Annotated in this window: 205 protein-coding genes, 4 tRNA genes and 2 pseudogenes (2 of these 211 running past the window's edge); 95 read left to right on the plus strand and 116 right to left on the minus strand. The window is 50.9% G+C overall.

The features are described from left to right. The 3 genes from EL111_RS05955 to EL111_RS05965 all read right to left on the minus strand — a co-directional run. Window positions 1-1,202, minus strand: partial view of an IscS subfamily cysteine desulfurase gene (locus tag EL111_RS05955; protein ID WP_123796282.1) — the 5' portion only. 13 nt of this gene lie to the left of the window's left edge; only the first 1,202 of its 1,215 coding nucleotides appear in the window; the start codon lies at window positions 1,200-1,202; its stop codon lies beyond the left edge, outside the window. A gap of 23 nt (window positions 1,203-1,225) precedes the next feature. After that, entirely contained in the window at window positions 1,226-1,672 is a 447-nt protein-coding gene (gene iscR / locus EL111_RS05960) for a Fe-S cluster assembly transcriptional regulator IscR (protein WP_123796281.1), read from the minus strand. 230 nt (window positions 1,673-1,902) lie between these two features. Next, window positions 1,903-3,159: a Glu/Leu/Phe/Val family dehydrogenase gene (locus tag EL111_RS05965; RefSeq protein WP_123796280.1), complete on the minus strand. Its 1,257-nt coding sequence runs from the start codon at window positions 3,157-3,159 to the stop codon at window positions 1,903-1,905. Window positions 3,160-3,449: 290 nt separating this feature from the next. On the opposite strand from EL111_RS05965, the gene EL111_RS05970 reads away from it, so the two are divergent. Further along, the gene (locus tag EL111_RS05970) at window positions 3,450-5,240 is read left to right on the plus strand and encodes a 2-isopropylmalate synthase (protein WP_123796279.1); all 1,791 of its coding nucleotides are present in this window, start codon (window positions 3,450-3,452) and stop codon (window positions 5,238-5,240) included. Between the two features lie 407 nt (window positions 5,241-5,647). Further along, window positions 5,648-6,061 carry a YqaA family protein gene (locus EL111_RS05975; RefSeq protein ID WP_123796278.1) on the plus strand — a complete coding sequence of 138 codons (414 nt, stop codon included), beginning with the start codon at window positions 5,648-5,650 and terminating at the stop codon, window positions 6,059-6,061. A gap of 213 nt (window positions 6,062-6,274) precedes the next feature. Here EL111_RS05975 and EL111_RS05980 read toward each other — a convergent pair whose 3' ends face one another. From EL111_RS05980 to EL111_RS06040, 13 genes are all read right to left on the minus strand, one after another. Continuing rightward, complete coding sequence (locus EL111_RS05980) at window positions 6,275-6,937, minus strand: DUF799 domain-containing protein (protein WP_197717784.1); 663 nt, start codon at window positions 6,935-6,937, stop codon at window positions 6,275-6,277. Between the two features lie 2 nt (window positions 6,938-6,939). Continuing rightward, window positions 6,940-7,308, minus strand: coding sequence for a DUF4810 domain-containing protein (locus EL111_RS05985; RefSeq protein WP_123796276.1), 369 nt, complete (start codon window positions 7,306-7,308; stop codon window positions 6,940-6,942). Window positions 7,309-7,317: 9 nt separating this feature from the next. Next, window positions 7,318-7,989 (minus strand): CsgG/HfaB family protein, encoded by a 672-nt coding sequence (locus EL111_RS05990; protein WP_123796275.1) that lies wholly within the window; start codon window positions 7,987-7,989, stop codon window positions 7,318-7,320. 95 nt (window positions 7,990-8,084) lie between these two features. Continuing rightward, window positions 8,085-8,597, minus strand: coding sequence for a hypothetical protein (locus EL111_RS05995; RefSeq protein ID WP_123796274.1), 513 nt, complete (start codon window positions 8,595-8,597; stop codon window positions 8,085-8,087). Beyond that, entirely contained in the window at window positions 8,558-8,977 is a 420-nt protein-coding gene (locus tag EL111_RS10720) for a hypothetical protein (protein ID WP_231998364.1), read from the minus strand. Before EL111_RS10720 ends, EL111_RS05995 begins: the two co-directional genes overlap by 40 nt. Window positions 8,978-8,979: 2 nt before the next feature. Continuing rightward, window positions 8,980-9,168, minus strand: coding sequence for a hypothetical protein (locus EL111_RS06005; RefSeq protein WP_123796273.1), 189 nt, complete (start codon window positions 9,166-9,168; stop codon window positions 8,980-8,982). A gap of 57 nt (window positions 9,169-9,225) precedes the next feature. Further along, window positions 9,226-9,651, minus strand: coding sequence for a hypothetical protein (locus EL111_RS06010; protein WP_123796272.1), 426 nt, complete (start codon window positions 9,649-9,651; stop codon window positions 9,226-9,228). Beyond that, window positions 9,652-11,184 (minus strand): VENN motif pre-toxin domain-containing protein, encoded by a 1,533-nt coding sequence (locus EL111_RS06015; protein ID WP_126325845.1) that lies wholly within the window; start codon window positions 11,182-11,184, stop codon window positions 9,652-9,654. 71 nt (window positions 11,185-11,255) lie between these two features. Then, the gene (locus tag EL111_RS06020; RefSeq protein ID WP_123796434.1) at window positions 11,256-11,738 is read right to left on the minus strand and encodes a hypothetical protein; all 483 of its coding nucleotides are present in this window, start codon (window positions 11,736-11,738) and stop codon (window positions 11,256-11,258) included. Further along, window positions 11,725-12,723, minus strand: a complete 999-nt coding sequence (locus tag EL111_RS06025) for a VENN motif pre-toxin domain-containing protein (protein WP_123796433.1) — start codon at window positions 12,721-12,723, stop codon at window positions 11,725-11,727. Before EL111_RS06025 ends, EL111_RS06020 begins: the two co-directional genes overlap by 14 nt. A gap of 316 nt (window positions 12,724-13,039) precedes the next feature. Beyond that, the gene (locus tag EL111_RS06030) at window positions 13,040-22,096 is read right to left on the minus strand and encodes a two-partner secretion domain-containing protein (protein ID WP_126325846.1); all 9,057 of its coding nucleotides are present in this window, start codon (window positions 22,094-22,096) and stop codon (window positions 13,040-13,042) included. 44 nt (window positions 22,097-22,140) lie between these two features. After that, window positions 22,141-23,895 carry a ShlB/FhaC/HecB family hemolysin secretion/activation protein gene (locus tag EL111_RS06035; protein WP_197717745.1) on the minus strand — a complete coding sequence of 585 codons (1,755 nt, stop codon included), beginning with the start codon at window positions 23,893-23,895 and terminating at the stop codon, window positions 22,141-22,143. A gap of 739 nt (window positions 23,896-24,634) precedes the next feature. Next, entirely contained in the window at window positions 24,635-25,738 is a 1,104-nt protein-coding gene (locus EL111_RS06040; protein WP_123795450.1) for a metallophosphoesterase, read from the minus strand. Window positions 25,739-25,972: 234 nt separating this feature from the next. Here EL111_RS06040 and EL111_RS06045 point away from each other — a divergent pair, with 234 nt between their 5' ends. Continuing rightward, window positions 25,973-26,881, plus strand: coding sequence for a Dyp-type peroxidase (locus EL111_RS06045; protein WP_123795315.1), 909 nt, complete (start codon window positions 25,973-25,975; stop codon window positions 26,879-26,881). 511 nt (window positions 26,882-27,392) lie between these two features. Here the strand turns inward: EL111_RS06045 and EL111_RS06055 are convergent. From EL111_RS06055 to EL111_RS06085, 7 genes are all read right to left on the minus strand, one after another. After that, complete coding sequence (locus tag EL111_RS06055) at window positions 27,393-28,934, minus strand: fatty acid--CoA ligase (protein ID WP_123795316.1); 1,542 nt, start codon at window positions 28,932-28,934, stop codon at window positions 27,393-27,395. Window positions 28,935-29,025: 91 nt separating this feature from the next. Beyond that, on the minus strand, window positions 29,026-30,054 hold the full coding sequence (locus EL111_RS06060; RefSeq protein WP_123795451.1) for an ABC transporter permease: 1,029 nt from the start codon (window positions 30,052-30,054) through the stop codon (window positions 29,026-29,028). 161 nt (window positions 30,055-30,215) lie between these two features. Further along, window positions 30,216-30,776 carry a phosphorothioated DNA-binding restriction endonuclease family protein gene (locus tag EL111_RS06065; RefSeq protein ID WP_123795317.1) on the minus strand — a complete coding sequence of 187 codons (561 nt, stop codon included), beginning with the start codon at window positions 30,774-30,776 and terminating at the stop codon, window positions 30,216-30,218. Then, complete coding sequence (locus tag EL111_RS06070) at window positions 30,773-31,816, minus strand: ABC transporter permease subunit (protein WP_123795318.1); 1,044 nt, start codon at window positions 31,814-31,816, stop codon at window positions 30,773-30,775. The genes EL111_RS06065 and EL111_RS06070 overlap by 4 nt, the downstream gene beginning before the upstream one ends. A 219-nt stretch (window positions 31,817-32,035) precedes the next feature. Continuing rightward, entirely contained in the window at window positions 32,036-32,548 is a 513-nt protein-coding gene (locus EL111_RS06075) for a DUF723 domain-containing protein (RefSeq protein WP_123795319.1), read from the minus strand. Between the two features lie 62 nt (window positions 32,549-32,610). Beyond that, complete coding sequence (locus EL111_RS06080) at window positions 32,611-33,540, minus strand: CobW family GTP-binding protein (RefSeq protein WP_123795320.1); 930 nt, start codon at window positions 33,538-33,540, stop codon at window positions 32,611-32,613. After that, window positions 33,531-34,001 (minus strand): Fur family transcriptional regulator, encoded by a 471-nt coding sequence (locus EL111_RS06085; RefSeq protein ID WP_123795321.1) that lies wholly within the window; start codon window positions 33,999-34,001, stop codon window positions 33,531-33,533. Before EL111_RS06085 ends, EL111_RS06080 begins: the two co-directional genes overlap by 10 nt. Before the next feature lie 244 nt (window positions 34,002-34,245). Here EL111_RS06085 and EL111_RS06090 point away from each other — a divergent pair, with 244 nt between their 5' ends. The 8 genes from EL111_RS06090 to pyrG all read left to right on the plus strand — a co-directional run bounded on the left by EL111_RS06090 (window position 34,246) and on the right by pyrG (window position 41,510). Beyond that, window positions 34,246-34,803 carry a nitroreductase family protein gene (locus tag EL111_RS06090; RefSeq protein ID WP_123795322.1) on the plus strand — a complete coding sequence of 186 codons (558 nt, stop codon included), beginning with the start codon at window positions 34,246-34,248 and terminating at the stop codon, window positions 34,801-34,803. A gap of 72 nt (window positions 34,804-34,875) precedes the next feature. Then, window positions 34,876-35,631 carry a hydroxyacylglutathione hydrolase gene (gene gloB, locus EL111_RS06095; protein WP_123795323.1) on the plus strand — a complete coding sequence of 252 codons (756 nt, stop codon included), beginning with the start codon at window positions 34,876-34,878 and terminating at the stop codon, window positions 35,629-35,631. Between the two features lie 121 nt (window positions 35,632-35,752). Beyond that, window positions 35,753-35,828 (plus strand) — tRNA-Val (locus EL111_RS06100). An 82-nt stretch (window positions 35,829-35,910) separates the two neighbouring features. Next, window positions 35,911-35,987 (plus strand) — tRNA-Asp (locus EL111_RS06105). 206 nt (window positions 35,988-36,193) lie between these two features. Next, on the plus strand, window positions 36,194-37,303 hold the full coding sequence (locus tag EL111_RS06110) for a conjugal transfer protein (RefSeq protein ID WP_123795324.1): 1,110 nt from the start codon (window positions 36,194-36,196) through the stop codon (window positions 37,301-37,303). After that, window positions 37,300-37,764, plus strand: a complete 465-nt coding sequence (locus EL111_RS06115; RefSeq protein ID WP_123795325.1) for a low molecular weight protein-tyrosine-phosphatase — start codon at window positions 37,300-37,302, stop codon at window positions 37,762-37,764. The genes EL111_RS06110 and EL111_RS06115 overlap by 4 nt, the downstream gene beginning before the upstream one ends. A 292-nt stretch (window positions 37,765-38,056) precedes the next feature. Beyond that, window positions 38,057-39,727 (plus strand): AMP-binding protein, encoded by a 1,671-nt coding sequence (locus tag EL111_RS06120; RefSeq protein WP_123795326.1) that lies wholly within the window; start codon window positions 38,057-38,059, stop codon window positions 39,725-39,727. Between the two features lie 148 nt (window positions 39,728-39,875). After that, window positions 39,876-41,510 (plus strand): CTP synthase, encoded by a 1,635-nt coding sequence (gene pyrG, locus EL111_RS06125; RefSeq protein WP_123795327.1) that lies wholly within the window; start codon window positions 39,876-39,878, stop codon window positions 41,508-41,510. A 429-nt stretch (window positions 41,511-41,939) separates the two neighbouring features. On the opposite strand, the gene EL111_RS06130 is transcribed toward pyrG, so the two are convergent. The 3 genes from EL111_RS06130 to EL111_RS06140 form a co-directional block, all read right to left on the minus strand. After that, the gene (locus EL111_RS06130) at window positions 41,940-42,233 is read right to left on the minus strand and encodes a type II toxin-antitoxin system HicB family antitoxin (RefSeq protein ID WP_197717746.1); all 294 of its coding nucleotides are present in this window, start codon (window positions 42,231-42,233) and stop codon (window positions 41,940-41,942) included. Window positions 42,234-42,347: 114 nt separating this feature from the next. Then, complete coding sequence (gene tilS, locus EL111_RS06135; RefSeq protein ID WP_123795328.1) at window positions 42,348-43,643, minus strand: tRNA lysidine(34) synthetase TilS; 1,296 nt, start codon at window positions 43,641-43,643, stop codon at window positions 42,348-42,350. Window positions 43,644-43,974: 331 nt separating this feature from the next. Continuing rightward, entirely contained in the window at window positions 43,975-44,934 is a 960-nt protein-coding gene (locus EL111_RS06140; RefSeq protein WP_123795329.1) for an acetyl-CoA carboxylase carboxyltransferase subunit alpha, read from the minus strand. A gap of 211 nt (window positions 44,935-45,145) precedes the next feature. Here EL111_RS06140 and EL111_RS06145 point away from each other — a divergent pair, with 211 nt between their 5' ends. After that, window positions 45,146-45,550, plus strand: coding sequence for an RNA-binding S4 domain-containing protein (locus EL111_RS06145; RefSeq protein WP_123795330.1), 405 nt, complete (start codon window positions 45,146-45,148; stop codon window positions 45,548-45,550). Between the two features lie 237 nt (window positions 45,551-45,787). Here EL111_RS06145 and EL111_RS06150 read toward each other — a convergent pair whose 3' ends face one another. From EL111_RS06150 to EL111_RS06165, 4 genes are all read right to left on the minus strand, one after another. After that, the gene (locus EL111_RS06150; protein ID WP_123795331.1) at window positions 45,788-46,972 is read right to left on the minus strand and encodes a hypothetical protein; all 1,185 of its coding nucleotides are present in this window, start codon (window positions 46,970-46,972) and stop codon (window positions 45,788-45,790) included. A 286-nt stretch (window positions 46,973-47,258) separates the two neighbouring features. Then, window positions 47,259-49,025, minus strand: a complete 1,767-nt coding sequence (gene recD / locus EL111_RS06155; protein ID WP_123795332.1) for an exodeoxyribonuclease V subunit alpha — start codon at window positions 49,023-49,025, stop codon at window positions 47,259-47,261. A gap of 149 nt (window positions 49,026-49,174) precedes the next feature. Further along, a complete protein-coding gene (lolD, locus tag EL111_RS06160) occupies window positions 49,175-49,873 on the minus strand; it encodes a lipoprotein-releasing ABC transporter ATP-binding protein LolD (protein WP_123795333.1) in 699 nt (232 codons plus the stop codon). Next, a complete protein-coding gene (locus tag EL111_RS06165; protein ID WP_123795334.1) occupies window positions 49,866-51,116 on the minus strand; it encodes a lipoprotein-releasing ABC transporter permease subunit in 1,251 nt (416 codons plus the stop codon). The genes lolD and EL111_RS06165 overlap by 8 nt, the downstream gene beginning before the upstream one ends. 220 nt (window positions 51,117-51,336) lie before the next feature. Between EL111_RS06165 and EL111_RS06170 the strand changes: the two genes are divergently transcribed. After that, the gene (locus EL111_RS06170) at window positions 51,337-51,624 is read left to right on the plus strand and encodes a hypothetical protein (protein ID WP_123795335.1); all 288 of its coding nucleotides are present in this window, start codon (window positions 51,337-51,339) and stop codon (window positions 51,622-51,624) included. A gap of 368 nt (window positions 51,625-51,992) precedes the next feature. On the opposite strand, the gene EL111_RS06175 is transcribed toward EL111_RS06170, so the two are convergent. From EL111_RS06175 to EL111_RS06190, 4 genes are all read right to left on the minus strand, one after another. Then, a complete protein-coding gene (locus EL111_RS06175) occupies window positions 51,993-52,412 on the minus strand; it encodes a YidB family protein (RefSeq protein ID WP_123795336.1) in 420 nt (139 codons plus the stop codon). 486 nt (window positions 52,413-52,898) lie between these two features. Continuing rightward, window positions 52,899-53,372 carry a Holliday junction resolvase RuvX gene (gene ruvX / locus EL111_RS06180; RefSeq protein ID WP_123795337.1) on the minus strand — a complete coding sequence of 158 codons (474 nt, stop codon included), beginning with the start codon at window positions 53,370-53,372 and terminating at the stop codon, window positions 52,899-52,901. Further along, a complete protein-coding gene (locus EL111_RS06185) occupies window positions 53,365-53,913 on the minus strand; it encodes a YqgE/AlgH family protein (RefSeq protein ID WP_123795452.1) in 549 nt (182 codons plus the stop codon). Before EL111_RS06185 ends, ruvX begins: the two co-directional genes overlap by 8 nt. A 28-nt stretch (window positions 53,914-53,941) precedes the next feature. Next, entirely contained in the window at window positions 53,942-54,487 is a 546-nt protein-coding gene (locus tag EL111_RS06190) for a CreA family protein (RefSeq protein WP_123795338.1), read from the minus strand. A 183-nt stretch (window positions 54,488-54,670) separates the two neighbouring features. Here EL111_RS06190 and EL111_RS06195 point away from each other — a divergent pair, with 183 nt between their 5' ends. From EL111_RS06195 to bfr (EL111_RS06225), 7 genes are all read left to right on the plus strand, one after another. Then, window positions 54,671-56,398 (plus strand): peptidoglycan DD-metalloendopeptidase family protein, encoded by a 1,728-nt coding sequence (locus EL111_RS06195; RefSeq protein WP_123795339.1) that lies wholly within the window; start codon window positions 54,671-54,673, stop codon window positions 56,396-56,398. A gap of 151 nt (window positions 56,399-56,549) precedes the next feature. Further along, on the plus strand, window positions 56,550-58,040 hold the full coding sequence (locus EL111_RS06200; RefSeq protein ID WP_123795340.1) for a S41 family peptidase: 1,491 nt from the start codon (window positions 56,550-56,552) through the stop codon (window positions 58,038-58,040). A gap of 111 nt (window positions 58,041-58,151) precedes the next feature. Further along, on the plus strand, window positions 58,152-58,814 hold the full coding sequence (locus EL111_RS06205) for a glutathione S-transferase family protein (RefSeq protein ID WP_123795341.1): 663 nt from the start codon (window positions 58,152-58,154) through the stop codon (window positions 58,812-58,814). A gap of 63 nt (window positions 58,815-58,877) precedes the next feature. Further along, entirely contained in the window at window positions 58,878-60,254 is a 1,377-nt protein-coding gene (gene radA, locus EL111_RS06210) for a DNA repair protein RadA (RefSeq protein ID WP_123795342.1), read from the plus strand. Between the two features lie 331 nt (window positions 60,255-60,585). Beyond that, window positions 60,586-61,467, plus strand: a complete 882-nt coding sequence (locus EL111_RS06215; RefSeq protein WP_123795343.1) for a DMT family transporter — start codon at window positions 60,586-60,588, stop codon at window positions 61,465-61,467. 485 nt (window positions 61,468-61,952) lie between these two features. Beyond that, the gene (gene bfr, locus EL111_RS06220) at window positions 61,953-62,417 is read left to right on the plus strand and encodes a bacterioferritin (protein WP_123795344.1); all 465 of its coding nucleotides are present in this window, start codon (window positions 61,953-61,955) and stop codon (window positions 62,415-62,417) included. 23 nt (window positions 62,418-62,440) lie between these two features. Beyond that, complete coding sequence (gene bfr, locus EL111_RS06225) at window positions 62,441-62,914, plus strand: bacterioferritin (protein WP_123795345.1); 474 nt, start codon at window positions 62,441-62,443, stop codon at window positions 62,912-62,914. Window positions 62,915-63,402: 488 nt separating this feature from the next. Here the strand turns inward: bfr (EL111_RS06225) and aroD are convergent, their stop codons facing one another. Both aroD and mutY read right to left on the minus strand, forming a co-directional pair. Beyond that, window positions 63,403-64,152, minus strand: a complete 750-nt coding sequence (aroD, locus tag EL111_RS06230) for a type I 3-dehydroquinate dehydratase (protein ID WP_123795346.1) — start codon at window positions 64,150-64,152, stop codon at window positions 63,403-63,405. Window positions 64,153-64,251: 99 nt separating this feature from the next. Continuing rightward, the gene (gene mutY, locus EL111_RS06235; protein ID WP_123795347.1) at window positions 64,252-65,298 is read right to left on the minus strand and encodes an A/G-specific adenine glycosylase; all 1,047 of its coding nucleotides are present in this window, start codon (window positions 65,296-65,298) and stop codon (window positions 64,252-64,254) included. A gap of 234 nt (window positions 65,299-65,532) precedes the next feature. Here mutY and EL111_RS06240 point away from each other — a divergent pair, with 234 nt between their 5' ends. Then, window positions 65,533-66,573: a zinc-dependent alcohol dehydrogenase family protein gene (locus EL111_RS06240; protein WP_123795348.1), complete on the plus strand. Its 1,041-nt coding sequence runs from the start codon at window positions 65,533-65,535 to the stop codon at window positions 66,571-66,573. A 454-nt stretch (window positions 66,574-67,027) separates the two neighbouring features. Here the strand turns inward: EL111_RS06240 and EL111_RS06245 are convergent, their stop codons facing one another. After that, window positions 67,028-70,117 (minus strand): DNA translocase FtsK, encoded by a 3,090-nt coding sequence (locus EL111_RS06245; protein WP_123795349.1) that lies wholly within the window; start codon window positions 70,115-70,117, stop codon window positions 67,028-67,030. A 211-nt stretch (window positions 70,118-70,328) separates the two neighbouring features. Then, on the minus strand, window positions 70,329-71,174 hold the full coding sequence (locus tag EL111_RS06250) for a LysR family transcriptional regulator (RefSeq protein WP_231998365.1): 846 nt from the start codon (window positions 71,172-71,174) through the stop codon (window positions 70,329-70,331). A gap of 234 nt (window positions 71,175-71,408) precedes the next feature. On the opposite strand from EL111_RS06250, the gene EL111_RS06255 reads away from it, so the two are divergent. The 3 genes from EL111_RS06255 to thrH are packed head-to-tail and all read left to right on the plus strand — an operon-like array spanning window position 71,409 to window position 73,370. Beyond that, window positions 71,409-72,146, plus strand: a complete 738-nt coding sequence (locus tag EL111_RS06255) for a 2OG-Fe dioxygenase family protein (RefSeq protein WP_162842968.1) — start codon at window positions 71,409-71,411, stop codon at window positions 72,144-72,146. Between the two features lies 1 nt (window position 72,147). Then, complete coding sequence (locus EL111_RS06260) at window positions 72,148-72,762, plus strand: LysE family translocator (protein WP_123795351.1); 615 nt, start codon at window positions 72,148-72,150, stop codon at window positions 72,760-72,762. An 8-nt stretch (window positions 72,763-72,770) separates the two neighbouring features. Beyond that, window positions 72,771-73,370 (plus strand): bifunctional phosphoserine phosphatase/homoserine phosphotransferase ThrH, encoded by a 600-nt coding sequence (gene thrH / locus EL111_RS06265; RefSeq protein ID WP_123795352.1) that lies wholly within the window; start codon window positions 72,771-72,773, stop codon window positions 73,368-73,370. Window positions 73,371-73,470: 100 nt separating this feature from the next. On the opposite strand, the gene tgt is transcribed toward thrH, so the two are convergent. Continuing rightward, window positions 73,471-74,586 carry a tRNA guanosine(34) transglycosylase Tgt gene (gene tgt, locus EL111_RS06270; protein WP_123795353.1) on the minus strand — a complete coding sequence of 372 codons (1,116 nt, stop codon included), beginning with the start codon at window positions 74,584-74,586 and terminating at the stop codon, window positions 73,471-73,473. Between the two features lie 135 nt (window positions 74,587-74,721). On the opposite strand from tgt, the gene EL111_RS06275 reads away from it, so the two are divergent. The 12 genes from EL111_RS06275 (at window position 74,722) to EL111_RS06330 (ending at window position 85,415) form a co-directional block, all read left to right on the plus strand. Next, window positions 74,722-74,798, plus strand: a tRNA-Val gene (locus tag EL111_RS06275). An 81-nt stretch (window positions 74,799-74,879) separates the two neighbouring features. Further along, a complete protein-coding gene (thrS, locus tag EL111_RS06280) occupies window positions 74,880-76,793 on the plus strand; it encodes a threonine--tRNA ligase (RefSeq protein WP_123795354.1) in 1,914 nt (637 codons plus the stop codon). A 17-nt stretch (window positions 76,794-76,810) separates the two neighbouring features. Further along, a complete protein-coding gene (gene infC, locus EL111_RS06285; protein ID WP_123795355.1) occupies window positions 76,811-77,332 on the plus strand; it encodes a translation initiation factor IF-3 in 522 nt (173 codons plus the stop codon). Window positions 77,333-77,479: 147 nt separating this feature from the next. Next, window positions 77,480-77,677, plus strand: a complete 198-nt coding sequence (gene rpmI / locus EL111_RS06290) for a 50S ribosomal protein L35 (RefSeq protein ID WP_123795356.1) — start codon at window positions 77,480-77,482, stop codon at window positions 77,675-77,677. A 12-nt stretch (window positions 77,678-77,689) separates the two neighbouring features. Continuing rightward, window positions 77,690-78,046 (plus strand): 50S ribosomal protein L20, encoded by a 357-nt coding sequence (rplT, locus tag EL111_RS06295; RefSeq protein WP_123795357.1) that lies wholly within the window; start codon window positions 77,690-77,692, stop codon window positions 78,044-78,046. A gap of 235 nt (window positions 78,047-78,281) precedes the next feature. Then, the gene (gene pheS, locus EL111_RS06300) at window positions 78,282-79,271 is read left to right on the plus strand and encodes a phenylalanine--tRNA ligase subunit alpha (protein ID WP_123795358.1); all 990 of its coding nucleotides are present in this window, start codon (window positions 78,282-78,284) and stop codon (window positions 79,269-79,271) included. A gap of 6 nt (window positions 79,272-79,277) precedes the next feature. Beyond that, complete coding sequence (locus EL111_RS06305) at window positions 79,278-80,195, plus strand: restriction endonuclease (RefSeq protein ID WP_123795359.1); 918 nt, start codon at window positions 79,278-79,280, stop codon at window positions 80,193-80,195. A 58-nt stretch (window positions 80,196-80,253) separates the two neighbouring features. Next, window positions 80,254-82,617, plus strand: coding sequence for a phenylalanine--tRNA ligase subunit beta (gene pheT / locus EL111_RS06310; RefSeq protein WP_123795360.1), 2,364 nt, complete (start codon window positions 80,254-80,256; stop codon window positions 82,615-82,617). A gap of 368 nt (window positions 82,618-82,985) precedes the next feature. Next, entirely contained in the window at window positions 82,986-83,288 is a 303-nt protein-coding gene (locus tag EL111_RS06315) for an integration host factor subunit alpha (RefSeq protein ID WP_123795361.1), read from the plus strand. Then, complete coding sequence (locus tag EL111_RS06320; RefSeq protein WP_123795362.1) at window positions 83,272-83,592, plus strand: DNA-binding protein; 321 nt, start codon at window positions 83,272-83,274, stop codon at window positions 83,590-83,592. Before EL111_RS06315 ends, EL111_RS06320 begins: the two co-directional genes overlap by 17 nt. 167 nt (window positions 83,593-83,759) lie before the next feature. Continuing rightward, the gene (locus EL111_RS06325) at window positions 83,760-84,041 is read left to right on the plus strand and encodes an ACT domain-containing protein (RefSeq protein WP_123795363.1); all 282 of its coding nucleotides are present in this window, start codon (window positions 83,760-83,762) and stop codon (window positions 84,039-84,041) included. A gap of 15 nt (window positions 84,042-84,056) precedes the next feature. After that, entirely contained in the window at window positions 84,057-85,415 is a 1,359-nt protein-coding gene (locus EL111_RS06330) for a PFL family protein (protein WP_123795364.1), read from the plus strand. A 267-nt stretch (window positions 85,416-85,682) separates the two neighbouring features. Here EL111_RS06330 and dcd read toward each other — a convergent pair whose 3' ends face one another. From dcd to EL111_RS06345, 3 genes are read right to left on the minus strand one after another with little or no spacing between them, the layout of a single operon-like run. Further along, window positions 85,683-86,249, minus strand: a complete 567-nt coding sequence (gene dcd / locus EL111_RS06335) for a dCTP deaminase (protein ID WP_123795365.1) — start codon at window positions 86,247-86,249, stop codon at window positions 85,683-85,685. Between the two features lie 54 nt (window positions 86,250-86,303). Further along, entirely contained in the window at window positions 86,304-86,723 is a 420-nt protein-coding gene (locus tag EL111_RS06340) for a hypothetical protein (protein ID WP_123795366.1), read from the minus strand. Between the two features lie 47 nt (window positions 86,724-86,770). After that, a complete protein-coding gene (locus EL111_RS06345; RefSeq protein WP_123795367.1) occupies window positions 86,771-87,670 on the minus strand; it encodes a recombination-associated protein RdgC in 900 nt (299 codons plus the stop codon). Between the two features lie 135 nt (window positions 87,671-87,805). Here EL111_RS06345 and EL111_RS06350 point away from each other — a divergent pair. After that, window positions 87,806-87,881, plus strand: a tRNA-Glu gene (locus tag EL111_RS06350). A gap of 298 nt (window positions 87,882-88,179) precedes the next feature. Here EL111_RS06350 and EL111_RS06355 read toward each other — a convergent pair. Continuing rightward, window positions 88,180-89,433, minus strand: coding sequence for a D-amino acid dehydrogenase (locus EL111_RS06355; protein ID WP_123795368.1), 1,254 nt, complete (start codon window positions 89,431-89,433; stop codon window positions 88,180-88,182). A gap of 135 nt (window positions 89,434-89,568) precedes the next feature. Between EL111_RS06355 and EL111_RS06360 the strand changes: the two genes are divergently transcribed. Then, on the plus strand, window positions 89,569-90,033 hold the full coding sequence (locus tag EL111_RS06360) for an Lrp/AsnC ligand binding domain-containing protein (RefSeq protein ID WP_123795369.1): 465 nt from the start codon (window positions 89,569-89,571) through the stop codon (window positions 90,031-90,033). Here EL111_RS06360 and EL111_RS06365 read toward each other — a convergent pair. Beyond that, window positions 90,030-90,398, minus strand: a complete 369-nt coding sequence (locus tag EL111_RS06365; RefSeq protein ID WP_123795370.1) for an MmcQ/YjbR family DNA-binding protein — start codon at window positions 90,396-90,398, stop codon at window positions 90,030-90,032. The two genes, EL111_RS06360 and EL111_RS06365, sit on opposite strands and share 4 nt — an antisense overlap. Before the next feature lie 295 nt (window positions 90,399-90,693). Here EL111_RS06365 and dsbD point away from each other — a divergent pair, with 295 nt between their 5' ends. The 3 genes from dsbD (at window position 90,694) to EL111_RS06380 (ending at window position 93,408) form a co-directional block, all read left to right on the plus strand. Next, window positions 90,694-92,511: a protein-disulfide reductase DsbD gene (gene dsbD / locus EL111_RS06370; RefSeq protein ID WP_123795371.1), complete on the plus strand. Its 1,818-nt coding sequence runs from the start codon at window positions 90,694-90,696 to the stop codon at window positions 92,509-92,511. Window positions 92,512-92,626: 115 nt separating this feature from the next. Further along, window positions 92,627-93,079 (plus strand): dUTP diphosphatase, encoded by a 453-nt coding sequence (gene dut / locus EL111_RS06375; protein WP_123795372.1) that lies wholly within the window; start codon window positions 92,627-92,629, stop codon window positions 93,077-93,079. 20 nt (window positions 93,080-93,099) lie between these two features. Beyond that, window positions 93,100-93,408, plus strand: coding sequence for a DUF2288 domain-containing protein (locus EL111_RS06380; protein WP_123795373.1), 309 nt, complete (start codon window positions 93,100-93,102; stop codon window positions 93,406-93,408). 185 nt (window positions 93,409-93,593) lie between these two features. Here EL111_RS06380 and EL111_RS06385 read toward each other — a convergent pair whose 3' ends face one another. Further along, the gene (locus tag EL111_RS06385) at window positions 93,594-94,424 is read right to left on the minus strand and encodes an SDR family oxidoreductase (RefSeq protein WP_123795374.1); all 831 of its coding nucleotides are present in this window, start codon (window positions 94,422-94,424) and stop codon (window positions 93,594-93,596) included. A gap of 85 nt (window positions 94,425-94,509) precedes the next feature. On the opposite strand from EL111_RS06385, the gene EL111_RS06390 reads away from it, so the two are divergent. Together EL111_RS06390 and EL111_RS10725 are read left to right on the plus strand one after the other, a co-directional pair. After that, window positions 94,510-94,962, plus strand: coding sequence for a c-type cytochrome (locus EL111_RS06390; protein ID WP_123795375.1), 453 nt, complete (start codon window positions 94,510-94,512; stop codon window positions 94,960-94,962). Window positions 94,963-95,047: 85 nt separating this feature from the next. Beyond that, window positions 95,048-95,194 (plus strand): annotated as a pseudogene (locus EL111_RS10725) (cytochrome c); the annotation flags it as partial. Window positions 95,195-95,264: 70 nt separating this feature from the next. On the opposite strand, the gene lepB reads toward EL111_RS10725, so the two are convergent. After that, complete coding sequence (gene lepB / locus EL111_RS06400; RefSeq protein WP_123795376.1) at window positions 95,265-96,260, minus strand: signal peptidase I; 996 nt, start codon at window positions 96,258-96,260, stop codon at window positions 95,265-95,267. A 191-nt stretch (window positions 96,261-96,451) separates the two neighbouring features. Beyond that, entirely contained in the window at window positions 96,452-96,670 is a 219-nt protein-coding gene (locus tag EL111_RS06405; RefSeq protein WP_123795377.1) for an HP1242/YdcH family protein, read from the minus strand. Window positions 96,671-96,921: 251 nt separating this feature from the next. Here EL111_RS06405 and EL111_RS06410 point away from each other — a divergent pair, with 251 nt between their 5' ends. After that, a complete protein-coding gene (locus EL111_RS06410; RefSeq protein WP_123795378.1) occupies window positions 96,922-98,115 on the plus strand; it encodes an amino acid aminotransferase in 1,194 nt (397 codons plus the stop codon). 101 nt (window positions 98,116-98,216) lie between these two features. Here the strand turns inward: EL111_RS06410 and EL111_RS06415 are convergent, their stop codons facing one another. From EL111_RS06415 to EL111_RS06430, 4 genes are all read right to left on the minus strand, one after another. Further along, window positions 98,217-98,816, minus strand: coding sequence for a Rossmann-fold NAD(P)-binding domain-containing protein (locus EL111_RS06415; protein ID WP_197717747.1), 600 nt, complete (start codon window positions 98,814-98,816; stop codon window positions 98,217-98,219). 170 nt (window positions 98,817-98,986) lie between these two features. Beyond that, window positions 98,987-101,092 (minus strand): polyribonucleotide nucleotidyltransferase, encoded by a 2,106-nt coding sequence (gene pnp / locus EL111_RS06420; protein WP_123795379.1) that lies wholly within the window; start codon window positions 101,090-101,092, stop codon window positions 98,987-98,989. Window positions 101,093-101,329: 237 nt separating this feature from the next. Next, on the minus strand, window positions 101,330-103,123 hold the full coding sequence (gene lepA, locus EL111_RS06425; RefSeq protein WP_123795380.1) for a translation elongation factor 4: 1,794 nt from the start codon (window positions 103,121-103,123) through the stop codon (window positions 101,330-101,332). Window positions 103,124-103,294: 171 nt separating this feature from the next. Continuing rightward, window positions 103,295-103,996 (minus strand): 5'-methylthioadenosine/adenosylhomocysteine nucleosidase, encoded by a 702-nt coding sequence (locus EL111_RS06430; protein ID WP_123795381.1) that lies wholly within the window; start codon window positions 103,994-103,996, stop codon window positions 103,295-103,297. Between the two features lie 223 nt (window positions 103,997-104,219). On the opposite strand from EL111_RS06430, the gene hscA reads away from it, so the two are divergent. From hscA to yciA, 4 genes are all read left to right on the plus strand, one after another. Then, the gene (hscA, locus tag EL111_RS06435; RefSeq protein WP_123795382.1) at window positions 104,220-106,082 is read left to right on the plus strand and encodes a Fe-S protein assembly chaperone HscA; all 1,863 of its coding nucleotides are present in this window, start codon (window positions 104,220-104,222) and stop codon (window positions 106,080-106,082) included. A gap of 101 nt (window positions 106,083-106,183) precedes the next feature. Next, window positions 106,184-106,522: an ISC system 2Fe-2S type ferredoxin gene (fdx, locus tag EL111_RS06440; RefSeq protein WP_123795383.1), complete on the plus strand. Its 339-nt coding sequence runs from the start codon at window positions 106,184-106,186 to the stop codon at window positions 106,520-106,522. Between the two features lie 525 nt (window positions 106,523-107,047). Continuing rightward, complete coding sequence (gene iscX, locus EL111_RS06445; RefSeq protein ID WP_123795384.1) at window positions 107,048-107,245, plus strand: Fe-S cluster assembly protein IscX; 198 nt, start codon at window positions 107,048-107,050, stop codon at window positions 107,243-107,245. A gap of 205 nt (window positions 107,246-107,450) precedes the next feature. Next, complete coding sequence (gene yciA, locus EL111_RS06450; RefSeq protein WP_123795385.1) at window positions 107,451-107,906, plus strand: acyl-CoA thioester hydrolase YciA; 456 nt, start codon at window positions 107,451-107,453, stop codon at window positions 107,904-107,906. Between the two features lie 340 nt (window positions 107,907-108,246). Here the strand turns inward: yciA and ftsH are convergent, their stop codons facing one another. Together ftsH and EL111_RS06460 are read right to left on the minus strand one after the other, a co-directional pair. Beyond that, the gene (gene ftsH, locus EL111_RS06455; protein ID WP_126325847.1) at window positions 108,247-110,223 is read right to left on the minus strand and encodes an ATP-dependent zinc metalloprotease FtsH; all 1,977 of its coding nucleotides are present in this window, start codon (window positions 110,221-110,223) and stop codon (window positions 108,247-108,249) included. Window positions 110,224-110,289: 66 nt separating this feature from the next. Continuing rightward, complete coding sequence (locus EL111_RS06460; protein ID WP_123795387.1) at window positions 110,290-110,910, minus strand: RlmE family RNA methyltransferase; 621 nt, start codon at window positions 110,908-110,910, stop codon at window positions 110,290-110,292. A 256-nt stretch (window positions 110,911-111,166) separates the two neighbouring features. On the opposite strand from EL111_RS06460, the gene yhbY reads away from it, so the two are divergent. Continuing rightward, window positions 111,167-111,451, plus strand: a complete 285-nt coding sequence (gene yhbY, locus EL111_RS06465) for a ribosome assembly RNA-binding protein YhbY (RefSeq protein WP_123795388.1) — start codon at window positions 111,167-111,169, stop codon at window positions 111,449-111,451. A gap of 418 nt (window positions 111,452-111,869) precedes the next feature. Here yhbY and EL111_RS06470 read toward each other — a convergent pair whose 3' ends face one another. Further along, window positions 111,870-112,496, minus strand: a complete 627-nt coding sequence (locus EL111_RS06470; RefSeq protein WP_123795389.1) for an NAD(P)H-hydrate epimerase — start codon at window positions 112,494-112,496, stop codon at window positions 111,870-111,872. Between the two features lie 245 nt (window positions 112,497-112,741). Beyond that, on the minus strand, window positions 112,742-114,118 hold the full coding sequence (gene mpl / locus EL111_RS06475) for a UDP-N-acetylmuramate:L-alanyl-gamma-D-glutamyl-meso-diaminopimelate ligase (protein WP_123795390.1): 1,377 nt from the start codon (window positions 114,116-114,118) through the stop codon (window positions 112,742-112,744). Between the two features lie 135 nt (window positions 114,119-114,253). Here mpl and EL111_RS06480 point away from each other — a divergent pair, with 135 nt between their 5' ends. From EL111_RS06480 to rfaD, 5 genes and pseudogenes are all read left to right on the plus strand, one after another. Further along, window positions 114,254-115,372, plus strand: coding sequence for an S-(hydroxymethyl)glutathione dehydrogenase/class III alcohol dehydrogenase (locus EL111_RS06480; protein ID WP_123795391.1), 1,119 nt, complete (start codon window positions 114,254-114,256; stop codon window positions 115,370-115,372). Window positions 115,373-115,482: 110 nt separating this feature from the next. Then, window positions 115,483-115,743 carry a hypothetical protein gene (locus EL111_RS06485; protein ID WP_123795392.1) on the plus strand — a complete coding sequence of 87 codons (261 nt, stop codon included), beginning with the start codon at window positions 115,483-115,485 and terminating at the stop codon, window positions 115,741-115,743. Between the two features lie 277 nt (window positions 115,744-116,020). Beyond that, entirely contained in the window at window positions 116,021-116,752 is a 732-nt protein-coding gene (pyrF, locus tag EL111_RS06490) for an orotidine-5'-phosphate decarboxylase (RefSeq protein WP_123795393.1), read from the plus strand. Between the two features lie 155 nt (window positions 116,753-116,907). Further along, window positions 116,908-117,869, plus strand: a pseudogene (gene rfaE1, locus EL111_RS06495) (D-glycero-beta-D-manno-heptose-7-phosphate kinase). A 183-nt stretch (window positions 117,870-118,052) separates the two neighbouring features. Beyond that, a complete protein-coding gene (gene rfaD, locus EL111_RS06500) occupies window positions 118,053-119,057 on the plus strand; it encodes an ADP-glyceromanno-heptose 6-epimerase (protein ID WP_123795395.1) in 1,005 nt (334 codons plus the stop codon). 396 nt (window positions 119,058-119,453) lie between these two features. Here the strand turns inward: rfaD and EL111_RS06505 are convergent, their stop codons facing one another. From EL111_RS06505 to EL111_RS06520, 4 genes are all read right to left on the minus strand, one after another. Then, window positions 119,454-120,452 carry a M48 family metallopeptidase gene (locus tag EL111_RS06505; RefSeq protein WP_123795396.1) on the minus strand — a complete coding sequence of 333 codons (999 nt, stop codon included), beginning with the start codon at window positions 120,450-120,452 and terminating at the stop codon, window positions 119,454-119,456. Window positions 120,453-120,478: 26 nt separating this feature from the next. Then, a complete protein-coding gene (locus EL111_RS06510) occupies window positions 120,479-121,579 on the minus strand; it encodes a YjgN family protein (protein WP_123795397.1) in 1,101 nt (366 codons plus the stop codon). A gap of 286 nt (window positions 121,580-121,865) precedes the next feature. Next, window positions 121,866-122,714, minus strand: a complete 849-nt coding sequence (locus tag EL111_RS06515) for an MBL fold metallo-hydrolase (protein WP_123795398.1) — start codon at window positions 122,712-122,714, stop codon at window positions 121,866-121,868. A 53-nt stretch (window positions 122,715-122,767) separates the two neighbouring features. Further along, window positions 122,768-123,262 carry an isochorismatase family protein gene (locus EL111_RS06520; protein ID WP_123795399.1) on the minus strand — a complete coding sequence of 165 codons (495 nt, stop codon included), beginning with the start codon at window positions 123,260-123,262 and terminating at the stop codon, window positions 122,768-122,770. A 133-nt stretch (window positions 123,263-123,395) separates the two neighbouring features. On the opposite strand from EL111_RS06520, the gene EL111_RS06525 reads away from it, so the two are divergent. After that, the gene (locus EL111_RS06525; protein ID WP_123795400.1) at window positions 123,396-124,340 is read left to right on the plus strand and encodes a GlxA family transcriptional regulator; all 945 of its coding nucleotides are present in this window, start codon (window positions 123,396-123,398) and stop codon (window positions 124,338-124,340) included. Between the two features lie 63 nt (window positions 124,341-124,403). Here EL111_RS06525 and tkt read toward each other — a convergent pair whose 3' ends face one another. Beyond that, the gene (tkt, locus tag EL111_RS06530; protein ID WP_123795401.1) at window positions 124,404-126,383 is read right to left on the minus strand and encodes a transketolase; all 1,980 of its coding nucleotides are present in this window, start codon (window positions 126,381-126,383) and stop codon (window positions 124,404-124,406) included. A gap of 306 nt (window positions 126,384-126,689) precedes the next feature. On the opposite strand from tkt, the gene ccoG reads away from it, so the two are divergent. From ccoG to EL111_RS06560, 6 genes are all read left to right on the plus strand, one after another. Then, complete coding sequence (ccoG, locus tag EL111_RS06535) at window positions 126,690-128,189, plus strand: cytochrome c oxidase accessory protein CcoG (RefSeq protein WP_123795402.1); 1,500 nt, start codon at window positions 126,690-126,692, stop codon at window positions 128,187-128,189. Window position 128,190: 1 nt separating this feature from the next. Beyond that, window positions 128,191-128,742, plus strand: a complete 552-nt coding sequence (locus tag EL111_RS06540) for a FixH family protein (protein WP_123795403.1) — start codon at window positions 128,191-128,193, stop codon at window positions 128,740-128,742. A 140-nt stretch (window positions 128,743-128,882) separates the two neighbouring features. Further along, complete coding sequence (locus EL111_RS10630; protein ID WP_123795404.1) at window positions 128,883-129,431, plus strand: DUF2062 domain-containing protein; 549 nt, start codon at window positions 128,883-128,885, stop codon at window positions 129,429-129,431. Continuing rightward, window positions 129,424-129,951 carry a type IV secretion protein Rhs gene (locus EL111_RS10635; protein ID WP_123795405.1) on the plus strand — a complete coding sequence of 176 codons (528 nt, stop codon included), beginning with the start codon at window positions 129,424-129,426 and terminating at the stop codon, window positions 129,949-129,951. Before EL111_RS10630 ends, EL111_RS10635 begins: the two co-directional genes overlap by 8 nt. A gap of 114 nt (window positions 129,952-130,065) precedes the next feature. Beyond that, window positions 130,066-131,445, plus strand: a complete 1,380-nt coding sequence (argH, locus tag EL111_RS06555) for an argininosuccinate lyase (RefSeq protein WP_123795406.1) — start codon at window positions 130,066-130,068, stop codon at window positions 131,443-131,445. A gap of 762 nt (window positions 131,446-132,207) precedes the next feature. Beyond that, complete coding sequence (locus tag EL111_RS06560; RefSeq protein ID WP_123795407.1) at window positions 132,208-133,623, plus strand: sodium:proton antiporter; 1,416 nt, start codon at window positions 132,208-132,210, stop codon at window positions 133,621-133,623. A 300-nt stretch (window positions 133,624-133,923) separates the two neighbouring features. On the opposite strand, the gene EL111_RS06565 is transcribed toward EL111_RS06560, so the two are convergent. The 9 genes from EL111_RS06565 to nrdA form a co-directional block, all read right to left on the minus strand. Then, window positions 133,924-134,442, minus strand: a complete 519-nt coding sequence (locus tag EL111_RS06565) for an RDD family protein (protein ID WP_123795408.1) — start codon at window positions 134,440-134,442, stop codon at window positions 133,924-133,926. Window positions 134,443-134,585: 143 nt separating this feature from the next. Continuing rightward, window positions 134,586-135,005, minus strand: a complete 420-nt coding sequence (locus EL111_RS06570; protein ID WP_123795409.1) for a hypothetical protein — start codon at window positions 135,003-135,005, stop codon at window positions 134,586-134,588. 208 nt (window positions 135,006-135,213) lie between these two features. Next, window positions 135,214-136,215 carry a DNA polymerase III subunit delta gene (holA, locus tag EL111_RS06575; RefSeq protein WP_123795410.1) on the minus strand — a complete coding sequence of 334 codons (1,002 nt, stop codon included), beginning with the start codon at window positions 136,213-136,215 and terminating at the stop codon, window positions 135,214-135,216. Continuing rightward, window positions 136,216-136,692, minus strand: a complete 477-nt coding sequence (locus EL111_RS06580; RefSeq protein ID WP_123795411.1) for an LPS-assembly lipoprotein LptE — start codon at window positions 136,690-136,692, stop codon at window positions 136,216-136,218. It abuts the gene before it with no gap. A 298-nt stretch (window positions 136,693-136,990) separates the two neighbouring features. Next, window positions 136,991-137,776 carry a peptidoglycan editing factor PgeF gene (gene pgeF, locus EL111_RS06585; protein WP_123795412.1) on the minus strand — a complete coding sequence of 262 codons (786 nt, stop codon included), beginning with the start codon at window positions 137,774-137,776 and terminating at the stop codon, window positions 136,991-136,993. Between the two features lie 9 nt (window positions 137,777-137,785). Then, window positions 137,786-138,568, minus strand: a complete 783-nt coding sequence (locus tag EL111_RS06590) for a glycosyltransferase (RefSeq protein WP_162842969.1) — start codon at window positions 138,566-138,568, stop codon at window positions 137,786-137,788. Between the two features lie 26 nt (window positions 138,569-138,594). After that, window positions 138,595-138,891: a class I ribonucleotide reductase maintenance protein YfaE gene (gene yfaE, locus EL111_RS06595; RefSeq protein WP_123795414.1), complete on the minus strand. Its 297-nt coding sequence runs from the start codon at window positions 138,889-138,891 to the stop codon at window positions 138,595-138,597. Between the two features lie 257 nt (window positions 138,892-139,148). After that, a complete protein-coding gene (gene nrdB / locus EL111_RS06600; protein ID WP_123795454.1) occupies window positions 139,149-140,282 on the minus strand; it encodes a class Ia ribonucleoside-diphosphate reductase subunit beta in 1,134 nt (377 codons plus the stop codon). Between the two features lie 320 nt (window positions 140,283-140,602). Then, window positions 140,603-142,882, minus strand: coding sequence for a class 1a ribonucleoside-diphosphate reductase subunit alpha (gene nrdA / locus EL111_RS06605; protein ID WP_123795415.1), 2,280 nt, complete (start codon window positions 142,880-142,882; stop codon window positions 140,603-140,605). Window positions 142,883-143,440: 558 nt separating this feature from the next. On the opposite strand from nrdA, the gene dnrN reads away from it, so the two are divergent. Together dnrN and EL111_RS06615 are read left to right on the plus strand one after the other, a co-directional pair. Then, a complete protein-coding gene (gene dnrN / locus EL111_RS06610) occupies window positions 143,441-143,914 on the plus strand; it encodes an iron-sulfur cluster repair protein DnrN (protein WP_123795416.1) in 474 nt (157 codons plus the stop codon). A gap of 100 nt (window positions 143,915-144,014) precedes the next feature. Then, window positions 144,015-144,806 carry a polyamine aminopropyltransferase gene (locus EL111_RS06615; RefSeq protein WP_123795417.1) on the plus strand — a complete coding sequence of 264 codons (792 nt, stop codon included), beginning with the start codon at window positions 144,015-144,017 and terminating at the stop codon, window positions 144,804-144,806. 204 nt (window positions 144,807-145,010) lie between these two features. Here the strand turns inward: EL111_RS06615 and trpD are convergent, their stop codons facing one another. The 4 genes from trpD to EL111_RS06635 form a co-directional block, all read right to left on the minus strand. After that, window positions 145,011-146,051, minus strand: coding sequence for an anthranilate phosphoribosyltransferase (gene trpD / locus EL111_RS06620; protein ID WP_123795418.1), 1,041 nt, complete (start codon window positions 146,049-146,051; stop codon window positions 145,011-145,013). 175 nt (window positions 146,052-146,226) lie between these two features. Further along, window positions 146,227-146,814 carry an aminodeoxychorismate/anthranilate synthase component II gene (locus EL111_RS06625; protein ID WP_123795419.1) on the minus strand — a complete coding sequence of 196 codons (588 nt, stop codon included), beginning with the start codon at window positions 146,812-146,814 and terminating at the stop codon, window positions 146,227-146,229. Between the two features lie 281 nt (window positions 146,815-147,095). Next, window positions 147,096-147,911 (minus strand): squalene synthase HpnC, encoded by an 816-nt coding sequence (gene hpnC / locus EL111_RS06630; protein ID WP_123795420.1) that lies wholly within the window; start codon window positions 147,909-147,911, stop codon window positions 147,096-147,098. Window positions 147,912-148,019: 108 nt separating this feature from the next. Beyond that, on the minus strand, window positions 148,020-148,799 hold the full coding sequence (locus tag EL111_RS06635) for a ferredoxin--NADP reductase (RefSeq protein ID WP_123795421.1): 780 nt from the start codon (window positions 148,797-148,799) through the stop codon (window positions 148,020-148,022). 213 nt (window positions 148,800-149,012) lie between these two features. Between EL111_RS06635 and EL111_RS06640 the strand changes: the two genes are divergently transcribed. Next, window positions 149,013-149,525 carry an ACP-like domain-containing protein gene (locus EL111_RS06640; protein ID WP_123795422.1) on the plus strand — a complete coding sequence of 171 codons (513 nt, stop codon included), beginning with the start codon at window positions 149,013-149,015 and terminating at the stop codon, window positions 149,523-149,525. A 95-nt stretch (window positions 149,526-149,620) separates the two neighbouring features. Here EL111_RS06640 and gloA read toward each other — a convergent pair whose 3' ends face one another. Together gloA and ilvA are read right to left on the minus strand one after the other, a co-directional pair. Beyond that, on the minus strand, window positions 149,621-150,034 hold the full coding sequence (gene gloA, locus EL111_RS06645; RefSeq protein ID WP_123795423.1) for a lactoylglutathione lyase: 414 nt from the start codon (window positions 150,032-150,034) through the stop codon (window positions 149,621-149,623). A 332-nt stretch (window positions 150,035-150,366) separates the two neighbouring features. After that, window positions 150,367-151,893, minus strand: a complete 1,527-nt coding sequence (ilvA, locus tag EL111_RS06650; protein ID WP_123795424.1) for a threonine ammonia-lyase, biosynthetic — start codon at window positions 151,891-151,893, stop codon at window positions 150,367-150,369. A gap of 203 nt (window positions 151,894-152,096) precedes the next feature. On the opposite strand from ilvA, the gene EL111_RS06655 reads away from it, so the two are divergent. After that, the gene (locus EL111_RS06655; protein ID WP_123795425.1) at window positions 152,097-153,338 is read left to right on the plus strand and encodes a D-alanyl-D-alanine carboxypeptidase family protein; all 1,242 of its coding nucleotides are present in this window, start codon (window positions 152,097-152,099) and stop codon (window positions 153,336-153,338) included. Between the two features lie 231 nt (window positions 153,339-153,569). On the opposite strand, the gene EL111_RS06660 is transcribed toward EL111_RS06655, so the two are convergent. Continuing rightward, the gene (locus tag EL111_RS06660; protein ID WP_123795455.1) at window positions 153,570-154,223 is read right to left on the minus strand and encodes a fumarylacetoacetate hydrolase family protein; all 654 of its coding nucleotides are present in this window, start codon (window positions 154,221-154,223) and stop codon (window positions 153,570-153,572) included. 200 nt (window positions 154,224-154,423) lie between these two features. On the opposite strand from EL111_RS06660, the gene purM reads away from it, so the two are divergent. Beyond that, window positions 154,424-155,458 carry a phosphoribosylformylglycinamidine cyclo-ligase gene (gene purM, locus EL111_RS06665; RefSeq protein WP_123795426.1) on the plus strand — a complete coding sequence of 345 codons (1,035 nt, stop codon included), beginning with the start codon at window positions 154,424-154,426 and terminating at the stop codon, window positions 155,456-155,458. Window positions 155,459-155,772: 314 nt separating this feature from the next. On the opposite strand, the gene hemF is transcribed toward purM, so the two are convergent. The 3 genes from hemF to lon all read right to left on the minus strand — a co-directional run bounded on the left by hemF (window position 155,773) and on the right by lon (window position 159,848). After that, window positions 155,773-156,678, minus strand: coding sequence for an oxygen-dependent coproporphyrinogen oxidase (gene hemF, locus EL111_RS06670; protein ID WP_123795427.1), 906 nt, complete (start codon window positions 156,676-156,678; stop codon window positions 155,773-155,775). Between the two features lie 161 nt (window positions 156,679-156,839). Beyond that, a complete protein-coding gene (locus EL111_RS06675; protein WP_123795428.1) occupies window positions 156,840-157,109 on the minus strand; it encodes an HU family DNA-binding protein in 270 nt (89 codons plus the stop codon). Between the two features lie 276 nt (window positions 157,110-157,385). Continuing rightward, on the minus strand, window positions 157,386-159,848 hold the full coding sequence (gene lon / locus EL111_RS06680; protein WP_123795429.1) for an endopeptidase La: 2,463 nt from the start codon (window positions 159,846-159,848) through the stop codon (window positions 157,386-157,388). Between the two features lie 262 nt (window positions 159,849-160,110). Here lon and EL111_RS06685 point away from each other — a divergent pair, with 262 nt between their 5' ends. From EL111_RS06685 to recA, 4 genes are all read left to right on the plus strand, one after another. Next, on the plus strand, window positions 160,111-160,380 hold the full coding sequence (locus tag EL111_RS06685) for an HP0495 family protein (protein WP_123795430.1): 270 nt from the start codon (window positions 160,111-160,113) through the stop codon (window positions 160,378-160,380). After that, on the plus strand, window positions 160,380-161,000 hold the full coding sequence (lipB, locus tag EL111_RS06690; protein WP_123795431.1) for a lipoyl(octanoyl) transferase LipB: 621 nt from the start codon (window positions 160,380-160,382) through the stop codon (window positions 160,998-161,000). The genes EL111_RS06685 and lipB overlap by 1 nt, the downstream gene beginning before the upstream one ends. Continuing rightward, window positions 160,997-161,983 (plus strand): lipoyl synthase, encoded by a 987-nt coding sequence (lipA, locus tag EL111_RS06695; protein WP_123795432.1) that lies wholly within the window; start codon window positions 160,997-160,999, stop codon window positions 161,981-161,983. Before lipB ends, lipA begins: the two co-directional genes overlap by 4 nt. Before the next feature lie 152 nt (window positions 161,984-162,135). Beyond that, window positions 162,136-163,218, plus strand: a complete 1,083-nt coding sequence (gene recA, locus EL111_RS06700; RefSeq protein WP_123795433.1) for a recombinase RecA — start codon at window positions 162,136-162,138, stop codon at window positions 163,216-163,218. A gap of 93 nt (window positions 163,219-163,311) precedes the next feature. On the opposite strand, the gene recR is transcribed toward recA, so the two are convergent. Then, window positions 163,312-163,935, minus strand: coding sequence for a recombination mediator RecR (recR, locus tag EL111_RS06705; protein ID WP_123795434.1), 624 nt, complete (start codon window positions 163,933-163,935; stop codon window positions 163,312-163,314). 123 nt (window positions 163,936-164,058) lie between these two features. On the opposite strand from recR, the gene upp reads away from it, so the two are divergent. The 3 genes from upp (at window position 164,059) to EL111_RS06720 (ending at window position 166,606) form a co-directional block, all read left to right on the plus strand. After that, the gene (gene upp, locus EL111_RS06710) at window positions 164,059-164,685 is read left to right on the plus strand and encodes a uracil phosphoribosyltransferase (protein WP_123795435.1); all 627 of its coding nucleotides are present in this window, start codon (window positions 164,059-164,061) and stop codon (window positions 164,683-164,685) included. 57 nt (window positions 164,686-164,742) lie between these two features. Further along, window positions 164,743-165,060, plus strand: coding sequence for a DUF2322 family protein (locus EL111_RS06715; protein WP_123795436.1), 318 nt, complete (start codon window positions 164,743-164,745; stop codon window positions 165,058-165,060). 739 nt (window positions 165,061-165,799) lie between these two features. Further along, on the plus strand, window positions 165,800-166,606 hold the full coding sequence (locus EL111_RS06720) for a DUF4198 domain-containing protein (RefSeq protein WP_123795437.1): 807 nt from the start codon (window positions 165,800-165,802) through the stop codon (window positions 166,604-166,606). 264 nt (window positions 166,607-166,870) lie between these two features. On the opposite strand, the gene EL111_RS06725 is transcribed toward EL111_RS06720, so the two are convergent. From EL111_RS06725 to dnaQ, 6 genes are all read right to left on the minus strand, one after another. Next, complete coding sequence (locus tag EL111_RS06725) at window positions 166,871-167,071, minus strand: hypothetical protein (protein ID WP_123795438.1); 201 nt, start codon at window positions 167,069-167,071, stop codon at window positions 166,871-166,873. A 213-nt stretch (window positions 167,072-167,284) separates the two neighbouring features. Beyond that, entirely contained in the window at window positions 167,285-167,938 is a 654-nt protein-coding gene (locus EL111_RS06730) for a TetR/AcrR family transcriptional regulator (protein ID WP_123795439.1), read from the minus strand. Window positions 167,939-167,993: 55 nt separating this feature from the next. Beyond that, entirely contained in the window at window positions 167,994-169,022 is a 1,029-nt protein-coding gene (murB, locus tag EL111_RS06735) for a UDP-N-acetylmuramate dehydrogenase (protein ID WP_123795440.1), read from the minus strand. 86 nt (window positions 169,023-169,108) lie between these two features. Then, complete coding sequence (locus tag EL111_RS06740) at window positions 169,109-170,488, minus strand: MATE family efflux transporter (RefSeq protein WP_123795441.1); 1,380 nt, start codon at window positions 170,486-170,488, stop codon at window positions 169,109-169,111. A gap of 234 nt (window positions 170,489-170,722) precedes the next feature. Further along, window positions 170,723-171,424 carry a 2-C-methyl-D-erythritol 4-phosphate cytidylyltransferase gene (ispD, locus tag EL111_RS06745; RefSeq protein ID WP_123795442.1) on the minus strand — a complete coding sequence of 234 codons (702 nt, stop codon included), beginning with the start codon at window positions 171,422-171,424 and terminating at the stop codon, window positions 170,723-170,725. After that, window positions 171,421-172,143 (minus strand): DNA polymerase III subunit epsilon, encoded by a 723-nt coding sequence (gene dnaQ / locus EL111_RS06750; RefSeq protein ID WP_123795443.1) that lies wholly within the window; start codon window positions 172,141-172,143, stop codon window positions 171,421-171,423. The genes ispD and dnaQ overlap by 4 nt, the downstream gene beginning before the upstream one ends. Window positions 172,144-172,288: 145 nt before the next feature. Here dnaQ and EL111_RS06755 point away from each other — a divergent pair, with 145 nt between their 5' ends. From EL111_RS06755 to EL111_RS06785, 7 genes are all read left to right on the plus strand, one after another. Then, a complete protein-coding gene (locus EL111_RS06755; RefSeq protein ID WP_123795444.1) occupies window positions 172,289-173,746 on the plus strand; it encodes a patatin-like phospholipase family protein in 1,458 nt (485 codons plus the stop codon). Window positions 173,747-174,017: 271 nt separating this feature from the next. Then, window positions 174,018-174,740 (plus strand): epoxyqueuosine reductase QueH, encoded by a 723-nt coding sequence (locus EL111_RS06760; protein WP_123795445.1) that lies wholly within the window; start codon window positions 174,018-174,020, stop codon window positions 174,738-174,740. 101 nt (window positions 174,741-174,841) lie between these two features. After that, window positions 174,842-178,471, plus strand: a complete 3,630-nt coding sequence (recB, locus tag EL111_RS06765; RefSeq protein WP_123795446.1) for an exodeoxyribonuclease V subunit beta — start codon at window positions 174,842-174,844, stop codon at window positions 178,469-178,471. 117 nt (window positions 178,472-178,588) lie between these two features. Beyond that, the gene (gene rbfA / locus EL111_RS06770; protein ID WP_123795447.1) at window positions 178,589-178,960 is read left to right on the plus strand and encodes a 30S ribosome-binding factor RbfA; all 372 of its coding nucleotides are present in this window, start codon (window positions 178,589-178,591) and stop codon (window positions 178,958-178,960) included. Window positions 178,961-179,301: 341 nt separating this feature from the next. After that, on the plus strand, window positions 179,302-180,375 hold the full coding sequence (locus tag EL111_RS06775; protein WP_123795448.1) for a calcium:cation antiporter: 1,074 nt from the start codon (window positions 179,302-179,304) through the stop codon (window positions 180,373-180,375). 200 nt (window positions 180,376-180,575) lie between these two features. Further along, window positions 180,576-181,487: a tRNA pseudouridine(55) synthase TruB gene (gene truB, locus EL111_RS06780; protein WP_126325848.1), complete on the plus strand. Its 912-nt coding sequence runs from the start codon at window positions 180,576-180,578 to the stop codon at window positions 181,485-181,487. Between the two features lie 76 nt (window positions 181,488-181,563). Continuing rightward, on the plus strand, window positions 181,564-183,561 hold the full coding sequence (locus EL111_RS06785) for a site-specific recombinase (RefSeq protein WP_123796043.1): 1,998 nt from the start codon (window positions 181,564-181,566) through the stop codon (window positions 183,559-183,561). A 504-nt stretch (window positions 183,562-184,065) separates the two neighbouring features. On the opposite strand, the gene infB is transcribed toward EL111_RS06785, so the two are convergent. From infB to radC, 9 genes are all read right to left on the minus strand, one after another. After that, the gene (gene infB, locus EL111_RS06790) at window positions 184,066-186,894 is read right to left on the minus strand and encodes a translation initiation factor IF-2 (RefSeq protein WP_123796044.1); all 2,829 of its coding nucleotides are present in this window, start codon (window positions 186,892-186,894) and stop codon (window positions 184,066-184,068) included. A gap of 11 nt (window positions 186,895-186,905) precedes the next feature. After that, window positions 186,906-188,405: a transcription termination factor NusA gene (gene nusA, locus EL111_RS06795; RefSeq protein ID WP_123796045.1), complete on the minus strand. Its 1,500-nt coding sequence runs from the start codon at window positions 188,403-188,405 to the stop codon at window positions 186,906-186,908. A 25-nt stretch (window positions 188,406-188,430) separates the two neighbouring features. Then, window positions 188,431-188,862 (minus strand): ribosome maturation factor RimP, encoded by a 432-nt coding sequence (rimP, locus tag EL111_RS06800; protein WP_123796046.1) that lies wholly within the window; start codon window positions 188,860-188,862, stop codon window positions 188,431-188,433. A 338-nt stretch (window positions 188,863-189,200) separates the two neighbouring features. Beyond that, complete coding sequence (gene xerD / locus EL111_RS06805) at window positions 189,201-190,073, minus strand: site-specific tyrosine recombinase XerD (RefSeq protein ID WP_123796047.1); 873 nt, start codon at window positions 190,071-190,073, stop codon at window positions 189,201-189,203. A 41-nt stretch (window positions 190,074-190,114) separates the two neighbouring features. Next, window positions 190,115-190,552 carry a peroxiredoxin gene (locus EL111_RS06810; protein WP_123796048.1) on the minus strand — a complete coding sequence of 146 codons (438 nt, stop codon included), beginning with the start codon at window positions 190,550-190,552 and terminating at the stop codon, window positions 190,115-190,117. Window positions 190,553-190,625: 73 nt separating this feature from the next. After that, a complete protein-coding gene (gene ubiE / locus EL111_RS06815; RefSeq protein WP_123796049.1) occupies window positions 190,626-191,363 on the minus strand; it encodes a bifunctional demethylmenaquinone methyltransferase/2-methoxy-6-polyprenyl-1,4-benzoquinol methylase UbiE in 738 nt (245 codons plus the stop codon). Between the two features lie 126 nt (window positions 191,364-191,489). Then, on the minus strand, window positions 191,490-191,906 hold the full coding sequence (locus EL111_RS06820) for a gamma-butyrobetaine hydroxylase family protein (protein ID WP_123796088.1): 417 nt from the start codon (window positions 191,904-191,906) through the stop codon (window positions 191,490-191,492). Next, window positions 191,906-192,145 carry a cytochrome b6 gene (locus EL111_RS06825; RefSeq protein WP_123796050.1) on the minus strand — a complete coding sequence of 80 codons (240 nt, stop codon included), beginning with the start codon at window positions 192,143-192,145 and terminating at the stop codon, window positions 191,906-191,908. The genes EL111_RS06820 and EL111_RS06825 overlap by 1 nt, the downstream gene beginning before the upstream one ends. A 113-nt stretch (window positions 192,146-192,258) precedes the next feature. Beyond that, window positions 192,259-192,951, minus strand: a complete 693-nt coding sequence (gene radC, locus EL111_RS06830; protein ID WP_123796051.1) for a RadC family protein — start codon at window positions 192,949-192,951, stop codon at window positions 192,259-192,261. A 467-nt stretch (window positions 192,952-193,418) separates the two neighbouring features. Here radC and EL111_RS06835 point away from each other — a divergent pair, with 467 nt between their 5' ends. The 5 genes from EL111_RS06835 to EL111_RS06855 all read left to right on the plus strand — a co-directional run bounded on the left by EL111_RS06835 (window position 193,419) and on the right by EL111_RS06855 (window position 198,843). After that, window positions 193,419-194,543 carry an ABC transporter ATP-binding protein gene (locus EL111_RS06835; RefSeq protein ID WP_123796052.1) on the plus strand — a complete coding sequence of 375 codons (1,125 nt, stop codon included), beginning with the start codon at window positions 193,419-193,421 and terminating at the stop codon, window positions 194,541-194,543. Between the two features lie 15 nt (window positions 194,544-194,558). After that, a complete protein-coding gene (locus EL111_RS06840) occupies window positions 194,559-195,539 on the plus strand; it encodes an ABC transporter permease subunit (protein WP_123796053.1) in 981 nt (326 codons plus the stop codon). Beyond that, entirely contained in the window at window positions 195,539-196,432 is an 894-nt protein-coding gene (locus EL111_RS06845) for an ABC transporter permease subunit (RefSeq protein WP_123796054.1), read from the plus strand. Before EL111_RS06840 ends, EL111_RS06845 begins: the two co-directional genes overlap by 1 nt. A 107-nt stretch (window positions 196,433-196,539) precedes the next feature. Further along, window positions 196,540-197,385, plus strand: coding sequence for a 23S rRNA (adenine(2030)-N(6))-methyltransferase RlmJ (locus tag EL111_RS06850; RefSeq protein WP_123796055.1), 846 nt, complete (start codon window positions 196,540-196,542; stop codon window positions 197,383-197,385). Between the two features lie 288 nt (window positions 197,386-197,673). Continuing rightward, window positions 197,674-198,843 carry an NAD(P)H-dependent flavin oxidoreductase gene (locus tag EL111_RS06855; protein WP_123796056.1) on the plus strand — a complete coding sequence of 390 codons (1,170 nt, stop codon included), beginning with the start codon at window positions 197,674-197,676 and terminating at the stop codon, window positions 198,841-198,843. Between the two features lie 311 nt (window positions 198,844-199,154). Here the strand turns inward: EL111_RS06855 and EL111_RS06865 are convergent, their stop codons facing one another. From EL111_RS06865 to EL111_RS06895, 7 genes are all read right to left on the minus strand, one after another. Continuing rightward, window positions 199,155-199,415: a glutaredoxin family protein gene (locus EL111_RS06865; protein ID WP_123796089.1), complete on the minus strand. Its 261-nt coding sequence runs from the start codon at window positions 199,413-199,415 to the stop codon at window positions 199,155-199,157. A 19-nt stretch (window positions 199,416-199,434) separates the two neighbouring features. Further along, the gene (locus tag EL111_RS06870; protein ID WP_123796057.1) at window positions 199,435-200,361 is read right to left on the minus strand and encodes an AEC family transporter; all 927 of its coding nucleotides are present in this window, start codon (window positions 200,359-200,361) and stop codon (window positions 199,435-199,437) included. Between the two features lie 81 nt (window positions 200,362-200,442). Beyond that, on the minus strand, window positions 200,443-201,771 hold the full coding sequence (gene brnQ / locus EL111_RS06875; RefSeq protein WP_123796058.1) for a branched-chain amino acid transport system II carrier protein: 1,329 nt from the start codon (window positions 201,769-201,771) through the stop codon (window positions 200,443-200,445). A 405-nt stretch (window positions 201,772-202,176) separates the two neighbouring features. Further along, a complete protein-coding gene (locus tag EL111_RS06880; RefSeq protein WP_123796059.1) occupies window positions 202,177-203,043 on the minus strand; it encodes a phosphoribosylaminoimidazolesuccinocarboxamide synthase in 867 nt (288 codons plus the stop codon). 356 nt (window positions 203,044-203,399) lie between these two features. Next, window positions 203,400-203,903 (minus strand): TPM domain-containing protein, encoded by a 504-nt coding sequence (locus tag EL111_RS06885; protein ID WP_123796060.1) that lies wholly within the window; start codon window positions 203,901-203,903, stop codon window positions 203,400-203,402. Further along, window positions 203,903-204,877, minus strand: coding sequence for a TPM domain-containing protein (locus EL111_RS10790; protein ID WP_269471070.1), 975 nt, complete (start codon window positions 204,875-204,877; stop codon window positions 203,903-203,905). Before EL111_RS10790 ends, EL111_RS06885 begins: the two co-directional genes overlap by 1 nt. A gap of 91 nt (window positions 204,878-204,968) precedes the next feature. Beyond that, window positions 204,969-205,559 carry a LemA family protein gene (locus EL111_RS06895; protein ID WP_123796061.1) on the minus strand — a complete coding sequence of 197 codons (591 nt, stop codon included), beginning with the start codon at window positions 205,557-205,559 and terminating at the stop codon, window positions 204,969-204,971. A 219-nt stretch (window positions 205,560-205,778) separates the two neighbouring features. On the opposite strand from EL111_RS06895, the gene rfbD reads away from it, so the two are divergent. Beyond that, complete coding sequence (rfbD, locus tag EL111_RS06900) at window positions 205,779-206,639, plus strand: dTDP-4-dehydrorhamnose reductase (RefSeq protein ID WP_123796062.1); 861 nt, start codon at window positions 205,779-205,781, stop codon at window positions 206,637-206,639. Between the two features lie 804 nt (window positions 206,640-207,443). Here rfbD and EL111_RS06905 read toward each other — a convergent pair. The 5 genes from EL111_RS06905 to EL111_RS06925 form a co-directional block, all read right to left on the minus strand. Then, entirely contained in the window at window positions 207,444-207,644 is a 201-nt protein-coding gene (locus EL111_RS06905; protein WP_123796063.1) for a (2Fe-2S)-binding protein, read from the minus strand. A gap of 155 nt (window positions 207,645-207,799) precedes the next feature. Then, window positions 207,800-208,576: a GIY-YIG nuclease family protein gene (locus EL111_RS06910; protein ID WP_123796064.1), complete on the minus strand. Its 777-nt coding sequence runs from the start codon at window positions 208,574-208,576 to the stop codon at window positions 207,800-207,802. Window positions 208,577-208,869: 293 nt separating this feature from the next. After that, window positions 208,870-209,430, minus strand: a complete 561-nt coding sequence (efp, locus tag EL111_RS06915; protein ID WP_123796065.1) for an elongation factor P — start codon at window positions 209,428-209,430, stop codon at window positions 208,870-208,872. A 38-nt stretch (window positions 209,431-209,468) separates the two neighbouring features. Next, window positions 209,469-210,617 carry an elongation factor P maturation arginine rhamnosyltransferase EarP gene (earP, locus tag EL111_RS06920; protein ID WP_231998367.1) on the minus strand — a complete coding sequence of 383 codons (1,149 nt, stop codon included), beginning with the start codon at window positions 210,615-210,617 and terminating at the stop codon, window positions 209,469-209,471. A 104-nt stretch (window positions 210,618-210,721) separates the two neighbouring features. Further along, window positions 210,722-211,849 carry a M14 family metallopeptidase gene (locus tag EL111_RS06925; protein WP_123796067.1) on the minus strand — a complete coding sequence of 376 codons (1,128 nt, stop codon included), beginning with the start codon at window positions 211,847-211,849 and terminating at the stop codon, window positions 210,722-210,724. A 215-nt stretch (window positions 211,850-212,064) separates the two neighbouring features. Between EL111_RS06925 and EL111_RS06930 the strand changes: the two genes are divergently transcribed. Then, the gene (locus EL111_RS06930) at window positions 212,065-212,778 is read left to right on the plus strand and encodes an S-methyl-5'-thioinosine phosphorylase (RefSeq protein ID WP_123796068.1); all 714 of its coding nucleotides are present in this window, start codon (window positions 212,065-212,067) and stop codon (window positions 212,776-212,778) included. A gap of 591 nt (window positions 212,779-213,369) precedes the next feature. Here the strand turns inward: EL111_RS06930 and EL111_RS06935 are convergent. Then, entirely contained in the window at window positions 213,370-214,674 is a 1,305-nt protein-coding gene (locus tag EL111_RS06935; protein WP_123796069.1) for a replication-associated recombination protein A, read from the minus strand. Between the two features lie 253 nt (window positions 214,675-214,927). Between EL111_RS06935 and EL111_RS06940 the strand changes: the two genes are divergently transcribed. From EL111_RS06940 to EL111_RS06955, 4 genes are all read left to right on the plus strand, one after another. Further along, entirely contained in the window at window positions 214,928-215,269 is a 342-nt protein-coding gene (locus tag EL111_RS06940) for a hypothetical protein (protein WP_123796070.1), read from the plus strand. A 12-nt stretch (window positions 215,270-215,281) separates the two neighbouring features. Next, complete coding sequence (locus tag EL111_RS06945; RefSeq protein WP_123796071.1) at window positions 215,282-215,467, plus strand: hypothetical protein; 186 nt, start codon at window positions 215,282-215,284, stop codon at window positions 215,465-215,467. Window positions 215,468-215,612: 145 nt separating this feature from the next. Further along, the gene (gene thrC, locus EL111_RS06950) at window positions 215,613-217,025 is read left to right on the plus strand and encodes a threonine synthase (RefSeq protein WP_123796072.1); all 1,413 of its coding nucleotides are present in this window, start codon (window positions 215,613-215,615) and stop codon (window positions 217,023-217,025) included. A gap of 311 nt (window positions 217,026-217,336) precedes the next feature. Then, window positions 217,337-218,113 carry a ferredoxin--NADP reductase gene (locus tag EL111_RS06955; RefSeq protein WP_123796073.1) on the plus strand — a complete coding sequence of 259 codons (777 nt, stop codon included), beginning with the start codon at window positions 217,337-217,339 and terminating at the stop codon, window positions 218,111-218,113. Window positions 218,114-218,760: 647 nt separating this feature from the next. Here the strand turns inward: EL111_RS06955 and EL111_RS06960 are convergent. Together EL111_RS06960 and EL111_RS06965 are read right to left on the minus strand one after the other, a co-directional pair. Continuing rightward, window positions 218,761-219,762: an adenosine deaminase gene (locus EL111_RS06960; protein WP_123796074.1), complete on the minus strand. Its 1,002-nt coding sequence runs from the start codon at window positions 219,760-219,762 to the stop codon at window positions 218,761-218,763. Between the two features lie 168 nt (window positions 219,763-219,930). Continuing rightward, window positions 219,931-220,863 (minus strand): pseudouridine synthase, encoded by a 933-nt coding sequence (locus EL111_RS06965; protein WP_123796075.1) that lies wholly within the window; start codon window positions 220,861-220,863, stop codon window positions 219,931-219,933. A gap of 163 nt (window positions 220,864-221,026) precedes the next feature. On the opposite strand from EL111_RS06965, the gene hisS reads away from it, so the two are divergent. The 3 genes from hisS (at window position 221,027) to der (ending at window position 224,702) form a co-directional block, all read left to right on the plus strand. Next, the gene (gene hisS / locus EL111_RS06970) at window positions 221,027-222,322 is read left to right on the plus strand and encodes a histidine--tRNA ligase (RefSeq protein ID WP_123796076.1); all 1,296 of its coding nucleotides are present in this window, start codon (window positions 221,027-221,029) and stop codon (window positions 222,320-222,322) included. Next, window positions 222,323-222,952 carry a YfgM family protein gene (locus tag EL111_RS06975; RefSeq protein ID WP_123796077.1) on the plus strand — a complete coding sequence of 210 codons (630 nt, stop codon included), beginning with the start codon at window positions 222,323-222,325 and terminating at the stop codon, window positions 222,950-222,952. It abuts the gene before it with no gap. 280 nt (window positions 222,953-223,232) lie between these two features. Further along, window positions 223,233-224,702: a ribosome biogenesis GTPase Der gene (der, locus tag EL111_RS06980; RefSeq protein ID WP_123796078.1), complete on the plus strand. Its 1,470-nt coding sequence runs from the start codon at window positions 223,233-223,235 to the stop codon at window positions 224,700-224,702. Between the two features lie 235 nt (window positions 224,703-224,937). Here der and EL111_RS06985 read toward each other — a convergent pair whose 3' ends face one another. From EL111_RS06985 to EL111_RS07005, 6 genes are all read right to left on the minus strand, one after another. After that, window positions 224,938-226,305: a DUF2075 domain-containing protein gene (locus tag EL111_RS06985; RefSeq protein ID WP_197717748.1), complete on the minus strand. Its 1,368-nt coding sequence runs from the start codon at window positions 226,303-226,305 to the stop codon at window positions 224,938-224,940. A 63-nt stretch (window positions 226,306-226,368) separates the two neighbouring features. Further along, window positions 226,369-226,890 (minus strand): hypothetical protein, encoded by a 522-nt coding sequence (locus tag EL111_RS10640; RefSeq protein WP_197717749.1) that lies wholly within the window; start codon window positions 226,888-226,890, stop codon window positions 226,369-226,371. Window positions 226,891-226,941: 51 nt separating this feature from the next. After that, a complete protein-coding gene (locus tag EL111_RS06990; protein ID WP_123796079.1) occupies window positions 226,942-227,280 on the minus strand; it encodes a general secretion pathway protein GspG in 339 nt (112 codons plus the stop codon). 292 nt (window positions 227,281-227,572) lie between these two features. Beyond that, window positions 227,573-228,304, minus strand: coding sequence for a phosphoadenylyl-sulfate reductase (locus EL111_RS06995; RefSeq protein ID WP_123796080.1), 732 nt, complete (start codon window positions 228,302-228,304; stop codon window positions 227,573-227,575). Window positions 228,305-228,432: 128 nt separating this feature from the next. Further along, the gene (gene dinB, locus EL111_RS07000; RefSeq protein ID WP_123796091.1) at window positions 228,433-229,491 is read right to left on the minus strand and encodes a DNA polymerase IV; all 1,059 of its coding nucleotides are present in this window, start codon (window positions 229,489-229,491) and stop codon (window positions 228,433-228,435) included. 30 nt (window positions 229,492-229,521) lie between these two features. Next, complete coding sequence (locus EL111_RS07005; RefSeq protein WP_123796081.1) at window positions 229,522-229,839, minus strand: hypothetical protein; 318 nt, start codon at window positions 229,837-229,839, stop codon at window positions 229,522-229,524. A 372-nt stretch (window positions 229,840-230,211) separates the two neighbouring features. Here EL111_RS07005 and EL111_RS07010 point away from each other — a divergent pair, with 372 nt between their 5' ends. Further along, on the plus strand, window positions 230,212-230,686 hold the 5' portion of the coding sequence (locus EL111_RS07010; RefSeq protein WP_123796082.1) for an assimilatory sulfite reductase (NADPH) flavoprotein subunit. 1,310 nt of this gene lie beyond the right edge of the window; 475 of the gene's 1,785 nt are visible here — the first part of the coding sequence; its start codon is at window positions 230,212-230,214; its stop codon lies beyond the right edge, outside the window.

Below are 230,686 nucleotides of genomic sequence, written 5' to 3' on the forward strand. Positions count from 1 at the left end.
CACTCAATCGAATCTAAGTCAATGCCGTCTTTAAACATCTCCCAAAGCGGAGACAGCTCGCGCAGTTTGCCGATTTTGGATTTAATCAATTCGGCAGCATAGGCAACTTCCTCTTCGCTGGTCATGCGGCCGAAGGTGATACGCAGCGAGCTGTGTGCCAACTCGTCGTTCCGGCCTAATGCGCGCAATACATAAGAAGGCTCTAATGATGCGGAAGTACAGGCCGAGCCGCTGGATACGGCAAGCTCTTTAACGGCCATAATCAGGCTTTCGCCTTCGACATAGTTGAAGCTGACATTCAGGTTGTTGGGCACGCGGTGTTCCAAATCGCCGTTGATATAGACTTCTTCGATGCCTTCGATGCCTTTTAGGAAAATATCGCGCAGTTTCAAGTAGTGGGCGGTATCTTTTTCCAAGTCTTCTTTGGCGATACGGAATGCTTCGCCCATGCCGACGATTTGGTGGGTCGGCAGGGTGCCCGAACGGAAACCGCGCTCGTGGCCGCCGCCGTGCATTTGCGCCTCCAGACGGACACGCGGCTTGCGGCGGACATACAGTGCGCCGATGCCTTTGGGACCGTATACTTTGTGGCCGGACATGGAGAGTAGGTCAACTTTGGCTGCTTCTACGTCAACAGGTACTTTTCCGCAGGCTTGTGCGCCATCAACGTGGAAAATGATTTTGCGTTCGCGGCAGATTTCTCCGATGGCAGGAATGTTTTGTACTACGCCGATTTCGTTGTTGACCCACATAACGGAAATCAGAATGGTATCGTCGCGGATAGCGGCTTTTAATACTTCCAAATCCACCAAACCGTTTTCCTGAACGTCCAAATAGGTAACTTCAAAGCCTTGGCGTTCCAATTCGCGCATGGTATCGAGTACAGCTTTGTGTTCGGTTTTAACGGTAATCAGGTGTTTGCCTTTGGTTTTGTAGAAATTTGCCGCACCTTTGATGGCGAGGTTGTTGGATTCGGTTGCGCCGCTGGTAAACACGATTTCTTTTGAGTCGGCATTAATCAGCGCGGCGATGTCGGCACGGGCTTTTTCTACGGCTTCTTCTGCCGTCCAGCCGAAGCTGTGGCTGTTGGAGGCCGGGTTGCCGAACTGCTCGGTCAGGTAGGGAATCATTTTTTCCGCCACGCGCTTGTCCACAGGGGTGGTGGCTGCATAGTCCAGATATACGGGGGTTTTAACGGTCATGGTCTGTACTTTCTTTTTGGCATTTAGTGGATGTGTGTAAAGGTAACGACTTGGCTGCCGTTGCCGGTGTTCTTCTGTTCAATAATGCTTTGCAGGGTTACGCTGCTGAGATAATCGTTGATGGTTTTATTCAGATTTTCCCATAAATCGTGTGTCAGGCAGGGTGTACCGTGATGGCAGTTTGCTTTGCTGCTGCATTGAGTGGCATCGAGTTTGTCTTCAGCTGCTGCGATGATTTGAGCGATGTTGATTGTTGCGGCAGGCGCGGCAAGAACGTAACCGCCGCCGGGGCCGCGCAGGCTTTCAACCAACCGCGCTCGGCGCAGTTTGCTGAAAAGCTGCTCCAAATAGGAGAGGGAGATATTTTGCCGCTCGCTGATTGCACTGAGCTTGACTGCTCCTTTTTGGGCATTCATGGCCAAATCAATCATGGCTGTTACAGCAAAGCGGCCTTTGGTAGTGAGTCTCATGATGGTGCCGGTAGGGCTTTTTTATCGTTAAAAAGATTGTCTAATAGCTGAGTGTTTTAGTCAAGTATCCTTACGGATATTTTGATTGTTTGTATTTATGGGCAGGGTTGCCAAAGTCAAGCATTATTGCTGGCGGATTGCAGCAAAAAGCCGTCTGCAAAACAACGGTTTGAAAAACTTGGTGTTTATCAACGCGTTTTGCAGACGGCCTGATACTCCATTTTTTCCGATTACCCGATAAAGCCTTTCAGATTACGGGTTTCGGTAAGACGGCGCAAAGCGGTCATGTATGCGGCAAGACGGGGGTAGGTTTTGTACTGCTCTTGTGTTTCCCATACCTCATCGAAACTCATTTTCATGTTTTTTTCCAGTTTGTCGTTGACTTCGGCCTCGCTCCAATATAAGCCGGCTTTGTTTTGAACCCATTCGTAATAGGATACAACCACGCCGCCACCGTTGGTCAATACATCAGGCAAAACATCAATACCGTTAGCAAAGAAATATTTGTCGGCATCATTGGTGGTCGGGCCGTTCGCGCCTTCCAAAATCACTTTGGCACGGACTTTTTCCATGTTTTGGGCGTTAAGCTGATTTTCCAGCGCCGCCATGAACAATACATCGACATCCAATGCCAGCAATTCTTCCATGCTGATGGTGCTCATGCCGCTTTCGGTATAGCCTGCAAGCGAACGCCCGTTGGCATTGGCGTATTGGTATGCGGCTTCGATGTCCAAACCGTTCGGATTATAGAAACAGCCGTTTACATCACCGATGGCCACAATTTTCACGCCCTCGCGGTGCATCAGCAGTGAACCCACGCTGCCTACGTTGCCGAAGCCTTGTACGGCAAGGGTAATGTCAGACAAGTTTTTGCCTTTTTTGCTCAGATAGCTTTTCAGGGTAAACATACAGCCACGGCCGGTAGCTTCGTTACGGCCGAGAGAGCCGCCTACTTGCAAAGGTTTGCCGGTAACAACACCCGGGGTCCACTTGCCTTCGAGCGCGCTGTATTCGTCTGCAAACCAAGCCATAATTTGCGGATTAGTCCCGACATCAGGAGCCGGCACATCTTGCTCAACACCGATAATCGGGCGAATGGCACGCACAAAAGCTCGGGTAAGCCTCTCTTGCTCACGCGGGCTGAGGGTTTTCGGATCAACTTTGATGCCGCCTTTACCACCGCCATAGGGCAGGCGGGCAATAGCATTTTTAATGGTCATCCAACCCGCAAGCGCGCGCACTTCATTTTCATCAGAATCAGGATGGAAGCGCAAACCGCCTTTTGCCGGACCTAAAATAGTGCTGTGTTGGGTGCGGTAGCCGGTAAAAACTTCGATTTGGCCGTTATCCATACGGATAGGCAGCGATACGGTCAGCTCGCGCTCGGGGTGGCGCAATACTTCATAATCATTTTGTTCGTAGCCTAATGTTTTGGCAGCCTCGTCTAAGGTATTAAGCAGGTTTTGGTAGGGGTTGTAACCGGACATGTGATGTTCTCCTGATTTGCGTTTTCATCGGATCGTTTGCTCCGACAACGCGCGCATCATATCACGAATTGGCTGCCGTGTAATTTCTTGTAGTTTCCAAGGAGGGTAAATATAGATAAAGGATACACAGTTTTAAAAATTAAAAAATTAGACAATATGTATAAATTTTAATTTAATTACTATGATTGATTTTAATATTAAACAAAATATATTGCTATTTTGTCCAATTTGCGTATAATGCCCTAAACGACATTTATCCACTTTAGGATTTTTTTAGACAAAGGAATATCATGCAACTGGATATCGACCGTTTGGTTGCTTATTTCGGCGGAGTCAATGCGCTGGCGGAGGCGCTGAAGCAGCAAGACCCCGATAATGCGGCCACCACAGCTGCAATTTACAAATGGCGCGCACGCGGTTCGCTGCCGCTTTCACAGCTGCAAAAACTGACTGCTCTGGCTCAGGCGCAGGGTCGGCCTCTTGATTTAAACGCTTTCTTACAAAAAGAAGACTCTTTGGAGAAAATTGAAATGACACAGACCAACCGCGTAATCGTTTTCGATACTACCCTGCGGGACGGCGAGCAGTCGCCCGGCGCATCGATGACGAAAGAGGAGAAAATCCGCATCGCACGACAATTGGAAAAAATGGGTGTGGATGTGATTGAGGCAGGTTTCGCCGCCGCCAGCCCCGGCGATTTCGATGCGGTTCATTCGATTGCCAAAATCATTACCAAATCAACCGTCTGTTCGCTTTCCAGAGCCGTAGAGCGCGATATCCGCCAAGCGGGCGAAGCCGTTTCCCCCGCGCCGAAAAAACGTATCCATACCTTTATCGCCACCAGTCCGATCCATATGGAATACAAGCTGAAAATGAAGCCCAAGCAGGTTGTCGAAGCGGCGGTAAAAGCGGTGAAAATCGCTAAAGAATATACCGATGATGTGGAGTTCTCCTGCGAAGATGCGCTGCGTTCGGAAATCGGCTTTTTGGCCGAAATCTGCGGCGCGGTGATTGAAGCAGGTGCGACCACCATCAACATTCCCGATACGGTAGGTTACTCGATTCCCTACAAAACCGAAGAATTTTTCCGCGAATTGATTGCCAAAACGCCGGGCAGCGACAAAGTCATCTGGTCGGCACACTGCCACAATGACTTGGGTTTGGCCGTGGCCAATTCGCTGTCGGCACTGAAAGGCGGCGCGCGGCAGGTGGAATGTACGGTCAACGGCTTGGGCGAGCGTGCGGGCAATGCTTCCGTGGAAGAAATCGTGATGGCATTGAAAGTGCGGCATGATTTGTTCGGCTTGGAAACCGGTATCGATGCCGCCCAAATCGTGCCTTCTTCCAAGCTGGTCTCTACCATTACCGGCTATCCGGTACAGCCGAACAAAGCGATTGTCGGTGCCAATGCTTTTGCCCACGAATCCGGCATCCACCAAGACGGCGTGCTGAAACACCGCGAAACCTATGAAATCATGTCTGCCGAATCGGTAGGCTGGGCGGCAAACCGCTTGAGCTTGGGCAAACTTTCCGGCCGCAATGCGTTCAAAACCAAGCTGGCGGAGCTGGGCATCGAGTTGGAAAGCGAAGAAGCTTTGAATGCGGCATTTGCCCGTTTTAAAGAGCTGGCCGACAAAAAACGCGAAATTTTCGATGAAGATTTGCACGCGCTGGTGTCGGACGAAATGAGCATGGCGCAAGACCAATATAAATTTATTTCGCAAAAAATCACTACCGAAACCGGCGAATTGCCCGCTGCGGAAATCGTGTTCAGCGTCAACGGTACGGAACACCGCGCCACGGCCAACGGCTCAGGCCCGGTAGATGCGATTTTCAAAGCCATCGAAAGCGTGGCGCAAAGCGGCGCGGCTTTGCAGATTTATTCTGTGAACGCAGTAACGCAAGGTACGGAAAGCCAAGGTGAAACTTCGGTGCGGCTGCAGCGTGGCGGACGTGTGGTCAACGGACAGGGCGCAGATACTGATGTGCTGGTCGCCACGGCCAAGGCTTATCTTTCCGCGTTGAGCAAACTGGAGTTTGGTGCCGAAAAAACCAAAGCGCAGGGCAGCGGTACGGTTTGATTTTTAAACGCCGACACTGAAAGGCCGTCTGCAAATTCCCCCGTTACAATTATCACGGGAATTTGCAGACGGCCTTTTCTCGTTATATATCGTGTCAAGCTACATTTATTCATGAAACAGTGTCGATGAAATAATAAATCAATACAATAATTTAACTTGTGATAAGCGTGGTATCACAATTAGAAATCGTCTTAGAGGCCGTTACAGCGACATTTGACCGCCCTATTAAGGGTGCTCAAGATAAACCGGAAGGCTTTGCTAAAAACATGAAACCCATCAAAAGACGGATAAATTTGAAGAAAATATAAAAAAGCCGGTTTGCAGGCGGTACAGAAGGCCAGCTTGCTTATTATCCGACTATATTTCTGTTACCATGCAGCTTTTGCCTTTTGTACTGAAACAGCATAATGACGCTTTTATATGCCTATCTCGGCTTGATCATTTCGGCATTTACCTCTGCAACCCTGTTGCCGGGAACTTCGGAAGCGGCGTTTACGGCATTTGTTTACCGTTATCCCGAAGAGTTATGGACGGCTTTGCTGTGCGTTGGTATTGCCAACGGTTTAGGCAGTATGGTGTCTTATTTTATGGGTAGGTTGCTGCCGGACAAGAAAAGGCCGTCTGCAAAAACGCTGCTTTATTTTCAGCGTTACGGAATTTGGTTATTGCTGCTGGCTTGGTTGCCCATTGTCGGCGATGCTCTGCCGCTGGCTGCGGGCTGGCTGCGCTTGGATTGGAAAAAATGTGCAGTAATATTGATTGTGGGGAAATTGTTGCGCTATGCAGTTATCGGCTTTGGAGTGAGTTTTTTATCAAATTGAAAACTCAAATTCAATCATCATCAACAATACTTCCTGTGCCACACTTTCAGCCGCTCCTGCCGAGCCTGTGATGACCGCCGCATTTTCTTCCTGCTCTACGGCCAAAAACCTTTGGTACAGCGACTGTTATTTACAATCTGCCGTAGTAATAGGGAGGCTGTTGATATATTGATGGCAAAAAGCAGAATCCTTTGATTCTGCTTTTTATTCAAGTTACTGCTGCCCCGGTTCTTTCTGATAATGCGGAGAACGCGGGCCGTAAAGAATGCCATTGGTTTTAACCGGCGACAACAGCTGGATACCGGCAGTTTGTGCCATATCGTAACCTTTATCGCCCAAGGTGCCGGCAACCTGATCGATTAATGCGCCGATCAGGGCAGCCAAAATGCCGTTATTATTGTTTTTCGCGGCTTCATCAGAAGCCCTAGCCGAACCGCTCCATAATTCTTTGCCGGTACGCGCATCAACCAGCTTGGCTTCGGCGGTTACGGTGGTAACGCTTTGGATAACTTGATAGCGCGTGCCGTAGTCTTTCACGGTAACATACAGCACGGCATCGTTACCGAAAATTTCATGCAGTTTGTTCAATTTAACATCGTGAATATCGGCCGCATTGGTCAGGCCATTTTGCTTGAAAGTTTCCGCTGCAACCGCCACCGGAAACACATAGTAGCCTGCTTCGGAAAGCGGGAAGGTGGTAGCCGTCAGCATTCCCCAAGTCGCTTTAACATCCGGCGATTCGTTTAAAGGCGGCAATACCAAAATAGATTTGGGATTGCTTTCTTTGAAGGCGGTGTAGTCGTAAGGTTGGGCTTTGTAGGTTTGGCAGGCAGCAAGAGCCAGTGTTGCAGCCAAAGGAAGAATGAAGCGGTTCAGTTTCATTTTTTAGCTCCTTTAGCTTTATTTTTCAAAAGAAAATCCATAAATTTACCGGATTCGGGGAAAAGTTGTTTTTCCGCCTCGAATTGAGATTTCGCGGCATCGGTCCGTCCCGCATCAATCAACAGCAAACCCATATGGGCATGAGCACCCGGCGCGGCCGGAAGTTGTTTGCGTTCCGCTTCGTTGAAATACTTTTCCATTTTACTGATTTGTCCGCCGACCGTGCTGTCATCGTTTTTCAAACGCTCGTAAACAGCATCATTATAGCCTTTCCAATAATACATCTGCTTGGGAGCAGAGCCGCAGGCAGCCAGCAAAAAAGCTGCAGCCAGCGGCAAAGCATATACGGCAATTCCGTTTTTCATACAGTCTCCTTAGCGGTTGGGCTGCCAAGTACCGTTATCAACAGCTTGCACCAAATTGTTTACCGCTTCTCGAATCGCCAAATCCAACACTTTGCCGTTTAAAGTTGCGTCATAACCGGAAGTGCCACCGAAACCGATGATTTCACGGTTGGACAGCGAATATTCACCGGCACCTTGAGTAGAGTACACAATTTCCGAAGTTTGGACATTAACAATGTTCAGAGCAACTTTGGCGTAAGCAATCTGCGACTTGCCGCGCCCCAAAATACCAAAGAGCTGGTGATCGCCTACATCTTTACGCCCAAATTCTGTAACATCACCGGTAACGACATAACGTGCCGCTTTCAGATTTTGAGCTTTGCCGGAAATACCCGCCTCTTGTTTTAATGCACTCAAATTGGTGCGGTTCAACACATTAAAACGGTTGGTTTGTTGCAAATGCGTAGCTAAGATGGTTTTGGCTTGACTGCCCAAACGGTCCTCACCATCAGAGAACACGCCTTTTTGGAAGCTGGAACGGTTGTCGAAGCTGCCGATAGAAATCGGCGTGCGCACACCTGTATATTGCGTATTGTAAGAAGCAACTTTAGCAACTTCCAAGCTGCGTGAAGATTCAGTCGCACAACCGGCCAGCAGACCTAATGCAATGGTGCAGGCAAGAATAGTTTTCATCATGGTCATAAATAGTTCTCCAATAGATTGATTAAATTAATATTACCAATTGACATATTACATGATTTGGTAAAGAAATGCAAGATTAAAGTAGATACTTATTTCTATTTAAACCACCGTTTCCAAAACAGCCGTTTATCATCCGCAGTCTCGGACTGCATCGAGGCCATCTGAATATCTTGGCTGTATGTCCTAGCCTGATTTTCAGACGACCTTGTGTTTTGAACAGCATTCAGCCGGTTCAAGTATTCGGCATTGGCCACATGCAAGCAGCTGTTGTCGGCGAGTAGGGCGTTGATATGCTCGTAGGCTTCACTGTTTTCTGTTTCAAGCGCCCTGATTTGGGTTTCAGCCGCAACGAGGCGGTCATATAAATCACGCCCATGCCGAAGTGCAGGAGATTCAGGGTTGTTGAACAATACCCCGACAATCTGCTTTTTAAACGTATTGGCGATTTTACGGCAATGACGGCTTATCCGTTCCCCCGCCTCTTCAATGTCCAAATCCACCAACTCTTCTTCATCGATATAGAAAAAACCGCCTGCTTTGACTGCAATCTGAAAAACAGGAATCCCCGCTATTTCAAGATCACGGCATTTTGGGTGGTTGGCCGACAAACCGTTGCTATGGAAAAACTCAAACGCAATCTGACCGTTCCAATCGCAGCCACAGTTTCTTTCTGCTCCGCAGTCAGTTTGCTTCCGTCTTTTTCATCATACAACCAGTTGCTGATAACCGGGGCGACGGCTTCTGCGCCACCTGCGGCTATGGCAGCCGTCATCGCATCGTTACCGCCCGCGGCAGCAACTGCTGCGCCCAGTACCGCATGAGAGAGTATATGAGCGGCTTCTTGCTTGGCGGTTAATTTGCCGTCTGCGTTGTCTTTTGCCAAACCTTTGAAATGCTGACCGATTTGATAAGCGACGGCAGGGCTGACGGTTGCGGCGGCAATACCCGCCACGCTGTCGGTCGGGGCACTTAATCCCGCCGCTACCATATTCAGGCCGGTGCTGCTTCGGCGGTTTCGGTGCGGATGTTGGTATAGGTGGCTGTTGCTTGTGTAGCGTCCCGATTGTTGTTGATGACGATGTTGCGTACTGCAGCCGCCGCATTTTGTACGGCCTGTACGACAGGGACGTTGACGGCTAGGGTTAAGCCTTTTTGTTCGATGGTGCGTTGGTAATACATGGTATGCTTGCGTGCAGGGGTACGCACCCTACACATGGAGTTTAGAGTTTATGCAGGCTATGACTTGCTGTTACATGCTTCAGTTGGGTATTGCCATTTGATAATAATATATGTCTTATGCATCATTTCATTATATGATACAAAAATAGCCTCAGATAATCGACATATTCCATTGAAACCTATTAAGTTAATCCTACTTTTTAATATGTTATTTATTTTTTTATAGTCATTTTTATCTACTTCTATATAGAATTTAATAATAGCTAAAGGGCCTTGTTGAACAGATTCAATTTTATTGATTTTATAAGGGGCAATAATAGATGGAATTTCATTTAATATCCTTTCGGTTCTTATCGAATAGTCTTTTTTATATCCAAAATCTTCTTTATTTCTCTCGAAGTTGCTTAAAAAAAATAGTAATGGCACTAAAATGCAAGTAAAAACCAAAATTTGATATTTTATCTTGAAAGGAGGTGTTTCCAACTAATCATCTCCTATGATTCTACCAATTTTAATCATATTTGCTTTTCCTACAGCCCCGGATGTAGTACCTGATGTACTAATCCCAAACTCAAAAGAAACTTTCCCACTCGGTGTTTTATTGGCTCCTACACACGAGAAATATCCGCACCCTGCTATCGTTGTGGACTGCCCTTGAAGTGTATTAGTTATAGTTTCCCATAGTCGTGCTTTTTCAATAGGTGATAAATTATTGATATGACCTGCGATAATACTTACGCTTGGAGCTCCTAACAGTTTTTTAGCCCCGCTACTTTTTATATTCGGCTCCCCTGAAACACCTAGGAATATTTCACCTGTAACTCTATTTACAGCTAGGTTCAGACCATAATTTAATTTGTCTGAGATGGGGAGATTAATCTTTGTACTCCAATAATGGATAGATGGATTATCTGACCATGGAATATCGTAATACTCCACAAATGAAGGTAAAGGTTTTGCTGGATTATTCGTCCCATAAGAAGCTAACTCTCTTTTTGTCAAATCTCTACTCAAGTCAGCTTCTGCAACATATTTCTCACATAATGCTATATCTCCATTTTCTGCGCATGCGGATTTTAATCTTTTATTACGCTGCCTGCTTATTACGTACAACTCCTTTTGAGCCTCACGATAACATGCCGCTGCATTTTGATTTTGAGAACAAGAGTTAACCTTACTTTTATAATTATCCCAATCTTGTTTAAGAAGATAATTATTCTCCACCGCATTTATTGCAGCTTGGCTACCCTGAGCCACATCCGCAGCATCACCCATCGCAACGCCCACAGCAGTCCCAGCCAGCCCGGCAATCGAAGCCACAGTCTCTTTCTGTTCCGCAGTCAGCTTACTAGCATCTTCTTCCCCATACAGCCAGTTGGAAACCACAGGAGCAACGGCTTCTGCACCACCTGCGGCTACGGCAGCCGTCATTGCATCGTTACCACCTACCGCTGCAACTGCTGCGCCCAATACCGCATGGGAGAGTATATGGGCGGCTTCTTGCTTGGCGGTTAATTTGCCGTCTGCATTGTCTTTTGCCAAACCTTTGAAATGCTGGCCGATTTCATAGGCAATGGCAGGGCTGACGGTTGCGGCGGCAATACCCGCTACGCTGTCGGTCGGGGCACTTAATCCCGCCGCTACCATATTCAGGCCGGTTTTCAGGTATTGCAGTTTGCCGAGTTCTTTTTGATAGTCGGTATCGCTGATTGTTCCGGCTTCTTTTTTCCTCTCCAGTTCGTCAATGTGTTTGTTAATCTCGGTATTTGCTTCCTGCACATTTTGGCTGAATTGTTGGCTCACTTCCCGCTGCAAGTCCAATTCTTGCTGTACTTTCTCCTTATCAAACACATTTTGCAGACGGCCTGAGGCGGCTTCGGCGGTTTCGGTGCAGATGTCGGTATAGGCTGCTGTTGCCTGTGTGTCGCTGCTGCCGAGAGATGCCGTCTGAAAGGTTATGTTTTTCAGACGACATGAATGATAAAGTTCATAGAACGCATGGATTTTAGGTTTCATGTAGATTACTGCTGGCTATGCCCCGATCCCATGTTTCAAAATATAATTATTTCATATACTTATTTCGTTTTTTAAAATTCTTTTAGATATTCATTATATCTAACGGCTTTACATCCGATAGGTTCGTAAAAAACAAAATGTCTGTATTTATCATGAGAATGCTCTGTTGATAAAGTTTTTATAAACTTCAATGAGCTTATTTCATATGGGCATTTATAGTATACAATATGATTCAAGTCTTCTTTTTTTCTCTTATTTGACGTATATATAACTTGAGATACAGGTAGTCCCTCATTATCTACTTTAAGGGATTGTTCATAAATTAGTTTATTATTATAAAAAAAACTAATTTTCTGAAAATCAATATTCTCTATAAAAATTTTGGCATAACTCCATTTAAAATTAGTTAATTTTTTGATTGAAATATCTGTGTTATTTTTAAAAATATATTCTTCATCGTATATTTTCTCAACGTATATAAGGATAAGTTTGAAAAGCATCACATATAAAAAAAATATAATCATAGAAACTTTAAGGAATTTAGCGTATAACACTACCAACTCCTTTTTTAATATTATTATTAAGTTCTTTTCTGCGTTGCTGAATTTTTTTACCAGCCCCTGTATCATCTAAAACTCTAAGATTATCTTTAGAAGCTTGGTAATGTTTTTTATCTAATATCTTCCTTTCTACCTTATACTTTCCATTTTTTCCTTTTGTCGCTTGATACAATCCCTCAGTTGAAAAATGATATAAGACTTTTTCAGCTAATTTTTTATTTGAAATATTGGGATATTGCAGTGCAATATCTCTACCAATTTTATTATTTAATTGATCAACCAACTCATCAGCTTTATTTAGTGGTAAGTTATCAAAATTTGAATAATCAGTTCCATTTCTACTCTCATGAGCATTACCAGCCTCTTTTGCTATGTTCTCACCAAATTTTTTTGTGATTATGGCTTGCCATAAGGCATGACGATAAGTATTTCCTATGCCACCTTCTCGTACTAAGTCTTCTTGACTAACTACCTCTTTTAATAGATTAATTTGGAATGTTGAAGCAATTGTGGAAATGTTTGGATCTAATTCAGAAGCAGGATTTTTGCTTGCACTCCCTATCTGAGCAGCAATAATAGGATGTTTGAAAATAAAAATAGCCTGTAGTAAGTAATCATTATTCTCCACCGCATTCTGTGCCACCTGCCCACTCTGAACCACATCTGCGGTATTGCCTGATGCCGCACCCACAGCAGAACCATACAAACCGACCAGCGCGCTGACGGAAGATTTTTCTTCGACACTCAGCTCTTTGGTATCTTTGTTGTACAGTATTTGGGCTAAGGCAGGTGCAGCCAGTTCCGCCCCACCTGCCGATAGGCCGGAAAGCAGGGCGTTGTTGTCTGCTGCCGCTCCGCTCAATACACCGTTCAGAATATGCAGGGCGATATGTTCTTTGCTGCCTTCTTCGGGGCGGTTGAGATTTTTTAGAAGGCATGAATGACAAAGTCCATAGAATGTATGGATTTTAGGTTTCATTCAGGCTACCCCTTGTCAGTATCACCCCAGTATGGAATATATGACTTACAGAGAAAGAAAAAAAATGATGTTCCGCACAGAATACTTAAAAATCCTTCATACCCTACATAAATAGTTCCTGAAAATAGAAATAGTATTAACATCATTTCTGCGTATAATAATAAAAATGAAATTATTATGACGATATGTAACTTTTGTTTACTGTTTACCTCTATAAAGTATAATAAAATATCAAAATTTGTTTTACATAAAAATCCAATAGTTTTTCCAAAACCATATAGACTTGGTTTTTTTTCATGAAATTTAAGCATTTTTATTATTTTCCTAATATGGTTTTAACATTTTTCATTGGGTCAATTTTTCTTCTCCAATCTGGAACTTCAAGAAGAATTATATTATTGTTTCCTATAAATTTATCTAGAGTTCCTTCTCCTGCTTTTCCCACGCCATAATTTATAATTTGTTTCTTTATATCTAAAGATCGTTCTAGAAATTTATTCTCTGTCCCAGACCACATCAGCATTTTATCCATATATTTATCCAGTCCCTTCCCTATTATGATGCCTAATGAGGCATCATATGATAAATCAGATAACTTATATTGCTGTCCTTCAATGACAACGGCTGTAAAAGCACCTTGTGTGACTGATGAAATAGCAGTAAATGCATACGTTTTCCCTCCAATGACAACAACGGGAGAAGCTAAAGAAAGCATTACTAATCCTTGCAAATAATCACTTCCTGGATTCTTACATCCATAGCAACTACCCACTTTTTTTGCAGCGTCCATTGCCTTTTCAATATTTCCTGTTGCTTTATAGGCTGTTTGGAAAGCACCAGACATATTATCAAGTTGCTTTAAATATGAATCATTTAAATTAAATGGTCGCGTTTGATTATTCTCTATTGAATTTATAGATGTCTGATTACCCTGAGCCACATCAGCAGCATTACCTGTCGCAGTTCCCACAGCACTCCCAGCCAGACCCGCAATCGCAGACACAGTCTCTTTCTGCTCCGCAGTCAGTTTGCTTCCGTCTTCTTCCCCATACAACCAGTTGGAAACCACTGGAGCAACGGCTTCCGCGCCACCTGCGGCTACGGCAGCCGTCATCGCATCGTTACCGCCCGCAGCAGCAACTGCTGCACCCAATACTGCATGGGAGAGTATATGGGCAGCTTCTTGTTTGGTGGTCAATTTGCCGTCTGCATTGTCTTTTGCCAAACCTTTGAAATGCTGGCCGATTTGATAAGCCACGGCAGGGCTGACGGTTGCGGCGGCAATACCCGCTACGCTGTCGGTCGGGGCACTTAATCCCGCCGCTACCATATTCAGGCCGGTTTTCAGGTATTGCAGTTTGCCGAGTTCTTTTTGATAGTCGGTATCGCTGATTGTTCCGGCTTCTTTTTTCCTCTCCAGTTCGTCAATGTGTTTGTTAATCTCGGTATTTGCTTCCTGCACATTTTGGCTGAATTGTTGGCTCACTTCCCGCTGCAAGTCCAATTCTTGCTGTACTTTCTCCTTATCAAACACATTTTGCAGACGGCCTGAGGCGGCTTCGGCGGTTTCGGTGCGGATGTCGGTATAGGCGGCTGTTGCCTGTGTGTCGTCCCGATCGTTGGCTATGCTGATATTTTTGGTACCGATGCCGCTGTATGTGGTGCTGCTTTGGCTGTTGCCGTCCGTGCCGTAGCCTATGCTTTGAGTTGCGCTGTGGGTGGCGTTGCCGTCTTTATCGACGGTTTGCCCGTTCCAACCGCCGCTGACATTGCCGCTGGCGTTGATACCGATGCTATCGCCTTCATAGCGGCTGTAGTTTTGGATGTTGCGGCTGCCGAGTGAGGCCGTCTGCAAAGAGTTGTTGCCTGCGGTTTCGGCTTTCTCTGTGGCGGTAATGATTGCGCCTTTGAGTTCGGTATGGTTGTGTACGGTTACATTGAAGCCGTTGTCTCCGGCAAAGATGCCGGATTGTTCGGTAATGCTTGCATGGTCGGCGTTGAGGTGGCTTTGGTTGCCATTCGCGCCAGCGGATGCGCCGTAGCCTACGGTTGCTTGGGCGCTGATGTTTTGCTGTTTGCTGCGGTAGGTGGCGGTATCTTGTACGCTTTCGATGGTCAGGTTGTCGGCGGTGAGGTCTATGCTGCTGCCTTTGACTTGCGCGCCTTTAATCAGGGTATCGCCGCTGCTGCGGATAAGGGTTTGGCTGTCTGCATCGCCGATATGGCTGTGGCGGTGGGTTACATCGTCGCCGTTGCCGTAACCTTTGCCGTGGTTGCCTCCGGCGGTAATGCCGAAGGCGAGTCCGTTTTGTCCGTAGCTGACGGCGACTCCGGCATTCCAGCCGCTGCTCTTATTGCTGCTGCGTTCGCGGTGGGTTTGCGCGGCGGATTGCAGGGTAATGCCGTCTGCAGAGAGCAGGGTGCCGCTTTTGCCGGCAATGTCGGAGCCGGTAACACGGATATGGGCATTGTTGCTGTCGTTGTCGGCCATCAGGCTGACTTGTCCGCCTGCGTTGATTTGGCTGCTTTGGGCAGTTGTACCTTCGGTATGGTTTTGGTTAACGCTTTTTTGTTGTCCGTAGGTAAGGGAAACGCTGATTGCTTGTGCGGCGGCTTTGGGGTCGGCAAGGGCTTGTCCCAATGCTTGGTCTGCGGCACGGATATCCCATGCGGCGTTGGCGGCAGCCATGGCGTTAACGCGGTCGTTTTTGCTTTTGCCGATGGTTTTTGCTGCTGCAACGGCGCTTTGTACGGCCTGTACGACGGGGACGTTGGCGGCTACGGTAAGTCCTTTTTGTTCGATGGTGCGTTGGTAGTCGGTTGCGTAGGTATTTTGTGCGGCTTCGATGTTGATGTTTTGCGCCTGAATCTGTACGTCGCCTGCGGGGGCGGAGACGGTAGAGCCGGTTTGACGGTAATCGCCGTCAGACTGAATCAGGGTGTCGCCGTATAAGCTGCCGACGGTGCTGCCGTTGTGAGCGGTGGTTTGGCGGCTGGTAGCCGTAGCGTCTTTTTTGCTGCCAAGGGTAAAGCCGATGCCGCCGCTTCCCATCAGGCCGGATTTTTTGGTTTGATGGAACTCGCTGTTGTCGTAACGGCTTTGGGCGGCTTCAACGGCAATATCGCCGCCTGCGGTTATTCGGGTTTGCTTGTCGCTGATGATGTCGCTGCCGCGTATCAGGGTATCGTTGCCGCTGTTGAGCAGGATACGGCTGCCGGTAATGCTGCCGGAGACGGCTTCATTGTTGTTGCTGCGGTATTGGTCGAGACGGGACTTTTTAGAAGCAAACGAGCCGGATTTGTGATAGCGGGATTCTTCAAACAGGTTGGTTTGCCGGCCTTCTGTCAGGCTCAGGCTGTTTTGGGCATGGAGGAGGATATTGCCGCTGTTGCTGTTTATTTCTGCTTGGCGGGTGCTGATGTTGCCGCCGCTCAATACGATTTTGCCTTCTGCTTGGATTCGGCTGCCGATTTCGGAAGTTTGCGCTTCGCTGCGGTAGTTTTTATCGTCGCTACGGCTGTGCTGCTCAAAGCCGATGACTACCGTGCCGGAGTTGATGCCTTCACGCCCCAGCAGCAGGACATTGCCTGCGCTGCCGATTTCGGCGGCATTCAGGTGCAGACGGCCTTGCGCTTCGGCTTTCAGGCTGCCGCCTTTATCGGAAACGTATAATCCTGCTACGCGGCCGATATGGGTGTTGCTGCCGCTGAAACCTTTGCCTTCGGTTTCGGTACGGTTTGTCGGCGAGGTGATGTCGATGTCGTTGCCGGCGGTTAAGTCGAGACTCTGCTCCGCGCTGATGCGGCCACCTTTGATGCGGATGTTGTTGGCGGCGTTCAAGCGGGTACGGCGGCCTTTGATGTAGCCGCTGTCTGCCTCGATGTCGGCGGCAGCCAAGTCAACCAAGCTGCGGCCGGCAATGGTACCGCCGCTGACGATACCGTTATCTACGTCCAGTATGATGGTTTCGGCGCTGATCAGGGAACCGCCCGGTTTCAAATCGCCTTGGCGCGGCTTCAGGTAAACGGTGGGCGCGAGTACGGTTTGGACGCTGCCGTCGGGCAGGGTAACGGTTTTGTTTTCCAGCCAGACGATGTCACTGGTTAATCGGGCAACTTGTTCGGCCGACAGGGCAATGCCGAGGCTGAGCTTGAAGGATTTGGCATAGCTGATACCGGCATCCATCAGGGCTTTGAACTGCGCTTCGTCATTGGAATAGCCCTCCAGACGGCGGTAGCCGGTTAATCGTGCAATCTGCTCGTTGATGCTGCGCTGCTCGTAAAAGCCGTCTCCCAAGCGTTTGTGGATGTGATTCGGATCTTGGTTCAGGGCTTGCAGCATGTAATCGCTGCCCAGCCATTGGCGGTAGTTGGCAAAGGCAGGATCGGTTTCAATCAGAAAGCCGGGATTTTGTGGATTGATGGAGAACAAACTACTGGTCGGCAGGTTTGCTGCAGGCGCGCCTTGTTGCGGCGGTATGTTGTCGGGCGGTGATGCCTTTGCGGGGTTCGGCGTTCCGATACGGGTAATTTGAGGGAGAATACCTTTAACCAAACTGCCGGCCCGGATATGCGGTATATCGGCGGACGTTGCTGCTTCCGTTTCGGACGGGTTCAGTCCGCTGCCTGAAGCAGGGGTATCAGGCAGACTGCTTGTTGCCGATGTATGCTCCAGTACGGTGGATACTGCCAAATCGATGGCGGTTTGTCTGTTTTCTTTGTAGTCGAGCCGATCGTCCCAGTCTCTTTGGTGGTAGCGTTTGAAGCCGCCGCGCCAACGGGTACGGGTGTATTGGGTAGTGCCTTCGTCTTCTTCGTAGGCAAAAGCGGGGGTAGGAAGATTATTGATATTCTCCAAACCGCCCAACAGGGTTTTGCCTGCCAGTATTTCGCTGTTATCGTTGGTTACGCTGCCTTCGAGCAACATATCGCCGCCCGATGCAATGCGCGCAGGATCGCTTTTGCCTACCTGATCTTGATATTTCCGACGGGTAAATTTCAGCTCGGTAAAGTCTTTAATCTCTCTTTGGAAGCTGTTGTTGTATGCGTCGATTTTGGCAGACAAAGCCTCAAAAGCGGCGCTGTTGGCTTCTTCCCATTGGTTGTATGCGGCAAGTTCGGCCAAATCGCTCTCGTATTTGGCTTGAGCTGCTTCGTATGCATTGCAGAGCGCCGCATCGTAAGATGCGGATGTGCTGTCGCAACTGCCTGCCGGCGGTTCTGCCGGTTTTTTCAGGGTTTCGCCGTCTGCTTCGAAGTCCTGTTCGCTTACATTGGGTACGGGGGGCTCGCCTTGAGGCGCTTCGAGGCCGAAATATGCCCACAATTTGCTGTCGGCAGAATAGTCGATCAGGCTGTCCGGAATCGGCGTGCGCCCGAACTCAAAATTGCTTTCGTCATATTCGGCAGCAGATTTGTTGACTAACTTTCCGGCTCTGCTGAAACTTACCCACTTGAAATCGGATCTCTGCAGCCGCTCCTGAGTGCCGCTTGGAATGATATAGTCAAATGCTTCCGGTGTTCCGACTTCTATACGAGGATTAATATCAAAATGTTCGTTACGGTTGAGCAGGGTACCGGCACGCACCGTCATATCGCCTAAAGATTCGATGGACGCACTCAGATTGCGAATATCGGCTGCTTTTTCCTGCGCCTGATACTTGTCGTCCAAACTGCCGCCGATGGCCATGTCGCCCGCGCTGAAGAGCAGGGCGTGTTCACGGTTGGCAATATGGGTCGCGCCGATGTCGAGACGGCTGCGGGCGGCAACCACAGCAGCTTGAGTGGTCTCGCCGACTGTTTCTTCGCGGTTGGTGAATTGTTGTGCGGAAAGGGCGATATGGTCGCCGTAAATTCTGCCGCTGCCGATGTTTTCCAAATTGTTCGTACTGTCGATAAGGGTCAGACCGTTGCTGTTAATCATCCCCCGATTGGCGATGTTTTGCGCGTTCAGTCGGGTATGTTTGTCGGATTGGATAATGCCTGAAGCCGTATTGTCTATTTCTGCGGCTTTCAGTATGACGGCTTCGCCGCCTTCAAGCGTATGGGCATTTTGCAGACGGCCTTGTGTCGAAAAATTCAAGGTGCGTCCGGCTTGAATATCTTGTGCCGTAATAAAGCTGTCTTGCAGTTGGACATCTATGTCCCGACCTGCGGCAAGTGTGCCGTCCGAACCTAGAGACTTGGCTTGAAGGGATATGTCTTGTCCGGCAAGAATACTGCCGCCGTTATTTTGAATGGCAAGGGTATTTTGGGCGTTTTCGGTGATGAGAACATCTTTAGCCGATGTGATTTGACCGCCGTTGTTATCAAGGCCGTCTGCAAGTTGCAAGACGGTTCCGCTATTGCTGCGGATAGTGCCTGCGCTGTTGTTCAAGCCGCTGGTGCGGATATGCAGACGGCCTGCATGGATGCCGCCGCTGCGGTTGCTGAGGTTGCGGCTGTTGATGGCAATCTCGGCGGCAGTTATTTTGCCGCTGCCGTTATCCAAATTTCCGGCGGTTAAAGACAAATCGGAGCCGGAAAGGATTTCTCCGGAAGTATTATCCAAATCAGCCGTTTGCAGCGTCAGACTTTCTGCGGATGCTATGGTGCCGCTGCGGTTGGCTGTGTCTGCAGCCGTCAGCGTCAATGTGTTTTCAGAGAGAATACTGCCTTCCGAATTGTTTAACTCCGCCGAATGCAGAGCCAATGCTCCGACTGCGGCCATTTCTCCTTGCCGGTTGTCGAGATTGGCGGTATTCAGGGTCAATGTTTCGGCGGCGGAGAGGGTGCCGCTGCGGTTGTCCAAGTCTTTTGCGGAAAGAGCCAGTGTACCGCCTGATACCATCTCTCCCGAACGGTTGCTCAGATTGCCTGCTTGAAGGGATAAATCTGCGGCGGCTATTTTGCCTGAATTGTTGTTGAAATTGCCAAGCACCAGCGTCATTGAGCTTCCCGAGCTGATGATGCCGTTTTGGTTTTCTGTATCGGCGGCATTGAGCTTGAGCATGCCGGAAGCGGCAAGCGTACCGTTTGAATTATCCAAATTTGCCGAGGCAAACAGAAGGTTTCCGGCTGCTGTAATTTTACCGCCCTTGTTGTCGGCATCTGCGACGGCCAGTACGGTATCTGAGGCGGCAATTTCACCGTCTTTATTATTCAAATCTGCCGCTTCCAAAGACAATATGCCTGCGGTATGGATTCTGCCTTCGCGGTTATTCAAGTTGCCTGTGGTGATGTCCAAGCCTTCAGCAGACGAGATACGGCCTGCGGTGTTGTCGGTATCGTCTGCCTGCAGCGTCAGCATGCCTGAAGCGGTGATTTCACCGTGAGTGCTGTTTAATTCCCCGCTTTTAAGCGATAGGGTTTCTGCCGCACTTATTCTGCCGCCCGTATTGTTGAGTGCGGTAGCGGTCAAATCAAGCGAACGGGCGGTAGTAATCGCTCCTCCAGCATTATTCAGAAGCTCCGTATGCACGCCGAGATTGCCGGTTGCCGCAATTTCTCCGGCGCTGTTTACAACAGTTTCCGACTGTACAGACAAAGCACCTCCGGAAACAATCATGCCGTCTGCATTATTGAGGTTTCGTGCTTTTATATCTGATGCTTTTAAGGCGGAGAGGCTGCCGGCATGATTATCGACCGTTCCGGAACGTATATTCAGGCGTTCTTGCGTATGCAGACTGCCGCTGCGGTTGTTAAAAGTATCTGTACGGATATCCGCAGTCTGTGCCGTAATGCGGCCGCTTTGGTTGTCCAACCGCGCACCGGAAACGCTGAGCGTGTTTACATTCAGCTCACCGCGGTTGCTTAGGGCGTTTTGGGTGCTTAAGGCCATACTGCCGTTGGCGGTAATGCTGCCGCTGTTGGAGAGGCCTTCGGCAACGGTGATGTTGCCGTCTGCAAAAGTAAGATTGGTTGCGGCGGGTTGTTGGCTGATGCTGCCTGATGAAGCGGCTGTTGTCGGGGCGGTGATGATGTCAGACGTTGTAGGTGCAGTAGGGGATTTTGAGCCGCTTGAAGTATCGATTTGTGGGTAGCCGATATAGCCGCCGTCATTATCCAAACGATTGCTATGGAGCGCCAATGCCTGCAAACCGGTTTGGGCGATGTTGCCGCTGTTTTGCAGACGGCCTGTATTGATGTCGATACGGGCGGCATTGATGTGGCCGCTGTTGTTCAGGGTATGTCGGTTGCTGAGGGACAATTCGTTTGATGAGGCAATCAAACCGCTGTTGTCGAGATTTTGCGTGGCGATGGCGGCTTGGCCTTGCGCGGAGAGCGTGCCACTGTTGTCCAAAGCGGCTGCGTTGACGGAAACGGCCGCGGTATTTGGACTGTTTTGTTGTTTATCCGAAGCAACGATGCTGCCGCTGTTGCTGATTTTACCGTCGGCAGAGAGGGTAACGCCGCCTGCCGCGGCGAAGATTTGGCCGGCATTTTGAACCGCTGCGCCGCGGTCGGTACTGATCAGGGTAATCTTGCCGGCATACATACCGCCTAATGCGCCGGCATCGATGGCTACAGCAGGAGCAGGGGAGGTAGCGGGAACAATTGCTGTGGCGCCGTTGGAAGCCGTTATGTCGTTATTGCCTGCGCTAACGTGCAAGTCTTGCGCCCAAACGCCTGCATTGATTTGGGCGGCACGACTGAGAATGCGGGTGTAGTCGGCACTCGAAGTATCCAAACCGCCGTCGTTTACGGCAATATTGCCGCCGCGCACTTCAAAGCCGTGCAATATGCCGTCTGCAAATACGGGTTTGCCTGTGGTCAGCGTTACGCCGGCAGCGTTGATGAAACCCGCACCATTAACCTGAATACCGGCGGGATTGGCCATGATGACTTCGGCACGGCGGCCGCCGACTTCGATGTAACCGTTTAACAGGGAAGGGGCGGCGCTGTTGATTTGGTTGACGATAACCCGTGCTTCTCCGCGCGCCAGCCACGGATTGCCCTGAATCCAACCACCCGACTGTGTTTGTACGCTGCTGCGGCTGTTGTTGAGAATGGCGCCGTTGCCGTCCACATCAAATTGACGGTATTGATTGAGCGATACGCCTACCGCGCTCGGGGTTTGGATATTGATCTGCGGCAGGCCGTTTGCCGTTTGCAGTACAGTCGGCTGTTGGCTGCCCGGTGCGCTGCGGTCGGCATGAATTGCGGAAGCGTGAACCATTCCCGCCAACCCTAACGTCATCATCACCGAAAAAGTAAGTGTATGGATTTGGGTGCACAGGTTGCCGAATGTGGAAACAGGGGATTTTGCAGACGGCATCATGCCTGTACCGCTGCCGTCTTGAGCGGATTTGCCCTCGCGCAATGTATTTTCGGCAACCGCCACCATACAGCCGCGCTTTTTATTGAAGATGACTTTGTAGCGGTTTTTATTCATGATTCTCCCCCGGCCGGTTATTGCTGCTGCCGTATGATTTATTTTTAAAACGAATAATTCAAATTAAAGCCATAATTCGTGTCGGCCGTTTGAAAGTATGCAGGCTTATGCAACGGCTTGGCAGCAAAAACATCGTAATACAGATTACCTCCGCTGTTGAATTGCCCTTTGAATCCCACCGCACCGCCGGTCAGACGCTGCCCCGGCAAGTATTGTGCGGAATGACCGGAGACACGGCCGGTGTCGATACCGATGTAGGCGCGATGGTTTTGAGCATACTGCCATGACACATCATTACGCCAATACCGGCCGCGTTCTGCAGATAAAGTCGTTTCGCCGTCAAAACCGCGAACGGTATAGCGGTTGCCGATGGAAAGTTTGTCCAGCGGGGTGAGGGGCGTTTTGTTCCATTGGACATGAAAGCGGGTGTCGTAGGCAAATTGCTGTTTGCCCACTTGGAAGGGCATATTGAAAGCTACATCGGCAGTGATGATTTTCATGCGCGACGTGCCTTCGCCGAAGACTTCTTCCGGTGCGGACAGGCTGTTGTTGCGACCGGTACCGCGTTTGTAATTGGCCGACAAATCCAAAGTCGCTTTGCCGATGTATTCCTTATGGTTGATGCCTGCCGACCAACCGGCGGTTTTACGGCGCTGTACTTCGATTTCGGTGTCATCGATAAAACTCTGGGTTTCCCGCTGCCACAGTTTGGCATGGAGATGGGTTTTACGTTTGGCATCACGATAAAGCAAACGACTGACGCCGATATCGCTCGTCCGACTCTTGCCGTTATAGTCATACACTTCGCTCACACCGGCCACCGCCTGATGATAGCGGTAATAGTTGTGATTCCAAGACCACAGCCATTTGCCGAACGGAACGGAATAATGAAATGCATAACCTGCCGTACTGCTGCCCCTGTGTTTGCCGTCTGCATCCGTATAAGACGCTTTATGCCCCAAATCACGGCTGACCGAGGCATAAAACATATCACTCAAACCCAAAGGATTATCGGCAGAGAACACTGCCGAACCCTGATACTTACCGGTAGCCTTGCTGCCCGAATCATCGGCAGACAAAGTGATGCGGTAGGGCAGCAAACGCTGTTGCCAAACCACCTTCACATCGCTTTCAGACGGCTTTGCACCCGGCTCGATGCGAATATCTGCTTCTACCGTGGGAAGCCGTTTTAAGTTTTCCAATCCCTGCTCCAAATCGCGCAGGTTCAGAATATCGCCGTTTTTAAGTGGAAATTCGTTTTGAAATGCCGCAATCCGCCCCGCATGGGCAGCTTCGTCATGATTGCGGTCGATATGCAGCGAACGGATGCGCCCGGGCAATACCGTCAATTCTAAAATACCGCTGTTCAAATCCTGCGGCGCCGCCAAAATACGGGTGGTGGTATAACCGCGCCCGATAACGGCATTTTGCACTAAAGTCATGATGCGGTTGATGCCTTGTGCACCTATGCACATACCGGGCTGAAAACCGGATTGTTTGAGTGATTTTTTAAGGGCAAATTGGAAAGTTTCGGCAGAATCGCCAATAAGGGTAACGGATTGGACAGGAAAGCAGTGAGACTCGGAATCGGAAAGAGAGAAAGACTCGGGAGAAATTGCAGACGGCCTTTCCAAATGCACATCTCTTCGCGGCCTGATTTGCTGCTGCAATTCTTGTTGGCGCAACTGGTCTTGCCGGATGCGGGAGGCTTGGGGAACATCTACTGCAAATAATAATGCGGGCCATGCCGATAAAACCAATAACATATTGGCTTTATTGAAAATTTGATGATTATTCATATAGCGGGCAGTATGCGGATAAGCCGAATAGAATGTATCGATATGCTACCGTATTTAATATAAATCATGCAAGTATTTGTTAATTTTTATTATAAAATGAAATCGTATCCAAACCATTACAGATTTTACGAAATAACCGGAAATGGTGTTATGACTATTAAAAAATGGGGACTGCACACCGGATTCTATCGGGAAAGTGCGGACGATAATTTTCATGTATAATAATTTAACATAATATACATTATGCGAACTATGAAAATTACCGCTTATTTCTGAACCAATGCTTGCGCTCAACCCACGGCGGCGGATAACGCCGGACTTTCTCATTTGGCTTAAACGCAGCTTTTTCTGCAACGTCTCCGCCTCGTCTCCTGATACGCTCAAACTCCAATTCTCTAACAATAACAATCGCTTATATACTCAGTTCGCGGGAAATGTCTAAGATAAATTCTATCGGCAGCCGCAGCCGGTTCTTGCGGTATTGGCTGATTCTGGTCGGCTCAATCCTCCATCTTTGCGATAACGCATAATCAGACACTAAACCTAAGCGGCCTTTCATCAAGTCCAAATATTCCGACTGGTTCGCCATAAAATCAAAGCCTTACTTCAATGGTAAGGCTTTATTTTACAATAAGGAGCGTATGCTCTCTATTTGAGCATAGATCCCACGACAACCAGAATTATCATCATATCAGTAATCATAATTTGTCTTGATTTTATTTAAAATCAAATATTTATATTACATTCCTTGTACATCGATAATCCAAACTTCCGATTGCGATCCCAAGCGCATGGGTATGCCCCAAAAGCCGTAGCCCGATGTTACAAAATAATGGCCGTTGCCGATTGCTTCGTAGCCGTAAGCCAAACGGTTCAACGCCCGTACAATCAGATTTGCCGGGGCAACCTGTCCGTTGTGGACGTGGCCGGATACTTGTATGTCAATGGGCAAATGCTGATGCAAATGAATATCGTTGGGGCGGTGATCCATCAATAACACCGGAAGTCTGGTATTTTGTCCGATTAACAACTGCTCGGTTGTCGGGCGTAGAAAATCCAAATCGTCATTGCGTCCGACCAGCAGCAAGCCGTTGGTTTCCAAGGCTTCATTTTCCAAAACACGGATGCCTGCTTTTTCCAACTCTTCCTTAATCTGCCGCTCCGAACCGAATAAATCATGGTTGCCCAAAGTCGCATAAACGCCTAACGGTGCATTCAGCTTTTGCAAATGAGGCTGCATATTTTGGGAACGGTATGCAATGACGTTATCGTCCATCAAATCGCCGGGCAGCAAAATGATATCGACTGCTTCCTGCTTCATGATGTCGGCCAGCTTATCCAACTGATTTGCACCAAACCATTCTCCCAAATGGGTATCGCTGGCCAAGCCGATACGCAACGGTTTTCCCATTTTTTTATTGATGCTCACCACTTGATGATGCACCACCGGTACATAAGCGTTATATACCGACAAAACCATCAAGCCGATAAAAAACAATGGCGCAAATACACGCAAACTGCGGGAAAGCGGCGGTTTGTCCATAATCTTACGCAACATCAGATACAGCAAGAATGTTGCCAAAGCCGCATACATAACGTACAGCAAAACCACCATCCACATAGCCATCATGCGGAACAACAGCACTTTCATTTCCAGATAGCCGGTCATTTGTAAAACCACTCCTAGCAAAATCGCATTGGTCAGCACATAGGCCAGAACCATCAGCAAGCTGCGCCCTCTTTTTCCAACCAAAGGCGCAAACAGCCATTGCAGTGATTTTCCCAAACCAAAAGTAAATACTTGCAATAAAATCAATATTAAAATGAAAATACCCAAACGCATAAAATCTTCCAATTCGAACCAGCGGCGGATTTTAACACATTCAAACAGCCTTAAAGACCGCACCGAAGCAAGCAAGTGTAAAGTCTGCCATATCCATGCCGTCTGCAAATCCTGCCGTACATTTAGAGACAAACAATTATGTTGTTTGCTTACGGCTGTACCCTGCCCGCTCAGACATGAAATCCGCTATAATCCTTTTGTCGATTCAACTGAGAACACACCGAAGGAATTGCAATGAACACGCCGCAAACTGCCATTATTCCGGATCACTGTAAAGCAGGTATTTTTATTGAAGCCGATATTCTGTCAGGGCAAACAGAAGCAGTAAAAACCGCCTGTCGCACCGTATTGTCGGCGCTGCAAACCTTACAAACGCAATACCCCGACGAATCGCTGGGTTTGTCCGTCGCTTTCGGCAGCGACTTCTGGCACACACTCGGACACAGCAATGAAGGTAAAGAAATCAAGCCGTTCCGCGCATTGGGCAACGGCCTTGCGCCGGCTACCCAACATGATTTGATGATTCATATCCAAGCCATGCGTCAGGACTTAGCCTTTGCACTGGCCAAATCCGTACTCAACGCATTCGGCGGCAGCATCAGCGTTCAAAGCGAAACCCACGGTATGCGCCTGCTGGAAAACCGCGGTACAGACGGCTTTGTTGACGGTACGGAAAACCCCCAAGGCGATGAGAATGTCCGCAATGTTGCCATTATTGGGGAAAACTGTCCTGATGCAGGCGGCAGCTATGTTTTACTGCAAAAATACCGGCACGATTTGAACAAGTGGAACAGCCATGCAATTTCCGAACAAGAATCCGATATCGGGCGCAGCAAGGTTGAAAATGAAGAGTTCGAGGGAGATGCCCTCTTGGCAGATTCGCATCTCGGACGTGTCAACCTGAAAGAAAACGGCGTGGGCTTGAAAATCGTCCGCCGCAGCCTGCCCTACGGCACAATCAGCGGCGAAAACGGCCTGATGTTTATCGCCTATTGTCATACCCTGCATAATATTGAGGCACAACTTTTAAGTATGTTTGGTGAAACAGACGGCCAAACCGACCGCCTGCTTGCCCACCTTTCCACCGCAGTATCCGGTGCGTATTACTATGTGCCGTCGGTTGAGCGGCTGCAAAATTTATAGTCATTTAAAATAAAAATGATACAGCGTTGCTTTGCCTTGCCGTACTATGTGTACTGTCTGCGGCTTCGCTGCCTTGTCTCATTCTTATTTTATTCGACTATATAAATATGCCCTGCATGAGAATAAAGGCCGTCTGCAAAATCGTAATTTGCAGACGGCCTTTGAGTATATAACACACATTATTTCGTTGCTTAGCCATTCAGTGCAGAATGATTCAGCGTTGCCACACCTTGCTCAAAAAAAGGAACTTGACCAAGCTGCCCAAGCAGCAAACCCGCCGATTCCTACTGTTTGCGGTTCTGCTGCCTTACTTCACTCCGGGGTATCCGACTATAGTCGAATAAAATAAGAATGAGACAAGGCAGCGAAGCCGCAGACAGTACACATAGTACGGCAAGGCAAAGCAACGCTGTATCATTTTTATTTTAAATGACTATATATCGTGTACTGTAATATAGGATCCCGTCCGAACGCGCTGCCAAATGCAGACGGCATAGGAAATGATACCCCATCATTCTTTCATAAACTGCTGTTTCAACACGCGTTTCAACACTTTTCCGGTTGCATTGCGCGGTAATTCGTCTTTCAGATGAATTTCCTTCGGCACTTTGAAATTGGCCAAATGGCGGCGCAGATGGGCGCGAATTTCGGTTTCTTTGATACTCATGTTCTCTTTGAGCTGAACAAAAGCAACAATTTCCTCATCGGCGTATTGGTCGGGAACACCGATGACGGCAGCGGCTTCAACGGCTTCGATTTTATACAGCTCTTCTTCGATTTCGCGCGGATAGACGTTTTGACCTTTGGAGATAATCAAATCTTTCTTGCGGTCAACGATAAAGATAAAGCCGTCCGAATCGATTGTTACCAAATCGCCGGTTTTCAGCCAGCCGTTGACGATGGTTTCACCGGTTGCCTCCGGCATATTCAGATAGCCCTGCATTACGGCATCGCATTTGACGATGAGTTCGCCTACTTCGCCCAACGGCACTTCTACCAATTCTTCATCTACGGCTTTCACCTGATAACCCGGCAGCGGCAGGCCGACGCTGCCGACTTTTTGTTTTTCCAAGCGGTTGACGGCAACCACCGGCGAGCATTCGCTCAAGCCGTAACCTTCCAGCAACTCGGCAGACGGGAATTTGGCTTTAAAATCCGCAATCGTCTGCGCCGCCAACGGTGCGCCGCCGCTGATGAAGATACGCAGGCGGTTGAACCAGCGGAAATACCACGGAATTTTTGCCTTGCCCATCGCCGTATAAATCGCAGGCACGCCCAAAAATACCGTTGCACGCTTCAACAAAGCCTGTTTGAGTACGTTGGAAAACGGAAAAACGGATTTCACCAAAATCATCGAACCGGCAGCAAACACCGGCAGCAACACCATCGCCGTCAGCGTGAAGCTGTGGAACATCGGCAAAAACACCATAAAGCGGTCTTTTTTGCGTACATGAAATACTTCGTGTGCGCCCGCCATATTGGAAAACAGGTTTTTATAGCTGATGAGCGCGCCTTTGGGGTGGCCGGTCGTACCCGAAGTGTAGATGATGTGTGCCAAACTGTCGATTTGCGGTTGGCGCGACAAATCAGGCTCTTCCGTAAACGCCAGTGCATCGGCAAAGCTCAGGTGGCGGTCGGTCGATTGCTCCGTACCGCCGATCCAAATCACTTTTTCCAAACGGGTTTTCTTTTTCAAGCCCTTCAATTCTTTAGACAAACCAATCGATGCAAACATCACTTTGGCTTGGCAGTCGTTCAGAATATATTCGAATTCTTCGTGTTTCAGAAACGTATTGACAGGAACAGCCACCGCGCCGATGGCAGTAATGGCGAAATAGCTGATGATAAATTCTGGCGAATTGGATACCACCATCGCCACTTTGTCGCCGTATTTGACATCAATGCTCTGCAAATACGCCGCCACCGCTTCGGCTTTGCGTTTTAATTCGCGGTAGCTGATTTTTTCCTTGTCGTGATAAACGACAACCCCGCGCCCGTTTTGATTGCAGGCGGCACTCAACATTTCATAAAAGTTTTGGTATGGGTAGTTCATGGCAACAACATTATTTTTAAAAATGGCTTCAGCTTCTCGGATAAGCTGAAAATAAGGTGGTATTGTACATGATTTGCCGATGAAGTTCAGGCTATATATCCCGCGCCCGCACATCAAACGCCTGCCGCAGCCCCTCGCCTATCATCACCAGCAAAAGCAGCATCAGCGTCAGCGTACCGACTGCGGAAAGTCCGATCCACCACGCATCGAGATTGTCTTTGCCCTGTGCGAGCAATTCGCCCAGGCTGGCTTGCGAGGCCGGTACGCCCAGCCCTAAAAAGTCCAGACTGGTCAATGCCAAAACGGCACCGGAAATGCGGAAGGGCAAAAAAGCCAAAACGGGCGTGAGGCTGTTGGGCAGAATATGCCGCCACATGATGCGGCCGTCTGAAACGCCCATGCTTTTGGCGGCGGCGACATAATCGGCCTGACGGTTTTTCAAAAACTCGGCACGCACATAGTCCGACAGCCCCATCCAGCCGAACAGCGACAGCAACACCAGCAGCACCAGCAAACCCGGGTTGAAAAACGATGACAGGATAATCAACAGATACAGCTCGGGCAGCCCGCCCCAGATTTCCAAAAACCGCTGCATCAGCAAATCGACTTTGCCGCCGAAATAGCCCTGCACCGCGCCCGCCAGCACGCCGATGACGGTGGTGGCGAAAGTCAGTGCCAGCGCAAACAATAAAGAATCACGGAAACCGTATACCAGCCGCGCCAACACGTCGCGCCCGCGGTCGTCCGTACCCAGCCAATGGTTTGCAGACGGCCTCGCGGGGTCGGGCAGCGTATCGAATTCGTTAATCGTATCGGCGGCGTAGGGATTGGGCGGATAAACGGCGCGGTTGCCGTTTTCGGTGATGTTGCGGCGGATAAGCGGATCGAAATAATCGGCGGGCGTGTCGAAATCGCCGCCGAACACGGTTTCGTGGTAAGTATGCAGCGCGGGAAAATAATGGCTGCCCTGATATTGAATCCACAACGGCTTATCGTTGCTCCACACCGGCGCGAGCAGCGATACGGCAAACAATACCGCCAACAGGCGCAATGCCGCCCAGCCGCGCTTGTGCCGCTTAAAGGCTTGCCAAGTGGAATGAGAAGAAAGGTTTTTGCTCATAACTTTTAGTAAGGCCGTCTGCAAACGCAGGCTGAATGCCCAACCCGACATTTGAAAATATTCGATTTTACAATATTCAAACAGTCTGTTTGTTCACCGGGCGTATTAGATTGAAAGCCTCTGTTGCAGTGCGTACAAAGTACCCCGCAACACCCGCTGCATCAAGCCGTCTGCAATATCCGGCCATCTGAATCGTTGGCAGCCTGCCGTTCGGATAGGGTTACGGCAGATAGCGCCGTCTGTTTCGTTACATTCGGGGTAATCGGTTCTGATTTGTTGAAATAGCGCAGCACCAAAAAATCATGCAGCTTCTGCCTGTCGGTGGGATTTTGCAACAAATGCCAGAGTTCGGCATCTATTTCCGCGTACTCAACAGCCTGCGCCAGAGCATTCAGCCCTTTCATTTTATTTTTATTCTCAAACTCGCCCTCAAAGCCCTTGCGGACTTTTATCCGCCAAAACGGCTCAGCCTTCATATGGTAAAACGGCATAGCCAGATTCATTTTGTGGGCGGTGCGTACATACGAATGCCACATTCTTTCAAAAAACACAGCCAAATCAGGAGTCAGAGCAATCTGCCGATTTTGCAGACGGCCTGCCGCCGCCATTTCCATCACCGCCAGCAACAAAACCGGCTTATGCGGAGCTTCGCCGAGCGTAGGACTTTTCGCGCAATTCAACCGGTCGAAATATATTTCATATTGCCGCAAAGCGTTCATCATTTCCCCTCGAAATGTATCCGCGGATCGACCCATGAATACGAAATATCCGACAGCAGTTTCGCCAGCAGGCCCATCAGCGTGAACACATACAGCGTCCCCATCACCACCGGATAATCGCGCTTCATCACCGCCTCATACGAAAGCAGCCCCAAGCCGTCGAGCGAAAACAGCGTTTCAATCAAGAGGCTGCCGGTGAAAAACGCGCCGATAAACGCGGCGGGAAAGCCGGTAATCAGCGGAATCATCGCGTTGCGGAAAATATGTTTCAGCAGAATCTGCCGCTCCGGCAAGCCCTTGGCACGGGCGGTGTAAACATACTGGCGGCGGATTTCTTCGAGAAACACATTTTTGGTCAACACCGTCATCACCGCCAGATTGCCCGCCACCGAAGCGGTAACCGGCAAGGCCATGTGCCACAGATAATCCTTGATTTTGCCCGCCCATGAGAGCTGTTCGAAATCGTCGCCCACCAAGCCGCCCTGCGGAAACCACGCAAAAAAGCTGCCGCCGCCGAACAACACCAGCAGCACCAGCCCCAATACAAACGGCGGAACGGTATAACCCACCAAAACCACCATGCCCGTTACCGCATCGAAACGGCTGCCGTCTTTCACCGCTTTGGCGATTCCCAGCGGAATGCAGATTAAATAAGTCAGGAAAAACGTCCACAGCCCCAAACTCATGGAAACGGGCATTTTTTCTTTAACCAATTCAAACACGGTTTGATGGTGGAAAAAACTCTCGCCCAAATCAAAACGGGCAAACCGCACCACCATATCGGTAAAACGCTCAAGCGCGGGCTTGTCGAAACCGTAGAGCGCGTTTAACGCCGCCATATCTTCGGCACTGAGCCGGCCGTGTTTCAACATCGTACCGCCTCCGCCCGCCGTCTCGCCGCCCACCCCGCTTTGCGTGAGCTGCTGCACCATCTGTTCCACCGGCCCGCCGGGTACGAATTGGATAATGGCAAAAGTTACCGCCAAAATTCCGAGCAGCGTCGGGATAAGCAGCAGCAGGCGGTGGAAGATGTAACGCCACATTTGGTTTTACCTTTGTTTTTGCAAAAAAGGCCGTCTGCAAATCTAGGGGGCATCTTTGCCCACTGCGTTGCCTTTTTAATTTAACGGGTTATCTTAAAGGTGGATTCCCTTTTGCCGCAAGATACCCACCCCGCGCATATTGCAAACCGATGGTATATCCGTCGAACAAAAGACACTTCACTTATACCCACCTGACGCACTTTATCTGAAATCAGTCATTCAGTCCTCCCACCCCATCAACACCTCCATCTCCCTGTCCAAACCCTTCAAAGCAAACTCAACCACAACTTTATCAACCTCTTTCACATACTCAATAACCTGCAAATGATTGCGGAGAGCTTCGTACTGACGCTCAAATGCCTGCAACTTGAGTTTCAGGTCTGAGGTGTTGGGTGTGGGGACTGGGGCTTGGTTGTTGTTGCCTGAGACCGCCTGATTGTGGTCGCCTGTTACAGTAAGGGCTTGTTGGGAGAAATTTTTTTGGGTTTCTGCTAGAGATTTCTCGGCTTGCTCCCTTAAACGTTCAGCACGAAGGGGGTAAGAGCAGGCAGTACAGCCGTGTTTGGTTTTTAACATACTATGGAAAAAAGATAGAGTTTGCTCCCCGTGTTCAGGACAAATAAAGGAAACCGGACGATTTACACCTTCGAAGGAAGTAAGAATCAAGCCTTTATCAGGAAACTTTGCATCTACTTGGGCTTGAGCTTCTTCTAGGGTTAGACGGCGAGGCATAGCTGTCTCCTTAGATATCAAACGATATTAAATCAATCAAATTGCAGACGGCATTTGCTGTGTTACTCCAACGCCTCTTTCAATTTTTTCTCAATCAAATCCGAGTCAAACGATTTGGCAATCAGCTCGAAACGCGAATCGCGCCGCCAGGAAACTTGGTTGGCACCCCATTGGCCGTCCACCCAGTTGAGCCATACCCAAGTACTGAGCACTTGAAACACGCCTTTGGCGCGCACGAGGCCTTCGGTCATTTTCGGCAGGTCGTTGAAGAATTTGGTCAGGCGTTCGCCGTCGAAATCTTGTCCGGCGGGGAAGGTGAAGCCTTCGGATTGGAAGCCCATGCTGTTATCGGGCAGGGCTTCGGTTTTGAGGCGGTAGCGCGGTTTTTCAATCACCGGAATGTCCAACCATTGAATATCGAGCTGCGCGTTTTGCACTTCCACCACTTTGGCTTTGGGCGGAAACAATTTCGCCGCTTTGTCGTGGAATTCCGCCATCACTTCGGGGGTACACAAATCGGTTTTGCTCGCCACCAAAACGTCGCATACGCCGATTTGGTCTTTATACAAGGCCTGCTGCGCGTAATCGGGGCTGACAAACTGGCGCGGATCGACCACGGTAAACACGGCGGCGATTTCCAGTTCATCGGAGAGCGGTTTGACTTTCAATTCGTCAATCACGCTGGCGGCGTGGGCAAGGCCGCTGGCTTCAATCATCAGGCGGTCGGGCTTGGCATCACGCAGCATTTTCTGCACGGTGTTGCCCAACTGGGGGCCGGCGGTGCAGCAGAGGCAGCCGCCGGCAATTTCCGCCACGGGAATGCCGTTGTCGCTCAATACTGCGCCGTCAATGCCGATTTCGCCGAATTCGTTGACGATAATCACCCATTTTTCGTTCGGGTCTTTTTGCGCCATCAGGCTTTTGAGGGCGGTGGTTTTACCCGTGCCCAAAAAGCCGGAAATCAGGTGGACTTTGGTTTTCTTTACTGACATTTTCTGCACACTCCGGTTAAAACGACATGTTCTTCTTTCAAGGCGAATCCGCTCTCGGCCACGCCTGCGCGCAAAGCCGTCCATTCTTGGCTCAAAGTCTGCTCGTCAACCGCACCGCATTCGGTGCACACCAAGATAAATGCGCTGTGGTGCGCTTCCCCTTCGCCGTGTCGGCGGCAATGTTCCGAACAGTCGTGCTGGGCGTGGCTGCACAACACATAGCCGTTGACCGCCGCCACTTTGTGCAAAACGCCCTGCTCCGCCCAAAAGTCCAATGCGCGGTAGGCGGTGGGCGGGGCAACCACGCCTTCGCTCTGCTGCTGCATCTGCGATAAAACGTGATAGGCTTTGATGACGCCGGTTTGCTGCAATACGATGTCCAGCACCTGCTCGCGCAGCGCGGTGACCTGCGCGCCTCCCGCGCGGGCTTGCTCGAGAATTTTTTGTTTGGTGTTATTCATATCAAATTGGAATTTCAGACGGCATGAGAGACAAATCCGCTATATTATAACGTGTTTGCCGCATTCTTGCCGTTTGAAAACGGTGCGTTGCCGTGCGGTGCCCAATCAATAAGTTCTACGCCTCTGTGCCGGCAATTTTTACACCAAAATCCGACAAGAGCAAATGAGAAACATTCCCTTTTAGTGGGCAAGAGTGATAATTTGTGCTATAAAAGCCGTCTGCAAAATGATAGGGAAACCGAAAATGGATGCACTCACCCTGCTGACCACCCGCCGTTCTTCCAAAAAACTGACCGCCCCCGCTCCCAATGCGGAGCAAATCGAAGCCATGCTGCAAGCGGCTACGCAAGTACCCGATCACGGCAATATGCGCCCGTTCCGCTTTACCGTTATCGAAAGCGAAGCCGGTTTGCAGCACTTCCGCTCTTTATTGTGCCAAACAGTCAGCGAAATGAATTTTGGCGATGAAGCCATGCAAAAAGCCGAAAAAGTCGGCAATATGTCCCCTCTCGTTATCGGAGTAACCTTCAGCCCGAACCGTGAAGTCCCCAAGCCCAAACCCGAATGGGAACAAATGCTCACTGCGGGTTGCGCCGCTTACGCGCTGCAACTGGCGGCCAATGCACAAGGTTTCGATAATGTTTGGATCAGCGGAATGTGGGTCAACAGCCCGCTGCTGCGCCAAGCCTTCGATTGCGCCGATAAAGACAAAATCATCGGATTGATGATGATCGGTTCGCCCACCGAAACAACCGGTGGCAGCAAAAATACCGATTTGTCAGCATTTGTCAGCCGTTGGTAACATCAAACCGCTTGGCAAGCAATATAATGCCGTCTGCAAAACAAACCGACACACATAAATAAATATCCCACCATGACCATTACCCCGATTAAAGCCTTCAATGATAATTACATCTGGATCGTGCAAAGCGGCAACCAAGCAGCGTGTATCGATCCCGGAGAACATGAGCCGGTATTGGCGTTTCTTATCCACAACCGCCTGATGTTGGCGCAAACATGGATTACCCACCACCACCACGACCATTGCGGCGGCATCCTTCCGTTGAAACGCGTATATATGTCTTCACCGGTTTACGGCGCAAGCGACATCGAAGAAGCAACGCATACCGTTGAAGCCGGCAACCAATTTTCATTCGGCGACGGATTGGTAACCGTTTGGGCGACACCCGGCCATACCGCACATCATGTCAGCTATCTGCTGGAAAATGCAGACGGCCTGCACGTTTTTTGCGGCGACACCGTATTCAGCGCAGGTTGCGGGCGGGTTTTTACCGGCACGGTCGAAGAGCTGTTTGACAGTTTCAACCGCCTGAACCAACTGCCGGAAAGCACGCTGTTTTATCCCGCCCACGAATATACTGCCTCCAACCTGCGTTTTGCCGCGCATATCGAGCCGGACAATGCTGATATTCAAACCGCATTAAACGCCGCTCTTCAGCAAGATGCGCCGACCCTGCCGGTTACCTTGGCGCATGAACGCGCGGTGAATCCTTTTTTCCGTGTCGGGCTGCCGCAAGTTTGGTCAAGAGCGGAAACCTTGTGCGGCAGAAAGCTGCATAGCGAATTGGAAGTATTCGCCGCGCTGCGGGAGCTGAAAAACACATTTTAAACAAACCTAACACTCGTTACTTTATTTGTTTAAATTTCAACAAACTACCCGAAGAAGCTAAAAAAGTGTAAAAAAATGCTTGCCGGATTGGGCATATTTTGGTTTAATAGCGACTTCCCAAGGGTGATTAGCTCAGTTGGTAGAGCGTCTGCCTTACAAGCAGAATGTCGGCGGTTCGACTCCGTCATCACCCACCAGTTTTACTTTTAGCTGTAAGCCGGCTAAGTTTAATTTCTTCATTTTTTAGTTTTCCTTTCGTTGTTGGTTGAACAACAATGCGCGGTGGTAGCTCAGTTGGTTAGAGTACCGGCCTGTCACGCCGGGGGTCGCGGGTTCGAGCCCCGTCCGCCGCGCCACTTTTTACAAAGCATCGGTTTCCGGTGCTTTTCTTTTTTCCGTTTTTCTCCTTTGGCATCTCTCTATACCTCCCTTCCTATCAGGTTATGAATTTTCTGTAAAAACAAACAGATAATAAATTCATTTCCCTTATTTCCTACTGCTCCGCTTTGTTATTGCTATAATCTGCTGTCTTTTAAAAGAACAATCCTTCAAAGGCAGAAAAATGTCTATTTCTTTCACCTTACCCGATACCCGCCCCTACCCCGAAACGCCTGTTAAAAACAATCTGCTGCTGAATGCTTCCAGCCTTGCCCACACCTCCTCTGCCGCGCAACGCAAACTGGCTGCAGAATCCTTGCAAACCGAAATTCGGGGGATGTTGCAGCAAAACTACTATCTCGGTTTTTCGGTTGCCATGAGCATGGCTGCCGATTCGGAGAGTTACCGTGTCTTGCTCGACAGCCTCAATCAGGTATTGAATGCTGAAAATGATGATGAAATCCAATGGTTTGCCATGCCGCTGGTTTTGGTAGCCGGTTGCAACCAAGCCCAAAGCATGAGCTTGACCGCTCCCGTTGCTGCATTAAATGCTTGTTTTGAAAACTATCCCCACCTGCGCGCCCTCAATCAGGCTTCGTGGCTGCCGTTTTTGGTTTCTTCTACCGAATTGAGCGACATCAACGCAGGCCAATGGTTTCAAGCCAAGCAAAATTTGGAAGCCGCGCAACAATTTGCCGCGGGCTTCAAGCCGTCTGAATTATCACTGCCAAGCGGCCAGTCGGTACACGTTGTTTTTGCACTGGGCTACGGCGACAGCAAAACTCAAGCCGCGCTGGGACAAAACCTGCTCAAGGCCGGCCTGCCGCTGATGCAGTTGTGGCAGGAAGCCCTGAATACAGACGGCGTTACCCTGTTTGTCAATCCGCTTTCTCCTACCACGCCGCTGCGGGCATTAACCGAAGGCAGCCATATGCGCCAACGCATGGCGATGGACGTATTTTCCACCAATGCCATCCGCGCCATCAGGCTGCAAAGTCCCCGTGTCGGTGTGGCTGCCGCCGCACAACAGGGCGGAAAACTGCTGTTCAGCTTCAATGCGACCGACAGCGCATTCGAGCTGGCGCCGCAAGTGTTCAACTGGGTATTGTCGCCCACCGACAATATTGCCGTTATCCAGCAAAACTTTTTGGATTTGATGGCGGAATGCCGTGTCGAACACCTTTACATGCTGAAAGAAGCATTACCCGAACACGCCGATGCGCCCACTTACGCACAAGCCTTAAAAGCAGACGGCTTTAATCCGTTTTTCAGCAACGGGGCCGTCTGCAAATGAAGCATTATCACATCTTATTTGTCTGCCTCGGCAACATCTGCCGCTCTCCGATGGCAGAATGTGTTTTGCGCCATCTTGCCTCCGAAGCCGGTGTCGGTCAGCGCATCATAGTAGAGAGTGCCGGCACTTCCGGCTGGCACGACGGTGAGAATATGCACGCCGGCACCCGTAAAATCCTGACGAAACACGGCATCAGCCATCTTGGTTTTACCAGCAGCAAAGTGAAGAGCAGCGATATCGAACATTTTGATTTCATCATCGCGATGGACGACAGCAATCTGAACGATTTGGAACGTCTGTTCGGAAAACATCCCGACAAGCTGTTCAAACTTACCGACCTGATTCCCGAAAGCGGCTACTCGTCCGTGCCGGATCCATGGTACACCGGCGACTTTGCGGAAACCTTCCGTCTCGTGGAGGCAGGCAGCTCCGCCTTGTTGAAAAAACTGGAACTCGTTTGAGCTTAAGCATAAAAAGCCGTCTGAATCAGCATTTGCAGACGGCTTTTTATGCTGTTTGCCCGATGCCCCGCACCCGAATACAAATCAATAGTTCATCAATATAACCATTTGATTTAACAAAATATATTTTATCCAAATCCGCATAGTCGAAATCATCACAAACATCATTGCCCGGCATCATGACTTCCCCTCACTGTTATATCTGCCGATTAAATCCATACCCTGTTGCATTTTACGGGTATAATGAAGACTGGTAGTTTTACTCTAATATCATTTTCAAACACGGTTCACTATGGAAAAGATTTGGCTTCAAAGCTATGAAGCGGGCGTTGCCCACGAAATTGACGTTACCCGTTATCAGTCGATTAACGATGTTTTCGAGCAAAGTACCCGAAAATTTTCGGATAAACCTGCCTTCCAAAACATGGGCAAAATATTGACTTATGCGGAAACCGACCGTCTCTCTACCCAGTTTGCCTCTTATCTGCAAAATGTTTTAAAACTGCCGCGCGGCGAGCGCGTTGCCATCATGATGCCCAACCTGCTGCAATACCCCGTTGCCTTGTTCGGCATTTTGAAAGCCGGTCTGATTATCGTTAATACCAATCCGCTCTACACCCCGCGGGAGTTGGAACACCAATTAAAAGACAGCGGTGCGACCACCATCATCGTTTTGGAAAACTTCGCCAATACGCTGGAATTGGTGTTGCCGCGTACCGACATTCAAAACGTCATCGTCGCTTCGGTTGGCGAAATGTTCGGCGCAATCAAAGGCAACTTAATCAACTTTGTATTGCGGAAAGTCAAAAAAATGGTACCCGAATACCGCATTCCGCATGCCATCACTTTTCAGGCGGCATTAAAACAAGGTGCGGCACATACCTTCAAAACCGTTTCCGTTACCCGTGAAGATACCGCATTCATTCAATATACCGGCGGCACCACCGGTGTCGCAAAAGGTGCGGTATTGAGCCACGGCAACATCTGCGCCAATATGATGCAGGGACACGAATGGATTAAGCAAAAATTAAAAGAAGGCGAAGAAACCGTTATCGCTGCCCTGCCCCTGTATCATGTCTTTGCCCTAACCATCAACCTGATGATTTTCTCCAGCATCGGTTCGAAAATCGTGTTGATTACCAACCCGCGCGACATGAAATCATTTATCGCCGACATGAAAAAAGAGCGCGTCAGCGTATTTGTCGGCGTCAATACTTTGTTCAACGGTCTGGTCAACCGCCCTGATTTTGCCGAAATCGACTTTTCCGGCTTGAAACTTTCATTTGGCGGCGGCATGGCCACCCAAAGAGCCGTAGCCGAAAAATGGAAAAAACTGACCGGCACGCCGATTGTCGAAGCCTACGGCCTCACGGAAGCCAGCCCCGGCGTTTGCGCCAACCCCTTGAATATCCCCGCCTATACCGGCTCTATCGGCCTGCCTGTCTGCTCGACCGAAGTCCAGCTCCGAAATGCAGACGGCACGGAAGTTCCCCAAGGGCAGCCGGGCGAAATGTGGGTACGGGGGCCGCAAGTCATGAAAGGCTACTGGAACCGTCCTGAAGAAACGGCCAAAGTTATCGACAAAGACGGCTGGCTGGAAACCGGCGATATTGCAGTCGTAGATGAAAAAGGCTGGTTTAAACTGGTTGACCGCAAAAAAGACCTGATTGTGGTTTCCGGCTTCAATGTTTACCCGAACGAAGTCGAAGAAGTCATCGCACACCACGACAAAGTTCTTGAAGTGGCCTGTATCGGTATTCCGAGCGAAAAAACCGGCGAAGCAATTAAAGTTTTCGTCGTCAAAAAAGATTCTTCGCTTACCGAGGAAGAACTCATCGCTTTCTGCCGGACAGAACTGACCGCATACAAAGTACCCCGCAATATCGAATTCCGCGAGGAACTGCCCAAATCCAACGTAGGCAAAATCCTGCGCCGCGAGCTGCGGGACGAAAACAAAAACTGATTCGTGCGGGTTTGATTCCTTCTCTATGCCGTCTGCAAAATCCGCAATTTGCAGACGGCATTTTGCCGATTTGCAACAATTCCGTTTCCCGTTTGCCAGCCGCGCTGCTTCACGGTAAAATCACATATTCCAACATGGGTAGCACATCATGACTAAATTTATTTTCGTAACCGGCGGCGTCGTATCTTCACTGGGCAAAGGTATCGCCGCCGCTTCTATTGCCACCATTCTCGAATCACGCGGCTTGAAAGTAACCATGCTCAAGCTCGATCCCTATATCAACGTCGATCCCGGAACGATGAGCCCGTTTCAACACGGAGAAGTATTCGTTACCGATGACGGCGCGGAAACCGATCTCGACTTGGGCCACTACGAGCGTTTCATCAACTCCACGATGAACAAGCGTAACAGCTTTTCCGCCGGCCAAGTCTATGAAAACGTAATCGCCAAAGAACGTCGTGGCGACTATTTGGGCGGAACGGTACAAGTCATTCCCCATATTACAGACGAAATCAAACGCCGCATTCATGATGGCGCGGCCGGTTATGATGTAGCCATTGTCGAAATCGGCGGTACAGTCGGCGACATCGAATCGCTGCCGTTTCTGGAGGCCATCCGCCAAATGCGCAGCCAACTCGGCCGCAACAATACTTTATTTGCCCACCTGAGCTACGTTCCCTATATTGCTGCCGCCGGCGAAATCAAAACCAAACCTACCCAGCATTCCGTTAAAGAAATGCGCAGCATCGGCATTCAGCCCGACATTCTCATCTGCCGCATGGACCGCATCATGCCGGAAGACGAACGCCGCAAAATCGCACTTTTCTGTAATGTGGAAGAGCGTGCGGTAGTCGGCAGTTACGATGCCGACAGCATTTACCAAATTCCCGAAATGCTGCACAACCAAGGCATAGACAGCATCATTACCGAGCAGCTGCAACTAAACGTACAGCAGGCGGATTTGACCGAATGGAAAAAAATCGTTCATGCGATTCAAAATCCGAAACACACCGCCAAGATTGCCATGGTAGGCAAATACGTTGATTTGACCGAATCCTACAAATCGCTGATTGAAGCATTGAAACACGCCGGTATCCATACCGAAACCGATGTACAGATTACCTTTGTCGACAGCGAAGCCATCGAGAAAAACAACGGCGATGTTTCCATGCTGCAGGATATGGATGCCATTCTGGTTCCCGGCGGCTTCGGCTCGCGCGGTGTAGAAGGCAAAATCGCAGCCGTCCGTTATGCGCGCGAAAACAATGTTCCCTATTTGGGCATCTGCCTCGGCATGCAAATCGCCTTAATCGAATACGCCCGCAATATGGCCGGCTTGGAAGGCGCAACTTCTACCGAATTCGATCTGAAAACCAAATATCCGGTAATCGGTTTGATTGACGAATGGCAAACTGCAGACGGCAATGTAGAAACGCGTGACGAAAATGCCGACTTGGGCGGTACCATGCGTTTGGGCGCACAAGAAGTCGATTTAAAAGCAGGCAGCCTTGCCGCGAAAATCTACGGCAGCGAACGCATCCGCGAACGCCACCGCCACCGCTATGAAGTCAACAACAACTTCCTGCCGCAACTCGAATCCGCAGGCTTGGTCATCGGCGGTGTTTCCGCAGGCCGCGAGCGTTTGGTCGAAACCATCGAACTGCCCGATCACCCGTGGTTCTTTGCCTGCCAATTCCACCCGGAATTTACCTCCAACCCGCGTAAAGGCCATCCGCTCTTTACTTCCTTCGTCAAAGCGGCTTTGAGTAATAAGAAGGCTTAATACTGATTGGTCATAAAAAATACCTCCCGACAAGGGAGGTATTTTCGCTATTTCTTTTCTCTTGTTGCAAAGCCGGTTCCGGCTCATGGCTGTTGATTCCAATTTCAATCATGTTAGAATAATTCTATAGTCGAATAAAATAAGAATGAGACAAGGCAGCGAAGCCGCAGACAGTACACATAGTACGGCAAGGCAAAGCAACGCTGTATCATTCTTATTTTAAATGACTATACACAGTATTTGAGCGGCTGTTACCAATGGGCAACGGGTCGCCCTCCTGCTTGGCACAGGACGCGGTTTATGCCGGTTCGAGTCCGGCCGCCGCTCAAATACTCCCATTCAATATCAAATACTCCCATTCAATAACTGATGGCTGCCTTTATCGTGCAGCGTATTCAGGTAAAACATCATTTAGGCAGTTTGGCAAGGTTACGTTGATTTTATGGCTTTTACGTCATATTTTGATAAATCAATATCCACTAAAGCCCAAATCATACCTTGAAAATCCGGGTTATTGGCGTGGTCGGATACTATTTTGGCGAGTGGAATTTCTTCGCCATCGTCTGAAATGCCGTCCAAATGCAGATATATCGCTTCGCACGAGCTTTTGATGGCATCATCAATGCTATCACCAGCACTAAAACATCCCGGCAAATCAGGAACAATCACCCCAAAGCATTCGCTTGGAGTGCTAGGAGGTTCAATGGCGATTGAGTAGTACATAATTTTCTCCTTACATAAGCTGGATTATTTCAATTCAGCCGAAAAAATCCGGTTGCCGGTTTTGCCTCATAAACCGCGCAGCAACAACGTATCACTTTACCTTAAAAGGCCGTATCAGTAAAACGCCTGAAACGGCTCATACACCGGCCACCACCCTTCTTCAGCCGACTGATTACAATCGGTACGGAAATTTGCAACCGCCAAACAATGTTGACCGGAAACATCGGCCAGTACCGGCCAATGGCGGCGGACGGCAGGCAAAACGTGTGCTTCCTGCAAAATTTTGCCGACGGTTTTACTGCCGTATGCTTGGGCAATATGATCTCCTGTATGAAACGTCCGAATCATACCCTGCTGATGAAGCGCTGCTTCGGATAAACCGTTCGGGTGCGGTTTCAAGACAAAACCTGCCGTCTGCAAAATGGTTTGCAGACGGCCTTTCAACGGTTTTTCCGTCCACGGAAGCCGATGTTCCCACCCCTTAGGCAACAGCCGCAAGCGGTTTCGGTAGGCATAAATATCTGCTTGCGGCAAACGCCATTCGCCTTGCTCTGCCTGCAGCAGTACCCTTTCCATCTCATGAACAACGGCTTGAGGTGCGGTAACATCATGACTGCGTAAAAAGTGCAGCAACACATGGCGACGGCGCAAATCATCTGATGCCCGCCATTTGGCTATATCGAAAAAACCATCGGAGCATATATCTTGATAATCTGCTTCGATTACCTGATCCAATAATGCTAAATCCTGCTGCAACGACCGGATATTGGCTAAAATATGCCGTTGCACCGAAGGTATCCGCAACTGCCAGTGAGGAAGCACCTCATTGCGAAACCAGTTTCGCAAAAAGCGGTTGTCCGCATTGCTTTCATCTTCTACATAATCCAGCCCTTGCTCTTCAGCATAAGCCGCCAAATCGCAACGGCCAAATTCCAACAGAGGCCGCCAAATTCTCGTTTGGCTGTTCAGATTCCGCCAAACCGGCATGGCGGCCAATCCGCGTAATCCGCCACCGCGTACGGCAGCCAGCAAAAAGGTTTCCGCCTGATCGTCCTGATGGTGTGCCAAGGCGACAATATCGCTCAGGCCGTCTGCAAATACACGGTAACGCTGCTTTCTGGCGGCGGCTTCGATGCCTGAGCCGTCTTGCTCGATTTGTATGCGTACTACCCGCAGCGGAATATTCAAGCGGCTGCATAAGTTTTGGCAAAACCCTGCCCATATATCGGCGTTCTCACTCAAACCGTGATGAACATGAACCGCACGCAAATCAAAACGGTGTTGCCGTGCAGCCCGCGCCAACAAATGCAATAATACGACTGAATCCAAACCGCCGCTCAAACCGACTTCAATGCGGGAAAAGTCCTCAAGCTTGGGAAAACCGCGCATAAATTGTTCAAACAAATCCATTGTCGCTTTCAAATCATTTCAAAATATCCGCCAAACGTCTTTCGGAACAAACGCTCTGACACCACCGCATCATGCAGAATGCAATCAGGCAGCAAACCGCAAACAGTACGGAGCGGAGAGCCTGCTGCTTCGACCGTTCAGCCAAATGCCCTCTTGGAGCAAGGCGCGGCAGTTTGGCATCATTCTGTGTGAAAAGGCGATACAGCCGAAATTTCCATGTATCCTGAAAATGTACGCAGATAACCATTTTGCAGACGGCCTTTTGCTGTGTTTTCAGGCATTTTCTATAAAAAACAAGCAGGCTTAAGCCTGCTTGCTGCAATGGTAACGGTTATTTTTCCGTAAATTTTCCGTATGCCATAATACGGTCGAAACGGCGGTCCAGCAGATCTGCCATCGGCAAGGCTTGCGCTTCGTACAGTTGTGCTTCCAATACGGTTTTCACGCTGCTCATTACCGCTTCGTAATTGCGGTGTGCACCGCCCAGCGGTTCATCAATAACACGGTCGATCAGATTCAGCTCTTTCAAGCGTTGCGCGGTAATGCCCAAAGCCTGTGCGGCATCGGCGGCTTTTTCGGCGGTTTTCCATAAAATCGACGCGCAACCTTCCGGAGAAATAACCGAATAAGTAGAATATTGCAACATATTGACATAATCGCCGACAGCAATCGCCAGCGCGCCGCCGGAACCGCCTTCGCCGATAATGGTACACAATACCGGCACGCGCAGACGGGTTAATTCATACAAATTGCGGCCGATGGCTTCGGATTGGCCGCGCTCTTCCGCGCCAATGCCCGGATACGCGCCCGGGGTATCGACAAAAGTCATCACCGGCAGACCGAATTTTTCCGCCGTCTGCATCAGGCGCAGGGCTTTGCGGTAGCCTTCGGGGCGCGGCATGCCGAAGTTGCGGCGGATTTTTTCTTTGGTATCCCGACCTTTCTGATGGCCGATAACCACTACGCTTTGGCCGTTGAAACGTGCCAAGCCGCCGACAACGGCATAGTCGTCCGCATAATGGCGGTCGCCGTGCAGCTCTTCAAAATCGGTAAACAGCGCATCGATGTAATCCAGCGTGTAAGGACGCTGCGGGTGGCGCGAGACCTGTGAAATTTGGGCAGGTGTCAGCTTGCTGAAAATGGATTTGGTCAGATCATTGCTTTTCTTTTGCAGGCGGGCAATTTCATCGGAAATATCCACTGCCGACTCACCCTGTACAAACCGCAGCTCGTCAATTTTATTGGTAAGCTCGGCAATCGGTTGTTCAAAGTCCAAAAAAACAGGTTTCATAAAATGAAGCTCTCACTACTGGGATTTTGATTCTGTATCATCATACGCTAATCAGGCATTTTTAGCAGCATTTCGTGCAAAAAATATCTGCATTGTTGCCGGAAACGCCATCATATCTGCCTGCCTGAAAAATAGTGCAGATACACTAAAAATACAGCAACGCCGTATCTTATGCTAAACTCGGCTTGAGTTCAATCTTTTCCACCGGCTTATGAAAAACGACCACGACAACGGCGCAATGCGTTTGGACAAATGGCTTTGGGCGGCACGTTTTTTCAAAACACGCGCGCTGGCACAAAAACACATCGAATTGGGACGTGTCCAAGTTAACGGCAGCAAAGTGAAAAACAGTAAAAACATCAGCGCCGGCGATACCATTGATTTGACGCTCAATTCCCTGCCCTACAAAATCAAGGTGCTGGCACTCAACCACCAGCGCCGTCCCGCGCCGGAAGCACGTTTGCTCTATGAAGAAGACATGAAAACCGCTGCCGAACGCGAGGCGCAGAAGCTGCTCGATCAAGCCAGCCGCATTACCGCTGCTTACCCCGACGGCCGCCCGACCAAACGCGACCGCCGCCAACTCGACAAGGTCAAGCGCGACAGTTGGCTGTAAACATACTTTTTATGCCGTCTGCAATTTACCGTTGCCATCGGTGTGGGAACGGTAATTTTTAGAGACGGTATTTTTCAGCAAACAAACCGTCTGTTCTTCAACATCTGCCACATAACGGCTTGATTTGCTGATTTTGCAGACGGCATATCAAGCATTCAGGCCGTCTGCAAATACGCCGTCAGTCTGTTATAAATAAAACAGGCAGGAATGCCTGCCTGTTTGATGATGTCGCCAATCTTAGAATTTATATTCTAATTGACCACGCACGACATTTACGTCCAATTTCTCAGCACCGACCGGCGTAACCTGTTTGCCGTGCAGATAGAAACCGCTCAATTTCCAGTTTTTCCACGGAATATAGGCGGCAGCAAGCTGTACGCCCTGTACGTTTTTGCTGTAATCTTCAATAGAGGATACGCCCGAAAGCGCACCGACACGGCGGTAGTTTACGGCAACATGGTAGGAATTGCGCTGATTCCAATCGGCCAGTTTGTAACGTAATTCCGTAAACAAACCGTCATTTTTGATTTTCACGCCGTTGTCGTTATATGCCTTGATATTGGATTTACTGCCGGCAATCATCCAACGCCAATCATCGTTCAGTTTTACATCCATGCCCAATTCGCCGAACAGCGCGTCTTTCGCATTCATGCGTACCGTTTGGTCGGCGAAGTCGTACATATCCAAATCTTTCATGTAGCTTACGGTTGCGCCGACATTGATGCGGTCATTGACCGGATACATGGATTGCAGGGTAACGAATTTTTTACGGCGTCCGCCGATGCCTTCGTCTTTACCGTTGATGCCGCTGCCCCACACATTACCGTTCAAACCGCCTGTACGTCTGCCTGCGGTCAGCTTGGTCGGCAGGATTTTATTGTCCCAAAACAATTCGCCGCCGGTTACTTCCGTATCCCATACGCGGCCGTATGACGAGAGCGCGCCGAATTTGCCCAAACGTGCTTTCAACGAGCCGGCGTTGCCGCCAAAGTCATAAACCGTACCTTCACCGTAGAGTTTGACCATCGGAATATCGTGGTCGCCGCGGAATTTGCCGGTTTCCAAATCAATATTCGGTTCGATTTGGGTAACCAATTTCCAATCTTTGTAGAGTTTGGCGCGCAACCAGAGGTTCATGTTAAATTCGCTGTGCGTATTGTCTTTCGGCTGGGTTTCTGCATAGCTGGCGGCCGTATCTTCACTGTCGATGCGCACGCGGAACTCGCCGTTTACCGTAACCAAATCATTAAAAATGCTGATTTTGTCTTCGTCTTTACGGATAATGCTGCCGAAATTGGTGTTGCTGTCGGTAGTCGCCAATGCTGCGGCATCACGGCTGCCGCCTGCTGTTTCCGCCCATGCGGCAGCAGGTACGGCCACCAGCGCGGCGCAAACTAACGCTAAATTTTTGCGGACTTTCATGTTTCTCTCCGATTCGGGTAGTGTTAACAGTATCTCCCGCCACACGGCAGGCAACCCGTATGGCGGTTTTATATTATTTCGATAACATCTGATTGAAATAAATAATTAAATTTCGTAATCAAATGATTTGGAATGCTATTGATTTTGTTGAAATTCGTCAAGAAAAATTTACATTTACCGATATTTTCTCCGCTATTGTTGACCGTAATCAAATAAAAGGCCGTCTGCAAATCAGACGGCCTGACGATACATCTTGTTTCACTTCTGTTCTTTGAGAAACGATTGTTCAATCTTCCCGAAATACAGCCTCCAACATTTCTTTCAGCGCGGTTTGGCGTTTTTTGCGGGTATGGACTGCCGCAACCAGCTCGCTCTGCCCGCCCCAAAACACAAAGCGGTTGCGGGCGCGGGTAATGCCGGTGTACAACAGGGCATTGTTCAAGCCGGCAAGCGCGTCGCCCTCTGCTTCCGATTCCGTGTTTTGCGGTACGCTCGGCGGCAACAGCCAGACTTCTCGATATTCCGAACCTTGGCTCTTGTGTACCGTCATGGCGAATGCGGTTTCAAATTCGGGCAAACGGCTGATGGCCACTTCTTTAAAGCCGTCTGCAATCGGAAAATAGGCGGCCAAGGTATCCTGCTGTTTTGCAGACGGCATAATCAAACCAATATCGCCGTTAAATAAATCCAGCGTGTAATCGTTGCGGGAAATCATGATGATTTGTCCGGCAAAATAAGGCAAAACACCGTTGGCACGCGCCTGCCGCCGCAAATAATCGGTATATGCCTGATTGAATGCTTCCGCATCCTGCCGCCATGCCGTCAGTACTACCACATCGGCGGCGTGTCCGTAAGCCAACGCGACATCTCCTTTATCCACGGCCTGCCAATAGGCTTCATGCAGGCCGTAGAGCTTGACTGCCTGCTGCCCGAAGGTTCCCGAGCCGAGTTCCAAATCATCGGGAAAGCGCGCAAACTGTGCCCAAGCCTCTTCAGCCTCTCCCGCCAACACCGCCCTTGCCAGACAGCCGATACCGCTGTCGGCTCCAAAACGGTGGCTGACGCTCAAATGCGCGGTATTTTTTGACAACGGCGGCGCGTCTTCGCTGACGGTAAAACCGTGTTGCGGAAGATAACCGCTCAATTCCTGATGGGTTTTGCCGTCCAAGATCGTGGGTTGCACCAATGCCGACAATACTGCCCCCACTCCTACCGACGGCAGTTGGTAAGGGTCACCGAGAAAAATGACCCGGCAGCCGTCCGGCAGCGCACGCAGCAGTTGCAACAGCAGGGAAATATCCAACATGGAGGCTTCGTCAACCACTAAAATATCCAACGGCAACGGCGAATGTTTATCAAACGCGGGCAGCATTTGCGGTGGGCGCAGTTTCAGCAAACGGTGTACGGTTTGCCCTTCCAACTGCTGCAAGTGCCGTTTGATGCCGTCTGCAAGGGCGAAGCCGTCCAAAGCGCGGTGCAGGGCTTTTGCCATGTGGGCTGCTGCTTTTCCCGTGGGTGCGGCCAATGAAATCCGGGGCAGAGAGCTTCGGCTGTTGGCACAAATCAAGCCCAGCAGCTTGGCAACGGTGGTGGTTTTGCCCGTACCCGGTCCGCCGGTAATCAACATAAACGGCTGGAGCAATGCCAAGGCCGCCGCGTCCCGCTGCCCGTTGCTGCCTGCACTGCCGAACCAGTCTGCCAAATTCTGTGCGGCCTGCAACCAATCCACCGCCTCGGTTTCTGCCGTAGCCAATCGCTTGATTTCTTTTGCCAAATCATGCTCAAGCTGCCACAGCCGCCCTAAAAACAGCCTCCGCCCTTGAAGCACCAAAGGCGTATTGCCGCTGCCGCCGACAATTTTCCCGGCCTGTTGCAATTCGGCTGCTTGCGCGTCATTCAAGCGGATAAACGAATGTCCGTTTTGCAACGCGCCAAACAGTTGTTCTATATAGGGTTGCACGATTTTTGCCTCTTCGGGCGCAAATCGTGATAAAAACACCGTAGTAGCAAATGCAGCAGAATGATTCAAATCGGAAACGGGGGTTGGAGTCATATCAATATCCGTTCGGGCGGTTTTGCAGACGGCATTATTATATAGTGAAGCACGCCGCAAGGGGCAAACGCATAAAAAAGGCCGTCTGCAAATTGCTTGTCGAAACATGGTGTTTCGCTGCTGTTTGCAGACGGCCTTTTAAGGTTTGATTACGATTTGTTCAGCAAACGCCCGTCGCTCATCGTCATCACGCGTTCAAAGCGGCAGGCAAGCTCGTCATCATGGGTAACGACTACCAAACTCGTGCCCAATTCGTTTTTCAAATCCAACATCATATCCAAAATATTTTGGGCATTTTTGCGATCGAGGTTGCCTGTCGGCTCGTCGGCCAGCAAACATTTCGGCTGCATGACCAAAGCACGTGCAATGGCGGCGCGCTGCCGTTCTCCGCCGGAGAGTTCGCTCGGACGGTGCAGCATACGCTGTTTCAAGCCGACCTTATCCAGCATTTCCGCTGCCTGCGCTTCGGCTTCCGCTTTGGGCTTTTTCGCGATCAGCATCGGCATCATCACGTTTTCCAAAGCCGAAAATTCCGGCAGCAAATGATGGAATTGGTAAACAAAACCCAAATAGCGGTTACGCAGAAGACCCAACTGCTTCTGATTCAACTGACCCAAATCGTTGTCCATCAGGATAACGCGGCCTTCAGACGGCTTGTCCAAACCGCCGAGAATATGCAGCAGTGTGGATTTTCCGCTGCCGGAAGAGCCGATGATGCTGACACTCTGCCCCTGAGCCACCTCAAGGTTCAAACCGTTTAACACCCGCACGTTTAACACGCCGTCGTTATAGTCTTTGCCGACGTTTTCACATTTGAGCACCATTTGTTTTTCAGAAATATTACTCATAACGCAAAGCCTCCGCCGGTTGGGTTTTTGATGCGCGCCAGCTCGGATACAGCGTGGCAACGAAAGCCAAGCCCAAGGAAATGCAGGCAATCACCACCACATCGCGCATATTCACATCGCTCGGCAGATAATCGATAAAATAAATCTGCGAATTAATCAGGTGTACGCCAAACAATTTTTCAAAGAATGCGACAATTTTGCCGACATTCCAGCCCAGCAATACCCCGCAAACCACGCCGATAAGCGTACCGAAAAAGCCGGCAAATGCACCCTGAACCATAAAAATTTTCATCACGCCGGAAGGCGCCAGACCCAAAGTCCGCAAAATGGCAATATCCGCCTGCTTTTCGGTTACCGCCATCACCAGAGAAGAAACCAAATTAAACGCGGCCACGGCGATAATCAAGGTTAAGATAATAAACATCATGCGTTTTTCCAGCTCTACCGCTTCAAAATAGCTGCGGTTGCTGAACGTCCAATCGCGTACCCATACCTGATCCTGCAGCGCGGCCGGAATCAGGTTGCGGATAAAATCGGGCGCATTTTGCGGATCGGCGAGCTTCAGGCGCAAACCGCCGACACCGTCTCCCATACGGTATAAAACCTGAGCGTCGTTCAGATGCGTCATCGCCAGCGTATTATCCACCTCATACACACCGGTTTTCACAATACCGACCACATTAAACTGCTTCAGGCGCGGCACAACACCGGCAGGCGTTACATTACCCTCGGGGGTGATAACCGTTACCTTGCCACCGGTTTCCGCACCCAATGCCTGAGCCAGCCCTTCTCCCAAGATAATGTCAAACTCACCTGCTTTTAAAGCCTCAAAGCTGCCCGACGGCATATTGTCGCCATAGTCCACAACATTTTTTTCTTCAGCGGGCAAAATACCGCGAATCTGTACGCCGCGCACCTCTCCGGCATTGGCCAGCAAGGCTTGGTCGGCTACATACGGCGCGCTGGCTAAGACTTCCTTCTTGTCTTTCACCAACTCGCGCAGGCTCTGCCAGCTTTCGCCGTTGCCCGTATCGAAATAGCCGACTTCCGCGTGGGGCGCAACATTCAGAAGCTGGCCGCGGATTTCTTTCTGAAAACCGTTCATAACCGACAACACCACAATCAATGCGGTAACACCCAGCGCAATGCCGGCAATAGAAATCATTGTGATAAACGACATGAAGCCGTTGCGTTTTTTTGCCCGCAAATAACGCAGGCCGATCCATGTTTCTAAAGAAGCCATTATGTATAAGCTGCCTTTAAAGTTGACATAAAGCGGCTATTGTACCGCAAAACCTGTGATACCGTCCGAAGGGAGGCAAACGCGCGCAAAGGCAATGTTAAAACGAAATAACTTAGCGGAAATTTCAGTAAAAACTACCGAAATGCTTGCATAATCCCTAAAACAGCCTTATCCTGAACCTACTGTGTCCGAGAAGGGACACACCCATAAGGAAAAAAATATGAATACCTCCAAATTCCTTGCGCTGACCGCCGTAGCGGCAGGCTTGGCATTCAGCGTCAACGCTCATGCCGCCAAGGAAATCAAAATCAGCAGCAACGCCACGTCCTATTCTGATTCGGATGTGCAAAAACTGGCTTCCACCGCATTAAACATGGGCGTTAAAGAGCCGGTCAGCCTTGCCCGCTCCGGCGACAGTGTTACCGTATCCGGCAGCAGCCCGACCAAGTGTACGTTTAAAGTCGGCGACGGAGCCGCCCCACAAATTCAAGGGGTAAGCTGCAAATAAACCGTTTCGGTTTGAGAAATATAGTCGAATAAAATAAGAATGAGACAAGGCAGCGAAGCCGCAGACAGTACACATAGTACGGCAAGGCAAAGCAACGCTGTATCATTCATTATTTTAAATGACTATAACTTGTTTCAGTTGGCAAAAGCCGTCTGCAAAATGGGGAAAGAAAAATAAATGTTCTGCCCCCGTTTTGCAGACGGCTTTTATCAATAGTTGTTTGAAATAATAAGCCTGATGCGGCCTTGCTTTGCCCGCAAGAAGCGCCGGAACCAAACTGCCGAAACAGCAAAGCCGCCGACCCGTACTGTCTGTACTGCCTGCGGCTTTACTGTCTGATTTGATTGGTTATGCGGCAATGTCCGCTGTTATTTCAAAAAGTTTTTCAACACCATCGAAGCCAAGTCGTCCAAACCGAAACCGTCCGCGTCCTGAGCCGTACCGTTCGGCGTGGCATTATCCACCAACATCGGCAATACTTTCGCCAGCAGCTCGCTTACCTGCTGGTTGTCGAAACCGAATTTCTGAGCGATTTGCGCGATAACATCGCTACCCAAAGCATTTTGCACTTCGCTGCCCGATACCGGCACGTTGTCCTGTTCGGTAGAAATCCAACTGTTGAGCGCATCGCCCAAACCGCCTTGCTGCAGACGGCCAATCAGGTTGCCCAAACCGCCCTGCTGCTGCACCAATTCCATCGCCATTTCAACCATAGAACCTTGTCCTTGTGCATTGCCGCCGCTTAATGCCTGAGTAGCCGCGTTCAGTAAAGTATCCATCAATGCCATAATGTGCCCTCGATTATTAAAAGGTTAAAAACAGCAGCAGTGTAGCAAATTTCGGGTTAGCGTTGCCACGGCGAACGCAAATATAGGCAAAGGCCGTCTGCAAAACGGCACGGTTTTGTTTCCATGCTTTTTACAGACGGCCTTGAGCATAAAATATCTGCAGCGGCGGTTTATCATCTGCCAAACAGCAGGCAGTATGGTTTCATGCTATGTTGTTTGACGATATAGTCATTTAAAATAAGAATGATACAGCGTTGCTTTGCCTTGCCGTACTATGTGTACTGTCTGCGGCTTCGCTGCCTTGTCTCATTCTTATTTTATTCGACTATAAAAGCCGTCTGCAAAACGGGGTATCGGAAAGTTGTTTCCGGCAGCCCATTTTACAGACGGCTTTTGCCGACTCAAACGATTATTACTCAAACCAAAGCGGTTCGGCCGCCGCTGCCAAATCCCCGGTTGCGGAAAACAGGCTTTCGGCCGGTACATTTAATCCGCTGAAACTTCTTCCGTATCCCTGCCGTTGAAAAACTCGGCAGCTCCTCCGGCAAAAAAGCCCTGCAAAATCGCCTGCGCCGCCACTTGGTCTAACACCGCTTTTTGCTTACGCCCGAAAACTTGGGCTTCGGCCAACAGGCTTTCCGCATAAAGCGATGACATACGCTCGTCCACCCAATACACCGGCAGGTTGAAACGTCCGTGCAGGCGGCGGCCGAACTTACGACTCAAACGGGTAAGCTCGTGCTCGGTACCGTCCGCATGAGTGGGCAGGCCGACAACCAGTTGCACCGGCTGCCATTCCCTAACCAGTTTGGCAATGGCTTCAAATTTGACCTCGTTGCTGTTACCGCTTACCGTTGCCAACGGGTGTGCCATGCCCAGCTCGGCATCGCCCTGCGCCACACCAATACGCGCTTCTCCGAAATCGAAAGCCAATGTCGTGCCTTTGGGTGCTTCAAGCATGGCCTGCTCCTGCTATCAAATTGTCCGGCGAAAATCCCAATTTGGCAAAGGCCGCGGCGTAACGCTGCTCGTAAGGCACGTCAAACAAAATATGCTCGTCTGCCTCAACCGTCAGCCAGACATTGTCAGCCAACTCCCGCTCCAACTGCCCTTTATACCAGCTCGAATAGCCGATACTCACCAAAGCCTTTTCTACCTTACCCTGCTCGGACAAATGTTCAATTACGTCGCGGGACGAAGTCAGCGCAATATCATCGCTGACCATCATGCTGCTCTGCCAATCGCCGACAGGAGTATGTACCACATAACCGCGGTCCACCTGCACAGGCCCGCCCATCATGACACTCTCCTGCTGCCTGCTCAAGGGAACAGTACGCCCCGAAGCAACAAAAATCATATCGATGGTAATCGGCGAAGGCTTATTGATGATAATGCCCAAAGCCCCGTCTTCATTGTGTTCGCAGATATAAACCACGCTTCCGGCAAAAAACGGATCATCCATATCGGGCATGGCAATCAGGAAATGGTCGGTCAGATTCATCATAAAATTACACGTTTGGTTGAGCGGTTTACTTGCCCGATGCGGCAGTTATGACACAAGCGCCGACAATCTGCTGGCCGGGTTGGAGTGAGGCCGTCTGCAAATCGGCTTTCGGGCCGCCCGAACACGATAATGCGCTTAAAGAATTTTTCGGCGAACCCTGTACGATTTTATCGCTGTACACCAAATAAGCAAACGCCTTACGTTTCGGGTCGTAATAGCGGACAATCTGCTGACTCTTGAAGGCAACGCTGGCACTGCGCTTGAACACTTCCTTAGGCTTCAACACCGCAGCTTCATCATAGCTGATGTATGAGGCCGTCTGCACACAAGATACCGAAGCATCGCTGGCATCTTCTTCCAAGTTGACCGCTTCTTTCAAGCCACCTTTTTTCGCATAGGAAACATAGCAGGACACCCCTTTCACATCAGGGTCGTCAAAGGCTTCCACTTCGATACGGTCGTTTTTGCCAAGCATATGGAATACCGTACTGGCACGGCCGATTTTATCGACTTCACCGCCGCAGGCCGCCAACAACAAAGCAGCCAAAGCCCCCGAAACAATGTTTTTCATCAATACGCACCTTTGTGTTCGCAACAATATGCCACACTATATAAGAGCGTTTGACCATATTGCAAGCAAAGCAGACCGTCATTCTGCCATTTCAGCCTGATTTTATCGGTTTGCAGCGTTTGCAGACGGCCTGACAAACAGTATAATCCCCTAATTGCTTTGATTACACAAAAAGAAAACACCATGTCTTACAAACCCCTCTTGCTCGCACTCACCCTTTGCTTTGCAACCCCGGCTTTTTCCGCTCCCGATACACCGAAAAGCAAAACCGCTGTAACCAAAAAAAGCACAAACAACAAAGAAACCGCCAGCAAAAACAATAAAAAAACCGCTGCCTCAAGTAAAACCGGCAAAACCGCGGAAAAAGCCCCTGCCCGCAGCAAACCGGCCGCAACAAAAAACAGCAAAGACGACAATAAAAAAAATACCCAAACCGCCAAATCCAAAGCAGCGGATAAAAAAGCAGCCGATAAAAACGAGCCGCGCAAAGCCGCCGCCAAACCGGCAAACAAAACCGCCGGCAGCAAAGCAACCCCAACCCGCAAAGAGCCGGCACAAGCTGCCAAAAACAAGACTGAACAAAACAAAGCCAAAAACACCAAGGCTGCAAACGATAAAAACACCCCAAACGCTAAAAAAACTGCGGCAGCAAACCAAGCCAAAAACCAAACACAAGCAAAGCCCAAAGCAGCGGAAAACAACAACCGCGACACCCCCGAATTACGCGCCGCGCTGACCGCCGCCACCAATGATTTGGAAGCCAAACAGTCGTTACACAAACGTACGGGAAATTTTCTCGTACGCGTAAACGGCAACCTGAAAGAATTGCAACAGGCGCGCAGCAATTTGGGCAACATCAACCGCCAACAGCGCAATGCGTGGGATAAGCTGCAAAAACTCAGCAGCGATTTAAACCGCTTGAAAACCGAAGTTTCCAATACCCGCGCCCAAGTTTCGCGTTTTGTATCCGGCCACTATAAAAACAACCAACCCAATGCCGTTGCCCTGTTTCTGAAAAATGCCGAACCCGGCCAAAAAACCCGCTTTCTCCGCTATACCCGCTACATCAACCGCTCGAATGAAGATGTTGTCAAAAAACTGGCCCAACAGCAAAAAGAGCTGAGCGCGCAAGAAGCCAAAATCACCCGTGAGCTGGCACACCTGAAACGTCTGCAGGCAAACGCGCAGGCTGCGTTGAAAAAACAGGGCGCGAAAAATACGGCAGAGCAGGTAGAAAGCCGCCGCCAAAACAACAAAATGGCGCAGGAAGCCAAAAAAGCCGTCAAACAGCAAGACAATGAAAAACGCCTCAACACGCTGCTGACCGACCTCGACAAACAAAAAGCCGAGCAGCGGAAAAAAGAAGCCGAAGCACGCAAAAAAGCAGCGGAAGCGCGTTTGGCTGCTGCGGAAAAAGCACGCAAAAAAGCCGAACAGGAACGTGCCGCCCTTTCCAATCTGACCGATGACGACAAAAAGCTCAAAGCACCTGCTCCGCGCGGCAACATGACCGTCAGCAACCCGAACAGCTTCAGCCGTCTGCAAGGCCGTCTGAAAAAACCGGTCAGCGGTATGCTTACCGGCCTGTTCGGACAGCAGCGCGCCAACGGCAATCTTTGGAAAGGCGTGTTTTACCAAACCTCACCTGCCGGCGTAAGCAGCCTCGCCGCCGGTAATGTCAGCTATGCCGGCGAATTGGAAGGCTACGGCAAAGTCGTCATCGTCGACCACGGCGAAGGCTATACCAGCGTTTATTCAGGATTAAGCGATACCGGCGTATCCAAAGGTTACAGCGTCGGCGCAGGCCACCCGATCGGTACCAGCGGCAAGCTGCCTGACGGAGAAGAAGGGCTGTATCTTGAAATCCGCTACAAAGGACAAAATATGAACCCCTTGTCTTGGATTGATTAACCCGCCCCGAAGCCGGCCCGCCCTGCCTTATCCCAACAACAACTAACATTTCCTTACCCGAAAATGCTTGTTTCGCTGCGGATAATCGCATAAAGTTTGACCCGTTTGTATCATGCCGTCTGTAAACGGCACAGAAAGAGAAATATCCATAATGTCCAAATCCACTTTGAAAAAAGTCGCACTTTACACACTCGGCGCATTCAGCGGCATTGCCGTCAGCCTCAGCGTTCAGAGTTTTGCCGCCGGTGCAGACAAAAAAGAAGAAGCCCTTCCGGTACAGTCTATCCGCACCATGGCAGAAGTGTACGGTCAAATCAAAGCCAATTATTATCAGGACAAACCCGATGCCGAGCTGTTTGAAGGCGCCATGAAGGGCATGGTATCCGGTCTCGACCCCCATTCCGAATACATGGATAAAAAAGGCTATGCCGACTTGAAAGAATCCACCCGTGGCGAGTTTGGCGGCTTGGGCATGGAAATCGGACAAGAAGACGGCTTCATCAAAGTCGTTGCTCCGATTGAAGATACCCCTGCCGAACGTGCAGGCGTAAAAAGCGGCGACTTCATCGTTAAAATCAATAACGAATCCACGCGCGGCATGAGTGTCAGCGAGGCCGTGAAAAAAATGCGCGGCGAGCCGGGTACCAAAATTACCCTGACTCTGTCGCGTAAAAATGCCGACAAGCCGATTGTCGTCAACCTGACCCGCGCCATCATCAAAGTTAAAAGCGTCCGCAACCACCTTTTAGAGCCGGGCTACGGTTATATCAGAATTACCCAATTTCAAGCGCCTACCATAGCGGCCGTCAATACTGCCGCGCAAGACTTAATCAAGCAGAACAAAGCACCGCTCAAAGGCCTGATTCTCGATTTGCGCGATGACCCCGGCGGTTTGCTCAACGCAGCAGTTGGCGTATCTGCCGCCTTCCTGCCCTCTGACGTTACCGTTGTCAGCACCAAAGGGCGCGATGGCAAAGAAGGCATGGTCTTAACATCCGCACCCGAAGACTACATCAGCGCAAGCGGCGGCGATCCTTTGGAAAACCTGCCGCCCGAGTTGAAAGACATTCCGGTTACCGTCTTAATCAATGCCGGCTCCGCATCTGCTTCCGAAATCGTGGCCGGTGCGCTGCAAGACCACAAACGCGCCGTGATTGTCGGCACGCAGAGTTTCGGCAAAGGATCGGTACAAACCGTGATTCCGCTTTCCAACGGCAGCGCCATGAAACTGACCACTTCGCTGTACTATACGCCGAACGACCGCTCGATTCAGGCGCAGGGCATCGTACCTGATGTAGAAGTCAAGGATAAAGACCGTACTTACGAAAGCCGTGAAGCAGATTTGGTCGGCCACATCGGCAACCCGCTCGGCGGTGAAGATGTCAACGGAAACGTAGCCACACCGACTTCCGACACCGCAGAAACCGAACAACCTGCCGAGAAGCCTAAAGCCAAAACCGATAAAGAAAAAGAAGAAGACATCATCGCCCGCCGCACGCCCAATCCCGATAAAGACGAACAACTGCGAAAAGCTCTGGATTTGGTAAAAGATCCTGCAGAATGGCAGAAGTCTTTGGGTTTGGCCGCGAAAAAGCCCGCGCCGAAAAAAGATAACAAAGAAGCAGAAAAAGATTCGGAATAAACATTACTTTTCCGTGAATCCCTGCCTGTTGCCGTCTGCAAAACATCATGCTGTTTTGCAGACGGCCTTTCTTATACAATATGGAACAACTTTCCCTATCCGAAAGCAATCATGCTGACTTTACACGCCCTGCAACAATCCCGCGCTTTCCGTATCGTCTGGCTGCTTGAACTGCTCGAATGCGAATACAAGCTGGTGTCTTATCCCCGAAATCCGGAAACCCTGCTCGCGCCGGAAACGCTTAAAACCGTCCACCCGCTCGGCAAATCACCCATATTGGAAGACGGGGAGCTGGTGTTAACCGAAAGCACCGTTATCGCCGAATATCTGGCGCGCAACTACGGCAAACACAACCTGCTGCCTGAGTACAATACCCCTGCATACTGGCAATGCCGCCGTTGGGCCGATTATGCAGAAAGTTCGTTGATGCCGCTGATGTTGCTCTCTTTGGTGTTCAAGCGGGTAGAAACCGCCCCGATGCCGTTTTTTGCCAAACCGGTTGCCCGAAAAATCAGCAGCAATGTCAAAAGCAGCTTTATCCACCCCCAAACCGAACTCCACCTTGCCCACATCAACGAAACATTGGCCAAGCAACAATGGCTGCTCGGCAACCATATCACCCTTGCCGATGTCATGATGAGCTTTCCGATACAGGCGGCAGGAAAACGCTTTGATTTAGCAGCCTATTCTCATATTCTCCGCTATATCGGCGATATGGAACACAATCCTGCCTACCGCCGCGCCGTTGAGCGGTCAGGAAAACCGGTTCTTTAAACCCAACAAGGCCGTCTGCATCATCCGATACCGATATGCAGACGGCATTTACAGAGTAAAATCATGGCCAAAGCACCCAAAACCGTTTACCAATGCACCGAATGCGGCGGCACCGCGCCGAAATGGCAGGGCAAGTGTCCGCATTGCGGCGAGTGGAACACCTTGCAGGAAAGCCTCTCCGCCCCCGAACCGAAAAACGCCAGATTCCAATCTTGGGCGGCGGATACCTCGCAAGTGCAGTCGCTGGCATCCGTTACCGCCGCCGAAGTGCCGCGCAATCCTACCGGCATGGGCGAACTCGACCGCGTATTGGGCGGCGGCTTGGTAGACGGCGCGGTGATTTTGCTCGGCGGCGACCCCGGTATCGGCAAATCCACACTGCTGCTGCAAACCATTGCCAAAATGGCACAGACACGCAAGGTTTTATATGTATCGGGTGAGGAATCGGCACAACAAGTCGCCCTGCGCGCCCAGCGTTTGGAATTGCCGGCCGATGGCGTAAACCTGTTGGCCGAAATCCGCATGGAAGCAATTCAGACGGCCTTGAAGCAGCACGAACCGCAAGTGGTGGTTATCGACTCAATCCAGACCATGTATTCCGACCAGATTACTTCCGCCCCCGGCTCGGTGTCGCAGGTACGAGAATGTGCGGCGCAGCTGACACGGATGGCGAAGCAAATGGGCATCTCCATGATTTTAGTCGGCCACGTCACCAAAGACGGGGCGATTGCAGGCCCCCGCGTGTTGGAGCATATGGTCGATACCGTTTTGTATTTTGAAGGCGACCAGCATTCCAACTACCGCATGATCCGCGCCATCAAAAACCGCTTCGGTGCGGCCAACGAATTGGGCGTATTCGCCATGACGGAACACGGCTTGAAAGGCGTATCCAATCCTTCGGCGATTTTTCTGGCCAGCTATCGGGACGACGTACCCGGTTCGTGCGTCCTCGTTACCCAAGAGGGTTCGCGCCCGCTGCTGGTGGAAATCCAAGCATTGGTCGACGATGCCCACGGCTTTACCCCCAAACGTCTGACCGTCGGTCTGGAGCAAAACCGCCTCGCCATGCTGCTGGCAGTGTTAAACCGGCACGGCGGCATTGCCTGCTTCGATCAAGATGTGTTTCTCAACGCGGTCGGCGGTGTCAAAATCGGCGAACCGGCGGCAGATTTGGCGGTGATACTCGCCATGCTTTCCAGCTTCCGCAACCGTCCGCTGCCCGAAAAAATGGTGGCTTTCGGCGAAATCGGCTTGAGCGGCGAGGTGCGCCCCGTCGCCCGCGGCCAAGAACGCTTGAAAGAGGCGGAAAAGCTCGGCTTCAAACGCGCCATCGTGCCGAAAGCCAATATGCCGCGCAATGTCCGGGAATTTCCGGGTTTGGAGATTTTCGGGGTATCGAGTTTGCAGGAAGCGGTTGAAATCTGCCGTCATGCCGAATAATCGGTTCAAGACGTTTGTTTTGGATATAAAAGGCCGTCTGCAAATAAGAATAGACGCTTGGCATAAAATTCTGTGGCATTGCTTAAAGAGGAACTTGACCAAACTGCCCAAGCAGCACAAGTCCGCCGAACCTTACTGTCTGCCTTGCCTTATTCTGTGTGATGCAACGATAAGCCATATTTTGCAGACGGCCTTTTGCGCCAATGACCACATCATTAATTTTGCCATGCAGCAAAAATAGGCACATCAGGCGCAGCAACCCCTATCCGGCCGAATGGATACCACCATGTTGCGTTACAATAACCGTTTGCATCATCGATAAGGAATTAAAATGGCTCAAACAGGCAGGAATTATGCCGCACCGCTGTTGGTGGTCGGCTGCGTGGTATTCGGGCTGGGCAGCCTGATTGTCAAATTTGTCGATGTCGGCTCGTATGCCATTGCATTCTGGCGTTTGGCGATTGCCGCCGTAATATTCTGGCTGCTGGCACGGTTTTTCGGGCAAAAACTGCCTAAAAACCGCAAAGCCGTTACCACTGCCTTGATTTCCGGCGTTTTTCTCGCGTTTGATTTGGCTCTGTGGCATGAAAGCATACACAGCGTCGGCCCGGGTATTTCCACCCTGCTCAACAGCCTGCAAATCTTCTTTCTTTCCGCCATCGGATATTTCTGCTACCGCGAACGCCTGTCGCCGCTGCAAATCCTCAGCTTGGTATTGGCCGTGTGCGGTGTCGCGCTGATTGCCAGCCCCGAATTCGGCCATAATTCCGCTGCGGCTTGGGGCTTTATCAGCGGCATTACTTCGGGCGCAATGCTGGCCATGTCGATGGTATATATCCGTAAAACCCACCAAATCGAGCAAACCGCACTGTTCCCGCTGATGATGTTGCTCAGCATCGGCGGCATGGCATCGCTGATTGTGCCCGCTTTTGTGTTTGACGGCGGCTCGCTTTACCCGACTTCTTTACGCGACATCGGTTTGGTGCTGATATACGGCGCCATCATGCAATGCTTCGCTTGGGGGCTGATTGCCTATGCCGTTCCCCTGCTTTCCCTGTCGCTGACGGGGCTGCTGCTGCTCTCCGAACCCGTTGCCGCGCTGGCAATCGACTATTTTTGGCTGGACAAACCGATTAATACCCTCCAATGGGGAGGCGCGGTCCTGACGCTGCTGGCCATTTATCTCGGTTCGCTCAAATCCAAAAGTGCCTGATTCGTTGAAAGCCGTCTGCAAAACCGGCATTTTGCAGACGGCCTGCTGCCCCGAACCTTGCTAACCATGCAACATTCAAGATGATAATGATTTATAGTCATTTAAAATAAGAATGATACAGCGTTGCTTTGCCTTGCCGTACTATGTGTACTGTCTGCGGCTTCACTGCCTTGTCTCATTCTTATTTTATTCGACTATATTATTAAATTTGATGGATTTTGTAGAATTATTTGTTTTTATTTATTATTAAAATATGTAAATATTCTTTATGAATGCAAGCAACAACCAATTCCAATATCGTCTAAAACCGATTAAAAACAGCCGCTTGCATTTTGCAGACGGCTTTTTTTCATGATTTCATCTTTGATAATTTTTTGTATTTTAAATAGAAAATTTGTACAGCCGGAAAATTTTGCCTACAATATGCCCATCGAAACAACCACTGCCTGAAGCATATTTCAGGCAGTTTAGAAAAGGAAAACATCATGCAAGGCAATCAAGCTGTTCTCGACTATATGAACGAACTGTTGGCCGGCGAGCTGGCAGCGCGAGATCAATACTTTATCCATTCCCGTCTTTATTCCGAGTGGGGCTACACCAAGCTGTTTGAACGCCTCAATCACGAAATGGAAGAAGAAACCCAACATGCGGAAGACTTTATCCGCCGTATCCTGATGTTGGGCGGTACGCCGAACATGACACCTGCCGCCCTCAACATCGGTACCGACGTTATCTCCTGCCTGAAAGCAGATTTGAACACCGAATACGAAGTACGCGACGCGCTGAAAAAAGGCATCAAACTGTGCGAAGAAGTCCAAGACTATGTGAGCCGCGATCTGATGGTTGCCCAACTTAAAGATACCGAAGAAGATCACGCCCACTGGCTGGAACAGCAGCTGCGCCTCATCGAGCTGATTGGCGAAGGCAACTACTACCAAAGCCAAATGTAATCCCGCTTGCGAAAGGATAAAATATGAAAGGCGACCGTTTGGTTATCCGCGAGCTGAATAAAAACCTCGGCTTGCTCTTGGTAACCATCAACCAATATTTTCTCCATGCCCGCATTTTGAAAAACTGGGGCTTTGAAGAATTGGGCAAACATTTCTACAAACAATCCATCGTAGAAATGAAAGCCGCCGATGATTTAATCGAGCGTATCCTGTTTTTAGAAGGCTTGCCGAATCTGCAGGAATTAGGCAAATTGCTGATTGGTGAAACCACCGAAGAAATCATTGCCTGCGATTTGCAGAAAGAACAGGAAAAACACGAAGCACTGTCGGCCGCCATCGCCGTATGCGAAGCGCAGCAGGACTATGTCAGCCGCGCTTTGCTGGAAACCCAAAAAGATACCAATGAAGAGCACATCGATTGGTTGGAAACCCAGCAGGAATTGATCGCCAAACTCGGCCTGCCCAATTACCTGCAACTCGGGGCGCAAGAGGACTAAAAATCAGACGGCAAACCGCCTGATTTGATACACAAATCCCTACCGAAACCAAGCAGTCCCTGCGTATTCCACCAATCAAAAAGCAGACGGCATATCCCTACTGAACATGCCGTCTGCTTTTTTTTAAGAACAATGAAAAGCTGATATAAAAAGCCGCCTGCCCATTCAAACCGCTTTGGGCCACACATTCCAAACACTTTCAAGCCGCCGTTTTTCAGCAAAAGGCAGCCGCACAAACCACATCATACCGGCAACAACCGCCCGGCCGAAACCGCCGCCATCATCAACAATCGGCAAACGACAAACATCCGTTTGAAAACACATATCATCTTTGTGCTGTCGATAACGGAGCGCTTCAAGCTGATATGACAGACAGCGCATAATCCGAAACAATTTCCACGCGGATACGGAACAGTTTCACTTTCGGCTCAATGACCCTGCATAATCATACGGTTCACGCTGTCCGACAAAACTTCTCGGCTGCACGGCTAGCCCAACACGTCTAAGATACGGCGCAATTCGTTTGCCGCAATCTGCCCCGGCGCAGAAGCCTGCTTGGCAGCGCCAAACGTCATTGCCGAACCGAATGTTCCGCCGGAAAGACGGCTGATTACCCCCAGCTTGCCCATAGACATGGTTACAACCGGCCGCAATGCCGTCTGCAAAACTTCCTGAGTCGCATCAAGCAGCACCAACACATCGGCAGCGGTTTGCGGCATAACCGCGATTTTGCAAATATCCGCACCCAATGCTTCCATTTTTTGCAGACGGCATACAATCTCTGCTTTTGGAGGTGTCTGCTCAAAATCATGGTTGCACAACAAAGCCGCCACGCCGTTTGCCTGCGCCAGCCCGACCAATGCCGCAACGGTTTCGTCTCCGGCAAACAGTTCAATATCCAAAATATCAATCAAACCCGACTGCGCCGCGCGGCCAAGTAGCTCAACATAATACTCGGCACGACACGGACAGCAGCCGCCCTCTTCGGCGCGGCGGAAAGTAAACAGCAGCGGCACATCAGGCAGTGCGGCACGCACCATTTCCGTTTGCGCCATCACATAATCCGCATCCGCCGCCTGCTTGAGAAAATCAACGCGGAACTCCACCACATCAAAACTCAAGCCCTGCAAATCAGCAAGCGCCTGTTTGAGGCCGTCTGCATTTTCCGCCACCAGCGGCACGGCAATTTTCGGCAATCCTGCTCCCAACTCGACATGACGGATGTGAACGGTTTTCATTTTTTCTCCCTTATTTATCAGACAAACTGCCGCCAAATGTAGCCTAATCGCCGTTTGACTGCAAGCCGCAATATCTTTCTTGGCGGCAATATGCGGATATTATGCGGATTTGCAGACGGCTTGCAGATATTTCGCCAGCGGTTTCGGCAGCCCGTATGCCTGCCATTCGCCCTGCTCCGCCCAAATGCCGTCTGCACCCTCTGCCATTTTGTCCGAACGGGTTTCAAACGGCGTAACCCACAGCAGCCGATGCGTTAATCTGTGGGTAAATGCCTCACATTCTTCCATTTCGTCCCAACCGATACCCGATTGTCCGGCATAGTCATACATTTCCTGCAAACTGCCGAAACACGGTACGCAATACAGTCCGCCCCAGATACCTTTTGCCGGACGCTTTTCCAGCCAGACCGCGCCGTTCCCGTTGCGTACTACCAACCAATACAACGGCAGGTTCTGCACTTCAACCGCTGTTTTCTTACGCGGCAGCTCGCCGATACGGTTTTGCTGTTTTGCCCCGCACATATCGGCCATCGGGCATTTGCCGCACAAGGGATTGCTGCGCCTGCACACCGTTGCTCCCAAGTCCATCAGTCCCTGCGTATAAGCCGGCATATCGCTGTTTGCAGACGGCATAAGGCTCTCCGCCAACTGCCAAAGCTGCTGCTCGAATTTCCTGTCCTGCGGGTTGCCGTCCTGAACGTATAAACGGCAGAGTACGCGCTTGACGTTGCCGTCCAAAATCGTTTCGCGCCGGTCAAACGCAAAAGCCGCAATGGCCGCAGCCGTACTGCGGCCGACACCGCACAGCTTTTCCAATTCCTGCCGCGTTTGCGGAAACTTTCCGCCAAATTCGTTCACCACTTGTTGTGCAGCCTTATGCAGATTACGGGCACGGCTGTAATATCCCAGCCCCGCCCACAGCGCCAACACCTCATCTTGCGGCGCATCCGCCAAAGCACGGACATTGGGAAAGCGTTCCAAAAAACGCGGATAATAATCCAACACCGTTGCAACCTGCGTTTGCTGGAGCATGATTTCAGAAAGCCAGACGGCATAAGGATCTTTCACCTGCCACGGCAAGCCGTGTCTGCCATTCAGCCGCTGCCAATCAATCAAACGCCGGGCAAAAACAGACGTATCTGCCATAGCATACCCATTCCGTTGAAAACGCTTATTGTAGCGGAAAACCAACTGCCTGTTCAGCATTGCTCCGCCATATAAAATCTTTTCAAATTAACATATTTTAATAATTGATATATTATGACATATTGAAACCTAAGTAAGTATTGACTTTTCTTAACAAAAAGACTATAAAGAAACCAATAAAACAGTTTTGATGCTCTATTCCGTTAATCTTTTTTCTAAAGAAAGGCAAGTAGTATGAAAGCTATGGTTTATCACGGTGCAGGCGACATCCGTTTTGAAGAAAAAGCCAAACCGCAAATCATCGACCCCACAGATGCCGTGGTTAAAATCGTAAAAACCACCATCTGCGGTACAGACTTGGGCATTTGGAAAGGCAAAAACCCCGAAGTTGCAGACGGCCGTATTTTGGGTCATGAAGGTGTCGGCATCGTTGAAGAAGTCGGTTCTGCCGTGAAAAACATCAAAGTCGGCGACAAAGTCATCATTTCCTGCGTCAGCAAATGCTGTACTTGCGACAACTGTAAACAACAGCTTTACTCACACTGCCGCAACGGCGGTTGGATTCTCGGCTACATGATTGACGGCACACAAGCCGAATTTGTACGCACTCCCTACGCCGACAACAGCCTGATTCCGCTGCCCGACAATATCAACGATGAAGTCGCACTGCTGCTCTCCGATGCGTTGCCGACGGCACACGAAATCGGCGTACAGTACGGCGATGTCAAACCCGGCGATACCGTATTCATCGCCGGTGCAGGTCCTGTCGGTATGTCTGCACTGCTGACAGCACAACTGTACAGCCCGGCCGCCCTGATTGTCTGTGATATGGACGAAAACCGCCTGAAGCTGGCAAAAGAATTGGGTGCTACCCATGTCATCAACCCGATTGAAGGCAACGTGGTAGAAAAAGTCAAAGCCATCGTCGGCGAAGACGGCGTAGACTGCGCCATCGAAGCAGTCGGTATCCCCGCCACTTGGGATATGTGCCAAGAAACCGTAAAAGCCGGCGGCAATGTCGCCGTGGTCGGCGTACACGGTCAGGCAGTTGATTTCAAACTGGAAAAACTGTGGATTAAAAACCTGAAAATCACTACCGGTCTGGTCAACTCCAACACCACCGAAATGCTGATGAAAGCCATTGCCACCAGCAGCATCGATTTCAACCGCATGATTACCCACCGCTTCAAATTCAGCGAGTTGGAAGAAGCATACGATGTATTCAAACACGCTTCCGAAAACCAAGCCATGAAAGTGGTATTGTCTGCCGACTAATCTTTAAAACGCAGATAAAAAAAGCCGTCTGAAATTTTCAGACGGCTTTTGTTTGCCGTAAAGAAACCCTGCCGTACTCAAACATACAGCAACCAAACCTGTCTTGATTTCATCTGCAAATATCCAATATCCGCCCCAAATAATCAGAAAGACCGTCTGTAAAATAGTCGGATGATGCAGAATGATGCAGTTACCGCGCTATGGCCTAAAGAGAGGGTTTGGCTAAGCTATAGTCGAATAAAATAAGAATGAGACAAGGCAGCGAAGCCGCAGACAGTACACATAGTACGGCAAGGCAAAGCAACGCTGTATCATTCTTATTTTAAATGACTATACTAGAACAGTAAGTCCGCCGAACGGTATTTGTCCTCACGTACAGCAACTTTGCTGCCTTGCTTCACGCTGTGTTATCCAACCATTTTTACAGACGGCCTTTTACGAGCATCTTGCTCTATTAATCGTCTAAATGTTCGCTGCTTCTGGCCAGAATGGTACGGTTGCCGTTACTTTCAGGGGCTGAAACGATGCCGTCGCTTTCCATTTGGTCAATCAGTCGGGCTGCGCGGTTGTAGCCGATACGCAATGCGCGCTGTACGCCTGAGATACTTGCCTTACGCGATTTGATGACAAATGCTACGGCTTCGTCATACATCGGATCGACATCGCTGTCGTTGCTGCGCCCGATGCCCGGCAGTTCTTCCATGCCGCCGCTGAGGATTTCGTCAATATAATCAGGCTCGCCGAATTGTTTGAGATATTCGACCACATGATGCACTTCTTCATCGGAGGCAAACGCTCCGTGTACGCGCTGCGGATAACCCGTACCCGGCGGTAAAAACAGCATATCTCCTTGTCCCAGCAGATTTTCTGCGCCCATTTGATCGAGAATCGTGCGGCTGTCCACTTTACCCGATACTTGGAAAGCAATGCGGGTCGGAATATTTGCTTTAATCAATCCGGTAATAACGTCCACGCTCGGGCGTTGCGTTGCCAAAATCAAATGAATGCCTGCGGCACGCGCTTTTTGAGCCAAACGGGCAATCAGTTCTTCGATTTTCTTACCTGCCGTCATCATCAAGTCGGCAAACTCGTCCACAACCACCACGATAAACGGCAATTTTTCCAAATATTCGGGATTATCCGGCGTAAGTGTAAACGGATTAACGATTTTTTCGCCTCGGGCTGCTGCTTCTGCGATTTTTTGGTTGAATCCGGCCAGATTGCGCACGCCTGCATGACTCATCAGACGATAGCGTTTTTCCATTTCGTTGACACACCAATTCAGCGCATTGGCAGCCAATTTCATGTCTGTTACCACTGGGGCGAGCAGGTGGGGAATGCCCTCGTAAATGCTCAATTCCAGCATTTTCGGGTCAATCATAATCATCCGCACTTCTTCCGGCGTGGCTTTGAACAGCATGGATAAAATCATGGCATTCACGCCTACCGATTTACCCGAGCCGGTTGTACCCGCTACCAACAAATGCGGTGCTTTCGCCAAGTCGGTAACTACGGGCTCTCCGGTAATGTCTTGCCCCAAGGCCAAAGTCAGTTTGGAACGGGATTCTTTAAAGGTTTGCGAATTAAAGATTTCACTCAATCGTATGGTTTGGCGGCGCGGGTTGGGCAGCTCCAAGCCCATGCAGGTTTTGCCCGGAATGGTTTCGACCACGCGGATAGAAGCCACGCCTAAAGAGCGCGCCAAGTCTTTTTCCAAATTCAGCACTGAATTGCCGCGCACGCCTACATCGGGCTCGATTTCGTAGCGGGTGATGACCGGGCCGGAATAAGCGTCCATCACTTTGACTTTAACTTTAAACTCCGCCAGTTTCTCTTCAATGGTAATACTGTTTTCCAGCAGAGCTTCTTCTGTCTGCTTCGCACTCGGATCGAATTGCGGCGGCAGCAACAAATCAAGAGAAGGCAAAATTGTTGTACCACTTTGATTTTCATTGATGTTTGCAACAGGTGCAACAACCGGAGACGGGGTTTGCTCCGCAAGCACTTCGGTGTGCGCGGCCTGAAGACGGACCGGCTCGGGCGCGCTCAACCGATTGGACACCGGCGTAAATTCAGCCTGAGACTCTTCTGTTTTTGCAGACGGCAATATTGCGGGCTGTTGCGGTTTAACATCCGAAACAGGCGCAACGTCCGAAACTTCCTCTTCGTGCCATACCGCAGCTCCAACAGGGGTTGCCACCGCTGCCGAAGAGCCAGATTCTTGGGTGAGGAAATCGTGAATCGAACGTTCAGGATAATTGCTGATGTGTGCGCTTACCGTTACTTCGGATTCCGTCGGGTGATAGGATACACTCTGTGCCGCTTTTTCGACCAAAGCGGTGTTTTGTGCAAGCGCCTCTTGCGGGGCAACAGAAGGTTGTGAAACCGTTTCCGGAGATACCGTCTGAGCGGAAACATCAGGAACCGCGCTAACGGAACGAGCGGCAAAAGGAGAAACATAAGCACGCTGCTGAGGCTGCGAACCTTGCGGCTTGTTGGTTTTAACCGCACTTACCCCCTGAACCGAACGCTCTGAACCAGACACATCTTGGCGCGCCGCTTCAATATGGCGCATGGATCGTGCCTGACGGCGCGGCAGTTGCTGTCCTAAATTTGCAAGAATTTCATCACTTTGTATGGTTGGCGGCTGATAATGACGCACAGGTGCAACCGCAGCCGCCAAACGACCGCGCGCAGCAGACTGGCGCGCCAAATCGTTTTGGATACTGTCCATACTGATTTCAATTCTATTGCTTGAAATACCTGCCGCAACAGCAGAACGGTAATCCGAGGCCGTCTGCAAATTCGCTGTTTCCGCCCGCTTCATTGTTTTCAAATGCAGGGAATCAACATCTGCCAATACACGGTTACGGGTACGGCGCAGCACAGGATCGTCTAAGTCAATAATTTCCAAACCTTTAATCGGACTGCGCGACGTTTTAATCAATGTTTCCATGCCGGAAGGTTCGGCCTGTTTCTCCGTTGCTGCCGGAGCATGGACACTCCGTTCGGCATATTCCTGCATCACCGCCTCACTTAAAGATTGGCGCGCATCTTGCAGGGTAATTTCCTCCCAATCCGTACCGCTGACCTTACGCGGACGGTATTCCGGCACTTCCATTTCCACAAACGGCACAATTTCAGGATAAGCAGGCAAGCGCACGCTACCCTTTGCCCGGGCAGATTGTCCGTATTGTACCTTATCTTCCTGCTCCGTTTCCGCTGCGGAAAACACTGTTTGATCGTCAACATAATCCCATGTTTCCGTATCTTCCGCCCGCATTTGCTTTTGCGCCGCCAGCAAGCGCAAACGTGCCTGAAAGCTGCTCTGCCCTGCTTTGCTGCGGCGTAACGGATTTAATCCGATTAAATGCCGCCACCACGAATTTACAGACGGCATACCGACACGCATATCCTCCGGCAGCTCCCCATTATCAGCAAAATCCGACAGCTCCCGACGCCACTCCTGCTCTTGACGGTAATGCAGCCATAACGCCCCGCCAATCGCACACAGCAATAAAAACACCAAAACAGTCCACAGCATACAAAGCCTTATTTAATCTTATTCTCTTAAACAGCAAAGCTCTCTATTCTAACGTGTTTCAGCACGAATAAAAAGCCGTCTGCAAAAACCGCCCTGCCCTTTGATGATTCCTTACGATTACTCAAGCAGAAAACTCAGCCAAACCGTATGAAATTTGCAGACGGCATTTGTGCTTCAGTTTGCCAGAAGCATTATCTGTTTAGTGTCTGATTCAAGCCATCTCCTGCCTGACCCATTCCAAAAAGAGCTGCTTGCGCGTGTCGGCGGCAAAGGGTTTGTCCGACAGTAAATAGTAGTGGGAACCGTCGGCGCAAAAACCATGCGGTGCAATGAAAATACCTTTGTTGATTTCATCTTCCACCATTTTTTCTGAAACCACAGCAGCACCCATTCCGGCAATGGCGGCCTGTATGCACAGATAAAAGTGCTCGAAAAACAGCTCGCCCTCGGCTTCAAAGCTGATGCCTGTTTGATTTTGCCAATCCCGCCATGCCAGGGGTCGGGTATGGGTATGGAGTTTTTTGTATTGCGTTAAGGCGGGAATGTGCACCACGCCTGTTTTTTCTGCTGCAACAGCTTCTGCAAATATTTCAGACGGCCACATAAAGTCGTTGCGCCGTAAGGCCGCGTCGATTGACTGACGGGCAAAGTCCACCATGCCGCCTGCTGCCAAAATAACGACATTAAAGCCGTGTGCCTGCTGGAATGCGCCGATACGCGGAATCAGCCATTTCATCGCCAATATCGGTTCGCACGATACCACTAAATCACGTTTTTCCTGCGGTGCAATGCGGCGCAGCGTGTTGTCCAATTCTTCGAAAATATGGCGGCAACACCCCATCAGCTCTACCCCTTGCGCCGAAAGCCGCAAGCCGCGTCCTTGTTTGACAAATAAAGATACGCCTGTGAATTGCTCCAGCAGTTTAATCTGTTTGCTGACTGCACCGTGAGTAACGTGGAGTATTCTTGCTGCTTCGGTGATGCTGCCCGTATGTGCGGCATGGTAGAAAAACTTCAGTGCGTTAAACGGCATGCGGTTGAGGTTTATCTGTTCCAAAATTTCACCTATTTGCGGAAAATAATTCGATTTTTCAAAAGGGGTAAAACAGTCATAATTTTATTCAAAATTATTATTACTCGGTTTTTTTAAGGAGGGAATATGAAGTATCAAAATATATAGTCGAATAAAATAAGAATGAGACAAGGCAGCGAAGCCGCAGACAGTACACATAGTACGGCAAGGCAAAGCAACGCTGTATCATTCTTATTTTAAATGACTATAAACAATAATTTGGACTGTTTGCTTGAAATTGCGGAGCAATTGGAGCAAAAGCATTTTTTATATCTTCCGGCAGATAAAATCAAGCAGATTATGGGAGAAATTCTCTTGCATTATCCGACAAAAGAAACGGTTCGTACCTTTATACAAAGTTGGGAGGGCTTGGGTGAAGATACTTTTATGGCTGATGGAGGCAAGTATAGGCAGCGCGCTCATGCTGTTTTTGAAACCGTCTCTTCGGAGCAGTCCATACAACTGCTGCCTTACCAACCTCACTACCAAACGAAAGATTACAATACGTTGAACGGTGGGGTTGCCAGATATTTTCAAGAGATTTCGGGGGACTTTTTACAAAATGAAGTATTTGAGGCACTGATAAAGTTGGCTTATTCGGTATTTTCAAAATGCAAACCGAAAAACTATTTCATCGGGGTACATCAGTTTCGAATTACTGCCAAAGAGAAAAATATCGGGCTGCCTACACCTGAAGGCGTGCATCGCGACGGAGTGTCTTTTGTATTCATGGTTATGGCTTCCCGTTGTAATGTCGAAGGTGGGGAAACCGCTATTTATGATTTGGAACGAAACAAACTTTCTGCGTTTACATTATCGGAAACATTTGATGCGGCAATTGTTGATGATACTCAGGTTTTCCATGGAGTAAGCCCGATTTTCAGAAAAGATGAAAATATAGAAAAAGCGTATCGTGATGTGTTGGTAATAACTTTTAAAGAGAAAGCGGCTGTTTGAAATGAACGAACTTTTAGCAGTAGCCGCCATTACCGTATTGGCTGTTATCAGTCCCGGCGGGGATTTTGCGATGACGACACGCAACAGCTACCTTTATGGCAAGCGGGCGGGAATATTGACGGCGCTGGGGATTGCTTCGGCAGTCTGGATACACGTTGCTTATACCTTATTGGGCGTAAGTGTGTTGTTGCTGCGTTTTCCTTTTGTGTTTCATGCGGTTAAGTTATTGGGTGCGGTTTATTTGGTGTATGTGGGCTGGCAGACTTTCCGTCACCTCCCTGTATCTGTGGATTTGGCAGGGTATCCGGAACAGGCTTTAAGCAATGTGCAGGCGTTTAAAAATGGTTTTGTGACCAATGCACTAAATCCGAAAACCACTTTGTTCGTTTTATCCACTTTTACCCAGATTGTCGGTAGTGATACGTCGTTGGCGGTACAGGCAGGCTACGGAGCATTTATGTCGCTGGCGCATTTGGTCTGGTTTGCGGCGGTAGCTACGGTATTGGGCAATCCCCTTATCCGCAACAGCTTGATTCGGAGGCAGGTAGCGGTTAACCGAATCATCGGTGTGGTCTTGGCTTTGCTGGGGCTGATGCTGATATTTGCTTCAGTATAGGAGAAATCATGATGAAAAAGTATGCGTTTTTGGATATGGAGGGAGTGTTATACCCTGAGTTGTGGGAAATCTATGCGGAAAAACTGGGATTGCCGCAGTTGGCAAAAACCACGCGTCAAGAACCGGATTTCAGTAAGCTGATGGAGGAGAGAATCTCTTTGTTGGCGCAAAACGGAATCAGACTGGCACATTTGTCGGCATACTCGGATGAAGTGCGGCTGTTGGAGGGTGCAGCGGATTTTGTCGCTCAGTTGAAGCGCAAAGGCTTTGAAATTCATGTGGTAACGGATGCGTTTGCTGAAATTATCGGAACGGCATTGGAGCCTTTGGCTGTTGAGGCAGTTCATACCAATTATTTCGAATGCAATGCCGACGGACTCATCCGCAAGGCTGTTTATACGCATACCCAAGGAAAGCATGAAGTATTGGCGAAAATCGTTAAAAAAGGGGATTTTTGTATTGCGGTAGGCGATACGTTTAATGACTTTTCAATGTTGCAGTATGCGGATAAGGGTTTTTTATTCAGGCCGTCTGCAGAAGCGGGAAAACATGTACCTGATGGTATAACCGTTACCAAACATTATTCGGAGATATTGGCTGTGGTTTGAAATGATTTTTAAGCCGCCAAAGGCCGTCTGCATATCTGATTTATCAGTATAATCGAATATGCAGACGGCCTTTGTACAACGTTGGACGGTTAAAGCTAAATCAATCTGTACCTCTTGCGCGGTTTTCGTGGAATTGTGCCTGCCAGTCGGCAAATTTACCCTGCTCGATGGCTTCGCGCATTTCGGCCATGATGACTTGGTAGAAATGCAGGTTGTGGATGGTGTTGAGCTGTGCGCCGAGGATTTCGCCGGCGCGGTGCAAGTGGTGCAGATAGGCGCGGCTGAAGTTGCGGCAGGCGTAGCAGGTGCAGCTTTCGTCCAAGGGGCGGGTGTCGTGTTTGTGTTTGGCGTTTTTGATTTTGATGTCGCCGAAGCGGGTAAACAGCCAGCCGTTGCGGGCGTTGCGGGTGGGCATCACGCAATCGAACATATCGATGCCGTGCGCCACGCCGTAAACCAAATCTTCGGGGGTGCCGACACCCATCAGATAATGCGGTTTGTGTGCAGGCAGCATGGGACCAACGGCGCGTATCATGCGGTACATTTCGGGCTTGGGTTCGCCGACGGAGAGACCGCCGATAGCAAGGCCGGGGAAGTCGAATTGCTCCAATCCTTTGAGCGATTCTTCGCGCAGGTCTTCATACATTGCGCCTTGTACGATGCCGAAGAGGGCGTTGGGGTTTTTGAGGTCTTCAAAGGCTTTTTTGCTGCGCTCCGCCCAGCGCAGGCTCATTTGCAGCGATAGGCGCGCCTGTTCGCGGCCGGCTTCGCCCGGAGTGCATTCGTCGAGCTGCATGACGATGTCGGAGTTTAATACGGTTTGGATTTTCATCGAGATTTCGGGCGAGAGAAAGAGTTTGTCGCCGTTAATCGGGCTTTTGAAGGTACAGCCTTCTTCGGTGAGCTTGCGCATGTCTGAAAGGGAGAAGACTTGGAAGCCGCCGGAATCGGTGAGGATGGGTTTGTTCCAGCCGATAAAGCCGTGCAGGCCGCCGAATTGTTCGATGACTTCGAGGCCGGGGCGCAGCCATAAATGGTAGGTGTTGCCTAAAATAATCTGCGCTTTGATGTCGTGCAGGTTGTCGGGAGTCATGGCTTTGACCGAGCCGTAGGTGCCGACAGGCATGAATACGGGGGTTTCGATTGTACCGTGGTTGAGTTCGAGCGTGCCGCGGCGTGCGTGGCCGTCGGTTTTGTGCAGGGTGAATTTGAGCATATCGCGTTGGATTTGAATTTGAAGTAATGAAATTAATCAGAATTATAACGGAATTGTGCTTATGCCGTCTGAAAAATACAACCAACACTTGCCAAGCTCCGAAACAATCGGATAAAATCCTTTTCTGTCTTTTGCAGGCACGTAGCTCAGTTGGTTAGAGCACCACCTTGACATGGTGGGGGTCGTTGGTTCGAATCCAATCGTGCCTACCAAATATTTACAACAAAACCATAAGGTTTTGTTGTTTTTATATATAAACAATAATTACTGCATTACTGGCCTCGGAGTATCCCATGTTGAACATTACCTTGCCGGACGGCTCGGTCCGCCAATACGAATCCCCTGTTACCGTGGCGCAAATCGCCGCTTCTATCGGTGCGAGTTTGGCGAAGGCTGCGGTTGCGGGCAAAGTAAACGGCAAGTTGGTTGATGCTTGCGATCCGATTACCGAAGATGCCGATGTGCAGATTATTACTCCGAAAGACCAAGAAGGTGTGGAAATCATCCGCCATTCTTGTGCGCACTTGGTCGGCCATGCGGTCAAACAGCTTTATCCGAATGCCAAAATGGTTATCGGGCCTGTTATCGAAGACGGTTTTTACTACGATATCGCCACCGAAAAGCCTTTTACACCGGAAGATGTTGCAGCCATTGAAGCGCGCATGAAGGAATTGATTGCGCAGGATTACGATGTCATTAAGGTAATGACTCCGCGTGCCGAAACCATTAAAACGTTCCAAGAACGGGGCGAAGAATACAAACTGCGCCTGATTGAAGATATGCCTGAAGTGGAAGCCATGGGCTTGTACCACCATCAGGAATATGTCGATATGTGCCGCGGTCCGCACGTTCCGAATACCCGTTTTTTGAAAAACTTCAAGCTGACCAAGCTGGCAGGTGCCTACTGGCGCGGAGACAGCAATAATGAAATGCTGCAACGCATTTACGGTACGGCATGGGCAGGCAAAGACGAATTGAAAGCCTATATCCGGCGCATCGAAGAGGCTGAAAAGCGCGACCACCGCAAGCTGGGCAGGCAATTGGATTTGTTCCACCTGCAAGACGAAGCACCGGGCATGGTGTTCTGGCATCCGAAAGGCTGGGCACTGTGGCAGGCTATCGAGCAGCATATGCGCCGCGAGCTGGATGCGGCAGGCTATAAAGAAATCAAAACCCCGATGATGATGGACAAAACCTTCTGGGAGCGTTCGGGTCACTGGGAAAACTACAAAGACAACATGTTTACGACCCAGTCGGAAAAACGCGAATACGCGGTAAAACCGATGAACTGTCCGGGTCATGTGCAGGTATTCAACAACAGCCTGCGCTCATACCGTGATTTGCCGATGCGTTTGGCCGAATTCGGTTCCTGCCACCGTAATGAACCGACCGGCGCGTTGCACGGCCTGATGCGCGTACGCGGTTTCGTGCAAGACGATGCGCATATTTTCTGTACCGAAGACCAAATCGTATCCGAAGCGCAAGCGTTCAACGAATTGCTGGCGCGTATTTACAAGCAGTTTGGTTTCCATGATGTTTCGGTGAAACTGTCATTGCGTCCCGAGCAGCGCGCCGGTTCCGATGAAATTTGGGATAAGGCCGAGCAGGGTTTGCGCGATGCCCTGACCGCTTGCGGCGTGGAATGGGAAGAATTGCCGGGAGAAGGTGCTTTTTACGGTCCGAAAATCGAATATCACGTCAAGGACGCACTCGGCCGCTCTTGGCAGTGCGGTACGCTGCAATTAGACTTCGTATTACCGGAACGCTTGAATGCGGAATATGTTACCGAAAACAACGATCGCGCCCGTCCGGTGATGTTGCACCGCGCCATTCTCGGCTCATTGGAGCGTTTTATCGGCATTCTGATTGAAAACCATGCCGGTTCGTTCCCATTGTGGCTGGCTCCGGTACAGATGGTGATTATGAACATCACCGAAAATCAAGCGGATTACTGTCGTGAAGTGGCCGCCAGATTGCAGGCTGCCGGTTTCCGTGTCGAGTTGGATTTGCGCAACGAAAAAATCGGTTACAAAATCCGCGACAACAGCCAATACCGTTTCCCTTATCAAATCGTTGTCGGCGATAAAGAGAAACAAGAAAATAAAGTGGCCGTACGCCGCAAAGCAGAGGACTTGGGTTCGTTAAACTTGGATGATTTTATTGCCCGGTTGAAACATGAAATCGCCGAAGCCCTTGTTAATCATTAATTTTTAAAAGGAGTATCATCATCGCTCAGGAACGCGAAGCACGAATTAATGGCGAAATTACCGCCAAGGAAGTGCGATTAATCAGTGATTCAGGCGAACAGCTTGGGGTAGTGTCTCTTCGTGAAGCATTGGCTATGGCGGAAGAGAAAGATGTAGATTTGGTAGAAATTTCCCCTACTGCCAAACCGCCCGTGTGCAAATTGATGGACTTTGGTAAATACAAATACCAGCAGGCCAAAAAACGCGACGAAGCCAAGAAAAACCAAAAACAGGTACAAATCAAGGAAATCAAATTCCGTCCGGGTACCGATGAAGGCGATTACCAAATCAAAATGCGCAACATCAACCGCTTTTTGGCAGATGGTGATAAAGTAAAAGTTACATTGCGTTTCCGCGGCCGGGAAATGGCACACCAACAATTGGGTGCGCAGCTTTTGGAGCGCGTGAAAGAAGATTTGGCCGAAGTGGCGCAAATTGAGTCCTTTCCGAAAATGGAAGGCCGTCAGATGGTGATGATGATTGCGCCTAAGAAAAAATAAGATTATAATAATCGGCTTGTTCTGATTGCCGCGCGGAACAAGTTTGAAGGAAGCGGCAAAAACCGTGGTATTCGGGTTTCAAGTGTTTGGAATGCTTTGCTGTTTAAACCCCCTTATACCTTATCTAACAATGAATGGAGTTTTCCCATGCCTAAAATGAAAACCAAATCCAGTGCGAAAAAACGCTTTAAAGTACTGGGTAACGGTGGTGTGAAACGCGGTCATGCTTTCAAAAGCCATATCCTGACCAAAAAAACCACTAAAACCAAACGCAACCTGCGCGGCACCGCTATGGTGAACGAACGCGATTTGGCTGCAGTTGCTAAAATGTTACCCTACGCTTAAGGAGTTTGAACTATGCCACGCGTAAAACGCGGTGTTACCGCACGTGCCCGCCACCAAAAAATCTTCGCGTTAGCCAAGGGCTACCGCGGTCGTCGTAAAAACGTTTACCGCGTTGCCAAGCAAGCGGTAATGAAGGCCGGTCAATATGCATACCGCGACCGCCGCCAACGTAAACGCCAATTCCGCCAACTGTGGATTGTGCGTATCAATGCAGGTGCCCGTGAAAACGGCCTGTCTTACAGCAAATTCATGAACGGTCTGAAACGCGCGTCTATCGAAATCGACCGCAAAGTATTGGCTGATTTGGCTGTATTCGACAAACCGGCATTCGCGCAATTGGTTGAAAAAGCCAAAGCTGCTTTGGCTTAAGCATTGCCAGATTTAAAAAAGGAAACTTCGGTTTCCTTTTTTTATTTTTAAATTTCTATGTGGTTGATTTTTTTCTTGAAAATGCTGTTTTTTTGACATAAATTGCGTTAGAATATAAACCGATTTTATCTAGCGGATTGGCGTGGTTGCAATGCCGTCTGAAACTTCAGACGGCCTTATTCTTTTTTTGTTTGACCCGCCCGCCTCCGCCAACTTTCAAACAACAAAGACTCTTATGGAAAATGTAAACCGTATCGTTGCCGAAGGCATCGCAGCCTTAGAAACTGCGACAGATTTCAACGCCTTGGAACAAGTCAAAGCCCAATACCTCGGTAAAACCGGCGAACTCAACCTCCTGCTCAAACAACTGGGCCAAATGTCGCCCGAAGAGCGCAAAACCGTCGGTGCGCACATCAACGAATGCAAAAACCAATTTCAGACGGCCTATAATGCTAAGCGCGATGCGCTGAATACCGCCAAGCTGGAAGCCCGGCTGGCTGCCGAGGCTTTGGATGTGACCCTCCCCGGCCGCGGTCAAGTTTCAGGCGGCCTGCATCCGGTTACTCTGACCCTGCAACGCGTGGTCGAGCTGTTCCACGGTATGGGCTTCGAAGTGGCCGACGGTCCCGAAATCGAAGATGATTTTCACAATTTCCAAGCCCTGAACATCCCGCAAAACCACCCCGCCCGCGCCATGCAGGATACGTTTTACGTGGAAAACGGCGACGTTTTGCGCACCCACACCTCGCCCATTCAAATCCGCTATATGCTGGATAAGAAAAACCCGCCCATCCGCATCATCGCGCCCGGCCGGGTATACCGCGTCGACAGCGATGCCACACATTCGCCCATGTTCCACCAAGCCGAAGGGCTGTGGGTAGAGGAAGGCGTTACCTTTGCCGACCTGAAAGCCGTGTTTACCGACTTTATCCGCCGCTTTTTCGAGCGAGACGATTTGCAAGTGCGCTTCCGTCCCTCATTCTTCCCCTTTACCGAACCTTCCGCCGAAATCGACATCATGGGCGACAACGGCAAATGGCTGGAAGTCGGCGGCTGCGGCATGGTGCATCCGAATGTATTGCGCAACGTCAACATCGATCCGGAAAAATACACCGGTTTCGCCTTCGGCATCGGCCTCGACCGCTTCGCCATGTTGCGCTACGGCGTGAACGACCTGCGCTTGTTCTTTGATAACGATTTGAACTTTTTGAAACAATTTAAATAAACGCTGATGAAATTTGAACATCTGAAAAGAAATGAGCAGGAAAAAATGCTCATGCCGATTTTAATCAAGCTACTCCAAAATTTAGGCGGAAAAGCCAGCCGAAAAGAATTAAAACATGAAATCAAAACATCGGTTCATGAGATTCCTGAAAGCGTTATTGATGAAACTAGGCCAGCCAAAAATGGCGGGCTATATCATCCGTTTAATTTTGTGTTCAATTTTAGTATTATCAACTTGGAAATGGCAGGTTTTGTAACTTTCCCTGAACGTGGTGTAGTGGCTTTGACTGAAAAGGGTAGAATGTGTCAGGTAGAGCGGTTGGATATAGAAGAAATATACACGCTCTCTAGACCACAATGGGAAAAGCGATCTGCCAAACGCAAAAAGCATTTCAGTGAAGTTTCTATTGAAGAACCGGAATATGAAAATATTGAGGATGAAGATGAAGCTGCTGTCGAAAGCTGGAAATTACAGTTGAAACAGGCTTTGCTCAATATGAAACCCGGGAAATTTGAAATGTTCTGCCGCGCTTTGGTTAAGAAGATGGGAGTGGATATTGACGAAACCAAAGGTATCTCTGCAACAAGAGACGGCGGTATAGACGGCTACGGTTACATTGTTTCCGATGACTTCCGCACTTCTCGCGTCGCCATACAGGCCAAGCGTTGGCAGGATAAGCAACGCATCGGCACACCTGAAATTGATAAATTTACAGGTGCAATGGTTAATAACAATGCAGAATTTGGCATTTTTATCACTACTGCCAGCTTTTCACGTGATGCGGAAAAATATGCTCGTGAAGGAAAATATCCGATTACATTGATTGACGGCGATCGGATTATTGAATTAGTGGAAAAATATAAGTTATACATCACACCAGTAACCACTTATCAACTAGATGGTTTTTATCTGGAAGAAAATTAAATTGCCCAGGCCGCACCTGAAAACCAATTCACTAAATTAAAAAACAAGAGATAAAAGAATGCAATTCTCCTATTCCTGGCTCAAAACCCAAGCCAATCCCAATCTTTCCGCCGAGCAACTTGCCCACCTGCTGACGATGGCGGGTTTGGAAGTCGAAGAAGCCGATGCCGCCGCGCCTGAGTTCAGCGGCGTGGTGGTGGCGGAAGTGAAGTCGGTGGAAAAACATCCCGATGCCGACCGTTTGAACATTACCCAAGTGGATGCGGGTACCGGCGAACTGATTCAAATTGTGTGCGGTGCGCCGAACGTGAAGCCGGGGATTAAAGTACCGTGTTCGCTGCCGGGAGCGGTGCTGCCGGGAAACTTTAAAATCAAGCCGACTCAAATGCGCGGCGTGGTTTCCAACGGCATGCTGTGTTCCACCGACGAGCTGGGCCTGCCCGATGATGGCGTGGACGGTCTGCACATCCTGCCCGCCGACGCGCCAGTCGGCCAAAATATCCGTGAATATTTGGATTTGGACGACACAGTTTTCACGCTGAAAATCACGCCGAACCGTACCGACTGCCTCAGCATTAAAGGCATCGCCCGCGAAGTATCGGCACTGACCCGATGTGCGGTGCAGTTTCCGCATATTCAGACGGCCTCTGTTACCGGCGGGAAAACGCAGGCCGTGCGCATCGATGCGCCGGAAGATTGCGGCCGTTTCATCAGCCGCGTCATCGAAGGCGTAAACGCCCAGGCACAAACACCCGCTTGGATGCGGCAGCGTTTGGAGCGCAGCGGCGTGCGCAGCATTTCCGCGCTGGTGGACATCGGCAATTATGTGATGCTGGAACTCGGCCAGCCGATGCACGTTTTCGATGCCGACAAGATTTCAGGCAGCCTGATTGTACGCCGCGCGGTTGAAGGCGAAGAATTGGCGTGTTTGAACGAAAAAACCGTATGCCTGTCTGAAAACACGCTGGTGGTGGCCGATGAAAAAGGCGCGCTGAGCATGGCCGGACTGATGGGCGGCGAAAGCAGCGCCGTTTCAGACGGCACGAAAAACATCGTTCTCGAAGCGGCTTGGTTCGCGCCGGAAATCATCGCGGGCAAATCGCGCCAATACGGATTCGGCTCAGATTCCTCTTTCCGCTTCGAGCGCGGCGTGGATTACACCTTGCAGGCCGATGCGGTCGAGCGTGCCACCGAACTGGTATTGCAAATCTGCGGCGGCTCGGCCGGCGAAACGGTGGAAGCCGCGGGCAAACTGCCGTCTGCAAAAAGCGTTACCGTGCGCTTGGCGCGGGTGGAAAAATTATTGGGCGTGAGCATCGAAGCCGACCGTGTTGCAACGATTTTGCAGCATTTGGGATTAAACCCCGTGGCTGTCGAAGGCGGTTTTGAAGTGAACGCGCCGAGCTTCCGTTTCGACATCGGAATCGAAGCCGACCTGATTGAAGAAATCGCCCGCGTATACGGCTATGAAAACATTCCCGACGATTACACTTCAGGCCGTCTGAAAATGCTGGCCTTGCCGGAAACCCGCCGCAACCGTTTTGCCGTTTACAGCCAAATGGCAGCGCGCGGTTATCAGGAAGTAGTGAGCTATGCTTTTGTAAACGAGCAATGGGAGCAGGATTTTGCTGCAAACACCGACCCCATCCGCCTGCAAAACCCGCTGGCGGCGCAATACGCCGTAATGCGTTCCACGCTCATCGGCGGTCTGGTGGAAATCCTGCAAAACAATCTGAACCGCAAGCAAAACCGCGTGCGCATTTTCGAAATTGCCCGCGTGTTCGGCAAAGATTCAGACGGCCTCTTCGTTCAAAACGAACGCATCGGCGGCTTGGTTTACGGCAGCGCACTGCCCGAACAATGGGGCGAAAAAGCCCGCCCGGCCGATTTTTACGATGTCAAAGCCGACATCGAAAACCTGCTGGCAGGCAAGCAGGCGGCCTTTGTTAAAGCCGTCCATCCCGCGTTGCACCCCGGCCGCACCGCCGAAATCCAAATCGACGGCCGCACGGTCGGCTTTGTCGGCGAACTGCATCCGAAATGGTTGCAAAAATACGACTTGCCGCAAACGGCTCTGGTATTCGAAATCGACATAGATACCGTGCTCGGACGCGAAAAAACACGTTACCTCCCGGTATCGAAATTCCAACCCGCACGCAGGGATTTGGCATTCGTGATGCCCGAAGACATGACCTGCGACAAGCTGCTTGCCGCCTTAAACAGCGTGAAAAGCCCGCTGATCCGCGAAATCGAAGTATTCGACGTATACCGCGGCACAGGCCTGCCCGAAGGCATGAAGAGCATGGCGGTAAAAGTATTGCTGCAGGATATGGAAGCCACTTTAACCGACGGCGTGGTTGAACCGGTTATGGCGGATTTGGTTGCAGCGGCAGTTGCGGCCGGTGCGCAGCTTCGTGTTTAGCACAAAACATAACAGACAGTGGCACAACATCTAAATTCTTACGTTGTACCATATCTGAGTTTATGCAGCCCGAAGCCGGTGGCAATTTGAAAAATCAGACGGTCTTATCTGTCTGATTTTTCAATGACCGGCCCGAGATTAAAAATAATCAGGCAACGATATTCTGTATTGAGTATCAATATTGGCTGATTTGCTGCCCATATAGCAATGCTGCTTGGCAATACATAAAATCGATTTGATGTTCCGATATTTTCCCTTTTTCCATGCCGAAAAAAACCATCGAACCTGATGCAAATATTGGCTCTGACACTTGATTTTTAAGAAAAATTTAGTAATAATCCCCACCTGTTGAAAATAAAGGTAAGAATATGACACTCACAAAAGCAGAACTGGCCGATATTTTGGTCGATAAAGTCAGCAATGTGACCAAAAACGACGCCAAAGAAATCGTCGAACTTTTCTTTGAAGAAATCCGCAGCACTCTGGCTCGCGGAGAAGAAATCAAAATTTCCGGCTTCGGCAACTTCCAACTGCGCGACAAGCCCCAACGTCCGGGCCGCAATCCTAAAACCGGCGAAGAAGTGCCGATCAGTGCGCGCCGTGTCGTTACTTTCCATGCCAGCCAAAAACTCAAAGGCATGGTGGAGCATTATTATGACAAACAACGCTAATCCGTCCGTTCCTGCACAACGTTATTTTACGCTGGACGAAATGTGCTCGCTGCTGCAAATCAGCCCTTCCCAATTCGCCCAATGGCAGCATGAAAACGGTATCGTTATCGGTCATGGCGGTGAGCGTTATACCCGTTCGGATGTTGTCAAACTGTTAAAACTAAAAGACACTTTTGCGCCTTATGTGGACAGCTTCAGCCAAGGTGCTTTAGATGCAGACGGCAATCCTGCTGCCGATGCCGAAGAAGTCCGTGTCGGACTGAAAAATATTTTGGCGGACTTGGATAAAGCTTTGACCAAATAATCTCAACTTTTAACCGGTTGGCCTCCCCCAATCGGTTTTATTTTTAACCCAATATAAACGAATTAAGGGATTTCGGCCTATCCTCTGAAATCCTGTATAATTTCTATCGTTTTTGCAGACGGCATAAGCGTGCCGTACCTTAATGATTCAGCCAGAAAGAATTTATCATGAGTCAAACCAGCAACTCCGTAATTACCGTTATCGGTAAAGACCGTGTCGGCATCGTTTACGATGTATCTAAAATTTTAGCCGAAAACCAAATCAATATCGTCAATATCAGCCAGCAGCTGATGGACGATTTTTTTACCATGATTATTTTGGTCGATACTTCGAAATGCCCGAAATCGCGTCAGGAAATTTTGGATTTGTTTACTGCCGAGAGCAAAAAGCTGGCTTTGGATATCCGTATGCAAAACGAAGATATTTTCCGAGCCATGCACCGCATTTGAAAGGCCGTCTGAAAAATGAGCATCCAATCCAATGAAATCCTCGAAACCGTGCGCATGGTCGCCGATCAGAATTTCGACGTGCGCACGATTACCATCGGCATCGATCTGCATGACTGCATCAGCAGCGATATTGATGTGTTAAACCAAAATATCTACAACAAAATCACCACCATCGGCAAAGATTTGGTGGCCGCGGCCAAGCACCTCTCCGCCAAATACGGCGTGCCGATTGTGAACCAGCGTATTTCCGTAACCCCCATCGCGCAGATTGCCGCCGCCACCAAAGCAGATTCGTATGTGAGCGTGGCGCAGACTTTGGACAAAGCCGCCAAAGCCATCGGAGTGTCGTTTATCGGCGGCTTCTCCGCGCTGGTGCAAAAAGGTATGTCGCCTTCCGACGAAGTATTAATCCGCTCGATTCCCGAGGCGATGAAAACCACGGATATCGTGTGCAGCTCCATCAATATCGGCAGCACCCGCGCCGGCATCAATATGGATGCGGTCAAACTGGCGGGCGAAACCATCAAGCGCACGGCGGAGATTACGCCGGAGGGCTTCGGATGCGCCAAGCTGGTGGTGTTTTGCAATGCGGTGGAAGACAATCCGTTTATGGCGGGCGCGTTCCACGGATCGGGAGAAGCGGATGCCGTGATTAATGTCGGCGTGTCCGGCCCCGGCGTGGTACAGGCCGCGCTGCAAAATTGCGCGGATACGGATGATTTGACCGAAATTGCCGAAGTGGTGAAGAAAACAGCGTTTAAAATTACCCGTGTAGGCGAATTAATCGGCCATGAGGCGGCCAAAATGCTGGATATTCCGTTCGGCATTTTGGATTTGTCTCTGGCACCAACCCCCGCAGTGGGCGATTCGGTAGCGCGCATTTTGGAAGAAATGGGCTTGAGCGTGTGCGGAACCCACGGTACGACCGCCGCATTGGCCCTGCTCAACGATGCGGTGAAAAAAGGCGGCATGATGGCTTCCAGCGCGGTAGGCGGCTTGAGCGGCGCGTTTATCCCCGTATCCGAAGACGAAGGCATGATTGCGGCGGCCGAATCCGGCGTGCTGACTTTGGACAAACTGGAAGCGATGACGGCCGTCTGCTCGGTCGGCTTGGACATGATTGCCGTACCCGGCCACACATCCGCCGCCACCATTTCCGGCATCATTGCCGATGAAGCTGCCATCGGTATGATCAACAACAAAACCACCGCAGTACGCATTATTCCGGTAACGGGCAAAGACGTGGGCGAAAGCGTCGAATTCGGCGGTTTGCTCGGTTATGCGCCGATTATGCCGGTGAAAGAAGGCAGTTGCGAAGTGTTCGTCAAACGCGGCGGCCGCATACCGGCACCGGTTCAGTCCATGAAAAACTAGTCATCAACCAGAAACGAAGCATTTCAATGCTGCCGGCAAGATTAGCGGTACAAGCAAATGGTTCATGTTTTGACTTTGAGCGATGATACTGAAAAAGCCGTCTGCAAAATGAGCAAATCATTTTGCAGACGGCTTTTATAGTCTTTTAAAATAAGAATGATACTGCGTTGCTTTGCCTTGTCGTACTATCTGTACTGTCTGCGGCTTCGCTGCCTTGTCTCATTCTCATTTTATTCGACTATATCATCAAATCAGGGGTTTCAATCATCAGGTTTTCGGCAGCGTTACACCGGTTTGCCCCATGTATTTACCGTTCCGGTCTTTATACGATGTTTCGCAGATTTCATCGCTTTCAAAAAACAACACCTGCGCCACACCTTCTCCGGCATAGATTTTGGCCGGCAGCGGCGTGGTATTGGAAAACTCCAGCGTAACATAGCCTTCCCATTCCGGCTCAAACGGCGTTACGTTGACAATAATACCGCAGCGGGCATAGGTTGATTTCCCCAAACACACCGTCAAGACATTACGCGGAATACGGAAATACTCAACCGTACGCGCCAGCGCAAACGAATTGGGCGGGATAATGCAGCAGTCGTCCTCTACCGTTACAAAATTTTTCGGGTCGAAATTTTTCGGATCAACAATGGTGCTGTTGATATTGGTAAAGATTTTAAACTCATTGGCGCAACGGATGTCATAGCCATAGCTGGACGTACCGTAGGAAATGATGCGCTGCCCGTTTACCTCTTTAATCTGATTCGGTTCAAACGGCTCAATCATACCGAACTCTTCACTCATTCGGCGTATCCATTTGTCAGATTTGATACTCATAGTAAAACTTCCTTGAATTTCTGATGATTCGGACGGCCAAATGCCGTCTGAATATTATTTTTTAACGGCTTTCGGCAAATCCACCGCCTGCATCATGCCCTTATCGAAGGTCATCAAAAACAATACTGTTCCGTTTTGCAAGACCTTAAAGCGGCCGTCTGCACTGCCGTTGCGGAAAGTACCTTCCAAATCCATGCCCCGCAGTTTGGTGCTGTTGACATTAAACGAATCCAAAAAAACCGGTTTGGTAACACGGACACTGTAAATGCCTTTACCGTGAAATCTGCCCTGCTTGAACTGCCCGCTGTAACTGCGTCCGTCTTGGCAAGACCAAACGCCCTTACCTTCCGGTTTGCTGTCTTTTACTGCACCTTCGTAGCGGCAGCCCTGCCCTTGGTAATCATTGATGACCGCCGCAGCTACCGGTACTGAAAGACCCAAGCCCAAACCTAATAATGCGATATATTTCAACATATTGTCTTCCCTATTTTGCAGACGGCCTATCATCCGCATGACAAACATCAGTCTTGCCAACCGCCCAAATAACCTACCAGCTCTTCCAGCATAGTGGAAATGGCTTCAGTCATCAGAATTTGAGAGGCAAACATCAAACCGGCGGCATCATCGCCGTTGCTTTCCGCCTCTTCCTGCAACACGTCCAAATACTGAATCCGCTTGAGCGTGAAATCCTGGGTCAGCACAAAAGCCAATTGCTCGCGCCACACCAAACCAAGCTGGGTAACAACCTTACCGTTTTTCACATGTTGCACCACCTCATCGGCGGTCAAGTCCTGTTTCGACACCTTCACCACCGGCACGACATCGCCCACGCCTTTGAGCTCGCAATCGCTGTCCAACTCAAAACCGCCCTCGCAACGCCCTTCAAGCAACCATGAAGTCATCAGCGACGACGGCGATTGCTTGGTATTGGGCAGGCGCGCTTCCAAACCGCCCAATGCTTCGCGCAATTTAGTCAGCATATTTTCCGCTTTGGCTGCAGAAGCATTGTTTACCAGCAGATAACCGTGGCGTGTATCAAACACCGCCTGAGTCCGACCGCTGCGGGTAAACGCTCGCGGCAGCAGGTCGTCTGTAATCTGCTCTTTCAGCTCCTGCTTTTCTTTACGGCCGACATTGCGCCCTTCTTCGTCTTGAATACGCAATACCCGCTCGTCTAAAATATCGCGGATAACGCCTGCCGGCAGGACTTTTTCTTCTTTTTTCAAAGCTACCCGCCAAGTATAATCGGCAGGAAACACCAGCTCGGGAGAAAAAGAAACCGGCGCAAAAAAGCCCTCGCTGAACCAATCCAAGCCCTGACAATGAGCAAACTCCGCCTCAGCCAGCTTATCCGCCAACTTTTCCAAATCAGGCAGCTTGTCTTTATTCAAGGGATAGAAACTGACTTGCTTGAACCACATGAAGGCTTTCCTTTCTCTAAAACCGTCCCATTATACAGCATACCCGTGCGAATTTATACGGCAAGGCCGTCTGAAAAAATGCATCTTCCCATTGACAGCTCCGCCGTATATCAGTATAGTTCGTCTTTCGGTTACGCGCCCATCGTCTAGAGGCCTAGGACACTGCCCTTTCACGGCGGCAACCGGGGTTCGAATCCCCGTGGGCGTGCCAGATTTTAAAAACTCCGCATTTTGCGGAGTTTTTGCATTGTATGGTATAGTCGAATAAAATAAGAATGAGACAAGGCAGCGAAGCCGCAGACAGTACACATAGTACGGCAAGGCAAAGCAACGCTGTATCATTCTTATTTTAAATGACTATATTTCCTCTGCGGTATTTCGCGCAACAATCAAACCATCGCGTTTTCCGTTCAGCAAAAGGCCGTCTGCAAAATGAGGATTTGCAGACGGCCTTTTGATATGTTTTGCTTATTTCGGCATCTCAATACCTGCCTGCTCTCGCCGGTTGCTTACGCATAACGGGATAAAGCCAAATCGTCGCTACGCACTTCCGGCGTGATGCCGCACACCAAATCAGCGGTAATTTTTGCCGAGCCGAGCGACATCGTCCAGCCAAGCGTACCGTGTCCGGTATTGAGAAAGAGGTTATTAAATCCGGCCGCGCCGATAATGGGCGTACTGTCCGGCGTCATCGGCCGCAAGCCTGTCCAAAACTCGGCTTTTTCCAAATCACCGCCTTTCGGATATAAATCGTTTACCACCAAAGCCAGCGTTTCGCGGCGTTCCGGCGGCAGGCTCAAACCGTAACCCGACAGTTCCGCCATACCGCCGACACGGATGCGCTTATCAAAGCGGGTAATCGCTACTTTATAGGTTTCATCTAAAATGGTTGATACGGGCGCTTCGTTGCCGTCTGTAACCGGCAGTGTCAAGGAATAACCTTTTACCGGATAAATCGGCAGTTTCAAGCCCAAATCGGCCAAAACCGTGCGGCTGAAGCTGCCCAAAGCGCATACGAACCGTTCGGCCTCGAAACGCTCTCCTCCCGCATAAACGGCTTGGATTTGCTTACCGTTGTGTTCAAAACGTTCGACAGCGTGTCCGAATTTGAATACCGCTCCTTTTGCTTCACACAGATTTTTCAAACGGCTGGCAAACAGATGGCAGTCGCCCGTTGCATCGTTGGGCAAATGCAGTGCTCCGGCAATTTTACCAAGCGCATGGTGCAAGGCAGGCTCATGCTGCAAGCATTCTTCAGGCTTCAAACGCTGGTACGGTACGCCGTATTCCGCCAATACTTCAATATCTTTTTCCGCTGCTTCGACTTCTTTCGTGCTGCGGAAAATTTGCAACGTGCCTTTTTTCCGCCCTTCAAAATCCATGCCGGTTTCCGCTTCAAAACGGCGGAACATCTCGCGGCTGTATTCCGAAATGCGTACCATCCGCTCTTTATTGGTTTGGTAGCGTTCGGTGGTGCAGTTTTGCAGCATCTGCATCAGCCATTGCAGTTGGAACAGGCTGCCGTCTGCTTTCAAAATCAGCGGAGAATGTTGGCGGAACAGCCATTTGGCGGCTTTGGCAGGAATGCCCGGAGCAGCCCAAGGTGTGGTATAGCCGTAAGACAACTGCCCTGCATTGGCAAAACTGGTTTCCATCGCCGCCGCCTCGGCACGGTCGATAACGGTAACTTCATGCCCTTGCTGCAGCAAGTACCAAGCGGTGCTGATACCGGCAATGCCTGCGCCCAAAACCACTGTTTTCATTTTCTTCTCCGGCTGTTTTTCTGATTAAAGTAGATTTGGTAAGTGTAAAGCAATTCCTACAGGGACTTTCAATTTATTTTTTGCTTTTTTTATATTATTATTCTGATTCTATCCATAAAAATATCGGTTTTCACTATGAAAGAACTCGATAAAACTGATTTGAAAATCCTGAAAATCCTGCAGCAGAACGCCCGCATCCCCATGACAGAGCTGGCGGAAAAAGTGGGCTTGTCCACTACTCCCGTTACTGAGCGTGTGCGCCGTTTGGAACGGGATAATTTTATCTGCGGCTATCATGCCCGCCTGAACCCTCATGTTTTAGGCCAGAGCCTGCTGGTATTTGTCGAGATTAAATTACGCTCCAAATCGGGTAATATTTTTGAAGACTTCCGCCGCGAAGTCATGCGTATCCCGCAGATTCTGGAATGCCATCTGGTTTCCGGCGAATATGATTATCTGATTAAAGTACGTCTGCCGAATATGTCGGCCTACCGCGATATGCTGGGCAATATCCTGCTGCACCTGCCTGCCGCCGCCGAAAGCCGCAGTTATGTGGTGATGGAGGAAGTAAAAGAAGAAGTGATGCTGGATTTGGCTTAACGGCGGGAAGGTGTTCCAGTCAGCATAAAGCTGTCGTCAAGCAACGGTAACAATACTTGCTCGCCGACTTCCGACAAAACCATGCTTAGCCAATGTTCTTTGTTCATATGGTAGGCAGGCAGTATGCCTTTCATTGTTCGGAGCGACCCGACCAAATCGGGCCGTACTTTTACATTAACAATATCCAATTTTCCACTGCTCTCCGCCAAGCCCAAATATGCAGACGGCACATTCATCAGCACTGCAAACCACTTCCGGCTGCCCCTGTGGCGGAAGACCGCATACTCGGGATATTTTGCCCACGGATAATCAGGTTCAACGGCGTAATGTTCCGCAACATGGCGGATAAATTCTTCTCTGTTCATGGATTTGCGTCCAAACACAATTTCAACACGGCCAAACCGTCCAAGCCTGTTTTACAGACGACTTTTTCGACAGCAGCCGCCCTATTGTACACCTGTTGGCGGATAAAGGCCGTCTGCATATTGCACCGTATTGCTTCCCTCTTTCCGCCGTAAGGTTTACCCTGTGGCGGTTTATGCTTATAATGCGCCTACCTCAAGTTATACTACTTTTGGATTAGTCGGATTAGCCGCCACCGGTTTTCATGTTGCGCGGCTGCTTTATCCCGCCCAATCTTTCCGCTTCAGAAAGAATGTTATGAAAAAAATCCTGTATTTCTTCGCCATGCTGCTGGCGTTGGGCAATACTGCATGGGCGTCCCAAGTAGATGCCTCCAAGCTGCTGCCCCCCGAGCAGGCGTTTGTTCCGCAAATCAATGTTACCGATCAAGGTGTCAATGTCCAATTCAAAATTGCAGACGGCTATTATCTCTACCAGCCGAAACTGACTGCCGATACCGAACCGCAAAATCTGTTGGGCGCGCCGCAATACAGCCCCGGTGAAGAAAAAGAAGACGAATTTTTCGGCCGGCAAACGGTGTACTATCATGCCGCTCAAGCCAACTTTCCCTATCGGCAAACCGCCCCCGGGCAATACAGGCTGCTGCTGAATTACCAAGGTTGCGCGGATGTCGGCGTGTGTTATCCTCCTGAAAGTACCGAGTTTGAAATCAACGGCAACGGTTTATACGAGCCGCAAACGGCAGCCCCTGCCGCTGCGAAAGACCGTTTTATCCGCCCCACCGGAAATACAGACGGCCCTGCTTCTGCCAATCCTGCTAAAAGCAGCAGCAGCGACAGCAGCCGCTTCAAGCTCTCTTGGGATACCCTGAACGCCAATTTGTTGGCGTTTTTTCTCGCAGGCTTGGGTTTGAGCTTTACCGCCTGTATGTATCCGCTGCTGCCTATTGTCTCCAGTATCGTGGTAGGCGATAAAAATGCCGGCAAAGGCCGTGCGTTTGCGCTGTCGATGTTCTATGTACAGGGCTTGGCGCTGACCTACACGCTGGTCGGGGTATTTGCCGGACTTACCGGTGCGCTGCTTACCGTATGGCTGCAGCAGCCTTGGGTGGTATTGGCGGCTGCCGCACTGATGGTGGTGCTCGCTTTGTCGATGTTCGGTATGTTCAATATCCAGCTTCCGAATGCCGTACAGTCTTACTTCCAAAACCAAAGCAGTAAATTGAGCGGCGGCAAAATCGCTTCCGTATTCGTGATGGGTATGCTTTCGGCATTGATTGTCGGCCCCTGCGTTGCGCCGCCGCTGGCTTTTGCTTTGGGCTATATCGGCCAAACCGGCGATGCGGTATTGGGCGGCTTGGCGTTGTATGTACTGGCATTGGGTACGGGGGTTCCGCTGATTGCCATCGGCACCTTCGGCGGACACATCATGCCGCGTGCAGGTACTTGGATGAACGGCATTAAATCAGCGTTCGGCTTTATCCTGCTGGCGGTAGCCGTTTACCTTGCCACGCCGTATCTGCCGTATTTCCTTGTTGTCGCGCTTTATACCCTGCTGCTGATTGTTCCTGCCGTGTGGTTGCTGGTCAGCGCGGGCAAACAACAAGGCCGTCTGAAAAGTTTTGCCATGCTGCTGGGCTTTCTGCTCTTGATTGGCGGCGCGTGGTTCGGCTGGCAAAGTGCCAACCGCCAAACCACCGCCCTGCACCACTTCCTGACGCTGATTCCGCCCCAAGAAGCCGGTGAGCATACCGATCACGGCAAAGTGTTTACCGATGTTGCCGCGCTGAAAGCCGCCATGAACGAAGCCCTGCAAAGCAATCCCGGCCAACCCGTTTTGCTGGACTTTTATGCCGATTGGTGTGTTTCCTGCAAAGAGATGGCCGCCTATACGCTCAATCAGCCGCAAGTACACGAAGCCATTGATATGAGCCGCTTTTTCCAAATCGATGTAACGGCCAATACGCCCGAACATCAGGCATTGTTGCGCGAATACGGTTTATTCGGCCCGCCCGGAGTGTTTGTTGTCCGTGCAGACGGCAGCCGCAGCGAAGCATTGCTGGGTTTTGTCAAACCTGATGCGTTTATCGAGTGGTACCGCCAAAACGAACGCTGACGTACACGCACAATATCAAAGGGAGGCCGTTACAGGCACAATATCAAAGGGAGGCCATTACAGGCACTCCCTTTTTGTTATAATGCCGTCTGCAAATTTCTTGAAAGTACACACCATGCAAACCGAAGTCGCATTGAAAGTCCTCAATTCCAAAATGGCGGAACACTTACCCGCCTATGCTACGGCCGGCTCGGCAGGCTTGGATCTGCGCGCCTGTCTGGAGGAAGCCGTTACCCTGCAACCGGGCGATACTTATCTTGTTCCGACCGGCTTGGCGGTTTATTTGGGCAATCCTGATTATGCCGCCGTCCTGCTGCCGCGCTCCGGCTTGGGGCACAAACACGGCATCGTCTTAGGCAATTTGGTCGGCCTCATCGATTCCGATTATCAGGGCGAACTGAAAGTTTCTGTGTGGAACAGAAGCAAAGAAGCATTCACCATCGAACCGATGGAGCGGATTGCCCAAATGGTTATCGTACCCGTGGTACAAGCCTCGTTCAAAGTCGTTGATGAATTTACGGCAACCGAACGTGGCGAAGGCGGCTTCGGCAGTACGGGCAAAGCATAAGGGGCAAACAGGAGCAAACCATGTCAGAACCTTTACTGCATGAAAAACTCAACACCGAAACCGCCAAAATCAGTTGGCGCGAGCTGCAACCGCATTTCGCACGCGGCGCGGCAGTTTATGTTGCCCCCGATTTGGATTTGGTAGACATCGCCCGACAAATGGCAGCGGACAATACCGCTGTTTTAAAACCGCTTATGGAGCAAGGCAAATTCGGTGTCGTCAATGAAGAACAGGCAAGGCAGTTTTTAGCCGAAGACTGTGAAATGTGGGCAGTCGTCGTGGCTCCGTGGGTGCTGGTGCAGCCTGTCGGAAACCGTCAGACAGGCTGATTACCCGTTGAGTGCGGCAGCGACAACTTACGCGGTTCGGAAACAGAGCGTAACGCCCCGTTATGCGGCTGATTCACCCTTCTGATACACCCGTTTGAAAGCCTTAAGCCAACCAAAGGCCGTCTGCAAAATGCCCGCTTGAGAAAGCAGTATTTTGCAGACGGCCTTTTCCGTATCCAAACGGTTTATTTAAACCAAGATTTAATCTTGGCAAACAGCGATGTACTCTGTTTTTCAAAGTTCTGCTCACCCGCAGCAACGGGAGGCACGGCATCACGGACCACCGGCAATGCGCCGAAGCTCTGCGCCACCGGCATGATTTCAATGCTGTTCACATTCATATGCGCCGGACGTTGATACAGCCACAACGCGGTCTCGGCAATATCTTCAGGACGGATAAACTGCACGTTTTCATAGAGTTTCGCCGCGCGCTCATCGTCTCCTTTAAAGCGCACATTGGAAAACTCCGTACCGCCGCACAAACCCGGCTCGATATTGGAAACGCGGACATTGGTTCCCGCAAGGTCGGCGCGCAGATTCAAACTGAATTGGCGGACATAGGCTTTGGTTGCGCCGTACACATTGCCACCCGGATACGGATAAGTACCGGCAATCGATCCGATATTGATGATATATCCCGCTTTGCGCGCCACCATTTGCGGCAGAATTTGCCGGGTCAGGAAAGTCAGGCCGATGATATTGGTTTGAATCATGGTTTCCCAATCGGCAAATTCGGCGCTGTCCGCACTGTCCAAACCCAGTGCCAAACCGGCATTGTTGATGAGGCAATCGATTTCCCGAAGATGTTCGGGCAGATTGTGCAGCGCATCATGAATGGATTCGGTACGGCTCATGTCCATTTCCAGCGGGAAAAAACCGTCGCCCAATTCGGCAGCCAACGCCTTGAGCTTGTCCGCACGGCGTGCCGCACCGACAACGGTGTAACCGGCAGCCACAAACGCACGGCTCATCGCCTCGCCAAAACCGGCCGATGCTCCGGTAATCAAAATCGCCATCTTGCTTCCTTTCTTTTGTTTTCACCTGTTTTCGGGTAAGATGTATATTCTAAAACAATATTATCACGATAAGGGATACACCACCATGAACATCAAAACCTTTACTCTTTCTGCCGCCGCCGCTTTACTGCTTGCGGCCTGCGGCGGCTCTCCCGCACAACCCAAAGGCCCGATTTCCGAAGACCGTACTGCCGCCTTCAAATCCATGATGCCCGAATTTACCACCATGGGTAAAATGGTTAAAGGCGAAGAGGCTTATGAGGTAGAAAAATTCAAGCAGGCAGCCGCCAAGTTTGCCGAAGCCAGCAAAAAACCTTTCAATTTCTTTGAATCCGACCCGCAAGGCAACGGCGATGCGCTGCCTGCCATTTGGGAAAATGCCGACAAATTCAAAGCAGAAGAAGAAAAATTCCATGCTGCCGTTGAAAAACTGAATACCGCCGCCCAAAGCGGTGTTTTGGAAGACATCAAAGCCGCATACGGCGAAGTGGGCGCAAGCTGCAAGTCCTGCCACGATGCCTACCGCATGCCGAAGTAAGCAAAATACATAGAAAAGCCGTCTGCAAATTTAATGTTTTTGCAGACGGTCTTTTGATTGGCTTTTCAGAAACTGCCGGCAACCCAAATCGGAAGAAGAAAAATGCCATGCCGCCGTTGAAAAACCGAATACCACCGCCCAAAGCGGTGTTTTGGAAGACATCAAAGCCGCATACGGCGAAGTGGGCGCAAGCTGCAAGTCCTGCCACGATGCCTGCCGCATGCAGAAGTGAGGCAAAATATACAGAAAAGCCGTCTGCAAATTTAATGTTTTTGCAGACGGCTTTTTGATGAACTGAACATTTAGCGGATCATAGTACCGATACGGCCGAAATCGTTGAAGTTCATCCAAATGAAAAATGCTTTGCCGACAATGAGCTTATCGCTGACAAAACCCCAATAGCGGGAATCCGAGCTGTTGTCGCGGTTATCGCCCATCATAAAGTAATGTCCTTCCGGCACGGTGCAGCGGAAAGCAGAACCGTCCGCAGCATACTCACAGTTTCCGGCAAACGGCTGACGGGAAAACTCGGCCAACTGTGCCGGCTCATAACTGGAATATCCGGGTACTTTTAAAACATTAAATTGATGCGAGCCGATATTTTCTTCAAACTGCTCGGCTTGGATTTCAACCGTTTGCCCGATTTGCGGAATATATTCCGAATAGCTGTATGTACCGTTCGGCATATCGTCCAAAGGTTTTCCGTTGATGCTCAACACCTTGTCTTTATATTCGATCACATCGCCCGGCAAGCCGATGGCACGTTTGATATAGTTTACAGACGGCTGTTCGGGATAATTGAATACCACCACATCGCCGCGCTCTACCGAACCGGTAGGAATCAATACATTATTGACGATCGGCGTACGGATACCGTAGGAAAACTTGTTCACCAAAATAAAATCGCCGACCACCAAGCCCGGGCGCATGGAGCTGGACGGAATTTGAAACGGCTCGGCAATAAACGTCCGCAACACGAACACCACCAGAATAATCGGGAAAAAACCGCTCATGTAGTCGGTAAAATGACCTTTATCCAGATGTTTCGCATCTGCTTTCAAACGTTTTTTGTGTACCAGCCAAACCACGCCGGTAAACAGTACGAATATCAGCAAAACGGCAGTAAAACTCATGAAAAACGACAATACGCCGAATATGCCGACCATCATCAGCAGATAGCCCCATTGCAGCGCATTGCTCCACTCGCCATTCTCCTGACGCTCTTTATCGCTTTTAAAATACAATACCAAACCCGCAACAAATGCGGCTACGGCGGCCAGAACCCAATTACTGCCCATAAATCCGACAACTCCTGTGAAACAAAACAGCAACACGGCTTACCGTGTCGTAAAAGTTAAAATGTTTTCTATTTTACCGTTTAAAGCACCATACCGCAAAGGTTTCCGCCCGTTCAAACGGCTTGCCTGCCTATCCGGATTCATCATCAAAAAGCCGTCTGAAAATGTTCAGACGGCTTTTCCAAAGCTGCTTATTTGCCTTCGGCTTTTTGCAGGATTTCGTACAATTTGTCTTTCAACAGCAGTTTCGCTTTTTTCAGCTCTTCGATTTCTTCCAAACCACTGGTTACGGGATTATTGGTCAAACCGGTAATTTTATCGTCCAACTCATTGTGCTCGTCAAACAAACGGGCAAAGTGAGTGTCTTCTTGTTTTAATTTTGAAATCAAATCGCGATATTCCGGAAACATAGTAACTTCCTCTCTTGGGTTAATATAAAACGTTAGGGGAAACGGAAATTCATTTTTCATTTCCATTATAGCAAAGGCGGTATTTTTATCCAGTCTTTTCCGCAGCAAATCCTCTCTTTTTCATGAAGACCGCCAATTTGCATACAATCTTGTTGCGCCACATCAGAAAAGCCGTCTGCAAATATGTTCAGACAACATAAATCAGCGTAAAATCAAGCCGTCCCCTGTCATTATTCCCGTTTGGAGAAATCATGTTTTTCGACCGTATCGAAGCCGCCCCAGCCGACCCGATTTTAGGCTTGGGAGAAGCATTTAAAGCCGAAACACGCACCGAAAAAGTCAACCTCGGTATCGGCGTATACAAAGACGCCTCCGGCGCAACCCCCATCGTCAAAGCCGTAAAAGAAGCAGAAAAACGCCTGCTGGAAAGCGAAACCACCAAAAACTACCTCACCATCGACGGCGTAGCCGAATACAATGCCCAAACGCAAATCCTGCTCTTCGGCGCAAACCACGAAATCATTACCAGCAAGCGCGCCAAAACCGCACAAAGCCTCGGCGGTACCGGCGCATTGCGTATCGCCTTAGAATTTGCCAAACGCCAAGCAGGCGCCCAAACCGTTTGGATTTCCAACCCCACTTGGCCGAACCACAACGCAATTTGCAAAGCAGTCGGCCTTACTGACAAACCCTACCGCTACTACAATGCCGGCAATCACGGCCTCGACTGGAGCGGCATGATTGAAGACTTGGCACAAGCACAAAAAGGCGATGTCGTATTGTTGCACGGCTGCTGCCACAACCCCACCGGCATCGACCCCACTCCCGAACAATGGGAAACCTTGGCAAAAATGTCCGCAGAAAAAGGCTGGCTGCCACTGTTTGACTTCGCCTACCAAGGTTTTGCCAAAGGTTTGGAAGAAGACGCAATCGGCCTTCGCACCTTCCTGAAATACAACCGCGAACTGCTGATTGCCAGCTCTTACTCCAAAAACTTCGGCATGTACAACGAACGCGTCGGCGCATTCACACTGGTGGCCGACAATGCCGAAACCGCCGAACGCGCCCACAGCCAAGTAAAAGGCATTATCCGCACACTGTACTCCAACCCCGCCAGCCACGGCGCTGCAACCATCGCACTGGTATTGAAAGACGAAGCCCTGAAAGCACAATGGATTGCCGAGTTGGACGAAATGCGCGAGCGCATCCAAACCATGCGCCACCGCTTGGTTGCATTACTGAAAGAAAAAGGCGCAACACAAAACTTCGACTTTATCATCGAACAAAACGGCATGTTCTCCTTTAGCGGCCTAACCCCCGAACAAGTCGACCGCCTGAAAAACGAATTTGCCATCTACGCCGTACGCTCCGGCCGCATCAACGTTGCAGGCATTACCGCCGACAACATCGACTATTTGTGCGAAAGCATCGTAAAAGTGCTGTAAACCGATACGAAAGATAAAAGGCCGTCTGCAAATATTTGCAGACGGCCTTTTTATACTGGCAACACCTATCTTTAGCAATCAAATTCAGGCCGTCTGTAAAATCATCTGTTTTCCCTCTGTTCATAATAAGAAATGGTGGTTGTCCGGCACTGTTTTTGCCAAATCCCGGCCGCTTCCCATATTGCCGCTCCTTTGACGCTTTTGGCTGCGCGCACCATAACCCCGGCCAGAAAGCCGGTGGGCATCGGCCGCATGGATTTCAACAAACCTACGGCATTAAGCGCATTCAGAATTTTGGCTGCCCACACTTCGCCCATACGGTCACTTCCCTGCCGCAGCAGCAAAGGCGGGCGCAGAATCAGCAGATTTTCAAATGCCAATGCGCCAACTGCTTCTTCAAGCTGCCCTTTCATGCGGAAGTAAAAGGTTTTCGCCCCCGGCGATGCATAACCTGCAGACACCAAAACCAATGTGTTCACGCCGTTGCTCTTGGCGGCTTGGGCAAAGGCCAGCTGCCCTTCATAATCTACCTGCCATTGCGCTTCTTTGCTGCCGGCCGTTTTCAAGGTCGTACCCAAGCAGGAAAACAATACGTCGCCGTACACAAGGTGCGTATAGTTTTTTTCATCTTCAAAATCCACTATATTCACGCGCAGCTTTTCATGGGTGATGCCCGCTTCACGGCGGACAAAAATATCCACCTGCGTCTAATCCGGATCCGCCAGCAAGCGTGCCAGCACATCGCGCCCCGTCGCGCCGGTTGCTCCGATTAGAAGTGCCTTCATTTTGATTCCTTTTCCGATTGTTCAAAAAAAAGGCCGTCTGTAAAATATTTACAGACGGCCTTTTTGCTTTATATGCCAATCAAACCTTATTCGGCAGCAGGTGCTTCCAGCAAGGCTTTGATAGACAGGCGTACGCGGCCGCGGTCGTCTACTTCCAAGGCTTTCACTTTGACGGCTTGGCCGACTTGCAGGTAGTCGCTGACGTTTTTCACGCGCTCGTGGGCGATTTGGCTGATGTGTACCAAGCCGTCTTTGCCCGGCATTACGGATACAATCGCGCCGACATTGTTGTCCAGCAATTTGATGACCGTGCCTTCATAGACTTTGCCCACTTCCACTTCGGCCGTAATCTGCTCGATACGGGCTTTGGCGGCATCACCTGCCTCTTGGGTTGTGGCGGCGATGGTGATGGTGCCGTCTTCGGCGATGTTGATTTCGGTACCGGTTTCGGCGGTAATGGCGCGGATGGTTTCGCCGCCTTTACCGATGACATCGCGGATTTTGTCTTGGTTGATTTTCATGGTAAACAGGCGCGGTGCGTGAGCAGACAGCTCTTGCGGGCCGGATACCGCTTCCTGCATTTGTGCCAAGATGTGCAGACGGGCTTCTTTGGCTTGTGCCAAAGCGATTTGCATGATGTCTTTGGTGATGCCTTGGATTTTAATATCCATTTGCAGCGCGGTTACACCTTCGGTGGTACCCGCCACTTTGAAGTCCATATCGCCCAAATGGTCCTCGTCGCCCAAAATGTCGGTCAATACGGCGAATTTGTTGTTGTCCAGAATCAAGCCCATGGCGATACCGGCAACGTGTGCTTTCAACGGCACACCGGCAGACAGGAGGCTCAAGCAGCCGCCGCACACTGAAGCCATTGAAGATGAGCCGTTGGACTCGGTGATTTCGGAAACCACACGCATGGTATAGCTGAAGTCTTCCGGAGACGGCAAAACGGCCAGCAATGCGCGTTTTGCCAAACGGCCGTGACCGATTTCGCGGCGTTTCGGCGCACCCATACGGCCGCACTCGCCGGTAGAATACGGAGGGAAATTGTAGTGCAGCATGAAGCGGTCGGTATATTCGCCGCTCAATGCGTCAATAATTTGCTCGTCGCGGGACGTGCCCAAAGTGGCTACGGCCAAGGCTTGGGTTTCGCCACGGGTAAACAGGGCGGAACCGTGGGTACGCGGCAATACGCCGGTTTGGATGTTCAGCGGGCGCACGGTGCGGGTGTCGCGGCCGTCGATACGCGGCTGGCCGTCCAAAATTTGGCTGCGGACGACATCGGCTTCCAGATGTTTGAAAATGCCTTTGATTTCGTTGGCCGCCAGCGTTTCGGTTTCCTCGGTAATCAAGGCTTCTTTTACAGCCGCCCAAGCCTCGTCCAGCTTGGCGGTACGCGCTTGTTTTTGGCGGATTTTGAACGCTTCGGCAATTTTCGCTCCGGCGATTTCGCGCACTTTGCCCACCAATTCCTCATTGGTTTCCGGTGCTTTCCAATCCCATACTTCGGGATTCACTTCATCGGCAAATTCGTTGATGGCATTGATGGCGGCCTGCATTTTGTCATGACCGTACACCACCGCGCCCAACATCACGTCTTCCGGCAGAATGTCGGCTTCGGACTCCACCATCAGCACGGCTTTGGCCGTACCGGCAACCACCAAATCCAAGCGGGATTCGGCCAATTGCGCCTTAGTCGGGTTCAAAACGTATTCGCCGTTTACATAACCCACGCGTGCGGCACCAATCGGGCCGGCAAACGGTACGCCGCTCAACACCAGCGCGGCAGACGCACCCAGCATGGCAGGAATATCAGAATCGATTTCGGGATCGACGGATACCACCATGGCGACGATTTGGATATCGTGGTAGAAACCTTCCGGAAACAGCGGACGGATCGGACGGTCGATCAGGCGGCTGGTCAGAATTTCTTTTTCGCTTTGCTTGCCTTCGCGTTTGAAGAAGCCGCCGGGAATCTTACCCGCAGCATAGGTACGCTCCAGATAGTCTACGGTCAGCGGGAAGAAATCCTGCCCTTCTTTGACTTCTTTATTGGCGGTAACGGCGACCAGCACCACGGTATCGCCCATGGATACTTTCACTGCGGCAGCGGCCTGACGGGCGATTTCGCCGGTTTCCAAAGTAACGGTTTGGTTGCCGTATTGGAAGGTTTTGACGTGTTTGTCAAACATGAATATTCCTTTCGGTTTTGCCGCACCGCTAAAACGCTAATAATGCACACTTATCAATGGAATGTGCATGGTTAGGGTTTCAGGGTGTGCGGCAGGGTTAAAATTTGCAGACGGCCTAAAGCCACCTAACCGCTGATTATAACGGTAAACCGTATCTGAATCCATATGAAAATGAGCATTATCAACGAGAAAAGGCCGTCTGCAAAATATTTTGCAGACGGCCTTTTTCGCAAGGATTTACTTGTCCCCGACTTCCAAAATCGCCAAAAACGCGCTTTGCGGGATTTCCACATTGCCCACTTGTTTCATGCGTTTTTTACCGGCTTTTTGTTTTTCAAGAAGTTTTTTCTTACGCGTGATGTCGCCGCCGTAACATTTCGCCAATACGTTTTTGCGCAGGGCTTTGACGTTTTCGCGGGCGATGATTTGTCCGCCGATGGCGGCCTGTACCGCAATGTCAAACATTTGGCGCGGAATCAGTTCGCGCATTTTGGATGCCAGCTCGCGGCCGCGGTGTACCGAAGTTTGGCGGTGGACAATCAGGCTCAGCGCATCGACTTTTTCGCCGTTGACCATGATGTCGAGTTTCACCAAATCAGACGGCTGGAATTCTTTAAACTCGTAGTCTAAAGAAGCATAGCCGCGCGAGGTGGACTTGAGTTTGTCGAAGAAATCCATCACCACTTCGTTCATCGGCAAATCGTAGGTCAGCATCACTTGGCGGCCCATATACTGCATATTCACCTGCACGCCGCGTTTTTGGTTGCACAATGTCATCACATTGCCCACATATTCCTGCGGCACCAGAATCGTAGCGGTGATAATCGGCTCGAGAATGGTTTCGATGCTGCCGATATCGGGCAGCTTCGACGGATTTTCCACTTCGATTTTTTCGCCTGATTTCAACACCACTTCATACACCACCGTCGGCGCGGTGGTAATCAGATCCATATCGAATTCGCGCTCGAGCCGCTCCTGAACAATCTCCAAATGCAGCAAGCCCAAGAAGCCGCAGCGGAAACCGAAGCCCAAGGCTTGCGATACTTCCGGCTCGAATTTCAAGGCCGCATCGTTGAGTTGCAGCTTTTCCAAGGCATCGCGCAGATTTTCGTAGTCGTGGCTTTCCACCGGATACAGTCCGGCGAATACTTGCGACTGCACTTCTTTAAAGCCTGCCAGCGGCGCATCGGCCGGGTTGGCGGCCAAAGTAACGGTATCGCCGACTTTGGCTTGTCCCAACTCTTTCACGCCGGTAATCAAAAAGCCTACTTCGCCTGCCGAAAGCTGCTGCTTCTGCACGGATTTCGGGGTAAAGATACCCAACTGCTCCACTTGCGTTTCGGCTTTGGTGGCCATAAAACGCACTTTGTCTTTCAGCTTGATGGTGCCGTTTTTCACGCGGATCAGCATCACCACGCCGACGTAATTGTCAAACCACGAATCAATAATCACCGCCTGCAACGGCGCGTTTTCATCACCTTCCGGCGCAGGCACTTTGGCGACGATTTCTTCCAATACGTCTTCCACACCCATGCCCGACTTGGCGGAACACGTTACCGCGCCGACAGCATCAATGCCGATAATATCCTCAATTTCCTGCGACACACGGTCCGGGTCGGCAGCGGGCAGGTCGATTTTATTCAACACCGGCACCACCTCCACGCCCAAATCAATTGCAGTGTAGCAGTTTGCCACCGTCTGCGCTTCCACACCCTGCGAAGCATCGACCACCAGCAACGCGCCTTCGCAAGCGGAAAGCGAGCGGGATACTTCGTAAGAAAAGTCAACGTGTCCGGGCGTATCAATCAGGTTCAACTGATAAACCTCACCGTTGCGCGCTTTGTAGTTCAAAGCGGCGGTTTGCGCCTTAATGGTAATGCCGCGCTCTTTTTCGATGTCCATCGAATCCAGCACCTGCGTACTCATCTCGCGCAAATCCAAGCCGCCGCAATATTGGATAAAGCGGTCGGCCAGCGTGGACTTTCCGTGGTCGATGTGGGCGATAATGGAGAAATTTCGGATATTTTTCATGTATTGGCAACAAGTATAAAAAATAATCGTGAAATGCCGTCTGTAAAATCGATGCCTGACGATGCGGAATCATTTTGCAGACGGCATTTAGCATAAAACAGTTAACCTGTCATTCTAGCTGAAAAACCATATTTTGCATATTATTGTTTGTCGGGGGCAGCCGTGCCGCCACTATACCGCTGCGACAATATCCATAACCATGCGTGCAGAAGCGGTTGCTGCCGTCTGCAAAAAAGTCTCGAAACTGATGTCCGCTTTTTCGTCCGCCGAGTCGGATACCGCACGAATCACCACAAACGGTACATTTAGTTGGTAACAGGTTTGGGCGATTGCCGCCGCTTCCATTTCCACCGCCTGCACTCCTTCGAAACGGCTGCGGATTGCCGCAACCTTATCGCTGCTGCTGACAAACTGATCACCGCTGACAATCAGGCCGTCTGCAACTGCCGCGCCTTCAAAGGCTTTGGCCGCCGATTTTGCTGCGGCCACCAGTTTTTCATTGCTCTCAAACACAGCCGGAAGTTGCGGTACCTGTCCCCAAACATAGCCGAACGCCGTCACATCGACATCATGATGTGCCACTGCCGTACCGACCACCACATCGCCGACCTTCAAACCTTTTGCCAAGCCGCCCGCGCTGCCCGTATTGATGACCGCATCCGGCGAAAACTCCCTGATTACCCAAGCCGTCGCCACCGCCGCATTGACCTTGCCGATACCGCTGAGCGCCAGCACCACGCGCTTGCCGGACAGCTTGCCTTCATACGCTGCAAACTTCCCAAACGATAACGGGCAAACATCTTCCATGGCCGCTTTCAACAATTCGATTTCCTGCTCCATCGCGCCGATAACGGCGATTGTCTGCACAGTCATTCCCTATCCTTTCCGTGTTTGAATATTTCAATAGCCGCCATTATATCCGCAAAAGCCGTCTGTAAAACACGTCCCGCCGAGAGGTTTTAGCTGCCGCATTTTGCAGACGGCATGATTTTGCCCGTCGGACTGCGTATTTCCGACCAAACGGCTCAACTATCCACGCAAATTCTGCTAAAATAATGCGCTGCAATATAAAATACAGATTCAAAGGGCACACATCATGGCACTTCTGCAAATTTCCGAACCCGGCATGTCTGCCGCCCCCCACCAACACCGCCTTGCCGTCGGTATCGATTTGGGTACGACCAACAGCCTTGTAGCCACCGTGAAAAGCGGCAGCGCGGTTTGCTTGCCCGATGAAAAAGGCCGCAAGACCCTGCCTTCTGTCGTACGCTACGGCAGCGGCGGCGAAATCGAAGTGGGTGCGGACGCTCTGAAAGCGCAGAAAATCGATCCCCAAAACACCGTCAGCTCCGCCAAACGCCTCATTGGCCGGACTTTGGCGGATTTGCAGCAAGCAAGCCATTATCTGCCTTACCGTTTCGGCGAAAACGAGCGTGTCATCGAGCTGCATACCCGCCAAGGGGCGAAAACGCCGATTGAAGTGTCTGCCGAAATTCTGAAAACCTTGAAAAACCGTGCGGAAGCCAGTTTGGGCGGAGCGTTGGTCGGTGCGGTCATTACCGTTCCCGCCTATTTCGACGATGCACAACGCCAAGCCACCAAAGATGCGGCGCGTCTGGCAGGATTGAACGTATTGCGCCTTTTGAACGAACCGACTGCCGCCGCGATTGCCTACGGATTGGACAATGCCTCCGAAGGTACGTTTGTCGTATATGATTTGGGCGGCGGTACGTTTGACGTATCGGTATTGCAGCTCACCAAAGGCTTGTTTGAAGTTAAGGCAACCGGCGGCAACAGCGCACTGGGAGGAGACGACTTCGACCACCGTCTGTTCTGCCATTTGCTCGAACAAAACAAACTGTCGCAACTGAACGAACAAGACAGCCAACTGTTGCTTGCTTTGACCCGCTCCGCCAAAGAAGCACTCACCACCGAAACCAGCACCGCCGTCCGCGCAACACTTTCAGACGGCAAAATCGTGGATACCGTGATTACTCGGCAGGAATTTCACAATCTGACCCAGCATTTGGTATTAAAAACCATCGAACCGGTCAAGCAGGCATTGAAAGATGCCGGCATCAGCAAAGCCGATGTCAACGGCGTGATTATGGTCGGCGGCTCAACCCGTATGCTGCACGTTCAGCAAACCGTCGGTACATTCTTCGGTCAAACACCGCTGAACAACCTCAATCCCGACGAAGTGGTCGCGCTCGGCGCAGCCATGCAGGCCGATGTCCTTGCCGGCAATAAAGCAGACGGCGAATGGCTGCTGCTCGACGTTACCCCGCTTTCACTCGGTTTGGAAACTTACGGCGGCTTGGCGGAAAAAGTCATTCCGCGCAATTCCACGCTGCCGACCTCCCGCGCACAGGAATTTACCACCTTTAAGGACGGTCAAACTGCCATGACCATTCATGTGGTTCAAGGCGAACGCGAACTGGTGTCCGACTGTCGCAGCCTTGCCAAATTCACCTTGCGCGGCATTCCGCCGATGGCAGCCGGCGCGGCGCGTATCCGGGTAACCTTCCAAGTCGATGCAGACGGCCTGCTGTCTGTATCCGCACAAGAGCAAAGCACCGGCGTTCAAGCCCAAATCGAGGTCAAACCTTCCTACGGCCTTGATGACGACACCATCACCCAAATGCTGAAAGACGGCATGAGCAATGCGGCGGAAGACATGGCCGCCCGCGCCCGTGCCGAGGCCGCAGTAGAAGCGGAAAGCCTGCTTGGTGCGATTGAAGCCGCGCTGGCATTGGACAGCGATTTACTGTCGGCAGACGAACTTTCCGCTATCCAAGCCGATACTGCCGCCTTACAAAGCCGTCTGCAAAACGGCAATGCCGAAGAAATCCGCGCCGCAGTATCCGCACTCGGTCGCAGTACGGACAACTTCGCCGCCAAGCGCATGAACCGCAATATCAAACGTGCGCTGGCCGGTCAAAGCGTAGACAACATCTGACAAACTGTTTGACATCATTTACAGACGGCTTCGCTTCATGATATGCCGTCTGCAAAACCGCCATTTGTTTTATAACCATATACATATAAAAGAGAACACACATGCCGAAAATTACCGTATTACCCCACGAAACCCTTTGCCCCGAAGGTTTGGTTATCAACGATGCCCCGCAAGGCGAAACCGTTTTAGACGTATTGCTCGACCACGACATCGATATCGACCACGCCTGTGAAAAATCCTGCGCCTGCACCACTTGCCATGTGATTATCCGCCAAGGCTTCGACAGCATGGTAGAGCCGACCGAATTGGAAGAAGACCTGCTCGACCAAGCATGGGGTTTGGAAGCAGATTCCCGCTTAAGCTGCCAAGCCGTCGTGGCCGGTGAAGATTTAATTGTGGAAATCCCCAAATACACCATCAACCACGCGCGTGAGCATTAATCTTTAAAATCGCTGCTTGATTTCAGCAGAACGCGTTTGAGAAGCGGCGGCTTGCGTGCCGACCTGCCCTGCATAAGGGGCATAGTCGGCCATACTGCCGCTCATTCTCCGTATTGCAGAAAGCGGTATGGCTTGATTTTGCCGTTTTAGCGATGGTCTGCTTCCTTTGTGTACAACTGCAGCTCGGATTGCATCATGCTGTTAGCATGTCAGAACAAGCAGTTGCGGTTATCGGTATCGACAACTGAAAAATGAGCGGCTTTAGCCGTCTGCAAATTCAGTCGCCGCCGCATCATTTTGCAGCACCGCCGCCCTGCTCTTACACCATATAGAGTATAGACAAACAGTAGCCATACAGAGCTAAATCCGTTACGGTGTCAAATCACCGCAAGCACAATCTGTGATACCGAAACCTGACAACTTAACCATCATACTTTGCCCCGTACCCTCAGACCCTTATTGGGCAACAATCCCCATCGTCAACTGTTTGCATTATTCTATCCACCACCCGACAAAGGAAATATCATGAAATGGACAGATACCCAACGCATTGCCGAAGAGCTGTTTGATTTGCACGGCGACAGCATCGACCCCAAAACCGTCCGCTTTACCCAACTGCGCGATTTGATTCTGGCCCTGCCGGATTTCGACGACGATCCCGCACGCTGCGGCGAGCGCATTCTGGAAGCGGTGCAGCAGGCATGGATTGAAGAAGCCGAATAAACGCTTACCATCTATCCGGTTCACCTCCGCAAGCCCTTGATACTCTGTCTTATCCTGCGGCTTTTATATCCGACACTGACTGTATCCATCAAGGCCGTCTGCAAATGCTCAAACAGCAAATCTGCTATTTCTGCAAAGCATTTTCAGACGGCATATTTTTATCGTACAATGTCCGTTCTACATACATCAAAATAAAGGAGAAATCATGAACCCGCGTAACCAACCTTCCCACAGCGTGCCTGAAGGCGAATTGTTGCTGCGTACCGTCGCCCGCTCCCGTGATACCAATGTCAACAACGATATTTTCGGCGGCTGGATTATGTCTCAAATGGATTTGGGCGGAGGCATTCTGGCGGCAGAAATCGCACAAGGCAGGATTGTTACCGTTGCCGTGGAGGAAATGAGCTTTATCCGTCCTGTACAAGTCAGCCATATCGTCAGCGTGTACGGGCGTTTTGTTAAAGTCGGCAATACTTCGCTGCAACTGAAAGTCGAAGTTTGGGTCAAGCCGTTTATTCCCAATCAAGAAGAAGACGGCCGTCTGGAACTGGTTACCGAAGCGGTATTTACCTATGTTGCCATCGATGACAACGGCCGCCCCCGCCCGATTCCGAAAACCAACAATCCTAAATTGGAAGAAGTATTAAAAGCCGTCTGCTAAACAAACGGCAAGCAGTTGCCGTATGGCTTCTGCTTGCCGGTCTGTATAGCCGTTTCATTCAGATTGAAACAAAACAGCAAGCCGAAGACAATACAGATTGCACGGCAAGATGCATAACGCTGAATCAAACCAAATTGGTACAAGTATAAAAAAACCGTCTGTTCTCTTAGACGGTTTTTTATAGTCGAATAAAATAAGAATGAGACAAGGCAGCGAAGCCGCAGACAGTACACATAGTACGGCAAGGAAAAGCAACGCTGTATCATTCTTATTTTAAATGACTATATGTTCTACCGATAAAAAACAGCAGCCATCGGGCTGCTGTTTTATTTGCCGAAACTTACAGACGGCTTTCCGGTTTGTCTTCCACAACATTCTGCTGCTGATTTTCAACAGGCTCTGCAGTACCGCCCGATACAGGCTCTTCCGATGCCGCACTATCCGCAGCCGCTTCAGCTTCCGAATCTTCGGTACGCAAATTATGGCTGTAATCTTTAGGAGGGCTGGGTTGCTTGCCTGCCATGATTTCCAGCACCTGATCGCGGTCGATGGTTTCCCAATCCATCAGTGCTTTACACATGGTTTCCATCTTATCGCGATTTTCATCTAAGATTTTGTAAGCAACCTGATACTGCTCGTCCAAAATACGGCGGACTTCTTCGTCTACTGCCTGCTGGGTTTTCTCGGCAATGTTTTGCGAACGGGTCACGCTGCGGCCCAAGAACACTTCACCTTCATTTTCAGCATACACCATCACGCCCATTTTATCGCTCATGCCGTAACGCGTTACCATATCGCGTGCGATTTGCGTGGCGCGCTCGAAATCGTTGGAGGCGCCGGTGGAAATACGTCCGACAAAAATATCTTCCGCAATACGGCCGCCGAACAGAATAGAGAGCTGGCTCAACATTTGGTCTTTATACATGCTGATACGGTCGCGCTCCGGAAGCTGCCAAGTCAAGCCCAGCGCACGACCGCGCGGCATGATGGTTACTTTATGTACCGGATCGGTAAACGGCAGACTTTCGGCTACGATGGCATGACCTGCCTCGTGGTAAGCCGTGGCACGTTTCTCGTCTTCGTGCATAACCATGCTGCGGCGCTCAGGGCCCATGTAGATTTTATCTTTGGCATCTTCAAAGTCGCTTTGATCGACTTTGATTTTATTGCGGCGGCCGGCAAACAAAGCAGCTTCGTTCACCAAGTTTGCCAAATCCGCACCGGAAAAGCCCGGCGTACCGCGCGCCAAAGAAGTCAAATCTACTGATTCGTCCAAAGGCACTTTTTTCGCATGTACTTTTAAAATTTGTTCGCGGCCGCGGATATCCGGCAGCGGCACCACTACTTGGCGGTCAAAACGGCCCGGACGCTGCAAGGCAGGGTCAAGGACATCAGGACGGTTGGTTGCGGCAATCACAATTACGGTTTGATTGCTTTCAAAGCCGTCCATCTCCACCAAAAGCTGGTTCAACGTCTGCTCGCGCTCATCGTTGCCGCCGCCCAAACCGGCACCGCGTTGACGACCCACCGCATCGATTTCATCAATGAAAATGATACACGGAGAATTTTTCTTCGCCTGCTCGAACATATCGCGCACACGGCTGGCACCCACACCGACAAACATTTCCACAAAATCAGAACCGGAAATGCTGAAGAACGGTACGCCCGCTTCGCCTGCAATCGCTTTGGCCAGCAGCGTTTTACCCGTACCCGGGCTGCCTGCCAGCAGAATACCGCGCGGCACGCGTCCGCCGAGGCTTTGGTAGCGGTTCGGCGCTTTCAGGTAATCAACGATTTCCTGCACTTCTTCTTTGGCTTCATCACATCCGGCAACATCGGCAAAAGTTACTTTATTGGCATCTTTATCCAACAGTTTGGCACGGCTTTTGCCGAAAGAAAACGCCCCGCCTTTTCCGCCGCCTCCGCTTTGCATACGCATGAAGTAAAACCACGCGCCAATCAGCAGCAATACCGGCAGCAGGCTGAAAAACAGGCTGCCGAGCATACTCGGTTTTTCTTCGGGCGTTACTTTCACGCGCACGTTTTTATCCAGCAAGGTTTTAATCAGATTATCATCGAGCGGCGCATTGGTAAAAAACGCGCTCTCATCGGTACGCTCGCCTTTAATCAGATAACCGCTGACCACCGAACCCTCGATATTGACGCTGGCAATCTCGCCATTGTTTACCTGTTGGACAAACTGCGAATATTCGATTTGCTGTTTGTCTTCCTGCTTGTTGCCGAGCGCATTAAACGCTGCCATCAACGCAACGCCCAACACGACCCAAACCAAGATGTGTTTAATGGTATTCCCCACTGAACAGGCACTCCATAGATTAAAAATAAATGAAAGAAACGATTGTAAAACACGCTGCCTGTATTGTCAGCGTTTATTTTTACCCAATAAATAAATCTCACTGGAACGATTGCGCGAAGCCTCGGGCTTGCGCGTTTGCACCACTGCAAAGATTTCGCGCATGGCTGCCATATACTCCTGATAACCTGCGCCTTGGAAAACCTTAACCAAAAAATTCCCGCCCTGCTTCAAGTGATTGGCGGCAAAATCCAATGCCAGCTCGCACAAATAAAAGCTGCGCGCCTGATCGGTTACGGCGTTACCCGACATATTGGGTGCCATGTCGCAAATTACAAGGTCTAGCGGACGCTTATCAAGCAAAGACTCAAACTCCACCAACACCCCGTCTTCACGAAAATCGCCTTGAATAAACGACACACCGTCGATTTCCTCCATCGGCAGGATATCCAAGGCAAATACCGCCCCGTTTTTCCCCGTCAGCTTGGCCGCCACCTGCGACCAGCTTCCGGGCGCGCTGCCCAAATCGGCCAATACCGTACCGGGCTTAATCAACTTGTCTTTCTCATTGATTTCCAAAAGTTTGTAAGCCGCCCGCGCCCGATAACCTTCTTTTTGCGCCAAATGCACATAATGGTCATTGACATGTTCGTTGAGCCACGCTTTGGAAGATTTGGAACGTACCGCCATGCCGTATTCCTGCCCAAGTAAAATCAAATGCCTGCTATTGTACGTTATTTTGCGCCGATTTTCTGCTAAATCACACAAACAGCCGTTTATTTTTAGCAATCACTATCCGCACAAGCCGTCTGTAAAACTCCTTCCGCATAGTCCTTTCGCTTTATGCCGTTTTGCAGACGGCCTCATGCTGCTCAAAATCTAAAAATCCGCACCAAATTTGATGTATAATGCCCGATTATTATTATTTTCTATCAAACAGTAAGACATGACCGACAACACTCTCAGCACCAAAGAAATTTTGGCACTCAAAGCCCGCGCCCACCACCTCCACCCGGTAGTCATGGTCGGTCAGCAAGGATTAACCGACTCCGTGATTAAAGAAACCGATGCTGCGCTGACCGCGCACGAGCTGATTAAAGTCCGCGTATTCGGTGATGACCGCGCCGAGCGTATCGAAATCTGCAACGCCCTGTGCGAAGCAGTAGATGCCCAACTGGTACAACACATCGGCAAACTGTTGGTATTGTGGCGTAAAAACCTTGAAGCCTGATGGCGTTTGAAACACTGAAAGGCCGTCTGCAAAACCGCACCATGTTGTTTTGCAGACGGCCTTTTTGCATCACTTGCGCTCCCAATCCGGACTTACAACTTAAGACCTTTGCAAAAACAGGAAACAAAGCAAAACTGATTGCAAAGGCAGGTTGGACACCGCCTGAAAATTAAATACCCTGAAAGTGACCACTTCAAAAAAGCTCAAACAAACGGGCGGATGTATAGTCGAATAAAATAAGAATGAGACAAGGCAGCGAAGCCGCAGACAGTACACATAGTACGGCAAGGCAAAGCAACGATGTATCATTCTTATTTTAAATGACTATAAAACCTGCCCCTGCCAGCCCTTGTCATGAATTTTGCAAAAGCCCCGGCTTTTCCAAACTCAAGCAACAATTAATCAATACCATTCGGTTTCAATCTATCCCGATATCCAGACACACAATCTCACCGCACAAAGTCTTGCCGCGCTTGGTGAAGTGTGCAGGCTTGTATGCGGCAAAGGTATAAGTCACATCGGCACAAAATGCGTCCTTATCCGCCGTACCGCTGTCGCAATCCAAGCCGGTGGGAATGTCCAACGCCACTTTCAGGCCGTCTGCAAAATTGAGCCGGCGGCAGACGGCGGCGGTATGCTCGGGCAATGCCCCGCTGAAACCCGTACCGAAAATACCTTCTACCACCACATCATAGCCCCGTGTCAAACGGTTTTCCGCCTCGTTCCAATCAATCAGGCAAACAGACGGCAAATCTTTCAGACGGCCTAAATTCAATGCGGCCAATTCAGAAAGCGTATTGCCTGCTGCCAACACCACATCCGCCATCCAACCGTGTGCCTGCAACACCCTCGCCATCACCAGTGCGTCGCCGCCGTTATTGCCTTTGCCGCACACCATCAGCACGCGCCCCGGCTGCGGACGGCGTTGCAGCAAATCCGCCGCCGCCGCATGTCCGGCGTTTTCCATCAGCTGTTCAAACGTCGTGCCTTTATCTACGGCCATTTGCTCGTGTTCGCGCATTTGCGCGGCAGTATAGGTTTTCATAAACGAATCCTCAATTCAAAAGGCCGTCTGAACAGGTTTGCCAAAATCTTTGATTTTGTTTCCATGTTCAGACGGCCTTTCATTTGTCAATACAGTCATTTGACACAGAATGGCACGGCGTTTCCGTGCTTTGCTCGAAGAGGAGGCACGATTAAACTGCTGAAGCAGCAAGTCCGCCGACCCGTGCTGTTTTGTATGCGGCCTTACTGCCTTGCCTCATGCCGTGTTATCCGACTATCAATGAATTATGCCAACGCTTGCAGCAGCTTGTCGTGAATGCCGCCGAAGCCGCCGTTGCTCATCACCAGAATCTGGTCTCCTTCCCGTGCGCGGCCTGCGATTTCCGCGACAAACGCATCAAAGTCCCCGCCCACATGCAACTTATCGCCCAGCGGCTCCAGCGCACCGGCCACATCCCAATCCACGCCGCCGGCGTAGCAGAAAACGTAATCGGCCTCTTGCAGGCTTTGCGGCAGCGCGGCTTTCATGGTGCCGAGCTTCATGGTGTTGGAACGCGGCTCCAATACCGCCAGAATCCGCGCATTGCCGACTTTTTGGCGCAATCCGGCGATGGTGGTTCCAATGGCGGTGGGATGGTGGGCGAAGTCGTCGTAAACAGTGATGCCGTTGGCCGTGCCTTTGATTTCCATGCGGCGTTTGACGTTTTTAAACGCACCCAAGGCTTCGCAGGCCGTCTGAACATCCACACCGGCATGGCGGGCAGCGGCAATCACCGCCAGCGCGTTCATGCGGTTGTGTTCGCCGAGCAGTTCCCATTCGACATGACCGGCCGGCACGCCTTTGAAATGTACGTCGAAACCGCCCGCTTCGTTGACATTCTCAATCTGCCAGCCCGCTTGGTTGCCGAACCACTCAATCGGTGTCCAACAGCCTTTGTCCAAGGTTTCGTGCAACGGCTCGGCGCGGCCGTTGGCGACAACCAGCCCTTCGGACGGCACGGTGCGCACCAAATGGTGGAACTGGGTTTGAATCGCCGCCAAATCGGGGAAAATGTCGGCATGGTCGTATTCCAAATTGTTCAAAACCGCCGTGCGCGGACGGTAGTGTACGAATTTGCTGCGTTTGTCGAAAAACGCGGTGTCGTATTCGTCGGCCTCGATAACGAAAAACGGCGATTTGCTGTGCGGATCCTGACGCGGCGTTTGCGGCAGGCGGGCGGACACGCTGAAATTCTGCGGCACGCCGCCAATCAGAAAGCCCGGCGCGAGTCCCGCATATTCCAACACCCAAGCCAGCATGGAGGCAGTGGTGGTTTTACCGTGCGTACCCGCCACGCCCAGCACCCAATGGTGGTGCAGCACGTTCTCCGCCAGCCATTGCGGGCCGGAAATATACGGCAGGCCGCGGTTTAAAATCGCTTCAACCACATCCATGCCGCGCTTGGCGACATTGCCGATAACATAAACGTCGGCTTGGTATTGCGCCAACTGCGCGGCATCGAAACCTTCGTGTACATCAATGCCCAAGGCTTCGAGCTGGGTGCTCATCGGCGGATACATCTTGGCATCGCAGCCGCTGACTTTAAATCCCGCCTCCTTGGCAATGGCGGCAATCCCGCCCATAAACGTACCGCCGATACCGATAATGTGGATGTGTTTCATGATGAAATATAATCTTCAAATAAAGAAAAAACGTTCTCATTATAGCTGAATTTGATACGATGGATAAAAGGCCGTCTGCAAATGGGCGTATAATTGCCCGTGTCTTACTGAAAACGCATCAAAAGGAAAAAGTTCATGGATATGATTAAAACCCGTGCCGCCGTTGCTTGGGCACCCAACGAACCGTTGAAAATCGAAGAACTGGATTTAATGCCGCCGCAAAAAGGCGAAGTGCTGGTGCGTATCGTCGCCACCGGCGTATGCCATACCGATGCCTATACCTTGAGCGGCCAAGACAGCGAAGGCGTGTTTCCGTGCGTATTGGGGCATGAAGGCGCAGGGATTGTCGAGGCGGTCGGCGAAGGCGTAACCGATTTCCAAGTGGGCGACCATGTGATTCCTCTTTACACCGCCGAATGCGGAAAATGTAAATTCTGTACTTCGGGCAAAACCAATCTCTGTTCGTCAGTCCGCGCCACACAGGGCAAAGGCTTGATGCCCGACGGCACGGTACGTTTTTTCAAAGACGGCCAGCCGATTTACCACTATATGGGCTGCTCCACCTTCTCCGAGTACACCGTCGTTGCCGAAGTTTCACTGGCGAAAATCCAGCCGGAAGCCGACTTGAAAGAAGTCTGCCTGCTCGGTTGCGGCGTAACCACCGGCATGGGCGCAGTCATGAATACGGCCAAAGTCAAACGCGGCGACACCGTAGCCATCTTCGGTTTGGGCGGCATCGGCTTGGCTGCGGTTATCGGCGCGAGAATGAGCGGTGCAAGCCGCATTATCGGTATCGACACCAATCCCTCCAAATTCGCTTTGGCGGAAAAACTCGGCGCAACCGATTTCGTCAATCCGAAAGACTTTGCCAAACCGATTCAGGAAGTCATCATCGACATGACCGACGGCGGCGTGGATTACTCGTTTGAATGTATCGGCAACGTAGAAGTCATGCGTGCCGCGCTCGAGTGCTGCCACAAAGGTTGGGGAGAAAGCATCATTATCGGCGTTGCACCTGCCGGAGCGGAAATTTCCACCCGTCCGTTCCAGCTCGTTACCGGCCGCGTTTGGCGCGGATCGGCATTCGGCGGGGTAAAAGGCCGCAGCGAGTTGCCGGGCATTATCGACCAATATATGCGCGGCGAATTTGCGCTCAGCGATTTCATCACCCACACCATGCCGCTGGAAGAAATCAACACCGCATTTGATTTGATGCACGAAGGCAAATCCATTCGCAGCGTGATTCATTATTAAGCCTGATTCAAGCATATCATCTGCCTCAAGCCGTCTGCAAAACACCTGCCCGTTTTGCAGACGGCCTTTTCCGATATAATGTCCCATTTGCACCGGCAAGGAAGCCTGTTATGGATATGATGACTTTCACCAATTACCTGCTGCTGGGTTTGTGCGTTTTCACCATGCTGCTGGTCTGGTCACGCAACTGGAAACGCAAGCAGGCTTATTACGAAAAAATCAAAAGCAATCCCGACAACATACGCTGGGTCAAACAAAATCTTTCCGGCGTAGACTGGCGCGATTTGAAAACCGTCAGCGAGCGTTTCCAACTGCCCTTATTGCAGGCAAAGCAATTGATTGATTACTGCAAAACGCAAAACCGTCCCTAACGCCGCCCGATACATCAACATTACAGCACGGCAAGGCAAACTTATCCGCCATACGGGCGCCGGTTGCTTGCGGCAAACGCCCGAATGCCGTCTGTATATTGCCTCTGCACCCGATTTGCAGACGGCCTTGCGATAAAATGCCAAGCAGCGGGCAAAGCTGTTAAAATAACCGAAACCGAACCGGCGGCGCGGCAACACGGATTGTCAAACGGCTTCCCATACGCCGTCTTCGGCTGCCGCTTCGCCGTACCGTTTCCCCGATTGACGAGAAATACTTATGAATCCCTTGATGACCGATTTCCAAACACCCGCGCAACGCACGCCCGTGATTGTCGCGCTGGATTTTGCCAACGAACAAGACACCCTCGGCTTCGTGCGTACCCTCGATCCCGGCCTGTGCCAGCTCAAAATCGGTAAAGAACTGTTTACCGCCACCGGCCGAAATTTGGCGGAAAAGCTGATTAATCAAGGCTTCAAGCTGTTTCTCGATTTAAAATACCACGACATTCCCAATACCGTTGCCCAAGCCTGCAAGGTGGCGGCAGACATGGGCGTGTGGATGGTGGATATGCACACCTGCGGCGGTCGGCGCATGATGGAAGCCGCTGCCGAAGCCGTTGCCAACCATACCGCAAAACCCCTGCTGATCGGGGTAACGGTATTGACCAGCATGGAGCAGCACGAGCTGGCCGAAACCGGTATCGATACCCCCATTGAAGAGCAGGTATTGCGCTTGGCAACGCTGGCGCAAAATTCAGGCTTGGACGGCGTAGTTTGCTCTGCTTTGGAAGCCGCACCGCTGCGCCGCAATCTGGGCAATGAGTTTGTACTGGTTACTCCGGGCATCCGCTTGGACATCGCCGGCAATAATGACGACCAACGCCGCATCATGACACCTGCCGAAGCATTGGCTGCCGGTTCGACTTATTTGGTTATGGGCCGTCCTGTTACCCAAGCAGCCGATCCGATTGCCGTGTTGCGCGAAGTCAACCGGGTCGCCAATGCCTGATTTGCAGACGGCCTGCCGCCCGTTTCGGCAAGCCGCCCGCTTTTCCTGCATTTTCCGCTGCGCCCTGCAAATGCCCCGAACCGCCCGAATGGTTTCGTTGAACACAACTCCATAAACCATTCCATGCCGTCTGCAAATTTTTTACGGAACTTCTTATGTTTGCCAATCTGACTTCCGAACAACTCAAATCCCGTTTCGCCGGCGCGCGCGTATTGGTGGTGGGCGATGTCATGCTCGACCGCTATTGGTTTGGCGATGTCAGCCGCATTTCCCCCGAAGCCCCCGTACCGGTGGCAAAAATCAACCAAATCGACCAACGTGCGGGCGGTGCGGCAAATGTGGCGCGCAATATCGCCGCGTTGGGCGGCAAGCAGGATTGCTGTCGGTAACCGGCAACGACGAAGCCGCCGATGCGCTGGACACGCTGATGGTGCAAGACGGCGTGGCTTCTTATCTGATGCGCGACAGCAAAATCTCCACAACCGTCAAACTCCGCGTTGTCGCCCGCAACCAGCAGCTTATCCGCTTGGACTTTGAAGAAACGCCAAATCATGAAGTTTTGGAGCAAGTCAAAGAGCAATACCGTACGATACTGCACGATTACGACGTGGTGATTTTCTCCGATTACGGCAAAGGCGGGCTGACCCACATCGCCCGCATGATTGATTGGGCCAAACACGAAGGCAAGCCGGTATTGATCGACCCCAAAGGCGACGATTACGAAAAATATGCAGGGGCAACGCTGATTACTCCGAACCGTGCCGAATTGAAAGAAGTTGTCGGCAGTTGGAAAAACGAAGCCGAACTCACGGAAAAAGCCCAATCGCTGCGCCGCCATTTGGAGTTGGAGTCTATCCTGCTGACCCGCAGCGAGGAAGGCATGACCCTGTTCGGCTCGGGCGAACCCCGCCACCAAGCCACCCGCGCGCAGGAAGTTTATGATGTTTCCGGTGCGGGCGATACGGTTATCGCCGGTATGGGCTTGTCCATGGCCGCCGGCTTTACCCTGCCGGAAGCCATGCACTTGGCCAACACCGCCGCCGGTGTCGTGGTAGCAAAACTGGGCACGGCAGTCTGCTCGTTTGACGAATTAGATAAAGCATTGGCAGAACAATAAAAGCGGCAGCGGCGGTACAACCGCTCCGTTCAGCCATTTGCAGACGGCCTGAAACGGATATTATGCCGTCTGTATTTTGGCTCTGCCGCGTTCTGCCGCTCCCCTCTTCACAAGCCGCCTGAATTTCTGCAATCCGCATATCCAAGATTGTGCAGACGGTTCAAACCACAAGGAAGCAAGAATATGACCATTATCGTTACCGGAGCCGCCGGTTTTATCGGCAGCAACATTGTCAAAGCCTTAAACCAACGCGGCATTACCGATATTGTTGCGGTAGACAACCTTTCCAAAGGCGAAAAATTCAAAAATCTTGCCGAATGCGATATTGCCCATTATCTCGACAAACAGGAATTTATCCGCCAAGTACGCACCCATGAGCTGCCTTATGACAATATCCGTGCGGTATTTCATCAGGGTGCCTGCTCGGATACCATGAACCATGACGGTCTGTATATGATGGAAAACAATTACCAATATACGCTGGATTTGTTCGACTGGTGTCAAGACGAGCGCATTCCCTTTCTGTATGCCTCCAGCGCGGCGGTATACGGCAAAGGAGAAGTTTTCCAAGAAACCCGCGAATTGGAAAAACCGCTCAATGTGTACGGCTATTCCAAATTCCTCTTCGACCAAGTATTGCGCCGCCGCATGGAAGAAGGTCTGACTGCCCAAGCCGTCGGTTTCCGCTATTTCAATGTTTATGGCCAAATGGAGCAGCACAAAGGCCGCATGGCTTCAGTTGCTTTCCACCATTTCCACCAATACCGCGAAAATGGTTATGTCAACCTGTTCGGCGCAAACGACGGTTATGCAGACGGCGAGCAAACCCGTGATTTTGTCAGCGTGGAAGATGTGGCGAAAGTCAATCTGTTTTTCTTCGACCACCCTGAATTGTCGGGCATTTTCAACTTGGGTACGGGACGCAGCCAGCAGTTTAACGAACTCGCCGCCGCCACCGTTAACGCTTGCCGTGCCGCCGAGGGTCAGCCGGAAATGAGCTTGGAAGAGCTGGTGCGTGAAGAATTAATCCGCTATATTCCCTTCCCGGACGCGCTCAAAGGCAAATATCAGAGCTTTACCCAAGCCGATATTACCAAACTGCGCGAAGCCGGATATACCGAAGAATTTTTCGATGTCAAACAAGGCGTCAGCCGCTATGTCGAATGGATGCTGAAAAATTTGGTTTAACACCCAATTGATGCAGTCTGAAGATATGGCATAAAGCCGTGGCAATGCCGTATCACACCTCATTGACACGGCTATATTCCGATATAGTCGAATAAAATAAGAATGAGACAAGGCAGCGAAGCCGCAGACAGTACACATAGTACGACAAGGCAAAGCAACGCTGTATCATTCTTATTTTAAATGACTATAAAAGGCCGTCTGCAAATTTCGGACATAAACATACCGATGATTTGCAGACGGCCTTTTATCGCCATTTGATACGGAATGATACAGCCTTGCTGCACCTCGCTTAAAAAGAAGCCTGACCAAGCGGCGCTTGCAAGTGTATCGGCTTGTGTTGCCTGCACCTGCGGCTTTTCTGCCTGATATGATGTTGCGTAATCCGACCCTATTCTTTCAGCGCGACAGTTTTTCGATTTGCTCCACCCTGTCTTTGGTAAGCGGATGTGTGCTTAATATTTGCGCCGCACCGTTTTGTTCTTGCCCGTGCGAAGCCTCCAGCCGCTGCAACAAGGCCGACAGATGTGCGGTATCGACACTCAACCGCTTCAACTCTCGGGCGGCATAACGGTCGGCTTCCAATTCAAACGACTGCGAATATCGGGCAGACACCAGCAACACCGGCACATTACTCAACAAATCACCCGCTTCGCCGCTTACCGCCAGCAAAAATACACCGAGCCCGATGCCCCGCAAGCCCTGCTGTATGCTGTGGCGGTGGTACAAATGCCCCTGCTCATGCGCCAGCACCGCTAAGATTTCCCAATCGTCTCGGGCAAGATTTACCAATTCGTCTGTTAAAACAATCGTATTGTTCGGTATCGCCAGCGCGTTTGCCCCGATGACATTGCCCTGCCGGAACAGCAATTTGGCAGGGTTTTCCGGTTTCAAGGTCTGATAATACAAATCCGACACCGCCTGCTGTCTGGCTTTATCCAAACGGCTTTCGCCGGTCATGCGGACAACCAATTCTTCCGCCTGCCCGCCAATTCCGGCCAAAGTCTGTTCGGGCAGTTGGCGCGCAACATAATAGGCCGCCGTCGGAATACCCCATTGAAATACGGAAAAGGCTACCGCAATTACTGTAACCAGCCCGACAAGCACCCATTTCCAACTTTTTTCAAACCGCCCCACCTGATGCAGCATGGCTTTGTTTTTCAATGGCAGCCAAGCCGGAACATCAGTTGAAAGAAACTCAATCCGCGCCTCATCGGGCAGTTCCAGCGCGGGAAGCACATTCCCCACCGCAGCCACATAATCCGCCTCTTCCCAGCGGTAACAGCGTGTTCCGCCTTCGTAGCGCACCTCCAACATACCGCCGTTCCGATGCAATACCGCCCGATGCGGGATATTCTGCCGCCCGTCGTAATACCGTACCTCAATGCTGTCAGCCATATTCCTGCTTTCGGATTACTCGTCAATCAAAGGGAAATATCAATATCGAACACATCGGAAATTTCTTCACCGATACTGTGCGGATTATCCTGCGCCAAACTCAGCAAATCCTGAGGGCTGTCATACAACCCCACCATCATCGAAGCCGACTGATAACGGTACAGGCGAACCAAGGCCCACGGCCGCAACAAGCCCAAACTCAAAACCGTAACAATATAATTGCTGAACTTAATCCACGCATAGGTAAACGGGTTTAAATCCGTTGAAATAAGGTTGTTGCCGAGCGTAACATTCTGCCAAGTTGCCTGAAACAGATAACCTTGGGTAAGCGGCACAAAAAGTCCCAACATCACCACATACACCAAAGTCATCATCAAGCCGAACGCCGCATACAGCGTATTGCCGGCCTCGCCGTCTGCAAAACGCTCCACGCCGCCGACAAACACGCCCAGCATACCGATGAGCAACACCACAACCATCATCACCAAATACGGCAGAATCACCGCCTTATAAAACGAACCCACGCCCGATCTCAAATGAAGCGGCAAGTTACCCAAACGCAAATGATTAATTTGATAAGATTTAAACCAGTACAACGCCAGCGGATACAGCAAGCCGAAGCTGAACACCGTAACCAGCAGGCATTTGATAAACAGCCAATACGTTCCGCCCACGCCCGCAGAGAAATAAAAACGGCTGTTACCGTATTTGCTGTTGCGCGCCCGAAAGCGCATGGTCGAGCGCACCAGCCACGGCATGATGAGAAAAAACACCGCCCACGCCGCCAGCGAATAAACCGGATCGAGCTGCGACAATACCGAAACGGCAACAAACAGCAGCACCGCAATAATCCGCCCGATTAAAATCCGCGACGGCAGCGCCGTAAAATCAAACCGCTCCCCTGCCAATTCCGTATTCCCGTAAAAATAGCGCAGGTTTCTCACCTTTGCCCACGGGGAATAAAAAGACAACGTAATAATGCTCAAAAACAGATTAACAATCCAAATCTTGAAATATTCGGTGCTGTTGCCGTAAAACGAAAAGCGCAACATTCTGATACCGTTTATCTCACTATCCGGCACACCCTGCTGCGGCACGGTTTCAGTTTGCAGGCGTAAATCTTGCATATGCTGGTCCTACCCGGTTACAGTTTCATCAAAACAATCTTCCGAAAATGATACGGTCTGATAAGAATAACTGTCAACAACCCGCCTTTCCCGACAAAAGGCCGTCTGTAAAAATACAGACGGCCTGTATCGTTCATTCCAACAAAAACCATGAGGCATTCTCCTATCCTTTCCTGTCTGTCATACCGTTTTCCGCCTGTTTCCAGCTCCGTTGTCCGACTGTATAGAATAAAGGCCGTCTGCAAAATGATTTTGCAGACGGCCTTTCAATGGTTTGAGCCCGACATCAATACTTCAACACTTCGCCGGCTGCCGGCACGGCAACCTGTTGGCCCAAGCCCTTGGCTGCAACATAGCGGCGCATGTCTTTGCTGCTGACGGCTCCGTGGTTGGTCGCGTCCATATGCACGGCAATAATGGCGGATTGCGGCATGGTTTGCGCCATTTTTCCCACGTCTGCCGTACCCATAATCAAGCTGCCGCCGAAGCCCTGAACTTGGGCATAACCCGTATTCATGACCACAATTTGGGGCTTGAATACCTCCAGCGCATGATCAACCGCATGATTCCAAATGGTGTCACCGACGATATAAACGGTTTTCTCATTTGCCGCCTGCATCACCACACCCATCGCATCGCCCGCCAGCTCCGCCATCTTGGGCACGGCGTACATTTCGTCCGTACCATGCTGTCCGCCCTTAATGCGGGTCAGGCGTACTTTGTTGAACTCGGTATTTTTACCGACTACGCGCACATCTTGAAAACCTTGGCTGCGGATGGTTTTGGCATCGCCGGCATTCTGCACGAATACCGGCAGATTTTTCGGCATCAGCTCTTGGGCGGCTTTATCCCAATGGTCATCATGAGTATGGGTTACGATAACCGCGTCCACGCCTTTCACCACATCGGCAGCAGATGATTTCATCTCCACCATCGGGTTACGGAACCGGCTGTTGGGCGTACCTTCAAAACCCGCATATGCACCTTTGGGCGCAAGATAAGGGTCGATTAAAAAAGTCGTACCGCCGTATTCGATTTTGGCGGTAGCATTGCGGATATGCTGATAGCCGACTTCGGCCATCGCAGGCGCAGCGAAAACAAGGGCGAGCAGCGCGGCTGAGAGGTTTTTCTTCATATTCGGGGTTGTCCAATCACTAAAAAGCAAAATTTGCAGACGGCCTTTGCTGTTTAAATAACCGCAACGCGGTCTTTCAGCGCATCCAGAGCAATAACGTGTACCAGCTCGCTCGGAGCCGTACAGCAATCGGCAAATACATTGACTGTGTACGCCGAAGCTTGCGGAGAAATCGCAGTATGGGTAACACAGTTTTGCGTCATGATGCCGCAGACAAACAAATCGGTAATACTGTGTTTCGCCAGTAGTGAAGCCAAATCAGTATTCAAAAACGAATCGGCGTGTGCCTTTTGAATTTCCGGCTTATCGGCCAGCAAAGCAGCTACGGAAGCATGGTTTTCCACCCCGTTCGTACCGCGCTGGAACATTGGCGCACCGTCGGGCATAAAATGGCGGACACCGACCACCAGCCAGCCGCCTGCCTCTGCCTGACGGATGCGGCCGGCAATTTTTTCAGCCGTTTCATCTGCCTGCCATTGCGGAAAGGCACCGCCCGCGCTTTGAAAATATTCGTTTTGCACATCAACAACAATCAAAGCAGCTTTCATGTTTCACTCCTGTTCGGGTTTATCAGATAAGGCTTATTGTACGGAGACAAAGGCCGTCTGCAAATTGACTTTCGGTTCAAAAAACGTAAGAATCGGGTCATTTCTCCGAACAGCCCCATCTTCAAAACACACCATGCTGAAAACCGCCCTGTTGCTCTATCCCGACATCAATCCCTTTCACTTTTCCGTACCCTATCTGGCATTCAAAGAAGCAGCCGGAGAAGGCCTGTTTGATGTAAAAATCATCACACCCACCGGAAAACCCCTCAAAAACCAAATGATGCAGCCGGAAATCGATGGCGGTTTGGAACTGCTGGCAGAATCCGACATCATCGTCGTGCCCGGCTGGGCAAATACCGACACCCGCCCCGATACCCGCACCATCAAAGCATTTCAGGCAGCAGCACAACGCGGCGCCCATTTGGTCGGCTTGTGCTACGGCACCTACGCGCTGGCCTATGCAGGCATACTCAACGGCAAACAGGCCGCCACACACTGGCTCGGCAGCGATGATTTCCGCCAACGCTTTCCCCAAATCACCCTCGACATCAATTCCATCTATGTAGAAGACGGCAACATCATCACTTCGGCAGGCAGTGCCGCCGCACTGGACTGCTGCCTCCACATTATCCGCAAGTTCTACGGCGTAAAAGCCGCCAACAAAGCCGCCCGATTGCTGGTTGTACCGCCCCAACGAGAAGGCGGACAGGCACAGTTTATCGAACGTCCGTTGGCACAATCCACTAAAGACAGAAAAATCAATACCTTAATCGAACAACTACGCAACACCCTGCACTTGCCGCACAGCATAGACAGCGCCGCCGCACAAACCGCCATGAGCCGCAGCACATTTACCCGCCATTTTAAAAAAGCCACAGGCACGACATTTCTCGACTGGCTGCACAAAGAACGCCTGCAACGCAGCTTGGAATTGCTGGAATACACCTCGCTTTCCATCGAACAGATTGCCGGACATTGCGGCTTTCAAAACAGCGTATCCTTCCGCACGCAGTTTTACCGCTACTACCAAATACAGCCGAACTTATGGCGCAAACGCTTCGGCGGCGGAAAACAATAAAAAGGCCGTCTGCAAATATCCGTATCGGAAATTTACAGACGGCCTTTGTGTTATCCGCTCAGATTACAAAACAGATTTCACGGTTTCCACGACATTTTCCACGGTGAAGCCGAAGAGTTTGAACAGCTCTTCCGCCGGAGCCGATTCGCCGAAGCGGTCGAGGCCGATGATTTTGCCGTTGGTACCGACATATTTGTACCAGCCGTCGGATACGCCTGCTTCTACGGCTACTTTCGGCAGTTCGGGCGGCAGGACGGCGGCTTTGTAGGCGGCATCTTGTTTGTCGAATACGTTGGTTGACGGCATGGAAACGACGTTTACCGATACGCCTTGCTCAGCCAGCGCGGTTTGCGCGTTCAGAGCCAGTTCGACTTCGGAGCCGGTGGCGATGATAATGGCTTGGGCTTGGCCTTTGGCTGCGCTGACGACATAACCGCCGCGTTTGATGTCGGCCAGTTGTTGCTCGGTGCGCTCGATATAAGGCAGGTTTTGGCGGCTGAAAATCAGGCTGGACGGATGGTCGGCGGCTTTGGAGGCTTCTGCCCAAGCAACCAATGATTCGGCGGTGTCGCACGGACGCCATACGGCCATGTTCGGAATCAGGCGCAGGGTGGCGGTTTGCTCGACGGGCTGGTGTGTCGGGCCGTCTTCGCCGAGGCCGATGGAGTCGTGTGTGAACACGAAAATCGGGTTGATTTTCATCAGTGAGGCCATACGCAGGGCGTTGCGGGCGTATTCGCTGAACATCAGGAAGGTCGCGCCGAAAGGTTTTACGCCGCCGTGCAGCGCCATGCCGTTCATGATGGCGGCCATGCCGAATTCGCGCACGCCGTAGTGGACGTAGTTGCCGCCGTGTTCGCGGGTAACGGATACGCTGTTTGACCAGTCGGTCAGGTTGGACGGCGTGAGATCTGCCGAGCCGCCGACAAACTCGGGCAAGACTTTGGCCAGAATTTCGATGCTGTTTTGGCTGGCTTTGCGGGTGGCGATTTTCTCGGCTTTGGCGCACACTTCTTTCAAGGCCGTCTGAACGTATTGTTCGAAGTTTTCCGGCAGTTCGCGGTTCATGCGGCGCACGAATTCGGCTGCTTCGGCCGGAAATTTGGCCCGGTATTGTGCAAATAATTCATTCCAACCGGCTTCGAGTTTTCCGCCTTTTTCTTTGGCATTCCAAGCGTCGTAGATGTCTTGCGGTACTTCAAATGCGCCGTAATTCCAGCCCAAATGTTTTCGGGTGGCTTCGATTTCTTCCGCGCCCAAAGGTGCGCCGTGGGTTTTGTGGCTGCCTTCTTTGGTGGCCGCGCCTTTGCCGATTAAGGTTTTGCAGCAGATGATGGAAGGTTTGCCGGTTTCGGCTTTAGCCGCTTCGATGGCGGCGGCGATGGCGGCGGTGTCGTGGCCGTTGACATCGGGCACAACGTGCCAGCCGTAGCTTTCAAAGCGTTGCGGGATATTTTCGGTAAACCAGCCGTCTACTTTACCGTCGATAGAGATGTTGTTGTCGTCATACAAAACAATCAGTTTGCCCAAGCCCAGCGTGCCCGCCAGCGAGCAGGCTTCGTGTGACACGCCTTCCATCAGGCAGCCGTCGCCCATGAAAACGTAGGTGTGGTGGTCAACGATATTCAGGCCGTCTTTGTTGAATTCGGCAGCGAGGATTTTTTCGGCCAATGCCATGCCCACCGCATTGGCAATGCCTTGTCCCAAGGGACCGGTGGTGGTTTCTACGCCGTCGGTGTAGCCGTATTCGGGGTGGCCGGGGGTTTTGCTGTGCAACTGGCGGAAGTTTTTCAAATCGTCAATCGAAACGTTGTAGCCGGTCAGGTGCAGCAGGCTGTAGAGAATCATAGAGGCGTGGCCGTTGGACAAAACGAAACGGTCGCGGTTGTAGAATTTCGGATTGGCGGGGTTGTGGTTGAGAAACTGCGTCCACAATACTTCGGCCATTTCGGCCATGCCCATCGGTGCGCCCGGGTGGCCGGAATTGGCTTTTTGAACGGCATCGACGGAGAGGAAGCGGATAGCATTTGCCAGTTGAGACATGGGAAACCTTTCTGAATCGTGTGAAACGGTGGTTTGATGTAGGGAAAACTGCCTGATTATCGCCGTATTTGCATAGGCATTCAAGGCATCAGGGCATAAAATGAAGAGATAAGCGATAATTTCTTTCTTATTGATAAAAATAACGGCAGTCTCCGCCCGATTTGCAAAGCGGCCGGTAGGGAATATTTGCCGGATTCGTTTTTTTCTCCTGCGGTCACAACTTAAAAATGATATGATATTGCCCATAAAAGTTAAGGCCGTCTGCAAAATGAAAGACGGCAGCCAGTTTGTATGAAGGAACACGCCATGTCCGATATTCCGCAACCGCAACCTTCCGAAAAAACACAAAACAACCCATCTGCGGCAAACACCCCGAAAACCGCGCCCAAATCAGGCAAACCGCGTACCAGCAGTGTGATTCAGATTCACCCTGCCGGCGAGCGTATCCACCCGAAAAAAGCAGACGGCCGTTTTGCCAAGCTGAGGATTGCTGCGGTATTGGCAACCCAGTTTGTGTTTTATGTGATTCCGTGGTTCAACTGGAACGGCCGTCAGGCAGTATTGTTCGATATTCCCGAACGCCATTTCTTTATCTTCGGCCTGTCTCTCGGCATGGGCGATTTGATTTATATGGCTCTGCTGCTGATGATTTGCGCCTTCGGCCTGTTTTGGTGGACGACCATCGCGGGGCGGCTGTGGTGCGGTTACTCCTGCCCGCAAACGGTTTATACCGAAATCATGTTGTGGATTGACCATTTGGTAGAAGGCGACCGCAACAAGCGTTTGAAATTGGAAAAATCACCGTGGAATTTCACCAAAATCCGCATTAAAGCCACCAAATACCTGCTGATTTTCCTGTTTGTCGCTTGGACGGGCATCACGTTTGCAGGCTGGTTCAACCCGATTCGCGAATTTGTTCCCGCACTTTTCAACGGTACGGCCGGCGGCGGAGCAATTTTTGCCGCTGCATTCTACGGCTTTATGACCTTCCTGCTGGCACACATCATGCGTGAAAAAGTATGTCTGCATATGTGTCCTTACGCACGCTTCCAAAGCGCGATGTTCGACCACGATACGCTGATTATTTCTTATGATGCCGAACGCGGCGAACCTCGGGGTGCGCGCAAGAAAACCGCCAACAAAGAAGAAGAGAAGCTGGGCGACTGTATCAACTGCGCGATGTGCGTACAGGTATGCCCTGTCGGTATCGACATCCGCGACGGTTTGCAATACCAATGTATCGGTTGTGCCGCCTGTATCGATGCCTGCGATGAAATCATGGATAAGATGAACTATCCGCGCGGCCTGATTCGCTACACCACCGAAGGCGCACTGAAACACGATTATGCTGAAAAAGACATCAAAAAACGCCTGCTCCGCCCCCGTGTAGCCGGATATGGTGCGGTACTTGCCGTAGTCGTTACCGCTTTCTTGGTCGGCATTTCCCAACGCGAATCCATGGAAGTGGACATCTTGAAAGACCGCGGCGTGATGGTGCGGGAAAACAACAAAGGCTGGCTGGAAAATTCCTACAACCTGCGCGTACTCAATTACAGCGAAAATGAACAAATCCTTACCGCCACCGTTAAAGGCTTTGAAGAAATCGAGCTGACCGGCCTGCCTGAAGGAGGATTGCGCGTCCCTGCGCGTGAAACCGTAACCATTCCGGTTCAGGTATCCACCATTCCCGAATACGCCGACAAAGGCAGCCACCCGATTGAATTTGAATTTACCTATCATGAAGTGACCGACGGCGAGCCTTCGCCAAGCGTTTTAGTCGAAGAATCAACCTTTATTGGAGAATAACGTGGCAGAGCAAAACCGTGCCAAACCGTGGTACAAACAATTTTGGCCGTGGATGCTGATGGCCGGCCCGATTTTTGTCGTACTGGCAAGCGTATCGATGTTTTTCGTTGCCAAAGCCAGCATGACCGACTTGGTCAGCGACGATTACTACAAAGACGGCAAGCACATCGAAATCCAACTGCACCGCGATGAAGAAGCATTCAAGCGGCATATCAAAGCCCAAGTTCTGATCAGCCCAGATATGAATGCGGCCAAAGTATTTGTCAGCGGCAATTTTGACACCACCCAGCCGCTCAACCTGCAAATGATGCACCCGGCCAAAAAAGCCGATGACCAAACCATCGCGCTCAAAGCAACCACGCCCGAAGGCAGCGAGCAAATGGTTTACGAAGCCGACTTCAAGCCACTTGCCGAAGCCAATCACTGGTATGTCCGGCTTGAAGACGCCGCAGGCGTATGGAGGGTAGAAAACAAATGGTTTGTCAGCCAAGGCAACGCCATCAACCTAACCCCGCCGGATAAGCTGCTCGACACTCCTGCCGCCGCACAATAACCGTCACGCAACAAAAAGCCGTCTGCAAAATTTCAGCAAGAAATTCAAAACTCCTGCAAAATATTTGCAGACGGCCTTTATATTCAACAAAGCCTGCCCCATTTCCGTCCTGACTATTTTCTCCCCATCTTCCCCAACCCATGCAGCCGCCACGCCCCAAACGCACCGCCTTACGCCGCAAACTGCCCAAACGTGAACAAATCTTTGCCTCACGCTGGACAAAGCCGTTTGCCCCATTGTTTGACAAACCGTATTTTTGGACACTCAACCGCCGTCAAGCAGCCGTATCCGTTGCCGTGGGAATGTTTTGCGGCCTGATGCCCGGTCCGACACAAATGATGAGCGCATTGATTGCCGCCTACTTTCTCAGAACCAACCTGCCCGTTGCCGCATTCACCACTCTCTACACCAACCCGATTACTTATATGCCGCTTTACTACGCCGCCTACAAAATCGGCTCATGGCTGTTGGGCACAGAAGCCGCCGACACCCTGTCATTCCCCGACTGGTCGGACGCAAACTTTTTCAGCGAATTATGGGCATGGCTGATGGGCGCAGGCAAACCGCTGCTCATCGGCGTACCCGTATTAGGAAGCATCTTGGCCGTAGCCGGTTATATTGCCGTTTTGCTCGGCTGGCGGCTGCGTACCCTGCACCACTGGAAAAAACGGAAGGAATCCCGTGCCTGAACGCTGGCGGTATCTGACTGCTGCCGAAACCGAAGCCGCAAAACACATTTTTGCAGACGGCCTCGACTACGGCAAAATCAAAATTTACGCAGGCATACCCTACCTTCCCCCCATCCGTACCGCCATCGCGCCCAACGGCAACATCTATTTCCCGCGCCGCCACTGTCCGCCCGATTTCATACTGGCCGGCAGCACTTACACCATGTGGCTGATACACGAATTAACCCACGTCTGGCAACATCAGCAAGGCTTCCGACCGTGGCTGGGCGGCTTGTGCTTGTCATGTACGGGCGCTTACTTCCGCCGCCGCGCCTACGTCTATCCCCCTCCCGAACACATCACCGATTTCAGCCGTCTGAACATGGAACAGCAAGCAGACCTGATTGCCCACTACTACGCCGCCCGCTACCTGCCGCTCAACGCCCACACACCCCAATTACCCCGTTTGCAGACTGCATTGGCGGAATTTTTAAGCAATCCCAAGCAGAAAAAACTGCTGCCGCGCTATGCTTTCGCCTGAATCATTGCAAAAGGCCGTCTGCAATCCGCGCACACAGCGCGGTAAAACAAATGGTTTTCAAGTATAATAAACCCCTTGCACAGTTTGTCCGTTTTATTTTGAGTGAGTAACGCAATGAGTAACGATAAAACTTGGTCGGGCCGCTTTAACGAGCCGGTTTCCGAGTTGGTCAAAAAATACACCGGTTCGATTGATTTCGACAAACGTCTGGCAAAATGGGACATTCAAGGCTCGCTGGCCCACGCCCAAATGCTGCAACAGGCAGGAGTCCTGAGTGCCGAGGACTTGGCGGCGATCCGTCAGGGTATGGCGGAAATCATCGCCGAAATCGAAAACGGCAAGATTGAATGGTCGCTGGATTTGGAAGACGTGCACATGAACATCGAACGCCGTCTGACCGACAAAATCGGTGATGCGGGCAAGCGTCTGCATACCGGCCGCAGCCGCAACGACCAAGTGGCCACCGACATCCGCCTGTGGCTGCGCGACCAGATTACCGACATTCAGAACCTGATTCAAAATTTGCAGACGGCCTTGGTGGATTTGGCGGACGAAAATGCGGAAATCGTGATGCCCGGATTTACCCATCTGCAAGTGGCGCAGCCCGTATCGTTCGGCCACCATATGCTGGCCTATGTGGAAATGCTCGGCCGCGATTTCGAGCGCATGGCCGACTGCCGCAAACGTGTCAACCGTATGCCTTTGGGTGCGGCCGCGCTGGCGGGGACGACTTATCCGATCCGACGCGAAACCACCGCCGGGCTGCTGGGCTTCGAGCAAATCTGCCAAAACTCTTTGGATGCAGTATCCGACCGTGATTTCGCCATTGAGTTTACCGCCGCTGCCGCGCTGATTATGGTGCATTTGAGCCGCTTGAGCGAGGAGTTGATTTTGTGGATGAGCCCGCGCTTCGGCTTTATCGACATCGCCGACCGTTTCTGCACCGGCTCGTCCATCATGCCGCAGAAGAAAAATCCCGACGTGCCGGAGCTGGTACGCGGCAAGTCCGGCCGGGTCATCGGCCATCTGACCGGCCTGATTATGCTGATGAAATCCCAGCCTTTGGCCTACAACAAAGACAATCAGGAAGACAAAGAGCCGCTGTTCGACACCGTGGACACTTTGATTGACACCCTGCGTATTTACGCCGACATGATGCGCGGTGTTACGGTCAAGCCGGAAAACATGCGCGCCGCCGTGATGCAGGGTTTTGCCACCGCCACCGATTTGGCCGACTATCTGGTGAAAAAAGGCATGCCGTTCCGCGATTCGCACGAAGTTGTGGCACAAGCAGTACGCTATGCCGATGAACAAGGCGTGGATTTGAGCGAATTGCCGTTGGAAGTGCTGCAAGGTTTCAGCGATTTGATTGTGGAAGATGTGTTTGAAGTACTGACCCCGGAAGGCAGCCTGAATGCCCGCAATCATTTGGGCGGTACTGCTCCGGAGCAGGTGCGCCTGCAGGCAAAACGCTGGCGTGAATTACTCGCCTAAACTTCCCTCTTTAACTGCTTAAGGCCGTCTGCAAAACAGCAAGTATTTTGCAGACGGCCTTTTATCATTATTGGACACCGAATAATACGGCGTTGCTGCACTTTGCTTAAAGAAAGGGCTTGCCCAAGCTGCCGAAACCGCAATTCCTTACTCCATACAGCCTGTGCAGCTTGGTCTTATAGTCGAATAAAATAAGAATGAGACAAGGCAGAGAAGCCGCAGACAGTACACATAGTACGGCAAGGCAAAGCAACGCTGTATCATTCTTATTTTATAGTCATTTAAAATAAGAATGATACAGCGTTACCAATGTTCTTATGTACCGTATGTACACGGCGAGCATTGTCACCTTGTCTCATTTTTATTTTAATCCACTATAAATGACTATATTTTGCGCGATTCGACCCTATGGGTTTTAAACCAAACAACTCTTAACAAATGTAAAAATATTATAAATTCAATTTAAATTAACATCTTCATAGCTTTCATCTGCGCTTTTTAAATCCCTATTTTCACTCTTTTTTCCAAGAATAAAACAGCCTGCCGCCATTTGATTTAGCGCATTTTTCCGTTGCTTTCTAATCCTTTCGTCTAGTTTCCGCGCTTTTTTTCCTTTACAATTTGAGCATTCGGTATGCGTCCTTCACATTGCGAAACCGCACCAAATGCCGTTGCGCTTCCTGTTTTGCCGCATAGCCGCCCGCGCAGTGTCGTACGTTTTCAGACGGCTCTGATTTTCCACGATAAGAAAAAAGGAAGCATATGCGCCATCTCCCTCTGTCAGCCCTGCTCTTTGCACCGGCCTTGGTACATGCCGCCGATTTCGACGGCGCGTCCCTCAGTCTTCTTTGGGGACTGCCTTTCGCCCTAATCTTGCTCTCCATTGCACTGTGTCCACTGCTGGTACCAAATTTTTGGCACCACCACTTCGGTAAAATTACCGCATTTTGGACCATCTTATTCCTGATTCCTTTCACCATGAGTTTCGGCACAAATGCCGCCGTACACACCGTGGCACACGCTTTGGTGGAAGAATATATCCCCTTTATCCTGCTCCTGCTCGCGCTCTACACCATTTCGGGCGGCATTTTGGTTTGGGGCAACCTGCACGGTTCGGCCAAGCTGAATACCGGCATGCTTGCCATCGGTACGGCTCTTGCTTCTATTATGGGAACCACCGGTGCGGCCATGTTGATGATCCGCCCGCTTCTGAAAGCCAATGACAACCGCCGCCACAATGTTCATGTTGTCGTATTCTTCATCTTTCTGGTGGCCAATATCGGCGGCGGTCTGACACCGCTGGGCGACCCTCCGCTGTTTCTCGGCTTTTTGAAAGGTGTCGATTTCATGTGGACGGTACAGCACATGATGATTCCGGTATTAATCAGCTCAATCATTCTGCTGACCGTTTTCTATTTTCTCGACAGCTATCTTTTCCGTAAAGAAGGCGAAATCAAACCTAAAGACCCTACGCCGGACAGCAAGCTGCAAGTGTACGGCAAATTTAATTTTCTGTTGTTGGCGGGGGTTGTCGGTGCGGTTTTGCTGTCCGGCATTTGGAAACCCGAACATCCGGGCTTTGAAATCTTCGGCAGCCGCTATGCCCTGCAAAATCTGGTGCGCGACGGTATCCTGCTGGCGCTGACCGCAGTATCGCTGCTGCTGACGCCCAAACCTGTACGCGCAGGGAATGAGTTCAACTTCTTCCCGATTGCCGAAGTGGGCAAACTCTTTCTCGGTATCTTTATTACCATTGCGCCGGTTTTGGCGATTCTGAAAGCAGGAGAAAGCGGCGCACTCAGCAGCGTGGTTTCCTTGGTACACGACTCGTCCGGCAACCCGATTAATGCCATGTATTTCTGGATGACCGGCCTGCTCTCCGCATTCTTGGACAACGCCCCGACCTACCTCGTATTCTTCAATATGGCTGGTGGCGAAGCGCAAGCGCTGATGACCGGTAAATTGTTCCATACCCTGCTGGCCATTTCCATGGGTTCGGTATTTATGGGTGCGCTCTCTTATATCGGTAACGCCCCGAACTTTATGGTTAAAGCCATCGCCGAGCAGCGCGGTGTCAAAATGCCCAGCTTCTTCGGATACATGGTTTGGTCATTCGGCATTCTGGTGCCGCTGTTTATCCTACACACTTTGATTTTCTTCGTGTGGGAACTGTTCTAAAATCCGATAAGCTGATAAAAAGCCGTCTGCAAATCTGATTTGCAGACGGCTTTACTGTGTATGATTGTTTGAAAAATAAAAAACAGCAAGGCTGAAAGCAACGGTGCAAACCATACAGCCGGCGGATTTATTATTTCAACAGTTTATTTCAGCCCGCTTCAGTTCAGCCGTTCCAAGCACATCAGCGGACAAAGGCCGTCTGCAAATCGGATTTTGCAGACGGCCTTGCTGTGTATGTTTGTTTGAAATCACACCATCCGACTATAAAAATAATGGTGAGATTCCCTATGCCGGCCATTGCTATTTGGCAGATACCTTCAAATCCACCAATCGTGTTCCGGCAAGAAAATCATATAAAAATTGGCGGTCAGGGTTCAATAAAGCAAAACCCCAAGGCAGAATCAACCAGATTAACGCGGCAGGAAACGCGGTCATGGGCGGAATGCCGAGCAGATGGCGCAGTGCCGCATAAGCCAGCAGCGGTATGAAAACGATAAAAATACACGCCCAAATAAAGCGCAGCCGCAGTTGGTAAAGAGGCGGATGCACGCCATATTCGTTGGCCAAGCCGATTTTCCATGTCTGCATGGCAAGGGTTTGCCCTTTGAGCAGCCAATTTGCGCGGAAGTAATACCACCAAAACGCCAAGACCAGCAAACAAGTGACCAATGTCGACAAATAGGTGGAAACAGGGTTCAATACAATCGCAACGATACCGGAAAGCAAAGCCGCCAGTGCAGTAACCGCACCCACCAGCAGCAATTCGTACAACATTGCAGCAAAACGGCGTTTGAGGGAAGCGGGAGGAAACGGGGTCATGACAACACAATCCAATATGCTAAACAAATAAAGCCTGATGATCGGAAACCGGCAGAAGATTGCGGCATTCGGCGGCATCAAGCCTGACAAAAAGCCGTCTGCAAAATGATTTTAAGATTTTTGCAGACGGCTTAAACGGATATTCAGCGGTGCGGACGCTTTTGTCCTCTCGCCTGTGCAGCCGCCATTTGATTGATTTCCTGACGGGTCGGGCGTTTTTTAAACATGGCGTGCGCTTCATCAACCGAGCATTTTTGCGACAGGCAAATCAGCGTAATGGCATCTTTCTGCGCCTGACCACCGCTGTGATACATACGGCGGAGGTTGGCTTCATTGATACGGCCTTTTTCCGGATCGATGTCAAATTTTTTCAGGCGTTCGATAAACTTACGCTGCTGGCGTTGCGAAGTCCAATAAAAGCCGCCTGCCGCCGCAGCCATAATCACGATTGCCAAAATAATGGCCACCGGCCAAGAATCAACAATCAGCACCAAAAGCAGGCTCAAAACGGCAGTAGCCAGCAAAAGCAAACCGCCCAAACGGATTTTTGTTTTATTATCCATGTAGTTGTATTTCCTTAAAACAGATTAAAGGCCGTCTGCATTCTGCATCAAGAATATCAATGTGCAGAGGCAATATCCGCGGCGTTCTATCCGCATACCCGCAAATTGCAGACGGCTTCATGAAAGATTTACGGCATTTTACAGTATTTGGCGTATCGGTGGAAACAGTATTACGCCCTATCCGTATACCTCAAAGCAGGAAGTTCTCCTATACGGCCAATCCTGTTACCAACTGCTTGAACTCCGCCCAAGCGTTTCCATCTTCCGCACCTTTGATTATCCGGTCGATTTTCGCGCAAGTTTGCAAGGCTTCAAGCAGGCGCGGAACACCAATCCGCCTGACCGCAGCCGGTGCAAGCGTTTGTTTGTCGCCCCACAAACGCAGGCTGTTGCGTATCGCCTGCACACTCTGACCCTGTTTCAATGCCGCGGCAAGACGGATTAAAGTGCGAATATCTTCGGCAACAGCCCACAGCAGCAATACCGGCTCTTCCCCCTCTTCTTCCAAACCGTCCAACAAACGTGAAACACGCAGGGGATCTCCCTTCATCCACGCGCCGGCAAGTTGGAACACATCAAAACGGGCGACATTGGCAACGGCCGCTTCCGCATCCGCCATGTCCAATATATGCCCTTTCGGGTGCAGCAGTGCCAATTTGTCGACTTCCTGCCGCGCGGCAAGCAGATTGCCCTCCACGCGCTCGGCAAACAGAGCCAGCGCATCGTTTTCGATTTCCAAGCCTGATTTTTGCAGACGGCCTCTTATCCATTGCGGCAGCGCGGCAGCTCCAATCGCTTTGGCTTCCAGCATAACGGCTTTTGCCGCCAGCGCGGAAAACCATTTTGCCTGCGTTTGCGCCTTTTCCAACTTGGGCAGCATGATGACCGTAACCGTATCTTCGGGCAGATTGGCGGCAAACGCCTGTAATGCGTCGCCGCCGTTTTTGCCCGGCTTGCCGTTAGGAATATGGATTTCCAGCAGTTTCAAATCGGCAAACAAACCCACGCTGCCTGCCGATTGCAACAGTTCATTCCAATCGAAACTGCTTTCTGCGGTATAGACTTCCCGATTGAGATAGCCTTGCTGCTTAGCCGCCGCACGCAGCGTATCCAATGCCTCAATCCGCAGTAAGTCTTCCTCGCCGTGTACGACATAAAGCGGAGCAAGAGACATATCCGGCGTAAGCTGCTCGATATTTGCCGCCGCCATTTATTTGCCTTGGATAAACGTCAGGCGGCGGACGATTTGTTCTGCCGCATCCGCGCGCATTTCCGACCATACTGTCTGACCTTCTTCGGCTTTGCCCAACACTTCGCTGTCGGCATAATCCATCGTGCGCTCGATCACGACATCAATCGGTTCTCCGATGGCCTCGCCCAAACGCACGGCCTGAGCCTGTACGCGCAAAGTCAGCAGATATTCGTTGATTACCGCTGCCCGGGTAACCGTATAGACATCACGGCGTTCTTCCACGCCGGTAACCACTAATTGCGCTTGTGCGCCGCCGCCCTGCACTACCTTGCCATCTGCACGCTGCAAAGCATTCTCCAATGCCGTCTGCATATTCCCGCCGCTCACCTGCCAAGACTGATACGGCAGCGGTTTGGAAATGCCTTGCGTTCCTTTGAGGTGGAAACCGCAGGCAGAAAGCAGCAGCACAGCGGCAGTCAGTAAAATTTTGTTCATGGAAAGGTTCTCGTTATATCGTGTTTTCAAAAGGATTATAGCGAATTTGGCGGAGAGGCGGAAAACCGCTGTTTCAGGCCGTCTTCAAAATACTTGTGTTGTAAAAGTACCGCCATCTGTTGCAGTTTGATGGCCGACGTTATGCGGACAAACTTCAAACAATCAGGCGGAACAGCAATCGCAGCGTGATGTTTGGTTTGTCTGCTGCTTCCGAGCTACCCCGCCACAGCAAACTACTGCTGTTACCGGCATATCTTATCCCGTTTTTCGATGTCGGGCACAGCGTTTGCTGCGTTTATCAGACGGCCTCTTGTGTTTTGTCCAACCAAATCAGGCTGACCATGCGCCCGGTTTGCTTGTCCCGGCGGTAGGAAAAAAAGGTATCGCGTTCCAATACCGTACAATGTTCTCCTCCGTAAATCATGTTGACCCCTTCATGCTGCAAGACCAGCCGCGCCAGCGCATAAATATCCGCCAGATATTTTCCACTGCCGATGTGCTCAAACGCCCGCTCCGCTTCCGGATATTGCTTGCAGAACACATCAACCACATCTTGCCCGACTTCAAACGCATCGGGGCCGATTGCCGGCCCGAAATAGGCCATGATTTCCAAGGGGGCAACGCCCATGGCTTTTACGGTATTCTGTAATACTCCGCCTGCCAAGCCGCGCCAGCCTGCATGAGCAGCCGCAACCACCGTACCGGCCTTATCGCAAAACAGTACCGGCAGGCAGTCTGCCGTCATCGCGGCACACGCGGCTTTTCCGCTGCGGTCCACGCTTGCATCGGCATCGCGAAGTGTCTCCAGCGCATCTTCTGCCCGAACCACCGTGCTGCTGTGGATTTGATTCAAATAGGCAACGGGAACGCCTGCTTCTTCCTGAATAATTTGCCGGTTTCGTTTCACGTCATCGGAATGGTCGCCAACGTGCGCCCCGACATTCAGGCTGTGGTAAGGAGGTTTACTGGCACCGCCGTTGCGCGTACTGATTAATGTTTTGACATTTGCCGGAGCCGGCCAGTCGGCTTGCAGGAAGTTTTTTCCATTATGCGTCAAGCCAAGGCTGTCAGATAAGGTTTTCATGTTTTTCCTTTATTTTGCAGACGGCTGTTCGGGCGTATTGGGGGCAAAAACAGCTTGTTCCGCCGAAAAACGGATATTCGGATCATAAATAGCGCGGGCGGCATAAAGCTCGGCATAATTATTCGTTCCTTTCACACCGAGTTTTACCAAATCTCCGCCAACATTACCGGGCTTGTGCAGCGCCAGCAGCGTACCGTTGTCCAATACAAAGCCTCTGTTTTTATTCGGATAGCCGGGAGTCAATTCCATAAAAACGCCTGTGTGGACGTTCAATCTATCCGAGTGTTTCGCCACATTTTTGCCCAAACACAAGGGGCCTGTCGGCGCAAGCGAGTTTTTACCGTAATTTTCCGCTGCGATATTGGCCAACACATCATGTATGGTATCTTCCAAGATAGGCGAACCTGCCTTGGCATACATCACGGCATTATTGCAGGCATACGATACTTTGGAATAAAACGGCATATCGAAAAAAGTAATGAAATCAATTTGCTCGCCAACATTCACGCCATTCAGCGCGCGCACGGAAATATCGAAATACCAGCCTCCAAGCCGATACAGCAACAGATAGCGTGCCAAGTCCGCCTTAAAAGCGTAAGGGACTAATTTATTAAAGGCATCAAGAATACCCCCCCCATAGCTTTCCTCAATCCACTCCCGCAGCTCCTCATGAAAATACACCGTATGCCGACTGTGCGGTGTATGCTTCTTTACCGACTCGACTGCCATTTCCAAATAAGGCGATAATTCTTTGGAATCATTGTCCGAAATAAAAATTTGCGAAATATTCATCATCATTCCTTCACTCGGATTTGCAGCTAAGATTGGAACAAATCCACATCAAACAAATCCGCTTCACCCTTATGAACCCTGCAATCGAGTGTAATATCTTCCACTACCTTGCAGCAGCAGGGCAAAACTTCTCCCGGCGCAACAAATGCCAGCGGCAATTCATCATAATCCACGCGGCCTTGCAGGATTTTCACCCGGCAAGAGCCGCAATAACCGCTGCGGCATTGGTATTCCACCTCATGCCCCGTGCGCTCCAAACCTTCCAGCAAGGTTTCGCCCGTTTGCAACTGAAAAATTTTATGATGTGTAGTGATATGAGGCATGGGCAACCCAACAAAATATGCCAATCATTGTTTCAAACTCTGCAAAACGCCGACCCGCAGCAAACCGCCGCGCTGCATAGAAACCGGCTTTACTTATCCGCTTCACCGGTTTGCGCTTGCCTTGCTGTTGCGGCTCGGCGTACATCGTCTCCGGCAATCTGCCAAGCCGAAACCGTCTGCTCTGTCAAAAGGCAAAAGGCCGTCTGAAAAAATCATGTCGGTTTTCAGACGGCCTCGTTCCCGCTCAATAAATATCCTTACAGCTCGAAATCGCCCAAATCCTCGGCATTGACTTCCGAATCAATCTGCCCGATCAGATAAGACGAAATTTCCACTTCCTGCGGCGCAACCTGTACGTTGTCGGATGACAGCCAGGCATTAATCCACGGAATCGGGTTTTGTGCCGCTTTTTCAAAAGCCGGCTGCAAGCCGACCGCCTGCATACGCAAGTTGGTGATGTATTCGACGTATTGGCCCAAAATTTCCTTGTTCAAACCAATCATCGAGCCGTCTTTAAACAGATAAGCCGCCCATTCTTTTTCCTGCTGCGCCGCTTTTTTAAACAATTCGAAACATTCGTTTTCCAGCTCGGCTGCAATTTCCGCCATTTCCGGATCGTCCGCACCCGCACGCATCAGGTTGAGCATGTGCTGGGTGCTGGTCAGATGCAGGGCTTCGTCGCGCGCAATCAATTTGATGATTTTGGCATTGCCTTCCATCAGTTCGCGCTCGGCAAAGGCAAACGAGCAGGCAAACGACACATAAAAACGGATGGCTTCCAAGACGTTCACGCACATCAGGCACAGATACAGCTTTTTCTTCAATTCGCGCAGGCTGACGGTAACGGTTTTGCCGCCAACCGTGTGCGAACCTTCGCCCAACAGGTTGTAATACTGCGTATATTCAATCAAATCATCGTAGTAGCAGGCAATATCTTCGGCGCGGGCGATGATGTATTCGTTGTCGACGATGTCTTCAAACACAATGCTCGGGTCATTGACGATATTGCGGATGATGTGGGTATAGCTGCGCGAGTGGATGGTTTCGGAAAACGACCAAGTCTCAATCCACGTTTCCAATTCAGGAATCGACACCAGCGGCAGCAAGGCCACGTTCGGGCTGCGCCCCTGAATCGAATCGAGCAGGGTTTGGTATTTCAAGTTACTGATGAAAATATGTTTTTCATGCTCGGGCAGGTTGGAATAATCGATACGGTCGCGCGACACGTCAATCTCTTCCGGCCGCCAGAAAAACGATAACTGTTTCTCAATCAGTTTTTCAAAAATTTCGTATTTTTGCTGGTCGTAACGCGCCACATTCACCGGCTGGCCGAAAAACATCGGCTCCAAAAGCGCGTTGTTTTTCTGTTTGCTGAAGGTGCTGTATTGCATGGACAGGTTGCTGGGCATGGCTTTACTCTTTACTGATTTAGGTTGGAGGCCGTCTGCATATTTCAGACGACCTAATCACTTTTCAATGAAACGGTTGAAAACCAATCGAATCGGACACCTCTTAACTATACGATTAAAACAAATGCACCAAAGCACATCCTATTCGGGCTTGTTTGATTTCCTAGCGTTTTACAATCTTGAAAGTCGGTTTTGCAGACGGCCTTCATTCCTAAAAGCCGTCTGCAAAACATCCGGTATCCGTTAAACACCGAGATGTTGGGTTACGCCCGCTTGAGGCAGGCTAACCCAACCTACTTTACTTAGATTTTACACGCCCCGCCCGCGCAGCCGTCGTCCTGCAAGTCGGTTTGGGTATCGTCGGCACCGTCTCGGGTGTTGTGGTAATACAGGGTTTTCACGCCGTATTTGTAGGCGGTGAGCAGGTCTTTGAGCATTTGTTTCATGGAAACTTTGTTGCCTTCGAACTTGCCCGGGTCGTAGCTGGTATTGGCGGAAATGGCCTGATCGACAAATTTCTGCATGATGCCGACGAGTTTCAGATAGCCGTCGTTGCCCGGCATTTGCCACAGCAGTTCGTATTGGTCTTTCAAGGTCTCGAACTCGGGTACGACTTGTTTCAAGATGCCGTCTTTCGAGGCTTTTACCGACACCAGGCCGCGCGGCGGCTCGATGCCGTTGGTGGCGTTGGCGATTTGCGAGCTGGTTTCAGACGGCATCAAAGCGGTCAGGGTGGAATTACGTAGGCCGTATTTGACGATGTCGGCGCGCAGTGCTTCCCAGTCGTAATGCAGCGGCTCTTGGCAGACGGCATCGAGGTCTTTTTTATAGGTATCGATCGGCAGCTTGCCTTGCGAATACACGGTTTCGCCAAACAGCGGGCAGGCTCCGTATTCTTTGGCCAGATTCACGGAAGCTTTCAGGAGGTAATACTGCATGGCTTCGAAGGTGCGGTGTGTCAGGCCGATGGCGGATTCGTCGCTGTATTTCACGCCGTTTTTCGCCAGATAGTAGGCATAGTTGATGACACCGATGCCGAGGGTGCGGCGGTTCATGGTGGCAATACGGGCGGCAGGCACGGGATAGTCTTGGTAATCCAGCAGTGCGTCCAAGGCGCGGACGGTCAAATCCGCCAATTCTTCCAATTCGTCCAAACTCTCCAATGCGCCCAAATTGAACGCCGACAAGGTGCACAAGGCGATTTCGCCGTTTTCGTCGTTGATGTTGTCCAGCGGCTTGGTCGGCAGGGCGATTTCCAAACACAGATTGGATTGGCGCACCGGCGCGACGCGCGGGTCAAACGGGCTGTGCGTGTTGCAATGATCGACGTTTTGGATGTAGATGCGGCCCGTACCGGCGCGCTCCTGCATCAGTGAGGAAAACAGCTCGGTTGCCGGAATCGTGCGCTTGCGGATGGATTCGTCTTGCTCGTATTGCGTGTATAAACGCTCGAACTCGTCTTGGTCGGCAAAAAACGCTTCATACAAACCGGGCACTTCGTTCGGCGAAAACAGGGTAATGTTGCCGCCTTTAATCAGACGGGTGTAGAGCAGGCGGTTGATTTGCACGCCGTAATCCAACTGGCGCACGCGGTTTTCTTCCACGCCGCGGTTGTTTTTCAACACCAGCAGACTTTCGGCCTCGATGTGCCACATCGGGTAAAACAAAGTTGCCGCACCGCCGCGCACGCCGCCTTGCGAGCAGGATTTGACTGCGGCTTGGAACATTTTGAAAAACGGGATGCAGCCGGTATGCTGCGCTTCGCCCCCGCGGATTTCGCTGCCCAAACCGCGGATGCGGCCGGCGTTGATACCGATGCCGGCGCGTTGGGAAACGTATTTCACAATCGCGCTGGTGGTGGCATTGATGGAATCCAGGCTGTCGTCGCACTCAATCAACACGCAGCTTGAAAACTGGCGTGTCGGCGTACGCACACCGCTCATAATCGGCGTAGGCAGCGATACTTTGAAAGTGGATACCGCGTCATAGAAACGTTTCACATAATCCAGACGGGTAGCTTTCGGATATTTGCCAAACAGACACATCGCCACCAAAATATACAGAAACTGGGGAGTCTCGTAGATTTGGCGGGTAACGCGGTTTTGCACCAGATATTTGCCTTCCAGCTGCTTCACGGCGGCATAAGAGAAGGTCATGTCGCGGCTGTGGTCGATGTAGGCATTGAGTTCGTCAAACTCTTCGCGGGTGTAGTCTTCAATCAGGTGCTTGTCGTATTTGCCCGCTGCCGTCAGTTTTTGGACATGATCGAAAAGATGGGGAGGGGTAAATTCACCGTAAGCGATTTTACGCAAATGGAAAATCGCCAAACGCGCTGCCAAATATTGGTAATCCGGCGTCTCCGGAGAAATCAGGTCGGCCGCCGCTTTAATGATGGTTTCGTGAATGTCGTCGGTACGGATACCGTTGTAAAACTGAATGTGTGATTTCAGCTCGACTTGGGAAACGGATACATTGTCCAACCCTTCAGCTGCCCAAGTAACGACGCGGTGGATTTTATCCAGGTTAATCGGTTCCAAACGCCCGTCACGCTTGGTTACTTTCAAATCGTTTGCAGCATTCATTTAGTGGCTTCCCAATTTCAAAAACACAAGATACAGTATTCGGTAAGATTAGACAGCACAATATAAAGGATTTCGATATGCTTTTCCAGTACTTGACAATCCGATATTTTCAGGCATTTTTGCAGACGGCCTCAAACAATAAAAATTACCCTGTTTGCTCTTGACACGCGCTGTTCCTGATTATTCAAGCCTTACAGCCTGAAGTGCTTTGCATCTGCCTTTCAGATGTATTTGCTTCTCTATCCCTTACCTCCCTATCAAATAAGGCAAATTTCCCTACTGCACCTTATTTCCCCCTGCTCACGGCCCCGGCGCTTTCTACCGCCGTCCGGTTGCTTTTTAGCGAGGTTAATTTATGTAAACATTTTTACAAAAAAACAACACAAAAAACTGCTGAAAACAGTTATCTTTATTATCAGCTACTTACCAAAAAATTAATCTGTACAAAGTCGGAAGATGAGTGTATGCTTCGCTTTTCAATACATTCATTAAAAATGTATCTTTTTTGAAAAACATTCTTTCATCACAAACCAAAATTGATACATAAGGATAGCCATCATGACCGACTTGACCGTTTGGGAAACCGCTCCTTTCAACACCACCATCGACCATATCCTGCAACGCTATCACGATGTCCACCACGCCCAGCTGGAAGAGTTGGTTCCACTTGCCCGAAAAGTTGCCACCGTACATGCCGATACCTTTCCTGCCGAAGTGGCCGATTTGCTGGCAGGAATACAAAACGAGCTGCTGTCGCATATGATGAAGGAAGAGCGTATGCTGTTTCCCATGATCAAACAAGGTATCGGACGCGGTGCCGCCATGCCCATCAGCGTGATGATGCACGAACATGAAGAACACGACCAAGCCATTGCCCGTTTGCGCGAGCTGACCGACAATTTTACCCTTCCTGCCCATGCCTGCGGAAGCTGGACCCGCCTCTACCGCTTGGCGGAAGAAATGGTTAATGATTTGACCGATCACATCCGTTTGGAAAACGATATTCTCTTCGCACGGGTTCTTGCCTCATAAGACACAAAGGCCGTCTGAACATCCGAAATTTTCATCAAGACCACATTCAGACGGCTTTCTGCTAGAATATGCCGTTTTTTCTATTCTCTCCCTCATTACCATGGCACAACACCCCTACCGTCGGCTGCGTACATCCAAGTCACACCTGCCCGAAGTCGGTATTTCTGAAGAAGGCAATATCCGCTCGCTCCATTTGGGCAGTGCTACCATACAAAGCTCGATGAATCTCGATCACCCCGCCGAACTGGTATTGTCATACAGTCGCGCCATGATGGGTTGGCTGCTGTTTACCGAACAACAACCGCAGCACATTACCCAAATCGGTTTGGGAGGCGGTTCGTTTGCCCGCTGGATCGATGCCTACCTGCCCGATACCAAGCAAACCGCCGTTGACATCAACCCACAGGTGATTGCTGTTGCCCGCAGTCTGTTCGAGCTGCCTTTTGAAGACGAACGCTTTGAAATTGTAGAGGCAGATGGGGCGGAATACATCAAAATTTTCCGGCACAATACCGATGTCATTCTGGTTGACGGTTTCGACGGCGAGCAAATCATCGATGCGTTGGTGGGCGAAACATTTTTCCAAAACTGCCGCAATGCCCTTTCCGACAACGGCATTTTTGTTACAAACTGGTGGAGTGGCGACAAACGCTATCAAACTTTTGTCGAACGCCTGCTCAATGTCTTCGAGGGGCGCGTATTGGAGCTGCCGGCAGAAAGCCATGGCAATATTGCCGTAATGGCATTCCAAAGCAGCCCAAAAGAACAAAACCTCGACAATTTGAAAAAACGCGCCGAAAAGCTGGAAATGCTGTACGGATTGAATTTCAAACGTATGCTGGCCGATTTGAAAGCAAACAATCCGCAAAACGGCAAGCATTTTTATCTATAAATGGCTTGCATTGCCATGGTGCCGGCGTAACTTTCCGTATTATTCGAGAAAAAATAGTCGAATAAAATAAGAATGAGACAAGGCAAAGCAACGCTGTATCATTCTTATTTTAAATGACTATACCTTAAGAAAATATTTTAAGGCCGTCTGCAAATTTACGATTTTGCAGACGGCCTTTCAACTTATCCGAATTTTCCAAACCGGTTAATCGTTTTCCGATGCCAAGCGCTGCGACAAGGCAACAAAGGCTTCCTGCTTGGCTTTCGCTTTTCCCGAATCAATCGCTTCCCGTGCGGCGGCAACGCCTGCTTCAAGCGAGTCGGTAACATTGCCGGCATACAGGCAGGCCGCCGCATTGAGCAGCACAATATCCCGCGCCGCGCCCTGCTCTCCATTCAATACCGACTGCATCATCGCCAAAGATTCCGAGCTGCCGGAAACTTTAATTTCATCAAGATTGCGGCGCACTTCAATCCCGAAGTCTTCAGGCGTGATGTCGTATTCCAAAATCTGCCCGTTTTTCAATTCCGCAACATGGGTTGCACCGGTCAGCGTAATTTCATCTAAGCCGTCCGAACCATTGACCACCAAGACATGCTTTGAGCCCAGTTGCTGCAATACGCGCGACAAAATGCCGCACAAATCGACATGAAACACACCCAAAAGCTGGTTTGGCGCGCCGGCGGGGTTGGTCAGCGGGCCTAAAATGTTGAAGATACTGCGGAAACCCAGTGAGCGGCGCACCGGCGCAACATAACGCATGGCACTGTGGTGGTTTTGTGCAAACATAAAACCGATGCCTTCTTCGTCAATGCTGCGGCCTACTTGCGAAGCAGACAAATTCATTGCCGCACCCATCTGCTCGATCACATCTGCCGCACCGCTTGAAGAAGATACGGAACGTCCGCCGTGCTTGGCTACTTTTGCCCCGGCCGCCGCCGCAACAAACATTGCCGTTGTGGAAATATTGAATGTTTTCGCGCCGTCGCCGCCCGTACCGACAATATCGACCAATGAGGATTTGTCTGCCACGGGAACCGGCGTTGCAAATTCGCGCATGACGGCCGCCGCAGCGGTAATCTCCGATACGGTTTCCACCTTAATCCTCAAGCCGGTAATAATCGCCGCAATCTGCTCCGGCGCGACCTGCCCGCTCATAATCTGGCGCATCAGATCGGTCATTTCATCGTAAAACAATTCGTTATTGCTAATCAGCCGTTCGATTGCCTGCTGGGGTGTAATCATTTCATGCTCATTTCGTTGGATAACAATCTGTCTCTGTCAGACCACGCTCTTGCCGAACAGCCCGACCGGTACGGCATTCCGCTTTTTGCAGACGGCCTTTCATGCTTTTTGCTTTAAAAACCGGTAAGGATTTCCACGGCAAAGCGGTGATGGCTCACGCCATGCCGTCTGTATTTTATACCTTTGCCGGAAAATCTTTAAACTCTTCCAAAAAGTTCCGCAGCATATCGTGTCCGTGTTCGGTTAATAATGCCTCGGGGTGGAATTGTACGCCCTCAACCGCATAATCTTTATGCCGCACCCCCATAATTTCCCCATCATCAGTCCAAGCCGTGATTTCCAAACAATCCGGCAAGATCTTTCTGTCAATCACCAAGCTGTGGTAGCGCGTACAAACCACCGGATTCGGCAAATCTTTAAACATTCCTTTGCCACAATGGGAAACCGGCGATACTTTTCCGTGCATCAAAGTTTGCGCGCGTACAATATCGCCGCCAAATGCCTCACCAATCGTCTGATGCCCCAAGCACACCCCCATAATGGGCAACTTGCCTGCAAAATGCTTCATCGCGGCCACAGAAATTCCGGCTTCCTTCGGAGAACAGGGACCCGGCCCGATAACCAGATATTGCGGCTTGAGCGCGGCAATTTCTTCCAAGGTAATGTCATCGTTTCGGCGTACCGAAACTTCCTGACCCAGCTCGGCGAAGTATTGGACGATGTTGTAGGTAAAACTGTCGTAGTTGTCGATAAAGAGTAGCATTTAATTATTAACCATTCGATGATTCAATGTGCTCGGGATAACTGCTCCGTCTCTTTGAAACCCTGCTTGATCGGGCTGGAAGATGCGTTTTTTTCCACCTGCCAATCATGCCCGTTTCCATAAAGCTTCCGTAAACTGACGGAGCAGACAGATTTTATCATGGCACAGATTATTATTTTTTTCCAGACGGCTTTTTCATCAGGCGGTACGCGGTATCTCATGCAGAAAACGCTCGTACCTATTCTCCCGACAAAACGGCTGCAAAAAAGCCGGAAATTCCGTTATTTTTTCAGCAATGCCCGTTTTAAAATAATCAACCAGTCTTTTTTATCCAACACAGGCCGTCTGCTAAAAACATCATAATCGCAACCGTCCAGCTTCTGTAAAATCAACTGTCCGCCGACCACAATCATTCTCAGCTCGAAACCGATGCGCCCTTTCAAGGTTTTACCGAGCGGAGAGCCTGCCTTGAGCATTTTGAATGCGCGTTCGCACTCGTGCGCCATCAGTTGCCGGAAAGCAAAGTCTGCCCTGCCTTCGCCGATTTGCGCCTCCGTCACATGAAAACGCTGCAAATCTTCCTGAGGAATGTAAACACGTCCTTTGCGCCAATCCAAGGCAACGTCCTGCCAAAAATTAATCAGTTGCGATGCCGTACAGATGCCGTCGCTGCGGGCAAGGCTGACTTCATCGGTTTCGCCGTACAAATGCAGCATAATCCTGCCGACCGGATTGGCTGAACGGCGGCAATAATCAATCAGTTCACCAAAATCCTGATACCGTTTCTTGACAACATCTTGCTTAAATGCGGAAAGCAGGTCATAAAAAGGCTCAAGCGGCAGATTGAACGGCTTGACGGCTTCACCGTACAAGCGTCCGATCAGCGGCGTTTCAGGCAGTAATCCGCTTGCGATACGGTTCAACTCCCGCTCCAATGCCTCCAACTTTTGCAAACGCACTTCATCAGCTTCGCAGCCTTCATCGGCAATATCATCAGCAGTACGCGCAAAAGCATAAACGGCATGAACCGGTTTCCGCAAACGGCGCGGCAGCACCAGCGAACCGACAGGGAAATTTTCGTAATGGTTGACTGACATGGCGTATGTTTCTCATTTACAGACGGCTTAACTACAAAAAATCAATCCGCTCAACAACTTTCAGACGTTTTGCAAACAATATGCCGTCTGAAAAATGCCAAACGATTATCAAAATCCGTTTTCCATCATGATTTGCCCGGGAAGACGGTTGCGGTGCATGGTAAAGCCCAAATCCAGTAAGGTTTGGAAGGTGTCTTTCACCATGGCAGGGTTGCCGCAAATCATAAAGCGGGTATCGGCTTGGTTGAAAGTACAGCCTAAATGTGCAGCCAAACTGCCGTTTGCCAGCAGCTCCGGAATACGCTTCATGCTCAAAGCGCCTTCCGTTTCCGCCCGTGTGGTAACGGGAATAAAGCGGAATTTATCGAGATATTCGCCAATCAGCGGATGGTCTTTCAAATCGGCCAGCCGTTGGTTGAAAATCAGCTCTTGCGGATAGGAAACGGAATGCACCAAAGCCAGCCGTTCAAACCGCTGCCAGATTTCGGGTTGCTCCAAAATGGATAAAAACGGCGCAATTCCGGAGCCGGTGCAGAGCATGACCAAATCTTTGCCGTCGGGGAAACGCTCAGGCAGCAAAAAACCGGTTGCGGTTTTGTCCAACAAAATGGTATCCCCCGCCTTCATTTCGGCAAATTTTGCCGACATCGGCCCGTCTTCAATCAAGACGGCAAAATATTCCAATGTGTCGGCATATTCGGCGGAAACAACGGAATAGGCGCGCCAGATAAAGCCTTCTCCGTCCCTAAAACCCAAACGGGAAAACTGTCCTGCGGAGAAACGGTAGGATTCGGGGCGGCTGATGGCGAAGGTGATCAGTTTCGGCGTATGCTGTTTCACCCATAAAACGTGTTCTTCGGTAAATTTGGCTTCGGGCGCTGCTGCCATGCGTTTTCCTTTTGCTGAAGGTAGGTTTGGACGGCATACATTATAGGATAATGCCGTCTGAAAACGGAAATTTTATCTTTCTTATGCGGCTTCTTTACTCGATTTCAAACGTTTTTGCCCGATTTGTAATGATTTTCTGTTAGATTTAATCCGCTGCTGTTTCTTCTTGATTCGGCAGTCCGATTGCTAAGATTTTTAACAGGAGATAAGACGATGAACGTAAATGTAAAACTGATTCTGCCTGCTTTGGTTGCTGCGGCAGCATTGTCGGCGTGCAGCAGTACAAGCCCCGCCAAGCCTGCTCAAAAAGCCGCCGGCCAAGCTGCCCATCAGGTTGATCGTGCCGAAGTACCGCCTACGTTGAATGTTACCTCCATCGATTCCACCAAAGAAGTTGCCTACCGCTGCGGCAATGAAAAATTGAACGTGATGTACGGCATTAAAGGCAACGATGTCGTGGTGGCACAAGTCAAATATCAAAACGAGCTGACCCCGAACTTGAACCGTGTCAGCAATGTTTCCGATTTCAACGCTTTCTGGGGCAACGGTATTTCTTGGTCAACCGATGCTGCCGATGCCGCCAACATCACTAAAGTCAACGGCAATATGCTGACCGAACTGACGGTTACCACCGTAAACGGCAAGCAGGTGGAAACCAACGGTATTTTATTTAAAGAATGCGTACTGGATAAAGCGGCTACCGCCAAGCTGAACATGAAAAAATAACGTTCCCGTAACGCAAAGGCCGTCTGTAAAACCGCACCTTGCAAATACTTTGCTGTTGTGCGGTTTTACAGACGGCCTTTTATTTGCCTAAGCGGTTATTTATCGTATTTTACCGAATCATTTCCGCTGTTTTTCTGGATAAATTCGATTTTGTAGCCGTCGGGATCTTCGACAAACGCAATAACGGTTGTACCGTGCATCATCGGGCCGGCTTCACGGGTAACTTTACCGCCTTTTTGTTTCACCAACTCGCAGGCATGGTAAGCATCATCAACTTCGATGGCGATATGTCCGTAGCCTGTACCCAAGTCATAGTGATCGGTATCCCAGTTGTAAGTCAGCTCGATAACCGTATGCTCGGTTTCCTCTCCGTAGCCGACAAATGCCAGCGAGAACTTACCTTCCGGATAATCGTGCTGGCGCAAGAGTTTCATGCCCAAAACATTTTGATAGAAATCGAGTGATTTTTCCAAATTGCCGACGCGCAGCATGGTGTGCAGCATTCGCATGGCGGTATCCTTTCTTTATTTGATGCGTACCTGCTGATTCTAACATAAATCCGCCCCGCTTCCGCATACCGGCCGGCTGAGCAGGCACGAAAGCCGGCGGGATTTTAGCGGAATTGAAAGATAAGGCCGTCTGCAAATCTTGGCGAACTTTATCTGAAAAAACCGCTTGCAATCCAATTTGCAGACGGCTTCCCGCATACCGGCACTGTGCAGACGCGAAATCGGTGGGATTTGGGCAGAGTTGAAAAATAAGGCTGTCTGCAAATCTTGGCAAACTTTACCCGAAAAAGCCGTCTGCAACGTAATTTGCAGACGGCTTTTCCGATGCGATACTAAGCCAAAAACAAGCGGTAGGCCGTATTTTCGGTTTCTTCCTGATAAGGATAACCCAAACCGTCCAAAAATTCGACAAACGCAGCATCATCACTCGGCGGTACATCAATGCCGACCAAAATGCGCCCGTAGTCCGCACCATGATTGCGGTAGTGGAACAAAGTCATGTTCCAATCGCTCTGCATGGCGTTTAAGAACCTTGCCAATGCGCCCGGACGTTCGGGAAATTCGCAACTGATCAAACGCTCGTTCCGAACCTTGTCGGTACGGCCTCCCACCATATAGCGGATATGGATTTTGGCGATTTCGTTGTGGGTTAAGTCTTGGTTGGGCAGACCCGCGGCAGTCAGTTGCTTGCCGATAACCGCCAAGTCGTGCGAACCGGCCGTCTGCATACCGACAAAAATATGTGCTTTTTTGTCGTCGCCGTAGCGGTAGTTAAATTCGGTGATGTTTCGGTTGCCCAAGATATTGATAAACTCGCGGAAGCTGCCCGGCTGCTCGGGAATGGTTACGGCAAAAATCCCCTCGTTGCCTTCGCCCAACTCGCTGCGTTCGGAAACGTGGCGCAGGCGGTGGAAATTCATGTTTGCCCCGCTGGTAACCGCCACCAGCGTTTTGCCTTCCAAACGGTTGCGTGCGGCATAAGTTTTCAGACCGGCCAGCGCCAGCGCACCGGCAGGCTCAGTAATGCTGCGGGTGTCGTCAAAAATATCTTTGATGGCACCGCAAATCGCATCTGTATCGACAATGATGATGTCGTCCAGCAAATCGCGGCACAAACGGAATGTTTCTTCGCCGACCACCTTCACCGCCGTGCCGTCCGAAAACAGCCCGACATCTTTCAAATGCACCACTTTCCCGGCTTCAACCGATTGCTTCATGCAGTTTGAATCATCGGTTTGTACGCCGATGACTTTGATTTCGGGGCGCACTTGCTTGATAAACGCCGCCACGCCCGCCGCCAGACCGCCCCCGCCGATGGGCAGGAAAACGGCATCGATGGTTTCGGGATATTGGCGCACAATTTCCAAGCCGACCGTCCCTTGTCCGGCAATCACGTCTGGATCGTCAAACGGCGCGATATAGGTCAGCCCGTGTTGCCGAACCAGCTCCATCGCATGATCGAAAGCATCATTGTACGACACGCCTTTCAAAACCACTTCTGCGCCACGGTTTTTCACCGCATCGATTTTAATCTGCGGCGTGGTTTCCGGCATCACGATGATGGCGCGGCAGCCCAAACGCTGCGCCGACAATGCCACGCCTTGGGCATGGTTGCCCGCGCTGGCGGCAATCACGCCGTTTGCCAGCGCCTCTTTGGGCAGCTTGGCCATTTTATTGTACGCACCTCGGATTTTGAAAGAAAACACGGGCTGCAAGTCTTCCCGCTTGAGCAAAACATTATTTTTCAGACGGCCTGACAAACTGCGCGCCTGCTCCAGCGGCGTTTCCACGGCAACATCATACACAGAAGCGGTCAGAATGCGGATTAGGTAATCGGAATAAGACGGGCGTACATTCATGGTATTTTCAAATCAATCGTTTATCGTTCAATCAAAGCGGCAAACTGCCGGTTTCGGTTAAGATACATCAATAATCCGGCAGAAAGGTAAAACCATACCCTCGAGGCCGTCCGAACGCAAGAAAAATCTTAGCAAGGCGGGGCTGAAACGGTATAATGGCGGCCTTTTATACGCTCAGCAAACCCAAAGCGATTTTCTGCCTTATGCACAAAACATTCATCAGTATCGCCCTGTCTGCCCTGATTTTTTCCGCTCCGCTCGCCGCCGCGCCGCAACAGGCAGCCTCCGATCTGCCTGCTTCTGCCGTACCGGCCGATCATGCGGCTTCCGCGCCGGAGATACTGCCGCCGGGCATCAACAGCCCGGCCACTCCGCCCGACATTGCGGCCACGGCATATTTGGTGCGCGACCTGCAAAGCGGACAGACGCTGGCGTCGCAAAACGCCGACACCCCCATCGAGCCGGCCTCGCTGACCAAAATCATGACGGCTTATTTGGTATTCAAAGCATTAGACGAAGGCCGTCTGCAAAAAGAGCAAATGTTGAACGTTTCCGAAAATGCTTGGAAAGTTGCCGGCTCCAGAATGTTTCTCAATCCGAATACGCCGGTCAGCGCAGACGACTTGATTAAAGGCATGGTGGTACAGTCTGCCAACGATGCCGCCATGACGCTCGCCGAAACGCTGGGGCAAGGTTCGGTTGATGAATTTGTCAAACAGATGAACGCCGAAGCGCAGCGTTTGGGCATGGGCAAAACCGTGTTCAAAAACCCGACCGGTCTGCCCGAAGAAGGCCATCTTTCAACCGCCGCCGATTTAATCACCCTTGCCGGGGCGCTGATACGGGATTATCCCCAATATTATCCTGTCTATTCGCTCAAATCATTTGCCTACAACCACATCGAGCAGCCGAACCGCAACCTGCTGCTTTACCGCGACAGCAGCGTAGACGGTATGCAGATCGGTTTTTCGGAAACCGCAGGCTATCATCAGCTTGCCTCCAGCAAACGCAACGGCCGCCGTATCTTATCGGCCGTTATCGGAGCAGACTCGACCGAAGCACGCGCCGCCCAAAGCAGCAAACTGCTCAACTGGGCCTTGCAGGCATTCGATACGCCGCGCCTGTACCGCGCCGGCTCCGCCGTTTCACAGGTAAAAGTGTATAAAGGCAGCAGCAAAACCGTCAGCATAGGCTTTTTAAGCGATGCCTACATGACACTGCCGCGCGACAGTATCCAAAACATGAAACCGATTTTGGAAACTTTCCAACCGGTACTGGCACCGATTCAAAAAGGGCAGATGCTGGGTACGCTGAAAATGGTACAAGACGGCAAAGTGATTGCGGAAAAAGAAGTTGTCGCGCTGGACGGCGTACAGGAAGCCAACTGGTTCTGGCGCACATGGGACAGCATCGTATTATGGTTTAAAAACCTGTTTGGCGGATAAGCAAAAACTTTCCCGATATGCCGCACCGCCGCATACTCTTTGGTTTGCAGTGATTTGAAATCACAATGATACGGCGGCGCGGGGGCTTTACTGCCCGTTCTCATTCTGCCTTACCCGACGATATTCCGACAATCAAAACAAACCGTTTCGGCGGCAAAAGGCCGTCTGCAAAATGCCGTTTGGACACTTTTGCAGACGGCCTTGTCATACCGACATTGTGATGATTAGCCTTCAGGCTACGGTAAATTCTGCGCGGATTTTGTCTTCCAGCGCCAACACCAAGCGGTCGCCGGCGGATAACTTCCCTACTCCCTGCGGCGTGCCGGTAAAGATAATATCGCCGCGCTGCAAACCATAGGTTTCCGCCAATTCCGCCACCATTTTGCCTAAAGGGTGAATCATCAGGCCGGTCTGTCCGTGCTGACGCAATGCGCCGTTGATGTACAGCGTAAATTCGCAATCGTCGGGATTAGGCAACTCCGCCGACGGGATAAAATCGGACACACAGGCAGATTGTTTGAAACCTTTGGCTTTAAACCACGGCAAACCCTTGTCTTTCAAACGGCTCTGTATATCCCGTGCGGTCAAATCCAATCCTACGCCATAGCCCGAAATATAATCGCGCCAATCGTCTTCGGCGGTCAGGCCGTCTGTATTTTTGCCTACCAGCAGCAAAAGTTCGCATTCGAAATGCACGTCCGAGCTGAACGGCGGCAGCTTGATGATACTGCCGTTGCCCGCCAAGCTGCCGGTCGGTTTGCCGAATACCACCATTTCAGACGGCATTTCATTTTTCAATTCTTCAATATGCGCCACATAATTGCGCCCAATACAGAAAATATTGCCTGCCGCAACCGCCTCTCCGTTCAAACAAACCGTTATCATCATCTTTCTCCTGATTATTGTGCCGATATTGCAGCATACGATACGCGATTGAGTACCGTTTGACAACCGCACCCGCCGCCGCACTCCCCCAACCGCATTCTGCTGTAAAAAAATTCGGTTCTGCCTGCGCCAGCGTGATGAAAATACGGTAAAATACTTTTTTACTGTCAAACTTTTCCCCGATACAAGGAATAACCCGAATGAGCACTTCTTTAAGCTACCGCGACGCAGGTGTCGACATCGATGCCGGCGACCAATTGGTCGAAAACATCAAACCTTTTGCCAAACGCACCATGCGCCCCGAAGTGCTGGGCGATTTGGGCGGCTTCGGCGCGCTGGTGGAAATCAGCAAAAAATACCAAAACCCCGTCCTCGTATCGGGTACAGACGGTGTCGGCACCAAGCTGAAACTGGCTTTCGACTGGGACAAACACGACACCGTAGGCATCGACTTGGTGGCGATGAGCGTGAACGATATTCTGGTTCAGGGCGCGGAGCCGCTGTTTTTCCTCGATTACTTCGCCTGCGGCAAATTGGACGTTGCCCGCGCCACCGATGTGATTAAAGGCATCGCACAAGGCTGCGAAGAGTCCGGCTGCGCCCTCATCGGCGGTGAAACTGCCGAAATGCCCGGCATGTATCCGGTTGGCGAATACGACTTGGCGGGCTTTGCCGTCGGCGTGGTGGAAAAAGACCGCGTCATCAACGGCCGCAGCATCGTGGCCGGCGACGTGGTGTTGGGCTTGGCCTCCAACGGCGCGCATTCCAACGGCTATTCGCTGGTGCGCAAAATCATCGAGCGCGACAACCCTGATTTGGATGCCGAGTTCGACAACGGCAAAACCCTGCGCGAAGCCATTATCGCCCCTACCCGCCTGTATGTAAAACCGATTCTGGCGGCTTTGGAAAAATTCACCATCAAAGGCATGGCGCACATTACCGGCGGCGGCATTACCGAAAACGTGCCGCGCGTACTGCCTGAAAACACAGTCGCGCAAATCGATGCCAAAGCGTGGAAACTGCCCAAGCTGTTCCAATGGCTGCAAAAAGCGGGCAATGTCGAACAGCAGGAAATGTACCGCACGTTCAACTGCGGCATCGGCATGGTGGTCATCATTGCCAAAGAAGATGCCGAAGCGGTACAGGCATTCTTGGCCGGACAAGGCGAAACCGTTTACCGCTTGGGCGAAATCCGCACCCGCAACGGCGACGAACACCAAACCCAAGTTGCCTAACCGTTTTCCCTGTTTGTATTTTCATAAAAAGGCCGTCTGCAAAAACACAATATGTATTTTGCAGACGGCCTTTTTATGCCCGAATCACTCAAAATATAGTCAAATAAAATAAGAATGAGACAAGGCAGCGAAGCCGCAGACAGTACACATAGTACGGCAAGGCAAAGCAACGATGTATCATTCTTATTTTAAATGACTATAAGACAAAGAAGCAAAACCGCATACCATACAGGCATGCGGGATTGCTGCTTGAACAGCTTAATTAAGCCCTCTCTTCGGGTAACGCTGCATCATGCTGTGTGAAATAACTGTTTTTATGCCAATTCCGCCAACCAGTCTCGCGGTTGCAAAAATTCATTCAGCCTTGCTTCCGCGCTGCCTGCCTGCGGCTCATACCGGTATTCAAAACGCACCAGCGGCGGCATGGACATCAAAATACTTTCGGTACGACCGCCGCTTTGCAGCCCGAACAGCGTTCCCCTGTCCCAAACCAGATTAAATTCGACATAGCGGCCACGGCGGTAAAGCTGGAAATCCCGCTCACGCTCCCCGTAAACCGTATGCTTGCGCTTGGCGACAATGGGCAGGTAAGCCTGCGTATAGCCTTCGCCCACTGCCCGAATAAAGTTCAGGCAGGTCTCAAAATCCCAATCATTTAAATCATCAAAAAACAAGCCGCCCACGCCGCGCGTTTCATTACGGTGTTTCAAGTAAAAATAGTCATCGCACCATTTTTTGTAACGCGGATACACTTCTTCTCCAAACGGCAGGCACAAATCGCGTGCAGCGGTATGCCAATGGACAATATCTTCTTCAAACGGATAAAACGGCGTTAAATCAAAACCGCCGCCAAACCACCAAACGGGATTGCCCTCTTCGGGATAAGCGATGAAAAAACGGACGTTGGCATGGCTGGTCGGCACATAAGGGTTTCTCGGGTGGATAACCAGCGATACGCCCATTGCTTCAAAGCGCGCTCCGGCCAGTTCCGGGCGGTGTGCGGTAGCCGATGCAGGCATTTCCTCACCTTTTACATGGGAAAAATTCACGCCGGCCTGCTCGAATACTGCTCCGTTTTTCAACACCCTGCTAACCCCGCTGCCCAATTTGCTCTGCCAGCGATCTTCTTCAAACACCGAACGGCCGTCTTCGGCCTGCAAAGCGTTACAGATTTGATTTTGAAGCGATTGTAGAAAACTGATTACGGATTCGGTGTACATGGTTTACCTTTGAAATACGGACTGATGGGTTTGGAATGCAAAGTTGTCGATACGCTGTACGAATCAGCATACCGGCCGTCTGCACAGTGATTACGGCGATATACCCGATAAGACAAAAGCCGAACTGGGCAAGTTCGGCTTTCAGGCTGTACAGTTTTAGATTACAGCGCGTCTTTCAATGCTTTACCGGCACGGAATTTCGGGGTTTTCGCTGCCGGAATGGTCAGAGACTCACCGGTTTGCGGGTTACGGCCTTGACGCTCGGCACGCTCGCCAACGTAGAAAGTACCGAAACCAACCAAAGTAACGGTGTCGCCTTTTTTCAGAGCTTCGGTTACGGCATTGGTAGTCGCATCCAGCGCTTTTTGGGCGGCGGCTTTAGAGATACCGGCTTCTTGAGCAATTGCTTCGATTAATTCAGACTTGTTCACAATCAGTCCCTTCTATCGTTAAAAATAATGATTACCCCGAGTACTCGGGATTTTCCGTACTTTGAAGAACCTGTATTCATAAGCTGCATATCTTGCCCGGCGGTACTGCACTCCCAAGCTCAAAACGGTTGCAAGGCTTATGGATACAGGCTCTGTGTACCTGTTGTGCTTTATAGCAATTCTGAAATTACCATGTCAAGTGAAAAATGCGGAATTCCCTTGTTTTAAGGGCTTTCAGGGAAATTCCGCATTTTTTGCAACACATTTTGACAAAACTTAATGTTTTGTTGCCTTGGCTCTTGACGTTTTGTTTTTTGGGCTTTCAAGCGTATTTGCAGACGGCATCAGCGGTGCTTGGTAAGGTTCCGGCTGCGTTTCCAAACCCAATGCCAAGACTTCGTCTATCCATTTTACGGGGTGGATGGTCAAGCCGGTTTTTACGTTTTCCGGAATTTCCTCCAAATCCTTCACGTTGTCTTTCGGAATCAACACATGCTTGATACCGCCACGCAATGCTGCCAGCAGTTTTTCTTTCAAACCTCCGATAGGCAGCACTTCGCCGCGCAGGGTAATTTCCCCCGTCATGGCAACATCCGCACGCACCGGAATTTTGGTAAACGCTGACACCATAGCCAAAGTCATGGCAATACCCGCACTCGGGCCGTCTTTTGGTGTAGCGCCTTCAGGCACATGGACATGAATGTCTTTTTTCTCATAGAAATCCGGCGCAAGCCCCACAGATACCGCACGGGAGCGCACAACCGACCAAGCAGCCGATACGGATTCCTTCATCACGTCGCCAAGCTGCCCCGTACTTTGAATCACGCCTTTACCCGGCAAAGACACGGCCTCTACCGTCAGCAGCTCGCCGCCAACTTCCGTCCATGCCAAGCCGGTAACCTGACCGATACGGTTTTCACTTTCGGCAACACCGTAGTCAAAACGGCGCACGCCCAAAAATTCATGCAAATTTGCAGAATCGACTTGCAGCGCTTCAGCCTTTCCACCCTTGGCAGCTTTTGCCTTGGAAGACTTTTTCTTGTCTTCCGCCAAAGTCAGTTTCATGACCACTTTCCGGCAGATTTTCGCTACTTCGCGATCCAGCGAGCGGACACCGGCCTCTCTGGTGTAGTAACGGATAATATCCCGTACCGCACTTTCTTCGATGTTCAATTCGCCTTCTTTTACCCCGTTGCGCTTCATTTGCTTCGGCACGAGATACTGCATGGCGATATTGACTTTTTCATCTTCGGTATATCCCGACAAGCGGATGATTTCCATGCGGTCAAGCAATGCCGAAGGAATATTCAGACTGTTGGAAGTGGCGATAAACATCACGTCGCTCAAGTCATAATCTACTTCTGCATAATGGTCGGCAAACTTATTATTTTGCTCGGGATCAAGCACTTCCAACAAAGCCGCTGCGGGATCTCCACGGAAATCGTTGCCCAACTTGTCGATTTCATCAAGCAGGAACAATGGATTTTTAACCCCTGCCTTAGCCATGTTTTGCAGAATCTTGCCCGGCATAGAGCCGATATAGGTACGGCGGTGCCCACGGATTTCGCTTTCATCGCGCACGCCGCCCAATGCCATACGGACATACCGGCGGCCGGTGGCTTTGGCAATAGATTCTCCCAACGAAGTTTTACCCACGCCCGGAGGGCCTACCAGACACAAAATCGGCCCTTTGAGCTTATCCATGCGTTTTTGCACGGCAAGATATTCCAAAATACGCTCTTTGACTTTTTCCAAGCCGTAATGATCGGCATTCAGCACCAAATCTGCTTTGGCAATATCTTTGCTGACGCGGGATTTTTTCTTCCATGGCAGTTCCAGCAGCGTATCGATATAGTTGCGGACCACCGTCGATTCTGCCGACATCGGCGGCATCATTTTCAGTTTTTTCAACTCAGACAGGCATTTTTCTTCCGCTTCTTTCGTCATGCTTGCTTCTTTAATTTTCTTCTCCAGCGCTTCCAACTCGCCGCGCTCGTCTTCCTCACCCAGCTCTTTTTGAATCGCCTTGACCTGCTCGTTCAAATAATATTCGCGCTGTGATTTTTCCATTTGGCGTTTCACGCGCCCGCGGATACGCTTCTCCACCTGCATGATGTCCAGTTCGGCTTCAAGCTGGCCGAGCAGCAACTCCATGCGCGCTGCCACGCTCGCGGTTTCCAAAATTTCCTGACGTTGCGGCAGTTTCAGTTGCAAATGGGCGGCAACGGTATCAACCAAACGGCTGTTTTCGTTGATGGCATTGATGGTATTGACGATTTCGGCCGGAATTTTTTTGTTCAGTTTGGCATACTGGTCAAACTGCGACAGCAAAGTACGGCGCAACGCTTCCATGTCCGGCGCATTCTCGTCCTCATTTTCATCGACCGCTTCGATATGCGACAAAAATATGTCTCCAACATCTTCCACGGTTAACGCCTTGGCGCGGCGAAGCCCCTCCACCAATACCTTAACCGTACCGTCCGGCAGCTTCAAAACCTGCAACACCTTCGCCACCGTACCGGTTTTGTGCAAATCTTTCGGAGCAGGCTCTTCCGTATTGGGATCGAGCTGCGCCAGCAAAAACACAGGCTCATCGTTGCCCATTGCCATTTCCAGCGCGGCAATCGATTTCGGCCGGCCGACAAACAGCGGCAGCACCATATACGGATAAACCACCACATCACGCAACGGCAGGGTTGCCAATGCGCTGTATTCCTCAAAATGTTGCTCTTGTGACATATTTTTATATCTCTATTGTTGTTTGAACAGAACTTCAACGTTAAGTTGGGCTGACAGGGATAATTTCAAGACTTGAAAAAAGTTTTTATGCGCCTATTTAAGCAACAACGTTTTTCAATGGATTATGCCGTATTTTTTGCGGTAAAATAATGCCCGTCCGAAAAAAGGCCGTCTGCAAAAAGCTGCCCTATCCATTTGGATTTTACAGCCGCCGGCACGACTCGGGCAATTTGCAGACGGCATTCAAAAGGAACCATCACACATGACTACCGAAAAAACCACTCTGCTTGAGTTTCCGTGTACCTTCCCGCTGAAAGTCATGGGAGCGGTTCACCCCGAATTTGAAAACGCTGTTTTGGAAACCGTGCGCCGGTACGCGCCCGATACCGAAGCACACCACATCACCAGCCGCCCGAGCAGCAAAGGCAATTACACCGGCGTAACCGTACAGGTTTATGTAACCGGCCAAGAACAGCTCGACAACATCTACCACGCCCTCACTTCGCACGAAATGGTCAAAGTGGTGCTGTAATGAAAATCATACATAAAGGTCTGGCGGATTACGCGCCGACATTTGAAGCCATGAAAGCCTTCAATGCCGCACGCGACGAAAATACCGAAGACGAATTGTGGGTAGTCGAACACCCGCCCGTTTTTACGCAAGGCTTGGCAGGCAAACCCGAGCATCTGCTGTTCGGCAGCGACATTCCCGTGGTGCAGATTGACCGCGGCGGGCAAATCACTTATCACGGCCCCGGCCAGCTTGTCGTATACACCATGATAGACTTCAAACGCCGCAAAAAATCCGTGCGCCATATCGTTTCCGCCTTGGAAAACAGCATCATTGCCACACTGGCCGAATACGGCATTACCGCCGCCGCCGACCCCAAACGCCCCGGCGTATATATAGGCGAACAAAAAATCGCCTCATTGGGGCTACGGATTAAAAACGGCTCGGTCTATCACGGCCTCGCGCTGAACGTAAATATGGACTTGACTCCCTTCCACCAAATCAACCCCTGCGGCTATGCAGGCATGGAAATGACCCAAATCGCCGATTGGGTACAACCCTGCCCCACCTTGGACGAAGTAGCCGGCAAACTGACCGCACATCTCAGCACGCAACTCACACCGAAAGAAACAGAATCATGAGCGACATCAAAGCAGACGACCCCAAACGCGGCATCAAACTCAGAGGCGCAGACAAAACCGCGCGTATCCCGATTAAAGTTGTTCCCCTGCAAGAAAAGCTGAAGAAGCCCGAATGGATCCGCGCCAAGCTCCCTACTAAAAAATTCTTTGAAATCAAAGATATTTTACGCAATCAAAAAATGCACACCGTGTGCGAAGAAGCCTCTTGCCCGAACATTGGCGAATGCTTCAGCAAAGGCACCGCCACCTTTATGATTATGGGTGACATCTGCACCCGTCGCTGCCCGTTCTGCGATGTGGGACACGGCCGTCCGAACATGCTCGATCCCGACGAACCAAAAAATCTGGCAGAATCCGTTGCCGCCATGAATCTGCGTTACGTCGTGATTACCTCGGTTGACCGCGACGACTTGCGCGACGGCGGCGCACAACATTTCGCCGACTGCATCAAAGCCATCCGCGAACGCAGCCCGCACACCAAAATCGAAATCCTCGTCCCCGATTTCCGCGGCCGCTTGGACATTGCCCTGCAAATTCTCGCGGAAACACCGCCCGATGTGATGAACCATAATCTGGAAACCCACCCCAGCCTGTATAAAAAAGCACGCCCCGGAGCGGATTACCAGCACTCGCTGAACCTGCTGCGCCGTTATAAAGAAATGATGCCGCATATTCCGACCAAATCCGGCATCATGGTCGGACTGGGCGAAAGCGACGACGACGTACGCGAAATCATGCGCGATATGCGGGCGCACAATATCGAGATGATTACCATCGGTCAATATCTGCAACCTTCAGACGGCCATTTGCCGGTATTGCGCTACGTTACGCCCGAGCAATTTAAAATCTTTGAAAAAGAAGCCTATGAAATGGGTTTCAGCAATGCCGCCATCGGCGCAATGGTGCGCTCCAGCTACCATGCCGACGAGCAGGCCGCCGAAACGCTGCGCGAAAGCCACGGACAAGGCGCGTGCAGCCATTAACCGCTTGTTTGATACAATTTGCAGACGGCATTCCGCCCATGTTTTCTTATGCCGTCTGCAAATAAATTAAAAAATAACTATACTTTTTCTTATTTTGTGCGATAATAGCTAAATAAATTCTTAGCTAACCCGTTTTTTGCGAAAGACACACTATGGCGACCGACAAAAGCAAATTAGATGACAAAAACAAACCGGAAGACAAAAGCAAAGCCCTTGCTGCCGCCTTAGCCCAAATCGAAAAAAGTTTCGGTAAAGGCTCCATCATGAAAATGGACGGCAGCCACAAGCAGGAAGATCTCGAAGTTATCTCCACCGGCTCGCTCGGCTTGGATTTGGCCTTGGGTGTCGGCGGTCTGCCGCGCGGTCGTGTCGTTGAAATTTTCGGCCCGGAATCATCAGGTAAAACCACCTTATGTTTGGAATCCATCGCCCAATGCCAAAAAAACGGCGGTGTGTGTGCCTTTATTGATGCGGAACACGCTTTCGATCCGATTTACGCACGCAAACTGGGCGTAAAAGTAGAAGAACTTTACCTTTCCCAGCCGGATACCGGCGAGCAGGCACTGGAAATCTGCGATACCTTGGTACGCTCCGGCGGCGTGGACATGGTGGTAGTGGACTCCGTTGCCGCCTTGGTACCGAAAGCCGAAATCGAAGGCGAAATGGGTGACAGCCACGTCGGCCTGCAAGCGCGCCTGATGAGCCAAGCCCTGCGAAAATTAACCGGCCACATCAAGCGTACCAACACGCTGGTGGTATTCATCAACCAAATCCGCATGAAAATCGGTGTGGTATATGGCAGCCCGGAAACCACTACCGGCGGTAACGCATTGAAATTCTATGCTTCCGTTCGCCTCGATATCCGCCGTGCGGGGCAAATCAAAAAAGGTGATGAGATTTTAGGCAATGAAACCAAAGTCAAAGTCATCAAAAACAAAGTTGCGCCGCCGTTCCGCCAAGCAGAATTTGATATTCTTTACGGTGAAGGCATCAGCTGGGAGGGCGAGCTGATCGACATCGGTGTGAAACACGACATCATCGACAAATCAGGCGCATGGTACAGCTACAACGATACAAAAATCGGTCAAGGTAAAGACAACGTGCGCCTGTGGCTGAAAGAAAATCCGGAGATTGCCGAAGAAATCAGTAACAAAATCCGTGAAGTCATCGGCGTAAACATCGAAATTACCGAAGGCAGACTGGACGAAACCGACGGCGAACAGCCTGAAGAATAATTCTCCGATTTTGAGCAACGATAAAGGCCGTCTGCAAATTCAACATTTTGCAGACGGCCTTTTCACATATTATCCGTTTAGCGCAATAGCGGCTTATTCGGTTTGTTCATGCTCTTTGAGCAAACGCCGTTCATAAACTGCCTGCGCCAATGTTCCCGCATCGACATATTCCAACTCTCCGCCCAGCGGAATGCCTTTTGCCAGCCGGCTGACGCGATAAGGCAGTGTTTTAAACAACTCCGCCAACACATAAGCAGTCGCATCGCCTTCCGCCGTATGGTTGGTGGCGATGATAATTTCTTCCACTTCACTCTGTTGCAGACGACCAACCAATTTATCCAGCGCAATGGCAGAAATATCCATTCCTTGTGCCGGATTGATTTGCCCCATGAGGACAAAATACAATCCGTCATGGCAGTTTGCCGTTTCCATATTCGACACATCGGCAGGCATATGCACAACCATCAAACGGCGGGCATCGCGTGTACTGTCGCTGCAAATGCTGCACAATTCTCCCTCGCAAAAAGTATTGCATTGCGCGCAATGGCTCACCTGCTTTAAAGCATGTTGCAGCGCATCGACCAACTCTTGCGCCTCCTTGCGCTTATGCTGCAGCAAATGGTGTGCCATACGCTGTGCGGATTTCGGACCGACATTCGGCAATACCTTCAAAGCATTGGTCAAGCGTGCAAAGGCATCGGGTTGTTTGTTCATCATTTCAGGCGGCATGTTTCTCGAAACCGCCATTATAACAGCCCTTCAGCCCTTTGCTGCGTTTCTTTCCACCCCAAAAAAACGTATAATGACGTTTATCCGAACATCTCACCATTAGGACGTAAAATGAACGTTACCGTTATCAATCATCCGCTTGTCCGCCACAAACTGACCCTGATGCGCGAAGCCGATTGCAGCACGTACAAATTCCGCACCCTGACAACCGAACTCGCCCGCCTGATGGCTTACGAAGCCAGCCGCGATTTCGATGTGGAAAAATACATCATCGACGGCTGGTGCGGCCCGATTGAGGGCGACCGTATCAAAGGCAAAACCCTGACTGTCGTACCGATTCTGCGTGCTGGTTTGGGTATGCTGGACGGTGTGCTGGACTTGATTCCTACCGCCAAAATCAGCGTGGTGGGCCTCCAGCGTGATGAAGAAACGTTAAAGCCGGTTTCCTATTTCGAAAAATTCGTGGACAGTATGGACGAGCGTCCCGCCCTGATTATCGATCCCATGCTGGCAACCGGCGGATCAATGGTGGCCACCATCGACCTGCTTAAAGCCAAAGGCTGCAAGCAAATCAAAGCATTGGTACTCGTTGCCGCGCCGGAAGGGGTCAAACTGGTCAACGAAGCGCACCCCGATGTTACCATTTACACCGCCGCCCTCGACAGCCATCTGAACGAACAAGGCTATATTATTCCGGGCTTGGGCGATGCCGGCGATAAAATTTTCGGCACACGCTAACCCCTGCCAAGCTGCTCGATACTGCCTTACCCCAACGATTTACCACAAAGGATACCCATGAGCTTCCAAGATAATCTTGCCACCCTGCCCGCCATCGACCACCTCAGCGGCCTAGATGTTTGCGATACCACCGGCGCGGTTCTGCACCACATTCCTGCCGCACCGGGCAAACTCGGGTCGTTAAAACTTTATCATGCGCTGGCACAAGAGTTTGACGGCAAACTCGACAGTGCGGCAGCCGAGCGCGGGCTGGAACTGTTTGCCGAGCATGTTGCCGATGCGGAAGCCAATCCCGGCAAACACCCGAACATTGATTTGCTGTTCAAAGTACGCAGCGAACACTTGGTGCTGACCTTAAAGCCGTTAACTGCCTAAACAACCTCAATCAGCTTACAAACACCTGCCGGAGAATCCTTCCCGCAGGTGTTTTTATCGTTGTAGCGCACAGCATGAAGCCGAATCTTCGGAACAACAGATTGATTCTTCAACTGCTCGTTCGTTCCCCTTTGAGCAAAGCGCAGCGATATGTTTTAAGCAGCATGGTTTATATAGTCGAATAAAATAAGAATGAGACAAGGCAGCGAAGCCGCAGACAGTACACATAGTACGGCAAGGCAAAGCAACGCTGTATCATTCTTATTTTAAATGACTATAACTATGTTTTACCCTATTTGCACTCCCCCAAGATGCGTCTGAACACATCGCAAAATACAGACGGCAAGTTATCAGGCAAACGGTGCAGGAAACGCCAAAAACTTTAAATATCCAGCCGTTGCCGCTCAAAGCGGTTTAAAGCGATACAGCGTTTCCGCTCCCTGCTCAAAAAAACGTGCTTGAGCAAACTGCTGCAACAAACCCGCCGCCCGTGCTCTTTATACACTCTGCGGCTTGCCGCCTTATCCCAATCCAAATCGAAACAGCTACGATTCAAACAACCTGTTTGTTAACCGTTGTCCCCGGCGCTCATGACAAAACACTTTACCGTTTCAACTTATTCGTGTCGTCAAACATCATTTCCAAACAATATTTCGTTATAGCATAACAAAAAATTTACTCAATCTAAAAAATGTTATATCATAACAAACATATTTCCAAACAACCGCGAGATTATCTGATGAAAAAAACCACCTTACTGCTCACTTGCGCCCTGCTGTTTTCTGCCACAGCCCAAGCCCACCGTGTTTGGGTAGAAACCGCCCATACCCACGGCGGCGAAATCCTCAAAGCCGAATTGGGTTACGGCGAATTTCCTGATTTGGAACCGATTGCCAAAGAAAGGGAATCTTTATTCAAACCCATGCAGCTGATTACCGAACGGGGCAAAGAAAACCTGATCCGCCAACGCAGAGGCGCGAATTATCAGTTTCAAAGCAAAAGCGCGGTTAAAGACGGCAGCTATATCGTAACAGCCGAATATGTGCCGACGTTTTGGTCGAAAAATGCCGGCGGCTGGAAGCGTGTCAGCATGAAAGAAATGCCGGATGCCACTTATTGCGAACAATCGGCAATGTATGGCAAACACATCGTCAATGTCGGACACGAAAGCGCGGATACTGCCGTCATCACCCGTCCGGTCGGACACCGCTTGGAAATTGTTCCCTTGGATAATCCTGCCAATATCCATGTTAACGACCGCTTCAAGGTACGCATATTGCTCAACGGCGAACCCCTGCCAAACGCAACGGTAACGGCAACTTTCGACGGCTTCGACACCAGCGATCGCAGTAAAACCCACAAAACCGAAGCACAAGCATTTTCGGATACAACCGATGACAAAGGCGAAGTCGCCATCATTCCGTTACGGCAAGGTTTTTGGAAAGCCAGTGTCGAACATAAAGCAGATTATCCCGATCAAAGCGTATGCCAAAAGCAGACGGCATATACCACGCTGACTTTCCAAATCGGGCATTCCCACCATTAAAACACCCTGACAATCTTTGAAATATAGTCGAATAAAATAAGAATGAGACAAGGCAGCGAAGCCGCAGACAGTACACATAGTACGGCAAGGCAAAGCAACGCTGTATCATTCTTATTTTAAATGACTATACACTCGGACAATTCAGGGAAATACGGCATAAACCCTCCCTATTTTCCTGTTTCCGGTATCATTTTCCCAATGATGTCATCAAAAGGCCGTCTGCAAATCCGATTTTGCAGACGGCCTTTATTCAACAAACCTGTTTCAATCATTGGGGTGAAAGCGGGCTGCCTCGCGCTCACGGGCAACAACTTCCTTATCTTTTAATTTCGCCCCCAAGCCCAACATCTTTTCATACTCGGACTGCGGCGTACCGTCCTCTTCCATGCCGAACGCGCTGGCATTTACCCACAAAGCCAGCAGGGAAACGATAACGGCGCAAAAACCCACCACATACCAAAACATTTTATTCCTCCGTCAAACGCACAGCCGCGCAACTTTATCCATTCCGGCAATGTACCATAACCGCCACCCGGGATAAACCGCCCTTACCTATTACTGCATTGGTATGTTAAGCCGTGCAAAGAAGCGTGGAAACAGACGGCTGTTTTCCTCCATTTAAGCGTTGCCGTTTTGCCGAGATGATTCCGCAAGCAGCAGGTATTTTTGCAGACGGCTTTATTTCAACATCGGATTTGCCAAACTGATTCTTTTATCAAATTCGTCCCGATATTCAGGCAATAGATACGGGCGCAGCAGGCTCAAAGTCCGATAAATGCCGCGTGTTTTGGAATCTTGGGTCAGCTTGGTACGGCCGCGCAGCGAGCTGTCGAAGTCAAACCAATATTTGGTCACCATCCACATATTGACCGCCAAATCATTCATGGCAGTCCGGTCGGCATGGATAATGCCCAAACCGTTGAGCTGCGTCAGCAGGTTCACCAACAGTGGCGACACTTTGGCTTGGGTAAAATTATTATGCTCGCCCAAAAGCTCCGCACTGCGCGCCAGCAGGGTATTGACATCGCTGAACAAGAAGCGGTATTCCCACATTACATCATAAATCCCCGCCATATAATTGATGGAATCTTCAACGCTGGCAGGCAATACCGCCTCTTGAAGATAATTCAGCAAGGCTTCGCTGTAGCGCTTGAATAATTGAATGATGATTTCATCTTTATTGCGAAAGTGATAATAAAGATTACCCGGACTGATGCCCAAATGCGCGGCGATATGGTTGGTACTGATGTTGCGCTCGCCCTCCTCGTTAAACAAAACCAGGCTGGCATTAATGATACGGGTATAAGTATTGATTTTGGATTCTCGTGCCACTGCACACTCCTTGATATTAACCGCAGTTGCCGTCTGCAAAACGGGCAACCGCAGCTCAAACCGACGGCAGCCAATTCGGTTCGCTATGTAATTCTACTTGGAATCTGTCCGCTACGGCGCGGCAGATATAATCGGCCAACTGCCTCACATCTTTCGGCGAAGCCCTGTCTTTATTGACCAACACCAAAGCCTGCTTCTCGTGCACCGCCGCACCGCCGATTTGAAAACCTTTCAGACGGCATTGGTCGATTAACCAGCCGGCTGCCAGTTTGACGCTGCCGTCTGCCTGCGGGTAAACCGGCATATCGGGATACTCCTGCCGCAAACGCTCTGCATCGGCGGCGGCAACCACAGGGTTTTTAAAAAAGCTGCCGACATTGCCCAAAACCTTCGGATCGGGCAACTTGCTCATCCGTATGGCGCATACCGCTTGTGAAACATCTTTCGCCGTCGGCTCCCTGTCCGCGCAGATAGCGGCCACCGCAGCGGTCAAATCACCGTATTTCAAATTGGCCCGGAATTGCTCGTGCAACGCAAAGACCACGGCAGTAATCACATAGCGGCCTTTCCCTTCCTGCTTAAACAATGATTCGCGGTAGGCAAAGCGACAATCGGCATTGGAAAGCTCGACAAATTCCCCTTTTTCCAAATCAAAGCAGCGCACGGAATGAATCACATCTTTCACTTCCACGCCGTACGCACCGATATTCTGCACGGGAGATGCACCAACCATACCGGGAATCAGACTGAGGTTTTCCAAGCCCGACAAACCCAGCTCCAAAGTATGCAGTACAAAATCGTGCCAAACCTCTCCTGCCTGAGCTTCAATACGGACAACACCGTTTTCACGCGACAGCTCGCGTATCCCCTTGTTCTCCATATGAACCACCAAGCCCGGGTAATCCGCCGTCAATACAATATTGCTGCCGCCGCCCAACCACAAAACCGTTTGGCGGTCAAACTCGGGCAGGCGCACAATATCGTAAATATCTTCCTCCTGCTTCAAAGCAGTAAAAGCGGCTGCACGGGCCGTCAGGCCGAAAGTATTGTAAGGGGTCAAATCGGTTCGGTATTGCACTTGCATAGGATTAACCTTGGCTTATGGATTTGCAGACGGCAAATGCCGTCTGCATTTTGTTATTCATACTGCTTTTGTTTCCCGCCTGTTTGTCAGACGGCCTTAAACGATTGCGCCACGGATTTGCTGCATATCTCCAAACACCAAACCAAGGCAACGGCGGCAATCGTCAACGAAACCACCAGCGCCGTCCAAAAGCCGTTCAGCCCCATACCGAAATAGTAAGCCAGCCAATAGCCGGGCAGCAGGCCGCAACCCCAAAAAGCCACCGCGTGTATCACCATCGGGACTTTGGTAATTTTATAGCCGCGCAGCGAATAAGACGCGATACACTGGGTTGCATCGGCAAGCTGGAACAAAGCAGCCAGCAACAACACCCCTGCTGCGATATTCAAAACCGCCGCATCATCGGTGTACATTCCGGCCAGCGGAAAACGCAATGATACCAAAGCCAAAGCAGTAATAACAGCCAAAATCAAGCCCAACACCACCGCCACGCCGGAAATATAACGCGCCCGGACAAACTCGCGCCTGCCCAATGAAAAACCCACGCGCACCGTTGCCGCCGAACCGACACTTTGCGGAATCATATAAATAATACCCGTCAAGCTGATAACAACCTGTTGCGCCGCCACATAATCTTCCCCCAGCCGCGCCACCAAAAACACGATAAACGAAAATGCGCTGGCTTCCAAAAAATACGACAAACCAATCGGCGCACCGAGTTTCCAAAGCTGCCCGAACGCTGCCTTATCCGGCTTGCTGAAACGCTCCGTTAAGCCGAACGGACGGAAATAACGCTGTTTGGCCACATACAGCCACAACGCCGCCGCGCTGAACCAAAACACCAGCGCAGTGGCCACACCGCACCCTGCGCCGCCCAATTCAGGAAAACCGAACTTACCGTATACAAACGCATAATTAAGCGGAATATTCAGCAAAAATGCCGCAAAGCTCACCAACATAATCACACGCGGCCGGTTGAGGCTGGAAGCATAACCGTGCAACGCCCGGTGTATCATCGCGGCAGGCATGGCAAGACTGGTAAAAATCATGTAGTCCGCCATCATGCTTTCTACTTTGTCGCTCAAATCCAGCCAATACTGAAACGGTACGATAACCGCCCACATCAGCAGCATTCCGAACACGCCCAAACACAGCCCGAACCAAATGCCCTGCCGCCCCATTTCACCCACTTCCGCGTACTTTCCCGCCCCATTGGACTGGGCGATCAGCGGATTGAGTGCCGTCATGATACCGATAAACGTGATATAAATCGTTGCAAACGCGCTGCCGCCCAAAGCAACCGCCGCCAAATCTTCCTTGCCCGCACCGCCTGCCATCACCGTATCGACAAAACCGATACCCACTTGGGCAACCTGCGCCAACAAAATCGGCAGGGCAAGCGCAGACAGCCGTTGGATTTCTTTACGGAAAACAGGAAAGGAAAAGCGGTTGAATTCAAGCAGCATAAACAGAAAAATTACATCAAAATCAAAAGGAAAAAGCCGTACCGCAGGCAGGCTTTAAATCAAACAGTACGATATAGTCGAATAAAATAAGAATGAGACAAGGCAGCGAAGCCGCAGACAGTACACATAGTACGGCAAGGCAAAGCAACGCTGTATCATTCTTATTTTAAATGACTATAAAATACAGACGACATCAAAATACAGACGGCATAACCGCCCGACAAACCGCCTGCCTTAACGCGCAGCAGCTTCCGCCAGCAGCAGGCGGACAATAATTTCATCTTGCGGCAAAGTCAGTTTCAAATTGCGCGTATCGCCCGATACCAAGCGCGGCCTGATACCCAGCATTTCCACCGCCGAAGCCTCGTCTGTTACCGCACTCAAATCCTCTGCCGACAAAGCACGCTGCAACAATGCTGCCTGAAAAAGCTGCGGAGTTTGCGCCTGCCACAAATCCGAACGGTCAACCGTTGCACCGATTTGGCGGCAGCCATCGGCACGCTTGAGCGTATCGGCAACCGGTACGGCGAGAATACCGCCCTCACTGCACGCACCGGCCTCGTCAATCAAGCGCGTTACGGCTTCCGTCGGCAGACAGCAGCGTGCCGCATCATGTACCAAAATATTGTCGTCCGGCGCGGCAATGCCTTGTTGCAGCAGAGTATCGACACCGTTTCGCACCGTTTCCGCCCGCGTACTGCCTCCGACTTTAAACACGCCGACATTCGGCAGCGCGGTATCCCATGCCGTCTGCAACAGATTATCCTGAGGAGAGACAACGACCGCGGTAAAGTCAATCTGCGGATGTGCGGCGAATACCGCCACCGTATGCTGCAATACCGTTTTTCCGTGAATGCGGACATATTGCTTGGGCATACCCGCGCCAAATCTTGCTCCCACGCCGGCAGCGGGAATCAAAGCGACATTGCGCCTCATGCTCTTTCCCCTGCAGAGGTGGATTTGCGCCAAAGGCACTCTTCGCCCAAAGCATCGAGATATTGCTCATGTTCGGCGGCTTCGGCTTCATTTGCCCTGATCACTTTCAGACGGCCTGTACGCTGTGTGGGAGAGGCAACAAAAGTCTTTTCCTGCTGCGTTTCTTCTTCCGCACCACCCATTAAATCAAACTGCCGGCGGGTCATGTTCAGGTACACTTCGCCCAACAGCTCGCAGTCAATCAACGCACCATGCAATACACGCTTGCTGCGGTCCACGCCCAAGCGCGTACACAAAGCGTCCAAGCTGTTTTTCTGTCCCGGATATGCCTCTTTCGCCATCGCCAGCGTATCCGTAATTTTGCAGCCCAACTCCTCCACACTAGGCAGCCCCATGCGGGCAAACTCCATGTTCAAGAAGCCCACGTCGAAACGCGCGTTGTGGATAATCAGCTCCGCCCCGCGGATAAACTCGGCAATCTCCCTGCCCACCGCAGCAAACGGCGGCGCATTTTTTTCTTCCAAAACCTCAATCGTCAGACCGTGTACCTTCGCCGCTTCCTCCGGCATATCCCGCTCGGGGTGTACATAAAGGTGCAAGCTGCGTTCGGTCATCTGGCGGTTAATCATTTCCAAACCGGCAAATTCAACCAAACGGTCCCCGCTGTCGGGGTAAAGGCCGGTGGTTTCCGTATCGAGAATAATCTGGCGTTGGCTCATAAAACAATCCTTGTCTGACAGCCCCGAATCATACTAAATAGAGGCGCAAAAGTATAGCCGGGCAAGCGCGGCAACTTGCCCCTGCAAGGCGAAACCGCTATCATCACTTTCTTTTTCATTTCCTGTTTTTTACCCGTTTCCGCTTATGCCTAAGCCATCTGCCCGCACTGCGCTTTCCTTGATTGCCGCCCTTGTCCTTTCCGCCTGTTCGCTGGTCAAATACCAGCCGGTGGAAACCATTTCGACAATCAATACTTCCCAAGGCTACCGCTTCGGCAACCAACACGCCGACTGGAGCAAAGACGATACGTTGGTGGTATTGATGTTTTCCGGCGGCGGTACGCGCGCGGCGGCTTTGGGCTACGGCGTACTGGAACAGCTCAACCGGCACAAAGTCCATATCGGCGGCAAACAAAAATCCCTGCTGGAGCATATCGATATTGTCGTCGGCGTATCCGGCGGCTCGGTACTGGCGGCTTACTACTCGCTGCACGGCACCGATACGATTCCATCGTTTTACAAACGCTTCCTGCGGCAGAACTTCCAGCGCATGGTCATCAAACAGGCTTTTTCCGCCGCCAACATACCGCGTTTGGCATCTCCCGAATACGGGCGCGGCGACTTGCTGCAAGAGCAGTTTGAAAACCAGCTTTTCGGCAATGCCACTTTTGAAGTATTGGAAAAGCACCGCAAAGGGCCGTTTGCCATCATCACCGCCACTGACATGGGCATTTCCGAACAGTTGAAATTTACCCAAGAAGATTTCGACGTGATGTGCATCAACTTAAACGATGTCTCCATTGCGCGTGCCGTTGCTTCCTCCAGCGCGGTACCGCTGGTCTTCGCACCGCTGACTTTCAACAACAACGGCGGCAACTGCGGCTATACCCTGCCTCCGGAGATTGCCGAATCGCTCTCCGGCAGCGCGGACAACAAACAACAAAGCAAAACCCACCGCGAAATCATCAAACGCTACGAACAATACAACGACAGCCGAAAACGCCCCTATATCCATCTGCTTGACGGCGGTCTGACCGACAACCTCGGCATGCGCGTCCTGCTGGACATCGCCGACATCGATTCCGGCATCATGCTGGACAAACTGCGGCAGAACGGTGTACGCCATATCGTTGCCATCAACGTCAACGCCCAAAACGAAATCAGCAAAGACATCGACCAAAGTGCCGCCGTACCCGGCTTCAGCAGCGTCATGAGTGCAGTTGTCGATATTCCCATCGACCGTTTTTCGCAACACACCCTGCGCGGCTTCCGCTCCTTTGCCGACAAATGGAACGAAGAACAAAACCGCCTGCCGCCAAACGAGCGCATCAACCTTTCCTTCGTCAGCCTGAACCTGCGGGATCTGCCGAAAAGCGAGTTGCGCGATAAAGTATTGAATATCCCCACCAGCTTCTACCTGCCGCCGCAAGACGTGGACAATCTCCGCACCGCCGCTGCCGAGCTGCTGAAACATTCCAAAGAATACCAAACCATTCTGAAAAAACTGTCTGCCCGCCCGAATACCGAGGCACGGTTTGCAGAATTTGCAGACGGCAATGATGATGAAATGCTGTCTGCAAAACCGGAAACAACTGAACAATAACTGTTTTTGCAAACACGCCGTCCGCATATTGCATATTATAGTTATTGGAAATAAGAATAATACGGTGTGGCTGCGCCTGCCCGAATAGGGTGCTTGACCAAGCTCCCGAACAGCAAGTCCGCCGACCAGTACTGTCTGTATTGTTTGCGGGCTTGCTGCCTTATCCCATTCTGTGTTATTCGACCATATTCTGCTAAAATACACATTTTCATTTTTGCAGACGGCATACTGTTATGCCGCCAGCACACAAACCTTCCGCACCCGATACGCCATGAACCCGAACACACCCGAAGTTACCCTTATCGACCGCCCCGTACTCGTCCCGCCCGGCGGACATAAAAAAGTATTGCTGCATTCCTGCTGCGCGCCCTGTTCCGGCGAAGTCATGGAGGCCATGCTCGCCAGCGGCATCGACTACACCATCTACTTTTACAACCCCAACATCCATCCGCACAAAGAATACATGTTGCGCAAAGAAGAAAACATGCGCTTTGCAGAGAAATTCGGCATTCCCTTCATCGACAAAGACGACGATTACGAAAACGACCGCAAAGAATGGTTTGAAAAAGCCAAAGGCATGGAGTTTGAGCCGGAACGCGGCATCCGCTGCACCATGTGTTTCGACATGCGCTTTGAAAAAGCCGCACAATACGCCCATGAACACGGTTTTCCCGTCTTCACCAGCTCGCTCGGCATTTCTCGCTGGAAAGACATGAAACAAATCAACGGCTGCGGCCACCGCGCCGCCGAACCGTACGACGACGTGGTTTACTGGGATTTCAACTGGCGTAAAGGCGGCGGCAGCGCACGCATGATTGAAATCAGCAAACGCGAACATTTCTACCAACAGGAATACTGCGGCTGCGCCTATTCACTGCGCGACTCCAACGCCCACCGCAAATCGCAAGGCCGCATTCCGATTAAATTGGGACGGCTGTATTACGGCGACGAATCCACTGTTTACGAGCCGCAGCCGATTAAAGTCGACAAATAACACACAGGCCGTCTGCAAAATGGTTCACAGAAATCACCGATTTCACCGGAAGCATTTTACAGACGGCCTTTTCCATTATTCCACTGACACCGCCGACCACCATGACCACCGCCCAGCCTTTCCACCCTCTGCTCGTTCCCATCAGCGGCACCAACCTGATTGAAGCCTCCGCCGGCACAGGCAAAACATACGGCATTGCCGCGCTGTTTACCCGGCTGGTGGTACTGGAACAAATGCCGGTAGAAAACATTTTAGTCGTTACCTTCACCAAAGCAGCAACCGCCGAATTGAAAACCCGTCTGCGTAACCGGCTGGACAACGTCTTGCAGATTTTAGAAGCCGTTGAAAACGCAAACGAAAATACAGACGGCCTTACCATGTACTGCCATCAGGAATATGCCGGAGACACCTTTCTGCCCGAGCTGCTGCAAAAAGCCTTGGCACAAGAAACCCAAGCGCGGCTGGTGGTACGCCTGAAAGCCGCCATCGGACAATTCGACAACGCTGCCATTTACACCATACACGGCTTCTGCCAACGCATCTTGCGCGACTACGCTTTTCTCTGCCAAACGCAATTCGACGTAGAATTAAGCGAAGAGCAGCACGACCGCCTGCTTGTTCCCGCACAAGACTTCTGGCGCAAACGGGTCAGCCACGACCCCGTTACCGCCCGTCTGGTCTTCAAGCACAACCAAACCCCGCAGAAAATCCTGCAGGGGATACAACGTTTCATCAACCGCCCCTATCTGGTTTGCAGACGGCCTGAAAACGATTTGCCGCAAGCGCAGCATCAGGCTGCCGAAACATGGCAGAGCATCCGCCTGAAACTGGCGGATTTGGAAGAAACATTCTGGCGCGTCCACCCCGCCCTAAACGGCAACAGCTACAAGAAAAACACCTTTGCCAACCTGTTTGCCGTGCTCAAAACCGCAGACGGCCAAAACCGGCTGCCGGAACACAGCGACAAACCGCTCGACAAGCTGCCGATGTTTGCCGCCGACATACTGGAAGCAAAAATCAAAAAAGGCCAAACTCCCGACCTTGCCGCCTTTGCCGACTTGCAGGCTCTGGCAAACTTAGGACGCGACTTGGAGCGTCTTGCCGCAGCAGAACAACACGCCCTGACCCTGTTACAGCTCGACCTGCTCGAACACCTGAACAGCGCGCTGGCGCAACAGAAAAAAACGCGCCGCGAACGCGGTTTCGATGATCTGCTGCTGGATGTTTACACCGCCCTGACCGACAATCCCCACCGCCACACACTTGCCGAAACCGTGGCGCAAAACTGGCGCGTCGCACTGATCGACGAATTTCAGGATACCGATCCCTTACAGTACGAAATCTTCCGAAAAATATTCATCAACCAAGAACGCCCGTTGTTTTTAGTCGGCGACCCCAAGCAGGCCATTTACAGCTTTCGCGGTGCAGATATTTATGCCTACCTGCAAGCTGCCGCCGATGCCCGCTCCCATTACACGCTGACCGTCAACTACCGCAGCCATGCCAAACTGGTCAACAGCATCGGCGCGCTGTTCCGCCAAAAAGACCGCCCGTTTGTGTTAGCAAACATCGACTATGCAGAAGTCGGCGCCGCACGCGAACACAGCCGCCTGAATCCGCCACGCCCCGCCGTAAGCGTCCGCTGGCTGAACCAAAACACCGGCAAAAGCGAAAACAAAGACCTGCTCCGCAAACAAGCAGCGGAATATTGTGCCGATGAAATTGCCTATGCGCTTTTTGAGGCCGCCAAAGGCCGTCTGCATTTTAAAGACCGCCCGTTGCAGTCAGGCGACATTGCTGTCTTGGTTCGGACGCACAACGAAGGCAGCCTTATTGCCAAGTCTCTGAAAAAAAGAAAAATCCAAAGCGTACTGCTGCACCGCGAATCGGTATTTGCCACAGCCGAAGCCGCCGCGCTGGCCGCCCTTATCGGTTTTTGGCTTACCCGCCGCACCGCAGATTTACGTTTCGTTTTGGGCAGCGTTCTGTTTCATTACACCGCAGAGCAGTTGTACGCACTCAACCAAGACGATGCCGCCTTGCTTGCATGGACAGACTCCGCCCGCGAAGCCGCAACATTATGGAAACAGCACGGTTTTTACGCCGCCATGCAAGGCTTTGCCGCCCGGCACCATATCGAAACCCGCCTGCTTGCAGACGGCATGGAGCGCAGCCTGACCAACTACCAGCAATTATTAGAGCTGCTTGCGGCCGAAGACGAGCAAAGCCGCACGCCCGCGTCCCTGCACAAATGGCTGCTGGAACAAATTCATGCCGCCACCGAAGACAAAGCCGCAGGCGAACACCACACCGTGCGTTTGGAAAGCGACGAAGCCTTGGTCAAAATCGTAACCATGCATGCTTCCAAAGGTTTGCAGTATCCCTTGGTGTACTGCCCGTTTGTTTGGGACGCCGCCGCCATCAAACCCAACGATTGGCAGATTCTGCACCGCCGAGACGGTTCTTCCGAGCTGTTGGCCAAACAGCAGCTTGACGAAGCCGATCAAATCCAGCTTGGCGATGAAACCGCCTCCGAAAACCTGCGCTTGCTGTATGTTGCCCTAACCCGTGCCGAAGAACAGCTGAACATCTATGCCGGACATTGTTCCAATACTGCCGACAATACGTTTGCCTACCTGCTCGAAGGCGGCGCAGCGGCAGAACGTCAAAATGTGCATCAAACTTATAAAAACGAAAAAAATGCAGCGGCACAGGCGCAGATGTTGAAAAATAATTGGCTCAGGTTTATCGAAGCCCAACAGCATAATCCTGATGTTGAATTTGCTTTCACGGAAGAAGCACCTTATACTGCTTTTATTGCCAACCGCAGTGAAAACGCTGCCTGCCGTTTTCAAGCAGCCGAAATTCCGGCACGCCGGTTTGAGTTTGTCCGCCACACCAGTTTTACCGGTCTCAGCCGCCATGTGAAAACCGTTGAAAGCGAACGCGAAGAATTGCAGCCGGCCGTTGATGCCGCCGAAAGCGCAATACTGCCTGAAATGCCGTCTGCAAATCCGCATACGGACGATGTGTGCCACACTATCCACCACTTCCCGCGCGGCGTGAAAGCCGGGGTGTGCCTGCATGAAATACTGGAGCGGCTCGATTTTTCCGCACCCGCCATCGAACAAAGCACGCAAACCGCCGAAATTCTTGCGCGATACGGGTTTGAAGACATCTGGCTGCCGGCGGTCAACGCCATGATTGATTACTGCCGTACCACGCCGCTTACCGGAAACCATGCGCTCGGGAACATCAAAGCCGCCTGCCGTCTGCCGGAAATGGGCTTTACCCTGTATATGCGAGATTTCAACCTGACTGCCTTACGCGCATGGTTTGCCCGCCCCGACAGCGGTTTGCCGCCCGAATGCATTCAAGCCTCGGAACACTTGGACTTTCAAGATTTGCAAGGGTTTCTTAACGGCTTTATCGATATGGTCTGTCAAGATGCAGACGGCAATGTTTGCGTCATCGACTACAAGTCTAACCATTTGGGGAATGACGAAACCGCCTATACCACCGCCGCCATGAACGAAGCGATGGCACACCATCATTACTATCTGCAAGCATTGATTTACGCCATTGCCGTTGCCCGCCATTTCAAGCTGCGCGGACAAACTTTAGAGAAAATCTCCGCCCGCTACCTGTTTTTGCGCGGCATGGACGGTTCGCAAAACGGTATCTGGAGCTGGGACATTCCTACCGCAGATTTGACAGAATGGTTATCATGACCCGATTTTCCGCTATAATGCAGCCTTAATATTGCGGCAGAAAACCATACTGCCCCCACCCATGCCGTCTGCAAACCGCAACCTTGTTTTTGCAGACGGCATAATAAGGACAAAACCATGAGAAAACCGCAACGCGGCTACGCCCGCCAAGACCGTGTCAAAGAACAAATCATGCGCGAGCTGGCCGAGCTGGTCCGCACCGGCCTGAAAGACCCGCGCGCAGGCTTCATCACCATCAACGAAGTCGAAGTCACCCGTGATTACAGTCACGCCACCGTGTTTTACACCGTGTTGGACGACAGCACCCGCGAGATTACGGCAGACGCGCTCGATCACGCCAAAGGCCACTTGCGCAGCGAATTGGCCAAGCGCATCAAACTTTTCAAAACGCCCGAGCTGCATTTCAAATACGACGAATCGCTGGAACGCGGTATGAGCATTTCCAGCCTCATCGACCAAGTAGCGGCAGAAAAACCGGTGGAAGACTGATCCGAGCCCTCTTTGAAGGCCGTCTGAAAATTTTCTGCTCCCTGATTTTCCGGACTTAAACTTTTCAGACGGCCTTGTCGTCATTTCCGGCCTTCCTGTTTCATCGTCATGTAACACAGAAAACCACAGCATTGCCGCGCCTTGCTTAAAAGAGGCTTGACCAAGCTGCCGAAGCCGCAACACCGTTGGCCGGCCCGTACTGTCCGTACTGCGGCTTTAGTGCCTTGTTTCATTCTGTGTTATCCGGCCATATGCCCGAAATACGGCACAACCCGTCCCTTCCCGACAGCCTTAACGGCTGCTTTTGTTGCAAACCCCGTTTCAATTTCCAAAGGATACGAATGGCACACAAACACGCTATGCTTCCCATCTGGTCTGTCGCGCTGCCGCTGGCGGCGTGGGCAGGCTATTTTTTCGGTATCGACGGCACGCTGATGCAGCTTGCCGGAGGCGCATTATTGATAGGCAGCGTTTTATCTGCCGTGCACCATGCCGAAGTGGTGGCGCATAAAGTCGGCGAACCCTTCGGTACCATTATTCTGGCACTGGCGATTACGGTGCTGGAAGTCGGCCTGATTGTGTCGCTGATGGTTGCGTCCGACGGCAACGCGCCTACGCTGGCGCGGGATACCGTATTTGCAGCGATTATGCTGATTCTCACCGGCCTGCTCGGCGGCAGCCTGCTGCTGGGCGGTTTCCGCCATCACGAACAGTTTTTCGGACAAAAATCGGTCAGTACCGCGCTGGTCACGCTGATTTCCATTTTGGTGCTGACGCTGGTTCTGCCGAATTTCACCACTTCGACGGTGGAAGGCACTTACAGCAACAGCCAGCTGGTTTTTGTCGCCGTTGCCTCGCTGGTATTGTATTTTTCGTTTATTGCCATGCAGACCGTGCGCCACCGCGATTATTTCCTGTCTGACGACGACGATGAAAGCCGCCATGCCGAGCCGCCTTCCCTTGCGGTCGCCGCCGCCTCCCTGCTGCTGCTGGTCGTGTGTCTGGGCATCGTGATTCTGCTGGCCAAAGCCCTCTCTCCCGCCATCGAAGGCATGGTTGCCGCCGTCGGCGCGCCGCCTTCTTTGGTCGGCGTGATTATCGCTGCCGTGGTACTGATGCCCGAAGGCTTGGCCGCGCTCACCGCCGCCCACCGCAACCGCCTCCAAACCAGCGTCAACCTCGCACTCGGATCCGCCTTGGCCAGTATCGGCCTGACCATTCCCGCCGTGGCCATCGTCTGCCTGATTTACGACATCGACGTTGTGCTGGGCTTGGATACGAAATCCATGATTTTATTGGGCTTGAGTACTTTTACCGTGATGCTCTCGCTCAATCAGGGCCGTAGCAATATGCTTTACGGCATCGTTTTGCTGGTTAACTTGGCCGCTTATATTTTTACCATTATCGTCCCATAATCACAGGCAGGCCGTCTGAAAAACGTTTGTAAAAACAAGGTAGTGAAAACAAGGTGTAGGATGTACGCCGGCGCACCAGCCCGTGATAAATGGTGCGGCAGGCCGCAACCCTATGCCGTTTCAGAATGATTTGACATCTTTCAGACGGCATTGAGGCCGTCTGAAAAAACACTGACCCAAGTTACCCAAGAAATACCGCCATGACCAAACCGACCAAACGCGCCGTTAACGGCGTGCTGCTGCTCGACAAACCCTTAAACCTCTCCAGCAATACCGCGCTGCAAAAAGCCCGCCGCCTCTACCGCGCCGAAAAAGCGGGACACACCGGCGTACTCGACCCGCTGGCAACCGGCCTGCTGCCCGTCTGCTTCGGCGAAGCCGCCAAATTCGCGCAATACCTGCTGGATGCCGACAAAGCCTACACTGCCACCCTGCAACTCGGCGCAGCCAGCAGCACCGGTGACGCTGAAGGCGAAATCATCGCCACCGCCCGCACCGACATCAGCCGGGAAGAATTTCAGACGGCCTGCACCGCGCTGACCGGCAACATCCGCCAAGTACCGCCGATGTTTTCCGCCTTGAAACACGAAGGCAAACCGCTGTACGAATATGCGCGCCAAGGCATCGTTATCGAACGCAAACCGCGCGACATCACCATTTATTCGATAGAAATTACCGATTTTGCCGCACCGAAAGCCGTGATTGACGTGCGTTGCAGCAAGGGTACCTACATCCGCACCCTCAGCGAAGACATCGCAAAACAGATGCATACTTTCGCCCACCTCACCGCCCTGCGCCGCACCGAAACCGCCGGTTTCCATATCGGCCAAACACATACCTTGGAAGCAATCGAAGCCTTGGACGAGGCCGGACGCGACGCGCTCTTGCTGCCCTGCGATGTTTTGGTGCGGCATCTGCCGAAAATCGAATTAAACGACAAAGCCGTGGAAATGCTCAAATTCGGCCAACGCCCGCAGTTTCATGAAAACATTTCCGCCGCTTCTCCGATTCGCGTTTACACGAAAAACGGCGGGTTTGTCGGACTTGTCGAATACCGGCAAGAGATAGGCCGTCTGCAAGCCCTGCGGCTGATGAACACGGCAAAGGGTTAACTCCCTGCCATACAATTTTTGCCGGCAGCCAACGGCATACTTTTCAGAATATCTTCAATTATGGAATAATGCCCCGATGAAAAAACTCACTCCGCAAAACCTGCACTCGGTGTTGAGCGAACGTATCGGCGATGCTGATTTTGTTTCCGTACTCAACGCCCTCATTCAATTTTTACGCAGCGGCGGCAAAAAAAATGCTGCCGCCCGTTTCGACCAAATCCTGATTACCTTCAGACAGGACGAAGCACTTTGCCGTCAGTTTGGCGATTGTTTCTATCTTTGGCTGGCAAAAATCCATGTTTATCCCGCCCTGATCAAGCTGGGTATTTTCTCCCGCAACAGCTTCGCCCGCGAGATGATAGATCGCATTTACGAGCGCTTCAGCCCTTCGTATAAAGACTTGAACAACCTTTTAGAAGTATTCCTTTATCTTTTCCAATCGGAAAACGATGACCGCTGGCTTTCCACCATCAGCCTGCGCCAATGGTTGAATTTATACGAACTGATTCAACGTCATGCCGCCGATTCAATTTTGCAGACGACTTCACGCCAGTTGAGCGAAGCACGCATCCGCGCCATTGAGATGCTGGCTATCTGGGTAGCCTCCGAAGCACTGCAACCGGAGTTTGTCCGCCTCGCACCACGCTTGCTGGCTGCGGATTCTGCGTTTGTCGGATTACAGCGGGAAACCGCCTTATTGGTAGAACATTACCGCCACAACAGCAGCAGCTACGACACCGCTCATTTGGAAGTGATGTTCGACCAATGCCAAACCCAAGTGATTTATCTCCGTCGGCGGGGAACGGGCGCAGGTTCCGGTTCCTCAATACAAGTAGCCCACCTGCTGGAGCGTTTGCAACAAACTTTGGACCGCCTAAAACTTCTCATCAATATCCAAACCCAAGAACAACGCAACCGCTTGGTCATCAGCCTGATGAACTCTATGATTTATGCGGCAGTCGAGCAATACAGTACCCGTCATCTGCGTAAGAGCAGCGTACGCATGCTGACACGCAGCATTACTGAAAACACCAGCAACAGAGGCGAACACTACATCACGCGCAACCGCAAAGAATACTTGAATATGCTGTATTCCGCAGCAGGTGGCGGCGTTATCATCGCATTGATGGCTTTACACAAAATCCATATCGCCGGCTTGGGATTCGGCGAATTTACCACGGCTTTTCTTTCCGGCCTGAACTACGGCTTGGGATTTATGCTGATTCACGTCCTTCACTGTACTGTGGCCACCAAGCAGCCCGCCATGACAGCTGCCAGCTTCGCCGAACAAGTCGAATTAAACGAACGTGGGCGTGCCGTTGACAACAAACTTGCCAAACTGCTCATCGACGTATGCCGTTCGCAAAGCGTAGCCGTCTTCGGTAATGTCGGTGTTGCCGTATTGCTGGCCGGACTGATTTCTACTTTCTATGCGCTGCAAACCGGCAACACGCTGCTGAGTGCCGAAGATACTGCCTATCAATTCAAGTCGATTGATGTGTTTACCCAACCGACTTTATGGTATGCGGCGATTGCCGGCGTATGGCTGTTTTGTTCGGGCATTATTGCCGGCTTCTTCGACAACCGTGCCGACTATCTCGACCTGCGCCGCCGCCTGACCATCAACCCGCTGTTGCGCCGCATTATGCCTGCCAAACTCCGCAGCAGATTTGCCGTCTATATCCACAAACATTACGGCTCGCTGATGGGTAATTTCATCTTCGGCATGCTGTTGGGCTTAACCGGCTTTTTCGGACACCTTCTCGGCCTGCCTCTCGATATCCGTCATGTTGCCTTTTCCTCTGCAAACTTAGGCTATGCAGCCATCAGCGGAGAAGTCGGCGTTATCGCATTTATGTACGGAATGTTCGGCGTACTGGCAATCGGTACGGTAAACCTGATGGTCAGCTTTACCCTTGCCCTGTTTGTCGCCTTACGCTCGCGCGGTACCCAACTCGGCAGTCTTCGCAATATCCTCAAAAGTGTATGGCTGCAAGTAAAAAATAATCCCTTGCAACTAGTTTATCCTCAAACCGAACCAAAATCCGAGGGTAAAACAGACAACAAACCTTAAATTAAAAAATACCGAAAATATGTTGGGAGTAGGGTTTTCTCACCGTCAGTATGAAAAAGATACAACCGGAAAAACAGCAACTGCCACAGAGTCTGTTTACCCTGCGGCGGCTGTTTCTCCGGCCGTATAGTCATTGAACACAAAACAATACACAGCGTTGCTGCGTCTTGCTCAAAAAAATATTTGGCCAAACTGCTGAAACAGAAGTCCGCCGCTCCGCACTATCCTTACAGCCTGCAGCCTTATCCCGTTCTGTGTCTTTCGATGATATAGTCATTTAAAATAAGAATGATACAGCGTTGCTTTGCCTTGCCGTACTATGTGTACTGTCTGCGGCTTCGCTGCCTTGTCTCATTCTTATTTTATTCGACTATAAAACTCCTTAACGCATAGTCATTTTTCCCGATATTTCCTTTTGCCTGCCCATGCCTAAATCCGTACCGTAGCAATAAAAAGGCCGTCTGCAAAATCCATTTTTGCAGACGGCCTTTATAAGCTCTTAGATTACAGTGAGCGCGCCACTTCAACAATATCGAAACATTCGATCTGGTCGCCTTCCATGATTTCGTTGTAGCCTTTAATCATCAAGCCGCACTCGAAGCCCATTTTGACTTCTTTCACATCGTCTTTGTAGCGTTTGAGCGATGACAACTCGCCGGTATGGATGACCACGTTGTTGCGGATCAGACGGATATGAGAATCGCGTTTGACCACGCCGTCGGTCACCATACAGCCCGCAATATTGCCGACTTTGGATACGCTGATGACTTGGCGGATTTCCACGGTACCGGTAATCTGCTCTTTTTCTTCCGGAGAGAGCATGCCGCTCATGGCCGCCTTCACATCGTCGATGGCATCGTAAATGATGTTGTAGTAGCGGATTTCCACGTTTTCATTTTCGGCCAGCTTGCGTGCGGAAGCGTCTGCGCGCACGTTAAACCCGATGATAAACGCGCCGGAAGCAATCGCCAGATTGACATCGCTCTCTGTAATGCCGCCGACACCGCTGTGCAATACGTTGACTTTCACCTCGTCGGTGGAAAGTTTTTTCAGACTGCCTGACAATGCTTCGTAAGAACCCTGTACGTCGGCTTTGATGATAACCGACAAGGATTGTGCTTGGTTTTCGCCCATGTTGCTGAACATGTTTTCCAGCTTGGCGGCCTGTTGTTTGGCCAAACGCACATCGCGGTATTTGCCCTGACGGAACAGGGCGATTTCACGCGCTTTTTTCTCATCGGCCAACACCATGGCGTCTTCACCCGCATTCGGCACATCAGACAAACCCAAAATCTCCACCGGAATCGACGGACCCGCTTCGCTAATCGGCTTGCCGTTTTCATCGTTCATGGCACGGATTTTACCGAATGCCGTACCCGCCAGCAGCATGTCGCCTTTGCGCAATGTGCCGCTTTGCACCAGCAAAGTCGCCACCGCGCCGCGGCCTTTGTCCAAGCGGGCTTCGACGATGATGCCTTTGGCCGGAGCATCCGCAGGTGCCGTCAGCTCCAACACCTCGGCTTCGAGCAATACCGCTTCCAGCAAAGCATCGATATTGATACCTTGTTTGGCGGACACATCGACAAACTGGGTCGAACCGCCCCAATCATCGGGAATCACTTCGTGCGCGGTCAATTCTTGACGGATGCGCTCCGGATTGGCGGAATCTTTATCGATTTTATTGACGGCAACCACAATCGGCACGCCCGCCGCTTTGGCATGGGCAATCGCTTCGATGGTTTGCGGCATCACACCGTCGTCGGCAGCCACCACCAGAATCACGATATCGGTTGCTTTCGCACCGCGCGCGCGCATGGCGGTAAACGCTTCGTGACCCGGCGTATCCAAAAAGGTAATCACGCCGCGCGGGGTTTTCACGTGATACGCACCGATGTGCTGGGTAATGCCGCCTGCTTCGCCCTGTACCACTTTGGCACGGCGGATGTAGTCGAGCAGCGAGGTTTTACCGTGGTCAACGTGACCCATAACGGTTACCACCGGCGGACGCGGCAGCTGTTCGGCCTGATCGTGTTCACTGTCGTCACCCAAAAATGCTTCGGGATCATCGGCGGCGGCAGGCTTGCCGATATGGCCCAGCTCTTCCACCACAATCAGAGCCGTATCTTGGTCGATGGATTGGTTGATGGTTACCATCATACCCATCTTCATCAGGGCTTTGACCACTTCCACGCCCTTAACGGCCATTTTATGCGCCAAGTCGGCAACAGTAATGGTTTCAGGCACCAGAACCTCATGTACTACCGGTTCGGTAGGTGCTTGGAAAGCGTGTTGGTTCGGCTCCAGTTTGAGCTGTTTTTTGCCTTTTTTGCCGCTGCGCACGCGCTCGTCCTGACCCGCATGCTGGTTACGTCCGCCTTTGGCATTTTTACCGCCGCGCGGACGGCTGTCCTCATCACGGCTGTGACGGTCGTCTTTTTTACCCCGTCCTGAAGCAGGCGTACCTTTGGCAGCCTCCTGTGTTGCAGATGCAGACGGCTTGGAAGGTTTGGCCGTACGCAATTCTGCCGCTTTGGCTTCTTTCGCAGTTTTTGCTTCGGCCGCAGCTTGAATTTTGGCAGCTTCGCGACGCGCCTGACGCTCTTGTTTCTCTTTCAACAAGGCTTCCTGATGTGCGCGCAAAGCAGCAGCACGCCGCTCTTCTTCCGCACGCCGCTCGGCTTCTTCCGCATTAACCACCGGCTGGGGAGCAGCCGGAGCAGCAGATGCTTTTTTTGCTTCCTTCTCTTTGGACGGCTTCTCCTGCTTGGCTTTATTGGCGGCTTTAGGTTTGTCTTCAGCCTTTTCGGTTTTGACCGTTTGCTCTTGCTGTGTTTTTTCTTCGGCTGCATGTTCTTGTGCAGCCGATTTTGCCTCTTTGGCTGCTTTCAGTTTTGCAGCTTCCGCTTCGGCTTCAGCTTTTGCTTTCGCTCTTTCTGCCGCAGCGCGTTCCTGCTCCGCAGCAGCCTCTGCTTTCGCTGCCGCAGCCGCTTCTGCTTCTTGGGCAGCCTTTTGAGCCTCTGCTTTTGCTTTGGCTTTGGCTTCCGCGGCCAATTCTTCCGCCGAAGGAATGGTTACCGAACGTCCGCGACGGCGGGTTTCCACTTTCACGCCGTCAACGGTGCTGACCTCGGTTTTGGTGCGGCGGATACTGATGGTTGCATTATCGCTGCCGTTTTGCTTTTTCAAGTATTGGGCCAACAGCTGTTTGTCTTCAAAAGTCAAAGAGTCTCCGCCGCTGCTTTTGTTCACACCTGCATCTTGCAGTTGCTTCAATAATACGTCGACGGATTTATTCATTTCGGCGGCAAATTGTTCTACGGTTGTGTTACTCATCTGTTACCCCCTCAGTTGTTTTCTTCGGTAAACCAGTGTTCGCGCGCCGCCAAAATTACTTTTTTGGCTTCTTCTTCGGTTACACCCGTAATTTCAATCAGTTCGTCCACCGCCAGTTCGGCCAAATCATCGCGGGTTGCGATACCGGCCTGTGCCAAATCGCGCAGCATGTCCGAATCCAAACCTTCCAGATTGCGCATATCTTCCGATACGTCGGCCAGTTTTTCTTCGGAGGCAATAGCCAAGGTTAGAATGGCATCGCGGGCACGGTTACGCAGCATTTCAACGATTTCTTCGTCAAAGCCGTCGATTTCCAGCATTTCTGCAGCCGGAACGTAAGCAACTTCCTCCAAAGTGGCAAAACCTTCCTGAACCAACACATCTGCCGTGTCTTCATCGACATTCAGATGGGTAACGAACAGGTTGCGGATTTCCGCATCTTCCGCCGCATTGCGCTCGTCTGCTTCGGCTACAGTCATGATGTTCAACTGCCAGCCGGTCAAATCCGAAGCCAAACGTACGTTTTGACCGCCGCGGCCAATCGCCAATGCCAACTGGTCTTCCGCCACAATTACATCCACCGCACGTTTTTCCTCATCAATCAGAATACGGCTGACTTCCGCAGGAGACAATGCGTTGATGACGAACTGTGCGGTTTCCGGAGACCACAGCACCACATCGATGCGCTCGCCCGACAATTCATTGCTTACCGCATTGACGCGCGAACCGCGCACGCCGATACAGGTGCCTTGCGGGTCGATACGCTGGTCATTGGCTTTTACCGCTACTTTGGCACGCTGACCGGGGTCGCGGGCAACCTCGCGGATTTCCAACAGGCCGTCTGCAATTTCCGGCACTTCCTGTTCATACAGCTTGGTCAGAAAATCACCGGAAGTCCGGCTCAAAATCACTTGTTTGCGGCCGGTATTGCCGATTTCGTCCACACGGAGAAACAACGCACGAACTCGGTCACCGTTACGGAAATTCTCGCGCGGAATCATCTGATCGCGAGGCAGCAGCGCGTCCAAACGGCCGATTTCGATAATCGTACCATGACGCTCCACACGCTTAACCGTACCCATGATAATATCTTCACAGTTTGCCAAAAACTCATTTAAAATCTGCTCGCGCTCCGCATCACGGATACGCTGCAAAATAATCTGCTTCGCAGTTTGTGCCGCCTGACGGCCGAAACCTTCGTTTTCCAACTGCTCTTCATAATATTCGCCGATTTGGATTTCGATACCCGGGACTTCCTCTTGGATTTCCTCAATGGTTTTCTCCACATCGGGATAAGTGTAATCCTCGTCTGCCACAATCAACCAACGGCGGAATGTACGGTACGCTCCGGTATCGCGGTCGATTTCCACGCGCACATCCATATGCTCGCGGTCGGCTTTTTTCTTGGCTGCCGTAGAAAGCGCAAACTCCAAAGCCTGAAATACGACTTCTGCCTCTACATTTTTCTCACTGGCCAATGCCTCGGCCAACTGTAACATTTCGCGACTCATTGCAGAATCTCCATACTTATGATTTTTAAAATTTAAACTCGGGACGCAGGCGTGCTTTGTCGATATTGCCGATTTCGATATCGGCGGTTTTACCATCGAAAGAAACCGTTACCACTTCATTTTCACACTTCTCAATCCGGCCGATAAAATTCTTCTGTCCGTCAATCGGAAGGCGTGTTTTGATTTTTGCCTGCTGCCCGGCAAAACGCACAAAATCAGCAGCTTTTTTCAACGGACGGTCCAACCCCGGACTGGAAATTTCCAAGCGTTTGTAATCAACATCTTCAACCATAAACACACGGCTCAAATGGTTGCTGACCGTTGCACAGTCTTCAACCGTAATACCGCCTTCTTTATCGATAAACACACGCAAATCCCCTTGCGCCGTCAGCTCGAAATCCACCAGCTCGTAACCCAAGCCCGGCAGGGTTTTATCCAGAATATTTTGAATATCCATGCTGCTCCAAAGTACAAAAACAAAAAAATGGCCCCATGGCCATTTTTCCTGAAATCTGAAAAATTGGTTTATTATAACTCTTTTAAACCAAAAAGAAAAGTTTTGATTTAAAATATATTTTTGAAACGCACCAATACTTTTCACTCAAGACAAAAGCGCCCGCCCGCGCTATCCGAAATAATCGGCAAATCATTATCTTAAATAAAATCATAGCGATACCGTCCGCAAGCGAGGAAGCGCAATGAAAACCGCGATATTCCGAAACCCTTGATACACTTTCAACAACCCGATTACCCGCTTGCTCTCTTTCTTATATTTTGCAGACGGCCTGATGAGGCTTAATTTCGTGAATGGTGTTCTTTTACCGTTTGTTGCAGCCTTTGATTGGCAACATGGGTATAAATCTGCGTGGTACTCAAATCGGCATGACCGAGCATGGCCTGCACGGAACGCAAATCTGCCTGCCCGTTTACCAGATGTGTGGCGAACGCATGGCGCAAACCGTGCGGACTAAGCTCCTGAATACCGGCTGCCGCTGCGTATTCTTTAACAATCATCCACGCAAGCTGGCGCGTCATGCCGCTGCGCTTCTGGCTGACGAAAAATGCATCGCACAGTCTGCCTTTCAATAATTGGGGACGCGCTTCACGCTGGTAACGCTCCAGCCATTCCACAGCATCTTCGTTCATCGGGATTTCCCGCTGCTTACCCCCTTTGCCGATAAGGTTGACACGTCCTCGCTGGAAATCCAAATTATCGGGAGTGAGTTTTACTGCTTCGGACACCCGTAATCCTGTGGCATACAGCAGTTCCAAAAAGGCTTTGTCCCGCATGCCGTGTACCGTGCCGGTATCGGGAGCGGCCAGCATGGCATCGATTTGCGCTTCACTGATGAGCTTGGGCAGTTTTTGCGCCAGTTTGGGCGCGCGCAGCTCTTTGGTCGGATTTTCGCTGCGGCGGCCGATTTCTTCCAGCCATGCGTACAGCCGCTTGCAAGCAGACAAAGCCCGCGCCTGCGAACTGGTTTTTTCTTGTGGGGCGTAAACGGCTTCTGCCAATACTAAACTGTCGGCACTCAGCCAGTCGTGTCCGCTCTCGTTCAGCCGCGCGGCAATCTTCTCCAAATCGCGGCGGTAACCATTCAGGGTATTGTCACTCAAACGCCCCATCAGCCAGAGATGTTCGAGGAAGACATCAGTTAAATCGTTCATACTGATATGCCGTCTGCATTTTACAGACGGCCTTTTCCTCCTCAACGGCTTAAAGTATCCAATACTTCCTGTGCATGACCCGCTACTTTGACTTTGCGCCATTCGTGGCTGATTTCGCCTTTTTCATTGAGCACAAAAGTGCTGCGTTCGATTCCCAACGATTCTTTGCCGTAAAGTTTTTTCAGCTTGATGACATCAAACTGTTTGCAGACAACCTCATCTTTATCACTCAACAACTCAAATTGGAACCCTTGTTTGGCACAAAAATTCTGATGAGCTTTCACCCCATCGCGCGAAATACCGACCACCGTATAGCCGAGTGCTTTAAATTGTTCCAAACGGGCATTAAAGTCCAAACCTTCGGTCGTGCAGCCCGGGGTACTGTCTTTAGGATAGAAGTACACCACCAGCGGCAGATGGTCGGCCGCCCGAAAATCGCTGCCGCTGCTGGAAGGAAGGGTAAAATCGTAAGTTTGCATGGTTTTATCCTTATTGAGTTGCTGTTTTTTTGAAAAAGCCGTCTGCAATTCAGACGGCTTGATGCGGATTCAATCAGAATTTCACGCCCTTATGCAGCGCAACAATGCCCGCGCTCATATTGTGGTAATCCACGCTGTCGAAACCGGCATCCAGCATCATTTGTTTCAGCGTTTCCTGATCGGGGTGCATACGGATAGATTCAGCCAGATACTGATAGCTGTCGGCATCTTTGGCAATCAGCTTGCCCATCACCGGCAAAAGTTTGAAAGAATACAGATCGTAAACGCCTTCAAGCGGTTTGTAGACTTTGGAAAACTCCAACACCAGCAGCGTACCGCCCGGTTTCAATACGCGGTGCATTTCTTTCAATGCACGGTCTTTGTGCGTCATGTTGCGCAAACCGAAGGCAACGGAAACGAGGTTGAAATAATTGTCGGGAAACGGCAGCTTTTCCGCATCCGCCAGCGATACCGGCAGAATCACGCCCTCGTTCAACAGACGGTCGCGACCGACGGTGAGCATGGAGGAGTTGATGTCGGTCAGCCACACTTCGCCTTCTTTGCCCACGCGCTTGGCCCAGCCGCGCGACAAATCGCCCGTACCACCGGCGATGTCCAGCACTTTGTCGCCTTTTTTCAGGCGGGCGGTATTGATGGTGAAATGTTTCCAAACGCGGTGCAGACCGCCGGACATCACATCATTCATGATGTCGTAGTTTTTCGCTACCGAGTGGAACACTTCGGCGACTTTGCCGGCTTTTTCACTTTCATCAACAGTACTGAAACCGAAGTGGGTTTTTTGGTCACTCATAATTTCTGCTTTCTTTTAGGGTCTTAGCCCGCAATAATATCCAATCAGATAAAATAAAAAGGCATTTTGCAGACGGCCTGCCATCATCGGGCCATCTGCAAAACGGTATCGCTGTCATTTCGATGTTCAACGGCTTCCGCATCCGCCGCCGCAGGCATGAACACCTGCCGTCTGTTCGGCATGATTGTCCGGCAGACGCGATGCTCCTGATTCCTGCAAGCGTTTCAGGTAATCCGCCCACATTTCGTCATATCCGTAAGCCAAACGGTGCAGATAAGGCCAATCGTACAAACCGCTGTTGTGGCCGTCTGAAAAAGTGATTTTCAGCGCGTACCGGCCAACCGGTTCCAAGTCCGTAACGGTAACTTCCGACTTGCCCGTCTGCAACACTTCCTGCCCCGGCCCGTGCCCCCGCACTTCGGCGCTGGGCGAGTACACGCGCAAAAATTCGGCTGGGAGGATTTTTTGCTCGCCGCCGTAAACCAATACCAATACGGCACGGTTTTGCTGCAAACGGATTTCTTCCGGGATAGCTGTCTGCATCATGATGATTTCTCAAATTGTTTGCGGAGTATGGCCACACGCAGGGAAAATGCGCCGCCCAGCACGGCAAACAACACCAGCGCATACAGCGATATACGTATGACTGCCAACTGCTGCGCCGCTGTTATACCGAACGGAATGATGCTGACTGCCGCAAACACCAAAAATGCCGACAACATCAATCCGATACAGGCAAAGGCATAATAGGTATTCGCCTTGACTTTTGCTTGCAACGCCATTATCCGTACCGTTTTTCAAAACGCCATTTTAACAGCTTTGTCTGCGAATTTCGACAAGCAGATGAATGATTGCGGCAAACACCGCCGGCCAATGCCGTCTGCATTTCGGAAAGTTATTCGGACGGCATTCCGTCCAACCAGCCGCCGCCGCGCATGGAGCAGCTTTCGTTTGCGGTAATAATAAAATGATCGAGCAGATCGATTTCCACCAAATCCAATGCCCGCTGCAAACGGCGGGTAAACAATATATCGTTTTCAGACGGCATGGCCGTGCCGCCCGGGTGGTTGTGGGCAATAATCACCGCACTGGCATACTCCTCCAAGGCCAGCTTCACCACCTCACGAATATAAACGGTATTTTCCGCAACCGTCCCGCGCGACAATTCCTTCGCACCAATCAACTGATTCTGGCTGTTGAGCAACAGCGCGGTACTGACTTCGACTTTCTCATGCCCCAAATGCAGCCGCAGATAATCGGCAACCGCACGGGGATTGTTCAACACCACGCCCTGCTGCAACTCTTCGCTGAGTATCCTCCGGCCGATTTCCTTCACCACGGCAAACTGGGTAAAGCTCGCCGTTCCCATGCCTTTATATCGGGAAAGCACCCGCGCCTCGGCACTCATCAGCCTGCCCAAACTGCCAAACTCATTCAACAGATAACGCGCCAAATCTACCGCACTCATGCCGCGCGTACCCACCCGCAACAAAATCGCCAGCAGCTCGGCATCACTTAACACCCCCGCCCCACGTTCCAACAATTTCTCACGCGGCCGCTCCCCTTCAGGCCAATGTTTGATACTCATCACATCTCCTTTTTTATGCTTTTGTTATGATTGACTTACAGCCTGCTAGATACCAAACACCACCCTACCGATGCAAGCCGGAAAGGTATTTGGAAACAAAAGCGTTGTATTCCTGCCATCATTTGAAAAAAACAAGTTTTCACGGCAAGTTTGTTATTGCCCTGATACGGCATAGACTAATATAATCGCGGGTTTGTTTGAAAAGGTTTGAAACAGCCTCTTCCGGCACCCGTTCGGGATTTATTCTGCCTGATCATTCACAAACTTACTCAACTTTCGGGCTGCTTTCGAAATCCGTTTCAGAAACGCCCAAAAACCGTGCTGACCGTGCGCTTCACAAGGTTTTGCAGACGGCCTTTTCCCGAACATTGCCGTCTGCAAAACCTCCAGCAATCAAACAGCTTTTTATCACCCTTTCGAAAATCCGTTTTGCCGGTACTCGTTATAAATTTTGGAGTATTGCCATTATGACCGCACATACTGCGTCTTCCGCCAAACCTTATCTGCAAATCCAAGGTCTGGTGAAAAAGTTTGGTGACAATTACGCTGTCGATAACATCGACTTGGACATCTACAAACATGAAATCTTTGCGCTTTTGGGCAGTTCCGGCAGCGGCAAATCCACGCTGTTGCGTATGTTGGCCGGCATGGAGATTCCCAATCAGGGCAAAATTATTCTGGACGGACAAGACATTACCAAACTTGCTCCGTACGACCGCCCCATCAATATGATGTTCCAAAGCTACGCGCTGTTTCCGCACATGACGGTGGAGCAAAACATTGCTTTCGGCCTGAAACAGGACAAAATGCCAAAAGGGGAAATCGACGCGCGCGTGGAAGAAATGCTGCGCTTGGTGCAAATGACCAAATTTGCCAAACGCAAACCGCACCAACTGTCCGGCGGCCAGCAGCAGCGTATCGCTTTGGCACGCAGCTTGGCCAAACGTCCGAAAATCCTGTTGCTTGACGAACCTTTGGGCGCGTTGGATAAAAAACTGCGCCAGCAAACCCAATTCGAGCTGGTGAATACGCTGGAGCAAGTGGGCGTAACCTGCATCATGGTCACACACGACCAAGAAGAAGCCATGACCATGGCCACCCGAATCGCCATTATGTCCGAAGGCCAGCTGCAACAAGTCGGTACGCCTGCCGATGTCTATGACTACCCGAACAGCCGCTTTACTGCCGAATTTATTGGCGAAACCAATATTTTCGAGGGTGTGGTTGTTGAGGATCACGCCGATTATGCGGTTATCGAGTGCGATGGCTTGGAAAACCATGTCCGCATCGATCATGGTTTGGGCGGCCCTGCCGAACAGGATTTGTGGGTCAGCATCCGTCCCGAAGACATTGATTTGTACAAGGAAAAGCCCGAACATTTGGGCGACTTCAACTGGGCGAAAGGTACGGTAAAAGAAATTGCCTACTTGGGCAGTTTCGCCATCTACCACATCAAACTTGCCAACGGCCGGGTGGTGAAAAGCCAAGTTCCCGCACCTTATTGGTATGTGCAGAACCTTACTCCGCCCACTTGGGACGAAACCGTGTACATGAGCTGGCCGGAAAACCAGCCGACTCCGTTGTTCCGCTGATCGGAGGGCGATGAAATGAACTTCCTGAAAAAACTCAAAAACAAACCGCCGCGCCAAAAAGGGCAGCGTGCCGTCATCGCCGTACCGTATATCTGGCTGCTGGTGTTTTTCCTGATTCCGTTTGCGATTGTGCTGAAAATCAGTTTTGCCGAACAGGAAATCGCCATTCCGCCGTTTACACCGTTGACAACAGTTGATGAAGATTTAGGCCGTCTGAATATTGCCATCAGTTATCAGAATTATGCCGACATCTTCCAAAACTTTTGGGCAACGCTGGGGCAGATGCTCAATCCGTTCAGCGGCAGCAACGGCGACAACATTTATTTGCTGACTTACTGGTCTTCGATTAAAACCGCTTTGACCACTACCGTCATCTGCCTGCTGATTGGCTATCCGACCGCTTATGCCATCTCCCGCGCCAATCCGTCTATCCGCAACGGACTGCTGCTGGCCATCATGCTGCCGTTTTGGACATCTTTCCTGCTGCGCGTTTACGCGTGGATGGGGCTGCTCGGCCACAACGGCATCATCAATAACTTCCTGCTGAAATACGGCATTATCAGTGAACCGCTCGACCTTTTTTACAACGCATTTTCCCTGAATCTGGTCATGGTGTACGCTTACCTGCCGTTTATGATTCTGCCGCTGTACACCCAACTGGTGAAACTGGACAGCCGCCTGCTCGAAGCCGCTTCGGATTTGGGCGCCGGTCCGATCAAATCGTTTTTCACCATTACCCTGCCGCTGTCGAAAACCGGCATTATTGCAGGTTCGATGTTGGTGTTTATTCCTGCCGTCGGCGAGTTTGTGATTCCCGAACTGGTCGGAGGCTCGGAAAACTTGATGATCGGTAAAGTATTGTGGCAGGCATTCTTCGATCAGAACAACTGGCCGCTGGCTTCTGCCGTTGCTGTGGTGATGGTGATACTGCTGGTGATTCCGATTGCGCTGAACCACCGCCAAAATAACCGTGAAATCAAAGAAGGAGGCAGATAATGCAGAAAAACAAACTTTCTTGGTTTCTGAAGCTGATGCTGTTACTGTCGATAGCATTTCTGTATATACCGCTGTTCGTTCTCGTGATTTATTCGTTCAACGAATCCAAGCTGGTAACCGTTTGGGGCGGTTTCTCAACCAAATGGTATGCCGCACTGGTTCAAAACGATACCATTCTCGAAGCGGCATGGCTGTCGCTGCGGATTGCGCTGGTTTCCTCGCTGGCTGCCGTCATACTCGGCACGCTGGCAGGTTATGCCATGGCGCGTATCAAACGCTTCCGCGGCAGCACCCTGTTTGCCGGTATGATTTCCGCACCGATGGTTATGCCTGATGTGATTACCGGCTTGTCGATGCTGCTGCTGATTATCCAAGTACAAATGTTCCTGCAAAACAGCGAACTGCTGTCTTGGCTCTATTTCGACCGCGGCTTTTTCACCATCTTCCTCGGCCATACCACATTCTGTATGGCATACATTACCGTGGTTATCCGTTCGCGCCTGATCGAACTGGATCAATCCTTGGAAGAAGCCGCGATGGATTTGGGCGCACGTCCGTTAAAAATCTTTTTTGTGATTACCCTGCCGCTGATTGCTCCGGCCATTGCTTCGGGTTTCCTGCTGGGCATTACGCTGTCGCTTGACGACTTGGTCATTACCTCATTCCTGTCCGGCCCGGGTTCGTCCACGCTCCCTCAAGTGATTTTCTCGAAAATCAAACTTGGTCTCGACCCGCAGATGAACGTATTGGCCACCATTTTAATCGGCGTTATCGGTACGCTGGTTATCGTCGTCAACTACTGGATGATGCGCCAAGCCACCAAACGCGAACGCGAAGCGGCTGAAGCCTACCGTCAGGAAAAACTTGCCGTAGAAAAAGCCGCACAATCCTAATCTTTGCCCATCTCAAGGCTGCCCGAACCGGCAGCCTTTTTTCTATCCGTTATCTATCTTCCCATTCTATTATATAATCCTGCTTTATTTTCAGACGGCATCTACCTATGCTCAGCTACCGCCATGCTTTCCATGCCGGCAACCATGCCGATATGCTCAAACATTTCACCCTATACTTGGTTCTGAATTATTTCAACCGCAAAGACAAACCCTATTGGTATATCGATACGCACAGCGGCGCAGGCTTATACGACCTGAACAGCACCGAAGCACAAAAAGTCGGCGAATACCGTCAGGGCATCGGCCGTCTGCAACAAGCAGCAAACCTGCCGCAAGAATTGCAGGCATTCTTAAGCCGTCTGCAAACCATATTGCCGCAATCCGGCCTCTATTGCGGCTCTCCGTGGCTGGCACAGGCGGAAATCCGGGAAAGCGACAAAATGCGGATGTTCGAGTTGCACCCTGCCGATTTCCAACATCTGCAAAACAATATGCGCGAAGCCCGATTAGGAAAACGCTGCCTGCTTGCCCAAGCAGACGGCTATCAAGGGCTGATTTCCTTACTGCCGCCGCCATCTCGCCGTGCCGTAATCCTCATCGATCCGCCTTATGAAGAAAAACAAGATTACCAGCGGGTTATCCAAACGCTGAAAGAAGCCCAAAAACGCTTTGATTCGGGCTGCTACCTGATTTGGTATCCCTGCCTGAGCCGTGAAGAGAGCCGCAAACTCCCCGAACAACTGAAAAAATTATCACCGCAAAACTATCTGCACACCGAACTGCACGTCCACAGCCCGCGTGCAGACGGCTTCGGTATGCACGGCAGCGGTATGTTTGTCATCAATCCGCCCTATCTGCTCGCGGAACAGCTCAAACAAAACCTGCCCGCGCTTAGCGAAACACTGGCTCAAGACCAGGGCGCGCATTTCGTTTTGGATCATCAAATCAAATAATCCTGCCACACAAAACACAAACGCCCCTCACCCCCAATTTTCCCTCTATGGCCGTCTGCAAAACGATAACAAGAATTTGCAGACGGCCTTATAGCTTCCAAAACTTCCCAAGCATAACCAATTAAAACTGCTACACTTTTTCCAATCAAACCGATTATTTTAGATTTTTACTCTAAAATTTTTGTATCTTTACTCTAATCTTAGAAAAAATAGAGTATAATGCCTAAAATTTTAAAGCATGATTCATATACCGCACATCCATCATTGAAAATCTACAAGGAAAAACATATGCAGCATCCGTTCGAGCCTCTGGTTATCCGTGGCAAATCCCTGATTCCCATCGTACAAGGCGGCATGGGCGTCGGCGTCTCCGCGTCCGGACTTTCCAGTGCGGTTGCCCGCGAAAACGGCATCGGCACGATTGCCAGCGTGGACTTGCGCCATCTGCATGAAGATTTGCTGGCCGAGTCCAAAACCAATCCCAGTGAAGAAAAATATACCCGTCTGAACAAGATCGCACTCGATCGGGAAATCCAGAAAGCCAAAGCTGCTTCCGGAGGCAAAGGCATGATTGCCGTCAATGTCATGAAAGCCGTTAAAGACCACGCCGCCTATGTCCGCCAAGCCTGCGAATCCGGCGCGAATGCGGTGGTCATGGGCGCGGGATTGCCGCTGGATTTACCGGAAATGACCGAAGGCTACCATAAAGATGTTGCCCTGTTTCCCATCTTGTCCGAATCGCGCGGCATCAACATCGTTTTGAAACGCTGGATGAAAAAAGGCATTCTGCCTGATGCCATCGTTATCGAACACCCTGCCCATGCTGCCGGACACTTGGGCGCGGCAACCGTAGCCGGAGTCAATGATGCCAAATTTGATTTCAAACGCGTTATCGAAGAAACTTTTGAAGTTTTCAAAAATTTAGGTTTGGAAAACGAGAAAATCCCGCTGGTTTTGGCCGGCGGCATGGCAAATTTTGAAAAAATCACCACCGCACTGAAAACTTGGGGCGCAAATGCCGTACAAATCGGTACTGCTTTCGCCGTTACCCACGAAGGCGATGCCCATCTGAATTTCAAGAAAACCCTTGCCGGAGCGGAAACGGAAAAAGTTGTAGAATTTATGTCGGTAGCAGGTTTGCCCGCACGCGGTGTCCGCACTCGTTTTTTAGACAGCTACATCAAGCGTGAAGACAAACTGCAAGCTGCGGCCAAAGCCGACCCGCGCCGCTGCACCCAAGGGCTGAACTGCCTGACCACCTGCGGCTTGCGCGACGGTTTGGACAAAGCCGGCCAATTCTGTATCGATATCCAGCTTGCTGCCGCATGGCGTGGAGAAGTCGATAAAGGGTTGTTTTTCCGAGGAAAAGATCCCCTGCCTTTCGGTAATGCTATCCGCAGTGTCCGTGAAACCATTCACTATCTGCTGCATGGCACACAACCACTGCCAAACGTCTGAACCTAATACAAAAGGCCGTCTGTAAATTTGTAAGCATCATGCTTGCAAATTTATAGTCGAATAAAATGAGAATGAGACAAGGCAGCGAAGCCGCAGACAGTACAGATAGTACGACAAGGCAAAGCAACGCAGTATCATTCTTATTTTAAAAGACTATACAGACGGCCTTTTCATAGCCGAAACACACAAATAAGACAGGCAGCAAAACCGCAGGCACACAAACGGTACAAAAAGCGTAGCAACGCCATATCAGCCTGACAAAACAGCTATACCACGCCCGAAAGCCCTGCTTGCAATCCCCGCCAATGTGTCTATGTGTTTGATGACGGTAGGCCGTACACCCGAGTAAAATGCTCCTTCAGCCGTTCTCCGTCTAAAAACCAATGGCAAATTTCCGTTTCCCCATCTAACAATACGGGCACCAGTTCATCATATTTCTGCTCCAAAACCGGATCTTCGTCCACATCAACGACTTCCAACTCAAATCCGTACTCTGCCTGATAAGGCATAAGCTGCTCGCGCATATTGTGGCACAAACTGCAATATTCCCGAAACATCAATGTCAGCTTCATCATTACCCTTTCTTCTCACTCAATGCGCCATCAATAACAATACCAAAGAAATCGGCACAATGGATAATACCGTTGCTAAAAGCATTGCCCCCGATGTCTCTTTGGCAAAACCGTTCAATCCGCCAAAAAGCGCATACAGACTTGCCATCGGCGTGGTTGCAAACAATACGCCGGCAAACAGCATTTCATCATTCGCTCCGGCCAGCCACAAGCACAACCCCACCAGCAGCGGGCACATCAGCAGCTTTCCTGCCGCCACCACCATCATATCGCCGACATTGCCGCGTATGCTCAAGCCATAAAGATTACCGCCAATCATAAACAGCGCCAGCGGCGTTGTGGCGGCCGCCAGCATGGACGATAATTTTTCAACAAAAAGAGGCAGCGGCAACCAGCCCAATGCAAACACCATGGCAACTGGCATGGCAACAATAATCGGATTGCCTGACAGGTTTTTCACAATTTTCAGCAGCAAGGTGCGCGCATTCGTTCCCCTGCCCTTACTCCAATCCAAAAACGCAAACAGCAACGGAAAAATCAACAGACTCTCCGTCAAAACATTCATCGCAAAATACACCGCCGCCGAAGGACCGATGGCCATCAGCAGCAACGGATACCCGATGAATCCGGAGTTGGACATCCCCACCGCGAAACCATTCAGCACCGCCAAAGTCGGCGGCAGCTTCCGCCAACGGCTCACCTGCCAACCGATAAAAAACGCCAATACCGAAGCAGCCGAATAGCCGTAAAAATATTCCGGCTTGAACACTTCTGCCATCGGCCGCGTGGCAATCGCATTAAATACCAGCATAGGCATACCGATACGCACGACAAACTTACCCAAACCGTTGAGCTGTTCTTGGGTAAAAAACTGCCGCCGCATGGCAGCATAGCCGACAAAAATCGCCAGAAAAACCGGAGCGATGATATGGAAAATAGCCGTCATATCCAGTCCGAAAAAAGAAAAAGCCGTCTGAAAACCGGAAAAGCAAACTTCCGGTATTTTCAGACGGCTTTCACACCATGTTTACGCTTTCTTTTTCAGTGCCGCATTTAAAATACAGCCCAACACAAAACCGGCAACCGCAGGCAACGCCCAGCCCAAACCGAGGCTGTAGCCCGGCAGCGCGCTGTTGATGGCGGCGGCAGTCTCTTCGCTGAAACCAAATGCCGTTTTATAAGCGTCCAGCAGGCCGACAATCAACGTCGCAAACATCGTGCAGATATACACAATGCGGCTGCCACCGAAGAACTTGTCCAAAAACGCCAGCAGGATAATGACCACAGTCAGCGGATACAGCAGCATCAATACCGGAATCGAAAAGCTGATGATGCCCGCCAAACCTTTGTTTGCCAAGCCCATAGACACCAAAGTGAAAATAACCACGAAGGCTTTGTATGAAATGCCCGGGCATAAGCGGTTGAAATATTCTGAACAGGAAGTAATCAGACCGACTGCGGTACTCAAACACGCCAAGAACACAATAATGCTCAACAGGATATTGCCGCCCGTACCGAAATACGCCTGCGCTGTTTTCGACAATACCGCCGCACCGTTTTCCTGCATACCCAAACCGGCAACGCTGGTTGCGCCCATATAACCGATCAGCAGATACACAATGGCCAAACAAGAAGCAGCCACCACACCGGCAATCGTTGTGGTACGCAACAGCTCGGCTCGGTTGTCCACGCCCATCGCGCGCACCGCATCAATCACGATAATGGCAAACACCAGCGAGGCCAGCGCGTCCATCGTACCGTAACCTTCCAAAATACCTTTGGCCAACGGCTGGGTGGCAAACTCTCCCTCAGCAGGAGTCAGCGCGCCCATAGGATTAAACGCCGCATAGCCCACCAGAATGGCAATCGTCACCAACAGAGCGGGCGTCAGGATTTTACCGATACGCTCCACCAGCTTGCCCGGAGAAAGCGACAGCCAAAATGCCACACCGAAGAAAAACAGGCTGAACAAAGCCAAGCCCAAAGTTTTGTTTCCCTCACCGATAAACGGCACCACACCAATTTCAAAGGAAACCGTAGCCGTACGCGGCGTGGCAAACAACGGGCCGATAGACAAATACAGCGCGGCGGCAAAAGCAATGCCGTACCACGGCGTGACACGCGAAGCCAAAGCCTGCACATCGCGCGAGTTGGAATAACCGATGGCAATCACGCCCAAAAGCGGCAAACCCGCACCGGTCAGCAAAAAGCCCAGCATGGCGGAAAACCAGTTTTCACCTGCCTGCTGGCCTAAAAAAGCGGGGAAAATCAAATTACCCGCGCCAAAAAACAACGCAAACAGCATCAGGCCTACCGCCCACAATGATGCTTTTTGGTTTCCCATTGACGAATTCATATGACACCTGTTTTTCTTATTAAATTGCTCATGCTACATTGGCAGCCTGTTGCCTGCAAAATGTAAACCTATGACAAGAATAGTCAAAAAATCGATAATATTCAACCGATTTCTTGCTCCAAGTTTCGATTTTCCAATCAAAGGCCGTCTGCAAAACGATATATTCTTTTATTTTCAAACAACTATCACAAACCTCCCCAACAAGAAAACCACAGCTTTCCGCAACGGGCTTCCGCCGCAAACTCCCCCTATTGCAACAATTCCGGCCAAAAAAACAACCGGACGGCCAAAGCCGTCCGGCAAATATCATCGAATAACACAGAACAAGACCGCACAGCCTCAAACAATACGGACAGTACGGCAAGGCTCGGCAACGCGGTATCACTCGGTGTCAAATAACTGTGGTCATGAATTGCCGCTCAACAGATTCAAGGCTTCCCGATATTTTTCTACCGTTTTTTCCACCACATCTGCCGGTACGCGGGGCGCCGGTGCCTGTTTGTTCCAGCCGCTCTGTTCCAGCCAATCGCGGATAAACTGCTTGTCGAAAGACGGCGGGTTGCTGCCTACCTGATATTGGTCGGCCGGCCAAAAACGGCTGGAATCCGGCGTTAACACTTCGTCCATCAGGGTCAACGTACCGTTTTCGTCCAAACCGAATTCAAATTTGGTATCACAAATAATAATACCGCGCGATTTGGCGTATTCCGCCGCTTCGGTATAAAGCTGAATCGCTTTGTCGCGCACTTGTGCGGCCAGCTCTTTGCCGATAATGGCTTCGCACTGCTCGAAACTGATGTTTTCATCATGATCGCCGACTTCCGCTTTGGTTGACGGTGTGAAAATCACTTCGGGAAGCTGCTGCGCCTCCTGCATACCTTCCGGCAGCTTGATGCCGCAAACCGAGCCGGTTTTCTGATAATCTTTCCAGCCGCTGCCTGCAAGATAGCCGCGCACGATGGCCTCGACTTTTACCGGCTCGAGCCGCTTCACCACCACGGCACGTTTTTCCAGCTTTTCCGCTTCCTCCTGCGGCAAAACGTCGTAAACGCTGTCGCCGGTAAAATGATTCGGCATAATGTGGCTGAGTTTGCCAAACCAGAAATTGGAAATCTGCGTCAGGATTTCGCCCTTACCCGGAATCGGGTCGTCCAAAATTACGTCAAACGCCGATAAGCGGTCGGAGGCAACCATCAGCATACGTTTGTCATCAATGGCATACAAATCGCGGACCTTGCCGGAATAGATATTTTTCAAGCTGATTGCAGACATTTCAAATCTCTTGTTTGGTCGGAAAAGACCTTATTTTAGCCGAATTCGGTGAAACCGTGGCGGATTGTTTGCAAAATGCCGTCTGCAAAATTCGCCCATCAAGTCTTTACCGCTACACCGCATTTTGCAGACGGCCTTTGCACCAAGCTGTCGCAGTATTATAGTCGAATAAAATGAGAATGAGACAAGGCAGCGAAGCCGCAGACAGTACAGATAGTACGACAAGGCAAAGCAACGCAGTATCACTCTTATTTTAAAAGACTATACATTGAATATTGCCGTTTTGCGCTCATGGGGAAGGGAATGTTCCGTTTTGTGTTGTGATGAAACAGAAACTGCCTGCACCCGTCAGGCCGTCAAACCAATACCACATCGTCAGCCAAATTATCCGACTGACTCCGATGCGGAAAATGCTCGCGCAACAAAGCGTCCACCTGCCGCAAGCCTTCTTCCAAACCTGCGGTATAACGCCCTTCACGGAACGCCTGCCCCATGGTGCTGCAAATATGCTGCCAACACTCGTGCGGCACTTTGCGGCTGATGCCCCTGTCGGCAACAATCTCTACTACACGGTCGGCAAACGATACATACACCAGCACGCCGCTGTTATGCTCCGTATCCCATACTCCCAATTCCCCAAACCATTGCAAGGCGCGGGTATGCGGCTCGATACCGGCCAGAATGTCGCTACTGCGGTAACGAGACTCCACCACAAAACGTATCTGCCCGCCGTGATTTTGTTCGGAGCGGGCAATTTCTCCGCTTATACGCTGCAAAACATCGGTGGGAAACAGTTTCTCTACCCGCATACGCGGATATTGCCAATGCTGCCACAAGCGTTTGAATGTATTGCTTTCCATTACCAACCTCCCGAGGCACCGCCGCCGCCGAAACTTCCGCCCCCGCCGCGAAAACCGCCGCCCATGCTTCTGCCGCCGACACGACCGCCGTACGAACCGCCGCCGAAGCCGCCGTTGCCCCAACCGCCTCTACCGCCTCCGCCCGATACAAACGCGCTGCTGCCGACCACAAAGGTAATCACAGCACCGCCCGCACCGGCCAAGACTGCCGCCCACCAAGCCCAGCCGAACAGCAAAGCCAGTCCGAATAATATACCTCCGGCCACACCACTGCCCAATACTCTGCCAAACAGCGATTTGAGCAGGCTGCCGAAGAATACCGGTATGATGAGCATGAGCGTCCACACATCAACTTCTTCCTCATGCTCTGCCGTCTGCACCGGCGGCAGGCTTTCTCCTGCGATCAGTTTCTCAATCTGCACCACCGCCGCTGCGATGCCCTCATCGGTACGGCCTTGTTGGAGATACGGGCGCAAAACATCTTCCAAAATCCGTTTGGCATAAACATCGGGAACAGCGCCCTCCAAGCCGCGCCCAACGGCCAGATGCGTTTTGCGTTCGTCGCGCACCAGTAGCAGCAACACGCCGTCGTTGATGTCTTTTCTGCCCAACTGCCAGCTTTCCATGACCCTGAATGCGTAGTCAAACGGCGTTTCCGGTGCGATGTTCGCTACGGTCAACACTGCAATCTGACTGCCATTTTCCCGACTGTACGCCCGCAAATGTTCGTCCAGCTCGGCACGCGCTTGTTCGCTCATCATGCGCGCGGTATCCGTTACCGGCGCAACCAGCGGCGGCACTGCTGCCAAGTCTGCGGCAAACAGCGTGATGCTGCACAAAAGCGCAGCCAATGCCGCCGCTGCTTTCTGCCAAACTGTCTGCATGATTTCCTGTCTCCCTCCACCTATTTGCAGACGGCCTTGTCTGTCTCGAAGGCCGTCTGCAAAACCAAACATCAGGCTTGTCTCTTCCACGCCGCGCCGATACCGAACTTTAGCCGGCCATATCGGATATTGTCTTTTCAAAACAAAATACTACCCGATAGATTTCTTTGCGGAAAACGGTTTAAAATTCCACTTTGGGCGCATCGGAAACGGCTTTTTCATTTTCAACGCTGAAATTGGCGCGGGTTTCCATACCGAAAATTTTTGCGGTGATGTTTTGCGGAAATTGGCGCAAAGTCGTGTTATATGTCTGCACGGCTTTGATATAGCCATTTCGCGCCACGGCGATACGGTTTTCCGTTCCTTCCAACTGCGCCTGCAAATCGCGGAAATTCTGGTCGGCTTTCAACTGCGGATAGTTTTCCGATACCACCAGCAGGCGGGATAAAGCTCCGCTCAATTCGCCCTGCACTTCCTGAAACTGCTTCAGCTTTTCAGGGTTCGCCGCGTCCTCCGCGCTCAACTGCACGCTGCCTACCCTGCTGCGCGCTTCGGTTACTTTGGTCAGCACCTCTTCTTCATGCGTGGCATAGCCTTTTACCGTATTCACCAGATTCGGAATCAAATCCGCACGGCGTTGGTACTGGTTCAATACTTCCGACCATGCCGCATTTGCCGCTTCGTCCTGCGCCTGCATGGTATTGTATCCGCAACCGCTCAAGCCGGTCAGGGAAGTCATCACGGCGATTGCCGCCAGCCATTTTTTCAACATTGTGTTACTCCGTAATCTGTTTATGTTCCGTATCATCATATTTGCAGACGGCATTTTATGGCTCAAGCCGCCTGAAATTCCGACAAAGTATAGCGCAAATGCCGACAAACAGGTAAAGCAGACAAAAAAATGCCGTCAAAGCCCGCTGCCGTCTGCAAATTGCTCTATAATGAAACCGAACACTTTCGCGTTGACACCAAACTTTTAGGAGAAGCCTGAATGCGTATTCTATTAACCGGCTCCAAAGGCCAACTCGCCCGCTGCTTCCGCGACCGTCTCCCCGAAAACTGGGAATTAATCGCCACCGATTCCTCCTCTTTGGACATTACCGATGTTGAAGCAGTCCAACAAATGGTACAAAGTTTCCAGCCTGATGCCATTGTGAATGCCGCCGCCTATACCGCAGTCGATAAAGCCGAAAGCGAGAGCGGCAGCGCGTTTGCCGTCAATGCCGCCGCCGTACACAACCTTGCCGCCGCCGCCCGTGCGGTACACGCCCGCTTTATCCATGTTTCTACGGATTATGTGTTCGACGGCAACGGCAAAGTGCCCTACCGCGAATGCGACTGCCCGAATCCGCAAAGTGCCTACGGCCGCTCCAAACTGGCCGGCGAGCTGCTGGCACTGAACGCCAATCCCGACAGCGTCATCGTCCGCACCTCATGGCTGTTCAGCGAATACGGCAACAATTTCATGAAAACCATGCTGCGCTTGGCGAGCGAACGGGACAAGCTGTCGGTAGTCGGCGACCAATACGGCTGCCCGACCTACGCGGGCGATTTGGCCTCCGCGCTGATTGCCTTGCTGCACCAGTCTTCCGCACGCGGTATTTTCCACTATGGGGGCAATAAATCGGTAAGTTGGTTTGAGTTTTCCCAAGCCATTTTCCAAACCGCGTCCGAAAAAATCGAAGGCTTCAAAATCCCCGATGTCAAAGCCGTTGCCAGCAGCGAGTATCCTACGCCCACCCCGCGCCCCGCATACAGCGTATTAGACTGCCGTCGTATCGAAAGCGAGGTTGGCGTTAAAGCCTCCGACTGGCGCAAGGCATTGGCCGAAATCATCGGCAAGCCGGAATAATCCTACGGGTTGGCAGCAGCACATCGCCGATACCTTATTCTCCTCAGGCTTCGCTGCCTGCCGTCTCCAACCCATCGCAAAAAGCCGGCAAAAAGCCGTCTGCAAATCAGCATACCGAATCTCCAAGTTTCTGATACGCTGTTTTGCAGACGGCTTTTTTATGCTCGAAATACCTGTTTTGTCATCAAACCGTCATCTTAGCGGTTTATATTACGCCCACCGCAAACCACAAATGTTTGCATTCGTGCATACAGAAAACAACCGCAATTTACCTTTTCCGCCTTTTCATGACCGCCAAAACCCCGTATGATAGCCAACATAACATCTCACAATAGACAGCGAAAAAACCATTTAAAAAAGCAATTTTCGCCATTCTACATTGATTGCAACAGCGAACAGCAATCTTCCCCGGGCAGGCTCTGCCAATCTTCCGAATATTCAGATAAACGCGCAACCGCCGCCCTCCGATAACCTGTTCGTGCAAATTAGAAAGGAAACCTTATGCAACACCGCAGACGTTTAGCCATTTTTCAAGCCGCCAAACGCGCGCCGTTTACCGGCAAACCCGTTGAAACGCCGGCAAAACCGGCCGTCCGATAACCTTTTTGCAGCATGGTCTGCATACCCCATCATGCAAAAAAAGCCGTCTGAAAATGTCAGACGGCTTTTTTGCAAATCCTGAATGTACGCGGCATACGGCAAATTGAAAAACGGAAAGCCCGTGTCGGCAACACCGACAGCAACGGTATGAATAAATGATATTTTTATTGGTGATTATCCGTGCACAAACGGCGGCAAACCCAATCAGCGTTGTACGTTGATGACTGCGGTAATGGTTGTCTGCACTTGATTTGCTGCCAAGAAAGATGAAGCCAGTTCGCTACAGCAGCCGCAACAAGTCGCCACCCCCAACTGCGCCTGCAAATCGCTCATGGTCGAAGCACCCGCAGCGATGGTTTCTTTGATTTCTCGATCGGTTACGGCATTACAGATACATACAAACATGATGTGCTCCAATTCATTTATATAAAACAAATGAGATTCAGTTTTATTCTTTTATAGAAATATAAATAAAAACTGTTTGCATTGCAACCGCACAATACCGCTTTTTTATTGGATTTTTTCTATTGTTTTTTTCGTTTCGATAAAGTTATTTAAAATTAAAATAATGCTTCCAAATCTGATGCTTGCTTGTTCTCTGTCGGCATCAGGTTCGGCATATAAACCCAACCTTCGACAATATTGTTTACTGCCCACTCCCGACAGCCGCTGCCGCGCAGATAATATTGCGGATAGCAGACATCGCCGTGAAACTCGGCATAAATCCAATTTTTCTTCGTCTGCGTACCGAATTGCACAGCAATCGGGGATTGCGCGGGCAGCACTGCGATAACTTCGCAATCTGTAGAAGGACACGTTCTCATATTGACATCTTCCAAAGCCGACATTTCCGAGATTTCAGTCCGCCCCACCAACTCTCCGTTCGGACGCTCCGACGCATAACGGAACACGACCCACACCACCAACAATAATGCTGCCGATACGATTGTACCCCACAAGAAATGCCGTTTTTGCAGACGGCCTGACGGCGGTGGAGAAAGCATTTGTCGGCTGCCCGACAAGCCCGAACGCAAATCCTGCGCTTCAATCAAATATTTTCCAGCACAATAATTCAGCACTTCGGCCGCTTCATCAACGGTACAGGCAAAAAATTCCCGCCCGCCGTTTACCCGCCGCCCGGATAAGGCATCATGAGCGGCCTTTTCCACTTCGCGATACCGGTAACAGCGTAATTGATACGCCACTTCAAACGGATAGGCCACGCCTGTGCCGTACAGTTCCTTCGCCCGTTGCGAGGGCCGGTTTTTGGTAAATCCGATTTTCACCAAGCCGGGCATACCCCGATTGGTCAAAATATAGACCCAACCTTGTTTCACGATTTTTCCTTTGTGGTGTTTCCGGCAGTCAAAACGTCCGAATTGTTGCGTCCGTCAACATACCGCGTGTCCGTTTCTATTCCGACTGCCGCCATGATGATCGGACATCACTTGATTCCATATTCAACCTTGACTTCTGACTCATAAAACCAAATATCGAAGTAGCAAACAATATGCGCCAAACCGCTTTTTGCTGATGAAAAAGCCGTCTGAAAAATGGATTTTCAGACGGCTTTTTGTATCATACCGGCAATTGTGGTGCAAGAAGCTGCCCACATACCGGGGGTTTGGCATTAAGCGCGTTTGCGGAATTCGCCGGTACGGGTATCGATTTCGATTTTGTCGCCGTTTTCGATGTATGCCATCACTTGGATTTCTGCGCCGCCTACCAAACGTGCGGTTTTCATCACTTTGCCTGAGGTATCGCCTTTAACAGCAGGCTCGGTGTATTCCACTTCGCGGACGATGATGGTCGGCAGCTCTACGGAAATCGGGTTGCCTTCGTAGAAGGTAACTTCGCATTGGTCTTCCATGCCGTCTACGATGAATTTCAGCGCGTCGCCGATGTTTTCGGCTTCAATTTCGTATTGGTTGAATTCTTCGTCCATGAAGACGTACATCGGATCGGCAAAGTAGCTGTAAGTACAGTTTTTGCGCGACAGTACGACTACGTCGAATTTGTCGTCGGCTTTTACGATGGTTTCGCTGGCTGCGCCGGTCAGCAGGTTTTTCAGTTTCATGCTGACTTTGGCAGAGCTGCGGCCGCCTTTGATGTATTCGGTTTTTTGTACGACCATCGGGTCGCTGCCGATCATGAACACGTTGCCGGCGCGCAGTTCTTGTGCTGTTTTCATAATGTGTATTCCGTTTGTTTGAATGAAAAATAAACGCGTTATTTTATCTTATCTTCTGTGAATTTGGCTAGCTTTTCTAATGCGCTGTGCTGCCCGAACAGAAACCGCCGCCATGCTTCCGCGCCGTGCTGCCATGCCTGATGGTGTTCGTGCAGGATTTGCCAATTTTGCAGACGGCCTTCGGCGCTCAGGGGCATACCACCGTTTAATTCGTCCGACAAGGCTTGGTGGGCAAGGAAAAGTTCGGGGGGATAAACGCTTGCCGTCCGCTGCCAAAAAGCGTGCAGTTTTTCCAAATGGATATTTTCGTTTTGCGGGTAGATGTGCCAGAGAAAAGGCTTACCGGCAAACTGTGCGCGGACAAAACTGTCTTCGCCGCGTATGATCATGCCGTCTGTAAAATGCAGCAGTTGGTCGAAATCCTGCTGCGGTACAAACGGTATCTTAATCAGGCGCAAGCATTCTGTTTGGTAAACATCGCCATCATTCTGCAGTGCATGTTCGGGCAGGATACCTTCCGCTTTCAGGCTGTCGGCGATTTGATGTCCGGCCAGCAGCAGGGCCATCGGCTTGCCGTATTGTCGCCAAGTTTCCAGCCATTTCGCCCATATCGGGCTGTGGTAGCCGAACAGCAGCCATTCCCTGCCGCTTTTTTCCGGTAATCCGAGCTGCACACGGAAATCACGGCTTCCGAGCACAGTATCCGCATAATTACGCTCCCGTATCAGGCCGCCGCTTTTTTCGGAGAAGCCCATAAACCAGAAATATTTGCGGCTGCCGTCTCCCAACAGCGATGGCATAAGGTGCAGCCGCTCGTTGCTTTCTTCCGCACTCAAATATTCCCAGTTCAGCCACAGCGGTTGCTTCTCGCGGATAACCGACAATACGTTCGGCGGCAAATCGCAGGCAAAGGTCTCAATCACAATCTTCGGGGCAGGCAATACATCAATATCTTCGGCGGATTCGGGCTGCCAGCGGTGTATCTCGATTTGCCGATAACGACATGGCGCGGGCGGCAAATCCGGGCAGATGGTCTGTAATGCCGCCATCTCGTCAACCCAAAGATGTACCTGCCAGCCCAACTCGCGGCAAAGTGCTTGCGCCAGCCGCCACGATACGCCGATGTCGCCGTAGTTATCGATAACATTGCAAAACAGCCAGCAAGCCGGTTTGTTTTCAGACGGCATATTCATCTCCGTTGCACCGTACCAGTAATAGGGCTACTCACATTGATTTTGAATAGAAAAAGCCGTCTGCAAAATCAATACAGACGGCACAGACAGCCAAACGCTTAACGCAAGCTGCCCGATACGCTCCAAATTGCCGACAATACCGCTTCGCCCAAGCGCAACGAGCGTTGTCCGTTCCAACCGAAATCATCATCGGGCAGATTGTTGTTGTCTTTAAACGGCATTTCCAAAGTATAGGCCAAACAGCCGAAGCGTTCGCCCACCCAGTTGGTTGCCAGTCTCAAATCAGCCTTGCCCGGCTCGTCTTTCGGATAGCCGTATTCGTCTTGAAAATCAGGGCTTGCCGCTTCCAGCGCGGCTTTAAACTGCCGCTCCAACTCCGCAATGCGCTCATCATAAGACGGCACGCCTTCCGTACCTGCTGCAAAGATAAACGGAATACTTTCATCGCCATGAATATCAAGAAACAAATCCACACCGGTTTCCAGCATTTTTTCGCGCACCCGATACACTTCGGGGCTGCGCTCCAAAGTCGGATTTTCCCATTCACGGTTCAAATCCACACCGGCCGCGTTGGTACGCAGATTGCCCAAAACAGAGCCGTCCGGATTCATGTTCGGCACAATATAAAATGTCGCACGGTCAAGCAAAGCACGGGCTGTTGAGTCTTGCGGATCCAGCAGGCGGGACAGCAAACCTTCCACAAACCACTCCGCCATCGTTTCCCCCGGATGCTGGCGCGCAATAATCCATACTTTCAAATCGCTTGCCACTTGGTTGCCGATGGTCAGCAAATTGATGTCGCGCCCCTGAACGGTACTGCCCAAATCATCAATCTGGCACAAACCGCTGCCTTGCGCCTCACCCAAAAGATTAAGGTGCTGCTCGTTGGAATACGGCTCAAAATAAGCATAATAAATACTGTTGGCCAGCGGCGTATGATTAATGGTCAAAACCCCGTTTTCATATTCCGTCGGCACACGAAACCAATTCTGCCTGTCGTAAGAAGCGCAGGCCTGATAACCCTCCCAACCTTCAGGATACGCGGCCTCCGCAGCATTTTCAAAATGCATGACACAATTTTGATATGCCGCCCCCTGCAAACGGAAATAAAACCATTGCGCGAAATCCGCCGCATGATCAGCGCGCAGGGCGAGACGGATGTCTGCAGGATTACTCAAATCTTTCACAACCACAGAACCGGCATCGAATTGGGTACTGATTTTCATAAACAGCCTTCAGGTGCGGATAAACAAACCCTATTTTAAAACATTTCCCACCGCCGATAAAAGATTTTCCACACAATCCCCAACACTCCCGACACAAAAATCTCCGGAACTGCTAAACTGGAAACCGTACCGACCACAACCCAAAGCAACATACCGATTTTACAGACGGCATATCACGCACCCCGCTTCCCGTCTGCTACAAAAGGAGAAACATCATGCTGGCCATCATCGGCGGCAGCGGCCTCACCCGCCTGCCCGAACTGCACATCACCCAACGCCGTATCGTCCGTACCCCATACGGCATTACCAGCAGCCCGATTGTCAGCGGACGCTTGGGCAGCCATGAAATCGTTTTCCTTGCCCGACACGGTTTCGGCCACACCATCGCCCCGCACGAAATCAACTACCGCGCCAACATTTGGGCATTGCATTCCATCGGCGTACAGGACATCATTTCCGTTTCCGCCGTCATCAGCCTGAACAGCAGCTTGGCAAACGGCTCGCTGGTATTGCCCCACGACTTGATTGACTATACCCACAGCCGTTCCGCCACCTTTTTTGAAGGACAGGAACAACCCGTTACCCATACCGATTTCCTGACGCCCTATTCCGAAACCTTACGCCACGCCCTGCTGCAACACGCCGAAAAACAGCAAACGCCCATCTGCGACCACGCTGTTTACGGCTGCCTGCAAGGACCGCGCTGGCCGACCCATGCCGAAATCTGCCGCTATCGGAACGATGGCACAGACATTCTCGGCATGACCGGAATGCCCGAAGCCGTGCTGGCGCGCGAACTCAACATCAACTACGCCCATCTTTGCGGCATCATCGGTATGCGCTGCCTCACCGGCAACAACCAAACCGCCTGCCAAGCGGATAACGAGCAAACCATACACACCATCCGCCGCCTGTTGGCAGATTTATAACGGCCTTTTGCGCCCATACGACAAAACTGCCGAATATTGGAAACAAACTATTCAATCTGTTTCTACTGTTCGGCAGTTTCCACACCGCATTCTGCACAAAATACCCGCCACACCGCCCCGCCGCATTGTGCAGATGATTGCTCCACGCAACAAACTCGGCAAATATGATCATGAAAAAATGAGACAACCTTGCTTTGCCCCCCAAAAAGGGATTTTGACCAAGCCGCCGAAGCAGCAAATCCACCAATCCGTATTGTCAATCCGTATCGTCTGAATCTTTATTGACCTGTTATAGTCGAATAAAATAAGAATGAGACAAGGCAGCGAAGCCGCAGACAGTACACATAGTACGGCAAGGCAAAGCAACGCTGTATCATTTTTATTTTAAATGACTATAATTCTGCATCGTTCGACAACAGCATCTTTCCCATAGCGATAAATCCCCCTATCCGCACCTCCTGCACTAAAGGCCGTCTGCAAAACAGGCTGTTCCCCATTTTGCAGACGGCCTTGAATACCCATCCTGCCCGACATTTGCCGGATCACCGTTCCCATCAGCCAAACTTCATCTGCCGACAATTGCCCGAAAAATTACCCTTCCGCTTCTTCGTCCAACTGTTTCAGCCAAGCCAGTTTTTCACCGATTTTGATTTCCAAACCGCGCGGCACCGGCCGGTAAAACTCCGGCTCGTCCAAGCCGTCGGGCATGTAGGTTTCACCGGCGGCATAAGCGTGCGGCTCGTCGTGGGCGTAGCGGTATTCGCGGCCGTAGCCCAGCTCTTTCATCAGCTTGGTCGGCGCGTTACGCAGATGGACGGGTACTTCGTCGCTGGCGTGGGCTTTGACGAATTGGCGCATTTGCTTGTAGGCGTTGTATCCGGCGTTGGACTTGGCGGCGGCGGCCAGATACAGCACGGCCTGCGCCAAGGCCAATTCGCCTTCGGGAGAACCCAGCCGCTCGTAAGTGGCGGCGGCATCGTTGGCAATCTGCATGGCGCGAGGGTCGGCCAGGCCGATGTCTTCCCAAGCCATGCGCACAATGCGGCGGGCGAGGTAGCGCGGGTCTGCGCCGCCATCGAGCATACGCCCGAACCAATACAGTGCGGCATTCGGGTGGGAACCGCGAACGGATTTGTGCAGTGCGGAAATCTGGTTGTAAAAACTTTCGCCGCCTTTATCGAAGCGGCGGATTTGCGCCCCCAAACTTTCCGCCAAAAAGGCAGCGTCCAAGGTTTGCAGACGGCGTGCGGCGGCGGCGCGCAACAGTTGTTCCAATAAGTTCAACATCCGCCGCGCATCGCCGTCGGCGGTTTGGATGAGCAGCTCATGCGCATCGCCGTCGATGGCAAAGTCCCGGTATTCGGGCAGAGCCAGCACTTTGGCAATCAGCTGCTGCATGTTTTCTGCCGATAAGGGTTGCAGTACATACACTTGCGCGCGGCTCAACAGGGCGGGGTTGACTTCAAACGACGGGTTTTCGGTCGTTGCGCCGATAAAGGTCAGCAGCCCGCTTTCCACGTGCGGCAGAAACGCATCTTGCTGCGCCTTGTTGAAACGGTGCACTTCATCGACGAACAGAATGGTGGGCCGGCCGTGTTGCAGCGCGATTCCGGCTTTTTCGATGGCTTCGCGGATGTCTTTCACACCGGAAAATACTGCGGATACGGGCAGAAACTGGGCGTGGAAACTCTGCGCCAAAATCCGTGCCAACGTGGTTTTCCCCACGCCCGGCGGCCCCCACAGCAGCATGGAATGAGGCTTGCCGCCTTCCACCGCCACACGCAGCGGCTTGCCTTGGCCGATTAAATGCTGTTGGCCGATGACATCGTCGAGCGTGTGCGGGCGCAGGCGTTCGGCAAGGGGGGCTTCGGGTTGGCGGGCGAATAAATCGGTCATTTTCAGACTTTCAACTGTTTCGAAGATGCCTTGTCTGCCATGGAAACACTTTTAAGCAATCAACCGTTATCGATGTATGGAATTTTTGTTTGGCTGAATCGGCTTGGGCACTACATTCCCATCATGTCTGATTTTGCAGACGGCATTTGGCAGACGGCTGCTTAACACTTTATATTATATCCGAATCATTCCCACTATTTCAGAGCCTTGCGGTATAATAAGAAAATTTTCCATTCTGCGCCTGAAAGCCGGTATGCATAAAACATTATCGCTCATGCTGTTTTCCATGCTGCTGTGCGCGTGTACCGCCGATTCCGCGCCGACAGGCAGCAAGTTTGTCCGATTCGCAATCGAGAAACAATGCCTCGCCAAGTTGGACAACGACACCGGCCGGCTCTTTGTAGCCATTGCTTCAGAAACCGGAGAGCAGACAGAATGGCCGAACAAAATCTGCGGCTGCGTCGGTGAGGAAGCTGCCAAACAGATAACGGCAAACGATCTGGTGCAGATACTCTCTCCCAACTCACGCAACCATGCCTTGACCGCATTGGGAATCCAAGCCGTCGCCGCCTGTACGCAACGCCTGTATCAATAGAAGATTTCCGTGATGAAGAAAATCCTTACATTCGCTTTAGCCGCCGTCTTACTGGGCGCATGCAGCCATTATTCTCCCGTCAACCGCCCGTGCGAAACCCAAGCCTGCAAAAAACACGGCACTTGGGACGCCTGCATTGGCAACGGCTGCGGCAAAGATTTGGGTTACGACAGTCTCAGCAACCCCTCGGGCAGATAATACCTGCAACCATTTACCGCTTTAAGCAATCAGGGCATTTTGCAGACGGCATGATTAAGACAAAATGCCGTCTGCAAATACAAACCGCCCAAACAGACGCAATCTCCGTCCTTTGGCAGGACACCCAACCAGCAAGGAAGATTTGATGAAATACATCAGTACGCGCGGACAAACCGCGCACAAACCTTTCAGCGAAGTATTACTGATGGGCTTGGCCCCCGACGGCGGCCTGATGCTGCCCGAAGCCTATCCGCAAATCAGCGGGGAAACGTTACAAAAATGGCGCGGCTTGAGCTATCCTGATTTGGCTTTTGAAATCATGAGCCTGTTTGTTACCGACATTCCTGCCGACGACCTGCGCGGCATTATCGAGCGCACTTATACAGAAGCCGCGTTCGGCAGCAAAGCCGTCACACCCGTCCGTACACTTTCAGACGGCATCAAAATCCAAGCGCTTTCCAACGGTCCGACATTGGCATTCAAAGATATGGCGATGCAGTTTTTGGGCAATGCGTTTGAATATGTGCTGAACAAAGAAGGCAAACAGCTCAATATCTTGGGTGCAACCAGCGGCGATACCGGATCTGCGGCGGAATATGCCCTGCGCGGCAAAAAAGGCGTGCATGTTTTTATGCTGTCTCCCGAAGGCAAAATGAGCAGTTTCCAGCGTGCCCAGATGTTCAGCCTGCAAGACGAAAACATTCACAATATCGCCGTCGAAGGCATGTTTGACGATTGCCAGGATATTGTGAAAGCGGTGCAGAACGATGCCGGATTTAAAGAACAATACAAAATCGGTACGGTAAATTCCATCAACTGGGGACGCATCGTCGCCCAAGTAGTGTATTACTTCGCCGGTTACTTCAATGCCACCACAAGTAACGAACAAAAAGTCAGCTTTTGCGTGCCGAGCGGCAACTTCGGCAACATCTGTGCCGGACATATCGCCCGCCAAATGGGTCTGCCTATCCACCGTTTGATTGTGGCAACCAACGAAAACGACGTATTGGACGAATTTTTCAAAACCGGCCGTTATCTGCCGCGCGGCAGCGAGCATACCTACGTTACCTCCAGCCCGTCGATGGACATTTCCAAGGCTTCCAACTTCGAGCGTTTCATCTTCGATCTGATGGACAGAGATGCAGCGGAAATCGAAACCTTATGGGCGGAAGTTGCCGCAGGCAAAGGTTTCGACTTGGGTTTCACGTTGGAAAAGGCGCGCAGGCAATACGGCTTCGCATCAGGAAAATCCACGCATGCCGACCGCTTGGCAACCATCAAAGCAGTTTACGAGCAGGACGGCGAGTTGCTTGACCCGCATACCGCAGACGGCATCAAAGTCGCCCGTGAAATACGCGAACCGGGCGAAACCATCGTATGCTTGGAAACCGCGCTGGCGGCAAAATTCGAGGCAACCATCCACGAAGCCGTCGGCAATATCGCCGTACCGCGTCCCGCCCGTTTGGAAAATCTGGAAACCTTGCCGCAACGCGTACAGGTTGTGCCGAACAATGCCGAAAACGTGAAAAACATCATTCGGAAAACATTGGGGGCATAATACGTCTGCCGTTTCGGACGGCAGCAATCCTTATGCCGCGCAACCGGCACGGCCTGCCGCCCTCCCGAAAATCAGCAGGTCGGATACGCAAAGCCGCAGACAGTACGGCAAGGCGCGGCAAGGCTGTGCCATTCTGTATCAAATAACGATACATTCGGCCGCTTCCGATACAATGTCCGCATTATTGAAAGACAAACCGGCATTGATACCGGCAGTTGTAGCAGGAATTTTTTTTGTTTAGAATACCGCATCCGGCGGTTTCGGCCGTCTGTATTTTGCAGACGGCATACCCTATCAATACAGGAATCATAATGGCAGCATTCAACACCCAAAAAGTCTTGTCCGTACACCATTGGACGGAAGACTACTTCTCCTTTACCTGCACGCGCGACGAATCCCTGCGCTTTGAAAACGGCCAATTCGTCATGATCGGCCTGATGGTGGACGGCAAACCGCTGATGCGCGCATACAGCGTTGCATCGGCCAACTGGGAAGAAGATTTGGAATTTTTCTCCATCAAAGTGCAAAACGGCCCGCTGACCAGCCGTCTGCAACATTTGAAAGAAGGCGATGAAATCCTCATCAGCAAAAAACCTACCGGCACGCTGATTTTGGGCGATCTCAATCCCGGCAAACACCTCTACCTGCTCTCAACGGGAACCGGTCTGGCGCCGTTTTTGAGCGTGACCAAAGATCCCGAAGTGTACGAACAGTTTGAAAAAGTCATTTTGGTACACGGCGTACGCTACAAAAAAGACCTCGCCTACTACGACCACTTCACCAAAGAACTTCCCGAACACGAGTATTTGGGCGAAATGATTCGTGAGAAACTGATTTACTATCCCGTTGTATCGCGTGAAGAATTTGCCCACCAAGGCCGCCTGACCGATTTGATGAAAAGCGGCAAACTCTTTGAAGACATCGGCCTGCCCCCCATCAATCCGCAAGACGACCGCGCCATGATTTGCGGCAGCACGGCAATGAACAAAGATACCTCTGCCGTTTTGGACAGCTTCGGCCTGACCGCTTCACCCAAAATGGGCCAGCGCGGCGATTACTTGATCGAACGTGCGTTTGTCGACCAATAAATCCGAATATACCGCTATATGCAAAACCGTCCGTATGATTTCAAATCAACCACATTTTGAAATCATACGGACGGTTTTTTACAGCCGGATAACACAGCATAAAACAAGGCAGCAGAGCCGCAAGCGCCCAGACCATATAGGGCGGACTTGCTGATTTAACCCCTTCTTTGGACAAAACACAGCAACGCCGTATTATTCCGCATTAAATAGCGATATTTTGCAGACGGCCTTTCCGCATCGTAGAGCTTTGCAGGCAAATGAAAAAGCCACTCAGTAAGGCTCCCGCATACAGTTCGGGCTGCACCACTTACACGCGCTCATTGCAAAGCAAAGGCTACGGCTGGGAGATTATCACCGTGTTTTGAGTGGCTCTTTGCAGTGTTAAGGCAAATCAGACAAAAGTCAAATACAGCATAAAAACTGCATACAAATTGACACCACACATAAATCGAAACTGCAAAACGGAGCAACGCCGCAGTTTCGTTATTTATAGTCGAATAAAATGAGAATGAGACAAGGCAGCGAAGCTGCAGACAGTACAGATAGTACGACAAGGCAAAGCAACGCAGTATCATTCTTATTTTAAAAGACTATACCTTACCATAACGGCGCAATCATGCCGTCTGCAAAACAAGCACTTCAAGCCGTCAAACAATCTTATCAATCCGACTACACCACCGCTCTTTTTCTTCATCGCTTAAAAACGAAGCCGCAAACGAATTTTTGCACAATGTACGGATTTCCCCGGCAGTCAAATCCAAAGCATCGGCCAGTTCGGTAAAATTGTGGTTCACATAACCGCCGAAATAAGCCGGATCGTCGGAATTTACCGTAACCAAAACCCCACGTTTCAGCATACGGCGCAAATTGTGCTGCGCCAACTGCCCAACCACCTTCAGTTTCAAATTACTCAGCGGGCAGACCGTCAGTGGCATTTGCAGGTCAACCAACCTTTCCATCAACTCTTCGTCTTCTTCCGAACGTACGCCGTGGTCGATGCGTGCAACCTCCAACAAATCCAATGCTTCGCGAACATATTGCGGCGGCCCCTCTTCGCCCGCGTGCGCCACCGTTAAAAAGCCTGCTTCACGCGCTCTGGCAAAGACACGCTCAAACTTGGACGGCGGATGGCCAACTTCGCTCGAATCCAAGCCCACGCCAATGATGTTCTCTTTGAAAGGCAACGCCTGCTCCAAGGTTTCAAAAGCCGACTCTTCCGACAAATGACGCAGGAAACACATAATCAGCAGGCTGGAAATGCCCCACTCTTTGCGCGCGGCTTCGCAGGCACGGAGCATACCGCCGATTACCGTTTCAAACGCCACGCCCCGCGCCGTATGCGTTTGCGGATCAAAAAAGATTTCCGTATGCACCACATTATCGGCTTTACAGCGCAGCAGATAGGCATAAGTCAGGTCGAAGAAGTCCTGTTCGTGCAGCAACACCGCCGCGCCGGCATAATAAATGTCCAAAAACGACTGCAAATTGTGAAATTCATACGCCGCGCGAATCTCTTCCACATTGCGGTAAGGGATTTCAACACCGTTGCGCTGTGCAATTTCAAACATCAGCTCCGGCTCCAACGTACCTTCGATATGCACATGAAGCTCTGCTTTCGGCAAAGCGGCAATCAGGGAATGTAGCGACATATCTGCTCCTTAATATACGGCAAAAGGCCGTCTGTAAATTCCGGCGGAAGGCACAGCCCGTTTTGCAGACGGCCTTTTCAATCCGCCATACCGCAACCGGCTTGCTATCCAAACCCGCCATGATGTATTTACCCTGCACACTGTTTCATCAACAATCTGCTTCACACTTCAAACACCAGACAAGCACATGGTGCTTTCAAATATCCGCATTTCCCCGCTGAACGGATCGGCAAATTCAATACGCTTGGCCAGTAATTGCAACGGCTTGCTGTAATCTTCGCTGCCTGCCTCATGCGCTACCGGATACAGCGTATCATTCAGCAGCGGCATACCCAAACGCATCATGTGTACGCGCAACTGGTGCTTTTTGCCGGTATGCGGATACAGACGGTACAAACTGTTCACCCCACAGTTTTCCAACAACTCGATGGTGGTCAACGCATTCGGCTCTCCCTCCACCTCGCGGGTGAGATAAAACTGCTCGCCGCGCACCATGCGCGACTGCACCGAATAAGGATAAACCAAATCCGTGCGTGTCGGCGCAACCGCCTCATACACCTTCTTAACGGTTTTCTCCTGAAACATCTTCTGATAAGCATGGCGTGATGACGGATTGTGCGACAGCAATATCACACCCGCCGTATCCTTGTCCAAGCGGTGCAGCGGCGAAATATCCGCCACATTCAAATGCTGGAGTTCGGGGCGCAGCCGCAATCTTGTCAGCAAAGTTTCGCGCAAAAACCGTCCGCTGGGGATAACCGGCAGAAAATGAGGCTTGTCGGCCACAATCAAATGTTCGTCAACATACAGAATTTTTTCATCAAACGGTATGCGCGGCTCGCTCTCCCGACTGGTTTCCCGATAATAATAAACCGTTTCGCCTGCTGCAAACGGCGCATACTCGTCTAAAGGTCTGCTGTCGCTTCCGACCACAAAACCGCTGTTTAGCCGCGCCCGCCAGCCTTCCCGTCCGACAAAAGGAAAGCGGATGCAGAGAAAATCCAACAGCGGCAGATGATAAAACCGCTTGTCATGCGGCAGAACCAAATAGCTGGGTTTTACGCCGTCCAAAAGCGGCAAAGGATTGGTACGTTTGCTCATAAAGCAGAATTGTACCTGAAGACGCCCACAACAGTTTGCCTCACCTGAACTTTATTTGCATTTTTGCAGACGGCCTCCCCCCCGCAAACAGCCTTCCGAACATCACAAATCATGAAAAATCAGCTATAATCCCCTACTATTTGATAAAAATATCCACTCCGAAATGGCACAAAAAATCCAATCGGTAAAAGGCATGAACGACCTTTTACCCGTCGAACAGAAAGACTTCAAACTCACCGCCGCATTCTGGCAGGCTTTTGAAGATACGGTAAACCGATGGGCACGCGCCTACGGCTACCGCCAAATCCGCACACCGATTGTCGAACAAACCGGTTTGTTTGTCCGCTCAATCGGTGAAGAAACCGATGTCGTTGGCAAAGAAATGTACACTTTTTCCGATTCCAACGACTCCCTGAGCCTGAGCCTGCGTCCGGAAGGCACAGCTTCCTGCCTGCGCGCCGTAGTCGAGCACAACCTGCTGTACAACAGCCCGCAAAAATTATGGTACATGGGACCGATGTTCCGCCGCGAACGCCCTCAAAAAGGCCGTTACCGCCAATTCCACCAAGTCGGTATCGAAGCCTTGGGCTTTGAAGGTCCCGATATTGATGCGGAAATCATCGCCATGTCTGCCGACTTATGGGACAAACTGGGCATCAGCAACTACCTGACCTTGGAAATCAACAGCTTGGGCAACCGTGAAGAACGTGCCGCCCACCGCGCCGCCTTGGTTGCCTACCTTTCCGAACACGAAGCGGAGTTGGACGAAGACAGCAAACGCCGTCTGCACACCAACCCCTTGCGCGTACTCGACAGCAAAAACCCCGATTTGCAGGAAATCTGCAACGCCGCGCCGCGCCTGATCGACTATTTGGGCGAAGCCTCCCAAGCACACTATGCCCGTTTCAAAGCCATGCTCGACGGCTTGGGCATCCGCTATGTCGAAAACCCCCGCTTGGTACGCGGTTTGGATTACTACAACCAAACCGTATTCGAATGGACCACCGACAAACTCGGCGCGCAAGCCACCGTATGCGGCGGCGGACGTTACGACGGCCTGATTGAAGAATTGGGCGGCAAACCGGCGGCCTCCATCGGTTTTGCCATGGGTATCGAACGCCTGCTGCTGCTGGTGCACGAATACGGCTCTTTAACCGCCAATGCCGCACCGGACGTGTATGCCGTACATCAAGGCGAAGACAGCGATTTGCAGGTCATGAAATACGCCCAACTCCTGCGAGCCGAAGGCTTCGACGTTTTACAACACTCCGGCTACCAAAGCCTCAAGGCACAGATGAAAAAAGCAGACGGCAGCGGCGCACGCTTTGCCCTGATTGTCGCCCAAGACGAGCTGGCCAAAAACACCGTTACCCTGAAAGACCTGCAAGGCACACAAGGCCAGCAGACCATCGCCGCCGCCGATTTGATTAACACTTTACACACATGGAAGAATGCATAAATGGCAGCCCATTTGGAAGAACAACAAGAGTTAGACAACTTCAAATATTTTTGGAAGCGTACCGGCCGTTGGATATTCGCCCTGCTGGTTATCGCCGCATTAGGCTACTTGGGCTACACCATGTACCAGCGCCATCTGGTTACCCAAAACCAAGAAGCCGCAGCCGTATTGGAGCAGTTGGTTGAAAAAGCGCAGCAAAACGCCGACCAGCAGCAGCTGAACGCCGATTTGCAAACACTCCAAGAAAACTACCCCAAAACCATTTCCGCCGCCCAAGCCACGCTGATGGCTGCTGCCGCCGAGTTTGATGCAGGCCGCTACGATGTTGCCGCCGGTCACCTGAACTGGGTGTTGAAAAACCAGCAAACCCCGCTGATTCAGGCTTTGGCGGCGCAACGTCTGGCTGTGGTCAACCTTCAGCAGAAAAAATACGATGAAGCACTCGCCGCGTTGAACACCAAAGTAGAAAGCGACTTCGAGCCGCTGCTGCTGGAAACCAAAGGCGATGTTTACGCCGCGCAAAACAAAAAACAAGAAGCCCTGCAAAACTACGAACAGGCTTTGGCCAAGCTGCCCAAAGAAGCGGCCGGACGCGAATTGCTGCAAATGAAAATCGACGCGCAAAAATAAGCCGTCTGCAAATACCGCAGTTTCAGCATTGCCATAACACCGCCGTCATTCCCGCACCCTCGGAGTACATACTGATTTCAAACAACGCATTCCCGCGTAAAGTTGTCGAAACAGGCTGTGAATTCCGACCTTGCGGCAATGGCGGCTTAACCGCTTGATTGTATTTGACAAACATTCAAGCAAACCCCAAACCCTTAAATACCGGATACCCCTATTTGCAGACGGCCTTTACCCTTTATGCCGTCTGCAAATACCGCACCACCGAAAGCATATTAAGAAAATGAAACCCACCATTGCCCTTGTCGGCCGTCCCAATGTCGGTAAATCCACCCTGTTCAACCGCCTGACCCGTACCAAAGACGCGCTGGTACACGACTTACCCGGCCTGACCCGCGACCGCCACTACGGGCACGGCAAAGTGGGCAGCAAGCCCTATCTCGTTATCGACACCGGCGGCTTCGAACCTGTCGTCGACAGCGGCATTCTGCACGAAATGGCAAAGCAAACCCTGCAAGCCGTCGATGAAGCCGATGCCGTTGTTTTCTTGGTGGATGCGCGTACCGGTCTGACCCCGCAAGACAAAATCATCGCCGACAGACTGCGCCAAAGCCCCCGACCCGTCTATCTCGCCGTCAACAAAGGCGAAGGCGGCAACAAAGCCGTTTTATCCGCCGAATTTTACGAACTCGCACTCGGAGAACCCCACGTCATCTCCGGCGCGCACGGTGATGGCGTGTACTATCTGATTGAAGAAATTTTGGAAAACTTCCCCGAGCCGGAAGAAGAAGCCAAAGAGCCGAAACACCCCGTATTTGCCGTAATCGGCAGACCCAATGTCGGCAAATCCACACTGGTTAACGCCATTCTCGGAGAAGAGCGTGTCATCGCTTTCGACATGGCAGGAACCACCCGCGACAGTATCCATATTGATTTTGAGCGTGACGGCAAACCGTTTACCATCATCGACACCGCCGGCGTACGCCGGCGCGGAAAAGTCGAAGAAGCCGTAGAAAAATTCTCAGTCATCAAAGCCATGCAGGCCGTAGAAGCCTCCAATGTCGCCGTCTTGGTACTGGACGCGCAGCAAGACATCGCCGACCAAGATGCCACCATCGCCGGTTTTGCCCTCGAAGCCGGACGCGCACTGGTAGTGGCCGTCAACAAATGGGACGGAATCAGCGAAGAACGCCGGGAACAAGTCAAGCGCGACATCAACCGCAAACTGTATTTCCTCGACTTTGCCAAATTCCACTTCATTTCCGCCCTCAAAGAACGCGGCATAGACGGCCTGTTTGAAAGCATACAATCCGCCTACAACGCCGCCATGATCAAAATGCCGACGCCGAAAATTACCCGTGTACTGCAAAGCGCTATCGAACGCCAACAACCGCCGCGTTCAGGATTGGTGCGCCCGAAAATGCGCTATGCCCACCAAGGCGGCATGAATCCGCCCGTTATCGTTATCCACGGCAACTCGCTGCAAGCCATTTCCGACAGCTACACCCGCTACCTCACACAAACCTTCCGCAAAGCCTTCAACCTGCAAGGCACACCGTTGCGTATCCAATACAACGTATCGGAAAACCCCTACGAAGAAGCCGCCGACAAACCAAAGAAAAAACCACTACGCCGCGTATCTTTAAGCAACCGCATTGAAAAACGCGAAAACCGCAAAGAAGAAAAATCCCGCAACAGCGGCGGCAAATCTAAAAAACGTCAAGTGAGCATAAAGAAACAGCACAGTAAATAAAACCATTCTGTATAATCAATCCGTACTACCATCAGCAAACAATGGCCGGGTTATTTGTATTCACATATAATACATACCTTCCAGCCCTAAAAAGCCGTCTGAAATTCAAACTTCAGACGGCTTTTTATCTACCATGCTATGATATAAGTGAACAAACATTATGCATCAATCTCGACATCACAAAGATATTAATAGGAAGTTTACAATCCATTACAACAAACTTGTTTATAGAAGTTTAATGCTTCAACTCTCTTAAACCAGCCTCAACCAAAAATTGATAAGTGTCATCATAAAAACATTTCGCTCGCGTTGGGTCGTCATCACTGCCTTCGGGAAGCCAGATTACCATGCCTTGTCTAGCGCGCGTTAAGAGAACGCGATACGCATTTTTTAAGTAATTTTGTGCGCTGGCTTGACACACGTTTTGCCATCTACTGCCTTTAAACGCGCGATAATTCCATTGCTGCGTAGTTGAATCGTAATAAAAATTACTGTCCCAGCCTACGCAAACCCAGTCCAGCTCAAGACCTTGCACGTCAAATTCCGTCGCAACATCTTCTAAATAATAAGACGATCGCACGTCATCATCGGTATTTAAAAACCAATGATTGACGTCTATTTCGTTTTTTACGTTCACACCAAGCGCTTTGAGGCGTCGCCCACCTGATGAAGCGATTAAGCCAAACCGCTCGCTGCCTTTAGCGCGCTGTTTTAACCACTGTTTGGCCGTCTGCAAATCGCGCGTAAGTACAATGGGATAATCTTGTTTAATTTGCTGATAAAGTGCTTGCGCAGCTTGAATGTCAGCGTCCAGCAGCGCATGAACAAATTCGGAGAGTTTTTCACAGCGAAAAGAGCGCACAGAAGTTGCCAAATGCAAAGCGGTTTTTTCGTGTCCGGTGCCAATCAGCCAGTCGGTCAGCTCTGGATTATTTAGATAATGTGCCTCTTTAATGATTTGTTCTGAAAAATAAACTTGCCATTTTGGGTAATCATTTTTTAATGCTGCCACCCATTCGCTAAGCCCCGCCTCACCTGTGTTAATTTCTTGCCCGCCGCCAATCAGGCAAACAATCACGCACCAGTCTTGGTGTCTGTCCATCACGTTGATTAAAAAGTGAGGTTCTGATTGTGAAAAATCGAGAAGTCCGCGTTTGCGCTGCATAAAGCTGCTGGTTTGCTCTTGATTCCATGCACGCTGCGCTTCGTCAAATACCACAACTTTTTCAGTGGGTACCGATGGATTTTTAAGGTATTCATCGCGAAAATGATGAATGTTTTGCACAAAAGCCTTGACGTGGCGCTCTGCCTCGCTCTTTTTGATGTTTTGATTTACAGCGGCATTACGGGTTAATGCTTCACGAAGTACCGAAACCAGCGGCCCATTGCCAGACAAAAACACGGCGTGTTCATTTTCGTCGGTTTTCAGTCGTTCGTTGGCGATGTTTAGCCCGGCCAGCGTTTTGCCTGCGCCCGGCACACCGGTGATAAAACAAATCGCTTTTTGCTTGTACGTTTTGGCCTGTTCAATAATCTGGCTGATACATTTTGCCGTCGTGGAAAGGTTTTCCGCCCCGGCGTCCGAGCGGGTGATTTCATGCACATCATGCCCGTGATATAAGGCTTGCGCGGCTTCTACAATCGTTGGCGTCGGCTTATAGCTGGCTTACTCCCACTGGCTAGGATTGATGGCCGGCTTGGTGTCAAAAGTGCGGATAAATTGGGCAAAATTATCTTTATTTAGACAGACCGCCGTTTTTAAATCCAGTGCTTCGGGGAAATTCAAACGAGCGTTTGGCGCATGCTCGGCCAGCAAAACCGGAATCAATGTTTTATCATGGCTGCCTGCATGAAAGTTTTTTAAATCCAAGGCATAATCAACAACTTGGGTAATGCCTTGGCGGTGGAAACTTTCGCTACCGATTTTAAATTCCAATACAATGATTTTATCGCCAATGATCAAAATATTATCCACTCGGCGCCCCATGCGTGGAATGCTAAATTCAAAATAAATATGCCCATCGATGCCCGCCAAGCCATTTTTTAATAGCTCAATTTGCGTACACCACGCATTACGCTGCGTGTCCTCCAAACTACGATTTTGGTGGTGCATGGACAATTTTCCCAGAATGTTTTCTGGCGATTCTTGGATAAAATTAGCAATGGTGTTTTGGTAATATGCGCGCATAATATCTTCAAAAATCAGGATATCTGGTTATCTTGGCGATAAAACCTAATATCAATGATGACACCGGCAATCATCAGCATGATGATGTTCTTGACAAGACGTTGCTGCTTCGCGCCAAGCATCGTCATCGCCTTCAAACTCTTCTACTGCATCAAATTCACCATTTTCTACCATTTCCACCAACTCTTCCAAAGAGTGCGCCCCTTCTACCCAAAAACACGGGATATCCGGTGGGGTATTCGGAGCAAGCAATGCGGCGATTCCATTATGCCAAGCTACCCAGTATCCGTTGGCAGTCTCGATAAAATGTGCTTCAGGGTGGATGGTTTCGTTTTCAGTATTGACCAGCATACGTTCAGCAACTGCTTTTTGATATGGCAGAATATTCATTTTCTTTCCTTAAAATCAAACCGGTTCATATTGTATCAGGCTGCCAGCGTAAAAGTAAAAATATGCGGTGTAAAGTATGTGCTTAATCTAAAACGGTAATCCTGCTTGCTGGGAAATCGGATACATGTGCAAATTTTTCATTGCATTTTTATTTTTCATGCAATGGGTTTAACGGTTTATTTTGTTCTGCTTTCAGCTTTTCGAAAAACTGCTCTATTCCATCAAATAAAACAGCGTTTACCCGACCTTGTTTAAGGTTTTTGTAAACGCTGTTTCAATCTTTGTTTTGTTTTTATTTATGCAAACCACATTCTTTGCTGTCTTTGCTTTCCCACCACCAGCGGCCGGAGCGGATGTTCTCTCCCTGCTTGACCGGACGGGTACAGGGTTCGCAGCCGATACTGGGATAACCTTGCCGGTACAAATCATTTAAAGGTACATCGTTTGCTTGTGCGTATGCCCAAACATCGGTTTCTTCCCAATCAAAAATCGGGTTGAACTTGGCAATATCGCGCGCATGGTCGTGTTCTTCAAAGGCCAGCTCGCTGCGTGTGTCGGACTGGCTGCGCCGCTGTCCTGTCAGCCATGCGGGAGCGGTTGCCAATGCGCGGTTGAGTGGTTCGATTTTTCTGATATGGCAGCAACGGCGGCGCAGTTCTACTCTGTCATACATGGCGGTTGCGCCGAATTGCTGCTCGAATTCGGCTGCATCGTCTGCTATCGGGTGGAATACTTCCAGTTTGATTGGGTAACGCGTATTGGTAGCGGCAATCAGTGCTTCGGTTTCGGCATTGAGTTTGCCGGTATGCAGGGTAATGATGCGGATTGGCAGTTGCAGACGGCATATCATGTCGGTAATTACCATATCTTCTACCGCAAGGCTGGAGGCGAATACGGCTTGCGGGAAGCGCTCGGCAATGATACGTAAACGCTGCTCTAATAAGGTTGTCCGTTCAGGAAGGCGTTGTTTGTCCGTATCGGCTACTTCGGGAATGGTCCACAACTGCGGGCGGAATGATGACATGGCGGTAATCCTGTTGCTTTTCGGGAATTTGCAGACGGCCTTTTGAGGGTAATGCCGTCTGCAAAATAAGGGTTTGCGCCATTGTCCGACTCTTGGGGTGAGAATGGAAAGAATACTTCTCTCTTTCTTTATAACCAAAGTGATTGTTGCTGGTTCTTCGGCAACAAATGGCTGACACCTATGCCAATCAGCCGGAATGCGTCTTCGGTTTGCGGCGGTACGCGCTGAGCCAAAGTATATGCGGCTTGCAGCAGTGCCTTGCTGTCAGGCAGGGCGGAGGAGTAGGTCAGCGAGCGGGTGATGATTCGGAAATCATGGGTTTTCAGCTTGAGCGTTACGCTTTTTGCGTCAACATTTTTACGCTGTATTTGCCGCCATAAATCTTCTGCCAAATGCGGCAGATGCTGGAGGGTCATTTGCAGGGGAATATCTTCAGGAAGGGTGATTTCGGTTGAAATCTGCAAGCGTTCGGCCCGCGGCTGCACCGGACGCTCGTCGATACCGCGTGCCAAATCGTACAGGCGGTATCCGTAGCGGCCGAAATAGTGAACCAGCTCCCCGCGCCCGAATCCCTTTAAGTCTCCGGCGGTATGCATACCGAGCGACTGCATTTTTTTCAAGGTAACCTTGCCTACGCCGGGAATTTTACCCAGCGGCAGTTTGTCTAAAAATGCGGGAACTTTTTGCGGAGGCAAAACAAATTGCCCGTTCGGTTTGCGCCAATCTGAAGCAATTTTAGCCAGAAATTTGTTGGGCGCGACACCTGCCGAAGCCGTCAGCCCTGTTTCTTCCAGAATCTCTGCCCGGATTGTGCGCGCCACTTCGCTGGCATAGGGAATATTTTGGAAATTTGCCGTTACATCAAGATACGCCTCGTCCAGCGACAAAGGTTCGATTAAATCCGTATGCCGTCTGAACACCGCATGGATTTGTGCCGAAACGCGGCGGTACAAATCGAAATGCGGCGGAATAAAGACTGCCTGCGGACAAAGACGCTTGGCGGTCAGTGCCGACATGGCCGAATGCAGGCCAAACTGCCGCGCCTCGTATGAAGCGGCACAAACAACCGACCTTGCACCCTCCCATGCCACCACCACCGGCAAGCCTTTGAGATGCGGCTGCTCGCGCAACTCTACCGAAGCATAGAATGCGTCCATATCGATATGAATGATTTTGCGTTCAGACATGGCAAGTGGAAACTTCAAACATTCAGCAAACTAGTGCAGCACCGCCATACCGTCGGGATTGACCGCCAACACGCCGTCTGTATTTCGGAAATACGCTGCCGCCTCGCTCGGCGAAACTCCCTGCGGTACACGGACGGCAATACCGTTGAAATTTTTGTACTCATACACGACTTCCACACCATAATCACGGGCAGCACGCAGCAAGGCCGCCTTTCCTGTTTCCGGCGTATAAAAAACAATCAGATTGCTACCGCCCCCAATATCCGCCGCCGTCCCAACCGGCGCATGCCCGCAGGCAGCAAGCATCAAAGCAACAGCAGTTGTATAAAATCTTTTAAAAATACCCATTGTAAGCCGTCTGCAAAATAAGAGTGGCAGTTTACCATTTTTCAGACAGTATGGCAGCGGCCTTTTGCCAAAGTAAAACATTTAAACCATATCAATCAAAATCTTATAAAAATTTTCTCAAGATAAAACCTTGCTGTTTTGCCGTTTGCGTTATAACAAAATTGCATTACAACCAAACAAACCATTCTTTCCTTTTTGCAGACGGCATGTATAAAGTAACGCCGACAAATTGCCGCAATACGGGCAAACCGATACCCTCTGTGAAGCAGCGGAAACAACAGGCATGATAATGCCGTCTGCATATCCGGCAGTACCTTCCCAACCCGATGCCTGATGCAATGTTCCTGCCGCTGCGACCAAAAAGGAAAACCCATGACCCAAGCCAATCCGCTTCCTGCTGAAATTTCAGCGCAACTTTCCACGCTTTCTCCTACCCAACTTGCATGGCTTTCCGGCTATTGCTGGGCGCAAAGCCAAGGCAATGCCGCCGCCAACATATCCGCCGCCTTTGCTGCCGAAGCGACCGCCCCTGCCGCCGCCCGCCGCGTAACCGTATTATCCGCCTCGCAAACCGGCAATGCCCGCCGCGTTGCCGAAACCTTGCACGGCAAGCTGGAAGAAGCAGGCATCACCGCACGCTTGGCCGGAGCAGCCGATTTCAAAAGCAAAACCCTGCCCGATGAAGACATCGTATTGTTGGTAACGTCCACCCAAGGCGAAGGCGAGCCGCCCGAAGAAGCCCTGCCACTGTACAAATTTTTGTTTGGCAAAAAAGCCCCCGACTTGAGCAAACTGACCTTTGCCGTATTGGGCTTAGGCGATTCTTCTTATCCGAAATTCTGCCAAG

Origin of the sequence: Neisseria animalis (genome assembly GCF_900636515.1) — a bacterium.
GTDB lineage: Bacteria > Pseudomonadota > Gammaproteobacteria > Burkholderiales > Neisseriaceae > Neisseria > Neisseria animalis.

What these genes read in the sequence shown, in the direction of transcription:
- EL111_RS06025 (WP_123796433.1), bottom strand. Translation starts at nt 12,723, where the DNA reads ATGAAACCTAAAATCCATACATTCTATGGACTTTGTCATTCATGCCTT.
- infB (WP_123796044.1), bottom strand. Translation starts at nt 186,894, where the DNA reads ATGAGTAACACAACCGTAGAACAATTTGCCGCCGAAATGAATAAATCC.
- EL111_RS06625 (WP_123795419.1), bottom strand. Translation starts at nt 146,814, where the DNA reads ATGCTACTCTTTATCGACAACTACGACAGTTTTACCTACAACATCGTC.
- EL111_RS06945 (WP_123796071.1), top strand. Translation starts at nt 215,282, where the DNA reads ATGAAGAAAATCCTTACATTCGCTTTAGCCGCCGTCTTACTGGGCGCA.
- pheS (WP_123795358.1), top strand. Translation starts at nt 78,282, where the DNA reads ATGGAAAATGTAAACCGTATCGTTGCCGAAGGCATCGCAGCCTTAGAA.
- EL111_RS05975 (WP_123796278.1), top strand. Translation starts at nt 5,648, where the DNA reads ATGACGCTTTTATATGCCTATCTCGGCTTGATCATTTCGGCATTTACC.
- EL111_RS06055 (WP_123795316.1), bottom strand. Translation starts at nt 28,934, where the DNA reads ATGAACTACCCATACCAAAACTTTTATGAAATGTTGAGTGCCGCCTGC.
- EL111_RS06785 (WP_123796043.1), top strand. Translation starts at nt 181,564, where the DNA reads ATGAAAAAACTCACTCCGCAAAACCTGCACTCGGTGTTGAGCGAACGT.
- tilS (WP_123795328.1), bottom strand. Translation starts at nt 43,643, where the DNA reads ATGGATTTGTTTGAACAATTTATGCGCGGTTTTCCCAAGCTTGAGGAC.
- dsbD (WP_123795371.1), top strand. Translation starts at nt 90,694, where the DNA reads ATGAAAAAAATCCTGTATTTCTTCGCCATGCTGCTGGCGTTGGGCAAT.
- EL111_RS06740 (WP_123795441.1), bottom strand. Translation starts at nt 170,488, where the DNA reads ATGCTGCTTGAATTCAACCGCTTTTCCTTTCCTGTTTTCCGTAAAGAA.
- EL111_RS06240 (WP_123795348.1), top strand. Translation starts at nt 65,533, where the DNA reads ATGAAAGCTATGGTTTATCACGGTGCAGGCGACATCCGTTTTGAAGAA.
- thrH (WP_123795352.1), top strand. Translation starts at nt 72,771, where the DNA reads ATGATGAAAAAGTATGCGTTTTTGGATATGGAGGGAGTGTTATACCCT.
- pheT (WP_123795360.1), top strand. Translation starts at nt 80,254, where the DNA reads ATGCAATTCTCCTATTCCTGGCTCAAAACCCAAGCCAATCCCAATCTT.
- EL111_RS06040 (WP_123795450.1), bottom strand. Translation starts at nt 25,738, where the DNA reads ATGCGTTTGGGTATTTTCATTTTAATATTGATTTTATTGCAAGTATTT.
- EL111_RS06340 (WP_123795366.1), bottom strand. Translation starts at nt 86,723, where the DNA reads ATGTTGAAATATATCGCATTATTAGGTTTGGGCTTGGGTCTTTCAGTA.
- EL111_RS06390 (WP_123795375.1), top strand. Translation starts at nt 94,510, where the DNA reads ATGAACATCAAAACCTTTACTCTTTCTGCCGCCGCCGCTTTACTGCTT.
- ccoG (WP_123795402.1), top strand. Translation starts at nt 126,690, where the DNA reads ATGTCCGATATTCCGCAACCGCAACCTTCCGAAAAAACACAAAACAAC.
- EL111_RS06615 (WP_123795417.1), top strand. Translation starts at nt 144,015, where the DNA reads ATGGCACAACACCCCTACCGTCGGCTGCGTACATCCAAGTCACACCTG.
- ubiE (WP_123796049.1), bottom strand. Translation starts at nt 191,363, where the DNA reads ATGAGTGACCAAAAAACCCACTTCGGTTTCAGTACTGTTGATGAAAGT.
- EL111_RS06510 (WP_123795397.1), bottom strand. Translation starts at nt 121,579, where the DNA reads ATGCAAGATTTACGCCTGCAAACTGAAACCGTGCCGCAGCAGGGTGTG.
- pyrG (WP_123795327.1), top strand. Translation starts at nt 39,876, where the DNA reads ATGACTAAATTTATTTTCGTAACCGGCGGCGTCGTATCTTCACTGGGC.
- nrdB (WP_123795454.1), bottom strand. Translation starts at nt 140,282, where the DNA reads ATGCAATACAGCACCTTCAGCAAACAGAAAAACAACGCGCTTTTGGAG.
- tkt (WP_123795401.1), bottom strand. Translation starts at nt 126,383, where the DNA reads ATGTCTCAACTGGCAAATGCTATCCGCTTCCTCTCCGTCGATGCCGTT.
- EL111_RS06880 (WP_123796059.1), bottom strand. Translation starts at nt 203,043, where the DNA reads ATGTCTGCAATCAGCTTGAAAAATATCTATTCCGGCAAGGTCCGCGAT.
- lon (WP_123795429.1), bottom strand. Translation starts at nt 159,848, where the DNA reads ATGTCACAAGAGCAACATTTTGAGGAATACAGCGCATTGGCAACCCTG.
- EL111_RS06185 (WP_123795452.1), bottom strand. Translation starts at nt 53,913, where the DNA reads ATGAATCTGACCGACCATTTCCTGATTGCCATGCCCGATATGGATGAT.
- ilvA (WP_123795424.1), bottom strand. Translation starts at nt 151,893, where the DNA reads ATGAATGTACGCCCGTCTTATTCCGATTACCTAATCCGCATTCTGACC.
- EL111_RS06825 (WP_123796050.1), bottom strand. Translation starts at nt 192,145, where the DNA reads ATGGCGTTGCAAGCAAAAGTCAAGGCGAATACCTATTATGCCTTTGCC.
- EL111_RS06835 (WP_123796052.1), top strand. Translation starts at nt 193,419, where the DNA reads ATGACCGCACATACTGCGTCTTCCGCCAAACCTTATCTGCAAATCCAA.
- yhbY (WP_123795388.1), top strand. Translation starts at nt 111,167, where the DNA reads ATGACCGACAACACTCTCAGCACCAAAGAAATTTTGGCACTCAAAGCC.
- EL111_RS06070 (WP_123795318.1), bottom strand. Translation starts at nt 31,816, where the DNA reads ATGTGGCGTTACATCTTCCACCGCCTGCTGCTGCTTATCCCGACGCTG.
- EL111_RS06975 (WP_123796077.1), top strand. Translation starts at nt 222,323, where the DNA reads ATGGCAGCCCATTTGGAAGAACAACAAGAGTTAGACAACTTCAAATAT.
- EL111_RS06130 (WP_197717746.1), bottom strand. Translation starts at nt 42,233, where the DNA reads ATGTACTACTCAATCGCCATTGAACCTCCTAGCACTCCAAGCGAATGC.
- EL111_RS06190 (WP_123795338.1), bottom strand. Translation starts at nt 54,487, where the DNA reads ATGAAAAACATTGTTTCGGGGGCTTTGGCTGCTTTGTTGTTGGCGGCC.
- EL111_RS06075 (WP_123795319.1), bottom strand. Translation starts at nt 32,548, where the DNA reads ATGCCTCGCCGTCTAACCCTAGAAGAAGCTCAAGCCCAAGTAGATGCA.
- EL111_RS06855 (WP_123796056.1), top strand. Translation starts at nt 197,674, where the DNA reads ATGCAGCATCCGTTCGAGCCTCTGGTTATCCGTGGCAAATCCCTGATT.
- dnrN (WP_123795416.1), top strand. Translation starts at nt 143,441, where the DNA reads ATGACCGACTTGACCGTTTGGGAAACCGCTCCTTTCAACACCACCATC.
- pnp (WP_123795379.1), bottom strand. Translation starts at nt 101,092, where the DNA reads ATGTTTGACAAACACGTCAAAACCTTCCAATACGGCAACCAAACCGTT.
- EL111_RS06060 (WP_123795451.1), bottom strand. Translation starts at nt 30,054, where the DNA reads ATGAGCAAAAACCTTTCTTCTCATTCCACTTGGCAAGCCTTTAAGCGG.
- bfr (WP_123795345.1), top strand. Translation starts at nt 62,441, where the DNA reads ATGAAAGGCGACCGTTTGGTTATCCGCGAGCTGAATAAAAACCTCGGC.
- yciA (WP_123795385.1), top strand. Translation starts at nt 107,451, where the DNA reads ATGAACCCGCGTAACCAACCTTCCCACAGCGTGCCTGAAGGCGAATTG.
- EL111_RS06810 (WP_123796048.1), bottom strand. Translation starts at nt 190,552, where the DNA reads ATGCAAACTTACGATTTTACCCTTCCTTCCAGCAGCGGCAGCGATTTT.
- ispD (WP_123795442.1), bottom strand. Translation starts at nt 171,424, where the DNA reads ATGAGGCGCAATGTCGCTTTGATTCCCGCTGCCGGCGTGGGAGCAAGA.
- ruvX (WP_123795337.1), bottom strand. Translation starts at nt 53,372, where the DNA reads ATGCTTGAAGCACCCAAAGGCACGACATTGGCTTTCGATTTCGGAGAA.
- brnQ (WP_123796058.1), bottom strand. Translation starts at nt 201,771, where the DNA reads ATGAATTCGTCAATGGGAAACCAAAAAGCATCATTGTGGGCGGTAGGC.
- EL111_RS06410 (WP_123795378.1), top strand. Translation starts at nt 96,922, where the DNA reads ATGTTTTTCGACCGTATCGAAGCCGCCCCAGCCGACCCGATTTTAGGC.
- EL111_RS06505 (WP_123795396.1), bottom strand. Translation starts at nt 120,452, where the DNA reads ATGGCTGACAGCATTGAGGTACGGTATTACGACGGGCGGCAGAATATC.
- EL111_RS06175 (WP_123795336.1), bottom strand. Translation starts at nt 52,412, where the DNA reads ATGGCATTGATGGATACTTTACTGAACGCGGCTACTCAGGCATTAAGC.
- EL111_RS06760 (WP_123795445.1), top strand. Translation starts at nt 174,018, where the DNA reads ATGAACCCGAACACACCCGAAGTTACCCTTATCGACCGCCCCGTACTC.
- EL111_RS06755 (WP_123795444.1), top strand. Translation starts at nt 172,289, where the DNA reads ATGCCTAAGCCATCTGCCCGCACTGCGCTTTCCTTGATTGCCGCCCTT.
- pgeF (WP_123795412.1), bottom strand. Translation starts at nt 137,776, where the DNA reads ATGAAAACCTTATCTGACAGCCTTGGCTTGACGCATAATGGAAAAAAC.
- earP (WP_231998367.1), bottom strand. Translation starts at nt 210,617, where the DNA reads ATGCCGTCTGAAAACAAACCGGCTTGCTGGCTGTTTTGCAATGTTATC.
- gloA (WP_123795423.1), bottom strand. Translation starts at nt 150,034, where the DNA reads ATGCGAATGCTGCACACCATGCTGCGCGTCGGCAATTTGGAAAAATCA.
- EL111_RS06925 (WP_123796067.1), bottom strand. Translation starts at nt 211,849, where the DNA reads ATGAAAATCAGTACCCAATTCGATGCCGGTTCTGTGGTTGTGAAAGAT.
- nrdA (WP_123795415.1), bottom strand. Translation starts at nt 142,882, where the DNA reads ATGAATGCTGCAAACGATTTGAAAGTAACCAAGCGTGACGGGCGTTTG.
- EL111_RS06035 (WP_197717745.1), bottom strand. Translation starts at nt 23,895, where the DNA reads ATGAATAATCATCAAATTTTCAATAAAGCCAATATGTTATTGGTTTTA.
- EL111_RS06840 (WP_123796053.1), top strand. Translation starts at nt 194,559, where the DNA reads ATGAACTTCCTGAAAAAACTCAAAAACAAACCGCCGCGCCAAAAAGGG.
- EL111_RS06845 (WP_123796054.1), top strand. Translation starts at nt 195,539, where the DNA reads ATGCAGAAAAACAAACTTTCTTGGTTTCTGAAGCTGATGCTGTTACTG.
- yfaE (WP_123795414.1), bottom strand. Translation starts at nt 138,891, where the DNA reads ATGCCTCATATCACTACACATCATAAAATTTTTCAGTTGCAAACGGGC.
- hscA (WP_123795382.1), top strand. Translation starts at nt 104,220, where the DNA reads ATGGCACTTCTGCAAATTTCCGAACCCGGCATGTCTGCCGCCCCCCAC.
- tgt (WP_123795353.1), bottom strand. Translation starts at nt 74,586, where the DNA reads ATGCTCAAATTCACCCTGCACAAAACCGACGGCCACGCACGCCGCGGC.
- dut (WP_123795372.1), top strand. Translation starts at nt 92,627, where the DNA reads ATGCAAACCGAAGTCGCATTGAAAGTCCTCAATTCCAAAATGGCGGAA.
- EL111_RS05970 (WP_123796279.1), top strand. Translation starts at nt 3,450, where the DNA reads ATGCAACTGGATATCGACCGTTTGGTTGCTTATTTCGGCGGAGTCAAT.
- hemF (WP_123795427.1), bottom strand. Translation starts at nt 156,678, where the DNA reads ATGTACACCGAATCCGTAATCAGTTTTCTACAATCGCTTCAAAATCAA.
- EL111_RS06715 (WP_123795436.1), top strand. Translation starts at nt 164,743, where the DNA reads ATGAGCTTCCAAGATAATCTTGCCACCCTGCCCGCCATCGACCACCTC.
- EL111_RS06085 (WP_123795321.1), bottom strand. Translation starts at nt 34,001, where the DNA reads ATGAATAACACCAAACAAAAAATTCTCGAGCAAGCCCGCGCGGGAGGC.
- EL111_RS06905 (WP_123796063.1), bottom strand. Translation starts at nt 207,644, where the DNA reads ATGTTTGTATGTATCTGTAATGCCGTAACCGATCGAGAAATCAAAGAA.
- mutY (WP_123795347.1), bottom strand. Translation starts at nt 65,298, where the DNA reads ATGGCAGATACGTCTGTTTTTGCCCGGCGTTTGATTGATTGGCAGCGG.
- EL111_RS06580 (WP_123795411.1), bottom strand. Translation starts at nt 136,692, where the DNA reads ATGAACAAAATTTTACTGACTGCCGCTGTGCTGCTGCTTTCTGCCTGC.
- EL111_RS06325 (WP_123795363.1), top strand. Translation starts at nt 83,760, where the DNA reads ATGAGTCAAACCAGCAACTCCGTAATTACCGTTATCGGTAAAGACCGT.
- EL111_RS07005 (WP_123796081.1), bottom strand. Translation starts at nt 229,839, where the DNA reads ATGGGTATTTTTAAAAGATTTTATACAACTGCTGTTGCTTTGATGCTT.
- EL111_RS06850 (WP_123796055.1), top strand. Translation starts at nt 196,540, where the DNA reads ATGCTCAGCTACCGCCATGCTTTCCATGCCGGCAACCATGCCGATATG.
- EL111_RS05985 (WP_123796276.1), bottom strand. Translation starts at nt 7,308, where the DNA reads ATGAAAAACGGAATTGCCGTATATGCTTTGCCGCTGGCTGCAGCTTTT.
- EL111_RS06430 (WP_123795381.1), bottom strand. Translation starts at nt 103,996, where the DNA reads ATGACTGTGCAGACAATCGCCGTTATCGGCGCGATGGAGCAGGAAATC.
- rbfA (WP_123795447.1), top strand. Translation starts at nt 178,589, where the DNA reads ATGAGAAAACCGCAACGCGGCTACGCCCGCCAAGACCGTGTCAAAGAA.
- EL111_RS06460 (WP_123795387.1), bottom strand. Translation starts at nt 110,910, where the DNA reads ATGGCGGTACGTTCCAAATCTTCCAAAGCGTGGCTCAACGAACATGTC.
- EL111_RS06470 (WP_123795389.1), bottom strand. Translation starts at nt 112,496, where the DNA reads ATGAAAACCTATACTGCCGCGCAAATGCGCGAACACGAGCAAATGGCC.
- EL111_RS06330 (WP_123795364.1), top strand. Translation starts at nt 84,057, where the DNA reads ATGAGCATCCAATCCAATGAAATCCTCGAAACCGTGCGCATGGTCGCC.
- lepA (WP_123795380.1), bottom strand. Translation starts at nt 103,123, where the DNA reads ATGAAAAATATCCGAAATTTCTCCATTATCGCCCACATCGACCACGGA.
- rimP (WP_123796046.1), bottom strand. Translation starts at nt 188,862, where the DNA reads ATGGATATTCAAAATATTCTGGATAAAACCCTGCCGGGCTTGGGTTAC.
- hpnC (WP_123795420.1), bottom strand. Translation starts at nt 147,911, where the DNA reads ATGTCAGTCAACCATTACGAAAATTTCCCTGTCGGTTCGCTGGTGCTG.
- dinB (WP_123796091.1), bottom strand. Translation starts at nt 229,491, where the DNA reads ATGTCTGAACGCAAAATCATTCATATCGATATGGACGCATTCTATGCT.
- EL111_RS06865 (WP_123796089.1), bottom strand. Translation starts at nt 199,415, where the DNA reads ATGAAGCTGACATTGATGTTTCGGGAATATTGCAGTTTGTGCCACAAT.
- EL111_RS06205 (WP_123795341.1), top strand. Translation starts at nt 58,152, where the DNA reads ATGCTGACTTTACACGCCCTGCAACAATCCCGCGCTTTCCGTATCGTC.
- EL111_RS06115 (WP_123795325.1), top strand. Translation starts at nt 37,300, where the DNA reads ATGAAGCATTATCACATCTTATTTGTCTGCCTCGGCAACATCTGCCGC.
- EL111_RS06655 (WP_123795425.1), top strand. Translation starts at nt 152,097, where the DNA reads ATGCACAAAACATTCATCAGTATCGCCCTGTCTGCCCTGATTTTTTCC.
- EL111_RS06360 (WP_123795369.1), top strand. Translation starts at nt 89,569, where the DNA reads ATGAAAGAACTCGATAAAACTGATTTGAAAATCCTGAAAATCCTGCAG.
- EL111_RS10630 (WP_123795404.1), top strand. Translation starts at nt 128,883, where the DNA reads ATGCAGCCGCCACGCCCCAAACGCACCGCCTTACGCCGCAAACTGCCC.
- EL111_RS06965 (WP_123796075.1), bottom strand. Translation starts at nt 220,863, where the DNA reads ATGAGCAAACGTACCAATCCTTTGCCGCTTTTGGACGGCGTAAAACCC.
- EL111_RS06170 (WP_123795335.1), top strand. Translation starts at nt 51,337, where the DNA reads ATGAATACCTCCAAATTCCTTGCGCTGACCGCCGTAGCGGCAGGCTTG.
- rpmI (WP_123795356.1), top strand. Translation starts at nt 77,480, where the DNA reads ATGCCTAAAATGAAAACCAAATCCAGTGCGAAAAAACGCTTTAAAGTA.
- iscR (WP_123796281.1), bottom strand. Translation starts at nt 1,672, where the DNA reads ATGAGACTCACTACCAAAGGCCGCTTTGCTGTAACAGCCATGATTGAT.
- EL111_RS06385 (WP_123795374.1), bottom strand. Translation starts at nt 94,424, where the DNA reads ATGGCGATTTTGATTACCGGAGCATCGGCCGGTTTTGGCGAGGCGATG.
- EL111_RS06380 (WP_123795373.1), top strand. Translation starts at nt 93,100, where the DNA reads ATGTCAGAACCTTTACTGCATGAAAAACTCAACACCGAAACCGCCAAA.
- EL111_RS06930 (WP_123796068.1), top strand. Translation starts at nt 212,065, where the DNA reads ATGCTGGCCATCATCGGCGGCAGCGGCCTCACCCGCCTGCCCGAACTG.
- EL111_RS06245 (WP_123795349.1), bottom strand. Translation starts at nt 70,117, where the DNA reads ATGCTGTGGACTGTTTTGGTGTTTTTATTGCTGTGTGCGATTGGCGGG.
- pyrF (WP_123795393.1), top strand. Translation starts at nt 116,021, where the DNA reads ATGAATCCCTTGATGACCGATTTCCAAACACCCGCGCAACGCACGCCC.
- radC (WP_123796051.1), bottom strand. Translation starts at nt 192,951, where the DNA reads ATGAGTATCAAACATTGGCCTGAAGGGGAGCGGCCGCGTGAGAAATTG.
- EL111_RS06960 (WP_123796074.1), bottom strand. Translation starts at nt 219,762, where the DNA reads ATGTCGCTACATTCCCTGATTGCCGCTTTGCCGAAAGCAGAGCTTCAT.
- rplT (WP_123795357.1), top strand. Translation starts at nt 77,690, where the DNA reads ATGCCACGCGTAAAACGCGGTGTTACCGCACGTGCCCGCCACCAAAAA.
- EL111_RS06635 (WP_123795421.1), bottom strand. Translation starts at nt 148,799, where the DNA reads ATGGCAGCAGCGCCCGAAGCCAAATTTACCGAAGAACACGTTTTATGG.
- EL111_RS06260 (WP_123795351.1), top strand. Translation starts at nt 72,148, where the DNA reads ATGAACGAACTTTTAGCAGTAGCCGCCATTACCGTATTGGCTGTTATC.
- EL111_RS05965 (WP_123796280.1), bottom strand. Translation starts at nt 3,159, where the DNA reads ATGTCCGGTTACAACCCCTACCAAAACCTGCTTAATACCTTAGACGAG.
- EL111_RS06895 (WP_123796061.1), bottom strand. Translation starts at nt 205,559, where the DNA reads ATGTTGAAAAAATGGCTGGCGGCAATCGCCGTGATGACTTCCCTGACC.
- argH (WP_123795406.1), top strand. Translation starts at nt 130,066, where the DNA reads ATGAGTAACGATAAAACTTGGTCGGGCCGCTTTAACGAGCCGGTTTCC.
- lepB (WP_123795376.1), bottom strand. Translation starts at nt 96,260, where the DNA reads ATGGGCAGTAATTGGGTTCTGGCCGCCGTAGCCGCATTTGTTGCGGGT.
- EL111_RS06145 (WP_123795330.1), top strand. Translation starts at nt 45,146, where the DNA reads ATGAAAAACGACCACGACAACGGCGCAATGCGTTTGGACAAATGGCTT.
- efp (WP_123796065.1), bottom strand. Translation starts at nt 209,430, where the DNA reads ATGAAAACAGCACAAGAACTGCGCGCCGGCAACGTGTTCATGATCGGC.
- dnaQ (WP_123795443.1), bottom strand. Translation starts at nt 172,143, where the DNA reads ATGAGCCAACGCCAGATTATTCTCGATACGGAAACCACCGGCCTTTAC.
- EL111_RS06320 (WP_123795362.1), top strand. Translation starts at nt 83,272, where the DNA reads ATGACAAACAACGCTAATCCGTCCGTTCCTGCACAACGTTATTTTACG.
- EL111_RS06525 (WP_123795400.1), top strand. Translation starts at nt 123,396, where the DNA reads ATGCTGAAAACCGCCCTGTTGCTCTATCCCGACATCAATCCCTTTCAC.
- rfbD (WP_123796062.1), top strand. Translation starts at nt 205,779, where the DNA reads ATGCGTATTCTATTAACCGGCTCCAAAGGCCAACTCGCCCGCTGCTTC.
- EL111_RS06305 (WP_123795359.1), top strand. Translation starts at nt 79,278, where the DNA reads ATGAAATTTGAACATCTGAAAAGAAATGAGCAGGAAAAAATGCTCATG.
- recR (WP_123795434.1), bottom strand. Translation starts at nt 163,935, where the DNA reads ATGATGAACAAACAACCCGATGCCTTTGCACGCTTGACCAATGCTTTG.
- xerD (WP_123796047.1), bottom strand. Translation starts at nt 190,073, where the DNA reads ATGAACGATTTAACTGATGTCTTCCTCGAACATCTCTGGCTGATGGGG.
- EL111_RS06565 (WP_123795408.1), bottom strand. Translation starts at nt 134,442, where the DNA reads ATGACCCCGTTTCCTCCCGCTTCCCTCAAACGCCGTTTTGCTGCAATG.
- EL111_RS06940 (WP_123796070.1), top strand. Translation starts at nt 214,928, where the DNA reads ATGCATAAAACATTATCGCTCATGCTGTTTTCCATGCTGCTGTGCGCG.
- truB (WP_126325848.1), top strand. Translation starts at nt 180,576, where the DNA reads ATGACCAAACCGACCAAACGCGCCGTTAACGGCGTGCTGCTGCTCGAC.
- lipB (WP_123795431.1), top strand. Translation starts at nt 160,380, where the DNA reads ATGAAAATCATACATAAAGGTCTGGCGGATTACGCGCCGACATTTGAA.
- EL111_RS06885 (WP_123796060.1), bottom strand. Translation starts at nt 203,903, where the DNA reads ATGGAAAGCAATACATTCAAACGCTTGTGGCAGCATTGGCAATATCCG.
- EL111_RS06480 (WP_123795391.1), top strand. Translation starts at nt 114,254, where the DNA reads ATGGATATGATTAAAACCCGTGCCGCCGTTGCTTGGGCACCCAACGAA.
- aroD (WP_123795346.1), bottom strand. Translation starts at nt 64,152, where the DNA reads ATGAAAACCGTTCACATCCGTCATGTCGAGTTGGGAGCAGGATTGCCG.
- gloB (WP_123795323.1), top strand. Translation starts at nt 34,876, where the DNA reads ATGACCATTACCCCGATTAAAGCCTTCAATGATAATTACATCTGGATC.
- EL111_RS06775 (WP_123795448.1), top strand. Translation starts at nt 179,302, where the DNA reads ATGGCACACAAACACGCTATGCTTCCCATCTGGTCTGTCGCGCTGCCG.
- der (WP_123796078.1), top strand. Translation starts at nt 223,233, where the DNA reads ATGAAACCCACCATTGCCCTTGTCGGCCGTCCCAATGTCGGTAAATCC.
- purM (WP_123795426.1), top strand. Translation starts at nt 154,424, where the DNA reads ATGAGCACTTCTTTAAGCTACCGCGACGCAGGTGTCGACATCGATGCC.
- lolD (WP_123795333.1), bottom strand. Translation starts at nt 49,873, where the DNA reads ATGAGTAATATTTCTGAAAAACAAATGGTGCTCAAATGTGAAAACGTC.
- mpl (WP_123795390.1), bottom strand. Translation starts at nt 114,118, where the DNA reads ATGAAACACATCCACATTATCGGTATCGGCGGTACGTTTATGGGCGGG.
- EL111_RS06990 (WP_123796079.1), bottom strand. Translation starts at nt 227,280, where the DNA reads ATGAATATTCTGCCATATCAAAAAGCAGTTGCTGAACGTATGCTGGTC.
- radA (WP_123795342.1), top strand. Translation starts at nt 58,878, where the DNA reads ATGGCCAAAGCACCCAAAACCGTTTACCAATGCACCGAATGCGGCGGC.
- bfr (WP_123795344.1), top strand. Translation starts at nt 61,953, where the DNA reads ATGCAAGGCAATCAAGCTGTTCTCGACTATATGAACGAACTGTTGGCC.
- hisS (WP_123796076.1), top strand. Translation starts at nt 221,027, where the DNA reads ATGGCACAAAAAATCCAATCGGTAAAAGGCATGAACGACCTTTTACCC.
- EL111_RS06345 (WP_123795367.1), bottom strand. Translation starts at nt 87,670, where the DNA reads ATGTGGTTCAAGCAAGTCAGTTTCTATCCCTTGAATAAAGACAAGCTG.
- EL111_RS06315 (WP_123795361.1), top strand. Translation starts at nt 82,986, where the DNA reads ATGACACTCACAAAAGCAGAACTGGCCGATATTTTGGTCGATAAAGTC.
- EL111_RS06355 (WP_123795368.1), bottom strand. Translation starts at nt 89,433, where the DNA reads ATGAAAACAGTGGTTTTGGGCGCAGGCATTGCCGGTATCAGCACCGCT.
- EL111_RS06365 (WP_123795370.1), bottom strand. Translation starts at nt 90,398, where the DNA reads ATGAACAGAGAAGAATTTATCCGCCATGTTGCGGAACATTACGCCGTT.
- EL111_RS06485 (WP_123795392.1), top strand. Translation starts at nt 115,483, where the DNA reads ATGGATATGATGACTTTCACCAATTACCTGCTGCTGGGTTTGTGCGTT.
- thrC (WP_123796072.1), top strand. Translation starts at nt 215,613, where the DNA reads ATGAAATACATCAGTACGCGCGGACAAACCGCGCACAAACCTTTCAGC.
- EL111_RS06720 (WP_123795437.1), top strand. Translation starts at nt 165,800, where the DNA reads ATGAAAAAAACCACCTTACTGCTCACTTGCGCCCTGCTGTTTTCTGCC.
- EL111_RS06640 (WP_123795422.1), top strand. Translation starts at nt 149,013, where the DNA reads ATGAACGTAAATGTAAAACTGATTCTGCCTGCTTTGGTTGCTGCGGCA.
- EL111_RS06725 (WP_123795438.1), bottom strand. Translation starts at nt 167,071, where the DNA reads ATGTTTTGGTATGTGGTGGGTTTTTGCGCCGTTATCGTTTCCCTGCTG.
- EL111_RS06215 (WP_123795343.1), top strand. Translation starts at nt 60,586, where the DNA reads ATGGCTCAAACAGGCAGGAATTATGCCGCACCGCTGTTGGTGGTCGGC.
- EL111_RS06955 (WP_123796073.1), top strand. Translation starts at nt 217,337, where the DNA reads ATGGCAGCATTCAACACCCAAAAAGTCTTGTCCGTACACCATTGGACG.
- EL111_RS06660 (WP_123795455.1), bottom strand. Translation starts at nt 154,223, where the DNA reads ATGATAACGGTTTGTTTGAACGGAGAGGCGGTTGCGGCAGGCAATATT.
- fdx (WP_123795383.1), top strand. Translation starts at nt 106,184, where the DNA reads ATGCCGAAAATTACCGTATTACCCCACGAAACCCTTTGCCCCGAAGGT.
- dcd (WP_123795365.1), bottom strand. Translation starts at nt 86,249, where the DNA reads ATGAGTATCAAATCTGACAAATGGATACGCCGAATGAGTGAAGAGTTC.
- recA (WP_123795433.1), top strand. Translation starts at nt 162,136, where the DNA reads ATGGCGACCGACAAAAGCAAATTAGATGACAAAAACAAACCGGAAGAC.
- EL111_RS06140 (WP_123795329.1), bottom strand. Translation starts at nt 44,934, where the DNA reads ATGAAACCTGTTTTTTTGGACTTTGAACAACCGATTGCCGAGCTTACC.
- EL111_RS06045 (WP_123795315.1), top strand. Translation starts at nt 25,973, where the DNA reads ATGAACACGCCGCAAACTGCCATTATTCCGGATCACTGTAAAGCAGGT.
- EL111_RS06090 (WP_123795322.1), top strand. Translation starts at nt 34,246, where the DNA reads ATGGATGCACTCACCCTGCTGACCACCCGCCGTTCTTCCAAAAAACTG.
- EL111_RS06165 (WP_123795334.1), bottom strand. Translation starts at nt 51,116, where the DNA reads ATGGCTTCTTTAGAAACATGGATCGGCCTGCGTTATTTGCGGGCAAAA.
- holA (WP_123795410.1), bottom strand. Translation starts at nt 136,215, where the DNA reads ATGGCGGCGGCAAATATCGAGCAGCTTACGCCGGATATGTCTCTTGCT.
- rfaD (WP_123795395.1), top strand. Translation starts at nt 118,053, where the DNA reads ATGACCATTATCGTTACCGGAGCCGCCGGTTTTATCGGCAGCAACATT.
- EL111_RS06065 (WP_123795317.1), bottom strand. Translation starts at nt 30,776, where the DNA reads ATGATGAACGCTTTGCGGCAATATGAAATATATTTCGACCGGTTGAAT.
- upp (WP_123795435.1), top strand. Translation starts at nt 164,059, where the DNA reads ATGAACGTTACCGTTATCAATCATCCGCTTGTCCGCCACAAACTGACC.
- EL111_RS06685 (WP_123795430.1), top strand. Translation starts at nt 160,111, where the DNA reads ATGACTACCGAAAAAACCACTCTGCTTGAGTTTCCGTGTACCTTCCCG.
- iscX (WP_123795384.1), top strand. Translation starts at nt 107,048, where the DNA reads ATGAAATGGACAGATACCCAACGCATTGCCGAAGAGCTGTTTGATTTG.
- murB (WP_123795440.1), bottom strand. Translation starts at nt 169,022, where the DNA reads ATGCAAGTGCAATACCGAACCGATTTGACCCCTTACAATACTTTCGGC.
- EL111_RS06520 (WP_123795399.1), bottom strand. Translation starts at nt 123,262, where the DNA reads ATGAAAGCTGCTTTGATTGTTGTTGATGTGCAAAACGAATATTTTCAA.
- EL111_RS10720 (WP_231998364.1), bottom strand. Translation starts at nt 8,977, where the DNA reads ATGGTAGCGGCGGGATTAAGTGCCCCGACCGACAGCGTGGCGGGTATT.
- EL111_RS06150 (WP_123795331.1), bottom strand. Translation starts at nt 46,972, where the DNA reads ATGAAAGTCCGCAAAAATTTAGCGTTAGTTTGCGCCGCGCTGGTGGCC.
- EL111_RS06005 (WP_123796273.1), bottom strand. Translation starts at nt 9,168, where the DNA reads ATGTATTACCAACGCACCATCGAACAAAAAGGCTTAACCCTAGCCGTC.
- EL111_RS06570 (WP_123795409.1), bottom strand. Translation starts at nt 135,005, where the DNA reads ATGGATAATAAAACAAAAATCCGTTTGGGCGGTTTGCTTTTGCTGGCT.
- EL111_RS05990 (WP_123796275.1), bottom strand. Translation starts at nt 7,989, where the DNA reads ATGACCATGATGAAAACTATTCTTGCCTGCACCATTGCATTAGGTCTG.
- EL111_RS06200 (WP_123795340.1), top strand. Translation starts at nt 56,550, where the DNA reads ATGTCCAAATCCACTTTGAAAAAAGTCGCACTTTACACACTCGGCGCA.
- recB (WP_123795446.1), top strand. Translation starts at nt 174,842, where the DNA reads ATGACCACCGCCCAGCCTTTCCACCCTCTGCTCGTTCCCATCAGCGGC.
- nusA (WP_123796045.1), bottom strand. Translation starts at nt 188,405, where the DNA reads ATGAGTCGCGAAATGTTACAGTTGGCCGAGGCATTGGCCAGTGAGAAA.
- thrS (WP_123795354.1), top strand. Translation starts at nt 74,880, where the DNA reads ATGTTGAACATTACCTTGCCGGACGGCTCGGTCCGCCAATACGAATCC.
- EL111_RS06820 (WP_123796088.1), bottom strand. Translation starts at nt 191,906, where the DNA reads ATGCAGACAGCTATCCCGGAAGAAATCCGTTTGCAGCAAAACCGTGCC.
- recD (WP_123795332.1), bottom strand. Translation starts at nt 49,025, where the DNA reads ATGACTCCAACCCCCGTTTCCGATTTGAATCATTCTGCTGCATTTGCT.
- EL111_RS06515 (WP_123795398.1), bottom strand. Translation starts at nt 122,714, where the DNA reads ATGAAGAAAAACCTCTCAGCCGCGCTGCTCGCCCTTGTTTTCGCTGCG.
- EL111_RS06015 (WP_126325845.1), bottom strand. Translation starts at nt 11,184, where the DNA reads ATGAAACCTAAAATCCATGCGTTCTATGAACTTTATCATTCATGTCGT.
- EL111_RS06995 (WP_123796080.1), bottom strand. Translation starts at nt 228,304, where the DNA reads ATGTCATCATTCCGCCCGCAGTTGTGGACCATTCCCGAAGTAGCCGAT.
- EL111_RS06195 (WP_123795339.1), top strand. Translation starts at nt 54,671, where the DNA reads ATGTCTTACAAACCCCTCTTGCTCGCACTCACCCTTTGCTTTGCAACC.
- EL111_RS06080 (WP_123795320.1), bottom strand. Translation starts at nt 33,540, where the DNA reads ATGTCAGTAAAGAAAACCAAAGTCCACCTGATTTCCGGCTTTTTGGGC.
- EL111_RS06590 (WP_162842969.1), bottom strand. Translation starts at nt 138,568, where the DNA reads ATGAATATTTCGCAAATTTTTATTTCGGACAATGATTCCAAAGAATTA.
- EL111_RS06560 (WP_123795407.1), top strand. Translation starts at nt 132,208, where the DNA reads ATGCGCCATCTCCCTCTGTCAGCCCTGCTCTTTGCACCGGCCTTGGTA.
- EL111_RS06030 (WP_126325846.1), bottom strand. Translation starts at nt 22,096, where the DNA reads ATGAATAAAAACCGCTACAAAGTCATCTTCAATAAAAAGCGCGGCTGT.
- EL111_RS06935 (WP_123796069.1), bottom strand. Translation starts at nt 214,674, where the DNA reads ATGACCGATTTATTCGCCCGCCAACCCGAAGCCCCCCTTGCCGAACGC.
- lipA (WP_123795432.1), top strand. Translation starts at nt 160,997, where the DNA reads ATGAGCGACATCAAAGCAGACGACCCCAAACGCGGCATCAAACTCAGA.
- EL111_RS06110 (WP_123795324.1), top strand. Translation starts at nt 36,194, where the DNA reads ATGTCTATTTCTTTCACCTTACCCGATACCCGCCCCTACCCCGAAACG.
- EL111_RS10640 (WP_197717749.1), bottom strand. Translation starts at nt 226,890, where the DNA reads ATGCGCGCATATTACCAAAACACCATTGCTAATTTTATCCAAGAATCG.
- EL111_RS06405 (WP_123795377.1), bottom strand. Translation starts at nt 96,670, where the DNA reads ATGTTTCCGGAATATCGCGATTTGATTTCAAAATTAAAACAAGAAGAC.
- trpD (WP_123795418.1), bottom strand. Translation starts at nt 146,051, where the DNA reads ATGATTACACCCCAGCAGGCAATCGAACGGCTGATTAGCAATAACGAA.
- EL111_RS06120 (WP_123795326.1), top strand. Translation starts at nt 38,057, where the DNA reads ATGGAAAAGATTTGGCTTCAAAGCTATGAAGCGGGCGTTGCCCACGAA.
- EL111_RS06870 (WP_123796057.1), bottom strand. Translation starts at nt 200,361, where the DNA reads ATGACGGCTATTTTCCATATCATCGCTCCGGTTTTTCTGGCGATTTTT.